Source organism: Laedolimicola sp., from assembly GCF_051972735.1.
Lineage (GTDB): Bacteria > Bacillota > Clostridia > Lachnospirales > Lachnospiraceae > Laedolimicola > Laedolimicola intestinihominis.
On sequence record NZ_JBOKYU010000002.1, the window covers coordinates 1 to 166,046 of the forward strand.

Annotated in this window: 151 protein-coding genes, 1 riboswitch and 1 other annotated feature; of the genes, 17 read left to right on the forward strand and 134 right to left on the reverse strand. The window is 51.0% G+C overall.

Annotation, left to right across the window (positions count from 1 at the left end; all coding sequences use genetic code 11):
- The 4 genes from ACTRC3_RS00775 to ACTRC3_RS00790 form a co-directional block, all read right to left on the reverse strand.
- Positions 1-400 (reverse strand): MIP/aquaporin family protein (locus ACTRC3_RS00775; RefSeq protein ID WP_440320823.1); only part of this gene is annotated, 400 nt, incomplete at its 3' end.
- Between the two features lie 123 nt (positions 401-523).
- On the reverse strand, positions 524-2,020 hold the full coding sequence (gene glpK, locus ACTRC3_RS00780; RefSeq protein ID WP_349164839.1) for a glycerol kinase GlpK: 1,497 nt from the start codon (positions 2,018-2,020) through the stop codon (positions 524-526).
- Between the two features lie 62 nt (positions 2,021-2,082).
- Positions 2,083-3,024, reverse strand: a complete 942-nt coding sequence (locus ACTRC3_RS00785) for a GTP-binding protein (RefSeq protein ID WP_440320825.1) — start codon at positions 3,022-3,024, stop codon at positions 2,083-2,085.
- 14 nt (positions 3,025-3,038) lie between these two features.
- Entirely contained in the window at positions 3,039-4,064 is a 1,026-nt protein-coding gene (locus tag ACTRC3_RS00790) for an N-acetylmuramoyl-L-alanine amidase (protein WP_440320827.1), read from the reverse strand.
- Positions 4,065-4,200: 136 nt separating this feature from the next.
- Between ACTRC3_RS00790 and ACTRC3_RS00795 the strand changes: the two genes are divergently transcribed.
- Entirely contained in the window at positions 4,201-5,229 is a 1,029-nt protein-coding gene (locus tag ACTRC3_RS00795) for an aldo/keto reductase (protein WP_440320828.1), read from the forward strand.
- 54 nt (positions 5,230-5,283) lie between these two features.
- On the opposite strand, the gene ACTRC3_RS00800 is transcribed toward ACTRC3_RS00795, so the two are convergent.
- The 6 genes from ACTRC3_RS00800 to ACTRC3_RS00825 form a co-directional block, all read right to left on the reverse strand.
- A complete protein-coding gene (locus tag ACTRC3_RS00800; RefSeq protein WP_440320830.1) occupies positions 5,284-5,778 on the reverse strand; it encodes a hypothetical protein in 495 nt (164 codons plus the stop codon).
- Positions 5,779-5,880: 102 nt separating this feature from the next.
- Complete coding sequence (locus tag ACTRC3_RS00805) at positions 5,881-6,321, reverse strand: DUF4869 domain-containing protein (protein WP_440320832.1); 441 nt, start codon at positions 6,319-6,321, stop codon at positions 5,881-5,883.
- Positions 6,322-6,401: 80 nt separating this feature from the next.
- Positions 6,402-7,172 (reverse strand): DeoR/GlpR family DNA-binding transcription regulator, encoded by a 771-nt coding sequence (locus tag ACTRC3_RS00810; RefSeq protein ID WP_440320834.1) that lies wholly within the window; start codon positions 7,170-7,172, stop codon positions 6,402-6,404.
- A 7-nt stretch (positions 7,173-7,179) separates the two neighbouring features.
- On the reverse strand, positions 7,180-7,644 hold the full coding sequence (locus ACTRC3_RS00815; RefSeq protein WP_440320836.1) for an HAD family hydrolase: 465 nt from the start codon (positions 7,642-7,644) through the stop codon (positions 7,180-7,182).
- On the reverse strand, positions 7,610-8,341 hold the full coding sequence (locus tag ACTRC3_RS00820) for a BtpA/SgcQ family protein (RefSeq protein ID WP_440320838.1): 732 nt from the start codon (positions 8,339-8,341) through the stop codon (positions 7,610-7,612). Before ACTRC3_RS00820 ends, ACTRC3_RS00815 begins: the two co-directional genes overlap by 35 nt.
- Before the next feature lie 112 nt (positions 8,342-8,453).
- Complete coding sequence (locus ACTRC3_RS00825; protein WP_440320840.1) at positions 8,454-9,821, reverse strand: MATE family efflux transporter; 1,368 nt, start codon at positions 9,819-9,821, stop codon at positions 8,454-8,456.
- A gap of 216 nt (positions 9,822-10,037) precedes the next feature.
- Here ACTRC3_RS00825 and ACTRC3_RS00830 point away from each other — a divergent pair, with 216 nt between their 5' ends.
- Positions 10,038-12,668: a hybrid sensor histidine kinase/response regulator gene (locus ACTRC3_RS00830; protein WP_440320842.1), complete on the forward strand. Its 2,631-nt coding sequence runs from the start codon at positions 10,038-10,040 to the stop codon at positions 12,666-12,668.
- A gap of 12 nt (positions 12,669-12,680) precedes the next feature.
- Here ACTRC3_RS00830 and ACTRC3_RS00835 read toward each other — a convergent pair whose 3' ends face one another.
- The 4 genes from ACTRC3_RS00835 to ACTRC3_RS00850 form a co-directional block, all read right to left on the reverse strand.
- Positions 12,681-13,202, reverse strand: coding sequence for an isochorismatase family protein (locus ACTRC3_RS00835; RefSeq protein ID WP_178038315.1), 522 nt, complete (start codon positions 13,200-13,202; stop codon positions 12,681-12,683).
- Between the two features lies 1 nt (position 13,203).
- Positions 13,204-13,401 (reverse strand): hypothetical protein, encoded by a 198-nt coding sequence (locus ACTRC3_RS00840; RefSeq protein ID WP_440320844.1) that lies wholly within the window; start codon positions 13,399-13,401, stop codon positions 13,204-13,206.
- Between the two features lie 118 nt (positions 13,402-13,519).
- A complete protein-coding gene (locus tag ACTRC3_RS00845) occupies positions 13,520-14,164 on the reverse strand; it encodes an HAD family hydrolase (RefSeq protein ID WP_440320846.1) in 645 nt (214 codons plus the stop codon).
- 1 nt (position 14,165) lies between these two features.
- Positions 14,166-16,769, reverse strand: a complete 2,604-nt coding sequence (locus ACTRC3_RS00850) for a transglycosylase domain-containing protein (protein WP_440320848.1) — start codon at positions 16,767-16,769, stop codon at positions 14,166-14,168.
- Positions 16,770-17,014: 245 nt separating this feature from the next.
- Between ACTRC3_RS00850 and ACTRC3_RS00855 the strand changes: the two genes are divergently transcribed.
- The 4 genes from ACTRC3_RS00855 to ACTRC3_RS00870 are packed head-to-tail and all read left to right on the forward strand — an operon-like array spanning position 17,015 to position 22,954.
- Complete coding sequence (locus tag ACTRC3_RS00855) at positions 17,015-17,323, forward strand: DUF6514 family protein (protein WP_349164828.1); 309 nt, start codon at positions 17,015-17,017, stop codon at positions 17,321-17,323.
- Positions 17,324-17,334: 11 nt separating this feature from the next.
- Positions 17,335-18,003, forward strand: a complete 669-nt coding sequence (locus ACTRC3_RS00860) for a YigZ family protein (RefSeq protein ID WP_178038319.1) — start codon at positions 17,335-17,337, stop codon at positions 18,001-18,003.
- Positions 18,000-20,474 (forward strand): CotH kinase family protein, encoded by a 2,475-nt coding sequence (locus tag ACTRC3_RS00865; RefSeq protein ID WP_440320851.1) that lies wholly within the window; start codon positions 18,000-18,002, stop codon positions 20,472-20,474. Before ACTRC3_RS00860 ends, ACTRC3_RS00865 begins: the two co-directional genes overlap by 4 nt.
- A gap of 5 nt (positions 20,475-20,479) precedes the next feature.
- The gene (locus ACTRC3_RS00870) at positions 20,480-22,954 is read left to right on the forward strand and encodes a CotH kinase family protein (RefSeq protein WP_440320853.1); all 2,475 of its coding nucleotides are present in this window, start codon (positions 20,480-20,482) and stop codon (positions 22,952-22,954) included.
- 168 nt (positions 22,955-23,122) lie between these two features.
- Here ACTRC3_RS00870 and eno read toward each other — a convergent pair whose 3' ends face one another.
- From eno to ACTRC3_RS00940, 14 genes are all read right to left on the reverse strand, one after another.
- On the reverse strand, positions 23,123-24,421 hold the full coding sequence (gene eno / locus ACTRC3_RS00875; protein WP_178038323.1) for a phosphopyruvate hydratase: 1,299 nt from the start codon (positions 24,419-24,421) through the stop codon (positions 23,123-23,125).
- Positions 24,422-24,833: 412 nt separating this feature from the next.
- The gene (locus ACTRC3_RS00880; RefSeq protein ID WP_178038324.1) at positions 24,834-25,535 is read right to left on the reverse strand and encodes an L-ribulose-5-phosphate 4-epimerase; all 702 of its coding nucleotides are present in this window, start codon (positions 25,533-25,535) and stop codon (positions 24,834-24,836) included.
- Between the two features lie 37 nt (positions 25,536-25,572).
- Positions 25,573-26,421: an L-ribulose-5-phosphate 3-epimerase gene (locus ACTRC3_RS00885; RefSeq protein ID WP_440320855.1), complete on the reverse strand. Its 849-nt coding sequence runs from the start codon at positions 26,419-26,421 to the stop codon at positions 25,573-25,575.
- Positions 26,422-26,447: 26 nt separating this feature from the next.
- A complete protein-coding gene (locus ACTRC3_RS00890; protein ID WP_440320857.1) occupies positions 26,448-27,497 on the reverse strand; it encodes a hypothetical protein in 1,050 nt (349 codons plus the stop codon).
- 46 nt (positions 27,498-27,543) lie between these two features.
- Positions 27,544-28,302 carry a DeoR/GlpR family DNA-binding transcription regulator gene (locus ACTRC3_RS00895; protein ID WP_440320859.1) on the reverse strand — a complete coding sequence of 253 codons (759 nt, stop codon included), beginning with the start codon at positions 28,300-28,302 and terminating at the stop codon, positions 27,544-27,546.
- Positions 28,303-28,393: 91 nt separating this feature from the next.
- Entirely contained in the window at positions 28,394-28,690 is a 297-nt protein-coding gene (locus tag ACTRC3_RS00900) for a PTS sugar transporter subunit IIB (RefSeq protein ID WP_349164823.1), read from the reverse strand.
- 44 nt (positions 28,691-28,734) lie between these two features.
- The gene (locus ACTRC3_RS00905; RefSeq protein ID WP_440320861.1) at positions 28,735-30,225 is read right to left on the reverse strand and encodes a PTS ascorbate transporter subunit IIC; all 1,491 of its coding nucleotides are present in this window, start codon (positions 30,223-30,225) and stop codon (positions 28,735-28,737) included.
- Positions 30,226-30,295: 70 nt separating this feature from the next.
- Positions 30,296-30,754 (reverse strand): PTS sugar transporter subunit IIA, encoded by a 459-nt coding sequence (locus ACTRC3_RS00910; protein ID WP_158363505.1) that lies wholly within the window; start codon positions 30,752-30,754, stop codon positions 30,296-30,298.
- A 26-nt stretch (positions 30,755-30,780) separates the two neighbouring features.
- Complete coding sequence (ulaG, locus tag ACTRC3_RS00915; protein WP_440320863.1) at positions 30,781-31,884, reverse strand: L-ascorbate 6-phosphate lactonase; 1,104 nt, start codon at positions 31,882-31,884, stop codon at positions 30,781-30,783.
- A 384-nt stretch (positions 31,885-32,268) separates the two neighbouring features.
- Positions 32,269-33,486, reverse strand: coding sequence for a S41 family peptidase (locus ACTRC3_RS00920; RefSeq protein WP_440320865.1), 1,218 nt, complete (start codon positions 33,484-33,486; stop codon positions 32,269-32,271).
- A 78-nt stretch (positions 33,487-33,564) separates the two neighbouring features.
- On the reverse strand, positions 33,565-34,782 hold the full coding sequence (locus ACTRC3_RS00925; RefSeq protein ID WP_440320867.1) for a murein hydrolase activator EnvC family protein: 1,218 nt from the start codon (positions 34,780-34,782) through the stop codon (positions 33,565-33,567).
- A 64-nt stretch (positions 34,783-34,846) separates the two neighbouring features.
- Positions 34,847-35,755, reverse strand: a complete 909-nt coding sequence (gene ftsX / locus ACTRC3_RS00930; RefSeq protein WP_440320868.1) for a permease-like cell division protein FtsX — start codon at positions 35,753-35,755, stop codon at positions 34,847-34,849.
- Entirely contained in the window at positions 35,745-36,434 is a 690-nt protein-coding gene (gene ftsE / locus ACTRC3_RS00935; RefSeq protein WP_178038333.1) for a cell division ATP-binding protein FtsE, read from the reverse strand. Before ftsE ends, ftsX begins: the two co-directional genes overlap by 11 nt.
- 22 nt (positions 36,435-36,456) lie before the next feature.
- Positions 36,457-37,545, reverse strand: a complete 1,089-nt coding sequence (locus tag ACTRC3_RS00940; RefSeq protein ID WP_178038334.1) for a helix-turn-helix domain-containing protein — start codon at positions 37,543-37,545, stop codon at positions 36,457-36,459.
- Between the two features lie 331 nt (positions 37,546-37,876).
- Here ACTRC3_RS00940 and ACTRC3_RS00945 point away from each other — a divergent pair, with 331 nt between their 5' ends.
- Together ACTRC3_RS00945 and ACTRC3_RS00950 are read left to right on the forward strand one after the other, a co-directional pair.
- Positions 37,877-38,740: a YitT family protein gene (locus ACTRC3_RS00945; protein ID WP_440320870.1), complete on the forward strand. Its 864-nt coding sequence runs from the start codon at positions 37,877-37,879 to the stop codon at positions 38,738-38,740.
- A gap of 234 nt (positions 38,741-38,974) precedes the next feature.
- Positions 38,975-39,427: an FMN-binding protein gene (locus ACTRC3_RS00950; protein WP_440320872.1), complete on the forward strand. Its 453-nt coding sequence runs from the start codon at positions 38,975-38,977 to the stop codon at positions 39,425-39,427.
- Between the two features lie 99 nt (positions 39,428-39,526).
- Here ACTRC3_RS00950 and glgB read toward each other — a convergent pair whose 3' ends face one another.
- The 3 genes from glgB to ACTRC3_RS00965 all read right to left on the reverse strand — a co-directional run bounded on the left by glgB (position 39,527) and on the right by ACTRC3_RS00965 (position 43,609).
- Positions 39,527-41,566: a 1,4-alpha-glucan branching protein GlgB gene (glgB, locus tag ACTRC3_RS00955; protein WP_440320873.1), complete on the reverse strand. Its 2,040-nt coding sequence runs from the start codon at positions 41,564-41,566 to the stop codon at positions 39,527-39,529.
- A gap of 74 nt (positions 41,567-41,640) precedes the next feature.
- Complete coding sequence (locus ACTRC3_RS00960) at positions 41,641-42,993, reverse strand: alpha-amylase family glycosyl hydrolase (protein WP_440320875.1); 1,353 nt, start codon at positions 42,991-42,993, stop codon at positions 41,641-41,643.
- Positions 42,994-43,030: 37 nt separating this feature from the next.
- A complete protein-coding gene (locus tag ACTRC3_RS00965; protein ID WP_178038339.1) occupies positions 43,031-43,609 on the reverse strand; it encodes a TetR family transcriptional regulator in 579 nt (192 codons plus the stop codon).
- A gap of 246 nt (positions 43,610-43,855) precedes the next feature.
- On the opposite strand from ACTRC3_RS00965, the gene pfkB reads away from it, so the two are divergent.
- Complete coding sequence (gene pfkB, locus ACTRC3_RS00970) at positions 43,856-44,788, forward strand: 1-phosphofructokinase (protein ID WP_440320876.1); 933 nt, start codon at positions 43,856-43,858, stop codon at positions 44,786-44,788.
- 116 nt (positions 44,789-44,904) lie between these two features.
- Here pfkB and ACTRC3_RS00975 read toward each other — a convergent pair whose 3' ends face one another.
- The 49 genes from ACTRC3_RS00975 to ACTRC3_RS01215 all read right to left on the reverse strand — a co-directional run bounded on the left by ACTRC3_RS00975 (position 44,905) and on the right by ACTRC3_RS01215 (position 101,695).
- Positions 44,905-46,287, reverse strand: coding sequence for an MATE family efflux transporter (locus ACTRC3_RS00975; protein ID WP_440320878.1), 1,383 nt, complete (start codon positions 46,285-46,287; stop codon positions 44,905-44,907).
- A 1-nt stretch (position 46,288) separates the two neighbouring features.
- Entirely contained in the window at positions 46,289-48,715 is a 2,427-nt protein-coding gene (locus tag ACTRC3_RS00980) for a hypothetical protein (RefSeq protein ID WP_440320880.1), read from the reverse strand.
- Positions 48,716-48,868: 153 nt separating this feature from the next.
- Positions 48,869-50,314 (reverse strand): helix-turn-helix domain-containing protein, encoded by a 1,446-nt coding sequence (locus ACTRC3_RS00985; protein ID WP_440320881.1) that lies wholly within the window; start codon positions 50,312-50,314, stop codon positions 48,869-48,871.
- A 16-nt stretch (positions 50,315-50,330) separates the two neighbouring features.
- The gene (locus ACTRC3_RS00990; protein WP_440320883.1) at positions 50,331-50,744 is read right to left on the reverse strand and encodes a zinc ribbon domain-containing protein; all 414 of its coding nucleotides are present in this window, start codon (positions 50,742-50,744) and stop codon (positions 50,331-50,333) included.
- Positions 50,745-50,780: 36 nt separating this feature from the next.
- Positions 50,781-51,971: a hypothetical protein gene (locus tag ACTRC3_RS00995; protein WP_440320885.1), complete on the reverse strand. Its 1,191-nt coding sequence runs from the start codon at positions 51,969-51,971 to the stop codon at positions 50,781-50,783.
- 3 nt (positions 51,972-51,974) lie between these two features.
- On the reverse strand, positions 51,975-53,567 hold the full coding sequence (locus tag ACTRC3_RS01000; protein WP_440320886.1) for an Hsp70 family protein: 1,593 nt from the start codon (positions 53,565-53,567) through the stop codon (positions 51,975-51,977).
- Positions 53,568-53,595: 28 nt separating this feature from the next.
- Positions 53,596-55,206: an Ig-like domain-containing protein gene (locus ACTRC3_RS01005; RefSeq protein ID WP_440320887.1), complete on the reverse strand. Its 1,611-nt coding sequence runs from the start codon at positions 55,204-55,206 to the stop codon at positions 53,596-53,598.
- Positions 55,187-55,771 (reverse strand): hypothetical protein, encoded by a 585-nt coding sequence (locus ACTRC3_RS01010; protein ID WP_440320889.1) that lies wholly within the window; start codon positions 55,769-55,771, stop codon positions 55,187-55,189. Before ACTRC3_RS01010 ends, ACTRC3_RS01005 begins: the two co-directional genes overlap by 20 nt.
- Complete coding sequence (locus ACTRC3_RS01015) at positions 55,772-56,407, reverse strand: glycohydrolase toxin TNT-related protein (protein WP_440320890.1); 636 nt, start codon at positions 56,405-56,407, stop codon at positions 55,772-55,774. It abuts the gene before it with no gap.
- Positions 56,408-56,418: 11 nt separating this feature from the next.
- A complete protein-coding gene (locus tag ACTRC3_RS01020) occupies positions 56,419-59,658 on the reverse strand; it encodes a helicase HerA domain-containing protein (protein ID WP_440320892.1) in 3,240 nt (1,079 codons plus the stop codon).
- Between the two features lie 214 nt (positions 59,659-59,872).
- Positions 59,873-60,733, reverse strand: a complete 861-nt coding sequence (locus ACTRC3_RS01025) for a DegV family protein (protein ID WP_440320893.1) — start codon at positions 60,731-60,733, stop codon at positions 59,873-59,875.
- A gap of 130 nt (positions 60,734-60,863) precedes the next feature.
- Positions 60,864-61,220 (reverse strand): stage V sporulation protein AE, encoded by a 357-nt coding sequence (gene spoVAE, locus ACTRC3_RS01030; RefSeq protein ID WP_349164811.1) that lies wholly within the window; start codon positions 61,218-61,220, stop codon positions 60,864-60,866.
- Between the two features lie 16 nt (positions 61,221-61,236).
- On the reverse strand, positions 61,237-62,259 hold the full coding sequence (locus ACTRC3_RS01035; RefSeq protein WP_440320895.1) for a stage V sporulation protein AD: 1,023 nt from the start codon (positions 62,257-62,259) through the stop codon (positions 61,237-61,239).
- Positions 62,260-62,357: 98 nt separating this feature from the next.
- Positions 62,358-63,008 (reverse strand): stage V sporulation protein AA, encoded by a 651-nt coding sequence (locus ACTRC3_RS01040; RefSeq protein WP_440320897.1) that lies wholly within the window; start codon positions 63,006-63,008, stop codon positions 62,358-62,360.
- A gap of 192 nt (positions 63,009-63,200) precedes the next feature.
- On the reverse strand, positions 63,201-63,647 hold the full coding sequence (locus tag ACTRC3_RS01045; RefSeq protein ID WP_440320898.1) for a 4Fe-4S dicluster domain-containing protein: 447 nt from the start codon (positions 63,645-63,647) through the stop codon (positions 63,201-63,203).
- Entirely contained in the window at positions 63,648-65,741 is a 2,094-nt protein-coding gene (locus tag ACTRC3_RS01050; protein WP_440320900.1) for a molybdopterin-containing oxidoreductase family protein, read from the reverse strand.
- Positions 65,742-66,926 carry a MalY/PatB family protein gene (locus ACTRC3_RS01055; RefSeq protein WP_440320902.1) on the reverse strand — a complete coding sequence of 395 codons (1,185 nt, stop codon included), beginning with the start codon at positions 66,924-66,926 and terminating at the stop codon, positions 65,742-65,744. It lies immediately after the preceding gene.
- A gap of 85 nt (positions 66,927-67,011) precedes the next feature.
- Entirely contained in the window at positions 67,012-68,376 is a 1,365-nt protein-coding gene (locus tag ACTRC3_RS01060) for a Na+/H+ antiporter NhaC family protein (RefSeq protein WP_440320904.1), read from the reverse strand.
- A 114-nt stretch (positions 68,377-68,490) separates the two neighbouring features.
- On the reverse strand, positions 68,491-68,979 hold the full coding sequence (locus ACTRC3_RS01065) for a SpoVA/SpoVAEb family sporulation membrane protein (RefSeq protein WP_440320906.1): 489 nt from the start codon (positions 68,977-68,979) through the stop codon (positions 68,491-68,493).
- Between the two features lie 12 nt (positions 68,980-68,991).
- Positions 68,992-69,411 carry a stage V sporulation protein AB gene (locus tag ACTRC3_RS01070; protein ID WP_440320908.1) on the reverse strand — a complete coding sequence of 140 codons (420 nt, stop codon included), beginning with the start codon at positions 69,409-69,411 and terminating at the stop codon, positions 68,992-68,994.
- Entirely contained in the window at positions 69,408-69,560 is a 153-nt protein-coding gene (locus ACTRC3_RS01075; RefSeq protein ID WP_262670751.1) for a hypothetical protein, read from the reverse strand. The genes ACTRC3_RS01070 and ACTRC3_RS01075 overlap by 4 nt, the downstream gene beginning before the upstream one ends.
- A gap of 71 nt (positions 69,561-69,631) precedes the next feature.
- Positions 69,632-70,762, reverse strand: a complete 1,131-nt coding sequence (locus tag ACTRC3_RS01080) for an anaerobic sulfatase maturase (RefSeq protein ID WP_440320910.1) — start codon at positions 70,760-70,762, stop codon at positions 69,632-69,634.
- Between the two features lie 22 nt (positions 70,763-70,784).
- Positions 70,785-71,480, reverse strand: a complete 696-nt coding sequence (locus ACTRC3_RS01085; protein WP_440320912.1) for a Crp/Fnr family transcriptional regulator — start codon at positions 71,478-71,480, stop codon at positions 70,785-70,787.
- Positions 71,477-71,905, reverse strand: a complete 429-nt coding sequence (locus tag ACTRC3_RS01090; RefSeq protein WP_440320914.1) for a cytidine deaminase — start codon at positions 71,903-71,905, stop codon at positions 71,477-71,479. The genes ACTRC3_RS01085 and ACTRC3_RS01090 overlap by 4 nt, the downstream gene beginning before the upstream one ends.
- Entirely contained in the window at positions 71,898-72,683 is a 786-nt protein-coding gene (gene udp / locus ACTRC3_RS01095; protein ID WP_440320916.1) for a uridine phosphorylase, read from the reverse strand. Before udp ends, ACTRC3_RS01090 begins: the two co-directional genes overlap by 8 nt.
- A 14-nt stretch (positions 72,684-72,697) precedes the next feature.
- Positions 72,698-74,185 carry a sulfatase-like hydrolase/transferase gene (locus tag ACTRC3_RS01100; RefSeq protein WP_440320917.1) on the reverse strand — a complete coding sequence of 496 codons (1,488 nt, stop codon included), beginning with the start codon at positions 74,183-74,185 and terminating at the stop codon, positions 72,698-72,700.
- A gap of 18 nt (positions 74,186-74,203) precedes the next feature.
- A complete protein-coding gene (deoC, locus tag ACTRC3_RS01105) occupies positions 74,204-74,854 on the reverse strand; it encodes a deoxyribose-phosphate aldolase (RefSeq protein WP_440320919.1) in 651 nt (216 codons plus the stop codon).
- A 1-nt stretch (position 74,855) separates the two neighbouring features.
- Positions 74,856-76,031 carry a phosphopentomutase gene (locus ACTRC3_RS01110; protein WP_440320920.1) on the reverse strand — a complete coding sequence of 392 codons (1,176 nt, stop codon included), beginning with the start codon at positions 76,029-76,031 and terminating at the stop codon, positions 74,856-74,858.
- Positions 76,032-76,049: 18 nt separating this feature from the next.
- The gene (locus ACTRC3_RS01115) at positions 76,050-77,003 is read right to left on the reverse strand and encodes an ABC transporter permease (protein WP_440320921.1); all 954 of its coding nucleotides are present in this window, start codon (positions 77,001-77,003) and stop codon (positions 76,050-76,052) included.
- Positions 77,003-78,073 (reverse strand): ABC transporter permease, encoded by a 1,071-nt coding sequence (locus ACTRC3_RS01120; protein WP_440320923.1) that lies wholly within the window; start codon positions 78,071-78,073, stop codon positions 77,003-77,005. Before ACTRC3_RS01120 ends, ACTRC3_RS01115 begins: the two co-directional genes overlap by 1 nt.
- Positions 78,045-79,604: an ABC transporter ATP-binding protein gene (locus tag ACTRC3_RS01125; protein ID WP_440320925.1), complete on the reverse strand. Its 1,560-nt coding sequence runs from the start codon at positions 79,602-79,604 to the stop codon at positions 78,045-78,047. Before ACTRC3_RS01125 ends, ACTRC3_RS01120 begins: the two co-directional genes overlap by 29 nt.
- Positions 79,605-79,693: 89 nt before the next feature.
- Positions 79,694-80,758, reverse strand: coding sequence for a BMP family lipoprotein (locus ACTRC3_RS01130; protein WP_440320927.1), 1,065 nt, complete (start codon positions 80,756-80,758; stop codon positions 79,694-79,696).
- 352 nt (positions 80,759-81,110) lie between these two features.
- A complete protein-coding gene (locus ACTRC3_RS01135) occupies positions 81,111-81,863 on the reverse strand; it encodes an amino acid ABC transporter ATP-binding protein (RefSeq protein ID WP_440320929.1) in 753 nt (250 codons plus the stop codon).
- A complete protein-coding gene (locus tag ACTRC3_RS01140; protein WP_440320931.1) occupies positions 81,863-82,666 on the reverse strand; it encodes an amino acid ABC transporter permease in 804 nt (267 codons plus the stop codon). The genes ACTRC3_RS01135 and ACTRC3_RS01140 overlap by 1 nt, the downstream gene beginning before the upstream one ends.
- Before the next feature lie 128 nt (positions 82,667-82,794).
- Positions 82,795-83,691, reverse strand: coding sequence for a transporter substrate-binding domain-containing protein (locus ACTRC3_RS01145; RefSeq protein ID WP_440320933.1), 897 nt, complete (start codon positions 83,689-83,691; stop codon positions 82,795-82,797).
- 150 nt (positions 83,692-83,841) lie between these two features.
- Complete coding sequence (locus ACTRC3_RS01150; protein ID WP_440320934.1) at positions 83,842-84,558, reverse strand: SigB/SigF/SigG family RNA polymerase sigma factor; 717 nt, start codon at positions 84,556-84,558, stop codon at positions 83,842-83,844.
- Positions 84,559-84,561: 3 nt separating this feature from the next.
- Positions 84,562-84,990, reverse strand: coding sequence for an anti-sigma F factor (gene spoIIAB / locus ACTRC3_RS01155; RefSeq protein ID WP_178038362.1), 429 nt, complete (start codon positions 84,988-84,990; stop codon positions 84,562-84,564).
- Positions 84,990-85,319: an anti-sigma factor antagonist gene (locus tag ACTRC3_RS01160; RefSeq protein ID WP_440320936.1), complete on the reverse strand. Its 330-nt coding sequence runs from the start codon at positions 85,317-85,319 to the stop codon at positions 84,990-84,992. Before ACTRC3_RS01160 ends, spoIIAB begins: the two co-directional genes overlap by 1 nt.
- 189 nt (positions 85,320-85,508) lie before the next feature.
- Positions 85,509-86,999 carry a tetratricopeptide repeat protein gene (locus ACTRC3_RS01165; protein ID WP_440320937.1) on the reverse strand — a complete coding sequence of 497 codons (1,491 nt, stop codon included), beginning with the start codon at positions 86,997-86,999 and terminating at the stop codon, positions 85,509-85,511.
- Between the two features lie 26 nt (positions 87,000-87,025).
- Positions 87,026-87,178, reverse strand: a complete 153-nt coding sequence (locus ACTRC3_RS01170) for a hypothetical protein (RefSeq protein ID WP_178038365.1) — start codon at positions 87,176-87,178, stop codon at positions 87,026-87,028.
- Positions 87,175-88,479: a bifunctional folylpolyglutamate synthase/dihydrofolate synthase gene (locus tag ACTRC3_RS01175; protein ID WP_440320939.1), complete on the reverse strand. Its 1,305-nt coding sequence runs from the start codon at positions 88,477-88,479 to the stop codon at positions 87,175-87,177. Before ACTRC3_RS01175 ends, ACTRC3_RS01170 begins: the two co-directional genes overlap by 4 nt.
- Positions 88,476-90,719 carry an LTA synthase family protein gene (locus ACTRC3_RS01180; protein WP_440320941.1) on the reverse strand — a complete coding sequence of 748 codons (2,244 nt, stop codon included), beginning with the start codon at positions 90,717-90,719 and terminating at the stop codon, positions 88,476-88,478. Before ACTRC3_RS01180 ends, ACTRC3_RS01175 begins: the two co-directional genes overlap by 4 nt.
- 16 nt (positions 90,720-90,735) lie before the next feature.
- The gene (locus tag ACTRC3_RS01185) at positions 90,736-93,402 is read right to left on the reverse strand and encodes a valine--tRNA ligase (protein WP_440320943.1); all 2,667 of its coding nucleotides are present in this window, start codon (positions 93,400-93,402) and stop codon (positions 90,736-90,738) included.
- A gap of 51 nt (positions 93,403-93,453) precedes the next feature.
- Positions 93,454-93,684: a binding site (T-box leader), on the reverse strand.
- A 67-nt stretch (positions 93,685-93,751) separates the two neighbouring features.
- On the reverse strand, positions 93,752-95,269 hold the full coding sequence (locus ACTRC3_RS01190; protein WP_440320945.1) for a metallophosphoesterase: 1,518 nt from the start codon (positions 95,267-95,269) through the stop codon (positions 93,752-93,754).
- A 152-nt stretch (positions 95,270-95,421) separates the two neighbouring features.
- Positions 95,422-95,832: a hypothetical protein gene (locus ACTRC3_RS01195; RefSeq protein ID WP_440320947.1), complete on the reverse strand. Its 411-nt coding sequence runs from the start codon at positions 95,830-95,832 to the stop codon at positions 95,422-95,424.
- 123 nt (positions 95,833-95,955) lie between these two features.
- Positions 95,956-96,597 carry a TetR/AcrR family transcriptional regulator gene (locus tag ACTRC3_RS01200; RefSeq protein ID WP_440320949.1) on the reverse strand — a complete coding sequence of 214 codons (642 nt, stop codon included), beginning with the start codon at positions 96,595-96,597 and terminating at the stop codon, positions 95,956-95,958.
- Positions 96,566-99,616: an efflux RND transporter permease subunit gene (locus ACTRC3_RS01205; protein ID WP_440320950.1), complete on the reverse strand. Its 3,051-nt coding sequence runs from the start codon at positions 99,614-99,616 to the stop codon at positions 96,566-96,568. The genes ACTRC3_RS01200 and ACTRC3_RS01205 overlap by 32 nt, the downstream gene beginning before the upstream one ends.
- Complete coding sequence (locus ACTRC3_RS01210; RefSeq protein WP_440320951.1) at positions 99,617-101,161, reverse strand: efflux RND transporter periplasmic adaptor subunit; 1,545 nt, start codon at positions 101,159-101,161, stop codon at positions 99,617-99,619.
- A 324-nt stretch (positions 101,162-101,485) separates the two neighbouring features.
- Positions 101,486-101,695, reverse strand: coding sequence for a DUF1858 domain-containing protein (locus tag ACTRC3_RS01215; RefSeq protein WP_178038371.1), 210 nt, complete (start codon positions 101,693-101,695; stop codon positions 101,486-101,488).
- 280 nt (positions 101,696-101,975) lie between these two features.
- Here ACTRC3_RS01215 and ACTRC3_RS01220 point away from each other — a divergent pair, with 280 nt between their 5' ends.
- Positions 101,976-102,146 (forward strand): DUF362 domain-containing protein, encoded by a 171-nt coding sequence (locus tag ACTRC3_RS01220; protein WP_158365078.1) that lies wholly within the window; start codon positions 101,976-101,978, stop codon positions 102,144-102,146.
- 32 nt (positions 102,147-102,178) lie between these two features.
- Here ACTRC3_RS01220 and ACTRC3_RS01225 read toward each other — a convergent pair whose 3' ends face one another.
- From ACTRC3_RS01225 to rpsF, 15 genes are all read right to left on the reverse strand, one after another.
- Entirely contained in the window at positions 102,179-102,772 is a 594-nt protein-coding gene (locus tag ACTRC3_RS01225) for a MerR family transcriptional regulator (protein WP_178038372.1), read from the reverse strand.
- 114 nt (positions 102,773-102,886) lie between these two features.
- Complete coding sequence (locus ACTRC3_RS01230) at positions 102,887-104,443, reverse strand: alanine/glycine:cation symporter family protein (RefSeq protein ID WP_440320954.1); 1,557 nt, start codon at positions 104,441-104,443, stop codon at positions 102,887-102,889.
- 378 nt (positions 104,444-104,821) lie between these two features.
- Complete coding sequence (dnaB, locus tag ACTRC3_RS01235) at positions 104,822-106,165, reverse strand: replicative DNA helicase (protein ID WP_178038374.1); 1,344 nt, start codon at positions 106,163-106,165, stop codon at positions 104,822-104,824.
- Between the two features lies 1 nt (position 106,166).
- Positions 106,167-106,613 carry a 50S ribosomal protein L9 gene (gene rplI, locus ACTRC3_RS01240; protein ID WP_178038375.1) on the reverse strand — a complete coding sequence of 149 codons (447 nt, stop codon included), beginning with the start codon at positions 106,611-106,613 and terminating at the stop codon, positions 106,167-106,169.
- Position 106,614: 1 nt separating this feature from the next.
- Complete coding sequence (locus tag ACTRC3_RS01245) at positions 106,615-108,663, reverse strand: DHH family phosphoesterase (RefSeq protein WP_440320956.1); 2,049 nt, start codon at positions 108,661-108,663, stop codon at positions 106,615-106,617.
- Between the two features lie 167 nt (positions 108,664-108,830).
- Positions 108,831-110,270: an L-arabinose isomerase gene (araA, locus tag ACTRC3_RS01250; protein ID WP_440320958.1), complete on the reverse strand. Its 1,440-nt coding sequence runs from the start codon at positions 110,268-110,270 to the stop codon at positions 108,831-108,833.
- Between the two features lie 67 nt (positions 110,271-110,337).
- On the reverse strand, positions 110,338-111,462 hold the full coding sequence (locus tag ACTRC3_RS01255) for a GntR family transcriptional regulator (protein WP_440320960.1): 1,125 nt from the start codon (positions 111,460-111,462) through the stop codon (positions 110,338-110,340).
- Between the two features lie 42 nt (positions 111,463-111,504).
- On the reverse strand, positions 111,505-112,476 hold the full coding sequence (locus ACTRC3_RS01260; RefSeq protein ID WP_178038379.1) for an ABC transporter permease: 972 nt from the start codon (positions 112,474-112,476) through the stop codon (positions 111,505-111,507).
- Between the two features lie 10 nt (positions 112,477-112,486).
- Positions 112,487-113,986 carry a sugar ABC transporter ATP-binding protein gene (locus tag ACTRC3_RS01265; RefSeq protein WP_349165260.1) on the reverse strand — a complete coding sequence of 500 codons (1,500 nt, stop codon included), beginning with the start codon at positions 113,984-113,986 and terminating at the stop codon, positions 112,487-112,489.
- Positions 113,987-114,004: 18 nt separating this feature from the next.
- On the reverse strand, positions 114,005-114,952 hold the full coding sequence (locus ACTRC3_RS01270) for an ABC transporter permease (protein WP_440320962.1): 948 nt from the start codon (positions 114,950-114,952) through the stop codon (positions 114,005-114,007).
- Positions 114,953-115,033: 81 nt separating this feature from the next.
- Entirely contained in the window at positions 115,034-116,227 is a 1,194-nt protein-coding gene (locus tag ACTRC3_RS01275; protein ID WP_178038382.1) for a substrate-binding domain-containing protein, read from the reverse strand.
- Positions 116,228-116,628: 401 nt separating this feature from the next.
- On the reverse strand, positions 116,629-118,563 hold the full coding sequence (locus ACTRC3_RS01280) for an SUV3 family DEAD/DEAH box RNA helicase (RefSeq protein ID WP_440320965.1): 1,935 nt from the start codon (positions 118,561-118,563) through the stop codon (positions 116,629-116,631).
- A gap of 68 nt (positions 118,564-118,631) precedes the next feature.
- Positions 118,632-118,898, reverse strand: a complete 267-nt coding sequence (gene rpsR / locus ACTRC3_RS01285) for a 30S ribosomal protein S18 (RefSeq protein ID WP_158365090.1) — start codon at positions 118,896-118,898, stop codon at positions 118,632-118,634.
- Positions 118,899-118,941: 43 nt separating this feature from the next.
- Positions 118,942-119,403, reverse strand: a complete 462-nt coding sequence (locus ACTRC3_RS01290) for a single-stranded DNA-binding protein (RefSeq protein WP_178038383.1) — start codon at positions 119,401-119,403, stop codon at positions 118,942-118,944.
- Positions 119,404-119,442: 39 nt separating this feature from the next.
- Positions 119,443-119,730 (reverse strand): 30S ribosomal protein S6, encoded by a 288-nt coding sequence (rpsF, locus tag ACTRC3_RS01295; protein ID WP_158365092.1) that lies wholly within the window; start codon positions 119,728-119,730, stop codon positions 119,443-119,445.
- A gap of 293 nt (positions 119,731-120,023) precedes the next feature.
- Here rpsF and ACTRC3_RS01300 point away from each other — a divergent pair, with 293 nt between their 5' ends.
- Complete coding sequence (locus ACTRC3_RS01300; protein ID WP_440320968.1) at positions 120,024-120,290, forward strand: hypothetical protein; 267 nt, start codon at positions 120,024-120,026, stop codon at positions 120,288-120,290.
- Between the two features lie 234 nt (positions 120,291-120,524).
- On the opposite strand, the gene ACTRC3_RS01305 is transcribed toward ACTRC3_RS01300, so the two are convergent.
- The 3 genes from ACTRC3_RS01305 to ACTRC3_RS01315 all read right to left on the reverse strand — a co-directional run bounded on the left by ACTRC3_RS01305 (position 120,525) and on the right by ACTRC3_RS01315 (position 125,534).
- Positions 120,525-121,640, reverse strand: coding sequence for an aminopeptidase (locus ACTRC3_RS01305; RefSeq protein ID WP_349165256.1), 1,116 nt, complete (start codon positions 121,638-121,640; stop codon positions 120,525-120,527).
- Between the two features lie 115 nt (positions 121,641-121,755).
- Positions 121,756-124,299, reverse strand: coding sequence for a hypothetical protein (locus ACTRC3_RS01310; protein ID WP_440320970.1), 2,544 nt, complete (start codon positions 124,297-124,299; stop codon positions 121,756-121,758).
- Positions 124,296-125,534, reverse strand: coding sequence for a class I SAM-dependent methyltransferase (locus tag ACTRC3_RS01315; protein ID WP_440320972.1), 1,239 nt, complete (start codon positions 125,532-125,534; stop codon positions 124,296-124,298). The genes ACTRC3_RS01310 and ACTRC3_RS01315 overlap by 4 nt, the downstream gene beginning before the upstream one ends.
- Before the next feature lie 246 nt (positions 125,535-125,780).
- Here ACTRC3_RS01315 and ACTRC3_RS01320 point away from each other — a divergent pair, with 246 nt between their 5' ends.
- A complete protein-coding gene (locus tag ACTRC3_RS01320) occupies positions 125,781-126,185 on the forward strand; it encodes an amino acid-binding protein (protein ID WP_178039501.1) in 405 nt (134 codons plus the stop codon).
- Positions 126,186-126,250: 65 nt separating this feature from the next.
- Here ACTRC3_RS01320 and ACTRC3_RS01325 read toward each other — a convergent pair whose 3' ends face one another.
- The 6 genes from ACTRC3_RS01325 to ACTRC3_RS01350 all read right to left on the reverse strand — a co-directional run bounded on the left by ACTRC3_RS01325 (position 126,251) and on the right by ACTRC3_RS01350 (position 132,532).
- The gene (locus tag ACTRC3_RS01325; protein WP_178038148.1) at positions 126,251-127,879 is read right to left on the reverse strand and encodes a peptidoglycan DD-metalloendopeptidase family protein; all 1,629 of its coding nucleotides are present in this window, start codon (positions 127,877-127,879) and stop codon (positions 126,251-126,253) included.
- A 73-nt stretch (positions 127,880-127,952) separates the two neighbouring features.
- Positions 127,953-128,462 (reverse strand): shikimate kinase, encoded by a 510-nt coding sequence (locus tag ACTRC3_RS01330; protein WP_178038147.1) that lies wholly within the window; start codon positions 128,460-128,462, stop codon positions 127,953-127,955.
- Complete coding sequence (locus tag ACTRC3_RS01335; protein WP_440320975.1) at positions 128,459-129,100, reverse strand: flavin reductase family protein; 642 nt, start codon at positions 129,098-129,100, stop codon at positions 128,459-128,461. The genes ACTRC3_RS01330 and ACTRC3_RS01335 overlap by 4 nt, the downstream gene beginning before the upstream one ends.
- Positions 129,101-129,110: 10 nt before the next feature.
- Complete coding sequence (locus ACTRC3_RS01340) at positions 129,111-130,775, reverse strand: putative manganese-dependent inorganic diphosphatase (RefSeq protein ID WP_349165251.1); 1,665 nt, start codon at positions 130,773-130,775, stop codon at positions 129,111-129,113.
- A 544-nt stretch (positions 130,776-131,319) separates the two neighbouring features.
- Positions 131,320-131,871, reverse strand: a complete 552-nt coding sequence (gene lepB / locus ACTRC3_RS01345; RefSeq protein ID WP_349165250.1) for a signal peptidase I — start codon at positions 131,869-131,871, stop codon at positions 131,320-131,322.
- 10 nt (positions 131,872-131,881) lie between these two features.
- Positions 131,882-132,532: a hypothetical protein gene (locus ACTRC3_RS01350; RefSeq protein WP_440320976.1), complete on the reverse strand. Its 651-nt coding sequence runs from the start codon at positions 132,530-132,532 to the stop codon at positions 131,882-131,884.
- 350 nt (positions 132,533-132,882) lie between these two features.
- Between ACTRC3_RS01350 and ACTRC3_RS01355 the strand changes: the two genes are divergently transcribed.
- The gene (locus ACTRC3_RS01355) at positions 132,883-133,419 is read left to right on the forward strand and encodes an ECF transporter S component (RefSeq protein ID WP_440320978.1); all 537 of its coding nucleotides are present in this window, start codon (positions 132,883-132,885) and stop codon (positions 133,417-133,419) included.
- Between the two features lie 20 nt (positions 133,420-133,439).
- Positions 133,440-134,570 carry a pyridoxal-phosphate-dependent aminotransferase family protein gene (locus tag ACTRC3_RS01360; RefSeq protein ID WP_440320980.1) on the forward strand — a complete coding sequence of 377 codons (1,131 nt, stop codon included), beginning with the start codon at positions 133,440-133,442 and terminating at the stop codon, positions 134,568-134,570.
- A 152-nt stretch (positions 134,571-134,722) separates the two neighbouring features.
- Here the strand turns inward: ACTRC3_RS01360 and ACTRC3_RS01365 are convergent, their stop codons facing one another.
- The 13 genes from ACTRC3_RS01365 to ACTRC3_RS01425 form a co-directional block, all read right to left on the reverse strand.
- On the reverse strand, positions 134,723-136,537 hold the full coding sequence (locus ACTRC3_RS01365; protein ID WP_440320982.1) for a hypothetical protein: 1,815 nt from the start codon (positions 136,535-136,537) through the stop codon (positions 134,723-134,725).
- A 16-nt stretch (positions 136,538-136,553) separates the two neighbouring features.
- A complete protein-coding gene (locus ACTRC3_RS01370; RefSeq protein ID WP_440320984.1) occupies positions 136,554-138,872 on the reverse strand; it encodes an ABC transporter permease in 2,319 nt (772 codons plus the stop codon).
- A 10-nt stretch (positions 138,873-138,882) separates the two neighbouring features.
- A complete protein-coding gene (locus ACTRC3_RS01375) occupies positions 138,883-139,581 on the reverse strand; it encodes an ABC transporter ATP-binding protein (RefSeq protein WP_440320986.1) in 699 nt (232 codons plus the stop codon).
- Positions 139,582-139,754: 173 nt separating this feature from the next.
- Positions 139,755-139,940, reverse strand: a complete 186-nt coding sequence (locus ACTRC3_RS01380) for a DUF951 family protein (RefSeq protein ID WP_178039439.1) — start codon at positions 139,938-139,940, stop codon at positions 139,755-139,757.
- Entirely contained in the window at positions 139,930-140,652 is a 723-nt protein-coding gene (locus ACTRC3_RS01385; protein ID WP_440320988.1) for an NAD-dependent protein deacylase, read from the reverse strand. Before ACTRC3_RS01385 ends, ACTRC3_RS01380 begins: the two co-directional genes overlap by 11 nt.
- A 34-nt stretch (positions 140,653-140,686) precedes the next feature.
- Positions 140,687-141,502: a class B sortase gene (srtB, locus tag ACTRC3_RS01390; RefSeq protein ID WP_440320990.1), complete on the reverse strand. Its 816-nt coding sequence runs from the start codon at positions 141,500-141,502 to the stop codon at positions 140,687-140,689.
- Between the two features lie 38 nt (positions 141,503-141,540).
- Positions 141,541-142,131 (reverse strand): 4'-phosphopantetheinyl transferase family protein, encoded by a 591-nt coding sequence (locus ACTRC3_RS01395; RefSeq protein WP_440320992.1) that lies wholly within the window; start codon positions 142,129-142,131, stop codon positions 141,541-141,543.
- Between the two features lie 10 nt (positions 142,132-142,141).
- The gene (locus tag ACTRC3_RS01400) at positions 142,142-142,555 is read right to left on the reverse strand and encodes a C-GCAxxG-C-C family (seleno)protein (RefSeq protein WP_178039435.1); all 414 of its coding nucleotides are present in this window, start codon (positions 142,553-142,555) and stop codon (positions 142,142-142,144) included.
- A 21-nt stretch (positions 142,556-142,576) separates the two neighbouring features.
- Positions 142,577-142,771, reverse strand: a complete 195-nt coding sequence (locus ACTRC3_RS01405) for a hypothetical protein (protein ID WP_178039434.1) — start codon at positions 142,769-142,771, stop codon at positions 142,577-142,579.
- Between the two features lie 124 nt (positions 142,772-142,895).
- Entirely contained in the window at positions 142,896-144,620 is a 1,725-nt protein-coding gene (locus ACTRC3_RS01410) for a carbon starvation CstA family protein (RefSeq protein WP_440320994.1), read from the reverse strand.
- Between the two features lie 2 nt (positions 144,621-144,622).
- The gene (locus tag ACTRC3_RS01415) at positions 144,623-145,147 is read right to left on the reverse strand and encodes a hypothetical protein (protein WP_349165239.1); all 525 of its coding nucleotides are present in this window, start codon (positions 145,145-145,147) and stop codon (positions 144,623-144,625) included.
- 257 nt (positions 145,148-145,404) lie between these two features.
- A complete protein-coding gene (gene metK / locus ACTRC3_RS01420; protein WP_440320996.1) occupies positions 145,405-146,592 on the reverse strand; it encodes a methionine adenosyltransferase in 1,188 nt (395 codons plus the stop codon).
- Between the two features lie 96 nt (positions 146,593-146,688).
- Positions 146,689-146,790: riboswitch (SAM riboswitch) on the reverse strand.
- 62 nt (positions 146,791-146,852) lie between these two features.
- The gene (locus ACTRC3_RS01425; RefSeq protein WP_178039430.1) at positions 146,853-148,145 is read right to left on the reverse strand and encodes a UDP-N-acetylglucosamine 1-carboxyvinyltransferase; all 1,293 of its coding nucleotides are present in this window, start codon (positions 148,143-148,145) and stop codon (positions 146,853-146,855) included.
- Positions 148,146-148,403: 258 nt separating this feature from the next.
- Between ACTRC3_RS01425 and ACTRC3_RS01430 the strand changes: the two genes are divergently transcribed.
- A complete protein-coding gene (locus ACTRC3_RS01430) occupies positions 148,404-149,213 on the forward strand; it encodes an HAD family hydrolase (RefSeq protein ID WP_440320998.1) in 810 nt (269 codons plus the stop codon).
- Between the two features lie 69 nt (positions 149,214-149,282).
- Here the strand turns inward: ACTRC3_RS01430 and ACTRC3_RS01435 are convergent, their stop codons facing one another.
- From ACTRC3_RS01435 to ACTRC3_RS01455, 5 genes are all read right to left on the reverse strand, one after another.
- Positions 149,283-149,564 carry a hypothetical protein gene (locus ACTRC3_RS01435; RefSeq protein WP_178039428.1) on the reverse strand — a complete coding sequence of 94 codons (282 nt, stop codon included), beginning with the start codon at positions 149,562-149,564 and terminating at the stop codon, positions 149,283-149,285.
- 177 nt (positions 149,565-149,741) lie between these two features.
- Positions 149,742-150,446 carry a putative N-acetylmannosamine-6-phosphate 2-epimerase gene (locus ACTRC3_RS01440; RefSeq protein WP_178039427.1) on the reverse strand — a complete coding sequence of 235 codons (705 nt, stop codon included), beginning with the start codon at positions 150,444-150,446 and terminating at the stop codon, positions 149,742-149,744.
- Positions 150,446-152,026 (reverse strand): PTS system mannose/fructose/sorbose family transporter subunit IID, encoded by a 1,581-nt coding sequence (locus ACTRC3_RS01445; protein WP_349165234.1) that lies wholly within the window; start codon positions 152,024-152,026, stop codon positions 150,446-150,448. Before ACTRC3_RS01445 ends, ACTRC3_RS01440 begins: the two co-directional genes overlap by 1 nt.
- Positions 152,027-152,051: 25 nt before the next feature.
- Positions 152,052-152,516 (reverse strand): PTS system mannose/fructose/N-acetylgalactosamine-transporter subunit IIB, encoded by a 465-nt coding sequence (locus ACTRC3_RS01450; RefSeq protein ID WP_440321001.1) that lies wholly within the window; start codon positions 152,514-152,516, stop codon positions 152,052-152,054.
- A gap of 115 nt (positions 152,517-152,631) precedes the next feature.
- Positions 152,632-153,474, reverse strand: a complete 843-nt coding sequence (locus ACTRC3_RS01455) for a MurR/RpiR family transcriptional regulator (protein WP_440321002.1) — start codon at positions 153,472-153,474, stop codon at positions 152,632-152,634.
- Between the two features lie 145 nt (positions 153,475-153,619).
- Here ACTRC3_RS01455 and murQ point away from each other — a divergent pair, with 145 nt between their 5' ends.
- On the forward strand, positions 153,620-154,513 hold the full coding sequence (gene murQ / locus ACTRC3_RS01460) for an N-acetylmuramic acid 6-phosphate etherase (protein WP_178039425.1): 894 nt from the start codon (positions 153,620-153,622) through the stop codon (positions 154,511-154,513).
- A 134-nt stretch (positions 154,514-154,647) separates the two neighbouring features.
- Here murQ and ACTRC3_RS01465 read toward each other — a convergent pair whose 3' ends face one another.
- From ACTRC3_RS01465 to ACTRC3_RS01520, 12 genes are all read right to left on the reverse strand, one after another.
- Positions 154,648-156,171 carry an ATP-binding protein gene (locus ACTRC3_RS01465; protein WP_440321005.1) on the reverse strand — a complete coding sequence of 508 codons (1,524 nt, stop codon included), beginning with the start codon at positions 156,169-156,171 and terminating at the stop codon, positions 154,648-154,650.
- Positions 156,172-156,324: 153 nt separating this feature from the next.
- Entirely contained in the window at positions 156,325-156,726 is a 402-nt protein-coding gene (gene atpC, locus ACTRC3_RS01470) for an ATP synthase F1 subunit epsilon (protein ID WP_440321007.1), read from the reverse strand.
- A 12-nt stretch (positions 156,727-156,738) separates the two neighbouring features.
- Entirely contained in the window at positions 156,739-158,133 is a 1,395-nt protein-coding gene (gene atpD, locus ACTRC3_RS01475; protein ID WP_349165228.1) for a F0F1 ATP synthase subunit beta, read from the reverse strand.
- Positions 158,134-158,195: 62 nt separating this feature from the next.
- On the reverse strand, positions 158,196-159,053 hold the full coding sequence (gene atpG, locus ACTRC3_RS01480; protein WP_440321009.1) for an ATP synthase F1 subunit gamma: 858 nt from the start codon (positions 159,051-159,053) through the stop codon (positions 158,196-158,198).
- A 19-nt stretch (positions 159,054-159,072) separates the two neighbouring features.
- Positions 159,073-160,602 carry a F0F1 ATP synthase subunit alpha gene (gene atpA / locus ACTRC3_RS01485; protein WP_178039420.1) on the reverse strand — a complete coding sequence of 510 codons (1,530 nt, stop codon included), beginning with the start codon at positions 160,600-160,602 and terminating at the stop codon, positions 159,073-159,075.
- Positions 160,603-160,638: 36 nt separating this feature from the next.
- Positions 160,639-161,178 carry an ATP synthase F1 subunit delta gene (gene atpH / locus ACTRC3_RS01490; protein WP_178039419.1) on the reverse strand — a complete coding sequence of 180 codons (540 nt, stop codon included), beginning with the start codon at positions 161,176-161,178 and terminating at the stop codon, positions 160,639-160,641.
- Positions 161,175-161,678: a F0F1 ATP synthase subunit B gene (gene atpF, locus ACTRC3_RS01495; RefSeq protein WP_178039418.1), complete on the reverse strand. Its 504-nt coding sequence runs from the start codon at positions 161,676-161,678 to the stop codon at positions 161,175-161,177. The genes atpH and atpF overlap by 4 nt, the downstream gene beginning before the upstream one ends.
- A gap of 45 nt (positions 161,679-161,723) precedes the next feature.
- Positions 161,724-162,002: an ATP synthase F0 subunit C gene (atpE, locus tag ACTRC3_RS01500; protein WP_178039417.1), complete on the reverse strand. Its 279-nt coding sequence runs from the start codon at positions 162,000-162,002 to the stop codon at positions 161,724-161,726.
- Between the two features lie 50 nt (positions 162,003-162,052).
- Entirely contained in the window at positions 162,053-162,811 is a 759-nt protein-coding gene (locus ACTRC3_RS01505; RefSeq protein WP_178039416.1) for a F0F1 ATP synthase subunit A, read from the reverse strand.
- 41 nt (positions 162,812-162,852) lie between these two features.
- Positions 162,853-163,269: a hypothetical protein gene (locus ACTRC3_RS01510; protein WP_440321013.1), complete on the reverse strand. Its 417-nt coding sequence runs from the start codon at positions 163,267-163,269 to the stop codon at positions 162,853-162,855.
- 14 nt (positions 163,270-163,283) lie between these two features.
- A complete protein-coding gene (locus ACTRC3_RS01515; RefSeq protein ID WP_349165224.1) occupies positions 163,284-163,556 on the reverse strand; it encodes an AtpZ/AtpI family protein in 273 nt (90 codons plus the stop codon).
- Between the two features lie 103 nt (positions 163,557-163,659).
- On the reverse strand, positions 163,660-164,895 hold the full coding sequence (locus tag ACTRC3_RS01520; RefSeq protein ID WP_440321015.1) for a hypothetical protein: 1,236 nt from the start codon (positions 164,893-164,895) through the stop codon (positions 163,660-163,662).
- Positions 164,896-165,031: 136 nt separating this feature from the next.
- Here ACTRC3_RS01520 and ACTRC3_RS01525 point away from each other — a divergent pair.
- Positions 165,032-166,046 (forward strand): sugar transferase (locus ACTRC3_RS01525; RefSeq protein ID WP_440321016.1); only part of this gene is annotated, 1,015 nt, incomplete at its 3' end.

Here is a 166,046-nt window from a genome sequence, read left to right on the forward strand (position 1 = left end):
TATTCAGACCACGGTTCCGGATAGACGGCGCGGTACAGAATACGCCCCGCTTGGCGGCTGCATCGTCGGTAGCGTCAAACTGGCCCTTGAACAGCAGGTAGACCAGACAGGCTCCCACAAAGGCTCCCGCGAACTGGGCGATGATGTAGCCGGGTACCATAGACCAGGCGAAGCTGCCGTCGATGGCCAGCGCCAGAGTCAGAGCCGGGTTGAAGGACGCGCCCGAGGCTGCCCCGAAGATACAGGCCGGAATCATGACCGCCAGGCCCCAGGCAAAGGTAATCTGGACGCTTCCCGCGCCCTTCATACCGGATTTATTGAGTGTCACATTGGCTACCACGCCGTCGCCCAGAAGGATGAGCAGCATGGTGCCGAGGAATTCTGCGATATATGGCAGCATAAGATACCCTCTCTTTCATGGGCGCTCCGCCCTGCGAAGCGCCATATCAGTTTCATTGATTTGTTCACACCCTTCGCTTTCGCAGTCGTTCACCTTATGTAAACCATAAACTTTTCAGTCTGTCTAATCCTCTTTTGCCCAGCCGTAAGCGTATTTCACAGCCTTTTTCCAGCCCTTAATCTTCTTCTCCCGCTCTTCCGCGCCGATCTGCGGCTCAAAAATCGCGTTGATGGCCCAGTTCTTCCGTACATCTTCCTTATTTGCCCAGTAGCCTACCGCCAGACCGGCCAGATATGCCGCGCCCATGGCCGTAGTCTCCACGCAGCTTGGACGGTTCACCGGAGCGCCAATAATATCCGACTGAGTCTGCATCAGGAAATCATTGGCGCTGGCGCCGCCGTCCACTTTCAGCGCAGACAGCTTAATGCCGGAATCCGCCTCCATAGCCACCAGCACGTCATTGACCTGGTAAGCCAGGGATTCCAGGGTTGCACGGATGATATGGTACTTATTTACGCCGCGGGTGATGCCCACGATGGTGCCCCGGGCGTACTGATCCCAGTAAGGTGCGCCTAACCCAGTAAACGCAGGCACCACATAGCAGCCGTTGGTATCCGGCACCTTTTTCGCCATATATTCGGAATCCGGTGCGGAATCGATGATACGAAGCTCATCCCGCAGCCACTGAATGGCCGCGCCTGCCACGAAGATGGATCCCTCCAGGGCGTAATTTACTTTGCCGTCCAGGCCCCAGGCGATGGTGGTCACTAGCCCGTTGTCGGAAAATACCGGTTTCTCTCCTGTATTCATCAGCATGAAGCAGCCGGTTCCGTATGTATTCTTGGCCTCGCCCGGTTCAAAGCAGGTCTGTCCGAACAGAGCCGCCTGCTGGTCGCCCGCCGCGCCCGCAATGGGAATCGAACCGCCCAGGAAGGATGGATCCGTCTGACCGTACACACAGCTCGACGGTTTCGCCTCGGGCAGCATACCTCTGGGGATACCAAGCTCTGCCAGAATCTCATCGTCCCACTGCAGGGTGTTAATGTTGAACAGCATGGTTCGGGATGCGTTGGAATAGTCTGTCACATGTACCGCGCCTTTGGTCAGTTTCCAGATAAGCCAGGTCTCCACGGTTCCGAAAAGCAGTTCGCCCTTTTCGGCCCGCTCTCTGGCTCCATCCACATGGTCGAGAATCCATTTTACCTTGGTTCCGGAAAAGTAGGCATCAATAACCAGCCCCGTCTTCTTCCGGAATTTCTCAGTCAGTCCTTTCTCCTTCAGGGAGTCGCAATACTCGCTGGTCCGACGGCATTGCCACACGATCGCGTGGTAGATAGGATCTCCCGTCTTCTTATCCCAGACAATGGACGTCTCTCTCTGATTGGTAATGCCGATGGCCGCGATGTCCGCCGCCGTGGCTCCGATGCGGCTCATGGCCTCCACGGCTACGCCCAGCATGCTTGCCCAGATTTCGTCCGCGTCATGCTCCACCCAGCCGGGCTTCGGGAAATACTGCTTGAATTCCCGCTGTGCCACGCTGCACATTTCTCCCCTTTCGTTGAACAGGATACACCGGTTGCTGGTGGTTCCTGCGTCCAATGCCATTACATACTTTGCCATAGTTTTCCTCCTTCAGGTTTCCTTGCTTCTATTTGCATCCTATGAAACTATTGTCCCACTTATTAATCATTTTCCGAATCCTGAAAATATTTTTGAAGCGCCTCCTTCGACAGTCCTTCACCGATGACAATCAGAATTTCCTGCCCCCTGGAAATGGGCTTTAACAGTGTCTCCCGGCGAGTGGCGTTAAGCTCCAGCCATCCATCCCCTACCGGCAGAAAGCCTTTAATCCGGAAAATATGTCCGCAGGCCCGATCCGCGAATACGGCGTGTACAGCCCCTAAAAGTTCCTCTTCGGTCATTTTCACATGCATAAAAAAGAAGGAATCAAAGACCTCCTCCTGCTGCGGCGCCTTGCAGTAATCAGACATCTGATAGCCCGCTCGCATCAGCCGTTCGAAATCTTCGTCTGTAAATTCGAACCAGTTGCTTCGTATTATCTCATTATCCAGCTGCCTGCTGCATCCGACTTTTTTAAGTGCCCGATTCAGGTGCGCCACGGTCGCGTCCATCTCCGCCGCACTGGCCTCCCGGGTCCGGCTTAAGAGCACCGCTCCGGCGTCCGCCGCCTCGGCAGCCAGCAGATAATCAGCCGCATCCGACAGTTCCTGCGGCAGCTTCGCGTCCACGATGGCAAATACATTTCCTATCTCGTACCAGCGATCCAGAGGCTCCTCATGGAGAGCGTCAAAGAATTCATCCACGTCGTAGATACCCGAGGGCTCCACCAGCACCCGGTCATAGCCGCTCATGCCCATGGCGATAAGCTTGGTCTTGAACCGGCGTCTGTGGCAGTCTTTATCACAGCCGCCCGAAACCATTTCCAGCTCGCAGTTGTCGCCCTCCAGATCCTGAAGCAGCATCATGTCCACGTTCACCGCGCCGAAATCATTTTCCAGGATGCCGATGTTGTAGCCCTTTTTTATCAGCCACTGGGCGTACTGGCGGATGAAGGTGGTCTTGCCGGAGCCTAAGAAGCCTGTGATCAAATCTATTTTTACCATACTGTCCTCATTTCCTATTCTGCAAAATATGTGTCCAGGCCGTCCGCGATACCCCGGGCAATCTTCCACTGGTAATCATCGGAAGCCATCTTCAGATCCTCTGTCGGATTGGTCATGTAACCCATCTCCACGATGGTGACCGGAACCTGACACCAGTTGATTCCGCTCATGGTGTCCGTCTCCCAGACACGCTCCCTCTTACATCCGGTGGAAGCGCACAGGGCGTCCAGAATATCGCCTGACAGTTTTTTACTCTGTGCCGCCAGTTCGCCGTTGTAGGGATTGGAAGCCGTCTGGCAGATGGTCATGGCCCCGTGAACCGACGAGTCGGTGGAACCGTTCGCATGGATGCGCACAAAAGCATCCGCGCCCGCCTCATTGGCCATCTGCGCCCGCTCGCTGTTGCTGATATTTACATCATTTTCTGTGCGGATCATCAGAACCTGATAACCGCGGTTTGTCAGTTCCTCTTCCAGCTTCAAAGCCACCTGCAGGGTCAGCTGATACTCTGCCAGGCCGCTGGCCGCTCCCGAAGTTCCGGAGGCCACCTTCGCCTTCGTCTTGCCGGCTCCCGGTCCGATAGGCTCCTGCCCGGAATTGCCGTGGGCCTGATGTCCTGCATCGATGGCGATCAGATAACCCGATGGCAGCGCATCCTCTGTCACCAGATAAGCGCTGGCCACATAGCAGGTTTCCCCGTCCAGAAGAATCTTCGTCCATTCTCCCTCTTCGCCGATTTTCTGAATCTCTTCCCGGCGATTCAACACCGCCACGATATCAGATTCCGTGCTGGCTTCGCTCCGCACATTGACGCGACTGCCGGCATACATGGATACCGGTTCCGTCTCCTGCGTTTCTTCCGGCTCCGTTTCCTCCGGCTGTTCTTCTTCCGTCTCTTCTGCAGGCTCCTCTGTGTTCGCCACCTGTGTTACGGTTGGCTCCTCCTCTTTCCCGGATCCGCAGCCGAGCATTCCTGTCACCGCCAGATTCAGAGCTGCAACGCCAAGTATTATAATTAATTTTTTTCCTGTCTTTATCATAATTCACCTCATTTCCCAGTATAAAGCATTTTCCGTAATTCTTCTACTATTTTCACCACTTCTTGAATCTGCCGCAAAATCGTATTAAAATAGGATCGGCTTATGAAATAAAATTTCGCAATAACGGAGGATCTCTATGAAAAATATTACACTGGGCACTACCGGCATTACCGTTCCCCAGAACGCCTTCGGCGCGCTTCCGGTACAGCGCGTGGACATGGACACAGCTGTGGCGATTCTGCGCCGCGCCTATGAGGGCGGCATGCGCTTCTTCGACACGGCCCGGGCCTACACCGACAGTGAAGAAAAGCTGGGCAACGCCTTCGAAGGCATACGCGACCGCATCTACATCGCCAGCAAGACCATGGGCCACACCCCGGAAGCCTTCCGGGAGCAGCTTGACACCTCTTTAAAGCTCCTGAAAACCGACTATCTGGACATCTACCAGTTCCACTGTGTCGACCAGTGCTACCGTCCCGGCGACGGTACCGGCATGTACGAGTGTATGCTGGAAGCCAAAGAGCAGGGCAAGATTCGTCATATCGGCGTCACCGCCCATAAGCTTGGCGTGGCAAAGGAATGCATCGAATCCGGGCTTTATGAGACTCTGCAATACCCCTTAAGCTACCTCTCCTCTGAGAAGGAGCTTAATTTGATTCAGCTTTGTAAAGAACATAACATGGGCTTCATCGCCATGAAAGGGCTGGCCGGAGGCCTCATCAATAACTCCCGGTCTGCCTTTGCCTTCATGTCCCAGTTCGACAATGTGCTTCCCATCTGGGGCATTCAAAAAATGACCGAGCTGGAAGAGTGGCTTTCCTACATGGACGAGCCGCCCGCCCTGAACGCGGAGATCACTGCCTTTATCGAGAAGGAAAAAGCGGAGCTGAACGGGGAATTCTGCCGCGGCTGCGGCTATTGCATGCCCTGTCCCGCCGGCATTCTCATCAACAACTGCGCCCGCATGTCCCTGATGGTCCGCCGCGCCCCTTCCGCCAACTGGCTGAGCGAACAGTGGCAGGAAAATATGAAGAAAATCGAGGGCTGTCTCCACTGCAACCAGTGTATGAAGAAATGTCCTTACGAGCTGAATACGCCAGAGTTGCTTCAGAAGAATTATGAGGATTATAAGAAGATCCTGGCCGGGGAAGTGAAGGTGAATTAAGTAGTTTCCATAAAATTAGGAGGAGTTTCTTTATACAAAACTCCTCCTAATTTATTAAAATTCAATCCCTTCCACCGCCCGCAACACGGCTTCTCTGTTCTTTTCATGCAGATATACCGGATTCAGGCGATTCTTTCGATATTGTAGATAACTGTTCTCCGTGCTTTCCATCAAAAGCTTCGTAAAATACCGTTCCCAGCTAAAATATTCACAACTATCTGCGTATTCTTCCGGCGCGTCAAGGATTCTCTCTACCTGTTTTCCGCTGATTAAACCCGATTTCAAAATCAGCCACTCGAAAGACTCTGGAAGATACAACTTGATATTTCTATGATTACGTGTCCATTTATACAACGCATTCATCTCCGGACCAATCGCGGCTCCGTCTGCAATGACACAAGTTTCTTTTTCGTTCTCACTCTTTACATTCTCAAACAGATTTGACTTTCCTCCCGCGCTGATACATTCCAGATTTTTCTCCACGCTTAACGCCTTGAAGAACTCATAACCCGCATTAGAATCCTCCGTGATCAGTTTCTCCGGTTTCACCGGAAATGCCTCCACATCTGTATATATCCGGTTATCTCAAATTCATAATGTAATCTGTTATTTTGAACAATTATTTTATGCTTTCCCTTCATTGCCTATCCCCTATACATAGTCGCCTGCAATATAGATAAATTCCGACATATTATGCACTATCGTGTCCGTATTCAGGATCCTGGCTTCAAAGGATTTCTCTCCAAAATCCATAATATGTCTCAGATTAATGGTTAAATCCTTTTCCTGTGCGATTTTCAAAATCCATTTTGCGCAGTTATCTCCGCACGCCGACGCATTAAACACTTTTCCGCTTTCATCAAAGGCCATCAGCATCAGCGTCTTTACGCCTCCGGAAAGCTCTTTTGTGGAAATCGGTTCCAGCACCGGACTATCTATCAGACGGGCGCTTACTACCTCCGACTTGTCGACATCCTTTATCATCGCCACCGACAGCGGCTCTGTAATCCATTCGTCTTCGTATCGGTTGTCAAAATATGTGGGCGGATGATAAATCACCCCGTCCATATCCCCTAAAAATATACTGAGCATAACGACCTCCTTTTTGAAGTCTAATATACACAAAACCAAACAGCCAGCCAGAGTTTTTTCCACTCCGGCTGGCCGTCTTATCAATCGCATAAAATCACTTTAATTCCCTTTTCCCGATATTCCATGATCTTTTCTTCGCTCAGTCCCGAATCCGTAATCAGGATGGATAGTGCTTCCGGCTCGCAGAGCTTGAAACGCTTTACCTGGGATTCCTTAGTGCTGTCCGCGCAGAGGATGCATTCAGAGGCGTAGGACATGTACCTTTTTTTCAAAAGGACATCCTCGTAATTCGTATGCGTCACGCCTGCGGCGATGTCGAAAGCGCTGGCTCCCATAAAGTACTTCTTTACGTTCAGCGTCTCTATGATATCTGACATACCTCCGTACAAATCATAGGCATCCCGGTGCTTGATTCCTCCGCTGACCACCAGGGAAATTTCTCTGTTCCCGCACAGGGTATAGGCAACCTTCAAATCATTAGTCGCCACGGTCAGGTTCTTCAGCTTCCGATCCTCAGCCAGAAGCTTCGCGAAATAGTACATGGTACTTCCTGAGTCAATGATAATGGTATCATTGTCCTCCAGCATGGAATAAGCTGCTTCCGCAATCTTTGTTTTGAACGAAATATTGAGACGCTCTTTATCCTCGATAACCTGCTCGAATTCACCGGAATTGACGGTACTGACCACTCCTCCATGAACCTTTGATACATTTCCACTTTTTACCAGTTCGTTGATATCTCTGTTCAAGGTCGCCTTGGACACATTGAAATGAGATAATAATTCTTCTATTGATACATTTCCTTTGTTAATGATATATTGCAGCATATCAATGTGTCTCTGATATTTCATGTTCGGCCTATTCTCCTATTTCGTCAAATAATGTTTTCATCTCCCGATATGAATGTACGGTATAGTCCGCGCCATCTGTCTCCTGTTTGATACTTGCACCCTTAAATGCCACGACCTTCAGGCCTGCATTTTTCGCTGCCATAACACCATTTCTGGAATCTTCAATGACAATGGTTTCATATTTTTTTGCTTCCAGATGATCCACCGCATAATTATAGATCTCAGGATCCGGTTTGGAATGTTCAAACGCCTCACCGCTCACAAGCAGGTCAAAATACTCCGTCACACCTAGATTATACAGTACTTCCTTTATCCAGGCAAGCTCTGATGAGGACGCAAGGCCGATTTTATAGCCTCTTTCCTTCAGATATTGCAGGAAATCCGTCAATCCGTCAATCTCTTTGAGCTCCGTATCCGCCATTACCCGGTCGAAATACTCATTCTGCAGTTCGATTAGGGCCCGAACCGACATATAAATGTTTTACGCGCTCCTCATCAATCTGGTTGCGGAATACGCCGTCCTTCTTGAAGCTGGTGCCGATAAACATTGCATCAACGTAGGGGAGATACTGGTCTACATTGTCATAATTTACGCCAGTGGCAGCGAAAATTACTGCGTCCGGATATTTTTCGCGGCAGAACTTGATATCCTCTACCCTCGGCTTTTGGCCTGCCACAACGCCTGCAATGGCGATAGCGTCCGGTTTATCCAGGAAATAAGTGGATTTAAGCAAAGTAACTGCATCTCTTCCGCCCAGATCCGCGCTGGACTCCGGCATCAGGTAATATACCAGCTTGAAATCCGGAATGCTTAAGGCCTTGCAGAGTCTTCTTGCTGTGCCTGCGTCTCCCTGGGCGATGCCTGCATTGGTAGACCAGGAACCATGGAACACGCCTCTGGTGAAGCATGCGCCTGTGGCGCTTGACAGCGCGATGGTTGCCTTCTCGTCAGAAATGCAGTCATTTCCGTAAGGAAGCTTGATGACATCCTTCAGAGCGCCCATCACGTAAGCCATAGCTGCTACAGTCTCCGGCTCTACCTTATTCAGGTAGGGCAGGGAAAACTCGTTTGTAAATAACAGTCCGTCCGCGAAATGTCCTTGAGATATTTTGAGATTAAATGAGAGTTTTTGATTTAAATAATGATTCGTTTTTTCATATCTTCTCAATTTTTCACCTACAGAATCTGCCGCCTACAGTTCCTTACGGATACTTCGTAACAAAAAAGGAGCTCACAGTCTCTACTATGAACTCCCTATTTATCCATCCTCTCCTGGCCTATCACGCCGCTTTCTTCAGTTCCTTCCTCCAGCTGTGCGTCACGTAAAAATAATAAGGCACCAGCGGAATCAGCGCGGAAATCCATGCCGCAGGATCCGACAGACAGACGCCCGCAAAGCTGGCCTTTCCGGCTACCAGCAGTACGATCCCTGTCCGGGCAACCAGCTCGAAGACACCGCCCAGCATCGGCACCAGGCCATAGCCCAGACCCTGCAGGGTATTCCGGTACAGAAAGATGCTGCCCAGGAACGGATAGCACCAGAATACCATACGAAAATACAGCACCGCCACATCGATAACCTCCGTCTCAGATGCGCTGACAAACAGAAGCGTCATATATTTACTGAAGAAAAATACCAGTACCATGGCAAATACACTGTAAATCAGAATCATAACCTGGGTACAGCGCACGCCCTCCAGCACGCGCTCCTTCTTGCCCGCGCCCCAGTTCTGTCCCACATAAGTGGCAATGGTGGCGCCAAAGGCCACATAGACGGTCGCTATGATATTCTGGAGCTTGCCGCCCGCAGAGAAGCCCGCCATATAAGTCTCTCCATATACGTTGACCGCGCCCTGCACGATGATGGTTCCAATGGCCGTAATGGAAAACTGAAGCGCCATGGGAATACCCAACGCCAGCAGTCTTCCACAGGAATGCAGTGAAAACGCAAAGTTCTCTTTTTTCAAATGCAGAATCGGATAACGCTTTACAATATAGAAGAAACACAATACCGCGGAAATCCCCTGGGCAATGACAGTCGCGTAAGCACAGCCCTCTACGCCCATACCGCCATAAATGATAAAGGCCACGTCCAGCCCCACATTGATGATTGCGGAAATAATCAGGAAATACAGCGGCGATTTGGAATCTCCCAGCGCGCGCAGGAAGGCCGCCAGCGCATTGTAGGCCGCCGTCACAATCAGGCCCGCATAAATAATTCCCATATAGGCTTTTACATCCGGCATGATCTCGTCCGAATAATTCATCAGCCGCAGAATTGGCACATTGGCTGCTCCCAGTCCCACCGTCATCAGCACTGCGAAACCGATGGACAGGTAGACGGACATGGCCACATAATGGCGCATCCGTTCATATTCCTTTGCGCCAAACCACTGGGCCACCAGAATCGCAAAGCCACTGGCCAGACCGTTCAGCCATCCGGTCACAAAGAACATCAGGGAACCCGTACTCCCAATCGCTGCCAAGGCCCGCACGCCCAGGAACTGGCCGGCGATGATGGAATCGGCCACGTTATAGAACTGCTGGAACACATTGCCCAGAAACATGGGCACCATAAAATGGAGAATCAGCTTCACGGGGCTTCCCACCGTCATATCATGCATTTTTCCGGCTGTATTTTCACTCATTTCCAAAACTCCTCACATATTACAAAACTTCGTAACTGTTCAGTATCTGACCAGTTACAAAACTTCTATCTATGGCTACGGCTTCACATTATAACATGGATGCCTTTAAAAATACAGCTTTTTTCGCTGATTTTGCAGTTATTTTTTTCTGCTTTCTTGACACTCCGGGGCCTTTCCGATACTATTAGCTTATTACTCAAGGAGATGGTATCTTCCATGCAAATGACCATTGAAAATACATACGATAATCTGAAATCCAGCCTGGACGATCTGGAGCTGATGCTGCACCAGATGGTCCGGATTGACCGCGCCCGGGATGTACACGAGCTGCACGATTCCATTCAGAATCTGCTGCAGGCCATGGGCGACTATACAAAGGCCGACCGGGTCTTTATTTTTGAATTCCGTGACGCTCTGCATATCTATCGCAACACCTATGAATGGTGCGCTCCCGGAATCACGCCGCAGATCGATAACCTGCAGACCATAGAGCCATCCGATATTCCCGTCTGGCAGGCGGCCTTTGAGCAGGGAGAAAATATCGTTATTCCGAATTTGGAGGATGTTCGGGACACGATGCCCGGGGAATATGAAATTCTGCGGGTACAGGACATTCACAGTGAGATTTCTTTCCCTATTTTCAGTAAGGATGCACTCATCGGCTTTCTCGGGCTGGATAACCCAACCATCGAAGGTTCACACCGTTTCATCAACCTGCTGGCGGTCGTCGGAAGTCACCTGGGCGGCGCCTGGGCCAATTTCCGTACAAGCGCCCTGCTGGAGCAGAGCCAGTCGGATCTGCGTGACAGCATGCAGGCTTTGCAGAAGGATCAGCAGGTACTGGAAGCTCTGTGCCGGGACTACACCTGTGTATACACGCTGGATCCTGTGATGGATCGCATCGAGCTGGTACAGGTAGACCCCAATGCCAACGCACAGCTGGTTCTGGCTGCCCTTCAGACCCGCCAGCTTTCTCACCATGAGATCATTCACGCCTATTACCAGAATTTTGTCGTCAAGGCTTCCGCCCGGGATTTTCTCACCCGGCTGGATGGCCGCGCGCTTCAGGAAGAGCTGAACCGGAAAGAACGTGTCATTTATCGTTTTCGCACTCTGCCAAATTCTGCCGGGCAGGAATATTTTGAGCTGCAGGCCGTGAAAATCAACACCAAGAACAACCCTTACCGTATCCTTGTGGGCTTCCATCATATCGATGATATTGTAAATGAGGAGCTTCGGCAGCAGAAGGAGCTGGAAACGGCTCTGGAAGAGGCACGCCTGAACAGTGAGATTGTGTCTGCCATCAGCAAGATTTACTTTTCTATCTATCGCATTGATTTGAACGCGGATATTTATGATGAGATTTCCAGCGGAGAAGAATTCCACCGGCTGACTGGTCTGTCCGGAAAGGCTTCCCTGAAAATGAAGGAGCTTTGCAATACCTTCGTCACCCATGAATACTATGATCGGGTCATGCTCTTTCTGGATCTGTCCACCCTGAAAGAACGTCTGTCCAGGGACGAGTCGGTGGGCATCGAGTATCTGGCCAAGGACGGCAACTGGCATCTGGCCCGCTTTATCGTCAAGAAGCGGGATGAGAACGGCCAGGTATCCCATGTCCTCTACACCACCCGCCTGATCAGCGACACCAAGCACCGGGAGCAGAACTGGATCGTCATTGCCGAAGCGGCCAATAAGGCAAATAAGGCCAAGACGGATTTTCTCTCCCGTATGGCCCACGATATCCGGACTCCCATGAACGCCATCATGGGCTTCACTTCCATCGCCCAGAATCAGCTGGACAACACGGAACGGCTGAAGGATACCCTGCGGAAGATTCAGATCTCCGGGCGCTATCTGCAGCAGATCGCGGACGACGTGCTGGATATCAGCCGCATCGAAAGCGGCTCGCTGAAGCTGGACAATGTGGATACCAGCATTACCAGACTGTTTCAGGATACCGCAGACACAGCCCGGGAGATTCAGCCTGAAAAGCATCTGCAGTTCTTCTGTGACGCCCATGACATCGCTTACGAGCACGTCCTTGGCGATCCGCTGCATCTGCAGCAGATCTATATGAACCTTCTGTCCAACGCGGTAAAATATACGCCTGAGGGCGGTGAAATCCATTTTGAGATTTATCAGGAGCTGCTGCCCCATAACCATCAGCTGAACCTGATTTCCATTATCCGGGATACCGGCATCGGCATGTCGCCGGAATTTATGAAGGAAATGTATTCCAAATTTTCCCGGGCTGTGGATACCCGGGTCAATAAGGTGCGCGGCAGCGGATTGGGGCTGACCATCGTGCGGGAGCTGATGGAGTTGATGCAGGGAACCATCCATGTGCAGAGCACGCCGGGCGAAGGAACCTGTTTTAAGCTTACCATTCCGCTTACCTATCTGGATCCCGACGCAGAGCCTGACAAAATCGGACAGAAAAAAGCCCCGGCCGGAGAACTCTGCAAAGGTATGCATCTTCTCGTAGCCGAGGACAATGATTTAAATTATGAAGTGGCGTCCGAGCTTCTGGCTCTCCGCGACGTCACCTGCGACCGGGCCGAGGACGGCGCCATCTGTGTGGAGCGGTTTAATACAGCTCAGCCCTTCACCTACAACGCCATTCTCATGGATATTCAGATGCCTGTCATGGACGGACTGGAAGCCACCATGGCTATCCGCACACTGGAGCATCCCCAGGCCAAGTCCATTCCCATCATCGCCATGACGGCCAACGCGTTTACCGATGATGTGAACAGCTGTATGGCGGCCGGTATGAACCGGCATATGTCCAAGCCGCTGAATATCGACGATTTACTGGAAGTTCTCGCTTCCTACCGCAATTAAATCAAAAAACAATTAAAGCACTTCCACCTGACACATTTTCATGGTGGTCAACGCCGCCTCGTGGCTTGCGGGTGTCACGCCCGCACAGCAGGCGGCGATTACTTTCACCGGAGTCTCCGGCAGATACGCCTTGATGAGCAGTGCGTTGGATACCACACAGATATCCGTACACAGGCCAATCAGGGTCACCTCCAGTTCTTCCTTTTCCGCCAGCTTTTCGATTTTTTCCGCCAGCTTTCTGGAGCCGAAGGTGGGCTTATCGATGATCTCTGCTTCGCCCAGAGCCTTCGCCACCTTTTCGTTAATCTCCCAGCCCTTTGTTCCCTTTACACAGTGAACCACCGGAAGCTTTCTTCCTTCCTGGGTCTCCAGATAATTCTCCGGATGGGTATCTCTGGTAGCGAATACATCTTTCACATCGTATTTTCCAATTTCCTCCACTACGTTATCTACAATCTGAACGGCTTCCGCTGTTCCCAGACTTCCGTCAATGAAATCATTCTGCATATCTACTACAACCAGTAATTTCCGCATGCTAAATTCCTCCAAAATACAGTTTTTCATATCCAAGCAGGCTGCACAGCCGGGTCATATAGGGCTGCTCAATCCGTGCTTTCTTCAATACCTCTTCCTGGGCGATGGTCGGCTCGTCCAGAATCAGCACTTTCGTATCCATGGCCTCCACCAGCTCCGCGGGCCGGGTGGTCGGCACGAACACTGCAAAGGCCAGCAATATGCTACTCCCTCTGTCTGTTGTCTGCATTAAACATAAAAATAGAACTTTACAGGTATCTTGTCAACTATAAAGTTCTATTTAAAAGGGCTGCCCGGAATTTGGACAGCCCTTTTCGCTATTTATCAAGGCATTTTTTCAATTCTTCCACAGTCGCCGCAATCCTCGCTGCGCCTGCTTCCGTGAGCTCCTCCCGGCTGCCATAGCCGTAAAGCACGCCGATGCAGGGAAGGCCGTTTTCTCTGGCTCCGCGGACGTCATTTTCCCGATCGCCGACCATCACAGCCCCGGACAGATCATAGCTACCCGCCTCTATAGCATAGCGGAGCACATCCGCCTTCTCCACCCGGTTTTCGTCCATACTGGCTCCCGCAATCCGATCGAAATACTGTGCCAGCCCGAAATGTTCCATAATCTGAACCGCAAACGCTTCCGGCTTGGAAGTAGCAACGACCAGCTTCCGTCCGGCGTCTTTCAGATACGCCGCCAGTTCCCTGATGCCGGGATACACGGAGTTCTCAAACATTCCCTTTTCCACATAGTACTCCCGGTAATATTCAATACTTTTTTGGCACTGCTCTGGCGTAAAGTTATAATATTTCGCAAAGGATTCCGCCAGCGGCGGACCTACAAATGCATTTAACACGCTGTAGTCCTCCACCTTGATATTCCATTTATTCAGGGCATACGCCACTGAATGAGTGATACCCGGGCCGGAATCTGTCAAGGTTCCATCCAAATCAAAGAAAATCGTCTGATACATGTTATTCTCCTGTGTCGATCTCATCCGTGTCATCACTTTCTCCGGTATCAATCTCGCCAACTGACGCGGAACCGTCTGTTGGCGGCTGATTTACCGCGCCGATTACATTGCCCGGATGCAGGCTGCAGGGCTTCGCTACCAGCGGGGAACCGGATACGCTGTTATCCTCCGGAACCAGGGTAATAACCCGGAACTCATGTACCGGGCACGCGTCTGTGGCCAGAGCGCCGCTCTCCACGCAGGCCTCACCGGTTACATGAACGTCACAGTACTCCGTAGGCACAGTTCCCTCCGCAAAGTATTCTGTTTTCACCATACCGTCACAGATGCCGGGAATCGGAAGCTTACCGGACGCCGCGCATACAGTGGCGCTGGTTACAGAAGACGGTTTCGGAAATCCGATATCGGACTGTCCCTCGCTTAATCTGGACATCACTGCCTTCCAGATCTTTTTGTGGTAACTGGTCTCTCCCTTCTTACTGGAGAGCTCATGGTTATTATCATAGCCGGCCCAGATACCCGCCGTGTAGTAAGGCGTGTAGCCTACGAACCAGACGTCGCGGTTATCCGATGTCGTACCGGTCTTACCGGCAACGCTCATGCCGCCGAAGTTCACGGCTTTACCGGTACCCGTGGTCACTACATCCTGCATGGCGCTGGTCAGAAGCCATGCGGTACTATCCTTCAGGACAGTTCTGCTGTAAGCTTCCGTATTATCAATCAGGACATTACCGTCGTGATCGGTAATCTTTGTGTAGAAAACCGGCTTTTCATAGACACCGCCGTTGGCGATGGTTGCGTAGGCAGCAGTCAGTTCCACGTTCTTGACGCCATTCGTGATACCACCCAATACCATAGCCTGGGTGTAATCGTTCCTGCCATCCTTCAGCTCTTTCTGCATGGTGGTAATACCCATATTTTCCAGGTAATTAATGCCAAGCGCCGGAGTGATATCCGTAATCGTCTTCACAGCTACGATATTCATAGACTGCTCAATACCTCTCCGGAGAGAAGTCCAGCCCTGATAATTCTCGCCGTTCCAGTTCCGGACCGGACGTCCCTTGCCGCCGTCGTAATTATAGGGTGCGTCATACTGGGTAGTCGCCAGCGTCATACCCGCGGAATCCAGCGCTGCCGCGTAGGCCGCCACCACCTTGAAGGTAGAACCGGGCTGACGGGTCGTATCTGTGGCACGGTTCAGGGACAGGCTCTCGGTCTTCTCGCCACGGCCGCCTACTATTCCCTTCACATAGCCTGTGGACTGATCCATCACAACCATGGAGATCTGCGGCTGGATGGTCATATTGATAGTTTCGTAGATCTTATCGCCGTCCTCGACAATGGATTCCTTGTATGCGTCAATGTGCGCCTGGGCGTCCTCTTTGCTGTCAAACAGCAGTTCGAAATTCGAAGACTCATTTTCCCTGAAATACTTCTCCATCATTTCTTTGCTGTAATTGGTCTGCGTGCCGTCCGGCTTCACCACAGTCAGCGCATACTCCAGACCTATCTTGGCACCTGCCGGATAGTTATCCTCATTGGATGTCTCCTCATCCATAATCTTCTGGACTTCCGGATCCTGCGCAGTCTCGATGGTCAGGCCGCCGTTGTATACCAGATTATAAGCCTGCTGGGAGGTGTATCCCTTGACCTCCTGCAGATCGTTGATCACCTGCGCAATGGTCGCGTCCACATAATAGGAATAGACGCTTGCACTGCTCTTGGTCTCATTGGTGGTCTGAATGCGGTCATAGACGTCATCCGCCATGGCCTCCTGATATTCTTCCTCGCTGATATCACCGCATTTTTTCATATCATCCAGTACAATCTCTCGCCGCTTGGCATTCTCCTCCGGATCTGTAACCGGATTGTACTTGGTGGGGCTCTTGGTGATACCCGCGATAACCGCAGCTTCAGAGACACTCAGTTCGCTGACGTCCTTATTGAAATAGCGGTTGGCTGCCGCCTGAATACCCAGAGTATTCTGTCCTAAATTGATCGTATTCAGATAGGCTTCCAGAATTTCATCCTTGGTCATGATCTTCTCAAGCTCCAGAGCCAGATACTGCTCCTGCAGCTTACGCTCAATCTTCTCCACCAGCGTATCCTCACTCATGAAGTCAAAGACACTGTTCTTCAGAAGCTGCTGGGTAATGGTGCTGGCGCCTTCGGTTTTCCTGAAGCCGCTGGCAATCCCCTTCATGCCTGCTCTGATGATACCCTTCAGGTCAATGCCGTTATGCTTATAAAATCGCTCGTCCTCTACATCTACAAAAGCTTTCTGCACATGCTCCGGAATATTGTCAATATCCACCCAGACACGGTTGGATCCCGCTGTGATAAGCTCTGCCATTTTATTTCCATCAGAGTCTACCATGACGGACTTGTATCCTCTCGGAATCACACTGGTGCTGTCAATATCCGGCGCATTGTCGATGACTCCCTTGACGATTCCGATTCCGGCGCACAGACCGATCACGCCTGCTGCCAGCAGGCAAACCAGAAATGCTTTTATAAAAATTACGCTGGCCTTTTTACCGGCCTTCGCGGACTTGGAGTGCATAGACTTCTGCTTTTTCGAAGTACTGCGTTTCCCGTAATTCATGTTTTATCCTCCTATACATCCAATCATTATATCAAAAAGTAATGTCAGAATAAAGAGTTATTTGAGAAATTCACAGTTTCTTAAGCATTTCCCCGCGTCTGTCCCTTGTGCGGAGACGCCTGTTTATATTATAATAATATACACTGTAAAAATTTAATATCTGTGACAGCTTTCGACATTCTTTTTTCAGGTATTCCTGTATAATTTTTGAAAACCCGGCACAGCCCGACGCAAAGGAGATTATCATGCAAAAAGAATACCTGATTGAAACCCGTTCTGTCACAGACGAAAAAGGAAACCTGCTGCACCTGAAATATTATCTAATAGAGGAAGAACGGCCCGTATCACCCGCCCCGCTCTATCGGATCTGCATTAAAAAATCACTGACGGAGTATCCCGGAGTGGAGGAGGCGGAAAGCACGCCGCCCGTATCAGCTTCAGAAAGCCGGGCCCGGGAAATGCTCCGAAGTCTAATAAAGAATGCAGTGACGCCCGTATGTCTTCTGGAAATCGTGGACGATATGATGTCTCTGGAGAGCGGACAGGCTTCCTGAAAGGAAGTAACATGTCAGAAACATACCGTTTTGCATATGAGGGCGGTGTGGGTGAGCTTGTGGAAAAAAAATCCCGTTTTATCGCCACAGTAACCCCCGTCACCTCTGAAGAAGAAGCCCTTCGCTTCATCGAACAGACAAAGAAAAAATACTGGGATGCCCGTCATAACTGCACAGCCTTCACCATCGGCAGCCGCCACCAGCTGACCCGCTGCAGCGACGATGGCGAACCGGCCGGAACCGCGGGCCGTCCCATGCTGGACGTCCTCTTAAAAGAAGATATTCACAATGTGGCCGTTGTCGTAACCCGCTATTTCGGCGGCACCCTGCTGGGCACCGGCGGACTGGTGCGCGCCTATTCCGGAGCGGTTCAGGAGGGACTCCGAAGCTCCGTGATTCTTACCCGTCAGTCCGGCGTACGACTGGAGATCCGCACCGATTACACAGATCTGGGTAAAATTCAGTATCTGATGGGACAGGAACAAATTCCGACCCTCGCTTCCGATTATACCGATTCCGTCTATCTCGAAGCCCTGGTGCCTGTCAGACAGCTGGAGTCTTTTTGCAATGCCCTGACGGAAGGAACTGCCGGAAAAGTATCGCTCACAAAAGGAGACCCCTGTGATTACGCCCTGAATGGCGGCGAATTGCTTCTGCTTGATAAGGGGGAGCCTGTATGAAGACCTTTTCCCCCCGGTTCCGAAAAGCACTCCCGGTTCTTCTGATTACTGCCGCCCTGGCGCTCTCACTCTCTGCCTGGGGACTCTGGAAATACCGCTTCTCCCGGCTTGCAGCTCCTCTGAAACCGCTCTGTATCAATGAGCTCTCGGTTTCCAGCCTCGCCACGCAGGTCGGCGGTTCCACGATATACGAGGATTACATCGAGCTCTACAATCCCAATAATAATACAATTTCCCTGGACGGACTGTATCTGTCTGATACCTCCGACTACACGCTGGCCCCGCTGCCCGATGTCACCATCGGCCCCGGCGCTCATCTCTGCATCTACGCCGCAGGGCAGGATGGCTCCGTGCCTGAAGGGCAGCTTTCTGTCCCTTTCAGTCTCTCTGAAAACGAAACTGTCTCACTGACACGTTTAGAGGAAAATACAGCCGGTACAGCATCCTCCGTTTTGCTGGATACCGTCTACATCCCCGATTCTATGAAAATCGGAGCTGTCTATGCACGCACGGAAGACGGCGGAGAAACCTTTGCCCAGATGAGACCCTCACCCGGGACTGCCAATCAGGAGGCTGCCCTTGTACTCGAAGATCCCACATTTTCACAGCCAAGTGGTTTTTATGAAGACGCAGTTTCTCTGCAAATCAGTTCTTCCAGCGGCACTACGGTTCATTATACGCTGGACGGAAGCGACCCGACGACGGACTCTCCCCTCTACAGCGGCTCGTTGACACTGATGGATCCCAGCTCTCATTCCGATCGCTATGCCTCCCGCACTGATATCACCGAACAAGATAGCGGATACCTGCCACCGGATTCTCCGGTCGATAAGGCTGTGGTGCTGCGCGCCGTCGCTTTTGACGCCGCCGGTAATTCCAGCAATATCACTACGGCCACCTATTTTATCGACTTTGATCAGAAGGATGGGTATGAAAATGCTGCTGTGCTTTCTCTCGTGACGGATCCGGACAACCTTTTTTCTTCTGAAACCGGTATTTACGTCCGCGGCGCCCTGTATGATGACGCCATGGAAGCCGGACTCATTTACAACGGCCTTCCATGGACCTATCTGACCGAATACACCAACTATTATCTGGAAGGCGCAGAAGCTGAACGCCCGGTCTATATCCAATTCTTTGACGCCTCCCGGGAAGAGACGCTGGCTCAGGACTGCGGTATACGGATTCGCGGCAATGAATCCCGTCATTTCCCGCAGAAAAGCTTCTCCCTGTACGCCAGAAGCCGCTATGGTTCCTCTTCCTTTTCGCCTGTTTTCTTTGATACGGGCATTTCCTATCCGAATCTGATACTGAACTCCGGCCGTCAGCTGAAGAAGATCTTTTTCTTTTCCCTGGTGGAAGACCGCGATACGGCCATTCAGCAATATACTCCCTGCCAGGTCTTTCTGAACGGCGAGTATTGGGGCATGTATTACCTGATGGAAAAATATTCCTCCGAATACCTTGCAGGACATTACGACGTAGCTCCCGACAATACCCTGCTCGTCAAGGATACCCGCTATGTGGAAAATGGCAGCCCTCAGGATATTGCCCGCTACAAAGAACTCCGCACCTTTCTCGCGGAGCAGAATCTGGCTGATCCGGACGTCTATCAGGAGCTTCTCACCAAAATGGATATGCAGAGCTTCATCGACTGGATGTGTACCAACATCTACATCGCCAACACCGATACCAAGCCTCTGGGTGGAAATGTCCTCACCTGGCAGACACTCACACCGGAAAACGATGCCGAGGGCGACGGACGCTTCCGCTGGATGCTCTACGACCTGGACGACTCCCTGGCTGTCGGAACGGATCTGGCTGCTACCCCAGCCTACGCCTTCGACTCCTTCACCGGACATTCCGCTTACTCCGAGCTGGGTTTTCTGGACGATGATCCCTTGCCCGCCCTCATGAAAAATAAGGACTTCCGCCGCCAGTTTGTCCTGACCTTCCTGGACATGGCCAACGAGAGCTTCCGCTGGGAGCACGTAAAAGCGCTTCTGGAGAATCTTGAAGAACAGCATGCCTGGGCTGACACAGGCTGGATGCGCTGGAACACAGCTCCCCAGACAGGCACCTTCGAAGAACAGACCGCGGAGCTCCACACATTCTTCGAGCACCGTGCCGAATACATCATCCCGATGCTGGCCGAACATTTTGGCCTGCAAGGGCCATTAGTTGACATAACTTTATCTTCTGTTCCGGACAAGCAGGGCAACATCAAACTGAATACCATCTCCCCGGATCTTTCCGAAACCGACTGGAACGGACAGTATTACACGGATTATCCCATGACCGTAAGGGCGGACTCCGCCAAAGGATATCGGTTTGTACGCTGGGAAGTAGATGGCGGAGAGATTGTTTCCGGTGATGTAAATGATCCGGAAATCCAGGTTCATCTGTCCGGAGACGTCCGCATCACCGCCCATTTTAAGAAAGAAATCAAACTTTTACATGCTAAGGAGTAATGACTTTGAAACAGCTATCCCCCCGCCGGAAAACGCTCGTCTTCATACAACTCGCCGGTATTACGCTCGGTCTGGCTCTGCTTGTCGTTCTGGGCTTCAAATACCGCACCGTCAGCTACACGGAGCCGGTTCTCTCCCTGAAAATCAATGAAATCTGTGTCGCTAATCCGGGAACTCCGGTCAGCCACGGCGTCACCTACCAGAACTATCTTGAGCTGTACAATCCCACCCGGAAAACCATTTCCCTGGCAGGGCTTCGCGTCGGCACCGATTCCGAAACATCAGATATGCTGCTTGCGGGGGAAATCGCGCCGCATGGCTATGCCTGTATCTATGCTTTGAGCGGAGACGCTCCCGCCCCGGAAGGCAGTCTTGGCATCTCCCTTGATCTCTCCAACGCCAAAACCGTCACAGTCACCTGGGAAGAAATCACTGTTCTGACAACCCTGAAGACCGAACCGGCTCTTCCGGTGGATTCCGTCACGCTACCTGCCTCTCTGACAGCCGGGACCGTTTACGCCCGCACGGAAGACGGCGGAGATGATTTTGCTGAACTGCGCCCCACCCCCGGCTCCTCCAACACAGAGGCACACCGGCTTCTGTCAGAGCAGCCGGTCATCGAGACGCCCAGCGGCTTCTATCAAAACTCCGTCACCGTCTCTATATCCGTCCCGGATGGGCTCACCATCCGCTATACCCTGGATGGCAGTGTGCCTGATGAAACCTCGCAGGTCTATGACGGCTCTCTGACTTTTACCGATCCCGGCAGTCAGCCCAATGTCTACTCCGCACGGACCGATATCGCAGCCGAGACCACCGCCTATCTTCCGCCCACAGAAGCCGTAGACAAAGCAGTCATCCTCCGCGCCGCAGCCTTTGACGCAGACGGCAATCAGAGCAATCCAGTGACCGCCACCTACTTCATCAACCTGGACCGGAAAGAGGGCTACCAGAATGCCTGGATCGTCTCCCTGATTTCTGAGCCCGACAACCTTTTCTCCGACGAACGTGGTATCTATGTCCGTGGATCCGTCTATGAGCAGGCTCTACAGGATGGCATCATCTATGAAGAATTCCCCTGGATTGATCTGATGGATTACATGAACTACCACCGGGAAGGCTCTGAGTCCGAGCGGCGCGCGCAGCTGACCATTTTCGACAGCGAGAGCACTGTCTGCATCGATCAGGAATGCGGCATCCGCATACGCGGCAACGCCTCCCGCAGCTTTCCGCAGAAAAGTTTCACCCTGTTTGCCCGCAAACGCTACGGGAACAATACCTTCGCCTCGGTTTTCAGCGATCCGGACGAGACCTGTCCGACCCTGATTCTGAACAACAGCCGTACCCTGACTAAGACCTTTTTCTTTCGTCTGGTGGATGACCGCAACACCGCCGGACAGGAATACCGGCCCTGTCAGCTCTTCCTGAACGGAGAATACTGGGGCATGTACTATCTGATGGAAAAATACTCCGCTGAATATCTGGAAAATCATTATCAGGTACCGGCGTCTGATATTCTGCTCATCAAAGACAGCGAAGAAATCCAATCCGGCAACGCCGAAGACAACACCTGCTGGCAGGAAGTCCTGGACCTCTTCCGGACGGATCTGTCTGATCCGGATAACTACACAGCGCTCCTGGAAAAAGTAGACATCCAGAGCCTCATCGACTGGCTCTGCACCAACATCTACATTGCCAACACCGACACCCGCCCTCTGGGCGGCAATGTCTACACCTGGCGAAGCATACGCCCCACCGGCGAAGATTACAACGATGGCAAATGGCGCTGGATCCTCTACGACCTGGACGACGCCCTGGCCGTGGGAACCGAATATGAAAATAACGAGCCCTGGAAGATGGACGCCTTCACTGACCACGCAGGCTACTACCCGGCAGGACTTCTGGACACGGAGCCCCTGCCAGGCCTCATGCGGAACGAAGACTTCCGCCGTCAGTTCGTTCAGACTTTTCTGGACATGACCAACGAAAACTTCGATGCAGACCGCGTCAGCACCCTTCTGGACGAACAGAAAGCCAGCACCTCCGACCAGGCAGCCATCAGCTGGCAGCGCTGGAACGCGGAGCTCTGGCATGATACCTACGACGCCCAGATCGAGACCCTGCGCACCTATTTCGAGAACCGCCGCGAAGTCGTCCTCGCCCAGCTGGCCGACCACTTTGACCTGAACGGCGAATTAGTTGACATAACTTTAAATGTTCGCACCGAAGGGAGCGAAGATGAACCCGGCGGCACCGTCACCCTGAATACCCTCACTCCCGACCTGACCACATCCGACTGGACCGGCCAGTACTACACCGATTATCCGGTGTCCTTACAGGCCCTGCATGCCAAAGGGTATCGGTTTGTGCGCTGGGAGATAGAAAATGGGGAGATTGTGTCGGGGGACTCGGAACACAAGAAGATAGAGGTGCAGTTGAACGCGGATACGCGAATCACTGCGGTATTTGAAAAGAAATAATTTAGGTTATGAGGCCCGAGGGGCAGGACAGGGACTTTGTAATTTCCAGTGTACAGCGTTTTAGCGGACTGCGTGGGGCACCTGCGGACCTCAAGTCCGTGGGTGGCACAGTCCGATAAACGATGAACACGGAAATCACAAAGTCCCTGCCCGTCCGTCTTCTATACCTTACTTCACATTAAACGCCTTAATTCCCGGATAAACCGCTGATTTACCCAATGCCTCCTCGATACGCAGCAGCTGATTGTACTTCGCCACACGCTCACTTCTGCTCGGCGCACCCGTCTTAATCTGGCAGGTATTCAACGCAACCGCCAGATCTGCGATCGTCGTATCCGCAGTCTCGCCGGAACGATGGGAGGTAACAGCCGTATAACCAGCCTTATGAGCCATCTTGATAGCTTCCAGCGTCTCAGACACAGAACCAATCTGGTTCAGTTTGATCAGAATAGAGTTACCGCAGCCCATCTCAATTCCCTTAGACAGACGCTCCGTATTGGTCACAAACAGGTCATCGCCAACCAGCTGTACCTTGTCGCCCAGACGGGCCGTCAGCTTCTGCCAGCCTTCCCAATCCTCCTCATCCAGACCATCCTCGATCGAAATAATCGGATACTTTTCGCAAAGGTCAGCCCAGTGCTCAATCAGCTGCTCCGCCGTAAATTCTGTACCGGCCTTCGGCAGCTTGTAAAAGCCCCTGCCCTTCTCACTCTTCCACTCAGAAGAAGCCGCATCCATTGCAATCATGAAATCCTTACCCGGCTCGTATCCGGCCTTCTTTACGGCCTCCAGAATCGTCTCAATAGCCTCTGCGTCAGATTTAAGTGCCGGAGCAAAACCACCCTCGTCACCGACGGATGTGGCCAGCCCTCTCTCTTTCAGGATAGACGCCAGCGCATGGAATACCTCCGCACACCATCTTAGGCACTCCTTAAAGGAAGGCGCGCCCACCGGCATGATCATGAACTCCTGTACATCCAGTCCGGAGGACAGTGCATGGCAGCCACCATTTACAATATTCATCATCGGCACCGGCAGGCGATTGCCATTGATGCCGCCCAGGAAACGATACAGCGGCATATCCAGAGCTGCTGCTGACGCACGGCAGGTCGCGATGGATACGGCCAGAATCGCGTTTGCACCCAGCTTGGACTTGTCCTTCGTGCCGTCCGCCTCGATCATGGCGCGGTCTACGGCGTAGATGTCAGAAGCATCCAGGCCTTTGACTGCCTCATTGATAATGGTATTGATGTTCTCTACGGCCTTTGTAACGCCCTTTCCCAGATATCGGCTTTTGTCACCGTCACGCAGCTCCAGCGCCTCAAATTCACCTGTAGAAGCGCCGCTGGGAGCGGTTCCGCGCGCTACGGTGCCATCTGCCAGAGTTACCTCAGCCTCTACCGTCGGATTTCCTCTGGAATCCAGAATCTCTCTTCCCACAACCTTCTCAATCTGTAAAAAATCCATTTTGATAATCTCCTTTCAATATGAATCTCTTTTCGGGCAGAACACCGGAAGATGCAAGGGAGCCACCCGATACATCTTCCCAGTCTCATGGACACAGGAAGGATAATCCAATTCTTTCAAGCTTTGCGCTTGTTTCCCGCGCCTATAGGTATCCCCGTAGGGGATTCCCAAAGGAGTCTGCCTGATTTATTCACATGTAGTTAGCGTTATCTAACTCCCTGTATCGTAACAGATTCCATTTTTTAAGTCAATGCGCGGATGCCCTTTTCTCATAGTATTGACAAAGATTATCAAATTATTTACTTTGAAAACATCGATTCAAATTTCTGAAACGAAAGCAGCTGCGTGAACAAATAAAAAACAGCAGTTGAATCACATGGGATCCGGCTGCTGCTTTCTTATCTCTCTTTCTTTATCTCTTAATCTGTCCGTAGTAAGCATTCGCACCGTGCTTTCTCAGGAAATGCTTGTCCTGGATAACCTGCGGTGCCGGCTGTACTCTTGCGTTCAGGATCTCGGTGCGGCATGCCATCTTGGCAACCTCTTCGAGAACGACTGCGTTGTGTACTGCGTTGGCTGCGTCGGTTCCCCAGGTGAACGGTCCGTGGTTGGTACACAGAACGCCCGGTACGTGCATCGGATCGATGCCTCTCTCGTTGAAGGTCTCGATGATAACAAGGCCTGTGTTCTTCTCATACTCACCGTTGATCTCGTCAGCGGTCAGGCTTCTTGCACAGGGAATCTCGCCGTAGAAGTAGTCTGCGTGAGTGGTTCCGTAGCAGGGAATGCTGCGGCCTGCCTGTGCCCAGGAGGTAGCCCACGGAGAATGGGTATGTACCACGCCTCCAATCTTCGGGAATGCCTTGTACAGCTCCAGATGGGTCGGTGTATCGGAAGACGGATTATAATCACCCTCTACTTTATTACCGTTCAGGTCGATAACTACCATATCTTCCGGCTTCAGCAGATCGTACTCAACTCCGCTGGGTTTGATTACGAAAAGTCCTTTTTCACGGTCAATTCCGCTGACATTTCCCCATGTATAGGTGATGAGTCCTCTTCTCGGAAGCTCCATATTTGCTTCGTATACCTGTTTTTTCAGTTCCTCTAACACGATTTTTCCTCCTTGAAAATAATACTGCGGACCGCGCTTAGTCGTTTTCTTTCTGATCCAGAAGCTTACGCATGGCAGAATTTGCAAAATGCAGGTCTGCCTTCCAGTCTTCCTTGCCCAGATACCAGAACTCCGTTACATAACGGCGTACGCCCATCTCCCATGCGGTGTCAATCATCGCCGGAAAATCTACCTGTCCCTCTCCGTACATCATGTCGCGGAACTTGCCGGGGACAGTCTCCTTCAAATGCATCGCAACCACATGACCATCGCAGCTCTTAAGATCTGCAAGTACATCGGTTCCGTAGGTGATTGCTGCATTATTGATGTTACCACAATCCGGATATACATTCAAGTAAGTGGAATTAATCTTGTCCACATATTTCATGGACTTTTCGCAGGTATTCATAAATTCTGTTTCCATGGTCTCAAAGCCCATGAGCACGCCTGCTCTGGCTGCCATCCGGGCTGCTTTTTTGAGATTCCGTCCGAAACGCTCTACGGTCTCCGGTGTAGATTCGTCATAATATACGTCATAGCCTGCCAGCTGAATGATACGGACGCCCAGATCGTCTGCCAGCTGAATGGCTTTTTCCATAATCTCCAGGCTTCTGGCCTCTGTAGCCGGATCGCTGCTTCCCAGCGGGTACTTCCGGTGACCGGACAGACACATGCTGCGAATGGGCAGACCCACCTCATACATGGTCTTTACCAGCTCCAGGCGTTCTTCCTTCGTCCAGTCCAGACGGGCCAGCTTCGCGTCGGTCTCATCGATACTGATTTCCACGAAATCGTAGCCTGCCTCTTTGGCCGCCTCCAGCTTCTCTTTCCAGGTCAGCGTGTTCGGCATGGCTTTCTCGTATAATCCAATGCTATATGCTTTCATAATATTTCCTCTCATAGGGAGAGCCCTTACAGGCTCTCAATCTCATAAAACGCGATTTCGTCAATCTCACGGTTGGTGGACAGGATACCCAGCTTGTTGCCCGGTTTCTTGTATACACGGGTATTTGCCGGTCCTACGTTATGATCCAGCACTTCCAGAACATAATCCTTGCCGTCATGGTAGCATGCCATCAGGTCGCGGTCGCCCTTACGGTTGCCGATGATCGCCATACCCTTGCCCAAGATCTCCGCACCCCAGATACCGTGCAGAAACTCATAGGAGCCCTCAAAGGTTTTCACGCAGGTATACTTGCCGTCTGCCTTCTTGTAAATCTTGATGGTGTCGCCGTGGAACGGGGTCATAACCAGCATTTCATCCTCGCCGTCTCCGTCGAAATCAGCGAAGGTCATATCGCTGGCCGGATCCTCGGTCAGAGTTTCTACGGTCCACTCGCCGCCCTTTTCTGCCGGCGGTGTCACCTTGAAAATGCCATTCTCGGTTCCCACGATACCACTCATGACGCCGTCCTTCTCTACGCGGCAGTAACCATGGTTCTTCAGCAGGTTCTCCTTCAGCGGCACCAGCTTCACCTGGTTGTCCTCGTTGATATCGCTTAAATCCGCCGGAAGCTCGCCTACCCAGATCTTACCCGGCATACTCCAGTCGTCCTTGAACTCATGACCGGACTTCAGCGCGCAGGCAATGATGTAGTTTACGCCGCCTCTGGTCAGGATATCGAAACGATGTACGAAGGGCAGGTCTACGATGGTCTTTACTACCCAGTCATTCTTTCCCTTCGGGGAAGCCAGAATGATCTTTGCCTCCTTGGAATCATTCGGTGAATAGAATTTATGGGTAGCAAGGAACTCGCCGTTGCTTCCCGGAATCTGAACCATAGTCATAACTCCGCCCGGCTCGTCCCATACGGTCTCCTCCAGGTTTCCATCCAGGTCAAACAGCAGGCACTTGTTTACCTTCTCTGCTGCTACCAGCATATGCTCTGTTCCGTTGTAGGTCAGCGGACAGATAGAATAGCATTTCTCAAGCTCATGTGTTTTAATCTTATTTACCTTCATTGTCACAATCTCCTAATCTGTAACTGTTCAGTACCTGACCAGTTACCTAATCTACTTGATATACCCAGGTTCCCATTTCTCGAAATTCACGGACCATCTGCGCCGGGGCATTTACGTCCGTGATAATATTTTCTATCTTCTCCGGCGGACAGGATACGCCTCCGGTTCTGATACCGAATTTGGAGCTGTCTGCCAAAATATAGGTTGTTCCAGTCACTCTCTGAAACATCATCTGATTCAGGTTTACCTCGCTCATCATCTCTGTCACCATACCGATATCCGGACTGATACCCGTACATCCGACAAAGCACTTTTTCGCGGCCACATAGGCCAGACTGTTCTTGGTGAAATCACCCACCATGGCGCCCTTCTGATAACGGAGTTCTCCGCCCAGAAGCACAATGGTCGCCTGGGAGGGATTCTCTTCGTTGATAATATTTCCATTATTTGTAATGATCGTTACATTCCGGCTGGTGATATATTTTACCATAGCAAGAGCTGTGGAGCTGGTATTCAGAAGAATACTGTCTCCATCCTCCACCAGACCGGCCGCGTATTTTGCGATCCGCTCCTTCCGAAGCTCCCGGCTGTTCTGGCGCGGAACCTCCGCATTTCCTGTGCGCGCTCCTCCGTAGAAACGCTCCAGCAATTTATGTTCTTCCAGATACTGGAGATCGCGTCGAATCGTCAGAGGTGATACCTGCAGCTGCTCCGATAAGCTGTTTACAGATACATCTCCACCATTCCTCACGGTCTCCAAGATTCTCTCTCTTCGACTGTTTACAATTGAACGGCTTATTTTCACGACGCCACACTCCTTCTCTCTTATTTACCCAAAACTCAAAAGCGCCTCCCCGCGGCCTTCCAGCCACAGGGAAGCGCCCTCGTTTTAGTTATTACTCAAGCGGCACTCCGGATGCTTTCAGTTTTTCTTCCATCTCTGCCTGGGACATTACGTTCTTCAGACCGATTACATGGACACCCTTTGCTTCTGCTTCCTTGAACATAGAGATGAAGTTCAGCGGGCAGAATACTACATCAAACTGAGTTGCGGAGCTCTTTCCTTCAGAAAGAGAGCAGTGATGCAGCTTTCCAACCTTGATACCCAGAGACTTTACAACCTTCTCTGTAGTCATCTTCATCATCAGACTTGTTCCGGCGCCGTTTGCGCAGCAAACCAAAATGTTCAGCATTGTCGTTTCCTCCTATCGGATTAACTTGTATATTTGACGAATCTTTATTCAGCCTTCTTAGCCTTCAGCTCTTTGTATGCTTCCCAGTCCTCAGTCATCAGGAAGTAGCCTTCCTTGTCAGCTCTGTACTGCAGCTGCGGGATAGCCAGCAGGGCAACGATTACGATTGCCAGACCTGCGTAGCTTAAGTACTTCATCAGAACTGTGAATACCGGCCATACAACTGCCCAGTCCCACATACCAAGGTATCCGCCGTATGCTGCCATACCTACCCAGCCTGCGATTAATGCAGAACCGAATACCTGGCACAGACCGGAGATAAACGGCAGGATAAGTGCTGCCTTCAGACCGCCCTTGTTATTAGCATACACCGCGATGGTCGCATTGTCAAAGAAAACAGGTACGAATCCGGCAATTACCAGTACCGGGCTCTTCAGAAGAATCAGAGCGCCGATGGCAAGGAACTGTCCAAAAGCACCAGCCAGGAATCCAAGCGGTACTGCGTTCGGAGAACCGAAACCGTAAGATACTGCACAGTCTACTGCCGGTACGGAACCCGGGAGCCACTTATTGGCAATACCCTGGAAGGAATTGGTCAGCTCTGTTACGAAGGTACGGACACCCAGCTGCAGGATTGCCAGATATACTGCGAAGTTCAGGCAGACAGTCAGGATATAGAACAGGAAGCTCTGTCCTTCCTTCATAAATCCGGCCTCAGTCAGATAATCTCTGCCAAGAACCAGAAGGATTGCTCCAAAGAATACAGTCATCAGGATTGCGGTACATACCATGTTCTCATTGAAGATGGACATAAAGCCCGGAAGCTCGATATCCTCCAGCTTCTTGGAAGCCTCTTTGCCCTTCTTTACGTCGCGCTCATGCATCTTGCCTGCGATCCAGGAGAACAGTGCTACTCCCATGATCTGCTGATGTCCAAGACAGAAGCCTGCGCCGTCTGTCAGCTCCTGAGTCGGCTTAATGGTCAGGTTGGAGCCTACTGCCCAGTACAGACCAAGTACGATTGCCATTACTACCAGAAGCGCTGTGTTATTGGTAGCCAGTCCCGGCAGTGCGAACAGGATCAGCCAGTAAGCGGTGGAAGCCTGCTGTACCTGCACGTGACCTGTGGTAAACAGGGAACGAAGCTTTGTTACCTTACTGAAACGAACCAGTAAAATGTTGATGATAAACGCAATCAGAAGAAGCAGCATAACCTGTGAAAACGGCTTTCCAAATACTTCCTCCACGCCTGCGGTTACCGCGTTCTGTCCGAAGTACGGGTCAATAACCATAGCGTCCAGATTGAAACGATCCTTCAGACCTACCAGCACCGGCCGGAAGTTGCTTACCAGTCCGCCGGAACCTGCTGCCAGGATCATGTAACCTACGACTGCCTTGATGGTTCCGCCAAGTACATCATACCAGGGTTTCTTCAACAGTACATAACCAATCAATACAATCAGGCCGATCATCCAGGCCGGCTGCTGCAGAATGTTCGTAGCAAAATACGACCATGCTCTCATTAAAATATCCATAACTCTTTTCCTCCTACATTTTCCCCTTTATGATAACTGCAGCCCGACCTCACGGGCCGCAGTCAGGTTCTTACTTGTCCAGATACTTCTCCTGAAGCTTCAGCAGGTCCTCGGGCCCCTCAGCCTTCAGAAGCTCTGCTACCAGCTCCTCGTTCATCAGCATCTCGGACAGACGCATCATATTATTCAGATGCTGATCCGGGTTGCAGGATGCCAGTGTGAAGAACAGCTGAGCGTCCTTTTCCGGGTCGTTTGGGTCAAAGCTGACCGGCTTCTCCAGCTTCATGAAGCCGATGGCCGTCTTATTGACTCCGACTGCGCCCTCCTGGGAATGCGGCATCGCGATGTTCGGCATGATTACGATATACGGACCGTACTTGCGAACGCACTCTACGATGTCATGGGCATAATTGGATTCTACCGTTCCGTCTGCCTCCAGAGACTTACAGCTCATGATGATAGCGTCTTCCCAGTCCTTCGCTTCCTTGGCAAACAGATAATGCTTCTTTTCTACAAACTCTCTTAACATAATCCTTTTCTCCCTTATTCCAAAGCTTACAGACAGGAACGGAACGGAATGTTCTGGGGATGCTCGAAGCAGTCCTCAAAGCCTCTTCTGTGATGATAGTAAATCTTATCCTTATCCTGAGGATAGGTGTACTTTCCGCCTACCTGCCAGAAGAACGGATGGAACTTGTACTCGTTTCTGTCCTTCTTGAAATCATACAGCAGCTTGATTTCGTCGCAGTCAGCCTGGAAGTTGGTCCATACGTCCCAGTGAATCGGAACAACAACCTTACACTGCAGGTTCTCTGCCATACGAAGGATATCTACGGAACTCATCTTATCCTGCATACCGATGGGGTTCTCACCGAAGGAACCAAAGGCAACATCGATATCATAATCCTTACCATGCTTTGCAAAGTAAATGGAGAAGTGAGAGTCACCGGAGTGATAGATGTTTCCGCCCGGAGTCTTAACCAGGTAGTTTACTGCCTTATCATCCATATCGGTGGGGCAAACGCCTGTCAGCTCTTCTCTGTTCTCACTGGTATCGTCTGTGGTAACGATACAGGTACGGTCAAAGCTGTCCAGAGCAACAATCTCCAGGTCCTTGATCTTGATGGTGTCGCCCGGCTTTACGGTGATGCAGCGGTCTTCCGGAACACCCCATTTTACCCAGGTCTCTACAGACTTCTTCGGTCCGATGAACGGTACCGGAATCTCTTTTCCGTTCTCATCTGTAGTAGTCATTCCGCTCTGGATAACATGTGCTGCCCACTCTGCAGACATATGATCCTGATGATAATGGGTTGCCAGAACTGCGTCTACATGCTTGAAAGCAAACGGGTCAATGACGAAAGGTACGTTTCTCAGGTTCGGCTGCATCAGACGTCCGCCGCACATATTTGCCATCTGATGGCCTGGCTTCATCTTGTTGTCGCCATGGGTTCTCTTACCGTTTCCGCACCACAGGTCGATGGTGATATTGGTGTCAGCCGGTGTCTTAAACCATACGCCGGTACATCCCAGCCACCACATAGCCACGTTTCCGGGAGCTACAACCTCGTTCTCGATATCTTCTACGAGCCAGGTTCCCCACTCCGGGAAGGTGCTTTTGATCCAGCTGTCTCTTGTCATTTCGCTAATCTTGGACATTTTTCAAATCTCCCTTTCTTTGCTTAACTTTATGTTTTTTGGTTCCTTATTTCCTATGGGTTTATCTTACATGACGGTGAAATTTCTTTCAAGTACTTTTATGAACATTTTGCATATTTTATGCTCATTTTATGTCTGTTTTGATACTTTTGTCGTATCAAACAATTTATATATGTCTATTGTACAGTTATGTAAACATAGATTTGGCACTTTGTATAGAATATTGATAATTTATGAATTTTTTGAACGTTTTAGTTTTATGTATTTCCTCCTGTTTATCTATTTTTACCTATTTTCGAAAGCTTTCACACATTTTTACGACAAATTTGAACGCAAAAAAACCCGGTCGTAAAAATCCGACCGGGTTTCGCTTTGCAATTTATTTCACTTTTCTGTCAGGATCTCCATCGCCTTCTGCAGCTGATTGTCCTTCTCCTCCGGTATCACCACTTCATTGGCTACAGCCGGATCCAGTTCCACCTCCACGTCTGGCGCAATGCCGATTCCGTGGATGTTGTTGCCGTTTGGCGTGTAGTACTTGGAGACGGTCAGCTTCACGGCGGTGCCGTCGCTTAAGGGGTAGATCTTCTGGACAATACCTTTGCCGAAGGTCTGAGTGCCCACCAGGGTACCGATGCCATAATCTTTGATGGCTCCGGCAAAGATCTCCGAAGCGCTGGCGCTGTTGCCATTGACCAGGACAGCCAGCGGTTTATCAAAGTAGTTCTCGGCGTCAGACTTCAGTTCCTCCCGGTTGCCGTATTTATCTTCCGTGTATACAATCAAGCCTTCCGGAAGCAGGCGATCCAGCATGCTGCAGGCACTGGATACCAGGCCGCCGCCATTATTACGGAGATCGATGATGAGAGCGGTCTCACCCTGATTTTCCAGGTCATCCAGGGCGGCCAGAAACTGATTTACCGTCACGTCGTCGAAGCTGGTCACGGAGATATAACCAATATTGCCATCCAGCAGCTTATGAGCTACGGTAGATATCTCGATCATTCTGCGCTCCACATCGAAGGTCAGATAATCGCTCTCCCCTTCCCGGGCCACAGAGATCGGTATGGTCGTGCCCTCGGCTCCTTTTACTTTGGAGACCACCTTGGTCAGATCCTCACCGGTTACCTCATCATCATCCACCCTGTAGATCACGTCGCCCGGAAGCAGTCCCGCTTCCTCCGCAGGCGATCCCTCGAAAACACGGGTAATGGTAATGATACCGGTGGTCATGTTCTGACTCATTTCCACGCCAATGCCATAATAGCTGCCATTAGTGGAGTCCATCAGACTCTGGTACTCTTCCTTCGTATAATAAGCGGCATAGGGGTCGTCAAGCCCCACGATCATGCCTTTATACAGATAGTTCTCTACCTGATCCGTGTCGATGTCATTCAGATAATAATTCTGAACCAGTGTCTCAATCTCGGTGATTTTATCCTCTACCTGACTGCTGGTCAGATTCAGTTCGCCACTTTCTGCTTTCTTTTCATCAGATGCTTTGGTAAGCGCATTGCTTCCGGCAAAGATACCGCCCGCCAACAGCACGGTGACGAGTATGCCCACGGCAAAGCCTTTGATAAACTGCTTTTTATTTTCCATAATTCCAGTATACGTCCTTATCTTTTGTCCCATGCATGCCAAAACGTCTCACGAGACGGTGCCTGCAAACAGTCATGATCATCCGCCCACGTATGCCGTTGGGTTTACATAACTTCCGTTCTTAATTACGCCGAAATGCAGGTGGTTGCCGGTGGAATAACCGGTGGAACCCACTGCCGCGATAGACTGGCCTGCGCTGACGGTCTGGCCTGCGCTCACATACAGCGCAGAACAATGCATATATACGGTAGACAGATTGTTTCCATGGGAAATGACGATGTAATTGCCGGCAGAACTACTATAGGCCGCCGTGGTCACACGCCCGGAGGCTGCCGCTACGATCGAAGCTCCGTAGGATGCTCCGATATCAATGCCCTTGTGGTTGGTCGACGCGCCTGCTGTAGGCTGGGCACGATTGCCAAATCCACTGGTAATTCTCCGACTGCTGGGACAGGGCCATACGAAGCCGGAGGCTCCTCCATCACCGTCACTGGCCTGAGCGTTGGCTGCTGCCGCCGCCGCGATCTGCTGCTCAATCTGATCCAGAAGCTTCTGCTGCTTTGCCAAATCGGCTTTATACTCTTCTGCATTGCTGTTCTCGCTGTCGATCTGATCCTGATAGCTCTGAATCTGGGCTGTCTTGGTCTTGATCAGAGCGTCTACGGTCTTCTTCTGCTCGGAAGCCGCGCCCGCCATGGCGTCCAGCTCTTCCTTTTCAGATTCCAGCTCCTTTTTCTTCTCTTCCACCGCCTGTTTCTGGGCAATGTACTCCTCCAGCATATTCCGGTCGTAGGCCGTCATCTGCTCCGCATAGCTGGACTTATTCAGAAAATCCGCCATACTTTCGGAGGTAAGAAGCAGCTCCAGATAAGAAGGATTTCCATTTTCGTAAAGATACTGAATCCGTTTCTTCATATCCTCATACTGCCGGGCAGCTGTAGCTTCCGCTTCGTCAAGCTCTGCCTCAGCGGTCGAAATCTCTTCTTTTTTCGCTTCAATATCCTTATTCAGCTTATCGATCTGCTTCGCCAGATCATTTGCCTCCTGATCAAGCTTGGAAATATAGGTTTCCAGATTACTCTTGCTATTTTCCAGATCAGAAATCTTTTTTTTCGTATTGCTGATGTCAGATTTGATATCCTTGATTTTATCCAGGGTATCCTGCTTCTTATCTTCCAGATCGCTGGTATCGATTTGGTTCGCCGTAGCGGACACCCGCAGGTTCTCATTTGTGAAAATACAGCCAGCTGTAAGCGTAGCCACAAGCAGCGCGCTTACCATACGCGTTCTTTTCATTTTATTCTTTATCCTTTTCTATGAGGCATTGTAACGGTTCAATACCTGACCAGTTACGGGGCACTTACACCTTCAGATGCTTCCGGATCGTAAAGAAGCTGCCGAAGAAACCAATGCCTACGCCAAGCACCAAGCCTACCGGAAGCAGAATCCGGAACATATCATTTACCGGAAGGAACTGCAGAAGTCCCGTCAGGGCATTAAATTTATCTCCCACAAAGCCCACCAGCTGTGTATACAGATAATACAGCAGTGCCAGCGGGAAGGCCGCGCCCAGAATACCGATGACAATACCCTCTACCACAAAGGGCGCCTTGACAAAACCGTTGGTGGCGCCGATCAGCTTCATGATCGCGATTTCTTCCTTGCGGACCGCGATACCGATAGTGACCGTGTTGCTGATCAGGAAGACCGATACACACAAAAGCAATATAATCACCGCGATGGAAATATATCCAATCAGCATATTGAAGTTTGTCAGAATATCCGCCACCTGCGCGGACTGGTTAATCTTGCGGACGCCTTCTACACTGCCCAGCCAATCTACCAGGCTCTGCTGATCCTCCACATCATTTAAGTAAATCTCATAGTGAGCCTGGTTGGCCAGCGGATTATCGTCCGCAAAGCCCTCAGCCAGCTGAGGATTGTCCTTAAAGTAAATCGCCTTATACTGTTCCCAGGATTCCTCTGCGGATACAAAGACCGCCTCAGATACCTCATCCCGGGCCTGAATCTTCTCACCGATGGCCTGAATCTCCTCCTCGGACAGACCTTCATCAAAGAACACGGTTACAGCCACGGATTTCTCCGCCTCCCGCACCATGTACTGGAAGTTCTCTACTACGCAGAAAAAGATTCCGAACAGGAAAATGCAGGCGGACATGGTCGCGATGGACGCAAGAGAGAACATTTTGTTACGCCAGATATTTTTCATGCCCTGCTTCAGGCAGTAGCCGATAGAACTAATTCGCATTCTGCTTGTACCCAGCGTTGCGCTCGTCACTGATAATGACGCCTTTGTTCATAACAATTACCCGTTTCTTCATCTGATCTACAATCTCCTGGTTATGTGTTACCACCAGCACGGTCGTACCGCGCTCGTTGATGGTCTCCAGAAGCTTCATGATTTCTCTGGAATTCTTCGGATCCAGATTACCGGTGGGCTCGTCGGCCAGAAGAATATTGGGCCGGTTCACCAGGGCTCTCGCCAGAGCCACACGCTGCTGCTCGCCGCCGGAAAGCTGCTTCGGGAATGACTTATACTTCTCCGCCAGTCCCACCAGGGACAGCATCTTCGGCACATTCTTGCGGATATCCTTGCTTGGGGTCGCGATAACCCGCTGGGCGAACGCGATATTTTCATAGACATTCCGGTCCTTCAGAAGACGGAAATCCTGGAACACCACGCCCAGCTTTCTGCGGTACTTGGGGATGGCCTGCGCTTTCATCTTATTCAGGTTAATTCCATTTACCTTAATGGTTCCGGAGCTGGGATCCAGCTCCTTCAGAAGCAGCTTAATCAGCGTAGACTTACCGGAACCACTGTTTCCTACGATAAAAACAAATTCGCCCTTGTCAATATGCAGCGTCACGCCGTTTAAGGCCTGCACGCCCGTGGCATAGGACTTTGTCACATTTTGCATGTCAATCATTTTTTCACTCCTCAGCCGAAGCTTAATAATCCATAGATTCCATGTACTTCATATACTTTACAACCATCAACGCGATCTTGAAGGTAATCGCGTCCTCAAAAACCCGCAGGTCAAGGCCCGTACTCTTCTGCAGCTTGTCAAGCCTGTACACCAGTGTATTGCGGTGGATATACAGCTGTCTGGAAGTCTCAGACACATTCAGGCTGTTCTCAAAAAACTTATTGATGGTGGTTAGGGTCTCCTCGTCAAAATCATCGGGAGACTTGCCGTCAAAAATTTCCCGGATAAACATCTTGCACAGCGGAATCGGCAGCTGATAAATCAGACGGCCGATACCCAGCGTACTGTAGGCAATAATATCCTTATCATCAAAGAAAATCTTGCCCACGTCAAGAGCCATCCGCGCTTCCTTGTAGGAACGGGACACTTCTTTAATTTCATTTACAATGGTGCCGTAAGCGATATGAACGTGCTCGTCGCCCTCGCTGTTCAGCAGATCACAGATCACCCTGGCCGTACGGTTCAGCTCCGGATACCCCTCATTATCCGCCAGCTCCTTGACCACAATGATATTCTTCTCGTCCACAGCTGTGATAAAATCATGGGACTTGGTGCCAAACAGCGTCCGCACATTTTCCAGGGAAGCCGTATCCTTCTCCCGACCCGTCTCAATGATAAAGACCGCTCTGCGCACCTCAGTCTGGATATGCAGCTTCTTGGCGCGGTTGTAGATATCCACCAGAAGCAGATTGTCCAGAAGCAGGTTCTTGATAAAATTATCTTTATCGAAACGCTCCTTATATGCAACCAGTAAATTCTGGATCTGGAAGACCACCAGCTTGCCAATCATATACGCATCCTCACTTCCGCCGTTCAGCAGAAGAATATATTCCAGCTGCGTATCGTCAAAAATCTTAAAAAACTGGAAGCCCTGAATCACCTGGCTGTCCGCCGGAGAATCAATGAAAGCAAGCACAGACCCTGTATAAGCGTCCGCCTCCGGAAAAGTAGACGCAAGAACTTTACCCTCTGTATCAATCACACAAAGATCAATCCGGGTAATTCCTTTGAGACCGTCAATCGTATTCTGCAGTACCTGATTCGAAATCATAACTCTCTCCGCTCCTTTTTTGCATATAGTTTTTGTATTTGTGCATATCGCCAGTCCCTCTCCCATCGCATATCTGGCAAAATTTACAAAAAAACACCCCTGTTTTCTCTAAAACACTAAATACCTAATCTATATATTAATGCAAAACTACAAAATTGAAAAGAGGAAATGCAAAATTTTTATGCATTTCCGCAATTTACCTTCATAAAATCCCCCAGAAATCCCCTATACATAGTTCACAAAGAAGTATCCGGCAGTTCCCCCTTGCTTTTTCTTACTTCCTATGATAGTTTGAATCGTGGAAAGATCATATTGAAAGGGAATTAACAAAATGACTGTAACTAGAAAAATGAAATTGCGGGACATTCTGCTCATCACCATCGGAACTGCCCTGATGGCCTTCGCCGTAGCGTCCGTCTTCGACCCGGCAAGCCTCATCACCGGTGGCTTCTCCGGTCTGGCCATTATCATCCGCCAGCTCACCGAAAAACTGATCCCTGGCGGCGTCCCCCTGTCCGTCACCAACCTAGCACTGAACATTCCGTTCCTGCTGCTGACCATGAAGCTGAAAGGCTTCCGCTACCTGCTGCGCACCGGCTTCGCCACCGTCATGCTGTCATTCTGGCTGTCCGTCCTTCCGGTCATCCCCATCGCCGAAGGCGACCTGCTGCTGTCAGCCCTCTACGGCGGCCTCATCATGGGCACCGGCATCGGCCTTGTCTTCGTAGCCCAGGCCACCACCGGCGGCACTGATCTCATCGCCGCCCTGATTCAGCACTTCCTTCGGCACTATAGCACAGCATCCATCATGTGGATCCTGGACACCCTCATCGTCCTGTTCGGCGCGTACCTGTTCGGCGTCCAGATGGCCCTCTACGCCATCATCGCCATCTATCTGACTTCCCGCATCGCCGACGGCCTCATAGACGGCCTGAAATTCTCTAAAGCCGCCTTCATCATCACCGAAAAACCCGACGAGCTGTCTCAGATCCTCATGACCGATCTGGACCGCGGCGTCACCGGCATCTCAGCCACCGGCATGTACTCCGGCGACGCCAAGAACATGCTTTTTTGTGTGGTCGCAAAAAAGGAGATCGTACAGCTCAAAGAACTGACGAAAGAGTGTGATCCGAATGCCTTTGTCATCGTGACAGATGTTCGGGAAGTACTCGGGGAAGGCTTCATCGAGCGGTAGAACGCTAACCTGTATGCTATAACAAGGCAGGGGATGTGTATTTATCTGTGCGCATCGTTTATCTGACACTGTATGTCCTCCGCGGACGCATGGTCCGCAGCGGAACATACAGCGTCCGCTAAAAAGCTGCACACATGATAATATACACACTCCCTGCCTTTCTACATCATACGTATATCCCGCTTCCCTCCCGCATATCCTATAACAATCGAATCCCCCGCAGGAGGGCTTTCCTTGAGTTCGAAAACCAAAATTGTCGTGCTCCGCATGAAGGAGCTCATTTACACCGGAATCTTTGTGGCGTTGGGAATCCTTCTGATTCTGCTGCTGGTCTACATGTTCGCGCCGAAGGGCAAAAAGAGCCCCGCATCTGCCGATGCTGCATACACCCCCGGCGTCTACACCTCGTCCATCACCCTGGGCGGCAACGCCGTAGACGTAGCTGTCACCGTAAGCGAGACCCGCATCGAATCCATCGCCTATAATAACCTGAGCGAAGCCATCGAAACCATGTACCCCCTGATGCAGCCCGCCCTCGACAACCTGGCGGACCAGATTTGTGAAACCCAGTCCCTGGACGGTCTGGACTACTCAGAGGACACTCAGTACACCTCCCAGGTAATCCTCGGAGCCGTGGAGCGGGCGCTGGAGAAGGCGGCTGCGCCGCAGGCAGACGATACACCCTGACCAAATAAACAGAAACCAGGCCGTTTTACAAATATCTTTCTTTATCAGAAATGATATTGCAAAACGACCTGGTTATTTTATACTCTTATCCTTTATTCTCTAAAACTCAAACACAGCCACTCCATACCCCGGCAGCGGATAGGCGATCGAATAGGGCTGACCGTCGCACTCGCCGACCTCGGCCTTGTAGACGGTCGGCTTCTCTACGTCGCTTCCGCCAAACTCCGCCGCATCGCTGTCCAGAACCAGCCTGTACTGCTTCTTTTTCGGCACGCCCACCCGGTAATCGGGGCGCTCCACCGGCGTGAAGTTGCAGACAAAGAGCAGGTTCTTCTTCCGCGCCTTGTCGAAGCGCATGAAGGAGAAGATACTGCGGTAGCCGTCGTTGGCATTGATCCACTGGAAGCCATCGGGATGGGTATCCAGCTCGTAGAGAGCCGAATGCTTCTGGTAGAGATGCAGCAGCGCCTTCACAAAGGCCTGAAGCTCCCGGTGCTCGTCCTGCTCCAGCAGATACCAGTCAAGCTCTCTGGCCTCGCTCCACTCCTGAAGCTGTGCAAACTCCTGACCCATAAACAGCAGCTTCTTACCCGGGTGACCCAGCATAAACGCGTAAGCCGCCTTCAGGTTCGCGAATTTATCCTCGTACTCGCCCGGCATCTTATTGATCATAGAACACTTCAGATGTACCACCTCGTCGTGGGACAGCACCAGAATATAATTCTCGCTGTAGGCATAGGTCATGGCGAAGGTCATCATATTATGCGCGCCCTTCCGGAAATAAGGATCCAGCTTCATATATTCCAGGAAATCGTTCATCCAGCCCATATTCCATTTGAAGGAGAAGCCCAGACCATCTTCCTCGGGGCTGCCCGTCACCATGGGCCATGCCGTAGACTCCTCGGCGATAGTCACCGCGCCCGGGTTGCGGCCCAGCAGCACGGAATTCAGATGCTTGAAGAACTCGATGGCCTCCAGGTTCTTATTGCCGCCGAACTTATTCGGAATCCACTGGCCGGCCTCCCTGCCGTAATCCAGGTACAGCATGGAAGCCACCGCGTCCACGCGCAGGCCGTCCACATGGAACTCCTCGACCCAGTACAGGGCATTGGCAATCAGGAAGTTCTTCACTTCGTTCATCTCGTAGTTAAATACCTTGGTGCCCCAGTCGGGATGCTCGCCCTTTCTGGGATCCGGATATTCATACAGGGGCTGGCCGTCAAAATCCGCCAGACCATGGGCGTCCTTGGGAAAATGAGCCGGTACCCAGTCCAAGATGACGCCGATCTTCTTCTGATGCAGGTAATTGATCAGATACATGAAATCCTTCGGGCTGCCATGGCGGGAGGTGGGCGCATAATAACCGGTCACCTGATAGCCCCAGGAGCCGTCAAAGGGGTGCTCCGCAATACCCATCAGCTCCACATGGGTATAACCCATCTCATGGACATAATCCGCCAGCGCGTGTGCCAGCTCCCGATAGTTATAATAACCGTCCTCGTCGGGACCGTGGGGATGCTTCTTCCAGGAACCCGGATGCACCTCATAGATAGCCATGGGCTCTTCCTTCGGATCCTTCTTTTTCCGCTTCTCCATCCAGTCCTTATCCGACCACTGAAAACCGGAGATATCGGATACTTTGGACGCGGTTCCCGGACGCATCTCCGCCTCGGTTGCGTACGGATCCGCCTTGTAAAGCAGACTGTGATCCTGCGCCTCAATCAGATATTTATAGAGGCAGCCAAGCTGTACGCCCGGCACGAACACCTCCCAGATTCCTAATGGATCCAGCCGGCTCATGGGATGGCTTGTCTCATTCCAGCCGTTGAATTCGCCGATGACATGCACCTGCACCGCATGGGGCGCCCAGACTGCGAAATGCACTCCCTTCTGTCCTTCATATTCGGTCAGGTGCGCACCCAGCTTCCGAAAGATATCGTAGTGATTGCCCTGTCCGAACAGATACTGGTCAAAATCGCTGATGAAGCAGGATACCTCCGGCTTCTGTGCCGTTGCTGTCCCGGTTTCTGTTGCCTTTACTGCAGCTATTTTCTTCGGTTTATTTCCCTGTGCGGCTCTCTTCGCCGCCTTTTCTGCCTCTCTTACCTTGGCGTCCGCCCGTGTTCTCTTACCCTTCATAATCTCACCCCTATTTAACTATAAATACCGGATTCACTTTCTCACGCCTTCAGCAGTAAATGCTTCAGGCTGATTTAACAAATTACAAATATTGCACTGCCATACGCGGGCATTTCCCAGATAATCCTGCCGTCCCGGAGCTCTGCGTCCGTACCGGTCAGTGCTTCCTGTGCGCCTGATGCGGACACCGGGCAGTTGATTTCCACGTGGACCGGGTTCGCATCGTTGTTCACTGCTGTGATTACAGCCTCATTTCCCAGGATTCTGGCAAATGCGTACTGCCTGTTCGTCAGAAGCAGCTCCCGATACACGCCGTCGGTCAGTGCCGGATTCGCCTGACGGATGGCACCCAGTTTACATAACAATCCTTTTAGCTCCGGAATCGGCGGATTGGCCTCCATCTCGGAGAGTACCAGGTGGGGCCGCAGACCATCGTCGCAGGCTCCCTCTTTTCGGCCTTCCACGCCCCACTCGCCGCCGTAGTAGACAGATGGGATACCGGGCAGTGTGTACAGTAACGTGTATACTGACTGTAAAAAGCCCTTTTCATTTAACTTATTGACGATACGATCTACGTCGTGGTTCTCTACAAAGGAATAGAGTCTGCATCCCTTGTAAATGCCGCCGTTCGCGTCGAACTGCCGTCTTATGGTATGGGCGATTTCGAAATAATTATGATCATTGTGGCCGGAATACAGACCCTTCCACAGCTCATAATTGGTCACCGAATGAAGCGTCTCATCGTTGACCCACCGGGCGTAATCTCCGTGAATCACCTCGCCCATGAGCCAGAAATCCTCCTTTTTCTGACCGGTCACCCAACGCAGCTCCTTCATGAAATCAAACTGCAGGCAGTCTGCACAGTCTAGGCGGATACCGTCGATATCGAATTCGTCAATCCAGAACCGCACCACATCCAGAAGGTAATCCTTCACGCCCCGATCCCAGAGATTCAGGTTCGCCAGTTCGAAGCAGTTGTGCCATGCCTTGTAGTAAAAGCCGTCGTTGTAATGGGTATTGCCCTCGAAGCTCACGTCCTGATACCAGCAACGGTACGGGGAATTCTCCCGGTTTTTCTGAATATCCCGGAATGCGAAAAATTCGCGGCCGGTGTGATTAAAGACGCCGTCTACCACCACCCGGATGCCATTTTCATGGCAAAGCTTTACGAAATGCTTAAAATCCTCATTGTCGCCCAGGCGGCTGTCCACCTGCTTATAATCCCTTGTATCGTAACCGTGGCTGGTGGATTCGAACAGAGGTCCGATATAGGTCGCTGTGAATCCGCACTCCTTCATGTGCCGCACCCAGTCGTCCAGCTCCCGCAGCCGGTGGGTCACGCCGTCCTCCGTGTGGGTCTTGGGCGCGCCCAGAAGTCCCAGCGGATAAATATGATAAAAAATGGCTTCTTCATACCATTTGGCCATCTTTTTCTGCCTCCCTTTGTAAGTCTTTTTTTATCCGTTATGAATAAATACCATGCATGAACTGGTGCACCAGCGCCTCAATCTCCGCCTCGGTGATCTGTACGTCTTCACGCTTACTGGTCTCCTGCTTCATGACAATGTAATACAGAACCAGGCCGATGAAGCCGAGGGAAAACTGCCGCTGCCGCCCGTGCATATTGCCTAAGTCCGCTGAGGCGTCGATGAAAATCTCTTCGATCTGCCGCTGCAGGCGGAACACTAGGGGGCGCACGGCCTTATAAGCGTCATTTCCCTTTGCCGAATGGTAGAGCGCCACGAAAAGCGCCGAAAACTTCGGTTCCCGCGCCACAAAGGCCGCCGCCGTCCGAGCCGCCGCGCACAGGGTATTCTTCAGGTCGCCGCGGTAAGCGCACGCCTCACGAAGCTCCGCCGCGAAGGCCTCGCTCCGGCTCGTCAGCAGCTGTTCCAGAAGACCGTATTTACTTTTAAAATAATAGTACAGCGTCGGCTTCGTCACGCCGGATCGCTCCGCGATCTCCTGGACGCCCACTGCGTCGTAGCCCCTGGTATAAAATAAATCCAGCGCTGTCTCAAGAATGGTTTCCCTGTTGTCCATATGTGTGTCCCTCCGGTAAGAATCCCCTTTCCAGGCTCTTCCGAGATACCAGAATTTCCGCCGGTTCTGTTTCTATTTTCATTATATACCGAGCGGTATAAAGCGTCAAGGTTTCCGCCAATCTTTTCCTTTCTTTTTTATATTTCAGAATTTTCCATCAACATTGACTTTCTTTTCTGTATTTTCTATAATGAAAGACAGAGGGAGAGACGTGAATCATCTGTAAGAAAGGATAGTTAGGTATTTATGGTATTATCTGTAACTTTGAATCCCTGCATCGACAAAACTATTTATCTGGATAATCTGGAAATCGGCGCTTACAACCGGGTGAAGAATACCCGCGTAGACCTGTCCGGAAAAGGACTGAATGTGAGCACCGTGCTGAATAACCTGAAAGAAGAAACCATGTGCATGGGACTGAACTTCCGTGAAAGCGGCAATACTCTGGAACATGCCATGACAGCCCGGGGCCTGCAATACTATTTTGTCCGTTCAGAGGGCGCTATTCGAACGAATATCAAGCTTTTTGACCAGTCCAACCACATCATGACTGAGGTCAATGAGGCCGGACCTAACGTCTCCTTCGCTGCCATCGAAAAGCTGGTGGACGAAATTGATGTGCGACTGGATCACACACATATTCTGGTGTTAAGCGGCAGCGTGCCGCCCGGCGTCCCCGCCAATATCTATCAGCGCCTCATCCACCTGGCCCACAAAAAAGATGTCAAGACTGTGCTGGACACCACCGGTGAACCGTTCCGGCTGGGACTGGAAGAAAAGCCCTTCCTGATTAAGCCCAACAGTAAGGAATTTGAGCAGGCCTTCAAGAACGAACTGAAATCCGGCAAGGGTCCCCTCGAGGTTGCCCGCCAAATCGTAGATGGGGGCATCCCCTATGTCTGTATTTCCATGGGCGCCGACGGCGCGCTATTGCTGGATCAGGAGCACACCTACCGGGCGAAAGCCATTCCTGTGGAGGCCAAGGGCCTGACCGGCGCCGGCGATTCCATGGTGGCCGGTATGTGCTATGCTCTCCGCAAGCGCCTGGGCACCGCCGATATGCTCCGCCACGCCATGGCCTGCGCCGCCGGTTCCGTCCGCCAGGAAGGCACCCTGCTGGCCCGGGAGGCCGATGTGAAGGAGCTTCTGCCCCAGGTGGAGCTGGAGATTATTGCATGACTGTTTTTTGAAAATAGTTCTGACAGCAAAAGCGTTCAGTTGACATAACTCTTTCTCCTGAACGCTGAATATCCGAAAATACGGTACCGCTAGCCCTCTACAGACTGGCGGTACTTTTATATCTGCCCTTTCTTCTCTTTTGCTTTCTCCATCGCTTCCGTCTCCCGCACTATCCCCGGAAATGTTTTCAAAAACAGAACCGTCGTCATCGTCGCGGCTATCACATCCGCAGCCGGCTCTGACAGGAACGCCGCTTCCGCGCTCACCAGCATCGGAAGCAGTATCAGGCAGGAGAAATAAATCAGCTTCCGGAAGGCCGAGCAGAACAGCGCCCGCCTTACATGGCCGAGAGCCGTCGTTTCGTCCACCAGCGGATACTGCACCGCCAGGGGCACAATCATGGCGGTAAATACTTTGATGTACCGTACAGATCGCAGCTTGATTTCCACGTCTTTCGTAAACATGCTCACATAGAGCGGCGACAGCGTGTACGTAAATACCATCATCAGACTGCAGAAAATCACGCAAAGTCCGGTGATGCACCAAATGGCTTTTCGAATCCGTCCCGCATCACCCCTGCCATAATTAAAGCTGACCACCGGCTGACTGCCCAGAGTAATCCCGCTCATGGGCATGGTAATGAGCAGAAGGTAGCTCTGCACAATGGTGGCGCAGGTAACCAGAATATCCCCCTCGCCCGGCCCCCCATAGCGCTGCAGCACCGTATTCAGCACAATCAGCAGGATACTGTCGCTGGCGATAATCAAAAACGGAGAAAATCCGAAGCTTATGATTTTCCGCATCGTCTGTTTGGCAAAGCCGCCCCAGCCAAGTCTTATGGGCATTCTTTTTCCCCGCAGGCTCACCAGCACAAAGACGGCGGAAGCAAGCTGAGACAAAACTGTCGCAGCAGCCGCTCCGGCTACGCCCATATGGAAGCCGAAAATAAAAATGGGATCCAGAATAATATTCAACACTGCGCCCAACATGACCGTCACCATGCCAAGTCCTGAAAAGCCCTGGGCTATCAGAAAGCTGTTCATGCCCGTGGATAACAACGCAAATACGGTTCCCAACGTATAGATGGTCACATAGGTGTTCGCATAAGCAAATGTGGCCTGACTCGCGCCAAACCACATCAGAAGCTTCTCCTTCGAAGCCAGAAATCCAAGGGTCAGAATCACTGACGTCACCAGAAGCATAAAAAAGCTGTTATTCAATATCTTCTGTGCTTCCCTCTCGTCCCCGGCTCCCATCCGCATGGCCATAATCGGCGATCCGCCAAGGCCAATCAAGGAAGCGAAGGAGGAAAGAAGCGTAACAATCGGCGCGCAGACGCCCACTCCGGCCAATGCCAGACTTCCCACACCTGCGCCGATGTACATTCGATCCACGATGGAATACAGGACGCTTACGAACTGAGCCATCATGGTCGGAATCGCCAGCCGCAGCACCAGTGGGAATATCGGATCCTTTCCCAAATCATTTGTATGTCTCATTTTAAATCTCAAAATCCTTTTCCAACAAAATGGTATGACCAAACTCATCCAGTCTGCTCTTCTTCACCTTGCCAAAAAGTCCTTTCTTACCACCCCGGTCAATGGCTTCGTCTACCATCTCCTTGACCTCGGCCACGTTGACCAGGTGATCGCTGGTCTGGTTGTTGCCAATCCGGTTGTAAAGGGCCAGCACCGCCATCTCGTCCAGAACACATTCCTGCTCCAGCGCATAGGACTCTCCGAAGGCTACCAGCTCCTTGTTGGTAAACACCGGAATATCAATGGTCCGGGTAAACTTGGCGCCCAGGCTCTCACAACGGATGAACAGCTTGCGGATCTCCTCTTTCTCATCCTCCAGGATGACCAGAAGGCCGCCGGTCTTACGGGTCATGGCGTGGGACAGCTGTACGGCAGTCTCACTCCTCAAAGCTCCAGCTTTTTCAATCAGCAGGGCTCCGCCGCCCAGCTTCTGAATCACGCCGGATACATTCTTACCGTTCAGGTTATCCGCCGGTATCTTGGCCATCTTCGCGCCCTTAATGCGGCGCTGCTTCTGCAGTGCCTTTACGATATCGGCCGCCAGCGTGGTCTTGCCATTGCCGCTCTCGCCGGTGATGACGATATTGCCAAGCAGAGAATCGTCCCTGCGTTCTTTCCGCATCCGATCCTCTTCCAGGAGGGCTGCCAGCTGCTGGTTCATGCCCCGCACAGAGGTGAAGTACGCGAACAGCTTCTTCTGCTCCTCGGAAAGCTGTCCGGAGGGCAGGGTCGCTACGGTTTCTTCCAGATCCTTTTTCAGGTTGTCCAGCATGGGGGAGATGTACTCTCTCTCTGTCTCTTCCTCTTCCGGCTGTGACTGCTCCTCAGGCGCCGTCGCCTCTGTCTGCGCAGGCTGTTCTTCTTTTACACCTTCCACTACAGTTTCTGCTGCAGGCTCCTCTGTCGCGGCTGCTTCACTCGGCGCTTCCAGAATCTCCAGAATCTCCTGCGGCTCTTTCACTGTCCCGACAGTATCCACAGACTGCTCCGCAATTTCTGTCTTCTCCGGCTCACGCTCTGTCTCGACCTCTGACGGTGCTTCCAGAACCTCCAGAATTTCCTGCGGTTCTTTTCTATTATCCACCGCTTTCTCCGGTTCTTTTTTCTCCACAACAGACGCTTCCGTCTGCGGCTCCAGCGCCGCCTTCACCGTCTGCGATGAGCTGTCACGCTCGATGGGATCCACATGCACCTTATAAGGATACCGTCCTTCAATCTCCTCGATCAGACGCAGTACCTCCTCCGGCACCGTCTGCTTCACTTCAATATTCAGTTCCGGCAGCTGTCCGGTAGCGCGCAGGTGTTCCCGTTCTTTCTTCCTTGCTTCATCACGCTTCGCCGCCTCCGCAATGGCTGCCTCCGTCTCACGCTTCTTTTCTTCCCAGCTGCTCAGCACGTCTTCGATGCTCATCTGGCCGGTGATCTGTTTCTCTACGACGCTCTCGTCCGGATCGAAGGTAATCTGTCCGGTATTGGTCTGTCCCAGAAACCCCGAAGGCTTTACAGGCTCTGAAGGCTCTTTTTTCTCCCGCAGAAGCTTATCCGGATCCACGGCCTCAAACTGCTGCGCCTCCCGCACTTCCGGTACCTCTTCCGGAGCTGTCGGAAGCTCTTCCTCCGGCTCCTCCGGGCTCAGTTCTTCCGCCTGCTCCTCATGGTGCAGCTCTTCCTCAATATAATCCTGCACGCCCTCCGCCAGGGCTGCCTGCAGATTCACGGTATTGAACTTGTCTTCCATATTCACGGGCCTGATCTCAATATCCTTTGCCCGCTCCTCACCCACCATCTGGCGGTACTTCTCTTCCTGGGACGCGGTCAGCGGCTGTATTTTCATCTTCAGCTTCATGGCCTTGCGCACATACTCGCCCTCGCTGAACCACAGGATCAGATCGTCGCACTCCTCCACACATTTTGAGAGCATACCGTCCTGATAATACAGCTCTGCCAGCTCATAGGCCCATTGCTCCTGATATTCCCGGCTCTTATACTCCTCCAGAATCGCGATCTGATCCTCGATGGCAGCGCCTCTGCCCTTGTAAATCTTGTATTTCAGCACGTATCGGCCCAGATCGTGGGGCGCGATCTTCACGAACTCCTTGTACAGATCCACCGCCTCGTCATAATCCTCCATCCGGACTGCCAGCTCTGCCATCCTGTATACAATCATACGTCCGATGGGCGCGCAGTCATAGGCGATATTCAGAATCTCGTAGCTGTCCTCATAACGCTCCGAGTATTCATAGGCCTCTGCCACCTCCATCAGCAGTCCCACATTGTGAACCTTTCTCCAGTCGATGGAGTCCGCAATCTTTGCCGCCGTCTCATAATCCTTTTTATCCAGCAGCTTTTCCAGCTGCTCTGTCTTTATCTGAAATTCATATTTATCCAATGATATTCACCTCAGCCATTCCGTCCGGCCATTTCTTTTTACAATCCATTTTAGTGTATCACAGGAGGGATCCCTTGTCAATTTACATACACCCGGACAGAACCGAAAAAACGGCGTCCGGAAAAGCGTTTCCACCTTTCCGGACGCCATTTTTTATCCGTTGGTTTTCTCCATCATTTCATCTATCAGTTTCAGTGTTTCTTCTTTGCTCCGCACGTATTCACTCTTTGGCAGAAACAGCACAAAATCCATAAATTTTCTGCCAAGAATCGGCTCGTCTATATGGATATTATAAAACCGCTCATCTCCCACGTAACGCTGCAGTGTAAAGATATCCACCTTATTTCTGGCACTGACGGTGAAGCTCAGATAAGGCGGAAATACCAGCAGATCCTCACAGATAATCCGGCCCATGATACTGTCATCCGCTATTGCTTCCCGGAGCCTGCCCACAAGGAACAGCCGTTCCTCCATAGACAGGGGCTCTATCGCTTCTCTGGGAATGTCGCAAATGATACCGTTGTCCAGGAATTCTCTCAAAGCTTCCTCATCAAAGAACGTATAGTAATCCCCCGTCACTCTGGCCAATTCAGAAAACCGCCGCTTACTCTCCTCTACCAGCTTTTCCCGGAACGGAAAATTCTTCCGTATCTTTTCCTCAATCAGCTCCGGCGTATAGAATTTCCCCATACAGGGCTGACGCATAAACGTATAATAAGAATTTTTCTCAACCGTCTCCGCATAGGTCTTAAGAATCGCAAAAATGTCCTCCTGCACCTGCAGAAGCGGCGAGCACTGCTCTATGGCCTGCCGGAAAAAATACTGATAATGATCCAGCATTTCCCCGGAGGACACCAGACAGGCTGTCTCATAATTCTCCGAGATCAGCAGTACTCCTGTCGCCGTAATCAGATAGTACGGAAACGGCGTCGCCACCACCTCATATTTATTATAATAAAAATACGAATGGTACCGGGTCGAGGCTGTCAGTGCCAGCGGCAGAACCCGCCCCAGAATCTCCAGTCCCTCGCTTCCCTGGGTCTCGTCTGCTGCCCCATAGGGTATGATATGGGTAATCTTAAGCTTTGTCCTGTACTCACTGAATACATTATACAGGTAATACATGGTAAAGCCGTCATCTGCAGGCAAAAACAGAGATAGCTCCGGTTCTTTCTCCTGAAGCTCCTGATCTATCATCCGGCGAATCCGGTTCCGCACCGCATAGATCCCGGAGAGCAGCTTCGGTTCTTCCTTCTCATTTTCTTCCTCTCCGGATTTTACCGTTACAACCAGCTTCTCCTTCTCCTCCGGAACCGGCAGATTGGACAGATCCTTTAAAATCCGTACAATGGTTTTGCGGGCCTCAAAACAGCGTGGTCCCTGAATTTGCATATCGTAATATTCATAAAAGATCTTCTGCTCATGAGGCGTCAGACGCAGATAGGCCGCCAGCTTTTTAACCGCAGGATACGGCAGCGTCCGCTCACCGCTCAGCGTTTTATGAAGCGAGGTCCGCTCGATCTCCGCGCCGCGGGCCACCGCAGAAATACTTTCTCCCGACTGCTCTATCAATTTTCGCAACAAATCTCCGAATGTCATAGCTTACTCCCAGATTTTAATGCTTCTTTTTCGTAATCCAGCGAACCGGATGTCCCTGCGCATCTGTCCGGTACATACCAAACAGGATTCCAATACAAGTATAGCATTGATAGCATGAAAGAGACAGAAGAAAGATTAGAAACTGAATCATTCCTCCCCCATCGAAATTGAAAATTCCGTCCACACTGGATTTCACCTGTTCCAGAATTCCGTATTTGGCCGCTATCTCTGCTGCCTCCTCGTCATAACCCAGCCATTTCAGATGGGCTCCGTTGGGCGCTCCTATCCATGCCCGGACAAACAACATGGCGCGGGAACGACATACGTCCTCCGCATGAAATTTCTCTGTCGCCTCCATCAGCTGCGCACCGCATTTTTTACAGGTTACGTCTCCCTTTAAAACAATTGCTCCACATTTCGGACACTGCATAATTCTGATTCCTCCTCATAATATAAAAATAATTTATCATTGACCCCGCAGCACGCTGTATACCATATCAAAGGGCATTACCGCCAGGGTGTAGAGCCAGCCTTCGCCGGTCTCCTTATAACCCCGGTAATAATCCCGGTTCAGCTGCCATCTGGGCAGATAACTGTTTTTGTCGATCACCTTCCGGAACACCAGGAAAAGTCCTGCCACAGCCAGGAAAATCAGCGCGACGCCGCTTCCCTTCAAAAGGCTGATAAGACCTATCAGCCCCATCACAGCGCTGACGCCCAGGTAGGTCTTTTTGATGACCTTGCTCTCCTCGTCATACTCCCGTTCCCCGTAGTATTTCACATCCTCCAGGGACGCCTTTGTATAATCATCCTGGTAAATACGGTTTGCCATGCTGACCAGCTCCAGGCACCTGTCATAATCTGCCTGGTCAATGATCATCTGCATTTCCGCCTCCGTATCATAACGGTAGCAGTAGTTGGCAAGCTCAATCAGGTTATAGGCCATCTGCTGCCGGTATGCGGTATCGCTGGGATGCTGCTGTATATAGGTTTCCATGGTACGCTTTCCCAGCTCCGGCTGTTCCGCGTGGAAGTACAGGTACGCCTGCTCCGCCTCAAACCGGGTGCTTCCCCGGAACTGCTCCAACGCCTGATTCAAAAGGTTCTGGGCCTCCGGATACTGCTCCAGCCGGATACGGGTACGGATACTCAGCCACCAGAGATTCTGTGCTCCCCCGTAGATTTCCGTGCCCTGATCCAGAGTTTCCAGCGACTCCAGATAATCGCCCTGCATAAACTGGGAGCGGCTGATAATCTCATATGGCTCGTCGGAATTGGCGTGATTGTCAATTGCCTCCCGGGCTGCTTCTATCGCCTGCTGGTAGCGCTGCCGTTCAAAGTATTTACGCGCGCGCTCCAGAGCGTCCTTCACCTCGCGGGTCTTCTCATAGTTGACCTGACCTGCGCGGATTGCAGCGTCAAGCTCTATGTCATACTGCTTCCGCCTTTCCGCGTTAAGCAGGATCTTCCGGGCTTCTCTGAGGCATTCTTTATTCTCTTTCAGCTCTTTCTTCGCCTCAATGTTACCCGGCTCCGTCGTACCTTCCATCTCGGTCAGCATGTTGGACCACTCTGCTATCTTTTTCTTAATTTCCTTCTCCGTCATGGAGCGTTCCAAATCGAACATGCTATAATAATCAACAAATGCCGCAGCCATTTTCTAATCCTCCCATCCGATATTCAATTTACCCAGATGCTGCTTCGCTTCCTCCATCTCCTGTTCGCTCATATTGGAAGCGCGGGCAATCCGCATTTCGCCCAGATTCTCATTATCCTGCAAATCAATCACATGGACGTGGATGATGCCATCCCCGTCGCTGCTTACTACCACCCGGATCGGCGATCCCTTGGGCTTGGGCCGCAGCTTCAGTTCTGCCTCGCCCACAATGGTTGTGTACCGCAGCTCCGTCCGCTCTCCCTGGGTGACCTGAATCAGCAGCTGTTCCTGGTAATCGGCCACCGTACAGTAATCTGCGCTGACCTCCGCCGGAATTACGGTGTTTTTCGGAAGGATGACGGAATTTTCCTGTTCTCCCATTTCATTTTCCACGACGATTCCGATACCGTGGACGGTGCGGTCGATGAAGGTATAGCTGTCCTTCATCTCGGGTATGGCTTCTGTATCAAAAACAGTTGGCTCGCCGTTCTCTTTCCTTCCCGTATTCCCGGGTTCCTGCTCCTGCTTCTTCGCGCCTGCTTTCACGCGCTCTACCGCATCGTAAGCCGCGCCGATGGCTACTGCCTCGTCCGGATTGATTTCCAGGGAAGGCATGATCTGCGTCTCCTCATAAATCATATCTTTTACCATGGGGATCCGGGTAGAACCGCCCACCAGCAGTATCTTATCCAGATCCGAATACTCCAGACCGGCCTCGTCCACTGCCGCTGACAACAGACAGGTAGTGTCGTAGAGATAGGGTTCGATCATTTCCTCGAAAGCCTCTTTCGTCAGCTCCCGCACAATCTTCTTTCCCCCTGCGGACAGACTCATGCGCACCTTGCTTCTGCCGGAGGACAGGGTCTTTTTGGCCTCCTCCGCGTTCATCAGAAGCTCCTGCTTTGCATCCGGCTCCTTCTCGATATCCACGCCCTCAGACAGGGCTTCCTTCTCGAACCATTTTACAATCTGGCTGTCAAAATCATAGCCGCCCAGCTCCGCGTTTCCTCTGGAGGACAGGATCTCGATGACATTGCCGCCATACTGTACGATACTCACGTCAAAGGTTCCTCCGCCCAGATCGTAGACCAGTACATTCTGCTTCTTCTCGCCGCCCTTGGCGATACCGTAGGCCAGAGCCGCAGCCGTGGGCTCATTGATCATGCCCAGTACCGGAATATGCGCCATATCCGCGGCGTCCTTGGTCGCCTGCCGCTGGGCGTCCGTAAAGTAAGCCGGAACCGTAATAACTGCGCCCAGTACCTCCTCGCCCAGAGCCGCCTCCACATCCTTCTTGAGCTTCTGCAGGACAATGCTGGAGATTTCTTCCGGCCGGTAACCATTCCCGTCTATCTGATAGCGCACATGGCTGTTGCCCATGTCTCTTTTTGCAAAGGCCACAAAATGTCCCGCGTCCAGTACGCTTTCTTTTTTGGCGTCCCGTCCCACGATCGCGTTACCGTCCTCAAAATAGACTGCCGACGCGGTGATCCGCTCTCCCTCCTGGTTGCTTATGATCTGGGGGTTGCCATCCGCGTCGATATACGCCGCTGCGGAAAATGTGGTTCCCAAATCAATTCCAATGTATTTACCCATAACATCCTCCCATTTCTCTTCCTCGTTTTTATCCGAATAAACCAAAGAATTTCTTTTTCGGCGGCTCCGGCGGGGGATTCCCGCGTCCTACTACCACATGAAACTGTTCCCGGAAGCGCTTTCCGGCATTTTCCACGATAATATCCGCCTCGCCGTCGGCCACGCCTGTGATCTGACCATCCCCGGCATTGACCGTCATCAGATCGGTGCTGCTGAAGATCAGCCTGCCGTCGATGGCTCCCTCCGGCTCCACACGGCAGCGGATCTGCCTGGTCTCACCCACCTTCAGACGCACCGGCTCGCTCTTGTCAAAGGGCAGGGAAAAGCCGGTCAGATAGGGCTTTACCTCCACGCTGCAAAAAGCGGAAACCTTCTCCGCAGCGCAGTAGATCCGGCAGGCTCCCGGAGACAGCGCCTTTACGGTCCCACCTGCTGTCACGGTCGCTACCTGTTCCTGATCGCTGTACCATTGCACACGGTCCGCATTGTCCGCATTCTCCGGCTGCCAGCTGCAGCTAAGCCGCAGGATATCGCCCACGCCGATGGCCTTGCTGTAATCGGAAAGCAAAAGGTCCCGAATCCGGTTCCGTCTGTAGACCTCGAAGCTCAGCTCGCATAAGGGCTCCGCCGATCCCTTTTCGAAAATCCGCACCCGGGTTTTTCCTGCTTTTTCGCCAAATACCCGCTGCTGATTGCAGGTGACGATACCCGGAAGCTGATATTCAAAGGTCAGCCCGGAGATCTCCACGCCCTCCGGCTCCGTCTCGATGGTAAAGGGTTCGCTGGTGCCAAGCTCGACGCGTTCCGGCGCTTTCACATAGATACAGGGCTTCACCGCCAGCAAAGCCTCCAGCTTCCGGCCTGTCTGCGCGTCCCTGACGCTGCGGCGCAAATCTAACGCGTACACTGCGAAGCATTCTGCCAGGGGAAATAACAGCAGACAGTCGAAAATTACCGGGAAAAAGTCTTTTTCCGTAATTCCGTAGACAAAACTACGTCCGGTCACGCTCTGAAAGCCAACTGGGCCGGTCTCAGTGAGAAGAAAGGCGTAGCTGCGGCTATTCAGCCGCTCCACTGCTTCTTCCTGCTCCTCCTCCGAATCGCAGAGGGCAAACACCACTGCGTCCCGGTCGAGCCCGGAGAGCTCCGTCCATTCCGCCGTATGAACTGCCACGTTGCAATACTGGTTTTTTACATCCAGCTCCTGAAGCAGCGGCTTCCATTTTTCCAGCGTTTTCTTCGTGCCGGTGAAAACTGCTGAAATAACGCGCTGTGGCAGACGGGGCAGATTGTTCTCCTTCATCAGACGGCTCAGGGCAATCATCCGTTCCTGCAGAGGCTTCTGGATCTGAAAGCTCTGCGTCTCCAGCGCAAGACAATGCGGATATGTCCTGAAAATGGTTTTCAGAATCTCCGCTTCCTCCTGCCTTCCCGTGTAGACCACCCGGTAATCCTCTCCCAGCTCCCGGTACAGAAGCTCCGGCAGGATGCTGCACCAGCGGTAAAAGGGCTCATTCATATACTGGAGAATCGCGCTGTTCCGGGAAATACTTTCCCTGCCGTTCAGCAATACGGTCATTTTCCGGGTATAGCAGGAATACGTAATAAAATAGGTATAATTACAGTTCCAGTTCGTCATCGTCTATCTCTGCTCCCTGTTTTGTTTCCCGGCTATATTCCGCTTCCTCGCCATGGGTTTCGGGTTCATCCGGATCCTCGGTATCATCCGTGCTGTCCTCGCCGTTATCCAGCTTCTGGCCGTGTTCATCCAGGTTGTGTGCCTCTCGAAAATCCTTCGCCGTTTCAGCCATCCGGGAATTGGTGTCCGCCTTGCTCTCCGGCGGAAGCTCCCAGGGATTGCTTTTCTCTTCTCCATCTGACTCCTCTTTTTCATCCGATTCGTCAGACTCGTCAGTTTCCCCTGCTTCTTCCGTCTCATCGCCTTCGTCCGTTTCTTTCGACTTAAACATGGAGCTTAGTTTATCTTTGATCTTGTCCGCTATGGACATCTTCTCTTCCCCGGAATCTTCCCCCTCGTCTGCGTCCTCTCCGTCCTCCGGGGAATCCATGTCGCCTTCCGCGTCGTCCATATCCTCTGTATCATCCATATCATCCACATCGTCCATGTCGTCCGCGTCATCCATATCATCTACGTCATCCACGTCATCATTCTGCTCTGTTTCATCAAAATGTCCGATTTTCATCTATTTCTCCTCCTTCTTTTTCAAAAATCCCATCTCTATCAAATCCTCCACACAGATCTGGGAGCGGTACTGAACCGCCGCCTTCCTTTCTTCATCCTGCTCCTCCCGCTTCTCGTCAAAGGGCTGGGGCGCAGCCTTACTTTCCACTACCCAGAAGGGCTTTACTACCTCATAGCTCTGCCGTTCCAGCTTATCCTCCGAAACATTCAGATGCAGATCCTGAAAATCTGTTCCGGGCTCCGTCAGATAACGGCCTTCCTCAGAACCCCAGCGTTCCAAAACCTTTCCCTCGGAAAGCAGCGTTTCCTTTTCTGTATTCTCCACCGCGTCCTTTCCATAGTTCAAAAGTCCTGCGGAGTGGAGTCCTGTTTTCAGGTAATCGCTGTTTTTCACAGACGGATCATCCAACCGCTTCATGGCCCGCTCATTTACATAGCCGGGATCGTTGTTCCAGATATCCTGAAGCTCTTCCTCGGAATAGCTGCGTTCCACATCCTCTGTCTCCTCCGGAAGCTCATCGGTATTCTCATCCAGATCCTCCAGCTCGTTTTCATATTTCCGCTTCTGGCGCTCCTCCTGCAGCTGCCGGACGCGCTCTGCGCTTTCCGGAAGCTCTGAAAATCTTCCTCCCCGCATCCTCTGCCTCCTTACAGCGTCTTATTTTTCATGAAGTCATACAGCAAATGGTATTTACTTCCGTTTTTTCCGCCATTACTTTTTGCATAGAGGATGCCCCGGATGATTTCGCGGACAATGGTATCGTCCTCCACAAAAGCGTAATGGTAAAAGGCTGACTGAAACCGCTCCATCCATTGCTTCGCGTGCTTTACCAGTCTCTCCGACCTTTCTTCCGTGAGCCAGTCCGGTTCCTTTTCCAGCTTTACCTCCAGCTGTCTGTTGGTGTAAATCTGCTTATCATCAATGACATCCAGAAGACCCTCGCAGCCGGAAATCAACAGATACAGTCTGCCGACCTCTTCCTTTCTCAGTCCGGCTGCCCGCTTCAGCAGCATCTGATTCATGACGCCCACCATGTCCTCAAAATCACGCTTCTTCTCGTCATCAATGGGCGACTCGCGGATAATCTTCTTAAGCGCAATCAGCGAAAAGGCGCCCTTTTCCTGCTGCCGGTATAATTCCGTCAGCATCTGTCCCTTCAGGCTGCAGATGGCGTCCGGCATAGCGCGTTTTACTTCAGCCTCGTAATGGTTATCCCACATGTCAATTTTCATCAGAACCGGCGTAAGCCAGCCCTTCTGCATGACTGCCGCCACGCCGGTACCCAGACGGGACAGCTCCTTCGACTGATCCTCGTTCAGGGAAAGCGCGCTGCTCAGCTCCTCGCAGGCGTCCTTTGCCGGAGTATTCATAATGATTTTTGTTGAAGTATTTTCTATCGCGGAGGTATCCACCGCCATGGGCGACTGGTCAATGATGATGAAGCCCTCTCCGTAGGTACGCATTTCCTTGATGGAATTGCTGATCATTTCTACGGACTTTCCGACGATATTCGCGCCCTCCTGGCTTTGATCCTTGCTGGTGCGCTTGAGAATATTATGGGCCTCCTCAAGCACCGTCACATGCCGAAGCTTCGCGTCCCTGCTGCCGGTTCCGGCCTTACGCACAGACTGCCGGTATTCGCCCAGACGCATAATCAGCACACCCATCAGCAGGGCTACTGTTTCCTCCGAACCGATATCACTCAAATCTACAATCGCGTTGGAGTCAAATAAAATTGAATCGGAGATTCCCTCGCTGCGCTCAAAAATCAGTCCCGTAATACCGCTGGTCATGGATTGTACACGGGTCAGCAGCGCGCCCTTGTAATCGCCCTTGGAATCCGCCGAATAATCGGAGCTGTTAATAATAACAGGGAGGATTTCCAGCACATCCTGAAATACCGGATACTTATGATCTGAAATTCCTTCAATCCAGACGGAATTCATGACGTCCCAGCCACATTTCGTATAAGCCTTCACCACGGCTTCTTTCAGAATTGCGGGCATAGCCGCATACAGCGCCCAGGACGCGTTGAAGATCTGAATCAGCTTCTCAATATGGGTCAGCACGTGCAGATTCTCCGGAAACTGAAACGGGTTAATCCGGAGCATCTTGTATACATTCGGATCGGTATTGAAGATCCGGATTCCCTTCAGGCCTCCGAATACCTGCTTATACTCGCCCTTGGCCGGCTCGATGACCATCATGTGGACATCTCGTTTCAGAAGATTATCCAGCAGCTGATAGGTGGCATAGGATTTACCGGAACCGGAAGAGCCGGTGATAAAGCAATGGGAGGCCAGCAAATCCACATCCATAGGAACTCGCATTTCCTCTTTCAGGCCCATATGGTAAATATTCCCAAATTCCATCAGGCGGTCAATGCGGGACGGATCTTCGAATACCACCGCCCGGCCAAACTCCGCCATTTCCACCACAGCCACACCCGGTACGGATTTTCGCGGTAACCCCAATGCAATCGGAAGCTCTTTTCCATTGATCATATTGGTGGGCATTACCTGCTGGGCCTCATAGGAATCAAAAGCCGGAATCTCCGCCACCGGATGGACCAGATATTTCGCATTGTCTACGATTTTGCGGATTTCATTGCGGAGTCCCAGGTTCCAGAGGTTGATATGCGCATTTTCCACAGAGGATTCCTGTCCCATCATGACAGACTTATAGACATTGGCTGCCTGGGCTGTAACCGCAATATCATCGGAAAAGAAATAGCCGCAGAAATCCCACATTCCATAAGCCTTAGAGCAGTCAATCCGTTTCAGCTGGGCGTCCGCCCGGTTCATCAGCTCCTGTACGCCCTTATTTTCAAAATTCAGCGAGGTCGTATCCGTATCGCCCACGGATCGGCCCGTTCCCTTACTGGTGGACTCACTGTCCGACGTGCCGGTGCTGGTGGTAATCGCCGTGCTGAAGGAGGTTCCTGAGGTAAAGGAGGTGGAGCTTCCGTAGGAATCCGAGGAGCTCATGCCCCAGCCGTTGTCATTGACGCTGAAGCCGCTGGAATGTCCCTTGTTTCTGCCGTCGGTCCGTGACTTGGAGGTACCGTTGGAATTGCTGACACTGCTATTGATGGATTTTGAAAATGAGTTGGAGATGCTCTCGTTGACCGAATCTGTCTCACTGTGGGCAAAGGACAGGGAAATCCGCGCATGGGGCGACAGACTGGCGTACAATTCCTCATAGCCGTGCTGTCTGCGGGCCAGCGTCGTGCTGTCCACCGGAGCTGCCAGCAGAATCGCGGTATAGGGCTTCCGGTTCATGCTGCCGATAAATTTCTCCAGGCCCTGGATAAATTCATTCTTGTCATCGTCCCGCTCTGAAGGGATCAGAGAAACCGTAGCCAGGCTTTTGGGCGCTTCGCCCCCCGGCGTCATGGCGTCCAGAAGCGCCCGCTTCTCATTTCCATTCAGAGGCGCGGAGAGATCGATACCGGGGAAATTACCCTTCAATACGGAGCAGAGGGTTTCCCCTGCCAGCTCTGCATTGTCCTCCGAACGGACAGCCGCATAAAATCCGACCTCTTTGTTATCGGAGCGGATAATCAGTGCTACCGCGCTATTCATATTATGCAAACTGCTGTAGACGCTGATCAGCTTATCATTGATCTGCTCCTCCGGATCGTAGACCAGCTTGCTGATCTGATAGACACGCATTTTCAGCACATCCATCACCGCCGCATCCGGTTCATAGACGGTTCCGGCAGAAAAGCGATCCAGATACTGCTGGGTCAGATACATATCTGCCACAGCAAAGCCCTGCGCCAGCTTCAGCTCATAGGCGGTTTTTCGCTTCTGCTCCTCCCATTTCTTCTGCATATCCGTAAATCTTACGGGCATTGTAGGTTCTTTCTGTACATAATCAGGCATTCTGGTATTCTCCATCCGGGCATTTTTATCTCTTCCTCCATTATAAATTACCAACTTTTGTAAAACAATCTGTGACGCCTGTGTGGCATGGTTTCGAGACGTCTTTTGTCACAGTTTTATGCCAAAAAATGGAATAAAAAAAAGAACAATCCAAACAAGCATTACGCTTTCGATTGTTCTTTCCTGATTTCACTGTATTATTAATTTTATCGTTTTATTTCTCCGAAATAGCCAGAGCCAGGGCTCCGTCTCCGATATGGCAGGATACGCTTAAGGAAAGCGGATCGATAAAGCCTACCTCATATCCCGGAAATGCCGCCTCTACTTCTTCCCGGAATTTCAAAGCCTCTGCCTCGTTATTCGTATGGGCAATATCCATATGAACCCTGTGCGCCTCCAGACCGCCGAAACGGGTCTCAATGTCCTCCCGGATATGATCAATCATCAGCTGCCTGGCCTGGTGCATGGTGCGGGCCTTGGCGCAGCTGTCCAGCTTCTCGCCCTGGATGGTCAGCACCGGCTTCAGACGGAGCATGGTCCCGATAGCCGCTACTGCCGGGGTCAGACGGCCGCCTTTTTTCAGGTATTTTAAGGTGGCTACGGTGATGTAGATGCTGGAATTCTTTCCGGTTTTTTCCAGGAAATCTTTGATCTCCTGACCGCTTTTTCCATCCTTCACCATGGCAAGGGCTGTGTCCACGGAACGTCTCTGGGTAACAGAAATCCGGTGGTTATTGACTACAAATACTCTGTCTTCATAATCCGCCGCCAGCGCTGCCGCTGTCTGGCAGGAGCCTGACAGGCCGCTGGACATGGGAATCTGTACGATCTCGTCATACTCCTTTAAAAGCTCGTCCCAAAGCTTCAGGATCGCGTGGGGAGACGGCTGGGAGGTCGCGATATCCGCATCTCCTTTCAGCTTCTCGTAGAACTCTTCCTGTGTCAGATTAATTCCTTCAAAATATTCATTTCCATCAATTGTAAAAGGCATCGGCAGCACATGGATTCCCATCTTCTGTGCTTCTTCCTGCGTAATGCCACTGTTGCTGTCTGTCACAACCGCTATCTTTTTCACCTGGGCTGCCCCTTTCTGTGCTTTCTCTTATTAAGAATACTGCATATACTGATTTTCTTACTGCAAATATCACAAGTATAGCAGTTTGCGCAGAAAAAGGCAAGAAATTACGTTTATTTCCCTTTCCCCTTCATTTCTTCATCTTCGGCTGAAAGATCAGACTGGCCAGGTAGCCGAATACCAGGGCCGCGCTGATACCCACAGCGCTGGCTTTGAAGCCGCCCTTAAAGATTCCTAAGAATCCGTCTGCGTCTACCGCCTCTTTGACGCCCTTCCAGAGGACATTGCCGAAGCCCGGCAGAGGGACAGAAGCACCCGCGCCCGCGAACTTCTGGAAGGGTTCGTAGATACCGACAGCGCCCAGTACTGCGCCGGTGCAGACCAACAATACCATGATCCGTCCCGGCATCATTTTCGTCTTCTCCATCAGGATCTGGATCAGGGCGCAGATGAGACCGCCAATGAGGAATGCTTTTACGTAGTCCATAATGTTTCTCTCCTTTTTAGCAATGTTCTATCACAATCGCATGCGCGATGCCCGGTACGCTCTGACCCTCATTAAAGCTTACCGTCGATAACAGTGCGCCCGTAGGCACGAAAAGCATCCGTTTCCATTCCCCGCGCTCAATCTTAGGCAGCAGATACGCCGCCAGCGTCACAGCAGAGCAGGCACAGCCGCTGCCGCCGGAATGTGTATCCTGTTTCTCCGGGTCGAAGATCAGTATTCCGCAATCCTGATGCCGGACGGAAATATCGTACCCCCGCTCGGCCGTCAAATCAATCAGAATCTTCCGCCCCACATTTCCCAGATCACCGGTTACGATGGCATCGTAATCCTCCGGCTTCCGCCCGAAGTCCGCAAGATGCGCACAGATGGTATCGCAGGCCGCCGGAGCCATGCAGGCTCCCATGTTCATGGAATCTTTCACGCCGTAGTCGATGACCTTGCCCGGCGTGGCTCCGGTAATTTTCGCGTGTCCGCCACTCCCGGACAGTACAAAGGCTCCGCTGCCGGTGACGGTCCAGGTAGCCGATAAGGGACGCTGACCGCCGTACCCAAGCGGAAACCGAAACTGCTTCTCCGCACTGCCGAAGTGGCTGGAGGTCAGCGCCAGAACGGCCTCAGAATAACCGCCCTGTACGGTCATGGCTCCCAGCATCAGCGCCTCCCCTATGGTCGAGCAGGCCCCGTACAGACCGAACAAAGGCAGCTTCAGATCCATCACGCCGAAAGAGGTGGCAATGAGCTGTCCCAGCAGATCGCCGGAAAAAAGATACCGCACCGGCGGCACGCCCGGTCCCGGCAGCTCCGCCGCTTTCCGCATTGCCAGCTGCGCCGCCCGCTTCTGCAGCGCGCTCTCGGCCTCCTCCCAGGTAGCCTGTCCCGCCATCGGATCCGGCTCCACCTCATCAAAAAGAGCCCCCAGCGGCCCCTCGCTCTCCTTCTTTCCCACCACGCTGGCCGCGCTCACGATCTGCGGCGGTCTCTGGAAGCAGATGCTCTGTTTTCCTATAATCGTATTCATGTATGTCCGCACCTCCGTGTTCCTTTTTTGCTTTCTTATTTGGAAATTATTTTCTCCGAACACGGTTATTTTATGCGGGAGGGCAGAAAATAGTACATTTATAACAGACTTTTTTTCTTATGCTTCCCATTCCTCGCCGCCGTTTTGATGAGGGTGGTGTCCACGTCGTCCTCGTAGAGCCGCATTTCTACTTCGATGGGCGTCGGCTCTTTGGTGAGGCGACGGCCGCCCAGGTGGTTGAAAAAGGCCAGGATGCCGACGGCGAGGCCTAAGGAGTAGGTGAATTCCAGGATGGTGTAGCCGTCGGAGGGCTGGCCGGTCAGGAGGGTGTAGAACTGACGGAACAGATCGACGGTGGAGACGTCGTTGTTGAAGGCCATGATAGAAAATGCAGATCCGAAGAAGCATAGGATGCAGACCAGGCTCACTTTCAGGAAGGTCCGGAACCGGTTCTCCTCCGGTTTGGTGGAATATTCGGCTACGAAATCCATTTCTCCCAGATTCTGGATCTCCAGGCTCGGGTAGACAGCCTGGATTTTCTCGATCACGTCCAGGATCGAGATGACCGTGCGGCCTGCGCAGGAGCGTCTGCCCGGCTTTACATCCTGGAAGGCGTAGAGCTTCTCGGTCTTCAGGCGGTTTACGATTGCCGGATCCGCGCACTGCATTTCCACAGCCTCGCCCAGGGTCAGGACGCGGTTGTAGGTGCGGACGTTTTTTTCGGGTTTCAGGTACAGGATTTCGCTCATGGGGACGCCTCCGTATATCGTATTCTTCCTTTTATTCTGAACAAATTCGTAAATCTTATACGGGTAAACCGCAATACTATTTCCAACTGAAAGTGTACGATGTTTCCTTTTTTCTACCATGTATATCATTTTCTAACGCAAATAGAAAAGCGCTGCCCCGTCATAAAAATAATGACTGAACAACGCTCTTTTTTATTCTCCCAGATACAGCGCCCCCGTCGGACACACCCGCACGCAGGCCGGGATTTTGCCGACGCGCTGGCGCTCGATGCAGCCGTCGCATTTCTGGATTTTGCCGTGACGGTTCAGGGAAATGGCCCCCATACGGCAGGCGTTCAGGCACTGGCCGCAGCCGTCACAGGCGGCGGTGTCGTAGAGCACCAGGCCGCTCTCCGCGTCTTTATAGAGGCAGCCCGCCGTACAGGCAGCTGCGCAGGCCGGTACCCGGCAATGGAGACAGGAATCCGAATGAAACCGGAAGCTCACCTGTCCGTCCCGGCACCCTTCTTCCGTATACACCTGCCGGAGCGCCCGCTCCCCCTGCTCCACGTCCGTATCTTTCTCATCCATGCAGGCCATGGCGCAGGCACAGCAGGCCGTGCATTTGCTCTGATCGAACCGGATGGTTTTCGCTCTCATTTACCGCACCTTCTTTCGTATGCCCGCCCGGCTGCTGCGAAAAGCCGGGAAGCCGGAATATGGATCCACGTTCTCCGGATCCAGCAGTGTATTCACATCCGCTTCCGGGTACCCGTGGTAGATATAGACCGTGCCCGGATCCACCATATAGGTCAGGTTCGCCTTCAGGCTGATGCAGCCAAAGGCTGTATACACTTCGATCTCATCCCCCTGCTGCACAGAAAGAGCCTCCGCGTCCGCCGGATTCAGATCCGCCGTTGCATCTGGCCGGAGCGACCGGGCCCAGGGAACGCCGTGCAGCCTGGAGTGCAGCGCCCCCGGAATCCGCGGGCCGGAGCACAGGGTAAAGGGATATTTCTCCTGCTCTGCCGCACAAATCGGCTCCCGATATACCGGAAGGTAGTCCAGACTGCAGTCCGGGTACTGTTCCCTGATCTTCGCTATCTCCAGGGAATAGAGTTCGAATTTTCCGCTGGCCGTCGGAAAGCCCTCTGCCAGCATCTTCCCTGGCTTACAGTTTCCCGCCCCCGGCACCTTCACCGGAAGCTCCGCCGCCCGAAGCTCCTCGTAGGACACCGGCAAATCAGAAATCAGATACCGGATACACGCTTCCGGCCCCGCAGTCAGAAGCTCGTCCGCAAGTCCCATTTCCCGGGCCAGATCGCAGATAATCCGGATATCCGGTTTTGATTGATACAGCGGTTCGATAACCGGCTGGGTCACCGTCAGATACCCGCCGCCCCAAGCCTTCAGCTCGCTCCGCTCAAAGGAGGTGCAGGCCGGCAGCACGATGTCGCAAAGCTTCGCCGTATCCGTCAAAAACAGATCCACATCCACCAGAAAATCCAGCGTCTTTAAGGCTTCCGCCAGCCGATCACTGCCCGGCGCGATCCGATGATTCAACCCGAACCCCACCACCGCCCGAAGGGGATAGGGCTTTTTCTCCCGGATCTGCCTTGCCAGATCCGTAAACTGTGCCTCGTCAATCAGCGCATGCCAAAGCGGGTATTTTTCCCCGCCCACCGGCGAGAAGCCTGGCCTCGTCTTCACCTTCCCGACGAACTCCTTCTCCCGGGTGGCGAAGCCCGCTGCCTGATAATTATAGCTAAACTGTATCGGAATCTGCCCGCCCGTCCGGTCAAAGGATCCGGTGATGGCCGACAGCGCCATAATGGCCCGGTAATTCTGAAATCCGTTCCGATGATGGGCGATGGGCGCGGCGCTCTCATTGATGGCAAGGGGCAGATGGCCTCCGATCAGCTCCGCAGCTGACCTCACCTGCTCCGCCGATACGCCCGTCAGCCTTTCCACCCGCTCCGGCGTAAACTCCTTCACATAGGCCGCGTACTCCGCGAAGCCGTAGACATATTTCGACACATATTCCCGGTCATACCAGCCATTTTCAATCAGTTCATGGGCCAGCCCCAGCGCCAGCGCTCCGTCTGTGCCGGGATGGGGACGCAGATGCAGATCCGAAAGCCTGATGGATGCAGGCGTAATCCGGGAATCTACGATAATCACCTTCATGCCTCTCTTCTTCGCCGCCTCCACTCCGGCTGCCGCCAGATTCCGGGAATAATAGGGATTATAAGCCCAGCCCAGGAAGACCCCTGCATGATCCACATCCGGCGACGACATCACATTGCCGGTCACGGTCAGCCACTGGAGAAAGGTGGAGAACATACAGCTGCCGGACTCTGTCATGTAGTTAGGTGTACCAAACTGATTGGCCAGACGGTGGAGCCAGGGGCGGTACCATTTCGTATAGCCCGAGAAAAAGGCCACTGCTTCAGGTCCGCTCTCCTCTCGAATAGCCAGCAGGCGCTCTGCGATCCGCTCGTAAGCCTCCTCCCAGCTGATGGGCCGGAACTCCCCGCTGCCCCGCTCCCCCATGCGCAAAAGAGGCGTGCGGATCCGATCCTTCCGGTACACATACTGTCTGGCCGCCAGCCCCTTGGCGCAGAGAAGCCCGTGGTTCTGGGGATGCTCCGCCGTTCCTTCTATTTTCACAAGCTGCCCGTCCTTCACATAAGCATCGATGCCGCAGTGAAAGGACGGGCAGCAGATATCACATATCGTTCGTTTCCGTTCCATCTAGTTGTCCTTCACAAGTTCTTCTACCGCTTTCCGGATGCGCGCAAGGCCTGCCGTGAGCGTCTCCCTGGTACAGCCGAAATTCAGCCGCACGAACTGGCCGCTCCGCTCCCGGTAGGCGTCTCCCATGGACAGCCGTACGCCTGCCTTTTTGAAAAAGTCCGGAAGCTCCGCAGCATCCAGTCCCAGCCCACTGCAGTCCAGCCACACCAGGAACATGGCCTCCGGGAAAATGGATTTGATCTGAGGCAGGTATTTTCTCAGGTAATCCAGAATATAATCCCGGTTACCCTGCAGATAAGCCACCAGCTGATCCGCATAGTCATCTCCACAGGTATAAGCTGCCTCCATGGCCACCAGACTTAAGCAGCTCACGCCCGGCGAGTTTTTAGAAAGTGCCGCACGGAACCGATTCCGCAATGTCTCATTTTCTATGAAGATCACAGAGGCTGCCGTGCCTGCCACGCTGAAAGTCTTGCTGGGCGAGGTGCAGGTAATCGTCCGCCCGCAGAACTCCTCCGACAGGGACGCCAGCGGAATATGCTTTCTGCCGTCGTACACAATATCCCCGTGGATCTCGTCAGACAACATCCATACTCCGTATTTTCCACAGATTTCCCCGGCTTTTCGAAGCTCTTTCTCTGTAAAGCAGCGCCCCTCCGGGTTCTGGGGATTGCAGAACATCCACATCCGGCAACCCCGGATCTTCGCCTCAAAATCCGCCCAGTCAAACTCGTACCGGCCATTCGTAAGCACCATGGGACTGTCCACAGTCACCCTGTCATTTTTCTCAATGACCTCGAAAAACGGGTCGTAAATCGGCGTATTGATGAGAATCTTGTCCCCCGGCTCTGTAAAGGCCTGCACCGCCGTCGCCATGGCGCAGTCGATGCCCGGCGTCACGGTAATCCACTCCGGCTTCGCCTGAAAACCGTGGCGGCGCTGCTGCCAGGAAGCCGCGGCCTGAAGACACGACGCCGAAGGGCGCACATAACCGTAAATGCCGTGATCCACGCAGACCCGAAGAGCCTCATTTACCTCGTCGGGCGCCCGGAAATCCGTGTCCGCCACCCAAAACGGAAGCAGCATGTCACTGCCGCTTCCGATATATTCTTCGCCCCATTTCGCGCTGTTCTGTCCGACGCGGGAAATGGGCTCGTCAAAATCATAGATTTTTCTGCTCATATTTGCATCTCTTTTCTACAGCTCCATATATACAACAATCTGTATGAATTTGATTATACTATATATCCTGCGGGGCTTCCATATATTATATCACAAAACCCAGCACCAGATAAATCACCACCGCGATAGCCGCGAAGGGCAGCGCGTAAGGCAGCTGGGTTTTCACATGGGACACCACGTCGCAGTCGCAGGAGGAGCAGGTCATTACCGTGGTATCAGAAATCGGGGAAGTGTGGTCTCCGAACACCGCGCCGCCTGCGATAGCTCCCGTAATCAACGGAATGGACACATTCAGGGACAGGGCCATGGGCAGCAGCACCGGCATCATAATCGCGATGCTGCCTGCGCTGGTTCCGGTGGAGAAGGATAAGAGGCAGGTCACGATAAAAGCAAGCGCCGTAAATACCGTCGGGGAAATGAGCTGTACCAGCACGCCGGACAGGAACTCTGCGGTTCCAAGTTCTCCCAAAAGGTTACTGAGGGCATAGGCAAATACCATGATAGCTACGATACCGGTCATGCTTCCGCATCCCTGGAAAAAGATGTCCAGCGTCTCACCGAACTTCATGACTTTTTGGATAGCCAGATCCAGCATCAGGTACAGGCTTCCGAAGAAGATGCCCAGGATCAGTCCTGTCTCACTGTCGCCAGCCGTGAAGAAATACACCAGCGCAAAACCAATCATAATAGCCAGCGGAACTACCAGATAGCGGGCCTTGCCGGTACCCGGATGCTCCACTTCGCCTGCAAGAACGCTCTCGTCCGCGTCATTTTCGTTCTTATAGGCTTCTTCCACCTTCTTCATGGGGCCATACTCAATATGTAACAAGGTAAATACCGCCACGCCCACAACAGCCATGATGCAGTAGAAATTGAAGCCAATACTGCGCACCATTACAGAGGTGGGATCCGCGATACCCTGTGCCTCGATGAAGCTGGCGATATACGGACCGTAAGCCGCAATCGGAATCAGAATGGACATGGGCGTCGCCGTGGAATGCACGATCCACGCCGTCTTCTCCGGAGAGATTTTGAAGGCTTTGGTAAATGGTCTTGCGATGGCTCCCGTAATCATAACGCTCATGGTGCCGTCCAGGAACATCAGCACGCCAATGAGCCAGGTGAACAGCTCTGCGCCCACCCGTGACTTGACTACGCTGCGCTTGGCAATCATAAAGTGGGTAAAGCCCTTTAAGCCGCCCGCCTTCTCAATCAGATAGAAGAGTCCGCCCAGCATCAGCAGAATGAAGATAATGGAGGTGCTGGAGTGGCTGGAAAATACGTCCACCATCATATCCTTAGTGCCCACCAGTACGCTGACCAGGTTAGGATTCAGAATAAAATTGCCCAGAATCAGCGCGATAAAGAGCGCGATAAATACATTTTTCGTCACCAGCGCCAGAACGATGGCTGCCAGAGACGGTAAGATACTGTAAATGCCGTAATTCATTAGAAGATTCCTGCCTTTCATCATTGGTTGTCACTTTGTAGCTGCAAAATTGCTGAACATCTACTCTACTTTTTGCTATCATACCTTTATTAACCTACTTTGTCAATAGGTATTCTATATTATTCCCAGTATCTTCAGGACCCAGTATCCCAGTCCCAGTACCCAACTGGTAAAAATGCCATACAGAATCACCGGACCGGCGATGGTAAAAATCTTACAGCCGATGCCGAAGACCTGTCCTTCCTTCTGATACTCGATGGCCGGGGCCGCCACGCTGTTGGCGAAGCCGGTAATCGGAACCAGCGCGCCTGCGCCGCCCCATTTAGCGATAGAGGGGAAAAGATTGAAGCCGGTCAGGACGGCGCTTATCAGCACCAGAATCAAAGAGCACCAGCTTCCGGCGGCCTCCTCGTCGAGACCTGCGCTCAACGCATAATTGATAATCCACTGCCCCATACAGCAGATAATCCCGCCCGTCATAAAGGCCTTCGCCATCTGACTGCCAAGCTCATGGGTGGGCGTCACGTCCTTTACATACTGGTTATATTGCTGCTTCCCCTGCTCGTCCGGCTGCTGCCGACGAAATTCCAGGAATTCTTTCATTGTATTTTCCTCCTAAAATCGGAAATAATAGTACAGAAACGACCCAACCGTCCGTCCCGCCGCCATGGACGCAATCATCAGCCCAAGCCCTCTGCGCAGATCCATCCGCCTGGTAAAAATCGGCACGATATTCACGATCTCCGTCAGCGCCATGGCCCAGGTCCCCACAAAGACGCCGGAAAACAGGCCAAAGACGCCTGCCCCCACCTGCCCCAGCGGCAGTACTATCTGATACACACTAATCGCATTTCCCAGAATGGCTCCTGCGGAGACCGCGTCCTCGTACCAGAAGACATGACGGGCCGTGCGGGTCTGATCCGCGAACTCCGACACGATTCCCAATGCGATAATCAGTGCAAAGACCCCTCCCGCCACGCCAATCCCGGCACTTAGGCCCACCGCCGCCATCAGCACCTGCTTCCAGCTGCTCACGCCAGCTCCTCCTGCACCGTCCGATACACCAGCGTTCCGTCCGTCATCGGCTCCTCCTTATCCTGTGCCAGCAGATACCAGGCCACACCCGCCGTCACCAGCACCAGCAGCATCATCCACAGCCACACCCGATACTTCGTATGATTCATGGAAGCCACCTCCTTTTCAAACTCCGTTTCTGAAAATTAGTGTGCTCCCAAATAAAAAAAGTATGCGTTTTTCAACGCACACTTTTTCTGAAATTTACCTCTCTTGCAATTTCTTTCAATTGTTCCAAACACGCATCAAAAAACATTTTGTAGCCAGAGCAAAAATAATTTTCATATTCGCCACTATATGAATTCCGTTCTCTGTTTCTTTGGCATCCGCCTCTGCATATTCTGTAATATTGACACTTTCTACATTCTTCTGACACTTTTTCTGAACGTTCGATAAATTCTATCTCTTTCCGCATTCTCTCGATATCTTCTATCCGATGTTCGTTAAGGTTTCCAAGATAATATTCATCCAGCATATAGAAATCACAGGGATAAACACTGCCATCCGCTTCCACCACGGTCTGAATTCCACAGCTGCCTCTCTGGTCACATGATTCCGGCTGATATCCCATTAAAATTCCTATATAATTATCAAATTGTCGAATATATGGCTGTTTTTTCTTTTTCCAATCTTCATACCAAATCTGAAATAGTTCAATCAAAAAGCTCCCATATTGCACCGGTGTCAATGCATATGGATTTTTTCCTCTCTCTTCTCCCAACGGATCCAGACAGGCTATGTATTGCTGATAATCCCATCCTCTTGTTTGATATTCTTTATATATTTCACTGATATGCTCTGCTGTATCCTTTGTAACAACCGTTAAAATATTATAATCAACACCATACGCATCCATCAGATTTATAGATTTTAAAATTCTGTCATATGTGCCTTCGCCTTCCGTATTATGGCGATATAAGTCATGATTTTCTTTCGTTCCATCCAGCGAAAACCCAACCAAAAAATGATTTTCCTTAAAAAATTTTGCCCATTCCTCATTCAACGCATATCCGTTGGTCTGAATCGCATTACTCACATATACCCTGTTTTTGTTGTACTGTTTTTGATACTCGATTACTTTTTCAAAAAACTCCAGGCCGCGAAGTGTGGGTTCTCCTCCCTGAAAGACGTAACTTATCATTCCATCTGCGTGAAGCATTGTTTTTCGAATTACATTTTTCAAAGTACGTTCCGTCATAAATCCATAAGATTTTGTTATTCTTTTTTTTGCCTCATCGCAGTAAAAACAATAGTCACATTTCATATTGCATATACCTGACGCGGGCTTTATCAATACACTGATCGGTGGCATAGCCCCTCCTCATTCACAATTTTTACTGCGCAATCAATTCTTCCATACGACGTAGCTGTTCTAACGAGATATGTATTTTCCCATGATTAACCGATACTAACTTCTGTTCAATAAAATGTACAAGCTTTCGGTTCACAGTACGTACACTAACACCTCCAACTTCCTCTGCTATTTCCGGTCTGGTTTTCTTTACTACAAAATATTTACTGATTGTCGTCTTTTCTTTTCTGCAATAGTAAACAAAATAGTTCAAAAGCCTGATTTCTACCGGTTCTTCTTCCAATGCTCTTTTATCCTTCAATTCGCCTACCAGTATGTCTATCGCCTGCTTCAGCTGCGCTTTCATAAATTCTTCATCATTTCGAAGCATATACCAGTAATCACAATTACGTATCTCCAAAAGACGACATCTTGTTACAGCACGGACATTCGTAGAATAATTTTTCAGGCTTCCCATAACCGCTACATCACCTATGACTGCCATACGCCCGAATCTTCGCGCAACAAATGCGTTATGTCCTGAATAATACTGTACTGCTACTTTCCCCTCTAAAACAAGGTATACATACAGACAGGGTTCTCCTTCTTTTACTACATATTCTCCTGTTGACACTTGCTTTACAACTACCTCTGAATCGTTCGGAAACTGTTTGAATATCTTTTTCAGCTCTGACTGTACAGATGGCAATTCTTGACGTATGACATCACAAATTTTCATTTTTTCACATCACCTTTTCGCGTCCATGCATACGGTAACAACTGCGATAACGTATAGCTTTGTATCTCATGAATGTTTTTTACAATATAAATCGGAAGATCCGGTGAGCAAAACTGCATAAGTACCTGGCGGCATACCCCACACGGCAGGCAATAATCATCCGGTTCTTCTCCAAATTTTCCTCCTGTTACTGCAAGTGCCTTAAACGCCACAACTTGCTCACTTAACGCTTTAAATAAAGCTACTCTCTCAGCACAAATCGTCGGAGTCTGTCCGTAACATTCGATATTGCAACCTAAGAAAATTTTCCCGTCTTCCGCCATAAGCGCTGCACCTACAGCAAAATGCGAGATAGGTACAATCGCTCTTTTCTGAGCTAACAGTGCCTGTTCCGCTAACACCTTTATTTGTTGTTGCTCAATCATTTTTTTTCTCTTTCTTTATTCTATCCTTTTTAATCATAATCTTCAACGCGTCAACGCCAATTTTCACTGCGGCCGATGTATCTTCACTCATTTTCTGATCCAAGCCTGCCTGTTCTCTTTCCTGATTCCAGATAACATGAAATACAGAACCGCAACGGCAACCAAGCGCATCCGCTACTACAAATAATGCCGCGGATTCCATTTCACTGGCTTTCACATGCAGACGTTTCCAGGCTTCCCATTTTTGAAGCAGTTCATAGGAAACCGGCATTTTTTCAGGTGAGTGCTGTCCGTAAAACGCATCCTTGCATTGAACCACACCAACATGCCATTTCTTTTTTGCTGCTTCAGCAGCCTCCGTAAGCGCCACAAGGATTTCATAATTGGCCACTGCAGGATATTCGATTGGCGCATATTCCATACTCGTATGTTCGAAGCGAATCGCGCCTGATGCAATTACTATGTCTCCCGATTCCACCTCCAGGTCGATTCCTCCACACGTTCCCACCCGAATAAAAGTATCAGCACCTATATTATGTAATTCCTCCATCGCAATAGATGCTGAAGGGCCTCCAATTCCGGTAGAACATACGCTGACTTTTTCTCCAAGCAGCGTTCCTGTATATACTGTATACTCCCGGTTTTGTGAAACCAACACTGCATTGTCAAAATATTCCGCAATGGACTTACACCGTCCCGGATCACCCGGCAAAATGCAATATCGCCCCACATCTCCCTCTTTACAATGAATATGAAACTGTCTGTCTAATTTCTGCATATGCCTCTCCCCTTTCAACGCATTTTAAATGGATCCCCCGTCTCTCTCTGCCATTTTGCAAGTCGCGCCCGCATATCTTCCAAAACATTTTGAAATTCCGAGTTTTCTGCCAGATTATGTAGCTCAAATACATCTTTTTCAAGATCGTATAATTCTTCTAAATCGTCTTTCGTAATAACATATTTCCAGTTTTTATAGCGAATCACTCTTGCCATAACATCTTCCCCATAGCCATGACCCTGTGTTTCACTCATCAGATCTTCTCTCCATTTTACCGGTTTTCCGGTTACCAATGGCAATATGCTTTGCCCATCTACTTGATTTCTGGTAAATTTCATCCCTGCTGCATCTAACAAGGTCACCGGGAAATCAATTGTGCTGATTAGCTCATCTCTCACTTGTCCGGCCGGGATAACTCCTTTCCATTTCATAGCAAATGGAATTCTCAAGACTTCCTCACACATGTAAGAGCCTTTATCAAAATGCCCTCCATGGCATGCCAGACCATCCCCATGATCGGTAGTCCAGATAATTAAGGTATTTTCATCCAAGCCAAGCTCTTTTAGTTTGTTTAAAATCATTCCCCCTGCTGCATCAATCATCGTCTGATGCGCGAAGCAATATCGGATAAGGATCTCCCACTCTTCCCACGGCATAGTAGACGGCTGAATCAATATATCATTTTCACCCAGGGGGACATTGCGTTCTCTGTGATAGGTTCGCGGTTTTCCCTCTAATGTATCATCGTGATTTCCGTATTTTTCAATATGGAAATCCGGATACATATCTAAAAATTCCTGTGTCGGAAAATGTGGCTGATGCGGTCCCCAAAAATCTACCCGAAGAGAAAATGGCCGTTCATCTCCACTCTTCGCGATTTCTTCCAGCTTTTCACAGGCCATTCCTGCAAGGAAAAAACTTTCATGTGTTTCTTTTGGAGTTGTTGTAACACCTATTGCATGTTCACCACACCAATTTGCTTTACACTGATACGGTTTCCCTTCTTCCATACCATCCCAATCACCGCGATCGCTGATTCCTTTCACATAAAAACACTTGTCAATGCGGTGAACTGCTTCCGGAAGGTTGTGTTTTTTCATATATTCTTTATATTCTTTGCTCTGATATGGATTTCCGTAATCTGTATAGGAATATCCCTCGCAACCGTGTTCTCCGGCTGCTCCGGGACCTGCATGCCATTTTCCAAAATAATAATTTTGATATCCGTTTTCTGTAAGTGTATCAAGATACACTTCATGTACATATTCCGGATCTGTATAATTATGATATTGTCCATGGGTGTGTGCATACAGCCCTGTCAGCATTGTACGTCTGGTTGGCCCACAAAGCGGCGAAGCACAATACGCATTTGTAAATTTCGCCCCTTCAGATGCCAATTTTTCAAAATTAGGTCTTTTAGGACGATTTTTCTCATCCCAATCCCAATGATAATATGCCTGATGATCATTTTGAATGAATACTATATTTGGTCTTCTTTCCATTTTCCCAATCTCCTGCTTTTATTTCGTTTTTAATATTTTAACAATCCGACTTGTTCCCAATCTATCTGCGCCCAGCTTCAAAAATTTTTCCGCATCTTCCAGTGATGCTATTCCACCCGCTGCCTTTATTTTTACATTTGATCCAATATGTGCAGCAAACAGTCCAACATCTTCAAATGTAGCTCCTGCTTTTGAAAATCCTGTTGATGTTTTAATATAATCAGCGCCGGACGAAGTAACTATCTCGCACATTTTTACTTTTTCTTCTGTTGTCAACAGACAGGTCTCTACAATTACTTTTAAGATTTTGTTTCCACATAGTAGTTTCAATGCACGAATCTCATTTTCCACCCAATCATATTTTTTGTCTTTTACCCAGCCAAGATTAATTACCATATCAATCTCATCGGCACCATCCTTTAATGCTTCCTCTGTTTCAAACATTTTTGTTGCAGTTGCAGCGTATCCATTCGGAAAACCTACAACTGTACACACTGCCATTTTATCCTGGACATATTCTTTTGCCTGTTTTACATAACACGGAGGAATACACACGGATGCTGTGCCATAGTTTACTGCATCATCACAAAGCTCACGAATTTCTGCCCAAGTTGATGTCGGATTTAATAATGTGTGATCCACACACTTTGTAATTTCTTTTATATCCATTTTATTTTCTCTCCATCTCCTTCAAAAAGCTCTTTCCATCTGTTGTGTTTTTCATATCCAGCATCTCCAATATCGTCGCCCCGATATCTGCAAAGGTATCTCTGGTTCCCAGATTACAATTACTTTTCACTCTTTTTCCATATGCTAATAACGGTGTACATTCTCTGGTATGATCTGTTCCTGCATATCCAGGATCGCATCCATGATCCGCTGTAATCATCAACACATCCTCTTTCTGCATTTTGTTCAGGAAAATACCCAGCTGAATATCAAAATCACTTGCAGCCTGCGCATAGCCGTCTATATCATTTCGATGTCCATACAGCATATCAAAGTCCACTAAATTCACAAAACACAGTCCGTGAAAATCTTTCTCCATTATTTTTATAGTCTGATCCATTCCGTCCGTATTACTTTTTATGCTGTAGGTTTCGCTAATTCCCCTGCCTGCAAAAATGTCATAAATCTTTCCTACTCCGATCGTCTCCAATCCATGTTCCTGAAGCGTATTCAACATATTTTCCGGCGGTATCAGCGAGAAGTCATGCCTGTTTCTGGTTCTTTGAAAATTATCCGGTTCTGTCCCAATAAAGGGTCTTGCTATCACCCTTCCTACCCCATGCTCTCCATGAAGTAAACTTCGTGCGATTCTGCAATACTCATACAATTCTTCTACCGGAACAATCTCTTCATGCGCTGCTATCTGAAAAACACTGTCTGCGGATGTATATACAATCAATGCTCCCGTCCGCATATGCTCTTTTCCGTATTTTTTTATAACCTCCGATCCGGAATAAGGTTGATTGCACAGAACCTTTCTGCCTGTTCTTTTTTCAAATTCACAGATAATCTCATCCGGAAATCCCTTTGGATAAGTCGGCATTGGTTTTTTTGAAATATGGCCTGCTATTTCCCAGTGTCCAATTGTCGTATCCTTCCCTTTGGATGCCTCCTGCATCCTCCCAAAGGCTCCCTGTGGAACTACCAGACTGTCCGCGCCTCCCACACCGTCTATATGAAACAATCCAAGCCGTTCCATATTTGGTGTGTAATAATTCCGGGAGCGCCGGATTGTCCCCAGAGTATCGCTCCCTTCATCATTGAATTTATCTGCGTCCCGTGCATGTCCAATTCCAAAACTATCCAGTACAATTAAAAATACTCTTTTCGTTTCCATTACCTTTCCTCTGCTGATTTATCTGCTTTGTACAAATCTCGTGTAAGGCTTTCCTGATGCTTTGGGTTTTCCTGATACCTCTTCGTTCTGTCTTACCCGCTTAATCGAAGTATAAACCATGATTAATACACAGGCGATATAAGGTATCATCTGAACAAACTCCGTGGGAATCGGATTCGATGGCTGTGTCTGAAGATATACCTGCAAGGCACTGAAAAAGCCAAAAAACATGGATGCTCCAAATGCTCCCAGTGGTGTCCAGTTGCCCATAATCACTGCAGCCATAGCTAAATAGCCTCTTCCGGCCACCATTCCTTCCTGAAACAGATTCATCTGGCCAATAGAAAGAGTGGCTCCTCCGAGTCCGCCTAAGACTCCGGATAAAAGCACACACAGATATCTCACTCTATTTACTGAAATTCCTGCTGTCTCTGCTGCTTTCGGATGTTCTCCTACCATCGTAATATGCAATCCAAAGGTTGTTTTTTTGAAAACAAATATCAATATCAGCAATACAATAACTGATATATATACCAAAGGTGAAAGCGTGGAAAGTACACCTCCTACCACTGGAATTTTCTCCAAAAGTGGAAAACTGGACATATTTTTCACCTGCGCTGTAGTTCCCTGCTGCCCGAAAATTGCTTTTGTAGCAATTCCACTGAAACCAGTAGCCAGGAGAATCAAGGCCATGGAGCTTACGGACTGATTTCCGCCACATGTAATACATACAACCGCATGCACTGCCGAAATGGCAATACCAATTAAAATAGCAAATAAAACTCCTATCCATGGGCTGCCGCTTATATAAGCCCCCGCAACTGCTGCAAATGCGCTGGCCGTCATGATGCCCTCAAGACCAATATTAATAACACCGGCTCTTTCTGATACCACTCCACCCATAGCAGTATACGCAATGGATGTTCCACTTCTTAAGGTGGAAGTTAATAAATAAATCAACAAAACTGTCATTATTTCTTACCTCCCCTTTTCTTTCCCAAACCCTTTTTTATGTAATAACGAAATACATATTCCGCACACAGGAACACAATAATCAGTCCCTGTATCATATCTACCATATTTTTTGAAACGCCGGCGCTTGTTTGCATAAGCATGGAACCCGTTCTCATTGACGCAAGCAATAACGCTGAAAAGATAATTAAAACAGGATTATTGTGCGCTATCAGCGCAACCGGAATTCCATTAAACCCATACCCACTCGAAGCGCCTACCACAACCTTTCCAAGTGTCCCCGTTACTTCAATGCCTCCTGCTAAACCCGCCAGACCTCCACTGATAATCAAGGCCAGAAACGCATTTTTATCAACACTGATTCCTGCCCATTTGGACGCTGTCGGATTGATACCCACTGCTTTCATTTCGTATCCACTCGTTGTATGCCGCAGTATAAAATAAATGATAAATACAGCTATAATCGCCAAAATATATCCCATATTTAAAACGTTCGGTGAACTAAGTAATCTAGGAAGCATAGCCGTTTCCTGCAATGGATTTGTCGCTGTTGCCGCACCACTGGCTTTTAATGGATTCAAGACCATATACTGCACAAAATAATCCGCAATATAATTGAACATGATTGTGCCAATAACTACATCCACCTGAAATTTCTGTTTTAAAAACGCCGGAATAAACGCCCAGATCATTCCACCCAAAAGTGCTGCCAGAAGCGTAACTGGAATATGTAAAACCGCAGGTAAAAATCTGATATAAATTCCCGCGATTCCTGCAAAAAGCGCTCCCATTAAAAGCTGTCCTTCTGCCCCGATATTAAAGACACCACATTTAAATGCAATTGCCACAGCCAGGCCCGTAAACATAATGGGAACAGATTTTGTCAGAGTCGCTGTAAATACGGCCATATTTCCAAATGCTCCCTTTAAAAGAGCACCATATGCCTTGAATGGATCATATCCAAAAAGCACCATAACAATTCCGCCTACCAGGATTGCCAGTAAGATTGCTAAAAATGTAATAAATATTTCAAGCAGGATTTCATTCAACTTCTCCCGATTCAGCTTCATGTTGTTTCTCCTCCTTTGTTTTTTCTGCCAGGCCAAGCATCATCGCTCCAATTTCTTCACGTGTTGTGTGATTTGCATCCACAGTTCCTACTATTTTTCCTTTGTGAAGAACCATAATTCTGTCACTAATCGCCAGGATTTCATCCAGTTCAAAAGAAATTAAAAGAACCGCCTTCCCCTGATTTCTCTGCGCATACAAAGCCTGATGTACAAATTCTTCTGCTCCCACATCCAATCCTCTTGTCGGCTGCACTGCAATTAACAAATCCGGATTTGCTGTCACCTCTCTGGCAATGATAATTTTCTGTTGATTTCCGCCTGACAAAGTAGATGCTGCCACATTGACTCCCGGACATCGAATATCAAACTTCTCTTTCAATTTTAATCCGTTTTCATGTATCTTTTTGTGATCTGCTATAAACCTTCCCTTTTTATATATTGGCAAGTGATGATGACCCAGGATCAGGTTATCCTCGATGGAATAATCGAGAACTAACCCCTCCAGGTGCCGATCTTCCGGGATACAGGCAATCCCCGCATCCTTACGTTTCCGGACAGATTCCTGTGAAATATCTTTTCCATGATATTTTACTTTTCCGCTTGTGGGTTTTAACAATCCACATATCACTTCCACCAATTCATGTTGGCCGTTTCCATCGATTCCGGCAACTCCAAGAACTTCTCCTCCCTTTACGGAAAAGCTGATTTGATTTAATTTTTTGAGTTCTCCTTTTCCGGCATATTCCACATTCTCCAGTTCAAGGATTTTATCACCATTTAACACAGGTCTTTCTTTTCGATTCAGGTTGACTGTTCTTCCAACCATCATCCTTGTAATTTCTTCCGCATTGGTTTCACTTACTTTCTTGGTTCCTACTACCTTTCCCAGGCGAATTACCGTAATTTTATCTGAAACCCGAAAAACCTCTGCTAATTTATGACTAATGAAAAGTATGGTTTTTCCGTTTTTTTTCAATTTTAAAAGAATTTCACAAAATTCATCTATTTCCTGTGGTGTCAGTACCGCTGTTGGCTCATCAAAAATCAAAATTTCTGCTTTTCTATATAACACCTTTAAAATTTCCACTTTTTGTTGTTCTGTAACTGTTAAATTAGCTACCTTTTGTTCCGGATCAATCCGTAATCCATACATATCTGATAATTTTTTTATATCAGCTGTTGCTTTTTTTCTGTCGATCACAAACGCTTTTCCTGGCTCCTGGCCGGCAATAATATTTTCTGTTACCGTAAGTTTGGGCACCAACATAAAATGCTGATGGACCATTCCAATTCCGCATTTTATACTATCCTTTGAACTCTGAAATTCAACGCGTTTTCCATTTATATAAATATTTCCTTCTGTTGGTCGATATAATCCAAAAAGGATATTCATCAGCGTTGATTTCCCTGCTCCATTCTCACCTGCAAGCGTATGTATTTCTCCTTTTTCTACATTGATATCAATATGATCGTTTGCAGTAACTCCAGGAAACCTCTTTGTAATACCCTCAAGCTGGATAATATATGACATCGTACCTCCTCCTTTTCGTTTACCAAGAAAATCTTTTGTTATAAATCATGATGGGAAACTGCAAACGCAACTTCCCATCCATTTCATCCTTACTCTTTTTCGTATCTATAATCAAAAGAATTATACGCTTCTTCTGTTCCTGGCACGACTAACTCACCATTGATAATTTTTTCTTTCAGTTCTTCAATAATTGCTTTGTTCTCATCGTCAACTAATGCCAACAGTTCCGGATTATCTGTAAACATCAGTTTCACTCCGCCTTCTTTTAATCCGAGGCTGGAAATATCTGTGTTAAATTCTCCGTTTTCCATTCCTTCGCGAAGCATTGACACAATGGCTTCATCAATCGGCTTCACTACAGACGCCAATATTTTTTCATAGCTCTTGTCAAACTGTCCATTTGCCGCGCCGAAACAATATTTTCCATCTCCGGCCTCTTCAGCTGCCTGAAATACGCCTAAATTACAGGCTCCTGCATAGCACCCCACATAATCACATCCCTGAGAATACATTGCATTCGCATGCTCATAGCCAATATTGGTATCTGCATAACTGTTTGTAAAAGTAATCATAACATCGCAATCCGGATTTACACTCTTTGCTCCTGCAAGATAACCATACTGATACCGAAGCTGAATGGGATCTGTTACCGCCAAAACTGCACCTATTTTATTGCTCTCTGTCAACAGGCCTCCCAATGCACCTGCTAAAAATGCCGCTTCATTTTCACGATATTCAAATGAAATAACATTATCAGGTGCATCCTGCAAATATTCTCCCAGATATAAGAAATATACATCCGGATATTCCGCAGCTACTTCCAACATGCCATCACAATACTCTGCGGTAGTTGCTACTACAAAATTTACACCTTGCTGAATCAACGTTCTAAATCCATTTGCGGTTTCTGTCACATCCGCTATTTCCAATTCATAATGAGGAATCTCCAATTCCTCTTCTGCTTTAACAAGTCCCGCCAATACATCATCCGAAAAACTCTGGGTTCCAAATGAATACGCAATCATTCCCGTAACAATTTCCGCATTGTTCGCTTCTGTGCTACTTTCTGCCTCCACTGCATCCTTTTTCCCACCACAAGCTGCCAATGACATTACCATTGCAATACATAACAAAAAACTAACAACTCTTTTCATACTTCCTCCTGTAAAATTTCTTCTTAGATATCGCCTACTTTATTTTTCCTTTCAATTATATTTTTTGTTTTCTTCTCCCTCTCCTCCTTTACATCTGATGTTTTTCTCTGTCCTTTTGTTGATATAAATATAGCACATATCCTTTTTTTAAAAAAGGCCACGTGTCCTATTTTGGTCCTTTTTTATATTTTCATTGTCTATATTCGATTTTTCTTGTTATTTTCACAATACTACTTTTGTTTTCAGTTCATTTTCATTGTCATATTGTCCTATTTCTTTTATATAAGTTTTTATAAAAACAAGACGGCCATTTACCATTTTCGATAAATGACCGTCTTATTCTTTCTTTTTCTTAGATACTCGTATTTCGGAACCGCGCCAGGAACTCCTTCGTCTTATCGCTCTTCGGCGCCCCGAAGATCTGCTCCGGCGTGCCCTCTTCCTCGATAACGCCCTCGGACATGTAAATCACATGGGTGGACACATCCCGCGCGAAAGCCATCTCATGGGTCACCACCAGCATGGTCAGCCCCTGCTTCGCCAGATCCTCCATGACGCTTAAGACCTCGCCCACCATCTGGGGGTCCAGCGCGGAAGTCGGCTCGTCAAAGAGCAGCACCTCCGGCTCCATGGACAGGGCCCGGGCGATGGCCACACGCTGCTTCTGGCCGCCGGACAGTTGCCGGGGCTTGGCATTCATAAAAGGCTCCATACCTACCTGTCGGAGATACCGGATCGCACTCTCCCGGGCCTCCTCCGGCTTCTTCTTCGCCACCTTCACCTGGCCGACGATACAGTTCTCCAGCACCGTCATATTATTAAACAGGTTGAAATTCTGGAACACCATACCCACCTTGGCACGATAAGCCGGCACATTGACCTTCGGATCCGTGATATCCTGTCCGTGAAACAGAATCGCGCCTCCGCCCGGTTCTTCCAGAAGATTGATGCAGCGGAGCATGGTAGACTTACCGGAACCGGAAGCGCCGATAATGGACACCACGTCGCCTTTTCGCACCTCAAAATCAATATCATTCAAAACCGCATGATTTCCAAAGCTTTTCTGCAGATGGGAAACCTTCAGAATCAGTTCTTTCTCACTCATTATCCGCGTCTCCCTTCCCCGTCATTTTCCCGGATGGTACGAAGCTGGTTGCCGATATCCATGGTATCCACCAGCTCATAATTGGCGTCGCCGTCCATCTTCTTCTCAACCAGAAGTAAAAGCCTCGAGGTCACCAGCGTCATGGTCAGATAAATGGCCATTACAATGGTCGCCGACTCAAAATAAGTATACAGCGCACCCGCCACACTCTTATGTACAAAGAACAGATCCACGATACTGATGACAGACAACACCGACGTATCCTTGATGTTGATGATCAGGTTGTTGCCGATCTGCGGCATAATATTCCGGATGGCTTGGGGCAGGATGACATTTTTCATGGCCTGCACATGGGTCATGCCGATGGCCTTGGCGCCCTCCATCTGACCGGGATCCACGGAAATGATTCCGCCCCGGACCGATTCCGCCATATAGGCTCCTGTGTTAATGGATACCACCAGGAACGCGGCGGACCACATTCCCAGCTGAATCTGAAACATCTGTGACAGACCGTAATAGATAAAAACTGCCTGTACAATCATAGGCGTACCGCGGAACAGCTCCACGTAGGCTCTCAAAATGATTTTGATCACCTGAAGCAGCCCCCGCTTCGCCGCGCTGTCACGCTTCTTATCCACCGGAATGGTCTGCACCACGCCCACCACAAAGCCAATCAGACAGCCGATGGCTGTGGATACCAGCGCGATTGCCAGCGTCGTTCCGGCTCCCTTCAGATAAGAAACGCCGTAGCGCTGGAGCAGATATAGGATTCTCTCCAGGAAATTCATATTTGATATGGACATCTTATGTTCACAGCTCCCTTTTATTTTCCTAAAAATGTAACTGTTTCATACGCTCACAGTTACCCCAAACTTTTCTCTGTAAATTTCGCGAAAGGGCGTATCTACGCCCTTTCAATTTTTCCATATTTTTACTCAGACAGCGGTTGTACAGAAATTGCCTCATCCATCATGCTGTTGAAGTCATCTACCGTCATGGTAGCCAGTACGCTGTTAATGCCGTCCAGAAGCTCGGTATTGCCCTTCTGTACGGAGATTCCGATGTTGATCTCCTCGTCAGAAACCGCGAAATCATCGTCTGTATCTGTGAAGTCCAGAAGCTTCAGATCCGGGTAAGCTACGCAGGCTGCCTTTGCGGTCGGCATGTCGGTTACGACCAGATCGGTACGTCCGCTCTCCAGAGCTACCAGCATAGCCGGTGCAGATTCCTGTGCAGGCTGGATGTTCGCGTCCTTGAGCTGCGGCAGGCACACATCATACCAGATAGTTCCCAGCTGGGAAGTACAGGTAGCGCCCTCGAAATCAGAAATACCCTTAGCATCTGCCAGCGGCCCGTCGGCCTTTACCAGGCCGACTACAGATGCATAGTAGTACGGGGTAGAGAAATCTACCATTTCCAGACGGTCAGATGTAATGGACTGGCCTGCGATCACGCAGTCTACCGTTCCGGACTGAACAGCCGGTACCAGGGAATCCCAGTCAAGCTTTACGATCTGCAGCTCATAGCCAAGCTCGTCCGCAATCTTCTTTGCCATCATGACATCGTAACCATATGCGTAATCGGAACTGTCGTTAATGGGAACGGCTCCGTTGGAATCATCCGGCTGGGTCCAGTTGTAGGGCGCGTAGCCGCACTCCATGGCTACCTTCAGGACCTTCTTCTCTCCTGTGGTATCTGCGGAAGCTGTCTCCTCAGCAGCTTCTGCCTTGGTGTCTGCTGCCGCGGGTTCCTCTGCCTTGGAACCGCAGGCGGTCAGGGATACAGCCAGTACAGCGGCTGCGGTCAGTGCGAATAATCTGTTTTTCATAATATGCTCCTCCTTGAATAAAAAAAAGAGTTCCAGAAAGATAGATCCTTACCTTTCTGAAACTCCGTTGTTTCTGGGGACATTATAGCCCGTCAAATGGCAGATTTCAAGTTTTTTTTACGGTTTTTTGCGATTTTTCCATATTTTTCTCTATCCGGCCCGCTTTTTCAGGGCCGTAAGAATCTTTTTTTCCAGTCTGGACACTTGCACCTGGGTCATCCCCAGCTCCCCTGCCACCTGGGCCTGAGTCTTATCACAAAAGAACCGGAGCACAATCAGCCGCCGCTCCTTCGGCTCCAGCGTGTCCAGAAGCTGGCGGACCAGCATCCGCGTGAGTATCGCTTCCTGCTCGTCCTTTTTCTCCTCCACCCGATCCATGAGGCTCACGCCCTCGCCATCGCCCTGATAAATAATTTTGTGCAGGGATTCCACCTCACTGCAGCTGTCATAGGCCTGGGCCAGCTCCTCCGGCTCCACTCTGAGCCTGGCTGCCAGCTCCTCAAGCCCCGGCTCCCCGCCCTGCTCCATCAGAAGCTCTTCCCGAAGTCTTGCGGCCCTCACAGCCAGCTCCTTTAAGGAGCGGCTCACCTTAATGATACTGTCATCCCGGAGAAACCGCCTGATTTCCCCGGCTATCATCGGTACCGCATAGGTAGAGAACCGGACCTCATAGCTCAGATCAAAGCGCTCGATAGCCTTCATCAGACCGATAGCCCCGATCTGGGTCAAATCCTCGGCCTCCGCTCCTCTCCCCAGAAAACGACGGACCACATGGTGGACAAGTCCCATATTTTCCTGTATCAGTGTCTCTCTTGCCTCTTTATCTCCGTCCTGTGATCTGCGAATCAACTCAGCGGTGCGATCCATGGGTCAGTCCTTTCCTCTGCCGATTCGCTTCCGCAGGGTCACGCAGGTGCCTTTTCCCGGCTCCGACTCCACCAGTACTTCATCCATGAAGGCCTCCATAAAGAGGAAGCCCATACCGGATCGCTCAAGCTCCGGCCTGGATGTATACAAAGGTTCCATGGCCTGTCCGATATCCGCGATGCCCACACCCTCGTCCCGCACCCGCAGGGTCAGTAAGTCTCCTTCCAACTCCCCTTCGATAGTAATCGTATGTACCTCCCCCTGATAACCGTGGATGATAGCGTTGGTCACGGCCTCGGAGACCGCCGTCTTCACATCGGCCACCTCTTCTACACTGGGGTTCAGCCGGGCCAGAAAGGCCGCCACAGTCACCCGGGCAAAGGCCTCGTTGGCAGAAATACTGTCAAATTCTACCTTCATTCGATTTGTCATCACTTTGCACCTCCTCGCATTTCTTCCACCGGAATCAGTTTTCTGACCCCGGACAGCACCAGAATCCGCTCTACCCGCTGTCCTACCCGCACAGCCCGCACGGTTCCGCCCAGGGCCTGCATCATTTTATAGCGGCCCATCAGCATGCCGATACCAGAGCTGTCGCAGAATTCCGTTTCCGAGAAGTCAAAGACGATTTCCCTCACATCCTTTGCCTGCACCAACTCGTCAGCCCTGCGGCAGATGGCGTCGGCGCTGTGGTGATCAAGCTCCATGGGCACCCGGATATACAGGGTCCGTTTTTCCAGCTTCATTCTCTCTTTTCCCATATTTTTACTCCTTTCTATGGAAAATGGGCCGCCCCTGCCAGGCCTTTTCCCGTAAGACAACAAAAAGGACACAGGAACCGACATTTCTGTCAATTCCTATGTCCCTAACTTCAGGGTTTATCATCTGTATCATGTTCTCACGGCTTCAGCAGCGAGTGCTTCAGCCTATAATTTACATTTTGCGTGTCGCTACTGCTGCGCCGCCTGATCCTGCGCGGCCGTATCCGCTGCCGGATTCTGCGTCGTGGCCTGTGTCTGCGTCGTACTCTGCGTCTGCACCTGACCGCCCAGCCGCGCGATAGCGCTGGTACAATACTTCGCTCTGGATGTTCCGGGGTAATTATCCAGGAACTTCTGGAACATGGCAATGGCCTCGTCATTCTGCTGCAAAGCCTCGTAAGAACGCGCCAGATAGTAAACGGCATAACCGTTGTCGTATTTCTCATCCATGGCCACCACCTGAACCAGGTTGGTCACCGCTTCCTCATAGTTCTTTGCGTCGTAAGCCGCAGCGCCCGCGTCATACAGATTCTTCACATCGTCCGCATGGAGCGTTCCATACATCTGATTATAGATGGCTTTGGCATTATCCGACAGTTCATCTGCTTTGACGCTATCCAGGGCCGTGGTGGCGGTATCCGTATCGCCGACCTGGAAGCTGGTATACGCGTCAATCAGCATCTCATAGCTGCCGCCGGGGGCTTCCGCCGCGCTCTCCGAGCTGTCGGCTCCCGTGCCGTTCAGTTCGTCTAACTGACTCTGCAGATTATTGATCTCCGTCTGCTTCGCCGTAATCTGATCGCTGTATTCCCGGATCTGCGCCGCAGTCTGGTTACGCACGGATTTCACCTTGGCCGGAACCGCCAGAAACCACATCAGCGCCACGCCCACCACCAGTCCGATGAAAATATTCAGCACCACATTAACGCCTGTATTCTCTTTATATCCTGTCGGCATGATAATGGTCTCATTGCCGCTGGTATATGAGATAATGTCCGGATCTTTACTCTTATTTCCCTTACTCTCTTTCTGTCCCTCGGCTTTTTGTCCGCGGCTTGCGGACTTTCCGACCAGAGTCTCCAGCTCCGCCTGATAATACAGGGAGATATTATCGGTCCTGTCGATGGCCAGCGCCCGTCGAAGCTCCCGTCCTGCCCGCTCGTACTCCTCCGTCTTAATATAAAGGAGCGCCAGCAGCTGATGCGCTTTCACCAGATTCGGATTCAGGGAAAGCACCTTCTTCAACTGGATAACCGCCAGATCCTCACTGCCCTGCTGGCAGTACAGCAGAGACTGATTGTATTTCTTGATAGTCTGGTTAATAGTCTCTAACCGAGCCTGGTTCTCCTGAATTGCCTGAATATACTCGTCAGCGATATTCTTCTCCGGTTCCAGGTTCTTGCTGATAATCCACTCGGTCAGGGCGGATACCACCTCGCCCACCTCATAGTAAATCAGTCCCAGCAGATTTCTTGCCGGTATATTATGCTTATTCAGCTCCAGACTGTAACGTAAATCCTCTGCCGCCGCCGACAGGCTCCGCGCCTTCGCCTTTTCCAGTCCCCTATTGTAATAGGTGTTGGACAGCCGGATAATTTTCTCGTATACATGGATCTCTGTTCCGCAGGAGCTGCAGTATCCCGGATCCGTAAGTGTCGCTCCACATTTCACACAGCGCATAGCTTTCTCCTCCGATATCCGCGAGCCTAGCTCTGGCGGCGTCCGCCTTTCATCTCTTTCAGCATCTCGTCAAGCAGGTCCGACATGTCCTTCGGCTTGTTCCTGTATACATTATCCTCCACCTGCTCCACTTCCAGGCTCGGATGAAATTTCTTCAGTTCTTCCTCAAAATCAATCATTTGCCGTCCTCCTTGTCCCGTAATATCTTCTTTATGCTTCCTACCAGATACAGGGATCCGACACAGAATAAGATGCCGTCGCCCTTTTCTCTTAATGCCTCTTCAAACGCTTCCTTTACATCCGGAATCGCCTTAATCTCTTTCTGTCCGAACTTCTCAAAGAGTCCTTTAGGCTCCTTCACATTCACGCTGCGATAACCGCCGACCTCAGTCACGATAACACGTTCCAAACGCAGCTCTCTGCAAATGGTCTCGATCATATGACGATAGTCTTTGTCCCCCACCGCTGCGAATAAAAGCGTCACCGGGAAGTCCTTTTCCAGACGTTTTGCAGTCTTTACAAACTCCTCCACGCCTGCTTCATTGTGCCCGCCGTCGATGATAACGCCCGGCAGCACCGTCTCCATTCTGCCCTGCCAGCGCATCTCGGAGATACCCTTGCGGATAATCCCGTCTGTGAACGTGTCACCGCCCTCCATCACACGAATGGCTGTCACAGCTTCCGCAGCATTCTTCATCTGATATTCCGCCACGCTGGTAATCGACAGACTGATACCATCATAATACCCACAATCTATAGAAAAATCAATGCTTTTCTCGGTCGCACCCAAAATCTTATACATATCCGGACGAATACCATAGACCGGCGCATGCATTTCCTTTGCCCTGGCCAGAATCACCTCTTCCGCTTCCTTACAGGACGCGTCATAGACTACCGGAACACCCTCTTTGATAATGCCTGCTTTCTCACCTGCAATGGCCGCCACCGTATGACCCAGATACTCGGTGTGATCGAGGCTGATAGATGTCAGCACTGTGACCAGCGGATGGGCAATGGAATTGGTAGCGTCCAGACGTCCGCCCAGGCCCGTCTCCAACACCAGATACTCTACGCCTGCCTCCCTGAAAATGACCATGCCAATCAAAAACAGCAATTCGAAATAGGTCGGATGTGGATAGCCCTCCTCTTTCATTTCATTGACGCAGTCCATGACCTTCTGAAAGGCCATAAGAAATGCCTCGTCCGACACCTGCTTCTCATCGATGACAAAGCGCTCATTGATGTCTACCAGATGGGGGGAAGTAAAAAGACCCGTGCTTTTGCCCGCCGCATGGAGGATGGAGGCCAGGAAAGAGCATACGGAGCCCTTTCCGTTGGTGCCCGCCACATGCAGGATCTTCATACTGTCTTCCGGACTCCCAAGCCTTTTTAAAAAGGCCCGGGTGTGATCCAGTGAATTTTTCTTTGTGAATTTGGGTGTTTCCTCAATATAATCTACAGCTTCCTGATACGTCATCATTGTGCAGCTCCTGTCCCTTCTGCTTCGCTGTCTGCCGGCGCAGTGCCGGTGGTTTCTTCGCTTCCTGTATCTGTGGTTCCGTCAGTTTCTTCCATGTCGGTGGTATCGCCGCTCTCATTGGTTTCCCCCGTCTCTTCCTCCGCCACCGGAGCCACATACATCATCGTATTGCCTTCGCTCAAGACGCGCTTTGCCTTACCCGGAGCCAGCTGCTTTACCGACACCAGCGCGTCCTCGGTCAGCTTGACCTTCTTCACCTGCAATACATGATTGCTGATAAACTTGGTATTCTGCCACTCGTCGTTGATGTAGATCTTGCTTGCCGTCGTAAAATTACTGCCGAATACATACACCTTATTTTCATCCGGCAGAGAAATCACACGCGTAATCTCCGGCTGATGGATGCCCATCTGCATATCAATGGTCTCGAAAGGCGTGGTGCCGTCGTCACCGTAAGCATATTTCTTGCCATACAGCAGGTCATACTGCAAAAGCTCCATATCCTGTAAGTACCATTTCGTCTTACGGCGGTTCTGGTGGTACTGCATCATGGTTCCGGTATGGATGTTTACCTTATCGAGAACCTCCGCTGCTATCTGGTAAGAGCAGAGGGTCTGATCCACCTTCTCCAGTCCCATATTGTCCACGATCACATAGCTGGTGTCGAAGAGGTAACGGTTCGTCACGTCCTCCACCGTCAGTCCCAGAGTCGGCAGATGGTCGCCGTACATAACAAGCACGTATTTCTCACCGAAATTATCCAGTGCGTCAATCAGATCCGCTACGAACTGATCCATCTCATGGAGCTGGTTTACATAATACTCCCACTGATTGTTCTTCTCTTCGGTGGCCGCGCCGGTCACCTTGATGGCCGGATCCTCCAGCACCTTCTCTGTGGGATACTCGCCGTGTCCCTGTACGGAAATGGTGTAAATAAAGTCCTGACGGGCCGTGGATTTCAGGTTGTCCAGAATCTGATCCACCAGAATCTCGTCCTTCAGCCAGCCGTTGGCTGTGGTATTGGACACATCCATATACTCTTTGGACGTATAAGTATCAAAGCCCAGGTTTTTAAATACATCGGCACGGCTGTAGAAGGTCGCCTTATTGTTGTGGATCGCATGGGTTGCGTAACCGATGCTCCGCAGGTCATAAGCCACACTCTCACAGGTAGTCTTCTTCAGGATTGTCTTGTAGGGATACTCGCCCGGTCCGAAATACCGCAGGTTCATGCCGGTGATGGACTCAAACTCTGTATTGGCCGTTCCGGCTCCCACAGAAGGCACCTTATAGGCGCCGGAGGAATATTCCTCCATCAGCCGATGGAAATTCGGAATGGGATCCTCGGAAAACTCCAGCCATTCTACGGTAGTCGGATCGAAGAAGGTCTCCAGCTGCAGCATCAGGATATTGGGCTTCTCTGTATCATTGTCCTCACTGAGAGCCGCCTGCTTATCCTCCTCCACAATCTTGTCAATGGTATCCTTGGAATAATCATAGGGCTCGCTCATACCGGTGGCCAGAAGGCTGCAGAAAAAGCAGTAGGGCAGGCCGTAATCCTGGTAAGCAAACGCAATATTTCCAAAATAGGTGGACAGGACACGTTGCTCCAGACAGAGCTTCGTGCTTCCCGCAAAGAGCACCGGCACGATAATCACGCCTGCAATGCTTAAAGGCCATTTTATCTTTTTCTGATATTTCGGCGCGTACTTCCACAGGAGTACCAGCGCCGTCACTCCCAGAAGCACACCGCCCACCTGGGTAATCAGCTTCATCGGCGACATATACAGACCTACCACGTCCAGCGCGTCGGTAATCAGATGCAGATCCTGTCCGGTAAACGGCGTGACACGGCTGTTTAGTATCGTTCCGTTCATATAGCCCAGGTATATCCAGAAGGCCGTAATCAGAAGACGCACAAAAATACGTCTCCGGAACAGATACACCAGCATAAAGGTCATGAAAATCATAAAGGTATTATAGGCAAATACCTTCGGACTTCCTGTCATAAAATTCCATGCTTCCAGTGCGGAATGGCGAGACATGGCTTCCATAATGAAATAGATTCCTGCCGACATAACCGCATGAAGCACCAGGGAAAACCGGTTAGCGATAGCTACCGGCTTTTCCATCCGACTGCTGCACCCCTCACTCCACTTTTTCAGGACAGCCGCGCAGCGCCCGATGAATCGCTTCACCACTGCGCCGCAGGCCTTAACCTTTTGTAAAAACTTTTTCATAAATTCCTCTCTATTCTTATTTCACAAGCGCTGCGAGATGTTCTTTCACCTGATTCATCATCTGGGTGTACTTCTCCAGCTTCTCTTTCTCCTCGTCAATCTTGCTCTTGGGAGCCTTGCTGATAAACTTCTCATTGCTCAGCATACCGTTCACACGGGCCAGCTCCTTCGTCAGACGCTCCTCCTCTTTCTTCAGACGCTCAATCTCTTTTTCCAGATCTACCAGCTCCGCAAAGGGCATATAAACGGCTGCGTCCGGAATCAGCGCGGAAACCGCATCCTCACCGATACCGCTCTTATCCTCCTGAACTGTTACCTGGCTTGCATAGCTTAAGGTACCGAAGAAGGCCTTGCTGCCCTCGAATACCTCCCGCACCTGCGGCTTCTCGGATACTACGATCACGTGAGCCTTCTTGCTGGGCGGTACATTCATGGAAGAACGCACGTTACGGATAGAACGGACAGCCTCTTTGATAAGCTCCACTTCCGCCTCTTCCTTCTGGAAGCTCCACTCAGCCTTGAACTCCGGCCATGCGGAAATCATGATGGATTCCTCGCCGGTCAGGTTCCGGTATATCTCCTCGGTGATGAAGGGCATATAGGGATGCAGAAGCTTCAGGGCGTTGGTCAGTACGGTCTTCAGCGTCCACAGGGCTGCCGCCTTGGTCTGATCCTCTTCATTATAGAGACGGGGCTTCACCATCTCGATGTACCAGTCGCAGAACTCCTCCCAGATGAAGTCGTAGAGCTTCTGGACCGCGATACCCAGCTCAAATTTATCCATATTGGCCGTCACGTCCTGTGCCAGGGTGTTCACCTTGGACAGAATCCACTTGTCCGCGCCGGTGAGCTGTGTGAGATCCATTTCTTCTCCGCTGAGTTCTGCCGCAGACTGCTCATTTTCCTTCAGAGCAGGCATGTTCATCATAATGAAACGGGAAGCGTTCCAGATCTTGTTGGCAAAGTTACGGCTGGCCTCCACACGCTCCATATAGAAACGCATGTCGTTGCCGGGCGCGTTGCCGGTAACCAGGGTGAAACGCAGGGCGTCTGCGCCATACTGATCAATGATCTCCAGCGGATCGATACCATTTCCCAGAGACTTACTCATCTTCCGTCCCAGGGAATCCCGCACCAGTCCGTGAATCAGTACATGATGGAACGGACACTTTCCGGTCTGCTCATAGCCTGAGAATACCATACGGATTACCCAGAAGAAGATGATATCGTATCCGGTTACCAGTACGTCGGTTGGATAGAAGTAGTCCAGATCCTCCGTGTTCTCCGGCCAGCCCAGGGTAGAGAAGGGCCACAGCGCAGAGGAGAACCAGGTATCCAGGGTATCCGGATCCTGTGTGAAATGGGTTCCGCCGCACTTGGGGCAGACGGACGGCATCTCACGGTCTACCACGATCTCACCGCAGTCGTCGCAGTAGTAAGCCGGAATCCGGTGTCCCCACCAGAGCTGACGGGAAATACACCAGTCGCGGATATTCTCCAGCCAGTGCAGATACGTCTTGTCGAAGCGCTCCGGCACAAAGGTCAGATCTCCGTTTTTAACAGCCTCGATAGCCGGCTTTGCCATCTCCTCCATCTTTACGAACCACTGCTGCTTGATCATGGGCTCTACAGTAGTGCCGCAGCGATCATGGGTTCCTACATTGTGAACATGGTCTGCCACCTTCACAAGAAGTCCCTGCTCCTTCAGTTCCTCTACCATGACCTTGCGGGCCTCGTAGCGATCCATGCCTGCGTACTTGCCGCCGTTCTCATTGATGGTTGCGTCGTCGTTCAGAATATTGATCTCCGGCAGGTTATGACGCTTTCCTACCTCAAAATCGTTGGGGTCGTGTGCCGGGGTAATCTTTACTACGCCGGTACCAAACTCCTTATCTACATAAGCGTCTGCGATAACTGGAATTTCACGGCCTACCAGAGGCAGGATCACGGTCTTACCTACAATATCCTGATACCGCTCGTCATCCGGGTTTACAGCCAGGGCGCTGTCGCCAAGCAGGGTTTCCGGTCTGGTGGTAGCGATCTCTACAAACTTGTCGCTGCCCTTGATCGGGTAATTGATGTGCCAGAAATGACCTGCCTGCTCCTCATGCTCTACCTCTGCGTCAGAGATAGAGGTCTTGCAGACCGGACACCAGTTAATAATACGGGAGCCCTTATAGATATAGCCCTTCTTATGCAGACGCAGGAATACCTCCTGTACAGCCTTGGAGCAGCCCTCGTCCATGGTGAAGCGCTCTCTGTCCCAGTCGCAGGAGGAGCCAATCTTCTTCAGCTGATCTACGATGGTGCGGCCATACTCTTCCCGCCACTCCCAGGTTCTCTTTAAGAAGCCCTCGCGGCCCAGCTCATTCTTATCGATACCTTCTGACTTCAGCTGGTTGATGACCTTAACCTCTGTGGAAATGGAAGCATGGTCGGTTCCCGGAATCCACAACGCATTGTAGCCCTGCATTCTCTTGTAACGGATCAGGATATCCTGCAGGGTATTGTCCAGTGCGTGTCCCATGTGCAGCTTTCCTGTGATATTGGGAGGCGGCATAACAATCGTGAACGGTTTTTTACTCCGATCCACTTCTGCATGGAAATACTTTTTCTCCAGCCACTCTCCGTAAATACGATCCTCCATCGCCTTTGGATCATAGGTCTTTGCCAACTCTTTCATTCTGTTCCTCCTTTGATTTCCTGCGAAAAAAAATAAACGCCCTCTCATGCTCGAAAGGGCGCTTGTGCGCGGTACCACCTTACTTTATGAAGCGACACTGCCGCTTCATATCTCTCACCCTTTAACGCTGGTCGGGCGTGAATGGTTAATAAGACCTCCGTTCACCATTCCGGCTCCAAAGCTACCTTCCGCAGGCGACCCTTCCACGACAGCCTCTCAGCCCATGAACTGTCCTCTCTTTTGACGTGCGTCCCGCGTACTCCTCTTTTTCTCCGCCTTTATGTTATTCTATCCAGTCTAACTGTAGGTAAATATAGCAGTCTTTCCGCGGATTGTCAAGGTTTCCGCACTATTCTTTGCGGATTGTGTACTCGTCGCAGACAGTCCAGTTGTCTACGGTATAGGCGCGCAGATGCAGCTCCGTATCTGTCACATCAAAGCGGATGGCCGTAGGCTCCTGCGCCTGACTCTGGAATACCAGATTTTCGTTGGGTGTCGCTGCCTGATACAGGCTTCCGCTGGACGTTCCGCAGACCACAAACATGGTTCCTTCCGGGTTGACCGCCACCCCGCCTGTGGAATAATCATAATTGTCGTATCTCTCACAGCGCCGGTTTGTGAAAGCAGAACGGGAATAGATGGAATCGTGACCGGTAATCACCAGGTCAATATCATTATCCTCGCAGATATAACCCAGGGAATACCGAAGCTGAGAATCCATGCGTTCCTGATATTTCGCCACACTGCTGTAGGCCGGATAATGCTGGATGATAACACGCCACCGGGTATCCGGGTGCTCGGCGATAACCTTGGGAACATATTCCTCGTGAATGTCCACCGGCTGGTTGGTCGTACTGTTCAGCACGATAAATAATACATTTCCCCGGATGAAATAATAATCTCCATCCTTATCATATTCACTCATACCGTACTCCTCGGAGCGGTTCGGCACATTGAAATGTTCGTAAAAATACGGTCCGCCGCCGTAGCCCAATTCCTCGGAAATCTGTTTGTTGGCCACGTCATGATTGCCGGTCACCGGTACCAGCGGAATCCTGTAGAGTCCCAGATGATCCAGAAAACCGCTGTATTCCTCAGGATTGCCAAACTGGGCTACCTGATCGCCCGTATGCACCAGGAACTGCGCTTCCGGCACATATCTGGTAAGCCGGGTCACCACCTTGTCCCAGTCCTCGATGCTGACCTCTTCCTCCTGATACTGATCCTGACCAATCTGCGCGTCGGAAGTCACCAGGAAAGTAAACCCTTCCTTTGTATCGCCTTCCGGCACGGTGTACCGATATTCCGGAGACCAGCCGCCCGCGTCATTTCCCACTTTATATGCATAAGTCATGCCCGGCTGAAGTCCGGTCACAGTCGCTTTGTTTACATAATATCCAGGCATAGTCCGGGACGAACTGCAATTAGCCGTCACCATCTGAAAATCACCATTCTGCACCGTGTACCAGCTGACCTGCCCGGCACTGCTGCTGGGCGACATCCAGTTCAGACGAATCTCCCCGTCCGTTCCGCCCACTTCCAGGCTCAGATATTTAATTGGTGTGGCAGATAACAATGGTTCACTCTCATAATCTGTCACAAAAGTACTTTTCTCCTGCTCCTGACGGGCAATCTCATCGGCTGCGGACGGATCTGCCGTCGTCTCCGCCTCTGTTGGCGTCTTCGTCACCTCTGTTACCGGTTCCTCCGGCGCATCGTCAGCTTCGCCAGGCGTCTCTATCTTAATTTCCGCATCTGCAGACTCGTCCGCTTTCTTCTGCTTCCATGTCCAGGCTGCCGCGATCACCAATACCAGCAAAATGCCCGCCGTAATCACTGTCCGGATTCCTCCGCTATTCTTTTTCATAAAATCTCTCCTCTTTCGCTGCTGCTTCCTGTCATTTCCCCCTCCACAGCGGATGGGATACTAAATCATACTCTAGCATTATATTCCAGTGAGTTCAAGAAGATACCGGGTTTTTTAAGAATCTTTTGAATTTCTTAAGAAAAAGGCAGGCCCTATCGGGGCTCTGCCTTTCCCGCGAAATGCGGATAGCTGTTCTTATCATCGTAATAGTACCAGGTTCTGCCGCAGGACTCTGCAGGGTGCTGAACGTCGCCTTCCGGAATCGGCGCTTCCGCATTGCAGATCTCTTTATCATGCATAAATAACACATGGTGTACCGGTTCGTCGAACTGGATGAACCACTCCTCCCAGGGATAATCCTTCTCCAGAAGCTCCACGGGAGGAACCGCGTGGATGACATATTCCTTAATCCCCTCTACGGTACAGGGAATCTTTCTCCAGGAATAGGACGCGTACAGCTTATCCGTCTCCTCGCTGAGACCGCCGAAGATTTCTTCACAGTTGTAACCCAGGGCTTCCAGATCCTTTTTGACGCCTTCCTGCTCCAGTTTTTCCAAAAGCATAATTCATACCTCCTGCTGCATCTGCGATGCTAAAATTTTATTGTAAAACCACTGGTTCTATTATAGCAAAACGGTCCGTGACAGTAAAGCACAGACCGTTTTCTTTCTTCTATTATTTTGCCCTTATTTCACCGCCTGCAGGAAGCCCTCGCACAGATAACTTCCCATTTCCTCCGGGCAGAAATCCCCGGTCCGGTTTTCCTCTCCCAGATACATCACCAGGGAGGTCAGGCTGCCAAGCAGCATATACACCGCCGCCTGCTTCGGGAGCCCCTTCCGGATATAGCATTCCCGCATGCCGCAGTCACACAGATTTCCCAGAATCATCATAGGACCCATATCGCCGCACTGCCTGCTTTCCGCAAGCATGCTCTGCAGCTTCTTCATAATATCGTCCTTAGCCCCTCCCGGATGGGCCGACAGGAACAGAAACCGGGCAAATGCCCGCTGCTCCTGCATACAATCTGTCACCCAGTGATAGCAGTAATGAATCTTTTCCTCAAAGCCCGGTATATTTTCCAATCTTTCCCAGCTCTCCACGCCCTGGGTCTGGGCATCGTAGATAATAGCTCCCGCAATGATTTCCTCTTTACAGCTGAAATAATCGTAGGCCGTCCCCTTACCGATACCTGCACGCTTCGTAATATCCGACACGGTCAGAGTATTGACGTCCGCATTTTCATTCAGAAGCTCCAGCACTGCGTCGTAGAGGGCCTTTACCTTGGGCTTCAGCTCAGGCATTGACTTCGGTTTCTGCAGTTCCATGCTTTCTAAGCCTCCATTTCCGCGGTTTTTTCGGCCCCTTTTCTTTTTTATTTCCGTAAGCCATCAGATAGAATACCGGCATTAACAAAAGAATCAGAATCGTAGAGGCAGTCAGGCCGCCGATGATAATGATACCCATGCTCTGCATCATTTCCGTTCCGGTTCCCAGTCCCAGAGACATGGGAATCATGGAAATAACGGTAGTCAGCGTAGTAATCAGAATCGGCCGGAGTCTCGTCTTTCCGCTTTCAATCAGCGCGTCCTCCAGTCCCAGTCCTTCCTCATTCATCAGGGCATGGACGCCGTCCACATACAGGATACCGTTATTTACCACGATACCCACCAGCATCATAATACCCATCATGGAAATCATGGTCAGCGACTGTCCGGACAGAAAGAGAAATCCAAAGGAACCAATCAGGCTGAAGGGAATACTCAGCATGACCATCAGGGAATACTTCGGAGATTCAAACTGCATGGCCATAACCAGGAATACCAGGAATACTGCCGCTGCAATCGCCTTGCCGATGGCCGTAAAGGTTTCTGTCATCATCTCATCCATGGTGTCCTTGGTCTGTTCCACCGAATCCGGAAGCTTTGTATCTGCCACCAGCTTATCCAGCGCCGCGTCCACTGCGTCCGTATCCTCTGAGACACAGGAGGCGGTAATGGTGGTGGTGTATTTTCCGTTCTGCTTCATAACCGTCTGTTGGGAATCGGTATATTGAAGCGTCGCCATCTCTGACAGTGGTACGCCGCCGACGGAGGCGTCCAGAAGCGTGCTCGCCTTTGTGTAGGTGCCTTCCGGATACTCCAGCATGACACTGTATTCCTCGCCATTTGACGTAATGGTCATGGCCTCGGTTCCGCTGATCATACTGTAGAGTCCCCCTGCTGCCTGTACGGGCGTCATACCGTGAGCCATGGCGTCCAACGGATCTATTACCACCCGGATCTGGGTAGCGCCTTCACCGGCATCCGAGGACACGTTCAACACGCCCGGAATATTCCAGGCCTTTTCCTGAAGGGCAGAAACCGCTTCCTTCAGATCGTCCAGATTGGTTGAAGCCAGGGTTACGCTTCCGCCGCTTGACGTGAGCATCATGGTAGACATCTGGCTGCTGACGGTGATATCCAGCTGTACGCCGGTCATATCCCTGGTCTCCTCCAGCCACTCATCTGCCACCTCCTGGCTGGACAGCTTCCGATTCTCCTTCAGATTAACGGAAATGGTTCCGGATCCCTTGGAAGACGTCAGGGTATAGCTGTCCACGTCCTCATGGGCTGCCACCATAGCCTCAAGCTCCTGCATTTTTTTATCTACTTCTTCTGCTTTGGTACCGCTGCGGAAGGCAGCCGCCACGGAAATGGTTCCCTCGTCCATGGCCGGCATCAGCTCCACCTTCATCAGCGCTACCAGACCGAAGGACATAACTAACAGCACCACCGCTACCAGAACGCTCAGCTTCTTCTTATGTAAGAGCTTCCGCTCCAGCCTGTCATATTTCCCCTTAACCTTATCCAGAAATCCGTTCAGCTTCAGTTCCTTTTTCTCCTGCGGCTTAAAGATACAGAAGAACAGGGGAACCAGAGTCAGCGCGGAAATCAGGGACGCCAGCATGGCGATGATAATCGTATAGCCCAGCTGTCCGAAGATCTGTCCGGTCAGTCCGGTCTGGATACACAGAGGCAGGTATACCACGACTGTGGTAATCGTAGAAGCCACGATAGAGCCCGCCACGCCTCTGGTACCGATTTCCGCAGCCTCCCGAAAGCCCGGCTTTTTATCCTTCGCCCGAAAACAGCTCTCCAGTACCACGCTGGAGCTGTCTACCATCATACCGATGGCAATCACCAGCGCGCCCAGCGTAATGATATTCAGTGAAAAGCCTGCCACGGCCATGACAATCACCGTCACCAGCAGGGAGATGGGCATGGCGCTTCCTACAATCAGGCTGGCCTTCCAGTCGCCGAAGAAAATAAACAGCACCAGCATAGACAGGATTACGCCCATGAGCAGCGTGCTTCCTACTGATTTTACAGCTAGAAGAATCATATCTGACGCGTCGTAGGAGGCTGTCGCCACCAGTCCCGGATGCTCCTTTTGCAGCCGCTCCATGGTCTTTCTGACGTCCCGCACCACTCCCAGGGTACTTGCGCTCTGGTTCTTGGTAACGCTGACTGTCAGGGTTTCCTCGCCGTTATAACGGCTGATGCTGTCCGGCTCCTTCTGGGACCACTGCACATCGGCCACGTCCGACAGATGAATCAGGCTGCCTGTGGCGGTAAACAACGGAATCTCCCGCAGATCCTCTACCGTGGTCACATCCGCCGTACTGATTGCGCTGATGGACTGCGTACCCTGCTCCAGGGAGCCAATGGGGACTGTAAAATCTGTAGTCGCGATATACTGGGCGATGCTGCTCATGGTCAGTCCATACTGATTCATGGCCTCCTCGTCCAGCTTCACCTGAATATAATTCTCCCGTCCGCCGCTGACCTCTACGCTGGCCACCGAGCTTACCGCCTTCAGCTCCGGCACAATCTCGTCATTGGCCAGGGAGAGAACATCGCTGCCGTCGGTGGTGCTTAAGGAATACATCATACTGGGCATGGAATTGATATCCATTTTCATAACGATGGGGCTCTGGCAGTCATCCGGCAGAGAACGCTCCACCGAATCCAGCGCCGCGCGGAGATCCAGATACGCGTCGTTGGTATCCACACTGTAATCATACTGCAGGAGAACCATGGAACTGTTCTCCTGGGAATAGGTGGTAACGGAATCCACACCGCTTAAGGCTCCCACCTTGCCTTCTATCTCAGAGCTTACCAGCTCCTCTACGGATTCCGGATCCGCTCCCGGATAAATGGTCATAACCATCATCACCGGCATATCCATATCCGGCATCAGCTCCAGTCTCAGGCCCAGAAGGGACGAGATACCGAATACTGCCAGCGCAAGGACAACCAGAAGGGTCGTGACCGGTCTTTTTAAGGAAAATTTTGTCAGACTCATTTATTCCGCATCCTCCGCCTCTGTTTTCACCACAACCTCTGCGCCGTCTCTGAGTTTGGAGGACCAGGTGGTAACCACCTGACTTTCCCCGTTTAATCCGTCTGCTACAACTGCCTCGTTATCATTCATCAGGCCCACGGTAATCGGGGTTTTCACAAGCTTTCCGTCTTCCACACAATACACATAGGCGCTGCCTGCGGAGAAATAAATCGCGTCATAGGGAATCACCAGGCTGCTCTCTTCCCTCTGGGTGGTGGCATGCACCTTGACGGACACGCCGCTGGGCAGCTTATCTCCGGCTCCGATGACAGAAGCCTTTACCTGGAAAAGACGGGTCTGCGGCCCTGCCATGGTTCCCACCTCCGTGATGGTTCCGGCAAAGGTTTCGCCATTTCGTTCTACCTCGATGGCGTCGCCCACCTGCAGCTCATCCTTGGCCTTCTCTGCCACGTTAAAGGTAACGGTCATCGAATCCTTATTGGAAATGACATAAGCCGGACTGCCCGCAGAGGCCATGGAATCCTTCTCCACGGAAATGGACTCGATCTGTCCGGAAATGGGCGCCTTGACGGTGTACATATCCAGCTGGTACCGGGCCGACTTCAGACCCACATTGGCCTGGGCAAGCTGTGCGGAATAGGTGGCGTCGGTCTGGGGATAGACCTCATTTTTGGTGATTTCATATGTTTTCTCTGTCATTTTCAGATTGTCTTTCAGAGTCTCTTTCTGGCTCTTGGTGCTCTCCAGGGCGCTTTCCAGCTGGGATTTACCGGACTGCACCTGGGAGAGGCCGGACTGGGCCTCAGAAAGAGCGCCCTGGGCCTGGGTCAGCTCCAGCTTTGCATTAGCCACAACCGTCTCCTGGGTCTGAATCTCTGCCTGCTTCGCGGAAATAGCCGTTGCATCCGGGGAAATCGGATTGCCGCTCTCATCATTTCCCGGATTTTGAAGCTTTTCCAACTCCGCTTTCAGGTTATCCAGCTTTACCTGTTCCTGTGCCAATGCCTGATTTTTCGCATCCGCATTTGCCTTGGCTCCGGTCACCGCCTGACTGAGCTGTGTTTCCTTATCACCCAACTCACTGATCTGACTCTCCATATCCTTGATGCCGTCCCGCACCTTATCCAGGTTATCCTCCAGAGTATCGATACCCTGCTCTGTCTGATAATTCTGAAGATGTCTGGAACCACCTGTCGCCACGTTGACGCCCGCCTGTGCCTGGCTGTAGGTCGCCTTGGCATTGTCCATCTGAAGCTGCGCCGCCTCGTCGTCGATCTTGAACAATACGTCGCCTTCCTTTACCGTATCGCCCACGGCATAATTCACCTGGGTCACAGTGCCGGATACCAGCGGCACCACATAGACCTGCTGTTCCGGAGACACGCTTCCTATGTAATCGGTGTCCAGAGTTACCTCACCGCTCCCTGGCGTCTGTACCTCCACATTTACCTTTTCTGTTTCGGTCTTCTCCTTGCCTTTGCAGCCCACCATGGACACACTCATGGCCAGTACCAGACCCATCGCCAGTTTGCTCTTATTTTTCATGGTTTTCCTCCTCTTTTTCGAATTTCCGACCGACCAGTCGGTCGGAACCTAGCTTCATTATATGTCTGGCCGGGTTGTCACGTCAAGAAAAACGAAGGTCCGATTTTCTTAAAAATTTGTAAAGTAAATTCCCGGGAAATAGAATCCTGCTACGCAGGATTCTCCGCCTACGGCGGATCGCCTAAGCGACATACTACCTCTCCGCCGCAGTGCGATAATGTTTTTTATGTAATAGGGGATTCCATCGGAATTTCCTATTACATTAAGAAAAGACACTGTAACATCCGCTACAGTGTCTCATATTTCTTATATATCCGCCGACCCTTACGCCTGGCTTGCTTCCAGAAATGCGTTCAGTCTTGCTACCAGTGTATCCGGGTCAATGCCGTGAACCATAGCAGCCTCGCCCAGAGACTCCATCTGGTGTGCCGGACATCCTACGCAGTGCATACCCTCACGCATCAGGATCCCTGCCATGTTCTCGTCTGTCTTCAGTACATCAGCAATCAGCATATCCTTATTTACCTGTGCCATTTGAATTTCCTCCTTATAATACTCAGTATCGTTACCGCCATGCGACGGTATTATTCATGTATAGCGGTACTATTATAATCGAATTCCGAGTATTTTGCAAGGATTTTTTTGTGTAATTTTCGATACAATGCCAAGTTTATAGATTTTTCACTTGTATATTCTACACATTTATTATAAAATACACCTGTACGAGGCTATCGCCTTTTGGCGATACTAACAACATATATCACCTGTGAACGGAGTTTCCGTCCTGCAGGATAATAAAAGGAGGATTTACATCATGGCTTATGTAATTGGTGACGACTGTCAGGATTGTGGCGCATGTGCAGCTGTCTGTCCGGCTGAGGCTATCAGCGAGGGAGACGGAAAGTACGTAATCGATGCAGACGCATGTCTGGATTGCGGTACTTGCGAGGCAGAGTGCCCGCACGGTGCTATCAGCGCAGAGTAATCTGACAAAGAGCAGAAACGAAGGGGACAGACCTACACGGCCTGTCCCTTTTTCTGTCCGAAAAAATTCCATTTTCGCTTTTCTTCTTTTGCAATAGCCGCCTTTTCCTTGCGGCTTTTCTGGGAATTACGGATGGTTTCATCCAGACGGCGGAAGCGCTCGTCCTCACGCTCCTCCTTCATGCGGAGCAGATAATCCATCTCCTTAATCACCTGGCCGCTGACCTGGGTGCTGATTTCACAGCCCATCTTTTCGGTGTGATCCTCCAGCGCTTCCGCAATCAGACGGCTCATAATGCACTGAAACTGCTGCATCCTCTCTTCTCTGGCCGTATCGCCGTCTGCGGATACCGGAATCCCGCTGGCCCGGGCCAGCAGACCCTCCAGCTTCACGTCCCCTTTTTCCAGCTCCGGAAGCAGCTGCTTAATCGCCTTCAGCTGCACCCCGCCATCCTTCAGTCCTTTAATATGCCGGAATAACCGGATATCTTCCTCTGTATAGTAACGGTGGCCCATCTCATTGCGCCCGATGGGAAGCCCCAGTTCCTCTTCCCAATATCGCAGCACATGCGCTTCCACGTCCACCAGCCTGGAAGCGTCGGAAATCATATAGCGTGTCTCGCTCATGGCTCTTCCTCCCCTGTCACTTTGCCGGTTTTCGTTCTATGGAAATGTAATATTTTTCCATATTCAACAGTATAACAGGTTCAGAAGAAATTTCAACCATATTTTGGAAATTTTTTAGCCCTTTACGACAGAATCTGATGCTTCTCCATAGGCCTTCGCCGCAGCATCCGCGTCCTCACGCAGCTCCTCCTTTAACGCCTCCTCCTGCATTTTCTGAATCTCCGGGAACATGGAGAGCATAGGCTCCACATCCTTGCCGTGCAGATTTCGCGCCACATAATTCTTCGTACAGCGCATAACCACCGGCGACAGGGTGATAACGCCTATCAGGTTCGGAAGCATCATCAGGCCGTTAAAGGTATCGGAAATATCCCACGCCAGCTGTGCCTTCATCACAGAGCCCGCCAGAACAACAACTGCAAAGACCATCCGGTAAATCTTTGTCGCGCCGGTACCGAACAGATACTCGCAGGCGGTCGCGCCGTAATGGCTCCAGCCAAGCACTGTGGAGTAGGCAAACAGCAGAATCGCAACGGCCACAAAAGCGGAACCCAGAAAACCGAAATGATTGCCGAAGGCGTAGCTCACCAGGGCGCTGGACTCGATGGCCGCGGCCTCGCCGGTCAGCTGACCTGTGGTCAGATCCAGCGCACCGGAGCTAAGAATCGTCAGCGCCGTCAGCGTACATACAATAATTGTATCCGCGAACACCTCAAAGATGCCCCACATACCCTGGCGCACCGGTTCCTTTACATTGGAGCTGGAATGTACCATAACCGAAGAACCAAGACCTGCCTCGTTGGAAAATACGCCTCGCTTCATACCCATTTTCATGGCTAGGGCGATACCGGAGCCGACGATGCCGCCGCCCACGGATTTCATAGCAAACGCGCCCTTAAAGATTGATACAAACACCGCCGGAATCGTGGAAATGTTCATACCGATGCTCACCAGCGTACCCAGCAGATACAGCAGCACCATGAAGGGAACCACTTTCTCGGTAATTGCCGCGATTCGCTTCAGGCCACCGATTACTACCAGGGATACTGCCACGAAAAGGAAGATGCCGGTGGCCAGCTTTGGGATACCGAAGGCTGTATACACATTGCTGACCATGGAGTTGACCTGGCTCATGTTGCCGATACCGAAAGAAGCCAGCAGGCAAAAGCAGGAGAACAGAACCGCCAGGCCTGCACCCAGTTTCTTACAGCCCTTCCTTTCTCCCAGGCCGTCTTTCAGATAATACATGGCGCCGCCGGCCCATTCATCCTTGCTGTTTTTCCGCCGGTACAGGATACCCAGGACATTCTCGGAGTAGTTGGTCATCATGCCAAAGAACGCGATGAGCCACATCCAAAATACCGCGCCCGGTCCGCCGACTGCGATGGCTCCCGCCACACCGACGATATTGCCGGTACCGACCGTAGCCGCCAGTGCTGTACACAGGGACTGGAACTGGGAGATGCTGCGATCCTCCGTGTGCCTTGTGATATTCCGGTCGCTGAAAATGGATCCGATCGTATTCTTCAGCCAGTGCCCCAGATGGGACAGCTGGAAAAATCCAGTCATACTGGTCATCAGCACTCCCGTAAAGCCCAGCAGAATCAGTGCGGGCCAGCCCCATACCACATTATTGACTGCACTATTTACATTGGTAATCATTTCAATCATAGACTCTTCCTCCTCACGCGCGCTAATTTTCCGAAGTTCCACATACAGGAAAGACTCCTGCTCGGAAGGCCTTTTTATATAACAGGAATTTTTCGTTACATAAAAAACGGAGACAGCCTGTATCCGGCTGTCTCCGTTGACATTCCACTGTTTTACTTCCTACGCGATTTTCTATATCTTATCATAGAGGACGCAGGGGGTTCAAGTTACTTTTTCTGTATCTTTCGTGAATTCATCGTCCAATTTGAAAATATTTTTGTTATAAATTATATTTAAAAAATATTTTTGTTTTTCTGTAAATATGCGTTCGCTCTGTACGGAATCGCAGTCTATTTTTCCTATATTTTAAGCCGGTACAGAATCTCCGGACTTACGCTCCTACATGGGCGGGCCCGGCTTGAAGTTCTTAAACGTAGTGTACTCGGGCATCCACAGCAGGTTAATGGTGCCGATGGGACCGTTTCTCTGCTTGGCCACGATGACCTCAGCCAGGTTCTTCATTTCCGTGTCCTTATTATAGTAGGAATCACGGTACAGGAACATAACCATATCGGCGTCCTGCTCGATGGCTCCCGACTCACGCAGGTCGGAAAGCATGGGCCGATGATCGGGACGCTGTTCCACGGCTCGGCTAAGCTGAGACAGAGCCACCACCGGCACGTTCAGCTCACGGGCCAGGCTCTTTAGTCCTCGGGAAATATCCGAAATCTCCTGCTGTCTGGAATCAGAGGAGCGTCCTCCGCCGGACATGAGCTGCAGGTAGTCGATCATGATAATTCCCAGCTTATTCTCCAGCTTGTACTTGCGGCACTTGCTACGAAGCTCTGCCAGGGTGATACCAGGCGTGTCGTCGATAATCAGATTGGAACGGGCTACGCCCTCGGCGCCTTCTACCAGGCGTTCCCAGTCTGTATCGGACAGATTACCGTTTCGGAGCTTCTGGGCGTCTACACCGGACTCCATGGAAAGAAGTCGGTTTACCAGCTGCTCCTTGGACATCTCCAGGCTGAAGATAGCGACAGTCTCGCCGCTTCGGAAGGCCATATACTGGGCGATATTCAGAACAAACGCCGTCTTTCCCATAGACGGACGGGCCGCGATCAGAATCAGGTCCGAGGGTTGGAAACCGGATGTCTGGTAGTCCAGATCCTTAAATCCGGTGGCGATACCGGTCACATTTCCCTTGGTGCGGGACGCGATCTCGATCTTCTCAATGGCATTCAGCACTACCTGCTTAATGGGCACGAAATCGCCCGCGTTCCGTCGCTGTACCAGGTCAAAGACCTTTTTCTCGGTCTGATCGAGCACATTTTCCAGAGGCTCGGTACCGGCGTAGCACAGGTTGTTGATCTCATCGTTCAGACGGATCAGTTTGCGCAGGGTGGATTTCTCTGCCACGATATTGGCGTAATATTTTACATTAGCCGAAGTGGGAACCCGCTCCAGAATTTCCCGGACGAATTCCATGCTGCTGACCTCCTCCGGCACATCCCGGGCCCGCAGCTCGTTCTGCAGGGTCACCAGATCCACCGGCTCGTCCCGGCTGAACAGATCCACCATAGCGTCAAAGACTACGCCATACTGCCGCTGGTAGAAATCCTCGCCGGCCAGTATCTCTGACGCCACCAGCACAGCCTCCCGATCCATAAGCATGGAACCGATGACCGACTGCTCCGCCTCGATACTGTGGGGCATCACTCGTTTGATGATTGCTTCTTCCATCTTATGCTTCTCTTACATTCACTTTCAGTTCAGAGGTTACCTTCGGGTGCAGCTTAATCGGAACCATGGTAGTCCCCAGCACCTTGATCGGGCTCGGAAGAACCATTTTCTTCTTATCCAGTTCGATGCCAAGCTGCGCCTTTGCCGCTTCCGCGATCTCCTTGGAGGATACGGAACCGAAGATCTTGCCGCCCTCGCCGGTCTTAATCGTTACGTTGACCTCCATCTCCTTCAGGCGCTCACCGAAAGCCTTAGCCTCCTCGTAAATCTCTTTCGCCACCTTCTCGTCATTGGCTTTCTTAAGCTTCAGGTCATTTAAATTCTTCGGAGTCGCCTCCAGTCCCAGCTTCTTCGCCAGAATGAAGTTTCTTGCGTAGCCGTCGTTTACATCTACTAACTGTCCCTTCTTACCCAGGGACTTTACATCTTCAATCAAAATTACTTTCATTTTAAAATTCTCCTTCCTCATGCAGCTTGTCAATGGTGTGCTTCACAATCTCCAGCGCTTCCTCCACGCCACAGTCCAGCTGGGCACCGGCCATATTCAGGTGGCCGCCGCCGCCCATCCGCTCTGCCAGAAGCTGCACATTCACCTCGTCGATAGAACGGGCGCTCACATAAGTCTTATGCTGATAGTCCGTCAGTACAACGGACGCTTTGACGCCATTGATGTCCAGCAGCTCATTGGCTGCCTGGGCGCCCACGATGGTGGGACTTTCCAGATTCTCATTGGGACAGATGGCGATAGCAAAGCCGTGGTACAGCTCCGCATGGCGCACCGCCTCGGCTCTGGCCTTGTATTCGGTCATGTCGTTCCGGAACATCTTGCGGACACGGGTCACATCCGCTCCGCACCGACGCAGAAACGCCGCAGCCTCGAAGGTCCGCACGCCTGTCTTGCTGGTGAAATTATTTGTGTCGATGATGATACCGCCGTAGAGACAGTCCGCCTCTACCGCCTTGATTTTCAATCCTTCGTCAAAATACTGCAGGATCTCCGCTACCATTTCACAAGCGGAAGACGCGTAGGGCTCGATATAGGAAAGCACCGCATTTTCAATCTGCTCGTTGGTCTGACGATGATGATCCAGCACTACGATGGTGGGCGTCCGGGTCAGAAGCTCCGGACACTCGGTATAGCTGGGCCGGTTCGTATCGACTACTACGAGAACCGTATTCCGGTCAATCATTTCGATGGCCTGCTCGCTGCTTAAGAACATATCCGGCTCGTAGACCGGGTTATCCTCGAAGCAGGATTTCATGGGACGGACGGAGGTGGTCACCTCATTCAGCACTACATAAGCCCGCTTTCCCAGCACCTTGGCCGCCCGGTAGATACCAATGGCCGCGCCGAAGGAATCTGCGTCGGTCTGGCGGTGTCCCATAACCATGACCTTATCGCGGCTCTCAATGAACTCACGCAGCGCGTGGGCTTTCACACGGGCCTTCACACGGGTGGTCTTCTCCACCTGCTGGGTCTTGCCGCCGAAATAGGAGATCTTCTCGCCCTCCCGGATAACAACCTGATCGCCGCCGCGGGCCAGCGCCAAATCAATAGCAATCCGTGCAAACTCGTAATTCTCCGCAAAGGTCTTGCCGGCACAGCCGAAGCCCATACTTAAGGTGACAGCCATTTCATTTCCGATATTGACCGTCTTCACATCCTGAAGAAGCTCAAACTTATTTTCCCGCATGACAGGCAGATCCTTCTCCTGAATGGCTACAAAGTACTTATCCTTCTCAATATTCTTTACGATACCGCCGAAGGATGAGATATACTTGTTGATCTTTCGATCTACCAGCGCCACCAGAAGAGACCGGCGGACTTCCTCTACAGTGTCCAGCGCCTCATCGTAATTGTCCAGGTAAATCAATCCGGCCACCAGCCGCTGCTCCTTGATCATACGGATGTACTTGTTCATCTCGGTCTCATCAAAGAGATACACCGCGATCAGGTAGCTGTCATCCTCCTCCACATCCACGAAGGTATTGTCCTCCATGATGTGATCGAGATACACTCTGCGCACGTCCGCACGGTAATCCCGTTCCTCCGCAGAAAACCGCACGGTCCGGGTATCCTCGAAATCATCCTCCGGAAGCAAATCTGTGGTAAACTCCGGAAAGAAGTAGGTGATGGATTTCCGCAGATTCTTTTTTCCCTTCTCACTGGCCGCGAAAAACGCGCTGTTGGCCCACAGCACTTTTCCGTCCTCATCCAACAATGCGTAGGGAATCGCCAGCTCCTTCAAGAGCTTTCTCTGTATCTGCCCGTACTGGGTCGCAAAGGACACCAGCTCCCCGTAGATCTGCGCCCGGTTCTGCACATACAGCACCGTCACAATCACGATATACACCAGCACAAATACGCTCATGACCACACCGGCTTTCACCGATATGGGATACATACAGAGATTCATCACCAGAAGCAGAATGCTCATCAGAATCGGCCACTGCACGTACCGTTTCAGGCGGCCTTTTAAATGAACCTTTCTTTTCATCTCATTTTCCTCTATACTTTTTTATTTTGTCTGCTTTCTAATGTTCCTATTATAGCACATCCGGGCGGTACTTTACAAGGATAGAGCGCAAATCAGAAACGCCGCCGAATCCTCCCGGATCCGGCGGCGTTTCCTGCAATATGGGTTCTAATCGTATTGCCTGTTATTTATTTCATGAAAAATTTCTGAAGCTCTGCTTCTGTGGTGTCTTCACCAATGGTGACAAGCTCGGTGCCGGTCAGGCGGGCGAACATGGCAATGTCGTCTCTGGTCAGCGCGGTGGATACTACGGAGTGGTGAGCGCCGCCTGCGTAGCACCATGCTGCGGTACCGATGGCGAAGTTCGGTTTATGACGGTACATAATTCTGGCTACCGGCAGCTTCGGCATGGGCTTCGGCTGTTTTACAAGCTCGATGTCCGCGCAGATGATGCGGAAGCGGTCGCCCATGTCCACCATGGTTACCTGGATTCCGTCTCCGGTTACACCGTCAAAGATCAGTCTTGCGGGATCCTCTTTTCCGCCGATACCAAGCGGAAGCACGTCGATCTCCGGCTTTGTAGCAGCAAAGGCTACCGGAACCTCCAGCATATGGGAAGCCAGCTCCAGCTCCTGACCCTCGGTCAGGTCATAGGTGTAGTCCTCGATGAAACCGGTTGCTCCCTCGCGTCCCTCTGCCATCTGCATCAGAACTGCGGACAGAGCTGCAATCTTATAATCTCCCTCCGGTCCGAAGCCAACGCCCTTGCCCATCAGGTTCTGTGCCGCGATACCCGGAAGCTGCTTCAGGCCGTGCAGATCCTGGAAGGTGTCCGCAAATGCGCCGATGCCGTTCTCTTTCAGGAACTTCTCGAAGCCAACTTCGTATTTTGCCTGCTCGCGAACAGAATCAATGCGGTCTGTCTTCATGGTATACTTATCCGTATACTCCTTCATCTTCGCGTCGATTTCTTCTTCTGTTACCTCATTGATGATGTCTACCACATCGCCCAGCGCATAGTAGTTGCACTCCCAGCCATATTTGATCTGGCTCTCTACACGATCGCCGTCGGTAACTGCCACATGTCTCATGTTATTTCCGAAGGAAGCTACCTTCAGGGACTTGGAGTAGTTGATAGCCTTTGCTACCTGCGCGAATCTCTTGATCTTCGCTACTACGTCGTCATGCTTATAGTATCCTGCAACCACCTCATGGGGAATACCCATTCTTGCTACGATGAAGCCAAACTCACGGTCGCCGTGTGCTGCCTGGTTCAGGTTCATGAAGTCCATATCGATATCGTCATACGGAAGCTTCTCATTGGCCTGTGTGTGCAGGTGAAGCATGGGCTTTCTAAGCTCCTGCAGTCCCTTGATCCACATCTTGGCCGGGGAGAAGGTGTGCATCCAGGTAATGACGCCGATGCAGTCATCGTCACAGGACGCTTTACGCATATCCTCGATACAAATCTCAGAAGTCTCTACGGTGGGAAGTACTTCCACTGCCGCGATTCCTTCCAGCTTCTCATTCAGGAACTCTGCCATCTCACGAGCGTCTGCCGCTACCTGCTTCAGGCACTCTTCGCCGTACAGATCCTGAGAACCTACTACAAAATACAGTTTTTTCATTTTTGTTACCTCCTGGAATAATTTTCCAAAAATGTTTGCCAACTTTCATCGTTCCGGCAGCCCGGCTCTACGCCTGGCTGCGTATATCCTTGACCGAATTTCCGTCGTTGAACGTGACCGGAAAACGGTGAGAATAATTTTTGTTCTGCCAATCCGGATCCTCCATCATGCGGAGCAGATTCCGGGCTGTGACACGTCCCAGATTGTATTTGGGATGGACGACCGATAACACCTTCACATCCCCGCTCTGGGCCAGCTCCGCGTCATCGAAAGAAATCAGTGACATATCATCCGGCACCTTCAGACCTCTGTCCTCCAGGAATTCCATATAGTGCTCGGCCACCTCATCGTTATAGAGAATCATTGCCGTGCAGTCCTTGGTTCTGCGGTACATCCGCATCAGCCCCTTCTTGCTCAGCTTCTCCTCCATATCCTTGGTGGAATACCAGCGAATCCAATCGTCGTCAAACTTTACGCCATAATCCGACAGGCACTCAATGAAACCCTTATAGCGTTCCATCCCCTGCATATCATCGTATTTGAAAATGCCTCCGATTCTCCGGTGGCCGTTCTGAATCAGAATTTTCGCTGTCTCGTAGCCCGCCCGGGCATCCGACATTTCCACACTGTCAAACTTCTGGTTCGGATAGTGATTATGGATGAACAGAGTCGGTATGTTTCTCTTTCGAATCTCATTGTAGAGACGGATATTCGGGTTGGGGAAGCTGGAACGCGTTCCCTCTATGATGAGCCCGGAAAGATTGCTGGAGAGCAGCCCTTCCAGATACATAGCCTCATCATTCAGACGGTTTTTCGTCACCGCCACATCAATTTCATAACCCTTTTCCGTCATGACGGATTCAATTCCGTCGTATACTCTCGGGAACAGATAATCGGAAAAATAGCTCAGAATCAGTCCAACCCGCGGCTTTCCCTTATCCTCATTTTTATTTTCATAAGATACATAGGTTCCGCTTCCCTTGACGCGGACGATCAAACCGTCCTCCTCAAGCTGATTCAGCGCCGTCCGCACAGTCTGTCTGGAATAACCGAACTTTTTCTGCAGGATATTTTCCGATGGGAATTTATCCTTATTTTTGATTACTCCGCTGGTAATCAGCGTTCTGCACCAGTTATATAATTTCTGATATTTCAGCAGATCCTGGCTGTGCGCGCTTCCTTTTTTTGACATATCTGTCCCCCGCCTTTTGTTTCGTATTTCCGTCGTAATGATTTATTTGATAACCTGCAGAGACTGACGGTCCGCGAATACAGCCACGAATACCAGGAATACAACACCCTGAATCAGCTGCATCATCTGCGTGGAGAAGCCCATCATGGTCAGTCCGCTGTTCAGCACGATGTAAAGCAGAGAACCTACAATAATATTCTCAAATCTTACCTTCGCGCCGCCGGAGATCGGCATGCCGCCCAGTACCAGCGCAATCAGAATCTGTGTCTCCAGCTGATTTCCGCCGGAAGAGGTTACCGAACCTACCTTAATAACGTTAATGAATGCCGCAAAACCTGTGATGGCGCCTGCCAGTACATAAATGAGGAACTTCATTCTGTCGGTACGGATACCGGAGAACATAGCCGCCTTCTCACCTGCTCCGATGGCTTTCAGATAGGTTCCGAATTTGGTGAAACGGAACAGTACAAAGCCGATAACCAGAACCACTACGGTGCAGATAACCTTCAGTGCTGTGCTGTCATAATTGATGAGCAGCGCCGAGCCTGTGACCGGCGCATTGGTGGTCAGATACTTGATAAAGCCTCTGAACAGGAACATGGTACAAATCGTTACGATGAATGATTTAATTTTACGGCATACATAGAAGTATCCGTTGATGGCTCCGATAGCCGCGCCTGCAGCAATACCGCCTACGATAGCCAGCGGAATGCTGATTTTGGAAAGCATACATACTACGATGGATGCGATACCCAGGATAGAACCCTGCGAAAAATCCAGGCCGCCCATGGTCATGATGAAAAATACGCCTGTTGCCGCAATCATTGTAACATATACCTGTGAAAGTACAAGGGACATATTGTTCATCATTCTGAAGTTGGTCAGAACGTTGAATACCAGGAATACTACAACCAGTCCTGCAATCGGCAGAAGGGCGCGGATCATCGACATTTTGGATAATTTTTTGAGCTGCTGCTCTTTCTGTTCTGTGTTTGTCTTTACTTGATTCTCCATAACTGCCTCCTTATACCATCATCGTAATCAGGCTGTTCTCATCCAGCTGCTTGCTTCTCTCCAGTTCGCCGCTGATCTTGCCGTCTTTCATGATTACGATACGGTCACACATACCAATCAGCTCCATCAGCTCCTCGGAAATCATAATAATGGATTTTCCGTTCTTTCTCATCTGATTCATCAGCTGATAGATATCCTGTTTTACCTTAATATCAATGCCTCGTGTGGGGCTGTCCAGCACGACGATGTCGGAATCCTTTCCAATCCATCTGGCCAGTACAACCTTCTGCTTATTACCGCCGGACAGATCGGATACAAACTGGTCCACATTGACCATCTTGACGGACATCTGCTTCGCGAACTTGTTGGAGAACTCCTTCAGTTTCTTATCGCTGAGCATGTGGGTTTTACCAGCCAGCTCATCCAGCGAGGGCAGACAGATGTTGTCACCGATGCTCTGATTCAGGACTACGGACTCATTGTCACGATCCTTGGAAGTATACGCGATACTGTGTTTAATTGCAGTCGGGATATCGTTGATCTCGGTTCCGTCCGCCAGAACTACCTTACCCGTTCTGTCATAGGAAGCGCCGAAGATGGCTTTTCCAATCTCATGCATACCAGACTCGGACAGTCCGCCGAAGCCCAGGATTTCACCCTTATGCAGGTCGAAGGATACATCCTCAATGAGTCCCGGAACCGTCACATCTTTTACGGAAAGAACTACTTCGTCGGATACCTTCTCGCCGTAGTCCGCACGGTAGTAATCTCCGGTTACCTCACGGCCTACCATCAGGCGCTTCAGGTCGTCCTCGGTCACATCCGCACTCTTTACGGTGTCAATGTATACACCGTCACGCAGGATGGTGATGGTATCGGATTTATCCAGAATCTCCGGAAGGTCATGGGAAATGAAGATAACGGTATTGCCGCTCTCACGGATACGGTTCATGTGCTTATACAGCTCCTCACGTCCTTCCTGGGAAAGAGCTGTGGTGGTTTCGTCGATGACTACGATCTTGGGATCAAAATAGGTTGCCTTTACAATCTCAACCAGCTTTCTGTCCTCGAAATTGTAATTATCAATGATATCAGAGGCCTTAATTCTGTCGAAACCGTATTTATGAAGAAGTTCGGTGGCCTCTTTGTTCATGGCATTTGTATTCTTGATTCCGAAGTGTACGAAACGGTCCTCATGGCCCAGGAAAATATTTTCCGCTACGGTCAGGCCGGACAGAGTTCCCAGCTCCTGTACGATGATGGATACGCCCTCTTCATTGGCTTCCACCTGGTTCTTCGGATGAATTTCTTTTCCATCCAGTACGAAGGTACCGCTGTCGATGCTGTAGATGCCGGTCAGCATGTTGGTCAGTGTGGATTTACCGGATCCGTTCTCACCAATCAGCGCATGAACCTCGCCTTTATTTACATTAAATGATACATTCTGTACCGCCTTCGTAATACCGAAGGACTTGCAAAGATTTTTAACCTGTAATCTTACTTCACTCATTGCATTCTCCTCCTTGGATTACTTCACGATTTCGCCCTTGGTTACCTTGGTAGTCAGGGTGATGATAATCAGCAGTGCCAGACCGGTGATAACGTCCTGGATAGCAGTCGGTGCGCCCAGAGCGATAAAACCGAAGAAAATAATATTGATGACAAACTCACCAATGACAATGGCCTGCAGCGGCATACCGTATTTCTTAAACGCCAGACCGAAGAAGCAGCCCATGGTCGGTACGAAGTTACGGCTCATGGAAGCCATACCGGTAACGGCCACCATGGAAGAGCCATAGCTGATGGTCAGGATTGCCATGACGCCCAGGAACGCACCGCTCAGGATGAATGCCAGGACTTTGTATTTATTTACATCGATACCCATGTTCTTGGCAACGAACTCGTTGCTTCCGATGGCGTATGTATATGTTCCGATTTTGGTGTAGTTCAGGAAGATGTAAGCTGCCACACAGGCCAGAACTGCCAGGATGATGTCGCCCGGCATCTGTCCGAACATTCGAAGATTTGCCGGAAGGGTCTGCTCCACGCCGCCTGCGATATAGTTGGCGATGGACTCGTAAATCAGAGCCAGACCGGTGGTAACAATCATGGACGGGATACGGAGCTTTACATAGAAGATACCGTTCAGCACGCCTACGATAGCGCCGCAGATAATGCAGCCTGCAATCAGGCCCACATAACCCAGATTAAACTTTGTCGCGAATACGCATCCCACGATAGCGGAAAGCATGATGTTCGCTCCGATGGAGAAATCGAACATTCCCATTACCATTACGAAATAGAATCCAACCGCGCCCACGGTCGCAATCAGGCTGGCCTGGAAATAGTTCAGCATGTTGGCTGCGGAACCGAAGTTATGCGGTGACAGTACTTTAAAGATACCCCAGGAAAGTACGACCAGACCCAACAGAATCAGATAACCCTTTGTACTTCCCGACAGCTTTTTAGAACCCATACTCTTTACCTCATTTTTTTGATAATAGGAGCCGGTATCGCCGCGCGACACCGGCTCCTACAAACTCTAAGCCCTTAGAATTTATTTGCCTGCACGTGCTGCTGCATCCTCGATAGATACCTTAGCAGCTGCTTCCTTCAGTCCTGCCAGATCCAGCTCAGACATAGCTACAAGCTCTTCGTCTGTGTACGGAAGCTGGTCTACGAAGTACTGCTCGTATGCCTTGTAGTCATCTGCAGATGATACATACAGGTACGGGAACGGAACGTCCTCAAACTTGCCTGCGAAATCTGTGTAGTTACCCTTGATTGCGTTGTAAACCATCATAAACGCGATAAGCGGGTCGCAGTAATGTCCGCCGGACTCACCAGCCATGGAACCGTTCTCAAGTCTCTCTCCCAGGTCCGGAAGGAAGTCTGTGGATACGATGTCGATGTCCTGAGTCTTGCCTGCACGCTCTACAGCTGCGATTGCGCCCTGAAGCGGGTCTCCGCCGCCGCCTGCCGGAATCAGTGCATCCAGGTTCGGGTCTGCTGCCATCAGAGCCTCTGCTGCCTTGGAACCGCCCTCAGAGGTTGTTCCTGCGTACTGCGGCTCAGACAGGGTAGCCTTGTCATCCGGGTTCGCCTCGTTCCATTTCTCAACGCCTGCTTTGTAGCCTTCCCATCTTCCAAGCCAGGTTGCGTCACCCTGCTCCCAGCCAATCAGACCGATGTTTCTGTCGCCCTTCTCAAGAAGGATATTTACCAGTGCCTCGCCGTTGGCCGGCTCATCCTCGTGAACTGCGCCAATGTAGTAAGCGGAATCGGTAGCCATCTGATAGATGTCTGCGCTGTTGTCCTTGCTGATTACACGGAAGAACTGTGCCAGATATACTTTGTTATCGTTACATGTCTTGATTGCGGATGTCATCTCTGTATCGGAAGAGTTGCAGATGATGATACCCTGGCAGCCTGCTGCTACCAGCTGCTCTACAGAAGCGGTAACCTTCTCGGATACGTGTCCTTGGTCAACATACTGTACCTGAACGCCCAGAGCCTTTGCTGCCTCGTCCAGAATCAGTTTACACTGAGAACCGAGTACGTCGGTAGAGGACCAGATGGAAACGCCGATCTTGATGTCCTTGTTGTCTGTTGCCGCTGCCGGAGTCTCAGTTGCTGCTGAGCTGGAGCTGTCTGCTGTTGTAGTGTCCTTGGAACCGCCGCAGGCTGTCATTCCCAGAACCATGGTTGCTGCCAGTGCTGTGGCAGTCACTTTTTTGAAAAGTTTGTTCATGTCTTTTCCTCCCTGTTTTGTTTTTTCCTTTTGGGTTATGTCCGTAACCTCGTTGATGACTTTATTATATGCAGGCTGTCAAAAACTTGCAATAGAATACAGCAAAATAAATCTTCTAAGTTGTATTATTTTAATCGTTTTGTCTTGTTATTTTTTAACATTCATCCGTAACATATGGTTATATTAGCCAATTTATCTCGCCCTTTTCCCTGCTTTTTCTCGTCATTTTGTGACTTTTTACCATTTCCTATCTATGTTTGTTGCATTTTTAACGCTATTTATAGTACAACTTTATCTATACTATAACCTGTATTAAATTTATCTCTTCTTGTCTTTTTCTAAATACAATCTGTAATTTTTTTGCCTTTCTGCCCAATTTACAGTACAAAAAAGGAAGCGCCTCAGCGCTTCCCAAAGCAGTCGTCGCACACCTGGAACGGGGAACCCAGGGGCAGGAGCCTGCCGCAGTATTTGCAGCGTGCGATATAATTCTGTTTTCCACGGGTCAGGTAGTTCATGATCCGCATCTCGGTCTTTTCCCGCTGTTCGGCCAACCATTCCTCATCCAGCTCCTTCTGCATACGGTGAGAAAACTGATAATACAGGTCCAGCTGCTTGTAATAGGTCTCGTACTGAGCGATGCCGCCCTTACGATCCCGGTAGAAAGTCGGCTTCTCCAGGGATACATCCGCCGTGTAGCTTCTGCAGTAATCCAGCCACAGCATGACCACCCGGCGGTCCTTGATGTCGATGGGACAGGTGATCATTTTGTATACTAGGTGCTTGTTCTCGAAGCCGTCAATCTGGTTTTTGTACCGCCTGGCCTGCTCGTAGAGATACAGAGCCTCGTCGATATTCTCTTTGACAAAGGGCTCCGACGGAGTGACGGAGTACCAGATCTTCATCAGTTCGTCCAGGGGCGCGTCGATGTCCAGCAGCACCTGGGGGAAACCTAAGTTCACCTGGGTCAGTGGTTCCTCATCCGCCCGGTACAGAGTACGGATGTATTCCAGCTCCCGCTCGCCCAGGGCGCTCACATAGCCTTTGTCGTAGATACCAAAACGACCCGCCCGGCCCGCGATCTGCTTGACCTCCGGAATCTTCAAAGGACGGCGGCTGACGCCGTCGAACTTATCCGTCTGCATGAAGACGATTCGGCGTACCGGCAGGTTCAGACCCATGCCGATGGCGTCCGTGGCTACGGCCACCTTTGTTTTTCCCTTATTGAACATCCGGGTCTGACGGCGACGAATCTCTGGGGGCAGGCTGCCATAGATAACGCTGGACGCGATACCCGCTTCCTCCAACCGTCCGGCCACATCCAGAACTGATTTCTTGGAAAACGCAATCAGGGCGTCCCCCTCCTGCACATCCTCCGGAAAGGCAAAGGGCCTGTCCTCGCAAACCAGCTCGGTTTTGCGCTCATATCTTCGCACCTCAAAGGTATCGTCGCAGAGCTGAATCAGATGACAGACTACCTGCTCCGCAGCCGGGCTCATACAGATATGAATCTCCTCTGCCCGTAACCCTAAGATCGCTTTCGTCCAGGAATGCCCCCGGTCCGTATCTGCCACCAGCTGCGCTTCGTCAATGACTGCAATGTCATAGTTTTCATCAAAATCAGCCATTTCGATGGTAGAAGCCGTCACTCTGCTGTTTTCTTCCTCGATGCACTCCTGCCCAGTCCGCATGGTGCAGGGCACTCCGGCGCCGTGCATCTGCTCGTACACCTCCAGGGCCAGCAGACGAAGGGGTCCCAGATAGGCTCCGTTTTTCGCCTGTCTCAGCCGCTCCAGCGCCTGAAAGGTTTTGCCACTGTTAGTTGGGCCGATATGCAAAATAAAATGTCGCGCCAGCTCCCGCACCTCCGCGAACTCCATCTCCGGTCTGGCCGGAACCAGCTCCAGGATTTTATTTTTCACCTTATACTGACGGAATTTCGGGTACAGGGTGAACATAGGCTCCTGGCAGATGGCGCAGGGCATGGTACGGCGTACCCAGGCCAGGAATTCGCCGTTCAGGCCTTCTTTCTGCTCGGTCAATAGCATACCCAAGTCCAGTTCCATCAGCCTCGGCAGCATTTCCTGATTCAGCGTCTCGATGAGCTCCTCTTTATTTCTGCGGTAGGCGTAGGATGCCGTATTCTTCAGCTGACGGTGTAGCTCCTCCAAGGTACGGATGTTGATCTGACCCGGGCGGGCGCTTCGGAGTGTCTTCTGAATCTTGGCGGTGCGCGCCTGCATACTCGCTTCTTTTACCGGCTTCTTGGGCTTTTTGCGACCTGCCCGCTCGTACTGTTCTATATAAAACTGATTCAGTTTTTTCTTTTGAATCATGTAGTTTCCTCTTTCATAGCAAAACCCCGCAGCCAATTTGACTGCGGGGTCTGATTCCCGTAAACGGATTAGTCCATTACATACGGCATCAGGGAAATGTGACGTGCTCTCTTGATAGCTACAGTCAGAGCTCTCTGGTGCTTTGCACAGTTTCCTGTGATTCTTCTGGGAAGGATTTTTCCTCTCTCAGATACGTATCTCTTTAATTTCGCTACATCCTTGTAGTTAATCTCGTTATTCTCTTTGCCGCAGAATACGCAGACTTTCTTTCTTCTACGTCCCATGCCTCTACGTCTCATGGGAGCGTCGCCTCTATCGGATTTTGTGTAAGCCATGGCTTTTACCTCCTATTATACTCTTATCTCTGTTCCACGATTGTTAGTTAAACGGTAATTCTTCGTCGATGCCATCCGGGATGTTCATGAATCCATCTCCCGCTGCTGCGGAAGGAGCCGGTGCAGACTGGAACGGATTGGAATGATTCTGGGGCTGGAAGCCGCCTGCGTGCTCGCCTGCTGCTGCCTTGCTCTCCGCGAATTCCTGTTCCTCTACAACCACGTCTGTGGTGTAGACCTTCTGTCCGTCACGATTCGTGTAGCTGCCGGTCTGGATACGTCCGGTAATCGCAATTTTCGTGCCCTGACGCAGATACTTCTCAGCAAACTCAGCCTGACGTCCGAATGCCACACAGCCGATGAAATCAGCGGTTGCCTCTCCGTCTCTCCTGAATCTTCTGTCTACTGCCAGTGTATATCTCGCAAATGCGCTCGCATTCTCACCCTGTGAGTAGCGAACATCCGGGTCACGGGTTAAACGTCCCATTAAAATTACTTTATTCATACCAACAATCCTCCACTTTTTCGGTTAAAAACCTTGTCTCTATGCGTCTTTGCGAACACACAGATAGCGGATGACATTCTCCATGATACGAACGTGCTTCTCCACCTCTGCCGGGCAGGTTGCGTCAGCGTCAAACTGGATGAAGTAGTAGTACGCTTCTCTCATGTGCTGGATATCGTAAGCAAGACGCTTCTTGCCCCAATCTTCCACCTCTGTCACTACACCGCCGTAACGAGCGATATACTCTTTCGCTTTCTCTACGGTAGCGGTTCTGACGTCATCCTCTGCCTTTGCATTCACAACTAATGCTAATTCATACTTGTTCATGCTTTTCCTCCTTTTGGTCTCTGGCTTCCTCACTATGGGGGAAACAAGGAATTTTAATAATATATCACGAGGTAATACTATAACATAGATTTTCCCTGAAAGCAAGGACTTTTTCGGAGTTTCTGCGAGTTTTTTGCGGATTTTTCAGCATGTTTTTAATATGCGGGCATTTGTCTTTTATATACATTCTTTCTTTACAAACGGAAAGGCTACCTTTATACTCTAAGTATTGTTTTATCGCTTTGATATCTATTTTCTTTATTATAGAAATAATTTTAAAACGGGAGGTTTTTATGCGAATCTGGGCCAGAGAGTTTAAGAGTAATCATATGTTAAAAGATACTGTGATTGAGGATTTTTCGAATGAGACACGGACGCATAAGATTTTTCATGCGCTGGATGAGATCTGTCATCAGTTTGATTTGAGCAAGCCGATTTGGCTGGAGTCGTGCATCGCGGATTTTAAACGGACGGCGAAGGTACGGTTTTATCAGGATAGTTTTATTGATCAGATTGAGTTTGATTATCTGGAGGTGCAGGTGATCGAGGAGGATTATTAAGACGGACGCCACAGGAGAAACAGCCTCCCTGCCGTGATACGCCTGCGTTCCCTATAGCCTGCACCCGGCTTATCCGCATCCGACCGCCAAGCTCGGCCCTACAGGCCTCAGACAATGGCTCCTTTGGATGCTGCCAGGGTGCAAGCCCATGGACGGGAACTCCGGCTACCATCACAACGGGGAGGCTGTTCTCCTATGGCTGTTTTTCTAAAATAGCACTACGCATAATTTATCTTAAATCAGCTTCTCCGGGTTCAGGCACTGGAGCTCCGGGATTACGAAGCGGCCGTTTTTCCGGATCAGACGATCGTCGAACCAGATTTCGCCGCCCCCGAATTCTTCCCGCTGAATCAGCACCAGATCCCAGTGGATGGCGCTGGCGTTGCCGTTGGGGGCTTCGTCGTAGCAGTTGCCCGGGGTCAGGTGGATGGATCCCATGATTTTCTCGTCGAAGAGGATATCCTTCATGGGCGTGAGGATATAGGGATTTACGCCGATGGCAAACTCGCCCACATAGCGGGCTCCCTCGTCGGTGTCCAGAATCTGGTTCAGACGCTCCGTATTGTTCGCTGCAGCCTTCACGATTTTACCATCTTTAAATTCCAGGCGGATATTTTCAAAGGTGGTGCCCTGGCAAATGGATGGTGTATTATAGGTGATCACACCATTAATGGAATCGCGCACCGGCGCGGTGTAAACCTCGCCGTCCGGGATGTTCATCTGTCCGTCGCAGGCGATGGCCGGAATATCCTTGATGGAGAAGGTCAGGTCGGTATCCTTCGCTGTCAGACGCACCTTGTCGGTGCGGTTCATCAGATCTATCAGGGGTTTCATGGCCTCACTCATTTTTGAATAATCCAGGTTGCAGACATCGAAATAGAAGTCCTCGAAGGCTTCCGTGCTGGTGCCGGAGAGCTGGGCCATGGACTCGTTCGGATAGCGCAGAACTACCCACCGGGTCTTCGGCACCCGGATATTGTGATGAACCGGCGTGGCGTACAGAGTCTCATAAAGATGCATTTTCTCGGAAGGGACGTCGGAATATTCCGATACATTGTCGCCGCCGCGCACGCCGATGTAGCAGTCCATCTTCGACATTTCTGCCGCGTCGATTTCAGCCATCAGGCGAAGCTGTTCTTCCGTGCATCCCAGAAGCATTTCCCGCTGAACCTTCGGGTTCGTGTAGTGAGGGTAGGGCTGTCCGCCTACAGCGTACACTTCTTTGATAATCTGCCGCGCCAGATCTTCCGTGGACGGGCCGGTGTAGTGGACGTATACCTTATCGCCCGGTTTTACTTTACAGGAATAATTTACCAGATTTTTTGCTAAGGTTCGGATTCTCTTGTCCATATTTATTTTCCTCCTGATATCTTAAAGCTTCAAAAGTCTTGTATTTGCAACGGGAGCCCGCTGTCTGCGCACTCCCGTCTGTCTCGCTTTTACTGTCTGCTCTACGCAGCATTTTTTAATTTTCCGTCTCCGGCAGACACACCAGGAACAGATTACCCAAATCAGCGAACTGCTGGGTACTGTCGTTCATGCCGCGCTTGCTGCTTTCACCGGTCAGCGGGTCGGTGACGATGATATTCTGCGGGTCATAGCCGGTAATCAGCTCTGCATTGCTTCCGCCCTCCAGCGCCAGTACCGGATAGCCCTGGCTCACATAATAGAGTACCATGCTCACGGAGCAGCCGGACAGGTCCAGCACCCGGCCTGCGGTCTGTTCCAACAAAATCTCGTAGGGCGTATAGCCCTGGGCCAAATAGGTGTCCACGTCACCGTAAGTCTTCCGGGTTCCCAGCATGATTTCCAGCGCTGCCTGCAGGGACGATTCTCCGTCCTTTTGCTGCGGATTGTTCATGGTTCCCAGATCGGTCCGGGTCTTGCGGCCACCGCGAGTCCACAGGATGTTCTGCTGCGCGTCCACCACGATGCCCATGGCTTCATTGGCGGTCTGAACGGCTACATTGGCTCCTGTGAACGCGCCTCCGAAGGTGCCGTCAAAATTGTATACATAGTAGCGGTTGTCCGCCGCCCCATTTTCCAGGGTCAAGGTTCTGCTGCCCTCGAATACAACCTGCTTCGGCGTCAGGGTACGGAGCTTGCCGCTGCCTCTGGTGCCTGACAGGGCGAAATAGTATTCCTGCTGCTTAGGCGCGCCAGATTTCGTCTCTAAGGCTATCTTTTCCACAATCTCTGTGGTTTTATTCGTAATGGGTTCCGGAGCCGCCGCCGTGTAGCTGCCGTCCGCGCTTTTCTGCACGCAGTTCAGGGAAATGCGGTTGCTCTCAATGGAGATATCTGTCACATATTTGCCCTGGGATTCATAGTCAAATTCACGAACCACCTGCCCCTGTTCATCTTCAATGACAATGCGGCCCATGGGGAACAGCTCATTGCCGGTCAGGCCCTTCTGCACGTCGCTCTGGCGGGCCTCACCGTAGATAAAGTCAGTGCCCATAAAGCCCAGCGCCCGGATATAGTATCCGTCATCCGCCTGCACTTCCCGGCTCTTACCGGTGTTCAGATTCAGCACAGCCACATTTCGGGACGCGTACAGGGAATTTTCCTTGTGCCATGCCGCCAGATGACCGTCCTCGGACACCATACCACTGCCGGAAGCGATGCCGCCGGCCACCGTCTCGCACTCCATAGTGTTCAGATCGACGCAATTCACCGCGTCGTTCAGGAAAATGTAAAATTGTCCGTTGTTGTTTACATAAGCCATGCTGCCAAGCTCCGACTGTAATATTGCGAAGGATTCCCGGCTCTCGATGAAGGCCCGCTCCTCCACGGAATTGGTCAGCGCGTCGTAGCTGTACAGGGCCACGCCGGCCTCACCCTCGTGGGTGCCCCGGTTCATGTAGCCATATACCAGAAAATCCATGCTGCCGGTCTCATCCACCTTCAGAATCCGGATAGCGTGCTCGTCGTAAGCGCCCCGCAGGTCGTCGCCTTTCCGGAAGCCGAAGACCTTCGACAGCTTATTCTGGGCCACGTCATAGCACCAAAGCTCGCCGTTCTGGACGAAGCCCACAATATTTTCCTCGTCATTTTTCCGGTACTCGACTTCGGTATTCAGGATACCCAGCTCCACACCCTTTTTCGTGAAAATGTCAAGGCCGGGATCGAAAACGCGATCGACCTTCCGATCATAATTCAGCAGATACATTCTCTGCTGGGTGTAGCGCACCCGGTAGGACTCTGTTACTTCATAGTTTTCCGTCTCCTCCGCGTCGTTTACATAAGATATCTCATATTCCAGGCGTACGGAAGCCACCGAGCTGTCCAGCTCTGTCAGATAGGTGCGGACATTTGCCATATCCGGCTCCTGCACATCCATATCGCCCCAGATCAGCTGCTTATATTTGGAGTGAATTGACACATGGTCCAGGGATTTATTGCTGATGCTGTCGTCCGATTCCAGATACTGGGCGATGCTGACCGTATTATTTTTGTCGAAAAGGGCACTGTGAATCTCGTCTACGAAAGCCAGGCACTCGTCCAGGTGATTGTCGGTCAGTTTCTTTACATGTGTGTAATAATAAGCCTCCTGGTTCTTTTCCAATCCCAGGCGAATAACCAGCAGATACTCCCCGTTATCGTCCAGCAGATCCTTCAGCTTCAGATCCACCGTTAAGGTCCGGCCCGAGCGGCTGTAATCTTTGATCTCGCCATCTTCTATCAGGCGGCTGGTGTCGACACTTCGTACCTCGTAATAGACGTTCTGTACCTTTGCGTCCGGATACTCCACCCGGAAGCTGACGGTCCGATCACTCGGCAGCGGATAAACCGCATCGCGGATGGTGGCGGCGTCCATGCTTTTCGTGTAGCCGTGGAGCAGGTTCAGGTTCCGGCCCTGGCGTTCCATGTAGATCAGCGGCAGGGTGGCTCCGGTCATCTCCGCGGTAGAATCTGTATTACCTGCCATCAGGAAATAGCTCATACCGGCCACGCCCAGAAGGAAAGCCGCCGCAATGGTCGCAATTCTTATGACTAACTTTTTCACCGGCTCTCTCCTTTCACGTTTTCGGTATTTTTCCGTCTGGAGCGGTAGCTTTCCGCCGGGGATGTTCCCGCGTTCAGAAGCTTCTCCAGCGTCAGATCGGCGTGCAGCGCTTCTGTACAGGCATCAAAGGACGCTGCAGACGCCGTGTCCGCTTTTTTCTCATTTTTCCTCCTGACTGCGCGGATCAGGATATTCTTCGGCGTATGCTCCATATCGATGAATTCCAGGATCTGTGTCTCATAACCCTGCTGCTCCAGGAGCTCCGCCCGGAGACCATCGGTCATCAGAGCTGCCATCCGCTCTTTCAAGAGACCGTATTTCAAAATCGGGGCCAGAGTTTCATTTTCCAGCTGCTTATTCAGCTCATGCTGACAACAGGGAACGGAAAGGATGACGCTGGCGCCCCATTTCACTGCTTTGTACAGGGCATAATCGGTGGCTGTGTCGCAGGCGTGCAGGGTCACGACCATATCTACCCGGGAACAGCCCTCGTATCCGGCGATGTCGCCCTGCAGGAAGGTTAGTTTATCATAACCATATTTACGGCTGAGCTCGCTGCATTTGCGGATGACGTCCTCTTTCAAATCCAGGCCGATAATCCGCACATCCAGGCCCTGACATTCCCGCAGATAATAGTAAATAGCAAAGGTCAGATAGGATTTGCCGCAGCCGAAATCCAGAATGGTCAGCTCCCGATTCTTCGGAAGCGCCGGGAGAATGTCTTCGACAAATTCCAGGAACCGGTTGATCTGGCGGAATTTGTCGTAGCGGGCGTGGACGATCCTTCCCTCGGATGTCATGACGCCCAGATCCACCAGGAAGGGAACCGGACGGCCCTCCTCCAGCAGATAACGCTTTTTCTTATTATGGGCCAGGGACGTCGGTTTTACACCTGCGTTCCCCGCTTTTCCCGGCTGACGCTTTTCTTTTACGGTCACTTTACCCTTCTTGCTCACCAGGGCTGTCACCTGGCCTGCGTCGGCCTGCAGCTGAAGCTGACAGAAGACGTCAGTCAGCAGTTCGACGATTCGCTCCACCGCCTCTTCCCGCGGCAGATTTTCGTGAAAGGCCTTCGGTCCGCGGAAGATCTCAAGCTGAAATTTCAGTTCGTCCCGCAGCAGCACCGGACGAATCCGGGCTTTCAGCTCTTCCCGGCCCTTTCTGGGGGCGCTTAAGGTGATGAGTTCCAGATTTTCATTTAAATATTTTTCCAATAATGCTTTTAATTCTTCCATATGTTATACTTATTCTATCCATTCATTTTTCAGGCTTCCATATCCTTCGGATATGCCGCTCCGCTTTGGATGCCATCCGGCAGGATATAATTCTCACGACATTATATCATAATCTATTTTTAAATACCATTGTAAAATGCGGCCGCCTGTGTTATGATAGGGATAGTTTCGCACTGCGAAGTTCTAAAGCCATGGGATATATTCCCTGATTTTATATTTTTGAAATGAAAGAGGAGGAGTTACATTATGTTACAGCAGTTATCCATCTACGCTGAAAATAAGAAAGGCACCATGCAGAACATCACCGAGGTGCTGGCCGATGAGAATATCAATATCTGGGGCTCCTGCACCAACGACGGCGCAGAGTACGGCATCAATCGTATGGTTGTTTCTGACCCGCAGAGAGCCATGGAGGCCCTGGAAGCAGTCGGCTACCTGTGCAAGCTTACTTCCGTCATCGGCGTCGAAGTCGAGGACGAGGTCGGCAACCTGAACAAGCTCTTAAAGGCCCTGGCCGAGAGCAACATCAACATCAACTACATCTACCTGTCCTTCAACCGCGCCTCCGGCAAGCCGGTCCTGGTATTCCAGACCGCGGACACGGCAGAGGTTGAGGTTTGTCTGAAGAATAAGGGATTTTCGGTGGTATAAATCCAAAACGGCCGCCGCACTGAAAAGGCATTCAGTGCGGCGGCCTGATTTTTCACGAAAATCTTTTAATTCAGATACGGCAGCGGATTCACCTGACTGCCATTGATAATAATCTCAAAGTGTACATGGGGTCCCGTGCTTCGTCCTGTGTTGCCGGAAAGCGCAATCTTCTGGCCCTGGGTTACCTTCTGGCCCGAGGATACCAGGATCTTGCTCAGGTGGCCGTAGCGGGTCTGCTTGCCGTCCGGATGACGGATGGTGATACAGTTGCCGTAACCGCTGGACCAGCCGGCCTGGACGACGGTACCGCCGCAGGAGGCCATAACCGCTGTGCCGATTGGGCACGCCCAGTCCACGCCCTTGTGCATCCGGCCCCACCGTTTCTTGAAGCCGGAGGTGAAGCGTCCGCCGGAAATCGGTTTGATATAGGTGGGCGGCGTCTGGGTACCGCGCTCCACGATCTTCGGAACCGGATCCTGCAGAACAGTCTCGGAAATCACATCCCGATTCTCTTCCACGCCGTTTTTCTTCGTAATCAGCGCCGTTACCTCATGATAACCGGGCTGCTCCTCCTGGCGCACCTCACTCTTGGTGGTATACCATTCGTCATTATCAATATACTGAACGTCTGCGTAATATTCTTCCTGATAGGTGGCTTCCTCCACGGTCTCCACGGAAAGCTCCGGCTCCGGCACGGTGATGATGACCTCGTCACCTTCATGGAGTACCGTATTTTCGCTCATGCCCTCGTTCAGTGCCAGCACCTCCGCCACGCGGAGTCCATTGCTGTTCGCTATCACAGACAGAGTATCTCCCGCCTTCACCTCGTATACTTCATTCTTTGCCGTATCCTTGGTCACCAGATCAATGGCCTCACTTGCCGGTGTAATCTCATCTGCTGATACATAAGCCTCGGCAATCTCCACTTTTTCCGCGAAATCCACGGAACGCAGACCGTCGCCTTCTGCCTGCATCTCCCCATTGTCTGCAGCATTCTCTTCCGCCACATCTTCCTCTGTGACAGTCTTCGTAATGACACTCTCCACGGCCTGGCTCACATCATATTCACCGATACCCGCACAGGCGTCGCCGATTCCGGCGATACCGCCCAGCTTCGCCACCTCCGCGGCAGTCTCCTCTGCCGTGTTCTGCTTTGATACTTCTACTGTGTATACATTCAGCTCCCGGGCCGCATCCGATACGATGTTGATCTGAAACTCATTGTCCGTATCATACCGGTCTTTGGTGGCATACAGCACGTCCATCACGTCCTGATAGCTTCCCAGCGTCACCGTGAACTCGTTAATCTTCATCAGGTAAGCCTTTTTCTTGGCCTTCGCCACAATCTGGGTCAGCTCATTGTAAAAGGCGTCGGTCAGCGTATCGCTGTCCATGGTGGAACCGAAGATCTTCGGCACCTTGTCAAGCTCGTACTCCACATCCGCCAGCACCAGGCCGTCAGTCTCTCTGGAAATGCGGGCTCTGGCCTGCAAGTAAGCATTTTCCACCACGGACGGGTTCTTGACGGATCCGACGGTCTTGCCCGCCAGCGTAACCTCGTAGTAGCTGTCACCGCTTCCGAAGCCGCTTCCGATGAGCGGCACGCCCAGCAGCATACAGCCGCAGGTAATCATCACGGATTCCGCGAATACAAGCTGTGATTTTTTATTCCAAAATAACTTTTTTTTCTTCATTGGGTTTTTTAACTTCTTTAATCTCAAGTACACCCCGGAGCAGCTCCGAGGTGTAATAATTTCGTAACATTTTCTATTTTACCAACATTTCCAATGCTTGTAAAGTCTTTTCTAAGGTTTCTTCCACGTTAAGACCGTCCTCCTCGATGGTCACATCGGCGTATTTCTCATACAGGCCCTCCCGCTCCACATAAAGATCATGCAGGGTCTGTCCGTCCCGCAGCACCACGCCGCGGCCCTTCACATCGTGAAGTCTGGATTTCACTGCTTTATAAGAAAGACGAAGGTATACAATCACACTGATTTCACCCAGATGCTTCATGGCTTCCTCGCCATACACTACGCTGCCGCCGGTGGCGATGACTGCATTTCCCGGATTCAGTCCCGCATTGACCCGGTTCTCCACGGCCAGAAAACCGTCCGGGCCGTCCCGTTTGATAATGTCCTTCAGCAGCATTCCTTCCTCTTTCTGAATCACCAGATCCGCGTCAATAAAATCCTTTCCCATCATTTTCGCCAGAATGACACCAATGGTGCTTTTTCCGGCTCCCGGCATTCCAATCAGTACGACGTTTTTCTTCATTTTCTGCCCTTTCCTTTGCTGCTTTTGCTGTCTTTCTTGGTTTTCTTCTTTGCGGTTTTCATTGGCTTCTTCTTCCTCACGCTGTATCCGAAGGTGCCAAGCTCCTCGCCCAACGCAAAATAGGTTCCGTGGGAATAAGCCACCAATCCGGTACTGTTCAGCTCGAAACGGCCATTTTCATTCATATAGGCTTCGTCTACCGTCACGCCCAACACTTCTGCCAGGAACATATGATGCGTTCCAAGCTCCTTTACTTCCGTTACGCGGCATTCGATATTGACCGGACTCTCCTCGATGGTGGGCGCGTACTTAAGATGCTCCGCCTTGCCCGGCGTCAGATGCATTTGGGCGAACTTGTCCACATCCCGGCCTGAACGCACGCCGCAGTAATCGGTGGCCTTCACAAGCTTTTTCGTGGTCAGGTTGATGACGAACTCGCCGGTTTCCCGGATAATATCGTAGGAATACCGGTTCGGTCTTACGGAGATGGATACCATAGCGGGGTCGGAACAAATCGTCCCGGCCCACGCCACCGTAATAATATTTGGTTTTTCACCTTCCCTTCCACAGCTTACCATAACTGCCGGGAGGGGATAGAGCATATTGCCTGCTCTCCAGTGTTGTTTTTTCTTTTCCATATCTTGTAAATTATCTCATTTCTTCCATCTGCTGAATCATACCCGCCAGGGACGGAATCAACTGCTTCTTACGGGATACCAGTCCCTTCAGCTCGTAGCTGTCTCCATCATCCGGCAGCTGGAAGGCTTCCTTCACCAGTGTGTCGGAGTTGGGACCGTAGCACAGAAGCTCGGTGGACTCCTTGATGATATTGGTAAGCATGAAGAAAATCATGTTCAGGCCGCTTTCCCGGTGCGCCACAGGCAGATAGGGAATCAGCTTCTCGCGGATCTCCTCCAGCTCCACCGCATTCATGGAATTGATCTGACCCACGCCGAATTCCACATTTCCCACATCGAAGCGCTTGAAATCCTGGTAGAAAATCTCTTCCGCGGTACGGGAACCCAGGTTGCTGCCTGCAGAGAACATATCGATAGCCAGATCTTCGATATCAACGCCCGCAATCTGCGCCAGATGCTCCGCAGCCGATTTGTCAATGGCCGTACAGGTGGGAGAACGGAACATCAATGTATCGGAAATGATAGCTGAGCATAAGAGACCCGCGATCTTCTTCGGAATCTCCACGCCGCGCTCCTGGTACATCTGATACATGATCGTCGCGGTGCAGCCCAGCGGCTGGTTCCGGAAAAATACCGGAGACATGGTCTCCAGCGTGCCCAGACGATGGTGGTCGATGATCTCCAGAATCTCTGCATGATCAATTCCGTCCACGGCCTGGGATTCCTCATTATGATCCACCATGATAACCTGCTTGCGCTTCAGATTCAACAGGTTCCGTCTGGAAATCATGCCGATATAATTATCGTCCTTGTCCACAATCGGGAAGTCGCGGTAGCGCTTCTGGCCCATGATTTCCTTGATGTCGTCGGTCTTCTCATTGACATTGAAAATGGTCAGGTTCTCGGATTTCATAAAATAACGGATGGGCATACTCTGGTTGATCAGACGCGCCGCCGTAAAGGTATCGTGAGGCGTACTGATCACTACGCAGTGGTGTTCCTGGGCCAGCTTCTTGATGGTCATGGAGACCTTTGCACCCTCGCAGACGATGATACAGCCCGCGCGCATTTCGATGGCGCACAGCTGGGACTCGTAGCGGTTACCCAGGATAACCAGGTCGCCCTCCTCTATGTAGTCCTCCATCAGATCCGGGTTCGCCGCCGCGATGAGTACCTTGCCCTTGTTGTAATAATCCTCGGCGGAGCCCACCAGAATGGTACCCTCCAGGGTGTCGATGATATTGCTGTACTGGGTGTTGGCCTGAGCCAGGATCTTGCTGTCCAGCACATCCATGTAGGATGTGGCGATATCGCCGATGGTAATCAGACCTTCAATCTTCTGTTCCTTGGTAATCGGCAGCGTCACGGCTCCGATACGGCGCATCAGATTCCATGCCTGCTTCAGGGACAGATTGCTCTGTACGCCTTCCGTCTTTCGGATCTCGATATCCTTTACCTGTGTCATCACGTCAGCCACATAGACCGGTGCTTCCGCTTGGAAGAAGTTCAGCACGTACTGCGTCTCCTGGTTCAGCTGTCCGGCACGCGCCGCAATGTATCCGCCGCCCTCCAGCGTATTCTTCAGATACGCATAAGCCAGCGCAGAACAGATAGAATCCGTATCCGGATTTTTGTGACCGATAATATACACCGGTCTCGTCATATCTTTTTCCATTTTAAACCCCTTTTATATACATACTTTCAGTTGCCCTTATTTTACCATTGCCACCACCCTGTATACAAGTGGTATTCCTGTATTTTTTACTGTGCACTCCGTCCACAGTAAAACGCTTCGCGATGCAGCGTTCTTCCCTCGTTTATCCGTCTCAGGCGGACACTGCTCCGCATTGTGCGGACTGCACGACTTCATATTTTTATTTCCTATCATTTCTCTACGTTTTGCTGAAACGTTTTTCCGATATCCTTTGGACTTTTTGTCTATTTTGTCCTGTTTTTTCTTTTCTTTTTTTAGTATTTTGTGCGTTTTCACATTAAGTTCACAATTCGTTCATAATTTATTCATAATCCATTGCTATACTATAATCAAGTTAAGAGAACAGCTTCTTAACGGATGAAAATGCTTTCACTACACATATAGATAAATTTTTTCATAATAGCCTCGGCGTACTTAGTACGTCGGGGCACTCCTCATTTTATAGGAAAATATCTAAGTCTTAAAAAGACCTGAAGCTGGCACTTCAGGTCTTTTACGTCTGCCTTTATCTCGTCATTCCCATATACACAAACACCCGTCCGGTGATGTCGTCCGCCGTCACGGATCCGAAGCTTCTGGAATCCTTGGAATTTTCCCGGTTGTCACCCAGCACGAAATAGCCGGCTGCGGGAACCGTATAGGGATAGGCAATGCTCTCCGACATGGCCTCGGTTTTGCCGACAGCCGTAACCGTCGTGTCCTTCTCTCCGTTGACGATAAGACTGCCCTCTTCCGAGAGTTCTACCACGTCACCGGGCTCCGCCACCACGCGCTTGATGTATTCCACACCGTCTGCCCGGTGAATAATCACCAGATCGTTTCTCTGATAAGTCTCATCCAACCGGTAGAAAAGTACCATTTCCCCGTCTGTCAGACCCGGCTCCATGGAACTGCCACTAACGACTGCCAGGCCAATTACATAATGAAATGCTGCGTAGACCAGCGCTGCCAGCAGGATACATTCTACAATAATGCGCCGGAACTCTTTCCGCCTGCACAACCTTTCTTTTCGTTCTTCCAGTACCTCGTCCACGGACTGAAGCTGTTCTTTTTTCATCTGTGTCAGTCTACTCCTGTTCCACCAGTTCTCCGATTCTCGTCTTCAGCAGAAGGAACCGCTCATTCAGGCGCTCCAGCTCCTCGCTGATCATGGTCAGCTCACGCTTCTGCTGATCGGCTTTTTCCTGCATCTGCGCCTGCATTTCCCGGCGGATTTCCACCCGGGCAGCGGCAATCTGCTCCTGCATCTTCTCGTAGGCTTCCTTCTGCTCCGCGTCGAATTTTTCTTTCAGGACCCGCTGCTCTTTTTCAGCCTGCTCTTTCAGCTCCGCACGCTCTTTTTCCATCTGTGCCTGCAGTTCGGCGCGTTCCGCCTCCTGCTTTTCCCGCTCCTCGGCCAGCTTCTGCTGCTCCTGGGCACGCTCTGCGGCCAGCCGTGCTTTCATGTCCTCAATCTCTTCCTGCTGCTGTCTGCGCATCTGCTTTAGCTGTCCCCGGTTCTGGTCCCGCATCTGCTGGGCCCGGCTCTGGTACATCTTATTTAACTGCTGCATTTTTTCATAGACATCTTCTTTTTGAAATCCAAATATTCCGCTCTTCAATTTCATATTCCTCACAAAATCTGTTATCTCCGGAAACTCTACCTCTACCGTATCCTGCACAATCTCAGGATACTCGAGAGGCTTGCCCTCTACGATTGCTTTGCTCTGTTCTTCCATACTGCCGCCCCCCTTTGTAAGACATCTGAATCACGTTCATACGACCTCAGCAGCAAGCGCTTCAGCCTGTTATTTATCTTTTTTCATAATACCGTATAATCCGCGATTTTACAATACTTATTGTATTTTCCCACATTTTCTGTATGTTTTATCAAAAATTTATAACTGGACTGGTTGTTTTATCAAAAACTGGCTATTTTAAAACAGCCAGTCAGAGGTTATAGTAGCACCTAACAACAGTAGGAAAACAGAGTCGTGCACCTCTGTATGGATTCCACAGAAACTGCTGGGGAAATAAGAAGGAGGAAATTGGAACTGTCCGTTACAGAACAGTTGCAAGAAATTTATCTATGCAGATTACAGAAGCAGCCGCAGTAAAGAAGAGCGGCATTACCACAAAGGAACTTGTTATCGATGCAATGCTGATTGCGCTCACCTATATCTTTACCGCATTTGTAAACCTTCGCCTGCCCATCGCAGCCAACGGCGGACTGATTCACTTGGGAAATGTACCGCTTTTCCTAGCGGCTATCATCTTCGGACGCCGCACCGGAACCCTGGCAGGAGCCTTCGGAATGGGTCTTTTTGACCTGCTGTCCGGCTGGTATCTCTGGGCTCCGTTCACCTTCGTGATTGTAGGCCTTATGGGCTTCACCGTAGGCGCCGTCACCGAGAAGCATCATGGCTACGGCTGGAACGCGCTGGCTATCGCCGCTGCCTGCGTGATTAAAGTGGTTGGCTACTACATTGCCGAGGGCTTTATCTATGGCAACTGGGTCGCTCCGGTTACATCCATTCCGGGTAACCTGGTACAGATTGGCGTGGCCGCTATCATCGTGATTCCGATTGCGGAGCGTCTGAGAATTACCATTCAGAGAAGACTTTAATTTAAAAAGGAGAGTTTCCCATGTACGAAATTATGACACCCGGGCCTACACAGGTCCGGGAAAATGTGTTGGCAGCCAGAAGCCTGCCCTGTACCAATCCGGATCTGGATCCGGACTTTTATACGTTCTATAAGGAGACCTGCGAGCTCATCAGCTCCCTGCTTCGCACAAAGAACGAGGCGCTGATTCTGGGCGGTGAGGGCATCCTTGGCCTAGAAGCGGCCTGCGCCGGTCTCACCGAGCCGGGCGATCGGGTGCTGATCATCGACAATGGCGTCTTCGGCAAGGGCTTTGCCGACTTTGTAAAAATGTACGGCGGAAATCCGGTGCTGTATACGGTGGATTATCTGGAAGCGGTCGATGTGGACGCACTGGCAGATTTTCTGAAGAAGGATCATGCTTTTAAGTATGCTACAGTGGTTCACTGTGATACCCCCAGCGGCGTGCTCAATGATATTGCTCGGATTTGTCCGCTGCTGAAATCCTATGGCATTCTGACTGTCGTAGATTCTGTCTCCGCCATGTTTGGCGAAGAGGTTCGTGTAGATGATTTTCAGATTGATTTGCTCTGCGGCGGCTCTCAGAAGGTGGTTTCCGCCCCTCCGGGACTGACCTTTGTGACTGTCAGCCCTGCTGCATGGACAGCTATGAAGGAGCGGAAAACGCCGATAGCTTCCTTTTACGCGAATCTGATGACCTTTGACGGGTATTTTGAAAAGCAATGGTTTCCGTATACCATGCCCATCAGTGATATTCGGGGACTGCGGGCCGCTTTTGAGAATATTAAGGCAGACAGCACCATCCTGGAGCGGCATGCGAAGATTGCCCAAGCGGTGCGTACGGCGCTGACTGCTTGTGGATTGAAACTGCATACGCGCAATGGGTATTCGAATACGGTATCTGTGTTTGACGTGCCGAAGGAAACGACGGCGGCAGCGATTTTGACAGCGGTTCGTGAGAAGTATAACATTATGCTGGCAGGATCCTTTGATGTGCTGGAAGGGCAGGTTATCCGGATTGGACATATGGGAGAAAATGCGCGGCCGGAGAAGCTGGAGGCTGTGATGAAGGCGCTGGATCAGGTACTGCCGGAGCTGGGAGTGCCGATGACTGGTTCTCTTACAGAAACTTATTTGAACGCTTTGAAATAGCGTTTGGTTAGGACGGACGCGGCTGCTGTTTTTGTATATAACTACTTTAGAACTTTTTATAATTAGCTTTCCTTAATTAAAAACACCCCTGTATTTAGTTTTTATGCATACAGGGGTGTTTTAGTTTACATAAGTAATTGTGTGAATTCTATTTACTTTTTGATTTCTTCGGTTTCTACGATGAAGCGGACACTTCCGGTCTTGCCCTCGGCAAGCCCGGCGAAGTTGTCGTAGCCATCGTCGGCCCCTTTCACTGCCCGCAGCCGGTTCATTACGTTACGGAAGTCAGAGCCGCCTAATTTGGTGAGTTCGGCGATGCCGTCGTCTTTGAAGTCGCGGACGCCGTCGCGCAGTTCTTTGACGCCGTCCAGGGCTTCCCCAAAGCCACGGTAGAGCTCGCCGCCTGCGGTGCAGAGGGTGGTGCCGCCTTCTACGACTTTGGTGGTGCCCTCGTAGAGGGCGCTGACGCCTGCAGTGTAGGCGGTCAGGCCGGTAGTCAGCTGCCTGCTGCCCTCGGCCAGGGCTGCTGCCGAGGCAGCAAGCTGGCTCCTGAGCTCTCCTGCGGAAGTTCCCGCTTCAGACAGTGTCTTCGCGTAGGCTGCCAGGTTCTGTGCGTCCTCTGCGGTCAGGCCTAAGGCCGCCAGGGCCTCTTGCTGCGCCTTACCTTCTTCACTCTCAGGATCCGCTTCCGCTGCCGCTCCCAATGCCGATACCGTCTTCGCGAAGGCAGCCTGGCCTGCCACCGCTGCTTCATTTCCAGCTGCTTCGCTTTCAGACGCACCGTTCTCGCCAGAATTGCCCGTCGTACCGCCTGCCGCGCCAAGCGCCGCGTTCAGCTGCTCCAGTCCGCTTTGCAATGCCGCCGCGCCGTCGTTCAGGGCTTTACTGTTCTCATTCAGCTTCCCGGCTCCGTCCTTCACCTGATTCATGGCGTCCCGCAGGGCCGTCACACCATCGGTAAATTCATCCAGATACTCGTTGAAATCTTTGAGGCCGTCATAGAGCTCCCCGACGCCCTCATCCATATCATCCACGCCGTCCTTCAGATCATCCATGCCGTCCGCAAAATCGTCGGCGTCCTTCAGGTCGTCCGTGTCCAAATCCTCCAGCAGTCCCGGTGTAATGACGGTAGCCGTAAACTCCAGCTCGAAATCTTTGGCGTCTGCGCTCACTTCCACATACTCTGGAATGTCGATGTCCTCGGTCACCTCATAGCCGGACAGCTGCAGACTGTCCGCCAGGCCCGGCATGGCGCATCCGATGACCATGCTCTGGTCGTCCATGTTCATCAGTTTTCCATTGGTTACTTCGATGTTGGAGAAGGTATCGGAGGGCAGTACCAGAGCCGACATGACCAGGAACGGGGTCTGTACTTCATAGGCTTTTTTCTTTACGGTCACGGTCTCTGTAGCTGTATTTTCATAGTCGAAGCGAATTGTCACCCTGCCGCTTTTTCCGGCCAGCTTTTTCGGGCTTATCTGCTCGCCGTTCAGATAGTAGGTGACTTTTACCCTGACCGGAGGCTCTGCGTCGCTGGTTCCCTTATAGGAGATGTCCGCGCCGTGATTTTCCCAGATGAGGCTTCCGTCGGAGCCCTGCGTATATTCCTCGTCGCCCCTGGTGTTACGGATGTCCTTCAGGTTACTCTGATCCCGGATATCGGATCCATCGGACGGGTGCTTCAGGGTGGTTTCCACCGTGATTTCCTTGGTGTTTCCTTCCGCATCTGATTTTATGTAAACCGTTTCGGTTTTATCTTTTTCCAACGCGGATTCCTGATTTTCTGTCGTCTCCCCGGAAGCTGTTCCGGAAGCACTGGACGCCGTCGTCCCCTTGGAAGCCGCATTTCCATCGTCCTTCGCACTTTTATTTTTCATTCCGAAGCTGACTGCCGCTCCGGCTGCCACGACTACCAGCAGAAGCAGGAGCAGCATCAGCTTCTGCAGCAATAATTTCTTTCCGTTCATACTCTCACTCCTCCCGCTATTCCACATTCTTCAACGCCGCATCCATGGGCACATGCCGGATTTTCCGGTATTCCAGCAGGGCCACCATCAGATAGGTCGCAAAGCCCATTACAAACATTTTCACATAAATCTCCGGTCCGATGTAGAAGGTAATCCAGCCGCTGATGCTCTGCAGCATCATCATGCGGAACAGCACCTCCATGATTTCGTATTCGATGGGCAGGCTGATAAGCAGAAACAGGATTACTACTATTGTGGTTGACATAATGTATAATCCACTGATTTCCCGATTGGAATAACCCAATATCTTCGTCATAGAGATGGACTGGGCATTCTTCTCAATGATGATTTTTGACAGCAGGTAGACCAGCACCATAAACATTAGAATCGCAAATCCATTGACCAGCCCCATCATGCTTCCCATGGACACGTTGAGCTGCCTGGAAATCTTCGTCAGCGCTTCCACATCGATTACCGAACCGATGTATTTCTCATCAATGTCTGTAATCTCCGTATCAGACAGATAACCGCTGAAATAATCATTTCCCAGGTCGAATAAGGTGTTCAGCTGCTTCTGGGACATGAAGATAGTCAGGCCGCCCTCGTAATGATAGACGCCGTCCACCCGGAAGGTATAGGCGTCGGTACCGTACTCCTCATACAGGGTAATCTCATCTCCGGGCTTCAGCAGATACTTCTCCGCATAAGCCGATGACACATACACGCCGCCATCCCGGAAATCAATGGGAATATACCGGCTGTCATCCTGCAGGCCGTAAAGCATCACACTCTCCTTCATGTAGGGCTCCTCCGGCGTATTTAAGGTGTAGGCGCTGAACTTCTCCGCGTCCTCATTTTCCGTCTCCACCTCATTCTGAAAGTACAGCATAGAAATCATACTCTCCAGCTTCTTATCTTCATTCATGGCGTCATAGGGCACCTGCAGGATATACTGGTAATTGCAGAGCAGGTTCTGCTCGATTTCCGCCTGGTAGTGGTCCAGCACCGCCGGAAGGGCCAGCCCGAACATCAGCAGCATATTGGCGAAAATGATTCCGATAAAGAGAATCAGGTAGTTCCCGGCATTCTGGAAAATGACCCGTAAGCGGAACCGGGTAAAAAACGGGATATGGGGGCTTAGCGGCATGGCGTGCTTCTGCTTCCGTCGGCTCAAATCACGCCGCAGGAATTTCAGCGGCGATAAACTCAGCTTTCGCCGAAGCACCAGATAGTTGACCACCATCATCAGAATCACCGGAACCACCGTGGTCTCCAGAAATGCCTCCGCATTCCAGACGGTTACGTAGGTGGGCAGGCTGTAGCTGCCGTAATACATTCCGGCGCAGACCTCTTTCAGGGAAGTATAGCCCAGAATATTACCGATCAGGGCGCTGGTCAGCGTCACGATGGTCGGCATGGTCATATAATGTCGAATCAGTTCGTTTTTCGTATAACCGGAGGCCCGCAGGGTACCGATGACATTGGCCTCCTTGGAAATGGTATTGCTGGTGGTGATTCCGAAAACGAAAGCCATTATCAATATGACGATATACAAAAGAATTACCATCATGGCCTTGTCTCCGCCCATATCGTCGCCGGTAAACTGAATCGCCTGGTTCTGATAGGTGGGAATGAAATTCTCCAGCTCGGCCTCATTTAAGATGCCCTGCATCAGATCCTCGGCGGCGTCCTGCTCAGGCTTGCCCTCCGCCGGCTTCACATCATACTTCCATGCATAATTCCAATACAGCTCATCTTTACTAAAATCCTCGAACATCTCCGGCGTCACGATGGCCACGCCGAATTTTACCGCGTCAAACATACTGTCGTTGTTATCCCGGAAGAGGCAGCTGTAATCGGGCAATGCCACCAGACCGGTGACAGTCCAGGAGCGGGCACCGCTTTCCAGGGTATCGCCGATGGTCAGGCTGTTGTTATCGGCGTACATGCGGTCGATGGCAATCTCGTCCGCCGATGTCGGCATTGCGCCCTGCATCAGGCAGACCAGATCCACCTGCTCCCGATTCGGATAGATACGCAGGGTACTGCCGTTGGTCAGGGCTTCCTCGGCGTAAAACAGGTCGTAGACCGTAACGCCCAGATCCCGGATGGACTTTAACTGGGCCTTGTTGGCCTTCTCGCCCAGCCGGAAGTTACCATCCTCAATATTGTATCTTTCAAACCCCTCGTTATAGGCAATGAGCAAGCTGCCGTCCGCCACCAGAAAGCCCGATACCAGGCTGATGGTTCCGGCCAGCAGGAGGAAAATCACCAGATATTTTCCAAATTCACTTTTCAGCTCGCGCAGCAAGCGCTTCCGCAGCGGATTTTTCATACGTCTCCCCCTACCACTCCAGATCCTCTGCCGGAATCCTGTGTTCGTTCCGGTAGTCCTTGCGGATCATGCCGTCGCGCAGCCGCACCACACGATCCGCCATATCCTTGATGGCGTCGTTGTGGGTGACCATGATGACGGTGTTGCCGTACTTCTGGTTGACGGTCTCGATGAGCTTCAGGATGTCCTTGGACGTCTGATAGTCCAGGGCTCCGGTGGGCTCGTCGCAGAGCAGGATGTCCGGGTTTTTCACAATGGCACGGCCAATGGCAGTACGCTGCTGCTGTCCGCCGGAAAGCTGGTTTGGCAGCTTCCCACGGTGGTCGTAGAGGCCCAGGGTGTGGAGCAGCTCGTCCACGTCCAAGGGCTTGTCGCTTAAGTAAGCGCCCACCTCGATATTTTCCCGGACGGTCAGATTCGGGATCAGATTATACATCTGGAAAATGTAGCCCAAGTGCTTCCGGCGGTAAGCCGTCAACTTCTTCTCCTTCATGTCAGCCATCCGCTCACCCTCGATGCAGATGTCGCCCTCGTCAGCTGCGTCAATGCCGCCGATGATATTCAGGAGCGTAGATTTACCGGAACCGGATGGCCCCAGCAGCACACAGAATTCGCCCTGTTCCATGGACAGGTTGATCCCCTTTAAAACCTCAATGCGACTGTCGCCGGAGCCGAAGGATTTTTTTATATTGTTGATGGTAAGAAACATGACTCCCTCCCCCAATTGCTGTATTTTGCAAGTTAGTTAATGCAAACTAACTTTACAGGGAAATTATAGTATAATGAGAACGAGATTTCCATAGTTTTTTTACCCAATTTTTGTATTTTATCCGTAAAAATGCACCGGATCATGCTTTCTAACATAATCCGATGCATTCGTATCTACGCCTCCGGGCTCCGAAGCCCCCGTGTATTCTTCTCCACCAGCTTCCGCGCCACCATAATCTGATGTCCGCAGCCCATGCATTTCAGGCGAAAATCCGCGCCGACCCTTAAGATCTCCCACTCAGAGCTTCCGCAGGGATGCGCCTTCTTTAATTTTACGATATCTCCTACTTTATATTCCACTTAAAACCTCTCCGATATTGCCCTGGATCAGCAAATCCGCGCCGTCATCCCGGGGCGTGGCGTCCCGATTGATGACAACCAGATGCTTTCCGGTAAAATAGTCAATGAGTCCTGCTGCCGGATACACCGCCAGGGACGTGCCGCCGATGATCAGCATATCCGCCTGGGAGATAGCCCGCACCGCGCCCCGAAGAGTCGCGTCGTCCAGCCCCTCCTCGTAAAGCACCACATCCGGCTTGATGATACCGCCGCACCCGCACCGGGGCACGCCCTCGGAATGCAGCATATACTCCATATCATAGAACTTCCCGCACTTCTGGCAGTAATTCCGATGCACCGAGCCGTGCAGCTCATAGACCCGCTTACTTCCTGCCATCTGATGAAGCCCGTCGATGTTCTGGGTCACCACGGCGTTCAGCTTACCCGTAGCCTCCAACTCCGCCAGCTTCTTATGGGCCGCATTGGGCTTCGCATCCGGGCAGAGTAGCTTCTTCCGGTAAAACCGGTAGAATTCCTCCGGGTTCCGCACAAAAAAGCTGTGGCTGATGATGGTCTCCGGCGGATACTTCCACTCCTGATGATAGAGACCGTCCACGCTCCGGAAATCCGGAATGCCGCTCTCGGTGGACACGCCCGCGCCGCCGAAAAATACGATTGCGCTGCTTTCCTCCACATACTGTTTCAAAAGCTTTATCTTATCCTCTGTTCCCATAGCAATCCCTCCTGTTCGCTACGTTCACAACCTTTTAATATATCTTCTTCGCATGCACCAGGAACCGCTTCTCTCCGTGCTTCGTACAGGTGGACAGGGTAATGATGGAATCCTCCTTCGTCACCGTCACGCTGGTGTCATAGAGGGACCGTCCCTTGATGGTCTTCAGATACTCCTCGTAGGTCTCGTCCGGCGCGAAGCCGATGGTGTAGCTGTCGCTGTCCGCCTCTGCCTCGTATACGGAGAAAATCTGATAAGCATGGGTTCCGTCCGCCAGGTCGATGTAGACATTGGGATGGGCCACCAGATAGGATGCGGAGCTGTACTCCTTCAGTCCCGCGAACATGGAACCATTTTTCATATTATGCCCGTAAATAATCGTATGTAAATCGGAGAAATCCCCATTATTCAGCGTCTCTACAAAAATGCTGCCTGCACTGTTCAGCTTCTTGCTGAAGGTATGATTCAGATAATAGGAATCGTCGCTGGTATGCATCAGCGGATAGCTGATCTGGGTACCCGGAATCTGAATCCAGCCCACCGTATCGGAATTCTGCGCCTGCAGCTCGCTGATAGCTACACGCTGTACCTGCTCTTCGGTATCGCCCTCTGCCTCAGTTCCATCCTCATTTTCTCCATCCCCGGTATCCGCAGTTACCGGTTCTTCCACCGGTTCCTCCGACACATAGGTCTGCAGCTTATCGTACTCGTCTGTTCCTTTCTTATACTCAATGAAAATGCCGGACAACTGCCAGATGCTGACTCCCAATACCACCACGCAGATGACCAGCACAATCATCAGCGGGACAGACATTTTGTTCTTCTTCTTTTTTCTGTTCTCGACCGCCATAATAGCCTCCTCAATCACTGTTCCTGTTTTTCCTCATTTTACCAGAACCACATGGAAAGATCCAGTGGCAGCTTCTCTTCTCCGGCGCAGACCGCTATGCTGACCGGTTCCTTTTCCACCCGGTAATTTCTTATAAAATACGGTTCTTTTCGAAGCTCCTGCCGCACCCTTTCTTCCGTCGTGTCAAAGGCATAAAGCGGAATCCGCAGGCCTTCGCCAATGGCTTTCAGAAAACTTTCCTTCCGCACCCACAGATCACAGAAGGCTTCCACCGGTTCTTCCGCCTCCTCCGAAGCTGCCCCGCCACAGGCCCTGTCAAAGGCTTCCCGTTCCCGCAGATGCATTTTATCCACAATCCGCCGCCATTTCGGGTGTGCTTTCCACATTTCCGTATCGACACCCACCGGCTTATCCCCAAAGGCACAGGCTATGTAGGGGCCGCTGTGGGAAATGCTGATGTACAGATCCGAATAGCCTTCCAGATACGGCTTTCCCTTCTCATCCTTCTCTATCCGAACTTCAGCCGCCGGGATTCCATATTCATTTTCCAGGGCAGACACGAGTAATTCTCTGGCCGCTTCGGACGGATCCTGACCCTCTCCTGTCCGTGCCAGACGGATTTTTACCATTTACCAGCACCTATTTCTCTGCAAATAAAATCTGTTCCGCCAGTTCTGCCGCATCCGCAATACAGTCATTACAAGAGCGAAGCGGACAGCCTGTCTCCACACCTTTCAGCTCCTTACAGACCAGAGATCCATTCTTCTTCTGAAACGCCTCCACGAGCTGCTTCGAAATCTGATACGTTTTTCCCTTACTCACGGGCGCTTCCAGATCACCGCAGCTGTTCTTCAGTCCCGCCAGCATCACTGCGCCGGATACCGCGCCGCAGGTAGCCTGCATGCCGCCCATACCAAGCCCAAAGGCTTCCGTCGCCCGAAATACGCTCTGCTCATCCAGTCCCACCAGATCGCAGTAAGCGCAGGCCACAGACTGCGCGCAGTTATATCCTTTCCTATGGTTTTCCAGTGTCTTCTGTATTCTGCTTTCCATTTTACAAAATTTTCCTTTCACTTATTTTTTCTGCTTATCCAGTAATTCCTGCAGCGCCTCATCGCTGTCAGAGATCCACACGTCCTCTTCCTCGGCGTTCAGTCCCAGATATTCCCTTAAGGTACAGGTCTCATCGCTGTTACCCCAGTCCTCAATGTATTTGTCGATGGCTTCAAAGGGAAGCTCCCCCGCCAGGTATTTTTCCTTGAACTTCATAAGTCCCTCCCGTCCGCATATTCTGTGCTTAGTATACTACACTTTTCTGCTTTCTACAAAGCCTTTTGCATACAAAAACGGAGCAACGTCAAAGCGCTGCTCCGTTTGGATACATTTTTAAAGCTTATGCTGCCTTCTTCGGATTTCTCAGAGTCTGAACACCTTCAATAACCAGGACGATAGCCAGGACAATCAGAAGGATACCAAAGATAGTCTGCGCCCAGGGACCCCAGTCTGCGCCGCCTGCCGCAATCATGCCGATCTGGTTCTTTACTGTCAGGCACAGAGAGCAGATGGTTACAACGATCATGAATGCCATCGGAATCAGGAACATCTTGTTGTTCTTGCCTGCGTTGCCAAGCCAGGTAGCTACAGCCAGAAGGCCGATGCCTGCCAGCAGCTGGTTCGCTGCTCCGAACAGACCCCAGATCTTTGCGTAGCCTGTCATACCGAGCAGGATACCCAGAACTACTGTCAGGATAGTGGCGAAGTACGGATTAACCATAACCTTCTTCCAACCTTCCTTTACATCCCTTGCTGTCTCGCCCGGCTCAAGCCAGAACTCCTGGAACATGAAACGTGCCAGACGTGTAGCAGTATCCAGTGAGGTCAGACAGAATGCGGAGTAGGTCAGTACCAGAAGAGAATTCAGGATGCTGTAGCTTCCCGGAATGACGTCATCGATCATGTGAGCAATACCACCGCCGAAGATCGCTGTAGCTCCGGTCAGAGCCGCGTCCGGATGAGCTGCGTTCCACTTATAAGCATAGCCGATAGCGCACAGAGTCAGGACTGCAAGTACGCACTCCAGAAGCATGCCGCCGTAAGCGATGGGCTTTGCGTCCTTCTCTTTATCCAGCTGCTTGGATGTGGTTCCGGAGGATACCAGGGAATGGAAACCGGAAATAGCGCCGCACGCAACTGTGGTAAACAGAACCGGGAACATATACTGTACACCATTTCCGTTATCTACAGCGAAGCTGGTCACTGCCGGGAAGGTGCTGTCAAAGGTCGGATGTGCTACAACTACGCCGAAGAACGCTACTGCCAGCATTGCGTAAAGCAGGAAGGAGCTCAGGTAGTCACGGGGCTGCAGCAAGATCCATACCGGTGTAACAGAAGCGATGGCGATATAGATACCTACAATCCACATCCACGCCTTAGTAGACAGGTAAATCGGATGGAAGTTCATTCCGATAGCCATAATCAGTACGATAGCCAGTACGCCGACTACGGAAGCGATGCCCATGGGCATGTTCCGACGATATACACAAAAACCGAATACGATAGCAATGACGATGAACAGCATGGAGATCATGGCTACGGTAGCCGGAGTCTCGGACGCCGCCAGATTCAGGGCGCCGCTCTCATCGTATACAGCGCCGAAGGTAGATGCTACGATAGAAGCGAATGCCGCTACTACCAGAATCAGGGTCAGGTAGGAGAAGATGATGAACAGCTGCTTTGCGCGCTTGCTCATGTTCGAGGAAATAATCTCTCCGATGGACTGTCCCTTGTTACGAACGGAGGCGAACAGCGCGCCGAAATCATGGACGCCGCCGAAGAAAATACCGCCAACCAGAACCCAGAGAGTTACAGGCAGCCATCCGAACATCGCTGCGCCAATCGGTCCGGTAATCGGGCCTGCGCCTGCGATAGAGGAGAAATGATGTCCCATCAGAACCGGGGCTTTCGCCGGAACATAGTCTACACCATCTTCCATAGTATGAGCCGGTGTCTCAGTTTTGCTGTCGCCTACGCCCCACTGCTTGCAGAGCCATCCGCCGTAGAAGATGTAGCCCGCAATCAGAATTGCGACACAGACGATAAGAAGTACCAGTGAATTCATTGTTACATACTCCCTTTCTTTTTCTTTGCATATAAAATTTTTTTCAAAATTTTCGCTGTATGACGGCCTCCCCCGTTGGCATCAATCTGTCCCGTGGAAACCTGGACTACCGCAGTGTGGTGGTCCATCCAGCCGTGCAGTGAAAAATGAAAACTTTTGTAAATGCGGCATTTCTTCAATGCCTTCCGCGCATCCTCATCACAGGTATCACAGATGAAAACCGGCGTAATATAGGAAGCCATATGGCCCGGTCCCGGCTTGACGCGCTGCATCCCGTCCTCCTGGATGTAATCTCTCCATTTCTCGTAGAGCTCCAGGGTCAGATGCGGGATATCCACGATGTAGAGAAATTCCTCATTGTCCGCGGACCAGAGCTCGGCCTTTTTTGACAGCACATATTTCTCAGAATGTTCAAAGAAATCACAGCGGGCCGCAATCGGAGTCTCATCCTCCTGCATGTGGATATCGTAATAGGTTCTATAGCTTTTCAGCAGCCGTTCAATGGCCGCCCCTCTTGTATACTCCATGTATATAGCACTTTCTATATAAATCTAAAAAATTGATAAACTTTCTTAAAAACTTTTTATAGTATAATACTTTTTAGGTATTGTTGCAATACCTTGCGGATGAAAATCTACGATTTTTTACAAAAAGTTGTATGTTTCACCATATTTCGGCGCAAGCACGGACTTTATACTCATCGCTCGTGCAAAAAAAGAAAGCCGCGGCAGATAACGCACTCTGCTACGGCTTTCTTAGTATTTAACGGTTACCTTGAAGGGCTTTACAGATACTTCTTCAGCTCTTCTGCCTTGTCTGTCTTCTCCCAGGGCAGATCAAGGTCTGTACGGCCAAAGTGACCATAAGCTGCTGTCTGCTTGTAAATCGGTCTGCGCAGATCCAGCATACGGATGATGCCTGCCGGACGCAGGTCGAAATTCTCACGGATAAGCTCTACCAGCTTGGTATCAGACAGCTTGCCGGTTCCAAAGGTATCCACGTTGATAGAAGTCGGTCTTGCCACACCGATAGCGTAGGACAGCTGAATCTCACACTTGTCAGCCAGGCCTGCAGCCACGATATTCTTTGCCACGTACCGTGCTGCGTACGCTGCGGAACGGTCTACCTTGGTGCAGTCCTTGCCGGAGAAGGCTCCACCGCCGTGACGCGCCATTCCGCCGTAGGTGTCCACGATAATCTTACGACCGGTCAGTCCGCTGTCGCCGTGGGGTCCGCCGATAACAAAACGTCCGGTCGGATTGATATAAAACTTGGTATCGTCATCTACCATCTCTGCCGGAAGGATCGGATCCAGAACGTATTTCTTGACATCCTCGTGAATCTGCTCCTGTGTCACATCCTCGCTGTGCTGGGTAGAGATAACAACAGCGTCCAGACGCACCGGCTTGCCGTTCTCATCGTACTCTACGGTCACCTGGGACTTTCCGTCCGGACGAAGGTAGGTCAGAGTACCATCCTTACGAACCTTGGTCAGCTGCTTGGTCAGCTTATGCGCCAGGGAAATCGGATAGGGCATCAGCTCCGGAGTTTCGTTGACTGCGTAGCCGAACATCATACCCTGGTCGCCGGCGCCGATGGCTTCGATCTCGTCCTCGCTCATCAGGTGCTCCTTGGCTTCCAGCGCCTTGTTTACGCCCATGGCGATGTCGGCGGACTGCTCGTCAATGGCTGTAATAACCGCGCAGTTGTCGGCGTCAAAGCCGTATTTTCCACGGTCATAGCCGATCTCGCGCACGGTATCGCGAACGATTTTCTGAATATCTACATAGCCCTTGGTGGTAATCTCGCCCATAACGAGTACCAGGCCGGTAGTGGTAGCGGTCTCGCAGGCTACGCGGCTCATGGGATCCTGCTCCAGCAGGGCGTCAAGAATGGCGTCGGAAATCTGATCGCAGATTTTATCCGGATGGCCTTCGGTTACGGATTCTGAAGTAAATAATAATTTTTCCATGGTCTCTTCCTTTCTTCTTTTTTACTTGTGTACGGAAACAAAAGTTAAGGCCCGCTTAATTTTAAGCGGACCTGTTTATATCACGATAACCAAATCCTCTTATTGTTCGATTCAACTCGCTCAGGTTGGCACCTTCCGCTTACGCGGGGTTGCCGTGACTTCACAGATCCTTTGTATCTCCATCACTCTGAATAAGAGAAAATTTACAATATTCAATTTGCTTATCACGTGCTATACATTACACTACTCCGGGTGTTTTGTCAACCCACTCTGAGGCGAAATTTCTGAAGCGCGCGCTCATCTTCCACTTTCTCAATCTCAGCGCCCAGAGAACGGAGCTTTTCATCAAATCTCTCATAGCCGCGCTCAATGAAATGGATGTCGTCTACGATGGTGATACCGTCCGCTGCCAGACCCGCGATAACCAATGCCGCTCCCGCACGGAGATCCGGACTGGATACCTGCGCACCGGTGTAGCGCTCCACGCCCTCGATAATGGCGGTGTTACTCTCCACCTTGATATTCGCGCCCATACGCGCCAGCTCATCCACATATTTGAAACGATTCTCGAAAATGCTCTCGGTCACAATACTGCTGCCCTTGGCCAGCGCCAGGGTTGCGGTAATCTGAGGCTGCATATCCGTCGGGAATCCCGGGTAAGGCAGTGTCTTGACATTGGTGCTGCGAAGTCCCTTGGAGCATACCACGCGGACTGCGTCGTCCAACTCCTCAATCTCACAGCCAATTTCCAGAAGCTTGGAAGTGGTGGCCTCCAGATGCTTCGGGATCACATTCTTGACCGTCACATCACCTCGGGTCGCCGCCGCCGCAAACATGAAGGTTCCTGCTTCAATCTGATCCGGGATAATCGAATACTCCGTGCTGTGAAGCTTCTCAACACCCTTAATTCGAATCACATCCGTACCTGCGCCCTTGATGTTGGCACCCATGCTGTTCAGGAAGTTCGCCACGTCTACCACATGGGGCTCCTTAGCCGCATTTTCCAGAACGGTATTGCCCTCCGCCATAGATGCTGCCATCATGATATTGATAGTCGCTCCTACAGAAACCACATCCAGATAGATATGGCTGCCGCGCAGATGCTCTGCCTCGGCCATGATGGATCCGTACTCAATCTTCACGTCAGCGCCCATAGCCCGGAAGCCCTTCAGATGCTGATCGATAGGTCTGCTGCCGATATTGCAGCCGCCCGGAAGGGGAACCTCAGCCTTCTTATACTTACCAAGCAAAGCGCCCAGCAGATAATAAGAAGCCCGAATCTTCTTAATATATTCATAGTCAACACTGTAATCCCCGATGCGGGATCCGTTGATTTTTACCGTATGACGATCGAGGCGGTCTACCTGTGCGCCGATCTGCTGCATAGCTTTCAGGAGTACATTGATATCCCGTACATCCGGAAGATTCTCTATCAAAACTGTCTCATCTGTCATAATTGCTGCCGCAAGAATTGCAAGGGCCGCGTTCTTCGCGCCGCCGATCTCTACCTCGCCGACAAGGGGGTTGCCACCTTTAATCACATACTGATCCATAATAACTCCCGTTTCTCTGCTTTCTGTTCTCTGAATTTATTATCTATGTTTTATATCATTTCCAAAAATGTCTATTTTAGTCTTAGTTTAGTATACCACAAACTTTCTATTTGTAAATACCGTATATTTCACGAAAAATGCCCATTTTCAGGAGAAAACTCTGCATTACTTACACGATTTTGTTTTTCGCTTCTTCCCTTATTTTCGCAAATACGCTATAATATTCTTTGTATTGCTATGGATTTTGAGGAGATTACTATGAAGCCTGTATTTTTTATTGATTATGATAACACAATCTTCAGTCATCAGACCGCTTCCATTCCGGAAAGCGCTGTTGCCGCTCTGAAAATGCTTCAAGAAAAGGGCTGCCCTGTGGCAATTGCCAGTGGACGCTCCCTGCGGACTTCCCAGCTGCCGGAGGAGTTACGGGAACACTTTACACCAGACTGTTTTGTCAGCTCCAACGGTGCGATTGTGGAGATCGAAGGAAAGCTGGTCTGGGAAAAATATTTCGATCCGGAGCTTCAGAAACGGATTCTGGATTATGTGCTGGAAAAGCAGTACTGCCTGACCTGCGGCTACAACAATATCTGGTACACCTCCAATATCGACCGCTTTATGAAAAATATTTCTCCGGCACGGAAAGCCATGGCTCCCCGGCACGGGAAGGATTTTCTGGAGCTGTATGAGAAAAGGGTTCCTTCCTTCTTCCTTGCGGACTCCAGAGAAGCTATCGACGACCTGCAGGCGCATTTTCCGGAAGTAAAGCTGCTCTACATGGGCGACAATCTGGGCGGAGCCGATATCATTCCCCGGGAAAACGGCAAAGTAATTGGTGCCAAACGGGTGCTTGACCATTATCACACGGATCTTTCAAATGCGGTGGCCATCGGCGACAGCATGAACGACATCGAGCTTATCCGGGCCGCCGGCTTCGGCATCGCCATGGGAAATGCCATGACAACGGTGCAGTCTATTGCAGATTATGTAACCGCCGATATTGATCAGGATGGACTGGCTCAGGCTATTAACCGGGCACTTACACATTTTGCTGACCTATTTGCCTGAACTGACTTTTCAGAACAAGAAAAGGATTCGTACTTTGCCTGAATAACACAAAGCACGAATCCTCTTTTTTTAATAAATTCCGCCGCACCGCCGATCCCGTCTGCGGCATCTCCGGCTGTACATCTCATTCAACAGCATCACCGTCACGAAATCCTCCAGCCAGTTCCGCCCGTTGACCTCCTGCATCATCAAATCATCCTGATACGCGCTCTTATCCAACCGCTCGTAAATGCTGCGGCTTACGCGCCGGATCATCAGCTGATCCGGATATTCGTCAAACATGAAGCTACCCTCGTACTCCTGCATATCGCAGGCCTTCTCTACCAACGGCTGAATACGTCTTGCAAGCATTGGATACAGCTCCCGAAAGCGTCTCTGATCGCGCGTTTTCTCATCTTCCCACGGCAGAAAAGGGTAAAACGGATATGCCTGATACATTCCGAAACCGGATTGCAGTTCGTCGTCATATTTCATGGGGATATCCTTTTTGTAGTAGTATATGCGCGCGGCAGGGTTTCGACACCGGGCTCAGTCTTCCGCCTCGCGGATAGCCTCCACATAGCGCTCCGTAATGATTTCCGGCCTGGTAATGGAGGTTCCCACCACGACTGCATGCGCTCCTGCTTTCAGGGCTTCCACCGCCTCCTGTTCACAGCGGATCTTACCCTCCGCAATAATGGGAATATCCGTAATTGCGTGAATCTGGCGAATCAGATCCAGATTCACGGCTTTCACCTCCTGGCTTTCCCGGGTATACCCCGACAGAGTGGTGGAAATCAGATCAAACCCCATGGGAATGATACGTTCTGCCTCTTCCAGTGTTGAAATTTCTCCCATAACCAACGCATCCGGATAATGCTCGCGAATCTGTCTCAGAATTTCTTCCGGTGTTTCGCCGCCCGGCCGTCTCCGGGGCGTCGCGTCCAGCGCGATAATTTCCGCTCCCGTTTCCAGAATATCCGCCGCGCTCTGATAAGTTGGCGTTATGTAGACTTCATATTCATCGCTGAACTGTTTGTTGATACCGATAATCGGCAAATGTACTTTTTCCCTGATACGGGTGATATTATCTACACCCGTGGCACGGATTCCTGCTGCTCCTCCCTGCTCGGCGGCCGCCGCGAAGGCGGCCATAATATCGGCGCCATACATGGGCCAGCCGACCCGAGCCTGACAGGATACAATCAGCTTTCCTTTGATTTTCTCTAAAACATCTTTTCCTCTTTGATTCATCAGAAGAGACCTACCGCCTTTCCGGCAATGCCAAGTACAAAGCTTGCGATAATACAGATATACATTCCCTTTTTATTCTTTACCATAATCCGATAATATCCAAGCACCAGCAGAAGCGGGAGCAGGCTCGGCATCAGGGAATTGATAATATCCTGAAGGATAATCTCTTTCTCACCGATATTCCATACGCAGGCAATATTCAGCTTTACAAAACCCACAATCATGGCTCCGACCACCATCATGCCTACGATCGTCGCGCCCTCCACAAACTTGTCGATGATTTCGCTGCTCTTCATCTTTACCACAAGGTTGGTTCCCCATGCATAGCCGTATTTGATAAACAGCCATCTGGAGCATACGTTTAAGAGCACATTGGGCACGATAAAGATAACCGGCCCCATGGGATTGCCATCCAGAGCCAGCGCCGCGCCGATAGCCGCGAAGATGGTCATAAAGGTGGCCTTGAACACCGAATCTCCGATACTGGAAAGCGGTCCCATCAGGGCTGCCTTCGCGGAAGAAATCGCCTCTGCGGAAATGGGTCTTCCCGACGCGCGCTGTTCCTCCAGTGCCAGTGTCACGCCCAGAACCGCATTTCCGGTATAGGGATGGCAGTTGAAGAACTCATTATGTCTCTGCAGTGCCTCTTTAAAATCATCCTGATTCGGATAAAATACCTTCAATGCCGGAATCATGGCATAGCAAAAACCAAGAGAGCAGTAACGCTCATAGTTAATCGTAGTCATGGAGAAGAAGGAACGCCAGAATACTTTTTTCAGCACCTTTTTGTCCAACTGACCCTCTGTGGCTCCGGATTCTTCCTCATCCTCATCGTCAAAACCGTCATCCGCATCCTTTTTCCGCATGGCATTCATAGCGCAGACCATAGCCAGGGCAATGATGGAAATCGCCAGTACATTCAGTCCCAGATAAATAGAAAATACAAAGCCCAGCGCGAAGAACGACCAGTATTTTTTGAAATTCATCATCTTCAACAGCATTGCCATTCCCACTGCTGGAAGAATGCCGGAGGCAATCTTCAGTCCGTCAGTCAGAACCGGCGGCATGGCCGCTACCACATTATTGACAAAATCGCTTCCGAACTGAATCGCAAGGAATGTGGGAATAAAAAATACGAAGAAAAATACCACCAGACCGGAAAGCTGCATTTTTTCAACCTTCCTGTAATCTCCGGCCTGTACGTATTTATCCGCGCCGTGAATCAGAATAATATTCAGGTTCCATGCCAGCATAATCAAAAGCTGGGCCAGCAGTCCAATCGGCAACGCCAGCGCAATTCCCACTTCCGCGTTTCCACCATTCAAAATAGCAAATACGGTGGAAAGAATACCCGCGATCTGCGCATTGGGCGGTACGCTTCCACCCACCGGAATTACGCCCATATACATCAGCTCTACGCTTCCACCCACCAGAAGACCCGTCTGCACATCCCCCAGCAAAAGTCCGATGAGCGGTCCCGCAAAAATCGGACGGGAAATCATCCAGTAGCCATATCCATAATTCTCAAGTATCAGAAATGCAATAAATATACTTAAAATCAATACCTGTATCGTACTCATATCTACACCTTCTCCTTCCAGTCTCTCACATCAGCTTCATCAGGTCTTCTTCCGTATCCGTAGGGGTAGTACGATTTTCAAGCGCCACGCCATAGCTGTTCAGTTTTCTGAAAATCTCCTCCATCTCCGGATCCACATAGACAGTTTTTGACAACTGTCGTCTTCCCTCCTTAAAATACAGTCCTCCTACATTGATTTTTTCCAGCTTTACCCCCTTTTCATAAATATGAAGAAGCGTTCCCGGATGCTTTACAACCACAAAAATTTTCTTTTTCGCGTACTTGTTCAGCAGCTCCACCGCTTTATCCTCATCGCAGACGAAGCATTTTACCCCCGCCGGACACGCCATCTGCAAAAGGCTGATCTGAAATTTATCTTTCGAAATTTCATTATCAATTACCATGATTGCGTCGCTTTTATATACCACAGACCAGGCATAGCCCACCTGACCGTGTATCAGGCGTTCATCGATTCTTGCAATGGTAATCATTTTTTCTGCCCCCTTTCTGATTTCAACATAGCAAATCCGAAATTATGTGTCAACATTCTGTGTTTATGTTGAAATTTTATTTCAGTTTAAGAAAGAAATTTACGCTGTCATCGGTTTATTTGACCTGATCAATTCTTGTTTTCTGAATTTTTTGTATAATTTCGTCATAATCCAGAGAACAATAGATGGCATACAGCAGATCGATCACATAAAGCTGAGCCGTTCTGGAGGCCATGGCCCCGCTTCGAAATACTGTTTCCTTGGCCGTCACAAAGAGATTATGATCCGCAATCCGGTTCAGGGAATTCTCTCCGGAAGAGGTCACCGCCACCACCGACGTCCCGTTTTTCTGCAAAATTCCCGCTATCTGAAGCATTTCCTTTGTTTCTCCCGAATAGGAAATGATGATTCCCAGATGGGAGGCGTCCGAATTAACCGCCTGCACATACTGCCGGTCATAATGCTGGTGTACGATGACATTTTTGCCGATTCTCATAAATTTGAACTGTCCGTCCACAGCTACCAGACTGGAAGCGCCAATCCCGTAGAAATCTATGATATTGGCGTCTTTCATAAGTCTAGCCACCCGAAGCAGCTCTTCTTCGTTGACCAGTACCCGCGTTTCTTCTATCGTTTTGATGGAGATGTTTGTGATTTTATCAATGATAGCCCCCGGGGAATCGTCCTTTTCAATGGTGGTCGTATCCAACAGATTCAGCTTGATATTCTGGAAATATTTTGTTTCCTCCGCCAGCAGTACCTTCAACCTGGAAAAGCCTTTAATATCCAGCTTTTTGCACAGACGTACGATGGTGGCCGGTGAAGTGAAGGATTCTCTGGCCAGATCATACACCGTGTATTCCAGCACCCGTTTGGGATACCGCAAAATATATTCCCGCACCTGATTTTCTGCCTCCGATAGATTTCTCTGATCCCGCAGTTTAATTAAAACACTCATGTTTTTCCCTCTCTTCCTGCTTTTCTTTTCTGTAGTATGGCATATCTTTTTCAAAATGTGAAATTAAATTTTATTCTTTTTGAAAATGATTGTATTTATGTTTCACATTTTCTATAATTTTCTTATCAGAAGGGAGGGACTTTCTATGAATTTAAAAAACCTGGAAACAGAACAGAGAAATCCGAGAACTATGCATATAGATTCCATGAGCACCCTGGATATGGTGCGTACCGTCAATCAGGAGGATGCCGCCGTAACTCAGGCCGTGGAAACGGCGCTGCCGGATATCGCGCGACTCATTGACGGAATCTGCGAGCGGCTCCAGAACGGCGGTTCCCTGTACTACATCGGCGCCGGCACCTCCGGCCGGCTGGGAGTACTGGACGCTTCGGAATGTCCGCCCACCTACGGAGTCTCGCCCCTGTTGGTTCAGGGCATTATCGCCGGCGGAGATTCCGCGCTCCGCGATTCCAGTGAAAGCGCCGAGGACAGTCCCAAAAACGGAAAGCAGGATCTACTTTCGCACGGCTTTACCTCCCGCGACGCACTGGTGGGACTGGCTGCCAGCGGACGCACGCCCTATGTCATCGGAGCGTTGGACTATGCCCGCTCCATCGGCGCACTGACAGGTTCCGTCGCCTGTGTTTCCCATGCCGCTATTTCCTCCCATGCGGAGATCCCCATAGAGGCGGTCACCGGCCCAGAAGTAATCACCGGATCCACACGAATGAAGGCCGGAACCGCCCAGAAGCTGATCCTCAATATGATCTCCACCTGCACCATGATCAAGCTGGGAAAGGTCTACCAGAATCTGATGGTTGATGTGCGTCCCAGTAACGAAAAGCTGGTGGAACGCTCCCTTGGCATTCTGCAGGAATGTACCGGCTGCGACCGCGAAAAAGCCGCAGAGCTTCTGCGCGCTTCGGATTATCACGTAAAAACAGCCATTCTCATGGCCCTCGCCGCTCTCAACGCGGAACAGGCACGAGAAAAGCTGACCCAGGCAGACGGGCGGCTGGCCACGGCCCTGAAAAGCTGAAGGATTTTACCTGCCTATCACCCTTTCCAATAAATTTAAGAAGACGGCACCTCTTAACTGCCGTCTTCTTAAATGTCAATTTTCTTAGAGACCCTTAGAGACCCTTAGAGACCCTTAGAGACCCTTAGAGACCCTTAGGATTTTATCCGATATCTGGTCATAGGTCCAGAACCAATTCGTTCGATTCTGTTCTTTTCCCGTAACTTCTCCATCAATTTCCTGGCTGCGGATTTTGTTTTATAACCACACAGCTCTGTGGCCTGTCCCATACTGATTTCACCATGCCGCTGAAGATAAGACAATATCTGTTCTTCTTTTGACATTGCATTATATTTTATCGCATCTTCTTTTATCCGCGAAGTCACTTCCGCGCTTTCCAGTTCATATCCTTTTCCCCGCAGATCTGCAGCTCCCGGTATGTACACCACTTGCCCGACTTCCAGCTTTACAATCACCCGATCCGGACTGTATTCTGTAATAAATTCCGGCTTCTTCCAGTTCTGTTCCCGCCAGGCTGTCATAATCTTATCGATACCACTTCCGGCCCGTTCGCCCACATTTACTCGACTGAACATCTTTAATACAAGCGGATTTCTCGGATCACTATTTCCTCCCGCAAAGAAGTCCTCCCGCGAAACGCGAAGCGTTCCCGGATTTGCGATTGTAATTTTCTTTCGATTTTTTACGATTACAATGCCTCTCCTGCCCTGATAATCCGCATGCGCCAGCGCATTGGCCACAGCCTCTGCCAATGCTTCGTGTACATCTACTTCATCTACACGCGCCCCATTTCTCCGATTTACAAAAGGTACTGCCACATCATCATCAATCCGGTTAATTACTTTATAATAAAAATCATATAGATTACCGCTCCAGTCACCATCATCAGAAGTCGTTCGATACAGCCAGCGTACCTTCTCATTCTCTGTCTCTTCACGATAGTCAAGAAAATAATTTGAGAAAACATCCTGTATGTATTCCGCTTCTCCAAACATCAGCAGCCCCGCAACCGTCGGGGAAAGATTCCCTTCCTTATTTTTTCCCACAGCTTTCAGTTTCATCAGGAACTCATCTGTCTGCAGCTTATTCCAGGGATGATTTTCATGCAGACCTTTGAAACGAATCCGATACCCCTTTATCGTATCCACATTCAGGGCATCCAATGTCATTTTCTCCAAAATTTCTGAATCAACAGAAACCTCTCTCTGATCCGCAAACATGGCCCGGATTTCTTCCTCCGCGCACAGATAGTCACCCTCGTAATTTCTCCGATAGGTTCCCTTCATCGGATCCGGGCCGATATAAACCGGCTTATCATGCCGATCTGCTTCCGGTACTTCTATCTGTAAAAGTTTCTTGCCTTCGACCTCCACAACCGCCACATGATGATTCAGCAAAATATTTTTTGAAACCTTGTTTCTGTCATTTACTACACTCCAGAAATCCTTCTGGTACTTCACCAGTTGACGCTCCGTCAATCCATTTACCTCAAAGGAATCCCTGTGTTCTCGCACGCCAAGCAGAATAACACCGCCCTCTGTGTTGGCAAATGAAGAGTAGGTCTCCCAGATGCTGACTGGCAGCCCGTTCTCTGCCAGCTTACATTCCCTCTTATAATTTTCTTCCAGATGAAGTGTCTCTAAAAAACGTTGTTTCATATTGTCCCCCGCATGCCATACTTCTTTTCTCCAGTATAGCCCACTTCTTATTTTCTCCGCAACTGCTTTTCCAACACAAAAACCGGATCCCCGTGTACCTGTTGCATACAGGCCACCGAAAATCCGGTTTTCTCTTTCGTAATCTATATTCGATTATCCTTTTACATCCAGACGGAGCAACGCACGCTTCAGACGCGCTTCTGCCATGCGGTAGTCGCGCTCGTCAAGCGTCTTGTCCTCCAGCAGCTTCTCGGCGCGCGCTTTGGCTTTCGCCGCACGCTCCTCGTCGATATCCTCTTTCCACTCCCAGGTGGTGGCCATGACGCGGCAGGTGCCGTTCATCATGGACAGCATGCCGCCGATGCAGGCTGCTTCCCGGACCGTTCCGTCCGGCAGCGCCACATGGGCGTGTCCCATACCGAGGGCAGTGCAGAAATTACTGTGTCCGGCCAGGATCGCCAGGTCACCTGTGATGGTTCTGCATACGATCCGCTCTGCCTCTCCTTCGAACAGCAGTCCGTCCGGCGTTCCGATTCGTAACGGAAAAGTCTTCATAGACATCCCCCTTTACTGATTCTTCGCTCTCTCAAATACCTCGTCGATGGTTCCTGCCATCAGGAAGCAGCTCTCCGGTATCTGATCGCACTCGCCGTCCAGAATCATACGGAATCCGCGCAGAGTCTCCTTCAGCGGAACATAGCTTCCCGGCATACCGGTAAACTGCTCTGCCACAGAGAAGCTCTGGGACAGGAAACGCTGAACCTTACGGGCACGGTTTACTGTCTGCTTATCCTCCTCGGACAACTCGTCCATACCCATGATGGCGATGATATCCTGCAGCTCCTTATAACGCTGCAGCACCTGCTGTACCGCACGGGCTACCTCGTAGTGCTCGTGGCCTACGATCTCCGGAGAAAGGATACGGCTGGTGGAATCCAGCGGGTCTACGGCCGGATAGATACCCTGGGCACTGATCTCACGGGAAAGTACCGTGGTAGCGTCCAGATGGGTAAAGGTAGTAGCCGGAGCCGGGTCAGTCAGGTCGTCCGCCGGCACGTATACAGCCTGTACGGAAGTGATGGATCCCTTTCTGGTGGATGTGATACGCTCCTGCAGAGCACCCATCTCGGTAGCCAGGGTAGGCTGATAACCTACTGCGGACGGCATACGTCCAAGCAGTGCGGATACCTCCGAACCTGCCTGTGTGAAACGGAAAATATTATCAATGAACAGAAGCACGTCCTGATTTTTCACATCGCGGAAGTACTCTGCCATGGTCAGTCCGGAAAGTCCGACACGCATACGGGCTCCGGGGGGCTCGTTCATCTGACCATAGACCAGGGCGGTCTTGTCAATAACGCCGCTTTCCTTCATTTCGTTATAAAGGTCGTTACCCTCACGGGTACGCTCCCCTACGCCGGTGAATACGGAAATACCGCCGTGTGCTGTCGCTACGTTGTGGATCAGCTCCATGATCAGGACGGTCTTACCTACTCCCGCACCGCCGAACAGACCGATTTTACCACCCTTTGCATAGGGGCAAATCAGGTCTACGACCTTGATACCGGTCTCCAGAATCTCGGTCGCCGGTACCTGCTCCTCGTAAGCCGGAGCCTGACGGTGGATGGACCAGTGCTCCTTCGCCTCCGGAGCCGGCTGATTGTCTACCGGGTCGCCCAGAAGGTTGAATACACGGCCAAGGCACTCCTCGCCTACCGGAACCTCGATGGGCTTTCCGGTATCCAGGGCCTTTGCTCCTCTGACGAGACCGTCAGTGGAGTTCATGGCGATACAGCGGACCGTATTGTCGCCGATCTGCTGTGCCACCTCAACGGTCAGCTTCGTACCGTTGTTATCGATTTCAATGGCGTTCAGCAGCGCAGGCAGCTCGTCGTGAGCAAACCGGATGTCCAGTACGGGGCCGGTGATCTGCACTACCTCACCAATGTGTTTTTCACTCATTCCTGAATCTCCTTATATATGATGATTCCTTGTCCGAGCTGCAGGCTTTCACCCGCATCTCATCAGATGCCTTCCGCACCTCCAACAATCTCTGTGATTTCCTGCGTTATGCTGGCCTGACGGGCTCTGTTATAAAACAGGTTCAGGTTCTCGATCATCTCTTCCGCGTTGCCGGTCGCCGCCTCCATGGCCATTCTCCGGGCCGCCAGCTCACTGGCCTGAGCCTCGCAGACGCCGCCGTAAATAAGACCTGCCAGGTACTCCGGCACGATGGCGTCAAAGACCTCCTCCGCGCTGGGTTCATAGAGAATCAGGTTCCGTACCGGCTCCTTCTTCTCTTCCGTTCTGGCCAGCTCTGACAGCGGCAGCATGGAAATGACATCCGGCTGCTGTGACAGCATGGACACAAACCTCGTGTAACAGAGTTCAATATGACCGAATCCCTTCTCTTTGAATTCCTTGCAGAGCATATTGGCCATCTCGAAGCAGTTGGCTACTGAGACGTCCTCGATCTCCGCATACTTCTCAGTGATGCAGGGAATTCCCTTTCTCCGGAAATGCTCTACCGCCTTCTTGCCGATGGGCAGCACTACACAATCCCTGTCTTCCATGGCCGCTTCCACGGTCTTGAACATGTTGGAATTGTAGCCGCCTGCCAGTCCGCGGTCACCCGCCATGACAACATAGCAGTATTTTTCAGAAGCTGCTTTCTTCACATACACGGATGTAAAATCCGTATTGCCATCTGCGATATCCTGCAGGGTCTCATGAAGCTCCCGGAAATAAGGACGGCAGATTTCTGCTCGTTCCTTTGCTTTACGCAGTTTGGAGGATGCTACAAGTTCCATCGCCTTGGTGATCTGCATGGTGCTCTGCACGCTTCGGATACGCAGCTTCACCGCTTTCATATTTGCAGCCATATGCTTCCTCCTCTATCACTTATTTTTCAGGCTTTGTATTCAGGAACTGCTCCGTGTAAGCATCCAGGGCTGCCTTCAGTTTTTCCTCGGTGTCAGCCTCCAGCTTGCCTGTGGAGCGGATTTCCTGCATAGCCACAGTGCCTATGGCGTCGGTATCGAGATAGGTGTAGAGACCTGCCTCATATGCCTTCACATCCTCTGTGGCAATCCGTGTCAGGATTCCTCTGGTAACCGCATAGAGAATCGCCACCTGCTTCTCAACTGCAACCGGCGCGTTCTGATTCTGCTTCAGAACCTCCACGATACGCGCTCCCTGCTCCAGACGTGCCTTGGTATCGGCGTCCAGATCGGAACCGAACTGAGCGAAGCTCTGCAGCTCACGGTACTGGGAATACAGAAGCTTCAGGGTACCGGCTACCTTCTTCATCGCCTTGATCTGGGCGTTACCACCTACTCGGGATACAGAGATACCCGGGTTTACCGCCGGCATAACACCGGAGTGGAACAGCTCGGTCTCCAGGAAGATCTGTCCGTCTGTAATGGAGATCACGTTAGTCGGAATGTAGGCAGATACATCGCCTGCCTGGGTCTCAATGATAGGCAGAGCCGTCATGGAACCGCCGCCGTGCTCATCGTCCAGCTTCGCCGCACGCTCCAGAAGTCTGGAATGCAGATAGAATACATCACCCGGATAAGCCTCACGGCCGGGCGGACGACGGATCAGCAGGGAGAGTGCACGGTACGCAACCGCGTGCTTGGTCAAATCGTCATAGATGATCAGCACGTGCTTTCCCTGATTCATAAAGTACTCGCCCATGGCACAGCCGGAATAGGGCGCGATATACTGCAGCGGGCTTGCCTCGGATGCAGTAGCGGCTACAACCATGGTGTAATCCATGGCGCCGTTCTTTGTCAAAGTCTCTACCAGATTAGCTACGGTGGAACGCTTCTGACCGATGGCTACATAGATACAGATCACGTCCTGTCCCTTCTGGTTAATAATGGTATCTACCGCAATGGCAGTCTTACCGGTCTGACGGTCGCCGATGATCAGCTCACGCTGTCCGCGTCCAATCGGAACCATGGAATCGATGGCCTTGATACCGGTCTGAAGCGGCTCAGATACGCTCTTTCTCTCGCAGATACCGGGAGCCGGGCTCTCAATCGGGCGGAAGGTATCCGTCACAATGGGGCCTGCACCGTCGATCGGCTGTCCCAGGGCGTTTACGACACGTCCAATCATCGCTTCTCCGACCGGAACGGATACGACCTTGCCGGTACGCTTTACAGTCTGTCCCTCGCTGATGTTCTCATCGGAACCAAACAATACGATGGACACGCTGTTCTCTTCCAGGTTCTGGGCCATACCAAAGCTGCCGTCCTCAAACTCCAGCAGCTCGCCTGCCATACAGTTAATCAGGCCGCTGGCTCTGGCAATACCGTCACCAACCATCAAAACCGTACCGGTTTCATTCTGCTGGATAGCATTGTCATAGTATTTGATCTGGCTGCGGATGACCTTGGAGATTTCTTCTGGTTTTAATTGCATGTTTCCATTCCCATCCTTTAAACAGTATTTTATAAGTTACACGATTACTTCGTTCAGTTTTCTGGAAATTCCTGACATTCTGGCCTGAACCGTTCCGTCAAGCTGCTTTCCTTCCAGTTCCACACGCAGACCTGCTACCACAGAAGCATCCAGCTTCTGTACCAGCTCTACGGTTTTTCCGCTGATTTTTTCCAGCTTCGCCTTCAGGGCCGTAAGCTGCGCGTCGCTTAAAGCAACCGCGCTGGTCACCACTGCCTCGGCGATTCCATGATCCGCGTGATAGCGCCGTGTGAATTCTTCGCAGCAGCCTGCAAATTCTCCGAGGAGATTCCGCTCACACAGCAGCTTCATAAAATTCACCAAATAACGCTCTGCCTGTCCGCCAAAGGCTTCCTCGATGAGCTTTGTCCGTTCTGTCTTCGGGACGGAGGGCTCACAGAGCAGCTTTACATAGTCGGGATTCTCCCGGAACAGATTCCGAATTTCCTTCATCTGCTCTCCGATGGCGTCCGTGAGATTTTCTTCGGCAGCGAGGTCATAGAGACTGCCGCCATACAATCTGGCGTACTGTGTCATGATGCCTCACCTACATTCGCGATAAATTCGTCAATGAGTTTCGCGTGATCCTCTTCACTAATCTCCCGCTCGATTACCTTACCGGCAATCTCCACGGCCATGCCGCCAATTTCATCCTTGATTTCATTGACCGCTTTTCTCTTCTCCTGGGCGATGTCGCTCTCTGCCTTTGACTTCAGGGCAGCCGCCTGGGCTGTAGCCTCCTTCAGCATCTCTTCACTCTGAAGCGCCGCCGTCTTCTGGGCGGTGATAAGGATCTCATTTGCCTTCTCCTTCGCTTCCTTCATGTTCTGCTCATACTCGGTCTTGATGGCGTCCGCGTCCGCCTTAGCCTGCTCGGCCTCGCGAATCTGCGCGTCTGCCAATGCTCTTCTCTTCTCGAGCATCTCACCTACCGGTTTGAACAGGAAACGCTTGATCAGATACATCTGAATAAACAGATTACAGATCTGCGCGACAAACGTCCATGGCACAAGACCAACTAATTCCTGTACATCCATGTCCTGACCTCCTGTTTTTCTTATACTCCGTGATTCTGTTACGGATTATGCCAGGAAGTTCATGAACATACCCGGCGCTACGAAGATCAGCAGCAGACCGGTTACGAAACCGTAGATACCGGTGGTCTCTGCGATAGCACAACCAAGAAGCATGGTAGAGGTAACATCGCCCTTGCACTCCGGCTGACGTCCGATAGCTTCGCAGGCCTTGGATACGGCATTACCTTCTCCGATACCAGGTCCGATACCGGCGATCAGCGCCAGTCCTGCTCCAATTGCACATCCTGCTAATGCGATACCTTTTGCAAGTAACTGAAATTCCATATTCATTTCCTCCTAAAATGGTTTTTTCATTTTTTAATAACCTTTTGAGCTTACTCCTCTGCCGCGTTGGCGATATACATCACCGTCAGCATACAGAATATAAATGCCTGCATCACGCCGGAGAACCAGTCGAAGTAGACCGACGTAATCGCCGGAAGACCTACCGACAGGATCGGGATCTGCGACAGCACACCTCCGAGCACGCCCGGAAGCAGTCCCAGCAGCTTGCTGCTGGCCAGAGCCAGGGCTCCGTAAATCAGTGCGTTGATAACCACGCCTGAAAGAATGTTACCGAAATGACGGCAGGCCAAACTGATGGGCGTAGCCAGCTCGGACAGCACGTTGAACGGCGTCATGACGGCAATCGGAGTGGTAAATCCCTTCAGATATCCGCCGATTCCGCTGGTCTTGATCTTCTGAGCTGTGATCATGATAAATACCACGATGGCCCAGGCAGCTTCCGTCGAAAGATCCGCCGTCGGACTCCGAAGACCGATTAAGCTGATAAGGTTGGAAACCACGCTTGTGGCAAACAGAGCCGCCACAAAGGGAATCAGCTTCCGGAACTTCTCGCCCGCATTGCCAATGACGAACTTGTTCGCCATCTCCACCAGCATCTCAGCCACGGCCTGACGCTTGGAGATCTTTTCCACCTTCAGGTCGTGAGTCAGCCAGATACAAAGACCCGTAATCAGCGCCATGACAATCCAGCTCACCACCAGGGTTTCACTAATCTGAAGATCGCCCAGTATGGGAATATTCGTCGGTATCGTGAAAAAGACCCGAGCACCTGAAATATCCACTTCCATGCATCTTCACCTCCTATCTTCACAAATTCCAATAGTTCCAACTATTTCTTCAAAATCCCCATGATCTTGATTCCCGTTCCCGGGAACAGCAGCGGAAGAATCCCCGCCACATAGTGAAAACAGGGAGCGACAATCGCTATGATCACCCAGAGCATCTGAAACAGCATTCTCTGGGAATAGCTTCCCTTTACCAGAGTCTTCACCGCGTCATGGTCGCCCGCCTTCGCGGCCGCCTTCTGCACCATGAGACCCATCCACAGAAAATTCAGAACAGCGACTGCCCCGCCGCCGAGCCCGCCGAGAATCACCGTATAGTTAAACGGCACCTTCTCCGGCATCGTAAAATGAAGTACCAGAAATAGCAGCCACATAAGTACCACGCCTGTGGCTGTATAAATCGCCACATGCTTCGTCTCCTCTTTGATCGCGGGCTGCATGTTGTCCAAAAGCTTGCTCATAGATTCCACCTTTTCTACTCGTGCCGGTTAAAGGAAATGTGCTTTTTTGTCTCTTCCTTTTTCTGCTTCCCGGTCACGGATATATAAAGTTTCCAGGCTACCATTCCGGAGCCTCCCATACCAAAGAAAAATCCCGGAATATAGATCCAGCCGCCAAGTCCCACTTTCGCGCACAGCAGCCAGCAGATGCCCAGACACATCAGAAGCGGCGTCACCAGCGTGAAGCTGAACTGGGTCAGCATGGTCAGATTTTTTACGATATCCATCCACCATTTCATTTCCTTCATGTCCGTATACTCTCCCGCTTCGTTCCATTGTTTCTTTGTATACACACCATTGATATTACTATTTCCGGGGACGCAAGTCAATTTATTTATGCTTTTTTTACATTTAGGAAATGGCTTTTTTCCTATTATAAATAGGCTTTCTGTACATGCTGATAAGCCACACGATCAGGAACAGCAGAGCCATCTCCGTGCTCATCAGAGCATAGTCCATGTCCAGCAAAACCAGCAACGCAATCCAGGTACCTGTCACCAGGAAGCTGCGGCCTTTCACCAGGGTATAGATGACGATACCCAAGAATAGCAGGGTGAAAATAATGCCGACGGGGATGGAGAAGCGGAGCATCTGATTAAAAAAAACGTTATGAGCGTTATTGACAAACCACCAGCCTTCTCCATTTACATCAATGGCGGATTCGCCAAAACGCATGCCCCAGCCTTCCGGATGTCTGAGAATCACACTCTCCCACACGCCCTTCCAGATAGGAATTCTCCCTCCCAGATTCCAGATATTCCGTTCCGCCAGCACATCGCCGGCCACCTTCCAGCCCGCGTAACCGAACACAGCCAATACCGCCAGATACCATGCCTTAAAACGAAAATGCTTCCACTCAATCTGATCCGCCGCATAGCCAGCGAAAATCAGGAATACCCCTGCGATACCGGTCCAGGAATGGGTCAGATACAGGCAATATAACAGCACGGCCTCTCCTGCCACAAAGGCAAGCTGCGAGCGGAACTTCTTCCGATAAGCCACCAGCAGCGCGATAAAAGCCACCAACATTACCGCGTACTCACTTTTATGGCTGTAGAGCCAGTAATGACGGGTCTCGTAAAAATTCTCCGGCAGTTCAAAAAGCACAAACTGATTATTGCAAATCAGCAGCTTGGTATAGCCCATCATGTAGTAGATAATGCTGCCTATATTGGAAAGTATGATACAATACATCAGGAAACGGATCGTTCCGTCCCGTTTCTCTTCTGAGCCTTCCCCCAGGCCCGCTATCACTGCCAGCAATAGAAATGCCACCGTATTATTAACCTGCTCCCAGTACCAGTGCAGATATTTATGATTAAAATACAGCGACAGCAGATTATAAATCAGCAGTCCCGCAAAATACACAATCGCCGCTATGGATATACGCGGAAGCCTGTCCCTGTTATTCCAGACCCGCACTGCCATATACAATACCACCAGAAAATAGGCCCAGGAGAACCCTGCGTAATACGCGCTCTGATACACATCTGTGTAGGGACTGTAAAAAGCCGGGAACAGCAGCATCAGTGCCACGGCGCCTCTCAGGAGCCAGGAATCTATCTCATGTTCTTTTATCCAGTTCATCGGTAGTCTCCTTCCTTTATTTTATCTATTATATCCCAGATACTTATTATTTGACAAGCACCGCAAAATCTTTTATGATACACATAGAAAAGCATCTGTTACAAAATTTGTTAATTTGAAGGGAATTTGTTGTACTATGTACAAAAAAGAATCGACCGGGTGGTTCAAGCATTACGATTTTATCCTTCTGGATATGATTTGCCTGCAGGCCGCCTTTCTTCTCGCATATATCATCCGCGGTTTCGAAGGAAATCCGTACTCCATCGTTCTTTATCGGAACATGGCTGTCTTTATCGCGTTTGCGGACATCGTTACCCTCTTCTTTTTCGAGACGCTGAAAAACGTCCTGAAAAGAGGACCCTATATTGAATTTATGGAAACCGTGAAGCACGTGGTCATCGTCAGTGCTCTCGGCGTATTTTATCTTTATCTTGTTCAGGACGCGCAGGACTATTCCCGCCTGATGCTGGGCATCATGTATGTGATCTATTTCTTTCTGACCTACACAGTACGGCAGATATGGAAAACCATCCTGAGACGCCGTATGGTGATAGGCGGCGACCGTTCCCTGCTGATCGTCACCCGGGCCGGCGAAGCCGCTGAAGCTGTCCGGAACCTGAAGAAAAATAACTATGAGATGTTCACACTCTCCGGTCTGGTCATCCTTGATCGCGATATGACCGACCAGAAAATTGAGGGTATCCCGGTTGTCGCAGGCGCCGCAGACGCTCCCATGTATGTATGTCAGGAGTGGATTGACGAGGTTCTGATCATTCCTTCCGTCGAGGAGGATCCGCTTCTTCAGGATCTGGTCCATAAATTCGTGGAATCCGGCGTAGCGGTACACCTGAATCTGTCCCGGGAGGTCAATATCCCCGGTCAGAAGCAGATCATGGAAAAGGTCGGCAGCTACACCGTGCTGACCACCAGCATGACCTTCGTTTCCGCCAAGCAGCTCTTTATTAAGCGCGCCATGGATATCGCAGGGGGCCTTGTGGGCTGCCTGCTGACCGGCATCGTATTTATTTTCGTGGCTCCGGCCATCTATATCAGCTCTCCGGGTCCGATTTTCTTCTCACAGGAGCGTGTGGGGAAAAACGGTAAGAAATTCAAAATGTACAAGTTCCGCAGCATGTATCTGGACGCCGAGG

Bases quoted from the DNA above. Each gene is read 5' to 3' on its own strand.
- ACTRC3_RS01355 (WP_440320978.1), top strand. From the start codon at position 132,883: ATGCAGATTACAGAAGCAGCCGCAGTAAAGAAGAGCGGCATTACCACA.
- ACTRC3_RS01035 (WP_440320895.1), bottom strand. From the start codon at position 62,259: ATGAATACGATTATAGGAAAACAGAGCATCTGCTTCCAGAGACCGCCG.
- ACTRC3_RS00845 (WP_440320846.1), bottom strand. From the start codon at position 14,164: ATGTATCAGACGATTTTCTTTGATTTGGATGGAACCTTGACAGATTCC.
- ACTRC3_RS01415 (WP_349165239.1), bottom strand. From the start codon at position 145,147: ATGGAGTATACAAGAGGGGCGGCCATTGAACGGCTGCTGAAAAGCTAT.
- ACTRC3_RS00910 (WP_158363505.1), bottom strand. From the start codon at position 30,754: ATGTTAAGAGAGTTTGTAGAAAAGAAGCATTATCTGTTTGCCAAGGAA.
- rpsF (WP_158365092.1), bottom strand. From the start codon at position 119,730: ATGAACAAGTATGAATTAGCATTAGTTGTGAATGCAAAGGCAGAGGAT.
- rpsR (WP_158365090.1), bottom strand. From the start codon at position 118,898: ATGGCTTACACAAAATCCGATAGAGGCGACGCTCCCATGAGACGTAGA.
- ACTRC3_RS00785 (WP_440320825.1), bottom strand. From the start codon at position 3,024: ATGGTAAAAATAGATTTGATCACAGGCTTCTTAGGCTCCGGCAAGACC.
- eno (WP_178038323.1), bottom strand. From the start codon at position 24,421: ATGGATTTTTTACAGATTGAGAAGGTTGTGGGAAGAGAGATTCTGGAT.
- ACTRC3_RS00965 (WP_178038339.1), bottom strand. From the start codon at position 43,609: ATGGACAACAGGGAAACCATTCTTGAGACAGCGCTGGATTTATTTTAT.
- ACTRC3_RS01270 (WP_440320962.1), bottom strand. From the start codon at position 114,952: ATGGGTTCTAAAAAGCTGTCGGGAAGTACAAAGGGTTATCTGATTCTG.
- ACTRC3_RS01065 (WP_440320906.1), bottom strand. From the start codon at position 68,979: ATGAAAGAATTCCTGGAATTTCGTCGGCAGCAGCCGGACGAGCAGGGG.
- ACTRC3_RS01015 (WP_440320890.1), bottom strand. From the start codon at position 56,407: ATGCGGGGAGGAAGATTTTCAGAGCTTCCGGAAAGCGCAGAGCGCGTC.
- ACTRC3_RS00890 (WP_440320857.1), bottom strand. From the start codon at position 27,497: ATGAAGGTAAATAAGATTAAAACACATGAGCTTGAGAAATGCTATTCT.
- ACTRC3_RS00850 (WP_440320848.1), bottom strand. From the start codon at position 16,769: ATGAATTACGGGAAACGCAGTACTTCGAAAAAGCAGAAGTCTATGCAC.
- metK (WP_440320996.1), bottom strand. From the start codon at position 146,592: ATGGAAAAATTATTATTTACTTCAGAATCCGTAACCGAAGGCCATCCG.
- ACTRC3_RS01020 (WP_440320892.1), bottom strand. From the start codon at position 59,658: ATGCCTGATTATGTACAGAAAGAACCTACAATGCCCGTAAGATTTACG.
- ACTRC3_RS01265 (WP_349165260.1), bottom strand. From the start codon at position 113,986: ATGAGTGAAGTAAGATTACAGGTTAAAAATCTTTGCAAGTCCTTCGGT.
- ACTRC3_RS00905 (WP_440320861.1), bottom strand. From the start codon at position 30,225: ATGGATATTTTAATGAGAGCATGGTCGTATTTTGCTACGAACATTCTG.
- atpF (WP_178039418.1), bottom strand. From the start codon at position 161,678: ATGGATGTACAGGAATTAGTTGGTCTTGTGCCATGGACGTTTGTCGCG.
- ACTRC3_RS00885 (WP_440320855.1), bottom strand. From the start codon at position 26,421: ATGAAAGCATATAGCATTGGATTATACGAGAAAGCCATGCCGAACACG.
- ACTRC3_RS01005 (WP_440320887.1), bottom strand. From the start codon at position 55,206: ATGACGAACTGGAACTGTAATTATACCTATTTTATTACGTATTCCTGC.
- ACTRC3_RS01370 (WP_440320984.1), bottom strand. From the start codon at position 138,872: ATGAAAAATCCGCTGCGGAAGCGCTTGCTGCGCGAGCTGAAAAGTGAA.
- ACTRC3_RS01435 (WP_178039428.1), bottom strand. From the start codon at position 149,564: ATGCTTGCAAGACGTATTCAGCCGTTGGTAGAGAAGGCCTGCGATATG.
- ACTRC3_RS00945 (WP_440320870.1), top strand. From the start codon at position 37,877: ATGACTGTAACTAGAAAAATGAAATTGCGGGACATTCTGCTCATCACC.
- ftsX (WP_440320868.1), bottom strand. From the start codon at position 35,755: ATGCGAATTAGTTCTATCGGCTACTGCCTGAAGCAGGGCATGAAAAAT.
- ACTRC3_RS01405 (WP_178039434.1), bottom strand. From the start codon at position 142,771: ATGAAGTTCAAGGAAAAATACCTGGCGGGGGAGCTTCCCTTTGAAGCC.
- ACTRC3_RS00920 (WP_440320865.1), bottom strand. From the start codon at position 33,486: ATGGAAAATAAAAAGCAGTTTATCAAAGGCTTTGCCGTGGGCATACTC.
- ACTRC3_RS01085 (WP_440320912.1), bottom strand. From the start codon at position 71,480: ATGAAAATTTGTGATGTCATACGTCAAGAATTGCCATCTGTACAGTCA.
- ACTRC3_RS01040 (WP_440320897.1), bottom strand. From the start codon at position 63,008: ATGAGCGAAATCCTGTACCTGAAACCCGAAAAAAACGTCCGCACCTAC.
- atpG (WP_440321009.1), bottom strand. From the start codon at position 159,053: ATGGCTGCAAATATGAAAGCGGTGAAGCTGCGTATCCGAAGCGTGCAG.
- ACTRC3_RS01230 (WP_440320954.1), bottom strand. From the start codon at position 104,443: ATGATTGAAATGATTACCAATGTAAATAGTGCAGTCAATAATGTGGTA.
- ACTRC3_RS01365 (WP_440320982.1), bottom strand. From the start codon at position 136,537: ATGAACGGAAAGAAATTATTGCTGCAGAAGCTGATGCTGCTCCTGCTT.
- ACTRC3_RS01400 (WP_178039435.1), bottom strand. From the start codon at position 142,555: ATGGAAAGCAGAATACAGAAGACACTGGAAAACCATAGGAAAGGATAT.
- ACTRC3_RS00940 (WP_178038334.1), bottom strand. From the start codon at position 37,545: ATGATTTCGAATCAGGTACTGCAGAATACGATTGACGGTCTCAAAGGA.
- ACTRC3_RS01440 (WP_178039427.1), bottom strand. From the start codon at position 150,446: ATGAATCAAAGAGGAAAAGATGTTTTAGAGAAAATCAAAGGAAAGCTG.
- ACTRC3_RS01515 (WP_349165224.1), bottom strand. From the start codon at position 163,556: ATGAAGGAAATGAAATGGTGGATGGATATCGTAAAAAATCTGACCATG.
- ACTRC3_RS01245 (WP_440320956.1), bottom strand. From the start codon at position 108,663: ATGAAAAGAAAGGTTCATTTAAAAGGCCGCCTGAAACGGTACGTGCAG.
- ACTRC3_RS01395 (WP_440320992.1), bottom strand. From the start codon at position 142,131: ATGGTAAAAATCCGTCTGGCACGGACAGGAGAGGGTCAGGATCCGTCC.
- ACTRC3_RS01220 (WP_158365078.1), top strand. From the start codon at position 101,976: ATGGCTTATGTAATTGGTGACGACTGTCAGGATTGTGGCGCATGTGCA.
- ACTRC3_RS01275 (WP_178038382.1), bottom strand. From the start codon at position 116,227: ATGAACAAACTTTTCAAAAAAGTGACTGCCACAGCACTGGCAGCAACC.
- ACTRC3_RS00860 (WP_178038319.1), top strand. From the start codon at position 17,335: ATGTCAGAAACATACCGTTTTGCATATGAGGGCGGTGTGGGTGAGCTT.
- ACTRC3_RS00790 (WP_440320827.1), bottom strand. From the start codon at position 4,064: ATGATAAAGACAGGAAAAAAATTAATTATAATACTTGGCGTTGCAGCT.
- atpA (WP_178039420.1), bottom strand. From the start codon at position 160,602: ATGCAATTAAAACCAGAAGAAATCTCCAAGGTCATCCGCAGCCAGATC.
- atpH (WP_178039419.1), bottom strand. From the start codon at position 161,178: ATGACACAGTACGCCAGATTGTATGGCGGCAGTCTCTATGACCTCGCT.
- ACTRC3_RS01445 (WP_349165234.1), bottom strand. From the start codon at position 152,026: ATGAGTACGATACAGGTATTGATTTTAAGTATATTTATTGCATTTCTG.
- ACTRC3_RS00975 (WP_440320878.1), bottom strand. From the start codon at position 46,287: ATGAGACATACAAATGATTTGGGAAAGGATCCGATATTCCCACTGGTG.
- ACTRC3_RS00795 (WP_440320828.1), top strand. From the start codon at position 4,201: ATGAAAAATATTACACTGGGCACTACCGGCATTACCGTTCCCCAGAAC.
- ACTRC3_RS00825 (WP_440320840.1), bottom strand. From the start codon at position 9,821: ATGAGTGAAAATACAGCCGGAAAAATGCATGATATGACGGTGGGAAGC.
- ACTRC3_RS01175 (WP_440320939.1), bottom strand. From the start codon at position 88,479: ATGATGACGTATCAGGAAGCTGTAGATTATATTGAGGAAACACCCAAA.
- ACTRC3_RS01190 (WP_440320945.1), bottom strand. From the start codon at position 95,269: ATGAAAAAGAATAGCGGAGGAATCCGGACAGTGATTACGGCGGGCATT.
- ACTRC3_RS01320 (WP_178039501.1), top strand. From the start codon at position 125,781: ATGTTACAGCAGTTATCCATCTACGCTGAAAATAAGAAAGGCACCATG.
- lepB (WP_349165250.1), bottom strand. From the start codon at position 131,871: ATGAAAAAAGAACAGCTTCAGTCCGTGGACGAGGTACTGGAAGAACGA.
- ACTRC3_RS01145 (WP_440320933.1), bottom strand. From the start codon at position 83,691: ATGAAAAACAGATTATTCGCACTGACCGCAGCCGCTGTACTGGCTGTA.
- ACTRC3_RS01120 (WP_440320923.1), bottom strand. From the start codon at position 78,073: ATGAAGCTGAATCGGGAGAAGTTGAATGAAATCCTGCTTGAAATATTT.
- ACTRC3_RS01125 (WP_440320925.1), bottom strand. From the start codon at position 79,604: ATGTCATATATTATCCAGCTTGAGGGTATTACAAAGAGGTTTCCTGGA.
- ACTRC3_RS01195 (WP_440320947.1), bottom strand. From the start codon at position 95,832: ATGCTTTTGGAAAAACTGGAGCAGGAAGGCGTCAAAAAGGATCTGGAA.
- ACTRC3_RS00985 (WP_440320881.1), bottom strand. From the start codon at position 50,314: ATGACATTCGGAGATTTGTTGCGAAAATTGATAGAGCAGTCGGGAGAA.
- ACTRC3_RS01330 (WP_178038147.1), bottom strand. From the start codon at position 128,462: ATGAAGAAAAACGTCGTACTGATTGGAATGCCGGGAGCCGGAAAAAGC.
- ACTRC3_RS01375 (WP_440320986.1), bottom strand. From the start codon at position 139,581: ATGTTTCTTACCATCAACAATATAAAAAAATCCTTCGGCTCCGGCGAC.
- ACTRC3_RS00960 (WP_440320875.1), bottom strand. From the start codon at position 42,993: ATGGCCAAATGGTATGAAGAAGCCATTTTTTATCATATTTATCCGCTG.
- ACTRC3_RS01290 (WP_178038383.1), bottom strand. From the start codon at position 119,403: ATGAATAAAGTAATTTTAATGGGACGTTTAACCCGTGACCCGGATGTT.
- spoVAE (WP_349164811.1), bottom strand. From the start codon at position 61,220: ATGGACTACGTAAAAGCATTCCTCATTGGCGGTCTCATCTGCGCCCTG.
- ACTRC3_RS01350 (WP_440320976.1), bottom strand. From the start codon at position 132,532: ATGGAAGAACAGAGCAAAGCAATCGTAGAGGGCAAGCCTCTCGAGTAT.
- ACTRC3_RS01100 (WP_440320917.1), bottom strand. From the start codon at position 74,185: ATGGAAAGAAGACCAAATATAGTATTCATTCAAAATGATCATCAGGCA.
- ACTRC3_RS01255 (WP_440320960.1), bottom strand. From the start codon at position 111,462: ATGTCAAAAAAAGGAAGCGCGCACAGCCAGGATCTGCTGAAATATCAG.
- ACTRC3_RS01455 (WP_440321002.1), bottom strand. From the start codon at position 153,474: ATGAGTGTTTTAATTAAACTGCGGGATCAGAGAAATCTATCGGAGGCA.
- ACTRC3_RS01260 (WP_178038379.1), bottom strand. From the start codon at position 112,476: ATGGAGAATCAAGTAAAGACAAACACAGAACAGAAAGAGCAGCAGCTC.
- ACTRC3_RS01520 (WP_440321015.1), bottom strand. From the start codon at position 164,895: ATGAACTGGATAAAAGAACATGAGATAGATTCCTGGCTCCTGAGAGGC.
- ACTRC3_RS01410 (WP_440320994.1), bottom strand. From the start codon at position 144,620: ATGAATTCACTGGTACTTCTTATCGTCTGTGTCGCAATTCTGATTGCG.
- ACTRC3_RS01050 (WP_440320900.1), bottom strand. From the start codon at position 65,741: ATGGAACGGAAACGAACGATATGTGATATCTGCTGCCCGTCCTTTCAC.
- ACTRC3_RS01160 (WP_440320936.1), bottom strand. From the start codon at position 85,319: ATGGGAAAAGAGAGAATGAAGCTGGAAAAACGGACCCTGTATATCCGG.
- ulaG (WP_440320863.1), bottom strand. From the start codon at position 31,884: ATGTCCAAGATTAGCGAAATGACAAGAGACAGCTGGATCAAAAGCACC.
- ACTRC3_RS01140 (WP_440320931.1), bottom strand. From the start codon at position 82,666: ATGTCCATATCAAATATGAATTTCCTGGAGAGAATCCTATATCTGCTC.
- spoIIAB (WP_178038362.1), bottom strand. From the start codon at position 84,990: ATGACAAATCGAATGAAGGTAGAATTTGACAGTATTTCTGCCAACGAG.
- ACTRC3_RS01385 (WP_440320988.1), bottom strand. From the start codon at position 140,652: ATGGGAACAGAGGATAAGATAAAGCTTTTGAAACAGTATGTGGAGGAA.
- ACTRC3_RS01000 (WP_440320886.1), bottom strand. From the start codon at position 53,567: ATGGGTAAATACATTGGAATTGATTTGGGAACCACATTTTCCGCAGCG.
- rplI (WP_178038375.1), bottom strand. From the start codon at position 106,613: ATGAAAGTAATTTTGATTGAAGATGTAAAGTCCCTGGGTAAGAAGGGA.
- ACTRC3_RS01075 (WP_262670751.1), bottom strand. From the start codon at position 69,560: ATGAATCATACGAAGTATCGGGTGTGGCTGTGGATGATGCTGCTGGTG.
- ACTRC3_RS00810 (WP_440320834.1), bottom strand. From the start codon at position 7,172: ATGAAATATCAGAGACACATTGATATGCTGCAATATATCATTAACAAA.
- ACTRC3_RS01135 (WP_440320929.1), bottom strand. From the start codon at position 81,863: ATGAGTGAGAAAGAACTGATTCTGAAGGTTTCCCATCTGCAGAAAAGC.
- ACTRC3_RS00855 (WP_349164828.1), top strand. From the start codon at position 17,015: ATGCAAAAAGAATACCTGATTGAAACCCGTTCTGTCACAGACGAAAAA.
- atpD (WP_349165228.1), bottom strand. From the start codon at position 158,133: ATGAGTGAAAAACACATTGGTGAGGTAGTGCAGATCACCGGCCCCGTA.
- ACTRC3_RS01450 (WP_440321001.1), bottom strand. From the start codon at position 152,516: ATGATTACCATTGCAAGAATCGATGAACGCCTGATACACGGTCAGGTG.
- ACTRC3_RS00835 (WP_178038315.1), bottom strand. From the start codon at position 13,202: ATGCGGAAATTACTGGTTGTAGTAGATATGCAGAATGATTTCATTGAC.
- glgB (WP_440320873.1), bottom strand. From the start codon at position 41,566: ATGAAGGGTAAGAGAACACGGGCGGACGCCAAGGTAAGAGAGGCAGAA.
- ACTRC3_RS00815 (WP_440320836.1), bottom strand. From the start codon at position 7,644: ATGTCGGTTCGGGCCCTAATCGAACTGCAGAATGAGTATTTCGACCGG.
- ACTRC3_RS01080 (WP_440320910.1), bottom strand. From the start codon at position 70,762: ATGCCACCGATCAGTGTATTGATAAAGCCCGCGTCAGGTATATGCAAT.
- glpK (WP_349164839.1), bottom strand. From the start codon at position 2,020: ATGGCAAAGTATGTAATGGCATTGGACGCAGGAACCACCAGCAACCGG.
- ACTRC3_RS01170 (WP_178038365.1), bottom strand. From the start codon at position 87,178: ATGATTGATTTTGAGGAAGAACTGAAGAAATTTCATCCGAGCCTGGAA.
- ACTRC3_RS01110 (WP_440320920.1), bottom strand. From the start codon at position 76,031: ATGGAAACGAAAAGAGTATTTTTAATTGTACTGGATAGTTTTGGAATT.
- ACTRC3_RS00900 (WP_349164823.1), bottom strand. From the start codon at position 28,690: ATGCTGAACATTTTGGTTTGCTGCGCAAACGGCGCCGGAACAAGTCTG.
- araA (WP_440320958.1), bottom strand. From the start codon at position 110,270: ATGAAAAAACTGTATTTTGTAGTAGGTTCTCAGGATCTGTACGGCGAA.
- ACTRC3_RS01510 (WP_440321013.1), bottom strand. From the start codon at position 163,269: ATGAGCAAGCTTTTGGACAACATGCAGCCCGCGATCAAAGAGGAGACG.
- ACTRC3_RS01115 (WP_440320921.1), bottom strand. From the start codon at position 77,003: ATGACAGTTTTGTTGATTTATTTATTAACTTCCACCTTAAGAAGTGGA.
- ACTRC3_RS01225 (WP_178038372.1), bottom strand. From the start codon at position 102,772: ATGAGCGAGACACGCTATATGATTTCCGACGCTTCCAGGCTGGTGGAC.
- ACTRC3_RS01300 (WP_440320968.1), top strand. From the start codon at position 120,024: ATGCGAATCTGGGCCAGAGAGTTTAAGAGTAATCATATGTTAAAAGAT.
- ACTRC3_RS01210 (WP_440320951.1), bottom strand. From the start codon at position 101,161: ATGAAAAATAAGAGCAAACTGGCGATGGGTCTGGTACTGGCCATGAGT.
- ACTRC3_RS01465 (WP_440321005.1), bottom strand. From the start codon at position 156,171: ATGAAACAACGTTTTTTAGAGACACTTCATCTGGAAGAAAATTATAAG.
- ACTRC3_RS01200 (WP_440320949.1), bottom strand. From the start codon at position 96,597: ATGGAACTGCAGAAACCGAAGTCAATGCCTGAGCTGAAGCCCAAGGTA.
- ACTRC3_RS01150 (WP_440320934.1), bottom strand. From the start codon at position 84,558: ATGGATCGCACCGCTGAGTTGATTCGCAGATCACAGGACGGAGATAAA.
- ACTRC3_RS01325 (WP_178038148.1), bottom strand. From the start codon at position 127,879: ATGAAGAAAAAAAAGTTATTTTGGAATAAAAAATCACAGCTTGTATTC.
- ACTRC3_RS00865 (WP_440320851.1), top strand. From the start codon at position 18,000: ATGAAGACCTTTTCCCCCCGGTTCCGAAAAGCACTCCCGGTTCTTCTG.
- ACTRC3_RS00995 (WP_440320885.1), bottom strand. From the start codon at position 51,971: ATGGCTGCGGCATTTGTTGATTATTATAGCATGTTCGATTTGGAACGC.
- ACTRC3_RS01425 (WP_178039430.1), bottom strand. From the start codon at position 148,145: ATGGATCAGTATGTGATTAAAGGTGGCAACCCCCTTGTCGGCGAGGTA.
- dnaB (WP_178038374.1), bottom strand. From the start codon at position 106,165: ATGGAAGAAGCAATCATCAAACGAGTGATGCCCCACAGTATCGAGGCG.
- ACTRC3_RS00925 (WP_440320867.1), bottom strand. From the start codon at position 34,782: ATGAAAAGAACGCGTATGGTAAGCGCGCTGCTTGTGGCTACGCTTACA.
- srtB (WP_440320990.1), bottom strand. From the start codon at position 141,502: ATGGCGGTCGAGAACAGAAAAAAGAAGAAGAACAAAATGTCTGTCCCG.
- ACTRC3_RS01315 (WP_440320972.1), bottom strand. From the start codon at position 125,534: ATGGAAGAATTAAAAGCATTATTGGAAAAATATTTAAATGAAAATCTG.
- udp (WP_440320916.1), bottom strand. From the start codon at position 72,683: ATGCAGAAATTAGACAGACAGTTTCATATTCATTGTAAAGAGGGAGAT.
- ACTRC3_RS01335 (WP_440320975.1), bottom strand. From the start codon at position 129,100: ATGGAAAAGAAAAAACAACACTGGAGAGCAGGCAATATGCTCTATCCC.
- ACTRC3_RS01130 (WP_440320927.1), bottom strand. From the start codon at position 80,758: ATGAAAAGAGTTGTTAGTTTTTTGTTATGTATTGCAATGGTAATGTCA.
- atpE (WP_178039417.1), bottom strand. From the start codon at position 162,002: ATGGAATTTCAGTTACTTGCAAAAGGTATCGCATTAGCAGGATGTGCA.
- ACTRC3_RS00830 (WP_440320842.1), top strand. From the start codon at position 10,038: ATGCAAATGACCATTGAAAATACATACGATAATCTGAAATCCAGCCTG.
- murQ (WP_178039425.1), top strand. From the start codon at position 153,620: ATGAATTTAAAAAACCTGGAAACAGAACAGAGAAATCCGAGAACTATG.
- ACTRC3_RS01205 (WP_440320950.1), bottom strand. From the start codon at position 99,616: ATGAGTCTGACAAAATTTTCCTTAAAAAGACCGGTCACGACCCTTCTG.
- ACTRC3_RS01505 (WP_178039416.1), bottom strand. From the start codon at position 162,811: ATGGAAGTGGATATTTCAGGTGCTCGGGTCTTTTTCACGATACCGACG.
- ACTRC3_RS00805 (WP_440320832.1), bottom strand. From the start codon at position 6,321: ATGCTCAGTATATTTTTAGGGGATATGGACGGGGTGATTTATCATCCG.
- ACTRC3_RS01340 (WP_349165251.1), bottom strand. From the start codon at position 130,775: ATGGAAAAAGATATGACGAGACCGGTGTATATTATCGGTCACAAAAAT.
- ACTRC3_RS01045 (WP_440320898.1), bottom strand. From the start codon at position 63,647: ATGAGAGCGAAAACCATCCGGTTCGATCAGAGCAAATGCACGGCCTGC.
- ftsE (WP_178038333.1), bottom strand. From the start codon at position 36,434: ATGATTGACATGCAAAATGTGACAAAGTCCTATGCCACGGGCGTGCAG.
- ACTRC3_RS01280 (WP_440320965.1), bottom strand. From the start codon at position 118,563: ATGATTCAAAAGAAAAAACTGAATCAGTTTTATATAGAACAGTACGAG.
- ACTRC3_RS01430 (WP_440320998.1), top strand. From the start codon at position 148,404: ATGAAGCCTGTATTTTTTATTGATTATGATAACACAATCTTCAGTCAT.
- ACTRC3_RS01305 (WP_349165256.1), bottom strand. From the start codon at position 121,640: ATGGACAAGAGAATCCGAACCTTAGCAAAAAATCTGGTAAATTATTCC.
- ACTRC3_RS01060 (WP_440320904.1), bottom strand. From the start codon at position 68,376: ATGAATTACGGCATTTACAGTATCTTACCGTCTCTGGCAGCCATCGTT.
- ACTRC3_RS01360 (WP_440320980.1), top strand. From the start codon at position 133,440: ATGTACGAAATTATGACACCCGGGCCTACACAGGTCCGGGAAAATGTG.
- pfkB (WP_440320876.1), top strand. From the start codon at position 43,856: ATGGTATTATCTGTAACTTTGAATCCCTGCATCGACAAAACTATTTAT.
- ACTRC3_RS01215 (WP_178038371.1), bottom strand. From the start codon at position 101,695: ATGGCACAGGTAAATAAGGATATGCTGATTGCTGATGTACTGAAGACA.
- ACTRC3_RS01180 (WP_440320941.1), bottom strand. From the start codon at position 90,719: ATGAAAAAGTTTTTACAAAAGGTTAAGGCCTGCGGCGCAGTGGTGAAG.
- ACTRC3_RS01165 (WP_440320937.1), bottom strand. From the start codon at position 86,999: ATGCGCTGTGTGAAATGTGGAGCGACACTTACGGATCCGGGATACTGC.
- deoC (WP_440320919.1), bottom strand. From the start codon at position 74,854: ATGGATATAAAAGAAATTACAAAGTGTGTGGATCACACATTATTAAAT.
- ACTRC3_RS01185 (WP_440320943.1), bottom strand. From the start codon at position 93,402: ATGAAAGAGTTGGCAAAGACCTATGATCCAAAGGCGATGGAGGATCGT.
- atpC (WP_440321007.1), bottom strand. From the start codon at position 156,726: ATGAAGACTTTTCCGTTACGAATCGGAACGCCGGACGGACTGCTGTTC.
- ACTRC3_RS01010 (WP_440320889.1), bottom strand. From the start codon at position 55,771: ATGAAAATCGGACATTTTGATGAAACAGAGCAGAATGATGACGTGGAT.
- ACTRC3_RS01055 (WP_440320902.1), bottom strand. From the start codon at position 66,926: ATGAGCAGAAAAATCTATGATTTTGACGAGCCCATTTCCCGCGTCGGA.
- ACTRC3_RS00990 (WP_440320883.1), bottom strand. From the start codon at position 50,744: ATGCAGTGTCCGAAATGTGGAGCAATTGTTTTAAAGGGAGACGTAACC.
- ACTRC3_RS01090 (WP_440320914.1), bottom strand. From the start codon at position 71,905: ATGATTGAGCAACAACAAATAAAGGTGTTAGCGGAACAGGCACTGTTA.